This is a genomic window from Furfurilactobacillus curtus (genome assembly GCF_045862785.1).
Lineage (GTDB): Bacteria > Bacillota > Bacilli > Lactobacillales > Lactobacillaceae > Furfurilactobacillus > Furfurilactobacillus curtus.
In genome coordinates this window covers 230,687-461,372 of sequence record NZ_BQXO01000001.1, presented here as the reverse complement: position 1 = coordinate 461,372, position 230,686 = coordinate 230,687, and the positions used below count along the sequence as shown (strand labels likewise).

Genomic DNA, 230,686 nt, shown 5'->3' with positions numbered 1-230,686 from the left:
AAGGTCGGCGATGAAGTTGAAATCGTTGGATTACGTGACGACGTTTTGAAGACCACAGTTACTGGTCTTGAAATGTTCCGTAAGACACTTGACTTAGGTGAAGCCGGCGATAACGTTGGTGCTTTGCTTCGTGGGATTGACCGTGAACAAGTTGTCCGTGGACAAGTGCTTGCCGCACCTGGTTCAATCCAGACGCACAAGAAGTTCAAGGGTGAAGTCTACATCCTGACAAAAGATGAAGGTGGTCGTCACACACCATTCTTCTCAAACTACCGTCCTCAATTTTACTTCCACACCACTGATATCACTGGTGTTATCGAATTGCCTGATGGTGTTGAAATGGTTATGCCTGGTGATAACGTTACGTTCACTGTTGAACTGATCGAACCAGCTGCCATTGAAAAAGGTACTAAGTTCACTGTTCGTGAAGGTGGACACACGGTTGGTGCCGGTGTTGTTTCTGAAATCGACGACTAATTTTAGTTCGTTTAATTCTGAAACAAACAAAAAGCTCAGCGTTTGCTGGGCTTTTTTTGTATCACAAAAAGAAAGATACGCCGATTTATCGCTGCATTGGTTTACAAGCAAGCACCTGTAAGTTACACTATTAAGCGTATGCAATTTAACAGAAGTCTTGAATGTATGACTTCAATTGGAGGAATTTTTACATGGTCGCTAAAGCAGAATTTGCTAAAAAAGAAGGCAACCAAGGCGAATTGACGTTCTCAATCGCTAATGACCAAATCCAAAAGGGATTGGATCAAGCCTTCGCTAAAACTCGTCAACAACTAAACGTTCCTGGTTTTCGTAAGGGCAAAGTTCCTCGCGCTATCTTCAACCAAATGTATGGTGAAGAATCATTGTACAACGACGCGTTGAACATCATTTTACCGGACGCTTACTCTAAGGCTGTCGAAGAAGCTGGCATTACACCGGTGGACCAACCTCAAATTGACGTTAAAAGTATGGAGAAGGGTAAAGACTGGGTCTTAAAGGCTGATGTCACAGTCGCTCCTGAAATTAAGTTAGGTGAATACAAAGGTGTGACGGTTCCTAAGCAAAGCACTACTGTAACTGCTAAACAAGTCAATGAAGAATTAGACAAAATGCGTGAACAACAGGCTGAGTTAGTCTTAAAAGAAGACAAGCCAGCTGAAAATGGCGACACGGTTGTAATCGATTTTGATGGTTCTGTTGATGGCGACCATTTTGATGGTGGTAAAGCAGAAAATTACAGTCTTGAATTAGGTTCTAACTCCTTTATTCCTGGTTTTGAAGATCAATTAGTTGGACATAAAGCTGATGAAGATATTCAGGTCAAAGTCACGTTCCCTAAAGATTACCAAGCTGAGAATTTAGCTGGTAAAGATGCTATTTTTGACGTCAAGATTCATGAAGTTAAGACGAAGGAACTGCCTGAATTAGACGATGAATTTGCCAAGGATGTTGACGAAGATGTGGATAGTTTAGACGAATTAAAAGCTAAAACCAAGGATCGCTTGAAGGAAGAAAAGAAGCAGTCTGCTCACGATGCTGTTGAAGATGCAGCAATCAATGCCGCTGTTGATAACGCCGAGGTTATCGGTGGTAAAATTCCTGATGCCATGATGGATGAAGATATTCATCGTCAGATGGACCAGTATCTTGCCCAAATGGCACAACAAGGTATTAACCCGGAAACTTACTACAAGATCACTGGAACCACCGAGGAAGATTTGCATAAGCAATTCGCACCAGATGCTGAACGACGGGTTAAGACGAACTTAGTCTTGGAAGCCATCGTTGACGCTGAAAAGCTTGCAGCAACTGATGCCGATGTTGATGCCGAGGTTAAGGAACTGGCTGGTCAATATGGTATGGAAGAAGATGCTGTACGTTCTGCATTGACATCCGATATGTTGAAACACGACATTGCCATTAAAAAAGCCGTTGACTTAATTGCTGACAATGCTAAGCAAGAAAGCAAAAAGTCAGAATCAAAGAGTGATAAAGACTAAGTCGTTGCTTTTTAAAGAGTGATTGTGTTAAAAATGAGTGGCCAATTTTGGTTGCTCATTTTTTAATGATGACAATTGAACATCATCGGCAGTTGCGCCAAATCTAATCTTTGGTGTTTGGACTGTGCGTGGATAAAGCAGGACGTTAGCTGTCTGACGCAGAATCTGCTATGATGTTGATAGTCAATTGGTGAAAATACGCACCAGTAGTGAAATTTATGAGAGCGAGGCTGCTAATGTTTGATAATACAGATCCCAACGGCCCAGTAACCTGTTCATTTTGTGGGAAGTCACAAGACCAAGTGAAGAAAATTGTGGCCGGGCCTGGCGTCTACATTTGTAATGAATGTATCGATTTATGTAAAGAAATCATTGATGAAGAATTCGCTGAAGACGCAGCGAGCCAAGTTTTGGACGTACCAACGCCTGCTGAAATGGTGAAAACGTTGGATCAATATGTCATTGGTCAAAATGAAGCAAAGCGCACATTGTCCGTGGCGGTTTATAACCACTATAAGCGGATCAATGAGTTGAGTGCTGAGGATGATGGCACTGAACTTCAAAAGAGTAACATTAGTATCATCGGCCCTACTGGTTCTGGTAAAACCTACTTGGCCCAGAGTTTAGCTAAGATCTTAAATGTACCGTTTGCGATTGCTGATGCCACAACATTGACGGAAGCTGGTTATGTGGGTGAAGATGTCGAAAATATCTTGTTGAAGCTTTTGCAAAATGCCGACTACGATGTTGATCGTGCAGAACACGGTATTGTGTATATCGACGAAATTGATAAAATCGCTAAGAAGAGTGAAAATGTTTCAATCACTCGTGATGTCTCTGGTGAAGGGGTACAACAAGCACTTCTAAAGATTTTAGAGGGAACCACAGCTAATGTGCCACCTCAGGGCGGGCGCAAGCACCCCCAGCAGGAATTTATTCAAATTAACACGACAAATATCTTATTTATCGTCGGTGGCGCGTTTGATGGCATTGAGAATATTGTCAAGAATCGGTTGGGTGAGAAAACAATCGGTTTCGGCACAGACTCGGCCAATAAGAGCGAAGTTGCCAATATGACGGATAAGGATATCATGCAACATGTTGTGCCTGAAGATTTATTGGAATTTGGCTTGATTCCTGAATTTATCGGCCGGTTGCCAATTTTGACAGCGCTGGAGAAGCTTGATGAAGATGACTTGATCCGGATCCTGACGGAACCCAAGAATGCGTTAGTCAAGCAATATACAAAGCTCATCGGCCTAGATGGTGTGAAGCTGGAGTTCACACGACCGGCTCTACGAGAAATGGCCAAGTTGGCGATTGCTCGTGATACAGGTGCACGTGGGTTGCGTTCAATCATGGAAGCGACGATGCGTGACATTATGTTCGAATTACCAAGTCGTGATGATGTTGAGAAAGTTGTCTTGACTAAAGATACTGTGGTCAATCATGCGCAACCAGAAATGGTTTTAAAAAGTGAAAAGGCATCTTAGACATCCTTAAAATGATATTGCGAACAAAAGGGGTCTATGTCCAAGGGGACATAGACCCCTTTTGTTCGTTCAGCATCAGTTTATAAAATAATCCAGTTCATCAAACCGACCGATTTTTGGCGTGGCTATGCTATGATAGAAGCGCTGGAACTAATGTGATGAATGGTGATTAAATCAGGAGGTAGCACGCGTGGAGGTACATGAAGTTAATTTAACAATTAGTGCGGTAGCGCCAAAACAATATCCGGACGGCGGTTTACCAGAGATTGCCTTGGCCGGGCGGTCCAATGTTGGCAAATCTTCATTGATCAATACTTTAATCAATCGAAAAGCCTACGCACGGACATCTAGTCAGCCGGGCAAAACGCAAACGCTAAACTTCTATAATGTAGAACAACAAGTCTACTTTGTTGATGTTCCTGGATATGGATTTGCAAAAGTTTCCAAAAAGGCCCGCGAAGCCTTTGGGCAGATGATCGAAACGTATTTGAGTACACGCAAACCACTACGCGGCGTAATTTTACTGGTGGATGCCAGGCATGACCCGTCTGAGGATGATATTAGTATGTATGATTGGCTAACTTACTACGACATTCCGTTATTAGTGGTGGCCACGAAGTCCGATAAAATTGCAAAGGGGAAGTGGAATCAATCAGAAAGCCGTATTCGCAAAGGTTTGGGCATGCAGGCAAGTGCGCCATTTATTCAGTTCTCCGCCGAAACTAAACAGGGGAAAGCAGTAGTTTGGCAGTGGATTGAACAACAGGCAGCCTTGTAAAACGCGATGGCTAAAGGAGAAAATTATGGAATTTAATCATTATCAGGACGAAGCTAAGCGTACCTTATTTGGTAACGAACAAGTGCTGACTAATCTGACCTTGGGTGTCGCCAATGAGGCTGGCCAAGTTGTCGATTTGGTGCAACGTTACACCTTTCAGGGCCGGACATTAGACAAGGAGAAGTTGACTCATGAATTGGGCGATACATTATGGTATCTGTCACAAATTGCCGAGTGGGCTAATATTGATTTTGAAGAAGTTGCTCAACAGAACCTGGCAGAGTTGAATCAACGTTATCCGGATCCGCAGCACGCTAAATGGGAATGAACCCAAATAAAAATGGTCAACGATGCAATTACATCGTTGACCATTTTTAATGGCTGTTTTACTGATCGTTTGATTGATCTGCTTTTTTCTCCGTCGTGGCCGACTTTTCTTTATCGGTCAAATGTTCACGTTTTAATGGTGTTTTGGAAGGATCTTTAACGTCTTTTGGATCTAATGCAAACTGATCGAATAATTTGTCAAGGTCATCGCGGCGCTTAAATTGTAATCCCATCAGGGCGGTACCTCCTCGTATCAAGTTGCGGCTATTGTAGCAGATTTTAACGTTAAACAAAACTACGCCGATTTCAACCGGCGTGAAGCCTAATGCGCGAGAATGATGAAAGAATATCAACAAAAGATGAATATTTGCTTGAATATCCGCCTAAAAATGTATATTTAGTCTATTTTTTCATTTTATGTTGCATATTTTTTCATATTAGCCTATACTCAATTTCATTATCAAATCGATGGGGGACAACAGTAGATGAAAAAAATCATGAATTGGTGCTTACTCGTGTTTGCTTTATTATTAACACTGGGCATCACTGCACCAGGTAGGGCTGACTCGACACCGGCAACTGACAATTATTTAACCAATGTGAAGGCCAAAGGTGAATTAGTTGTGGGGACGAGTCCAGATTTTCCCCCATATGAATTCACTAAAAACGTCAATGGACAATCAAAAGTGGTGGGGATGGATATTGACATCGCTAAGAAAGTTGCCAAAGATATGGGTGTCAAATTAGTCATCAAACGAATGGATTTTGATTCGCTGTTAGTTGCATTGCAGACTGGTAAAGTTGATATGGTGATTGCGGGGATGAGCAAGACACCAAAACGGGCCCAAAGTGTTGATTTCTCCGACGTTTACTACAAATCTGGGGAAGATTTGGTGATTCGGAAAGCAGATTTGAAATCAATCAAGAGCTACAAATCTTTAGCTGGTAAAGCGATTGGCGCTCAAACTGGATCCATTCAATATAACTTGGTCAAAAAGCAGGCCACTAAATCAACGTTAAAGGGTATGGATAAGGATACCGATTTAGTATTAGCACTACAAACGAATAAAATCGACGCAATCGCGTTAGATTCACCGACGGCCGAAGCTTATGCGAAAAACACCGACGGCTTAGTGGCCATTAACGCACATTTTAAAGATGACGGTGAACAAGGCTCTGCCATCGCTTTTCCGAAGGGCGCTCAATCGATGGTTAATTCGGCCAATAAATCAATCGTAGAAATTAAACAAAAACATCTCATTCAAAAAGAATATTTGCCAGATGCTGGAAAATATTTAGCTACCGGTAAATCGAAGCAAGCACAAAATGCTAATTCAATGTGGGCCTACAAAGATTTCTTTGTAGCTGGTGTCGGCTATACGTTGATGATCTCCGCCGTCTCAGTTGTATTGGGCTTCTTATTGGGGACATTGTTAGCGCTAATGCGATTGAGCAAGAATAAACTCGCAAATGCAATTTCAGTAAGTTATATCGAATTTGTGCGGGGCACGCCATTAATGGTCCAAATTTTATTCATTTACTTTGGTCTTGGGGTTGTCGTGAATATTCCCGCCTTATTGTCCGGGATTATTGCTGTTTCCCTAAACTCTGGAGCTTACGTAGCAGAAGTGATTAGGTCCGGTATTAATTCCATTGCAATTGGTCAGACGGAAGCTTCGCGTTCGTTAGGACTATCTCAATCAATGACGATGCGGTACATTATTTTGCCCCAAGCGATGAAGAATATCTGGCCAGCTTTAGGTAATGAATTTGTCTCTTTGATTAAAGAAAGTTCGATTGTTTCGATTATTGGGGTTAAAGACCTGATTTATCAGTCACGGATTGTGCAAGCTGACACGTATCGTGGCGTTATGCCTTTAATCATTACGATGATCTTGTACTTTATCATGACCTTTGGTTTGTCCCGGGCAATGAAGTTCTTTGAAGGGAGAATGTCACATGAATAACCAGCAAGAAACGACCCCCGTATTAGCGGTGCAACACTTGAAGAAAGTGTTTGGCAAAAATGAAGTGTTAAAAGATATTGATGAAGCGGTTGAAAATGGGCAAGTCATTTGTTTGATTGGTCCATCTGGAGCTGGTAAAAGTACCTTTTTGCGATGCCTTAACATGTTAGATCAACCTACTTCTGGTGCCGTGATCTTTGAAGGCGATGATCTCACTAAGCTAGATGAAAAGCACTTGGATCAAATGCGCGAACAGATGGGGATGGTGTTCCAGAGTTTTAACTTATTCCCTCACAAAACTGTGTTGGAAAACATTAAGTTAGCGCCCATGAAAGTCAAAGGCGTTGCCGAATCAGCAGCGACAGCTGACGCCCATCGATTATTGCAGCAAGTGGGGCTAGATGACAAAGCTGATGCATTTCCGGCGAGTCTATCCGGTGGTCAGCAGCAACGGGCTGCGATTGCAAGAGCCTTGGCCATGAATCCGAAAGTGATGTTATTTGATGAACCGACTTCCGCGTTAGATCCTGAAATGGTAGGAGAAGTTTTAAAGGTCATGCAGGATCTTGCCAAAGCAGGGATGACCATGGTGGTCGTAACCCACGAAATGGGTTTTGCTCGGACAGTGGCCGATAAAGTGTGGTTTATGGCCGACGGGTACATTCAAGAATCAGCGACACCTACAGATTTCTTTGATCACCCGCAAACCGAGCGTGCTAAAGATTTTCTGGCTAAAATTCTGGAAGCCTAACGTCGGAGCGTGGAGGAAAAAATAATATTATGGAACAAACGGCGGCATTAAAAATTTTAACTGATTTAATTGCAATTCCTTCGGTCAACGATCGTGAGGCTCAAGTTGCCGATTATTTGACCGAATTGTTTAAAGATCAACCGGCCCAAATTGAGCGAGTCACTTATGCGCCAGGGCGAGACAATCTCGTGATTACAATTGGTAACCATGGTCCAATCCTTGGTTTTTCGGGGCATGAAGATGTTGTGGCTGCAGGCGATCCAGTGGCTTGGCAATATCCACCATTTTCTGGAACCATTGCCGATGGAAAAGTTTATGGACGTGGCGCTAGTGATATGAAGGCGGGTTTAGCCGCGCAAGTGGTCGCAATGCTAGATTTATTATCAACGCACGCATCACTGCCCGGACAGATTCGTTTATTGGCCTCTGTGGGCGAGGAAACGGGTGAATATGGTGCCGCTCAGCTCACAGAAGCTGGTTTTGCCGATGATTTATCAGGTTTAGTGATCGGTGAACCGAGTGGATTTGACATTAAAGTTACGCATAAGGGCGTGATTGATTATCGCCTTGAATCGCTTGGTAAAGGGGCTCATGCGTCACGACCAGATCAGGGGGTTAATGCAATTGAGCCGCTGATTGCTTTTGCTCAACAGGTACGAGACGCAATGTCGAATAATGATCAAAAGGACCCGGTCCTAGGCGGTTTGACCCACGTATTGAGTCAAATTCATGGTGGTGAGCAAATCAACTCCGTCCCTGCACAGGCTTGGTTAACTGGTAATATTCGCACAATTCCTGCTTATCCAAACAATGTTGTAATGAATCAACTAGCTAACATTGTGGATCGATTAAATGCACAAGGAGCCCAATTAACGCTCAACTATAGCTATCCGGAGCCTCCGCTACCAAGCCAGGCTGATACTAAGCTGGCAAAAATTGCTGCCGATTTACTCCAAACAAACTTTCATCGTGGCGGTCACTTGGTAGCTGGCACTGGGGCGACAGATGCTTCGGAATATACTAAGGCTGGGAAGCTACCGATTATTATCGTCGGACCAGCTGCCGGTACAACGGATCATCAGGTTAACGAATTTGTCGATGTGGACGATTACTTAGTTGGTTGTGACTTCTATCGCCAGTTAGCTGAGACTTTCTGGGCGGCCAATTAGGCCAGTTTAAGAGAACAAATTTGACAATGATCGCTTAATCTATTTGTCCATTTTAAAAAAGTTCCAACGCGCGCTCAAAATGAGTTGCACGTTGGAACTTTTCAATTATTCGGCAAGTTTGGCGTTAGCAACTTGTTGGTGGTTGTCGTAAAATTTAAACGGTTACAATTTTAAGCACGAATGGGAAACAATTTGGCCAGTGCTGAAAACTCAATTTGGGAGAAATGCCTTGGTTATCAATGAATTCTGATTGAAGTTGGCTACTTCATTTGAAAAGTTTGCGATTTCACCTAAGCCTGAGCTAGTGCTCAGCAAAACCGGGCTTGTTCCACTCTGTGTTTATTAATAAGCCATTTTACTTTTTCGAACGGATGTTCTTGCGGTATACTAAACATACGATTTTACAGAAGACGGAGGCAAAAGTGTGGCGTCCGAACACATTGAACACAAGTTAGCCTTGTTGCCTGACATGCCGGGTTGTTATTTGATGAAAGATATCAACGGCAAAATCATTTATGTCGGTAAGGCCAAAAATTTAAAGAATCGGGTTCGTTCGTATTTTAAAAGTGCCCATGAAGGTAAGACAGCGCAGCTAGTGGCGCATATTGTTGATTTTGAAACGATCATTACCTCAACGGATAAAGAAGCGTTTTTACTAGAAATTACGCTAATTCAAAAGCATCAGCCCTATTACAACATTAAATTGAAGCGGGGGACTGGCTATCCCTACATCAAAATCACGCATGAACGAGATCCTAAAATGGTGATTGCTAACGATGTGAAAAAGGATAGCGGCTATTATTTTGGGCCTTATCCGAATGTTTATGCCGCTGAAGAAACATTGCACTTTCTGCAGAAAGTTTATCCGCTGCGCCGTTGTTCGGGATACCAAGGCCGTCCATGTTTGTATTATCATATGGGACAATGCCTTGGGGCTTGTTTTAAAGAAGTGCCCAGAAGCGCCTATGATGAGCAAATTAAACGGATTAAGTCATTCTTAAACGGAAATACAGGACGAGTGATTAAACATCTGCAAGCACAGATGACCGAGGCAGCTGAAAAGTTAGAGTTCGAGCGGGCCGCTGATTTACGTGATCAATTGCACTACATCGACGTTACGGTGGAGAAACAAAAGATTATTAGTAACGATCAGACACCTCGCGATATTTTCAATTTTTATTTGGATAAAGGCTGGTTGTCAATTCAAGTTTTTTTTGTTCGGCAAGCACGCTTGATGAAACGTGAAAAGCGCCTGTTCCCGGTGGTTTCGACAGCACCGGAGGAAATGCAAACGTTTATCATGCAATTTTATAATCGCAAAAACGCAATCTTACCTAAGGAAATTCTTGTCCCAAGTTCAATTGACGCTGATAGTCGACGGGCAATTGAAGAAGTCTTGAATGTTGCCGTTAATGTACCGCAACGCGGGGTACGCCGAGATCTGATGGAAATGGCTGGCAAAAATGCCCGCTTAGTCCTAGAAGAAAAATTTCGGTTATTAGAGTTAGACGAGCATAAAACGACCGGTGCGATGCAGGAGATTGCCGATGTAATGAAATTACCTCCAATTAAACGGATTGAAGCATTCGACCATTCCCATGAACAGGGGGCTGACTTAGTTTCGGCGATGGTTGTCTTTGAAGACGGTTTGCCGAATAAAAAACTATATCGTAAGTACAAATTAAAGACTGTCGATCATGCGGATGAATCGGCTAGCACGATGGAGGTCATCCGCCGACGGTATTCGCGACTATTAAAAGAACATGCGGACTTACCGGATTTAATCTTGATGGATGGCGGGGCGATTCAGATGAACGCCGCCAAAGATGTATTGGAAAACGAACTGGGGTTAGACATTCCTGTGGCTGGAATGGTCAAAAATGATCATCACCGAACTGCGGATCTGATGTTTGGCGAACGGGACGAACATTTGAATCTGGATCCGAAATCACAGGGCTTTTACCTATTGCAGCGGATTCAAGATGAAGTTCATCGCTTTGCGATCACCTTCCACCGGCAATTGCACAACAAGAACTCATTAAGTTCTAGGCTGGATGAGATTCAAGGTGTTGGACCAAAAACACGAGCCAAATTGCTTAAAAAATATGGTTCGTTGAAAAAGATTGCTAATGCTTCAGTCGGCGATTTGAGAGAACTTGGTCTATCCGAAACAGTCGCCCAGACGGTTCACGTGGCCGTGGGTGCGATGGTCACAGGAGAAGCGCAACAGTCATTAAGTTACCTCGATCGTCAGCAAAATAATTAACAGATGTCAATAATCGTGAGAGCGGGGCATAAGTCAAACGACTTATGCCTCGCTCTCTACGATTTAAGTTGACTATGAAATTTAGATTTTGCTTTTGTCCTAAATCCTTCATTTATAATAGTTAACGATTTTTTTATTTCGTTTAAAACGTCGATAACGCGGTTTCTGTTTGCCCTTCGGCGGATCGCACTGTACAATGGTGAGAGCGGAATTGAACGAATGAAGCACGGTCAGGAACCGTGAGCAGATACAACAAGAGACGGAGAATAAAATGGCATTTGTAGATCAAGCAACAATTGAAGTAAAGGGCGGTAACGGCGGCAACGGAATTGTTTCCTTTCGTCGAGAAAAATTTGTTGCCAATGGTGGACCATTTGGTGGTGATGGCGGTCATGGTGGTAATGTCATCATGGTTGTTGACGAAGGTCTGCGCACGTTAATGGACTTTCGGTATAACCGCCATTATAAGGCTAAACATGGCGGTAACGGGATGACAAAGGGAATGACTGGTCGATCCGCGGTGGATTTGATCGTTAAGGTGCCTGGCGGAACCATTATTCGAGATTTAGATACAGATGAAGTGTTAGGTGATCTCACGGAACCCGGCGAACAGTTAGTTATTGCCAAGGGTGGCCGTGGTGGCCGTGGCAATATGAAATTTGCGACACCAAAAAACCCTGCTCCCGAGATCGCTGAAAATGGTGAGCCCGGGCAAGAGCGTCGTATTGGCTTAGAGCTTCAATTGTTAGCTGATGTGGGGTTGGTTGGTTTTCCTTCCGTCGGTAAATCAACACTGATGTCAGTCATTACGAATGCGAAGCCGAAAATCGCCGCCTATCATTTTACGACGATTGATCCCAATATCGGCATGGTTCGTTTAGAAGACGGACGCGACTTTGTGATGGCCGACTTGCCAGGATTGATTGAAGGTGCAAGTGATGGGGTGGGACTTGGATTCCAATTCTTACGACACGTGGAAAGAACCCGGGTTTTGCTTCATTTAGTCGCAATGGGCGGCGATGAATTTATGGATGAAACGACGAGTCAGTTGCCAATTGATGCTTTTCGAGCCATCAATAAGGAGTTAGGAGAATACGATGCGGATTTACTGGAGCGACCGCAGATCGTAGTGGCTACTAAGATGGACTTGCCTGGTGCCCAAGAGCGCTTTGACGCGTTCAAGGCCGCCATCGCCGCAGATGATAGCCTATCGACTACGCCGCAAGTGCTCGCCATCTCATCAGTGACGCACGAAGGACTGACGCCATTGATTAATGCGACCGCCGATCTATTGGCGACAACACCAGTCTTTAAGCCAGCAGTGGATGAACCAACGGATGGCGTACTATATCAATTTGATCCAGAAGAAGTTCCAGCATTCACTGTTGATCAAGACGAGGATGGCACGTGGGTACTCAGTGGTGACAAACTTGAACGGTTATTTAAGATGACGAATACACAACATGAGCAAAGCATGATTCGTTTTGCCCGCCAATTACGAGGTCTGGGAGTCGATGATGCTCTGCGAGAGGCTGGAGCTAAGGATGGCGATATGGTTCAGATCTTAGACTTTACGTTTGACTTTATTGAATAATCGCATTGCCAGCAAGATGAGTTTGTGAGGAAATTAGAGGGTTTTCACATGGCAGTAAAAACAGTGCCTAAACAGCGGCACTATATCACTGGTATCGATGGTTTTCGAACCATTGCGGTACTGGGTGTCATTGCATATCATTTGTTACCTGCGTTTTTACCAGGTGGGTTCCTTGGGGTACCCATCTTTTTTGGTCTGACTGGTTATTTAGTGACCGATAGTTTTTTGAACCAGATCCATCATGGAAATGCATTTTCAGTTGGACAATTTTATCGTCATCGGTTAAAACGATTGTCACCGGCATTATTTGCCATGTTGATTAGTACCAGTGCCTATATCACGGTGTTTGCCCGGCCGCTGCTGGCTGGTTTACGCGCAACAATTATTACGAATGTGCTGTACGTCTATAATTGGTTTGAAATTGGCCACGGCCAATCTTATTTTGATCGATTTAACGGTGAGTCGCCGTTTACGCACCTGTGGACATTATCCATTGAGGGACAGTTTTATCTAATCTGGCCATTTGTGATTTGGGGGCTCGTCAAATGGTTGAAACAACGAGCCAAAATTGCCAGCACATTGACCGGATTAGCCATTTTGTCAATGATGCTGATGGCTATTTTGTATCACGGTGATGCGAGCATCAATCGAGTTTATTACGGTTCGGATACGCGGGCTTTTTCCCTGTTCTTGGGCGCCGCGTTGGCAACGATTTGGCCATCACGTCAGCTTAATTCCCAGCTTAAAGCCGGGGGACGACGGCTGTTGAACTGGATCGGTGGGCTTAGCTTAACGGTTATGGTCCTAATGTATTGGTTAATCTCAGGAACAGATGCCATCACCTATCACGGCGGCATGGCTTTGTTTTCGGTACTCACGACTTTAATGATTGCGGTGATTGTTCATCCAGGAGCTAGTTGGAATCGCTGGTTAACCAACCCCGTATTCACATGGATCGGTAAACGAAGTTATGGTATTTATCTATATCAATTTCCGGTAATGGTTTTCTATGAGCAGCGCGTCGTGAACGTCGCGGCTCATCCAGTGCTTAATTCATTGGTCGAACTGATACTGATTTTGGCAGTGACAGAATTATCGTATCGATTGATCGAACAGCCGTTAGCTGGTCGAAGCTGGACTGTAAACTGGCGTCAACGGCAGCATGAAATACGGCAACCGATGCAATGGTTTAATCAACCGGTGAAGTTAGGGACTATCGGTGTGATGTTAGTTTTAACCTTGTTAACTTTGATCGGTTTCGTGCAAGCGCCAAGCCATGTTAATGGTGCCAAAAACGCGCAAGCTAAGCAGATCGATGCGGCCGGAAAACGAGCAGATGTGCGTAATCGCAAAATAGCAAAAGAAAAAGCCGCGCTAAATGCCTCACGAAAGGAAAAGCGGCAAACAAACGCGGCAGCTGATAAACAATTGAATCCATCACAAAAACAGACGGCTGCCAAGTTCAAATTAACCCCTGCTACGATGCTAGCGGCGCAACAGACCTCAGTGACGGCAATTGGTGACTCCGTATTGGTAGATAACGCAGATAACCTGCAGCAAGTTTTTGGTCATGCTTATGTGGACGCAAAAGTTGGTCGGCAAGTTTGGCAAGCGCCCGCCGTTATTTCTGATCTTAAAAATCGCCACCTCTTGGCACCTAATGTGATTATTAATCTAGGGACGAATTCGCCGATGACTCAAGGACAAGTCGATGATGTGTTGAAAGCCATTGGTCCAAAACGGCGAGTGTTCTGGGTTAACACCGTGGTGCCAACAAAGAACTGGCAAAATCAGGTTAACGACTTAATTAAATTTAATGCGGATCGCTCTAAACAGGTTTATTTGGTGGATTGGTACGGTCTTAGTCATAATCAACCCAGTTGGTTTGGCGAAGATCATGTGCATCCTAATCCGGCGGGGAGCCTCGCTTATACTAAGCTAGTCGTCCAAACAATCGTTGATCGACACTAAACAGACCTTTACATGAAAACTAGTTTTTCACCGATTAGTCGATAGCCAAATAATTCTCGGTTGGTTGGCAGCATAACAATACGCCAGTGACCGGGAATTCTTTTTGTTCGTGTGTTAAATTGATCCAAGGTGATGGGATAATTAGTTCCAACCCGTAATTGCAAGCGATGCGTTGCTGAGTCGATCTCGATACCAGTTACAGGTTGAGGATTGGTTCCATCATAAATGAAGAGTGGTCGATTAAGATCGTAATCAGCTGTCGCAAAGGAAAAATCAACGAGACGCATAGAAAACCTCCTGATAAGTACGGTCATCATAGCACAATCGACTCACATTCTGCTGTCAAGCAAGTGACGATCAGCTCGATGGATGGGCACGGAATCAAACTGCTGACCGTGTACTTCCATTGTTTTTTATGGTTAAGTTCAGTAAAATTGAGAGCAGATTATTTTTTGAAACTAGGGCAAATGACCGATCAATGAATGATGATGGGTTATTTTTAAATTTAGGAAACGGGATAGATATGGAAATTGAATTTTTAGGAACAGGTGCTGGTTCGCCGGCGAAGGCGCGTAATGTTTCTAGTTTAGCGCTGAAATTATTGGATGAACGAAATGCGTTGTGGTTATTTGATTGTGGAGAAGCTACCCAACATCAAATCTTAAATACCACAATTAAACCCCGTAAGATCGAAAAAATTTTTATTACCCATTTACACGGTGATCATTTGTTCGGACTACCTGGATTATTGAGTTCTCGCTCATTTCAAGGTGGCAATGAACCGCTTACGATTTATGGACCGCGAGGCATCAAAGAGTACGTTCAGACAAGTCTCCGGTTGTCCGAATCTGGACTGACCTACCCGCTAAAATTTGTGGAATTAAATGGCGATGGTATCATTTTTGATGACGCCACGTTCACTGTGTCTTGCAAACGATTGGATCACAAGATTTTAACTTTTGGTTATCGAGTCGTTGAAAAAGATCATCGCGGCGAATTGTTAGTCGATAAATTAAGAACAGAAAAGGTGCCATCGGGCCCGGTTTACGGACAGTTGAAGGCCGGGAAAACAGTTACTTTACCAGATGGGCGAACGCTTAATGGACAAGATTTCATCGGTCCAGCCCAAAAAGGGCGAATTGTGACGATTCTCGGCGACACGCGAAAAAATCGGCGCTCCATTGAATTAGCGGTAGATGCAGATGTTTTGGTTCACGAAAGCACCTTTGCTGCAGATGAAACCAAAATGGCGCATAATTACTATCACTCAACAAGTGAACAGGCGGCTCAAGTGGCTCGCGATGCACATGTTGGCCGACTACTGTTGAATCATATCTCGGCGCGTTATAATGGCAGAGGAGCCAAAGAGTTAGAGCGCGAAGCACAACGAACATTCAAGCGGAGTAAAGTTGTGCGGGATTTTGATATCATTGACATTCCTTTCAAAAAATAAGGCGGACTACTAGCTGGTCGGCCCAGAGGTGAGTAGAATGATGAATTTATCGAGCAAACTAAAAGAATTACGTAATTTGAAAAATCGAATTGTGTTAATTACGGGTGCATCATCCGGGATTGGCCAGGCCACGGCTTTTGAGGCTGCTCAGCGAGGCGCCATTGTCGTCTTAATTGCGCGTAACCAGCAAAAGTTAAAGCAGGTGGCGCAACAGTGTATGATTTACTCTGGTCGGCCCGCGTTTGCCTATCCGTTGGATTTAAGCGATGCAGATGCGGTTGATGAGACATTAACGTTGATCGGGCATGAAGTCGGATCCGTTGACGTCGTGATTAATGCCGCCGGTTTTGGCGATATGGAACCTGGTTTGGAGACCGATGCGGCCTTAACACAAAAGATGTTTGCTGTTAATGTATTAGGCCTCATTTACATTACACGCAGATTAGCGAGTCAAATGATTGATAAACATTATGGGGCAATTGTAAATATTGCTTCAGTTGCTGCCTTAATTCCAACCCCGAACTCAGCTGTGTACACGGCAACCAAGGCTGCAGTGACGGGGTATAGCGACGTTATGCGTCAAGAGTTACAACCTTTTGGGATCCAGGTTACAACGGTAAACCCTGGACCAGTGGCCACAAACTTCTTTAACGTAGCTGATCAACAGGGTGATTATTTGGCGCGTGTCGCTAGCTTTACGGTGACACCACAACTAGTTGCCCAGCGAATCATTGATGCCATTGGGTACCATGTGCGCAGCTTAGTCATTCCACGTTATTTCCGTTCACTTGCCGTGGCCTATCATTTAATGCCCGGGGTTGGTGACTTTATCATGTCACAAGTGTTCAAGCCACGACCAGCTAAACGGATTCATTTGAGTGAATCGAGTCAGGAGTCCGTCGAATGAGGAATCAATGGCGACTGGTGGTTGGCTTGCTGTTGGTTTTGATCATCGCGATTTTTGCCGTAATGAATGGCAATTCAGTACCAATTCACTTTGGTTTTACAACGGTGAGATGGCCAATGATTTTAATCTTGATTGTTTCACTGTTGCTCGGCGCGTTGATTACGGTATTAGTTTCAGCGGGTGGTCACCATGATAAGGAACCTAATGAAGCTAAAGTGGGTCAGGAAAATGTTCAATTGAAACAGCAAAACCAAACATTAACGCAAAAAAACAATCAATTAGATCAATTGATTAAGCAACGCGAACAGACGATTGAAACGCTGCAACAACAACTAGGTACGAAATCGCCGACTGACGACCATTTAACACGCTAGTTGTTGGGCTAATAAAACAGCCAGACCTTTTTATGGTCTGGCTGCTTGCTGTTATGTTGAATTAAATCAGTTTGAATGCGATTTTAGGCGAAGGGGACAATGATTTTGTTAGAAGCCAAGTTTAATTGGAAGAAAAGCACGCCTGCAGATGAAACTCAGGTGGCGGCGTTAGCCAAAGACGCAGAGATTACACCGTTTTTAGCACGCTTATTAATCAGTCGTCAACTAACCACCGTTGAACAGGCGCAGGCCTGGCTAACGCCAACGATTGAACAACTTCATGATCCTAATACGATGTTTGATATGGCTAAAGGTGTGGCCCGAATTCAAGCGGCAGTGGCCAATGGCGAACAAATTACTATCTACGGGGACTATGATGCCGATGGTTTAACGAGTACGGCTCTAATGTATGAAACACTGGCCCAATTAGGTGCTGAAGTAAATTACTACATTCCGAATCGCTTTACAGATGGCTATGGTCCAAATGTTGAGGCGTTTAATCGCCTTATTGACGCCGGTACTCAGTTATTTGTGACGGTTGATAATGGCGTCGCCGGTCATGCGGCAATTGATGCGGCAAAACAACGGCAAGTTGATGTGGTTGTCACGGATCATCACGAATTACCAGCCCAGTTACCGGATGCCTTTGCGATTATTCATCCTCGCCACCCTCAAGGACACTATCCATTTGGAGGGCTGTCTGGTGTTGGCGTGGCCTTTAAAGTTGCACAAAGTTTGTTAGAAGCTTCAGCAGATGAGTTAAGCGACGCATTGGATTTAGTCGCCATTGGTGAAATCGCTGATTTAGTGCCCTTAACTGATGAGAATCATGCACTAGTAAAATTTGGACTGCAAGTCATCAGTCAAACGCAACGCCCCGGGTTAATTGCCTTAATGAAAGCGGCTGGGATTGACGCAACTACAATCAATGAAGAACACGTTGGTTTTGGGATTGCACCTCGCTTGAATGCCGTAGGACGTTTAGGGGACGCAAATCCGGCGGTTGAACTGTTAACGACTTTAGATGAAGATCGAGCCAATGAGTTAGCGAAACAAGTTAATCAACAAAATGAGGTGCGTCAAGAGTTGGTTAAAACAATTAGCACAGATGCGCTTACGCAAGCTGAGGCGCCTGAAAATCAGTCACAACCGGTCCTAGTTATTCATGGTCAAGGATGGCATGAAGGGGTTTTGGGGATCGTTGCTAGTAAAGTCGTCGAGGCAACGCATAAACCGACATTGGTGTTAAGTGACAATCCGGATCAAGGCACACTGAAAGGTTCCGGGCGCAGTATTAAGGGCTTTGATCTGTTTGCCGCTTTAAATCCGATTCGTGACCATTTAGTGGCTTTTGGTGGACATGCAATGGCTTGTGGCCTAACCGTGGCACAGACGCAGTTGAATTTACTGACGCAGACATTGATCGACGCCGGGAAAAGCCAAGCCATCGATGTCGACCAAAGGGCAACTTTGTCAGTAACAGCGACACTTGCGGCCAATGAAATAACTGAATCAGCCTATCAGGAAGTTCAACAATTGGGACCATTTGGTATGGACAATCCCCAGCCAATTTTTGAGATTCGGCCGAGCCGTGTTGATAATATCAAAACGATGGGATCCGCAAAGAATCATTTAAAATTCATGTTAGTCGACGATCAGCAAACGTCGGTGCCAGCCATTGCTTTTGGTTTTGGGGATGCGATAGTGCAGGTTGCGGCTAACCCGGAGGATATTTCCGTTATTGGTACGCTTTCTGCTAATAGTTGGCAAGGGCGGACAACCTATCAATTGATGGTGAAAGACATTCAGGTGGAAGGGGTCGCCATTGTATTGACCCGAACTAACAATCTGACGAAGCCTTTGTTTGCCCGACCGGCGACTTATTTATTCTTCCAAGGTAAACTGGCTGATCAGTTACAGCCTTATTTGTCCGAAGGTGCCAAGGTAATTCGAGTTGGCGTGGATGAGTTACCGGCGATCATTAAAGATTTGGTCATTGTAGATTGCCCACCAGCGTTAACGGATCTTCAACAGGTTTTAGCTGCGACACAGGTAGCTGAGCTGACAACCTATTTCTATGAACGGGATTCAGCTTTTTTGAGTGGGATGCCAAGCCGGGCTGAATATGGCAAATTATTTAGCTTTGTCAAAACACATCAAAACGTTGATGTGGGGCACCAGATGGCAGTCCTCGCCGATTTTTTAAAGATTGATTTGAACAAGTTGATTTTCATGATTCAGCTGTTTTTTGAAGCTGGGTTTGTTAGAATAGAATCTGGTGTGATGAACGGCATCAGCGATCCAAAGCCTGCAAAATTATCAGAGATGGTAGCATATCATCAGCGGCTACAGCGGATTGATGCGGAAGAAAAATTGCTGTATTCAAAGGGCCCCCAACTAAAAGCTTGGTTGGTGGAAGCAATGAACCAGGCTGTTTAAAGGAGTGAAGAACGTGACCTTAGATTTAACCAAGTACATCGCGACAGTACCGGATTATCCAGAAAAGGGCATTATGTTTCGCGATATTTCACCGTTAATGGGGGATGGAGAAGCGTATCATCAAGCGACAGATACCATTGTTAGCTATGCTCGCGACAAGCAAGTAGACATGGTGGTTGGACCTGAATCGCGCGGCTTTATTGTCGGCTGTCCAGTGGCCTACGAATTAGGCATTGGGTTTGCGCCAGCTCGCAAAAAGGGCAAGCTACCCCGTAAGACAATTAAGGCTGATTATGCTTTAGAGTATGGAACAGCCTCACTCTACATGCACGATGACGCAATTCAACCCGGCCAAAGGGTACTAGTCACCGATGATATCTTAGCAACTGGTGGCACTATCGAAGCAACAATCAAGCTTGTCGAACAACTTGGTGGCGTGGTGGTTGGTTGTGCTTTCTTACTTCAATTAAAAGAATTGAATGGGTTAGCAAAGTTAAAGGATTACGATACGTTGGTTTTGATGGATTATTAGTTAAAAAAGCATTCACTGATTTAAAAAATCGGTGAATGCTTTTTTAACAGAACATATGAATTCGAATCGGTGAGAATAGCATTTTTTAATTTCCTAGTGATTTCAAAAATACACCAAGTGCTCAGCAAAAAAAATTAAGAAGAGCAGATCATTTATGTTTGGATATCTCAGCTTCAAAATCACTCAGCATCTAGTTACAAAAAAGCAAACAGATTCCTGACATCGAGGGAATCTGTTTGCTTTTCTGTAACCGTTTAACAACGGTCTAATTAAGGAGAGTACAGGAATTGAACCTGCGCGCCCGCTCAACACGGGTTCGACGGATTTCGAGTCCGTTGCATTACCACTCTGCCAACTCTCCAAAGCATGTCGCAAGTAATAGTATAACAATCACAGATTTGACTGTAAAGGCATCAGCGGTTAAAGTTAATGAACGGTTTGAAAATAAATTTACCAATCACTTCGAAAATAAATGAGGCAAGAATAATGAAAGTTGGTATCGATAAAATGGGGTTTTACACCCCACAATATTTTTTGGATATGACCGATCTGGCCAATGCTCGTGGCGATGATCCGGATAAGTATCATATCGGAATTGGACAATCACAAATGGCGGTCGTCCCGATTACCCAAGACGTGGTCACCATGGCAGCTAATGCAGCGGCTCAAATTCTGACCGATGAGGATCGTTCGACTATCGATTTGATCTTATTCGCAACTGAATCAGGAATTGATAACTCCAAAGCTGCTGCAATTTACCTACAGCATTTACTGGGGCTTACCGAACATACTCGGGCAATTGAGGTCAAAGAAGCCTGTTACTCGGCGACCGCCGCTTTACAGTTAGGCAAAGATTATCTACTTGTCCATCCCAAACGTCGCGTACTCGTCTTAGCAGCTGACATTGCGCGCTACGGCTTGAAGACTTCCGGTGAAATTACTCAGGGCGCCGGTGCTGTGGCAATGGTAATGAGCGAGAATCCGACAATTTTGGCGTTAAGCAATGAGAGCACATATTTAACCCGAGATGTGATGGACTTTTGGCGCCCTGTCTATGCCACGGAGGCCCGCGTGGATGGCCATTACTCCGCTAATATTTATATCGACTTCTTCCAAGATATTTGGCACCGATTCACGCAAACTTACCATCATCAATTGTCAGATTATCAGGCCCTGTTATTCCATTTGCCATTTTCAAAAATGGGGTTAAAAGCATTACGTACGGTTCTACCTGAAACCGACTCTGACAATGCTGAACAATTAACCAGTAATTTTGAACAAGCCCGAGTTTGGAATCGGCGAGTGGGTAATTTATACACAGGCTCACTTTACTTGAGTTTACTATCGCTCTTAGCAAATGGTGATCTAACTGGGGGCGCTTCACTGGGTTTATTCAGCTATGGCTCTGGCGCCGAAGGAGAATTTTTCACTGGGACATTGCAGCCCAATTATCGAACCGGCTTCAACCAAGTTGAAATTGAACAGTTGTTAGACATGCGGCACCAGGTAGATGTCCCAACCTATGAGCAAATGTTTTTGACGCAATTGCCGACGGATGGGTCAACCCAGTTGAATAATATCAGCGAGGATCCCAGTCGATTTGTATTGGCAGGGGTCAAAGAAGAACAGCGACAATATCGTGAACAAAACTAATCCTAAACACAATCTTGAATTCCGCGATTCAATGAAAAAATGAGCTAATTCCAGCTGTATAAGGAATTAGCTCATTTTTTAGGCTTAAGTTAAATCTAGCCATTTTTACTTTGTAAAATCTGTGACAGTCTGTCCATTTTTGGCACTGTAGAGAACTTTACCGTTTTGGTCCGGGCTAACCAAGGTGATTGTGTAATCAGCTTGCAGCGACTTGCTAACGTTGGCCGATGATTTTCTGAAATTCTCTGTTAGCGTTGGCCATTGGGCTTGTTCAGCTTGGCTTGGTGTTGCTTCCAACGCTTCTAATGCCTTAACCGTATCAGCATTAGTTGGCGTGATTGTATATGTTTTACTATCAGCCGCAAAAGTTACTTTCCCAAAATTGGCGAAAGCCGTTCCAAGTTGCTTGGTCATCTGCTGTTCAGCGTTAGAACGGGCAGCGCTTTTTTGTGACTCTGTTTCACCGTTAATTACAGTCCCAGTTGGATTAAACGTTGAGGCAGCCTTGGTTAATGAGGACTGTTGGGCTGCCTTCGTTTGCGAACTGGTTTTTTTCTGTGAAGCGGCAGCTTTTTTTGCTTGCTGTTGCGCTTCACGGTGCTGCGCTGGTAAATGAATCGCACCATACCCGGTAGCTAGAGCAAAAATAACCACTAAAAAAGTGGCAAACCGCCAAGTGTGATAACTCTGGACGGAATTGAGCAAATAAAAAATTGCCAAAATTAAGGCAATGCCACCGAAAACTGTTAAATAAATCATGCCAAATCCTCTTTCCGTAACTTTTGCTGAAATCATTTTAACATGTTCCTCCTTAAGTAAAAAGTGAACTTTTTACAAACAGGATTAGTGTGCCTGGTTAGGCAACCAGTTTATTGCATTTTAAAAGGAGCGGTTACTAACTATAATGTTCTTGAATTAGAACGATATTTGGTTTAATTAACACAAATTATTTTTAATTAGGTAAAAATAAAAAACGATAAAGTTTTAGTTTACGCTTATGTTCGTCTTTTGGTACAATGACTATACTAATTTTAGGAGGCAACACATTGAAATCAATTTATTTAGCGAGCCCATTTTTTGATGAAGAACAAATCGACCGGGTTAAGCGAGTTGAGCAAGCACTTGCTGATAATAAAACCGTTGGCGATGTTTTTAGTCCACGCTTATCACAATTTCCAGATTTAACATTTGGAAGTGAGGAGTGGCAAACAACGGCGTATCAGCATGATTTAAACCACCTCAATGCTGCAGATATGGTTGTCGCCGTTGCAGACTTTACCGATGATTCTGTCGACAGTGGGACCGCATTTGAAATTGGCTATGCGGTGGCCCAGGGGAAGCCAGTTGTGCTGCTACATGAAAAGTCAGGGCTTGTCAATTTAATGTTGATTCAAGGTGCAACAACTTATACAACGGATGCGATGGCCATTAAGACGCTAGATTTTAACGATTTACCGCACACGAGTTATACGGGTGATATTCAGTAAGCGAGCGGCGTTTTAAATGACAAGGAAACAAAAATCCTTCCATACGCGGAAGGATTTTTGTTTGGCTCAATTTTAGAAATAAGGCGAACTAATAGATTGCATCTCGGTATAGACCGACAACCTTGCCTAAGATCGTCACATTGTTTAAAATAATCGGCGCCATTTCATCATTTTCAGGTTGAAGCCGGTAATGGTCCGATTCCTTGAAGAAGCGTTTGCAAGTAGCTTCATTTTCGTCGGTCATGGCAATGACGATATCACCATTATCTGCATTTTGCTGGCGACGAACAATTACTCGATCGCCAGTTAAGATGCCCATGTTGATCATGCTATCCCCGCGGATTGTTAACATGAAAAGATCACCATCGTAGTCAGATAATTCTGGCGGGATCGGGAAGAAGTCAGTCGCTTCTTGAACCGCTAAAATTGGTTCACCAGCAGCGACAACACCAAGCAACGGAATTTCATTAGGCGTCGTTGAGACACCAAGTGCGATTAACCCATCATCGGTTAGTTCAATGGCTCTAGGTTTAGTGGGATCTTTGACGAGTAGCCCTTTTTTTTGTAAGCGATCGATATGACCGTGAACCGTTGAAGTTGAGGATAGGTCAACGGCCTCGCCAATCTCACGGACGGTCGGCGGATAGCCTTTCTCGCTGACCCGATCGTAGATGAAACGAAGGACCGCCATTTGTTTAGTTTCTGCATTCTTAGACATTTCTGATACCTCATTGGATTTTTTACGAACATTCAGTCCTAGCACGACGTTGCTGATTAAACCCAAGGTGGGTAGGAAGTTTGATCCCCTCAACACTTGCTGATACATCAAATTTAGCACATGAAAAACGTTGGGTCAAACAAATGTTCGGTCGGCAGCGAATCTTTTGGGAATTGTAGAAACCAAGCGTATAATGTATTTTAAAAGTTGAAGGTGGATGTTCCGATCCACTCGTAAAGGAGACCATCAATGGATGCAGAAAAACTGCGAGCACGAATTAACGAACTAGCCCACAAAGAGAAAAGTGAAGGACTGTCTGACGCTGAAAAAACCGAACAAAAGAAATTACGTCAAGAATTTCTTGCCAACTTTAGAAAAGCGTTTAAGTCACAAGTCGAAATGTTACAGGTGTTTGACGATGAAGGCAATGAAGTGACCCCTGAAAAAGTTAAAAAGGTTCAACGAGATAAAGGACTCCGTGATGATTAATTTAAGATCTTTTTATAGGTAAAGGGTTTTCAAGCGGTCCTTACTTGTGTAATATAGTTTGATGTAAATCATTATTGTAAAGGGGGGTATCTTGATGTCAACAGGGTTATGGATTTTGATCGTGATTATTGCCGCGATCGCCGGTGTAATTGGCGGCTTTTTCTTTGCACGCCGTTATATGCAAAACTACCTGAAGAACAATCCTCCGATTACTGAAGACATGTTGCGCAGTATGATGCTACAAATGGGGCAGAAGCCTTCTGAAAAGAAGCTGAAGCAGATGCTAGCAACGATGCAGGCACAGTCACGTAAGAGTTAATGTTATTGTAATTGATTAAACGGGCGGATTAATTTCTGTCCGTTTTTTTGTCTAGTTACACAAGCCTGTTGTCTGCGCCTAGCCCAGTCTTACCAGTTGGCCCAGATCGCCAACAGTTAAGTCTCAGCTAGTGCTCGACACCACCCAGCTTGTTTCACCTTGAGGCCTTTGTCTAGTTACACAAGCCTGTTGTCTGTGCCTAGCCCAGACTTACCAGTTGGCCCAGATCGCCAACAGTTAAGTCTCAGCTAGTGCTCGACACCACCCGGCTTGTTTCACCTTGAGGTCTTTGTCTAGTTACACAAGCCTGTTGTCTGAGCCTAGCCCAGAATGATTTCACCCTGGTCGTTAAGAAAGTAGGGATCACTTTGTCAATTTTTAGGAAATTAGCTTGGTATTTTAAGCAGGAACGGCGCCTTTATTTTTGGGGTGTGTTTGGTCTGTTGATGACGGCCGTTTTAGGAATTATTCCGCCACGAATTATCGGGAATTTAGTTGATTTAATGAATCGGAAACACTTGAGCGGCGGCCGTCTTACCCGTGATCTTCTCTTAATGACAGTTATTGCCATAGCATCATATGCCGCGAGATATTTGTGGCGGATATCGATTTGGGGTGGCGCAGCAAAGCTGGAAAAAACCTTGCGGGAACGGTTATACGCTCATTTCATGGTTATGGATACTGCCTTTTATCAGCGTTACCGAACCGGCGATCTAATGGCGCATGCAACTAACGATTTGTCCGCAATTCAGCGGGTTGCTGGAGGTGGCATTTTACAATTTGCTGATTCAATCATTACCGGCGGCACGACCCTGATTGCCATGATGGCGCTTGTTAACTGGCGTTTGACCATCATCGCGGTTCTCCCACTGCCACTAATTGCTTTGGTCGCTCGTTATCTGGGAACAAAGATTCATCTAGCTTTTGGTGAATCACAGGCGGCTTTCTCGAATTTGAACAATAAAGCGCAGGAAAGTATTGAAGGCATTAAAGTTATCAAGACGCTTGGACAAGAACGTGAAGATGAAGTTGACTTTGAACAACAAGTCACTAAGACGATTGCCATTAACCGGCGAACTAATTGGTTAGATGCGTTATTTGACCCGCTAATTACGGTGATTATTGGGCTGTCGTACGTCGCAACGATTATTCTTGGGGGACGCTATGTCACGACACAAGTGATCACAGTGGGACAACTAGTGACCTTTATTGCTTATGTGGGAATGTTGGTCTGGCCAATGTTTGCGATTGGACAATTATTCAATACGATGGAGCGGGGGAATGCCTCCTATGATCGGGTTAATTTCCTACTACATGAACGTTCAGAAATCATCGAGAACACTAACGGCGTTTCACAGCCAGCCCATGGCGATTTAAATGTGCAGATTAATGCATTTAGCTATCCCAATGATGAAGCTTTGCGCCTTCAAAATATTGATTTTCAACTATCGGCTGGGCACACTTTGGGAATCGTTGGTCGAGTGGGCGCTGGGAAAACGTCCATATTGAAGCTTCTCTTGCGTCAATTTGATCATTACGATGGTCAAATTGACTTTGGCGGGCATGATATTCGTGATTATACATTGGACGCATACATTCATGCTTTAGGTTATGTACCGCAAGATAATTTTCTGTTTTCCACATCGATTCGGGAAAATATTGCATTTGCCAATCCGGATATTGGTGACGACGAAGTCAGAGCGGCGGCGTACACAGCGGCGTTTGACGAAGATGTTATTGGTATGCCTGACGGGTATCAAACACAGGTCGGCGAAGAAGGGGTGTCATTATCTGGTGGGCAAAAACAACGGCTAGCCATTGCGCGGGCATTGGTTATTAACCCGGAGTTGCTAATTTTAGATGACGCGTTGTCAGCTGTGGATGCCAAAACAGAGGCGCAAATCTTAATGCGTCTAGGCGAGAAACGGGCTGATAAAACGACAATCATCGCCGCACACCGCTTGAGTTCGGTAATTAATGCGGACGAAATTATCGTTCTCGATGACGGAAAAATCATTGAGCGCGGGAATCACAACACCCTAATGGCGGCTAACGGCTGGTATAAGCGAATGTATGATCAACAACAACTGGCCGATTCAATTGGAGGAGGTAACGATTAATGGCTCAAAATCATCAGTCTGCTTGGTCCAAAAGCATGTCTTTGAAAGAGCAGCGCATTGTTATCAAGCGTTTATTACCGTATGCGGCTCCCTATAAATGGGATTTTATCTGGGCCATCATTTTTGCCTTTGCGGTTAGTTTGATTAACATTCTTTTGCCGAAGTTAATGCAGACCTACATGAACCAATACTTACGGGTTAATAATGCAGCATTACGTGTCGTCTTATTTTTTGCCGGTTTTTATTTTTTGGGTACGTTGATTAAAGCGATTTTTCAATTTGGCCAAGAGTTTTTATATGCAATGGGTGGGGAACGCATGTTAGAAAATGTGCGAGTTCAGCTCTTTCGCAAGTTACATCGATTAGGCATGCGCTATTTTGATCAAGTACCAGCTGGATCAATCTTATCGCGACTGACAAATGATACGATGTCTTTCCAAACGTTTTGGGCGCTATTTGCAGCTGCAATTGTGGCTTTATTTTCTGTCGTGACGTCTTTTTATGCGATGTATACCACTAATGCGCGCATTGCCTTGGTCGTGTTGGCATTCTTACCGTTCCTCGGTTTAGTGATTTGGTATTATCAGCATTTCAGCAGCCGGGTCTATCGAAGTATGAGAGAGCGTTTGAGTGAATTGAATGCTAAATTGGCTGAATCGATTACGGGGATTAGCGTGATTCAAGAGTTTCGCCAGGAGCGCCGCATGAACGCTGAATTTGATCAAACAAATGATGCTTACTTTGCGACTCGCCAAGCGATGATTAGCACTAATTCTCTCTTGCTGGGGCCAATTATTGACCTCTTGTTCGCTTTGGGCGAAGTTGCGGTATTGTGGATGTTTGGCATTAACGCACTCCATCATTTTGTTTTGGCGGGGACAATTTACGCGTTTATCCAATATCTCAATAATTTTTATAACCCAATGGCGAATATGATGGATTCGTTATCTGATTTTCAAGATGGCGTGGTGGCCGGATCGCGGGTGTTGAAAATTATGGATGACCAAACATATGCGCCCACTCAACGTCCCGTCGCAGGCGCGCATGTTACACGTGGCAAGATCGAATTTCGTCACGTTAATTTTAGTTATGATGGCGAACATGATGTCTTACATGACGTTTCGTTTACTGTGGAGCCAGGGCAAACATTAGCCCTAGTGGGTCACACTGGTTCGGGAAAATCATCGACCATTAATGTCTTAATGCGATTTTACGAATACGATTCAGGCGAAGTCTTGGTTGATGATCGCGATATTCGTGAGTATGATTTAGCTGAATTGCGGCAACAATTTGGGTTGGTTTTGCAGGATCCATTCATGTTTTATGGCGATATTGCTTCAAATATTCGCATGTTCGATGATTCAATTAGTGACGAGCAAGTTGAAGCGGCCGCCCGATTTGTCTCAGCCGACGAGTTTATCAATCAGCTCCCGGGAAAGTATCACGCGCGAGTGATCGAGCGCGGAAAGAGTTATTCCGGGGGGCAACGGCAATTGATTTCATTTGCAAGAACGGTTGCTCATGATCCCAAGATTTTAATTCTGGACGAAGCGACCGCCGATATTGATACGGAGACGGAAGCCTTAATTCAGGACGGCTTAGCTAAGCTACGGACCGGACGGACGACGATCGCAATTGCCCATCGACTGTCGACTATTCGTGATGCTGATCAAATTTTAGTGTTGGATCATGGACGAATTGTTGAACATGGAAACCATGAAACTTTGTTAGCCCAACGCGGTCGTTACTATGATATGTATCGCTTGCAAACTACAGTAGATGGTGATGATCGCGCAGCATTATTACATGAATCACAAGATTAGCGCTCTGATACACTAAGCTAAGTCACAAATAAGCCGCCCTTTCTTGTCAGGACGGCTTGTTTGTGGTTTAAAGGAACTAATTAATTTAGTGGTGCTTGGTCTCCGCTTTTGTTTCTGCGGCAATTTTAGCCTGGTAGGCAGCTTGTTCTTTTTGATTTGGATCAACATAGTGGAAATGTGGATCGATTTCCTGATCTAATGCGTCGAACGCTGCTTGGAGTTTGGCATCGACTTGTTGTTGGCCCGCTTCATCAAGTTTGAACTTACGATCGATCATGATTGGATCGCCAAAGCTAACGGTGGTGGTCCGACGAGAAAATAAGGCGCGAAATGTTAATGGGCCTTGATAGACCGTGGGAATTAAGGGTACCCCCGCTAATTTGGCAATGACGATGGCGCCGCCTTTCATCTCGCTGGAGTGGCGGGTCCCAGAAGGAAAGATAATTGTGGATAGTTCGCCAGCTTTCAATAATTTTACCGGTGTTTTAATTGCCGAAGGCCCCGGATTGTCCCGGTCGACTGGATAGGCATTGGCATGAACTAAAATGAAACGAATGATTGGATTCTTAAAGAGTTCTTTTTTGGCCATAAAGGAAAATTTGCGTGGGGCGGCACCCACCGCGTAGTAAATTGGATCAAACCAAGTCCGATGGGGGCCAACCAGAATATAGGTGCCCTTTGGTAGGCGATCTTTATGCAAATAATGTGGTCGACCATTGATGAGCCAGAGAATGAGTCGGACAATGGCTCGCATGAATGAGTAAAACACAAGCATTCCTCCATTAATATAAGTCAACTGATTGAAATATACACGATCGTGGGTCTCATTTGCGCCATCGTTGTTGCTGGAGCCTAATAGGCTTGCTTTTTTAACAATAGACCGTAATAATCTGATAGAAGTATGAACATTTGCGCGTTTAAATGCAAGTTAGATTAACGACCATATAATCATTACAGCAAGTTTTCTAAAAAGGAGTTCAGAAGTTAAATGGAGCAGTCGGAGTTAAAAAGTGGCGAACGTATTGATCAACTCTACGGTGCGGATATTTCGATTATTCAGAATTCAGCGGTGTTTTCGTTTTCATTAGATGCCGTTTTGCTAGCTGATTTTGCACAACCTGATCGAACACGCCGTGGTTTGACGGTGGATTTATGCGCTGGTAATGGAGCCGTCGGTTTGTTTTTCAGTCACAAGACGGCTGGGGCAATTCATCTGATTGAAATTCAACCTAAATTAGTAGATATGGCGCAGCGTTCGGTTGCCTTAAATCAGTTGACCGAGCAAGTTACGGTTCACCACCTAGATTTAGCGCAGGCAACAAACGTTATTAAACCAGATTCTGCCAGTGTTGTGACGTGTAATCCACCGTATTTTCCGAACCAGCCATTGTCCCAGAAAAATCCTAATCCGCATTTAGCCATTGCCCGGCATGAAATCGCTACGACTTTGGCTCAAGTCGTTGAAACCACTGCCAGTTTGCTTAAAATGTCGGGCCATGCCTACTTTGTGTTTCGACCAGATCGTTTTTTAGAAATGATGACCACTTTAACTACTCATCGGTTAATGCCCAAGCGAGTGCAATTTGTGTACCCCAAACCTAATCGTCCAGCGAATATGTTCTTAGTGGATGCGATTAAAGATGGCCGGTCAGGCGGCTTGACGATTTTACCGCCATTAACAGTGGCAGATGATGCTGGAACGTATATTGGGCACGTCGCCCAATTGTTGTATGGTCCAGAGGGACGGCGACCACAGCATGGCTAAGCCTTACTATTTTTATGTCATTTTATGTGCGGACCAGTCGCTATACGGCGGCTTTACAGACGATGTCGGTCGACGTTTTGCCACGCATCAAGCTGGACAAGGGGCAAAATATACTCGACCAAAATTTCGACATCCTTTGCGGTTATTGTACGCCGAGGCCTTTCCCGACAAATCGAGTGCTTTAAAGGCCGAATATGCGTTTAAGCATCAATCACGGGCCAAAAAAATTGCGTTTCTGCATGAGCATGGCATCAGTGTTGGTTAATATTTTTGGATTTAATGCAAACGTTCCCGGTAGTTTAGCTTGTCAGCGCGGCGGTTGTTTGCTATACTGATTGACGGTTTAAAGCCAATTCACACTCAACGTGATGACTGCTTCGTTGCTTAGGGATAAGTGAGGTGGTCAAATGAGCGTTGGGGAGGACAAAACATTTTTGGAGGATTTAACACATGGCTGTTATTTCAATGAAACAATTGCTTGAAGCTGGTGTGCACTTTGGTCACCAGACCCGTCGCTGGAACCCTAAGATGAAGCCGTACATCTTCACGGAACGTAACGGAATCTATATCATCGATTTACAAAAAACGGTGAAGATGGCTGACGTTGCTTATAATTTCGTGAAGGATGAAGCTGCAAAGGGTGGCAACATTTTATTTGTTGGAACCAAGAAGCAAGCCCAAGACTCTATTGAAGAAGAAGCAACTCGTGCTGGTATGTACTACGTTAACCACCGTTGGCTTGGTGGGACGTTGACTAACTGGAACACGATTCAAACGCGGATCAAACGTTTGAAAGATTTAAAGAAAATGGCCGAAGACGGTACCTTTGATCGTCTCCCTAAGAAGGAAGTTGCCCTTTTAACGAAGCAACGTGAAAAGCTTGAGAAATTCTTGGGTGGGATTGAAGATATGCCTGGCGTGCCTGATGTAATGTTCATCGTTGACCCACGTAAGGAACAAATTGCGGTCCAAGAAGCCCACAAGTTAAATATTCCAATCGTAGCTATGGTTGACACGAATACGGATCCAGATGATATCGACTACATTATCCCATCAAACGACGACGCAATTCGTGCGATTCGTTTGATTTCATCAAAGATGGCCGATGCTGTGATCGAGGGACGTCAAGGCGAAGACCAAGGCGCCGATGACCAACAAGCTGCTAAACGTGGTGATTCGATGGAAGACATCGTTGAAGCCGTTGAAGGCGACAATCAACAAGCAAACAACTAAGCGTAAACCTTAGGCTGTCTATCAGTTAAGACCGTTGTGGCCTGAGATTGATAGGCGGCTTTTTTCTAAAACTTATCAAACATAAATGAGGAGGCCATTTCACATGGCAGTTACAGCAGCTCAAGTTAAAGCATTACGCGAAAAGACCGGTGTCGGGATCATGGATGCGAAGAAGGCCTTAGTTGCCACAGATGGGGACGAAGCCAAAGCGCTCGACTTCCTTAGGGAAAAAGGGATTGCCAAGGCCGAAAAGAAGAGTGATCGGATTGCGGCTGAAGGTTTGGCCGAAGTTGCCGTCCATGGCAACAATGCGGCGATCGTTGAATTGAACTCGGAGACGGATTTCGTTGCCTCCAATGATACGTTTAAGGACTTATTGAAGACGGTTAGTGACCAGATTGCTCTGGAACAACCGGCTGATGTGGAGACCGCCTTGAAGTTAAAGGCTAGTGAAACAGAAAGCCTTAATGATGCCATCATTGCGGCAACACAAGTGACTGGCGAAAAGATTAGCCTTCGTCGCTTCGCAGTCGTTACCAAGACTGATGATCAAGTCTTTGGTTCATACCTACACATGGGTGGTTCGATTGCTTCTTTGGTTGTTTTGGAAGGCGGCGACGCTGAAACTGCTAAGGATGTTGCGATGCATGTGGCCGCAATTAACCCTGAATACGTTGATCGTACCGATGTTCCAGCCGACCGTTTGGCTCATGAAAAGGATGTCTTGTCTAAAGAAGACGACCTCGCAGGCAAACCAGACAACATTAAGCAGCGGATGGTTGATGGCCGATTAAACAAGTGGTTAGCCGAGATCTCATTGAACGACCAACCATTTGTTAAAGATGGTGATCAAACTGTTGATCAATATGTCTCATCTAAGAATGCCAAGGTTGTCTCATTCATTCGTTACCAAGTTGGCGAAGGAATGGAAAAGAAGAGTGATGACTTTGTTGATGAAGTTATGGGTCAAATCAAGTAATTGAACGGGGCGTACCTAGTGTGCGCCCTTTTTGTAAAGCAAGATTTGGTGATGTAAATCGAGGAGGATATTGGTCTAATGGCTGATGTGAAGTATAAACGAGTCATGCTCAAACTAAGCGGCGAGGCCTTGGCCGGCGAACAAGGTTTTGGCATTTACCCGCCTAAAATCAAGACGGTGGCTGAAGAATTACGTGAGGTATATGAATTAGGGGTACAAATCGCTGTTGTTGTGGGTGGCGGAAATATTTGGCGTGGCGAAGCAGGCTCTGAGATGGGCATGGAACGTGCCCAAGCAGATTACGTTGGCATGTTAGCCACGATCATGAACGCTTTGGCGCTACAAGATAGTCTGGAAGGACTTGGTGTGCCAACACGAGTGCAAACATCAATTGAAATGCGACAAATTGCTGAACCTTACATTCGACGAAAGGCAGTCCGCCACCTTGAAAAAGATCGTGTGGTTATTTTCGCCGGTGGAACGGGCTCACCATACTTCTCAACGGATACCACAGCTGCCTTACGTGCCGCAGAAATCAATGCGGATGCCATTTTAATGGCTAAGAATGGAACAGATGGCATTTATTCAGCTGATCCTAATGAGGATGAATCCGCCGTCAAATTTGAAACACTCAGCCATTTAGACATCATCAACAAGGGGTTACATGTCATGGATACCACAGCAACCTCGTTATCGATGGAAAATAATATTCCCTTAGTTGTCTTTAACTTTAACGAACCTGGCAATGTTTTGCGGGTTGTAAAAGGTGAAAACATCGGAACCACGGTTAAAGGAGATTAGTATGGCAGAAACAGAGCCAATTTTAAAAGATGCCCAAGCAAGAATGGGTAAAGCTGCAGAAGCATTTCAACGTGAGTTAGGCAATATTCGAGCCGGGCGAGCTAATGCCAGTCTCTTAGCTGACATTACCGCTGACTACTACGGGGCGCCAACCCCCATCAACCAAATGGCGTCAATTACCATTCCAGAGGCACGTGTGCTACTTGTCACGCCCTTTGACAAGAGCAGTTTAAACGCAATTGAACACGCAATTTTAACGTCGGATTTGGGGATCAACCCGGCCAACGATGGGACAGCGATTCGGTTGGTTATTCCACAGTTGACTGAAGAATCACGTAAGGATCTCGTTAAGCAAGTCCACGGCAAGGCGGAGGATGCCAAGGTAGCCGTTCGCAATGTGCGAAGAGACGCCATGGATTCGCTTAAAAAAGGTCACAAAAACGGGGACTTTACTGATGACCAGTTGCATGATTTAGAAGCGCGGACGCAGAAAATTACCGATGCGGCCATTAAGAATGTGGATCAAATTGCCAGCGATAAAGAAAAAGAATTGATGACTGTTTAACAACATGCGGTCATTTTAAAATGCGTTACGACCAACAAGTAATCTTGGTTAGTAACGCATTTTTTTATATCGCATGATTGCGGTAACCATTTGGCCTTACTTTATTGTTTTGCTAAGTGGGGGCTGTGTTATCGTTGAGGCATACTATGACAGACGCAGCTATTGACGAGTTATGGTCAGTTTCGTCACAGAGAACATCATCGGGAGCTATTAATTCCTTTAAGATGTCCAATGGGGCAGGTGTCAATGAACGATTTTTTTGGTAAACTTGATGAATGTAATCGAAAGGTGGAGGCCATTTTGTTTGGACGAAAAAAGACAGCTTCGATGCCTGATGAATTGAATCTTGATTTCGGTCGAATTCCAAATCATGTCGCGATCATCATGGATGGTAACGGGCGCTGGGCGCAGCAACGTCATTTGCCGCGTGCTGCAGGTCATAAGGCAGGAATGAACACAGTAAAAACAATTACTAAGGTTGCCAGTCATTTAGGCGTTAAGGTTCTGACTTTGTATGCTTTTTCAACGGAAAATTGGAAACGTTCTGATAGCGAAGTCAGTTATTTAATGCAGCTACCGGTTGATTTTTTTGATACGTTTGTCCCAGACTTGGTGAAGGAAAATGTCCGCGTTAACGTGATGGGCTATCTTGACCAATTGCCGGATAAAACACGACGAGCAGTTGATCAAGCGATGGCGGATACTGCAGAGTCGACAGGAATGGTCCTTAACTTTGCATTGAACTATGGTGGACAGGCTGAAATTGTCTCGGCGGTTCAAGCGATTGCCGCCCAGGTCAAGTCCAATCAATTGTCCCTTACAGATATTGATACAACTACTGTTGATGCCGCATTAATGACCGCTTCACTTGCGCCATACAACAATCCTGATTTGTTGATTCGCACGAGCGGTGAGGAGCGCATTTCAAATTTCTTGCTTTGGCAAATTGCTTATAGTGAGTTGGATTTCACAGAGCGGTTTTGGCCTGATTTCACAGAAGCAGATTTGAAATTGGCAATCAAACATTTTCAACAGCGAGATCGCCGTTTCGGTGGGCGCAAATCGACCAACGATGATGACTAAAAGGATAGTTGTTGGGTTAGATCTGATCCGCTTTTATTTAAAATTTTATTTCTGAAGGAGTTAGTGTTGGTATGCGTACACGAGTGATTACGGCTGTTGTGGCACTACTGATCTTTATTCCAGTGATTCTCTATGGTGGCTGGCTGATCGAATTAGCAGCTTTCGTATTGGGGACCGTAGCATTGGGAGAAATTTTGGTCATGAAAAAAAAGCTGGTTGTCTCGGCGGAGGCCGTGATCAGCTTTTTAGGGATGGCAGTTATTTTAGCCCCTGATCGTTGGTTGAACTTTTTGCCAAGTTTTATAAACCGTCAGTTTTTGTTCTACATTTTTGTCATGATGCTTTTACTGCACACGGTGTTTACCAGAAATCATTTTTCGTTTGATGATGCGGGCGTTTTGACATTGGCGATGTTGTATATTGGCAGTGGCTTCTTCTACTTTGTGCAGGCAAGGCAGGCAGGGCTCAGCACACTTTTCTACATTTTATTTGTGATTTGGACAACCGATTCAGGGGCTTACATGATTGGACGTAAATTGGGTCGCCACAAGTTAGCTCCCCAAATTTCACCTAATAAAACCTGGGAGGGCTCCATTGGTGGTACCATCGTTGCAGTCATCATTGGGACAATTTGGGTTTGGTTCTTCCCACAGACATACTCGTTACCTATGATGATTCTGTTAACTGTTTTGTTCAGTGTTTGTGGTCAAATGGGTGACCTAGTGGAATCGTCGTTGAAACGTTTTTATGGCGTTAAAGATTCTGGCAAGATCTTACCTGGTCATGGTGGCATTTTAGACCGATTCGACAGTCTCTTATTTGTGTTACCAGTGTTGCATTTTGTTGGCTTATTCTAATATTGACAGCGCTGTGAGAAAGGGGCATCGCCCGTGGTTAAAACAATTATTGCGTTTATCATTGTTTTTGGGATTTTAGTCGTCGTGCATGAATTTGGCCATTTTTATTTTGCGAAACGGTCTGGTATCTTGGTTAGAGAATTTTCTATTGGGATGGGGCCAAAACTATTTTGGACGCGACGTAATGGAACTCTGTATACGATTCGGCTACTACCTTTGGGTGGTTATGTGCGAATGGCAGGTGCTGCCGAAGATGAGGATGACGAGTTACAAGCGGGCACGCCAGTGAGTTTACTGGTTGGCAGCGATAATCTAGTTACACGCATTAATACTAGTGATCAAGGGACCTTGTTCAATGGCATTCCAGTGATTGTGACCAACGCAGACCTTGTTGATGACTTATTTATCGAAGGCTACGAAAATGGTGACGAGCGGGTTATTAAACGGTACCAAGTCGATCATGATGCAACGATTATTGAACATGACGGTACTGAGGTACTCATCGCACCAAGGGATGTTCAATTTCAATCTGCAACATTATGGCATCGAATTTTAACGAACTTCGCTGGTCCGTTGAATAACTTTATTTTGGCGTGGTTGGTCTTTGCCATTATGGGCTTTGCCATGGGTGGCGTCGCTAGTAATAGTAATCAGATCTCTGGTGTCATTGCGCACACGCCGGCTGCTAGAGCTGGTCTCCGCAATGGTGACCGAGTGCTTGCCGTTAATGGGAAATCGACCCAGACGTGGACAGCCGTCACAACAGCGATCACGGCTGATAAAAAAGGGGCCATTAATCTAACCGTTAACCATGCTGGTCGTCACAGGCAGCTTTCAATTCAACCGCAAGTCACGACGGTGAACGGCACGAAAACGCGCACAATTGGGATTAAGCGCGGTCTAGATACTAGCTTGTTCAGTAAACTGTTCGGTGGCTTTTGGTCAACGACAACGTTACTATTTGGTGCGTTAGGCCATTTGGTTATGCACTTCAGTCTCAACGATCTGGGTGGACCGGTTGCAATATACGCTAATACCGCCACAGCCACGCAGGCTGGGTGGAGTGGTATTCTGTATTGGTTGGGCTTTTTGTCATTAAACTTAGGCATTGTAAACTTACTGCCCATTCCGGCTTTGGATGGCGGTAAGTTACTGCTCAATCTGATCGAGGCGATTCGCCGCAAGCCGATTTCACAACGAACAGAAGGCATTGTGACGATCGTTGGATTCGGGCTAGTCATGTTTCTGATGATTTTGGTCACCTGGAATGACATTATGCGCTATTTTGTCCATTAAATTTACCAGAACTTTCCTAACAGCCAACTGACGGAAAGTTTCTATCACTAAGGAGAATTTGTTCATGAAGCAAAGCAAGATTTTAATTCCAACGCTTAAGGAAACACCGAGTGACGCTGAGGCTTTGAGCCATCAGATGATGTTACGGGCAGGCTATATTCGGCCAGTTGTTGCCGGCGTTTACGCTTATCTGCCATTGGCTTATCAAGTGTTACGCAATGTGGAACAGATTATCCGTGAGGAAATGACTAAGATTGATGCGGTAGAAATGCTGGCACCAGCCTTATTGCCAGCTGATTTATGGCGACAATCAGGTCGTTATGACACTTACGGTCAAACCATGTATCGTTTAAAGGATCGACACGATCGTGATTTGATCTTGGGGCCAACCCATGAGGAAACGTTTACGGACTTCATTGCCGCGACCGTTAATTCGTATAAGCGTCTGCCATTAGTGATGTATCAAATTCAACAAAAATACCGAGATGAAGATCGTCCCCGTTATGGGTTGTTACGGGGTCGAGAATTCATGATGCTTGATGTCTATTCATTTCATGCAGATAAGGCAAGCCTAGACCACGTTTTTGCACAAATGGAAACCGCCTACCGTCATGTCTTCGATCGCGTTGGCTTAGATTATCGAGAGATTTTAGCGGATTCAGGGGCAATGGGCGGTAAAGAATCACGAGAATTTAATGCGATTGCTACAGTCGGAGAAGACACGATTGCGTACTCTGATAGCAGCGATTACGCGGCTAACTTAGAAACAGCTACAAGCCTTTATATTCCTAAAAAATCGCATGAAGAATTACGTGATTTAGAAAAGGTGGCGACTCCTGGTGAGAAGACCATTGAGGAAGTGGCTGAGCGCTTTAACTTAGAACCAAGTAAGTTATTAAAGACGATGTTATACATGGCGGATGAACAACCCGTGATTGCTTTGATTCGCGGTGATCACGAAGTTAATGAGACTAAGTTAAAGAATGTCTTATCAGCCACTGAGTTAGTGATGGCGAGTGTTCAGCAGGCGGAAACATACTTGGGCGCCGACTTTGGCTCATTAGGACCGATCGGAATTGATCAATCGATTAAAGTTGTCGCTGATCAGGATGTAGCGGATTTAGTTAACATGCCAGTTGGGGCCAATGAAAATGGTTTTCACTACTTAAATGCCAATCTGAATCGTGACTTCACCGTCGATGAGTTTGCCGACATTCGCCTCGTTCAAGAAGGCGATGTTTCGCCGGATGGTGAAGGGGTCTTGAAGTTCAACCGTGGTATTGAAATTGGCCATATCTTTAAGCTGGGAACTCGTTATTCAAAAGCTTTAGGCGCACAAGTGCTCGATGAAAATGGACGGCAGACCGATGTGATCATGGGGTCCTATGGGATTGGGGTTAGCCGATTATTATCAGCAGTTGCTGAACAAACTGCTGATGAATCAGGCTTGGCATGGCCGAAAGCGATTGCACCGTTTGATATCCACATTATTCCAGTCAACATTAAGAATGATGATCAACGGCTGTTAGCTGATGAACTAGAAGACCAATTGACTGAAGCTGGTTACAAAGTGCTGGTTGATGATCGGACCGAGCGAGCGGGCGTCAAATTTGCTGATTCCGATTTAATCGGATTACCATTGCGAGTTACGGTTGGGAAAAAGGCCGTAGACGGCATTGTCGAAGTGAAATTGCGTAAAACGGGTGAAACCGTTGAAGTCAAAAAAGAAGAACTGACAGAAACATTGGGCATTTTATTCAAGGGGATTGCGTAGCCAAATGGCTAGGGCAATGCCCTTTGTCACGCTTAGAGTCACTGTGAATTATGAAGTAGGGAGGCCGCACATTCGTGGCGCTGAATCAACAAGAATTATTTAAAAAATTATTGGATCAGCTTAATCTAGCCGATCAGACAACGTTACCTGGACTCACTGATGGTGAAATCACACAATTAGTGGTTCACGAACAGCGCCATTTATGGAGCTTTGCCTTTCACTTTGCGCGAATTTTGCCGTTTGAAACGTTTATGACATTCACGCAAAAATTAAATCAGGCTTTTAACGAAATTGCCGCGGTTTCATTTGAAATTCAGACAAATTCGCAGGACATTGATATTGAAGCGGTTGATCGCTACTGGCAGTGGGCGGTTAGTCACAGTGGACTGAACGAATCGTTTGCGCACCAACTCAGTGAAGGGCCGCAGCCCACATTGGTTGACCAACAAATTAGGCTAATTGCACCGAATCAAGTTATCGCAGACTTTCTTAATGGAGCGACGTTATCGCAGTTAACGGAAACTTATTTACGACTGGGTTTTCCAAAAATGACGTTTGCAACAATCGTTGATGAAGCAGCTTCGGCACAGCAACTGGCTGATTTTCAGATTGAAAAGGCCAAACGAGACGAGGCTTTGGTTAGCCGAGCAACGGCTGCGATTGCGAAAAATAAAGCGAGTCATGGAACGCCAGCGGCTGTTTCAGGACCGGTTACGATGGGGCGAAAGATTAAAGCAGATGAAGCCATTACCCGGATGGATGAAATCACTGAAGAAGAGCGCAGTGTCGTTGTTGAAGGCTACGTGTTTGCCAAAGAGATTCGGGTTCTACGATCTGGCCGGCAACTGCTAACTTTAAAGATTACGGACTACACTTCTTCGTTTCTCGTTAAGAAGTTTTCGCGTAACGAAGATGATGAAGCCAATTTTGCGGCGATTCCGGAAAAAGCGTGGGTTAAAGTGCGTGGCTCAGTGCAAGAGGACAACTTCTCACGTGATTTAGCAATCATTGCCAATGATTTGCAGGTCGTCACGCATAGTGAGCCAGAAGACACTAATGAACCAGATGACAAACGCGTGGAGCTACATTTGCATACCCAGATGAGCACGATGGATGCAACCAATAACATTGCTGATTTCGTTAATCGAGCCGCAAAGTGGGGGCATAAGGCGATTGCAATCACAGATCACAGCGGGGTTCAAGGCTTTCCTGACGCTTTTCATGCCGCCGAAAAAGCTGGATTGAAGATGCTGTACGGTGTAGAGGTTAACTTAGTCGATGATGGTGAGCCAATTGGAATAAATGAGGCTCACGAAGTTTTAAAAGGTCATGAATATGTTGTGTTTGACGTGGAAACCACTGGGTTATCTGCGATTTACGACAAAGTCATTGAATTGTCTGCCGTTAAGATGAAAGATGGCAATGTGGTTGAACAATTTGAACAATTTATCAACCCCGGCTTTCATCTGTCGAATACGACAACAAATCTAACGAGTATCACCGATGACATGGTAGCCGGTTCAAAGTCTGAAGCTGAGGTTTTTTCCGATTTTCGCGATTGGTATGGCGATGCAATTTTAATTGGTCATAACGTTACCTTTGACGTTGGCTTCATGAACGCCGGCTATGTCCGGCACAAGATGCCGGAAATCACTAATCCGATCATTGATACGTTGACATTGGCCCGATTTTTATATCCCGATTTGAAAGGCTATCGATTAAACACGTTAGCAAAACGGTTTAATGTCGCGTTGGAGCATCATCATCGAGCAATTTACGATGCGGAGTCCACTGGGCATTTAGCAATGATCTTTCTCAAGGAAGCCGAAGATAATTACGGCATCACCTTTCATGATCAACTCAATGAGCACATGAGTGATCATGATGCGTACAAACACGCACGTCCATTTCATGCGACTGTTATTGCGAAAAACCAAGTAGGCTTAAAACATTTATTCGAACTTGTTTCATTATCGAATGTTAAATACTTTTATCGGGTACCGCGGGTGCCGAGAAGTGAATTAAATCGCCTTCGAGAGGGTTTAATAGTTGGTTCTGCCTGTTCAGCTGGCGAGGTTTTTGAAGCGGCCATGCAAAAAGGTAGAGATGAGGCGTTAAAACGAGCACAATATTATGATTACCTCGAGGTTCAACCAAAAGCCGTTTACAAGCCGCTGATTGAAGGGGAATTGATTCATGATAACGCTAAGTTAGAAGAAATCATTCGCACCTTGATTGATATCGCTGATGAACTGAACAAGCCAATTGCCGCCACAGGGGATGCACATTATTTAGATCCTCATGACGCGGTTTACCGCAAAATTTTAATCAGTTCTCAGGGCGGTGCTAATCCGTTGAATCGCCATTCGCTTCCCGACGTGCACTTCCGCTCAACTAATGAAATGTTGACTGAATTTGCTTTTCTCGGAGATGAGTTGGCGCATCGATTAGTCGTTGAGGCTCCTAACGAGATTGCCGATTCGGTCGAGAATGTGCATCCATTGAAGGATAAGCTGTACACGCCACGAATGGATGGGGCGGAAGATGAAATTCGATCCCGTACGATGGATACTGCTCATGAATTATACGGGAAGCCATTACCAGATTTAGTTCAAAAACGCGTGGATCGTGAATTGAAATCCATTATTGGAAATGGATTTTCTGTGATCTATCTAATCGCCCAACGTCTTGTGGCGAAGTCTAATAAGGATGGTTATTTAGTTGGTTCCCGTGGTTCAGTTGGTTCTTCTGTGGTGGCGACCTTTGCTGGAATTACTGAGGTGAACCCGCTGCCGCCACATTACTTGTGTCCTAATCCGGAGTGTAAGTACAGCGAATTCTTCACTCATGGTGAATATAGTTCTGGGTATGATTTACCGGATAAAGATTGCCCAAAATGTGGGACTGCACTAGGTAAAAACGGTCAGAATATTCCTTTTGAAACTTTCCTTGGTTTTAAAGGGAATAAAGTTCCGGATATTGATTTAAACTTCTCTGGTGACTATCAACCAATTGCCCATAATTACACGAAAGTTTTGTTTGGTGAGAAGAATGTTTATCGTGCGGGTACTATTGGGACAGTGGCAGATAAGACGGCGTTCGGTTATGTGAAGGCATATGAACGAGAACATGAAGTCAATTATCGGCAGGCTGAAATTGATCGGTTAGCCAATGGTGCTACCGGGGTTAAGCGAACGACCGGACAACATCCAGCGGGAATTATCGTAGTACCTGATTACATGGACATTTACGACTTTACTCCGATTCAATTTCCGGCCGATGACCAAAGTGCTGCATGGAAAACAACTCATTTTGACTTTCATTCAATTCATGACAATATCTTAAAAATTGATATTTTGGGGCATGATGATCCGACAATGATTCGGACGCTGCAAGACTTATCTGGTATCGATCCGAAGACGATTCCTACTGATGATCCTGGCGTGATGCAATTGTTTTCTGGTACCGAGGTTCTGGGTGTCAGTGAGGAACAAATTTTCAGTAAAACAGGTACGTTAGGAATTCCCGAGTTTGGGACACGATTTGTGCGGGGCATGTTAGAGGAAACGCATCCCCAAAACTATTCGCAGTTGTTACAAATTTCTGGGTTATCTCATGGTACCGATGTGTGGCTAGGTAACGCCGAAGAACTCATTAAAAATGGAACAGCAACGATCGCCAACGTGATTGGGTGTCGTGATAACATCATGACCGACTTGATCAACTATGGTATGGATTCTGAAATGGCTTTCCAAATTATGGAACATGTACGTAAAGGACGGGGCATTCCCGATGAATGGCAAGCAGCTATGCGGGAAGCAGAGGTGCCAGAGTGGTACATTGATTCATGTCTTAAAATCAAATACATGTTCCCGCGAGCTCATGCTTCTGCTTATATTTTGATGGCGTTGCGAGTGGCATACTTTAAAGTATATTTTCCAATATTGTATTATGCAGCTTACTTTTCGGTCCGGGCCGATGACTTTGACTTAGTGGCGATGTCACGGGGAAAAGACGCGGTTAAAACGGCCATGAAAGCGATTATGGATAAAGGAAATGATGCCTCGACGAAAGAAAAGAATTTGTTAACCGTACTCGAACTTGCCAATGAAATGTTGGAACGGGGCTTCACTTTTAAAATGGTTGATGTTGAACGGTCTGATGCCCAAAATTGGCTAATTGATGGTGATACTTTGATTGCACCATTTAATGCCATTCCAGGGTTGGGTGACAATGTTGCTAAACAAATTGTGGCCGCCCGCGAGGATAAACCATTTTTGTCCAAGGAAGATTTGAGTAAACGAGGGAAAGTTTCCGGTACGATTATTGATTATTTAACGGAAAATCATGTGTTAGATGATTTGCCAGATGAAAATCAGTTGAGTTTATTCTAAACGTTTGTTTTTGGGGTAATCGTTTGGCTTGATAACGAAAATAAACACGCGGAATGTGAGTTGGATGACTCATATTCCGCGTGTTGACGTTTGGGGGATTTAGATTGGCAATGAAATTTAGATTTTGCTTTTATCCCAAAGTATTTAAACACAAGCGTGATTTTCCAATGTAATCAGCTGATGCCTTCTTTTAGTTGGACACGGGCTGACCGCCATGCTCAAAGCGAGCCGCTTCATCAAATTTGACGCCACGCTGTGCGTACCATTGGGCGATGGTTTTTGTTTGATCCGCGAAAAGTGGCGGCAAGGACAATTGTTGGCCCATGATATCAGCAGGTTCTTCGAGCGCAAACCCCGGGGTAATAGTGGCCAACTCGATACGATTATCCGAAGGATCGCGGACATAGATGCTTTGGAACCAACCACGATCTCGATATAGTTCGACATTCGCACCTAAATTAATTGCGCGTTGGTAATAATCAAATAAGGTGTTTAAATCGGGGACTTGGAGGGCAACGTGGTCAACGCTACCGCGCCCCATACGTGAGCGATGAGCTGGATCAGTGGCGGCCTGAAATACTAGGCCAGCTTGTTCCCCAAGTAATGGAATTGTCGTTTTTGAAGGATCAAGTGACAATCCCAGCCACTCTTGATAGAAATGTGCTGTGAGTACAGGATCTACGTACGCAATCGTCGTGCCTAAAAGTCCGGTAATCTGTGCATTGGCAGGGACATCATTTGGCACCACTTGTTTAGCCGTTAACTGCTGATTAACAGGAATCAAATCTAAGGCAACGCCATCTGGATCAGTGACATGAAGTCCTGCCTGGGTTTGTGAAACAGGAACGTTAAATTGCATGAACCGGTTTAACCAAAAATCGATCTGTTGTTCCGGAATACCTAAACGAATGCCGTTTAGACCATGATTAGCGTCTTGGCGGTGCCCAAGCTGGTCAAGCACAAAAAAAGTAACCACACTTCCTGGTTCACCTAAATTATTACCATAATATAAGTGACGAATGTGTGTTGCTTCTTGATTAACTGAGTTCTTCACGATTCGTAGGCCAAGAATTTGAATGTAAAAGTGTGCGTTCGCGTTGGCATTGCCAGTTAGCAGTGAAATATGGTGCGGTTTAAACACGGTAATCACGCTTCTTTCTACAACTAATTGGAAGATTGAACTTGAGCTAAGTGTAAAACTATTACTCATAAAATGCACCTCAAGGCATCGGAACACGCTCCTACTGCTGTATTGGTTGCTTTTTACCGTTTGTTATGGTACTCTGTTTGTTGTAATTTAAGACTCTTAATTTAAGAGTGAGCCGATTTCGGCTCGCTCTTTTTTCAGGGCAAAATTAAGGAGGTGACGGATTTGAGTAACGTGACAGAGGCGGTCACGACACTTGTGACGCCAATCGTTGACGAGCATCAATTTCAGCTCGTAGACGTGGAATTTGTCAAAGAAGGTAAGAGTTGGTATCTGCGTGTTTATATTGACAAACCCGGTGGAATTACGATTGATGACTGTGTTCTTGTCAATGATGAATTGAGCGCGAAATTAGATGCCGCTCAGCCCGATCCCATTCCACAAGCCTATTATCTTGAAGTGTCTTCTCCAGGAGCGGAGCGGCCATTAAAAAAAGAAGCGGATTTTGAAAGTGCTGTTAATCAGTATATTCATATTTCGCTTTATCAGCCCATTGATAAGGTGAAAGTCTTTGAGGGAACTTTAACCGACTTAACGCCTGATGAGCTAACGCTGCGTTATCGTGTTAAGGGCGTGGCTAAAACGTTGACAATTACCCGCAAGGCGATTGCAAGTGCACGTTTGGCCATTGATTTTAGCCAACTGTAATTATAATTAGTGATCGTAGCTAAAGGAGTACGACGAAATGAGTAAAGAGTTAGTGGGAGCTTTAGACGCTCTCGAACAAGAAAAGGGCATTAAAAAAACAGTTGTGATTGAAGCATTGGAAGCGGCGTTAGTGTCAGCTTACAAGCGTAACTACAATCAGGCTGGTAATGTTGAAGTGAATTTTGATGAGCGCAAGGGTGACATCAAAGTTTACGCCGTTAAAAAAGTTGTGGAAGACGTCGAAGATAGTCAGCAACAGGTGAGCTTGCAAGACGCACTAGCGATCAATCGGGCTTATGAAATTGGGGATGAAATTAAGTTTGAAGTAACCCCCAAGAACTTTGGCCGAATTGCGGCACAAACGGCTAAACAAGTGATTATGCAACGTGTGCGCGAAGCTGAACGTAGTCTTGTCTATGACGAGTATAGTCAATATATGGACGAGGTTGTGACTGGTGAAGTTGAACGTCAGGATACGCGATACCTGTACATCACATTAGGAAGTGGTTCAAACACAGTTGAGGCTGTGATGGCTAATTCTGATCAGATGCCAAATGAAACCTATAAGATGCACGACAAGATTAAAGTATACGTGGCCCGAGTTGAAAATAACGCGAAGGGCCCCCAAGTATTTGTTAGTCGGACACATCCGGAACTATTGAAACGGTTGTTTGAAGAAGAAGTCCCGGAAATCTACGATGGAACTGTTGAAATTATGTCAATTGCCCGCGAAGCTGGGGATCGAGCAAAGATCGCCGTGAAATCTAATGATCCTAATTTGGACCCAGTGGGGACTTGTGTGGGACCACGTGGTCAACGGGTTCAAGCTATTGTGAACGAACTTTCTGGTGAGAACATGGACATTGTGGAATGGATGGCCGATGACGCTCAATACGTGGCCAATTCACTTAATCCTGCAGAAGTCGTTGATGTGGTGTTTGATTCTGAAAACGAACGGGCTTGCACGGTAGTTGTGCCAGATTATCAATTATCATTGGCAATCGGCAAGCGGGGCCAAAACGCTCGGCTCGCTGCTAAACTAACTGGATTTAAGATTGATATTAAATCTGAAACTGAAGCGGCGACGCTATTCGAAGGTGCAACCGATCAAGAATATGTTGAGGCGGGAACGGATGAAGAGGTCAATCGACCTGACTTTGAACAACCTGAACCGTCTGAACAAAACGATGATTAGTCAGCTCGTTGTTAAACCAGCTGCGTGAACCGACTAAAATCAGGGTTAACGTTGTTTAAACTGATTTAAAAGGGGGTAGTGACATGCATCAACGAAAGATTCCGATGCGTAAAGACATTGTTACCGGAGAAATGATGCCCAAAAAGAATTTGATCCGGGTCGTCAAAAATAAAGCGAATGAATTGGCAATTGATCCAACCGGTAAGCAAAATGGTCGTGGTGCCTATGTTAGTATTGACGTAGACGTTGCTAAAAAGGCACAACAAGGTCATGCATTGGATAAGGCATTTGGCATTACAGTGCCTGATGATTTTTATGAAGAATTGATTGCTTATGTTGATCATCAACAGGCCCGCCGGTTATTGTTTGGTGATGAAGCCAAATGACGCCAACTCAACAATTGATGAATTTATTGGGCTTGGCTCAGCGAGCTGGCAAACTTGTCAGTGGTGAACCCATGGTTTTAGCAGCAATTAAAGCACAGCAGCTAGACCTACTTTGGTTAGCCAATGACATGGGGGCTAGTTCACTTAAAAAGCTAAGCGATAAAGCAAGTTACTATGAGATCCCGTTCAGCATGGCTTTTACTGAAGCTCAGCTGAGTCAAGCAACTGGTCGGCAACGAGTTGCAATCGGGATTGATGACGCTGGCTTTGCGAAGAAAATGCGCGAATTGCTAGCACAAATTTAAATGAGGAGCGTGAAAGGATGGCCAATAAGCGAATCTATGAACTCGCGAAGGAACTTAACGTTTCAAGCAAGGATCTGTTAACAACCGCTGCTAACAAAGGGCTTTCGTTTAACAACCATATGGCAACGGTAACAGATGAACAAGAAAGAACGATTCGTGGTGCAGTTAAACCTGCCCAAACCACGAGTAGCGATGCAACGGCAAATCAGACTGAAGCGCAGTCTGGTAAGCGTAAAATTGTGCATCATTTGATTAATAATAAAAAGAAACCAGATCGGCGTCGGACTAATTTTGGTCGTAACGGGGCTAATTTGCATGGTGAAGGACGTATATTGAATTTAGATAACCCACGGGCCAACAATCGGCCAAGTAAAAGACAACAATCAGCAGCTAGCGCAACTAGCCAACCAGCTAAATCACAATCGTCGACTGTTGCTAGTCAGGCACAGTCAGTTGTAACAGCGGCCAAATCTACGGCTGCAGCTTCGACAACGGCAACCGTTAAATCGGCAACTGCTACTCAAGCGACGACAGCACGTTCAACAGCGCCACAGTCACAAACTAGCCGTGCAACAGCGACAAATCAAAACCAGTCACAGACGACTCAGCGCCACGCGACTAGTGGTACTACCCAGACTGATTCGCGTCAACATCGGCCGGCAACGTCAACTAGCGATCGGTCGCACAATAGTCAAAACCGATCCGCTCAGAGTAGTCAACATCGGCCAAATGATCGCAATGGTCAGACTCATTCAACGAACCAGAGTCGCAATACGAACCAAAATCGCAGTTCGAACCAAAATCGTAGTTCGAACCAAAATCGTAGTACAAATCAGAACCGCAATTCAAATCAAAACCGGCCGACAAATAATAATCGGTCCACGACGAATCGAAGTAATCAAAATACGTCATCACGGCCGTCAACATCCTCTTCACGGCCAACGAACACGAACGGTCGATCAAATACTTCGTCCAATAATTCGAATAATCGGTTTGGTAGTAATGCGCCAAGTAGCCGATTCAGCAATAACCGTCGCGGCGGTCGTGGCGGTCAACAGCAGTATGGTCAAAAGCATCAGAAGCGTAATAAGAAGAATCAGCGGATTCGCCAGACTTCTCAGCCAAAGCCAGTTTCAACGCGTAAAGAACGGCCACTACCAGAAGTCTTGATGTACGATGTTGGGATGAATGCGCAAGATTTGGGCAAAATTTTGCATCGTGAACCAGCCGAAATTATTAAAAAATTATTTATGCTGGGCGTAATGGTTAACCAAAACCAAAGTCTTGATAAAGATACCATTGAAATTTTAGCGGCAGATTACGGTATTGGTGCTGAAGAAAAACCTCAAGAAGATATTGCAGATATTGATAAATTCTTTGAGGAACAAGCAAAAACTGACCCAACGAAGCTTGTCCCAAGACCACCTGTTGTCACAATTATGGGACATGTTGACCATGGTAAAACAACACTGCTGGACCAACTTCGTAATTCTCATATTACGGCTGGTGAAGCAGGTGGGATTACTCAGAAAATTGGGGCCTACCAAGTTGAACTGAAGGGCCGTAAGATTACCTTTATCGATACGCCAGGACACGCGGCCTTCACAGCGATGCGGGCCCGTGGTGCTGATATCACGGATATTACGATCTTAGTGGTTGCTGCTGATGATGGCGTGATGCCACAGACAATTGAGGCGATTCACCATGCTCAAGCAGCGAAGACACCGATTATCGTGGCAGTTAACAAGATCGACAAACCAGGGGCGAACCCGAACCACGTTATTGAACAGTTAGCGGAGTATAACCTCATTCCTGAAGATTGGGGTGGCGACACAATCTTTGTTGAAATATCAGCTAAGTTTGACAAGAACTTAGATGAATTGCTCGACATGGTGCTGCTACAAGCCGACCTGATGGAATTAAAGGCTGATCCTGATCAGCGGGCTTTGGGTTCAGTTATTGAAGCTCGCCTTGACAAGGGACGTGGCCCAGTGGCGACGGTGCTGGTTCAAGAAGGAACCCTGAAGATTGGGGATCCAATCGTTATCGGGAATACCTACGGTCGAATCAGAACCATGAATAACGATCGCAGTCGCGCGGTTAAAGAGGCGACACCTGCTACGCCGGTTGAAATTACCGGGATGAATGATGTGCCGGAAGCTGGTGACAAATTTGTCGTCTTTGCTGATGAAAAATCAGCACGGGCTGCCGGTGAAGAGCGTGCTAGTCGTGCACAGGTTGAGGAACGTTCTCATGCCAACCATGTGACATTGGATAACTTATTCGATACCATGAAGGAAGGCGAAATGAAGGAAGTTGACGTCATTATTAAGGCGGATGTTCAAGGTTCCGTTGAGGCGTTAGCTAATTCATTCCAGAAAATTCAAGTTGATGGTGTTCGGGTAAACATCATTCATCAAGCCGTTGGTGCAATTAATGAAAGTGACGTTACTTTGGCGGAAGCTTCTAACGCGATTATTGTTGGTTTCAACGTTCGACCAACCGCTCAAGCGAAGTCTCAAGCTGATAGTGATGGTGTCGATATTCGCCTACACAACGTAATTTACAACGCCATCGATGAAATCGAGTCCGCAATGAAAGGGATGCTTGAACCGGTCTACGAAGAACAAGTGACGGGACAAGTTGAAGTTCGTGAACTCTATAAGGTATCCAAAGTGGGAACCGTTGTCGGTGGGATGGTTACGGAAGGCTACATCAGCCGCGATGCTGGCGTTCGCTTAGTTCGTGACGGTGTCGTTATTTATGAGGGCAAGCTAGGTTCATTGCAGCGCTTCAAGGATTCAGTTAAAGAAGTTAAAGCTGGTTTTGATCTTGGTTTGACAATTACCGGGTACAACGACATCAAAGTTGGTGACGTCATTGAAGCTTATGTCATGAAAGAAGTACCCGTTGAATAAATCGTCATTGGTTCTAATAAGATTGTAAGATAAGGCGGTGAAAACATGCCCGATAAACATTATCGTGTGGGTCGTCTAGAACAAGAGATCCAACGCGAAGTGACCGATATTCTGCTTAAGCGCGTGCGCGATCCACGAGTGACTGGTGTGACCATTACTGGCGTTACAGTCACAGGTGATTTGCAAGAAGCGACGTTGTATTACAGTATTTTGTCTGACAAAGCTAGCGACAACGAAAAAGCCGCGGCCGGATTAGCTAAGGCCAGCGGTTTGATTCGTGGCGAACTTGGTCATCGACTGAGTATTTATAAAACGCCGGAAATTACGTTTGAACAGGATCGTTCAGTTCAATACGGAAGTCACATTGATGAACTAATCAATGGGCTTCGTCAGCAAGGACGAGAATAATCTTTTCGAGAAAAGCGACTGTCTGTTGAAGGCAGTCGCTTTTTACATATCACTAGGTTATAATTGTTTGGTTGTTAAACGGACGATTTTTTAACTTGATAAAGTGAGGTTTACAGTCATGGAAGGCATTTTGCCCATTAATAAACCGCGGGGACTAACGAGCCATGATGTCGTGTTTAAACTTCGCAAACTGTTGCATATCAAAAAAATTGGGCACTCCGGTACATTAGATCCTAATGTGGATGGCGTGTTACCGATCTGTATTGGCGCGGCTACAAAAGTTGTGCCATATTTAATGGATTCTGGCAAGGTTTACCGTGGGACAGTTACGTTTGGCTATGCAACGGAAACCGAAGACCTGGATGGGGCAGTGGTGAAGCAAACGCCACTCACGCAACCGTTTACCGATGCTCAAATTTTGATCGGCATGAGGGCCTTAGTTGGCGACATCGAACAGGTTCCGCCGATGTATTCCGCTGTCAAAATTCATGGGCGGAAACTTTATGAATACGCTCGTGCTGGGGAAAAAGTGGAACGCCCAGTTCGGCACGTTCATGTAGATTATTTTAAGCAAACTGGGCAGAGCTACTTTGATGAGCAAGCACATACTCAGGTGGTTCCTTTTGAAATCGGTTGTGGTAAAGGCACTTACGTCCGCACACTGGCGGTTCAATTGGGTGAACAGCTTGAGGTGGCCGCAGTCATGAGTGACCTAACGCGCCTTAAAAGTGGTGGATTTGAACTCAGTCAGACATTGACATTGGCGGATATTGCCGACGCGGTAGCTGATCACAGCATTGAGCAGCATTTGTTTCCAATTGATGTTGCACTTTCGCATTATCCCGTGGTTGAATTAAGTGATGAACAATGGCAGATCGTTCAGAATGGTGGCTTTTTACCCACGACTATTCTTGGTGACCAACCAATCATATCTGTACGTTATCAGCAGCACATTAAGGCTTTATATCAGCTCAGTGATGATCGGCGACATGCCAAGCCGCTTAAAATGTTTTCAAATCATCTTTAACAGAAATTCAAAAATATTGTTAATGAAGGTGTCAAATCGTGGAAGTCATCTATTTACGCCACCCCTATCGAGCAGAACAAATTCCCACTGGTGATGTTGTTTTAGCCATGGGCTTTTTTGATGGCGTGCATCTCGGTCATCAGACGGTTATCAGGCGTGCTCGGGAAATTGCCACGGCTCGTCATGCAAAATTGGCTGTGTTGACCTATACTCATCACCCGTCCATTGTGTATCAAACGTCAACTGAGTCATTTCGGTACCTATCCACTTTCGACCGTAAGTTGGACTTGTTAAAGCAATTGGGTGTCGACATTGTGTATGGCGTCAGTTTTACGTCTAAGCTGGCTTCACTTACGCCGCAAGCATTCGTCGATCAGTATATGGTTGGCTTACACGCAGTGGCAGTGGTGGCTGGGTTTGACCACACTTATGGCCGCAAAGCGGTGGCTAATATGGCACAGTTACCAGGGTATGCACGCGACCGGTTTGAGGTCGTCGAAGTCGGGCAGGTCTCAATGGATCATGCGAAGGACAGTTCAACACGAATTCGTGAATTAATTGACGCCGGTCAAGTTGCCCATGCCAATGAGTTACTCGGGTACACTTATCAAACGACCGGGATCGTTATTCATGGCGAAGCGCGCGGACGAACCTTGGGTTATCCAACGGCAAATGTCGAAGGTCCCGCCGTTGAACGTTTACCCGGGATTGGCATTTATGCGGTTTGGCTGAAAGTAGGGGCCGATTGGCATGCAGGGATGGCCTCTATCGGCCGCAATGAAACATTCGGGGCCCATCGACCAGTTACGGATGAGATTTATCTGCTTGACTTCAATGAAGAAATTTATGGTGAAGAAGTGACAGTTGCGTGGGGAGGGTATCTTCGCGACCAGGTTAAGTTTGACGGTGCCGAGGCACTGGTTGAACAGCTGGATCAGGATGTCATTAACACCCAACGATTTATCGATCAAGTCGGTGGTCCTAAATTAACGATTTGATTGGAGCTCTTCAGAACCACTGCGCATCAAGCGAAGTTTGACGAATTAAAATGAGTTGGCAGCTGTGAGTAGACTGGCTTCAATGGACATTGTCTCAGTGTTGAGACGGTGTCCTTTTACGTGTACGCGAGTCCTTGTAAACCGAGCCATTCGCTAGAGTTAGGCTGATTGGAAGGCGCTGCTAGGAATGCGAAATTATGTTTGACTTTGTTTGACCAAGTTGTTATATTAGTAATTGTTCTTAGCACTCAAATGGCACAAGTGCTAAAAGAGGTGATTAAGACGTTAACTGATCGACAAAAATTAATTTTACAAGCCATTGTCCGTGAGTATACAGAAACTGGGTCGGCTGTCGGATCCAAAGGTTTAAGTGACCATTTACCGATCCACGTGAGTTCAGCCACCATTCGCAATGAAATGGCCGCTTTGGAAGAAGCGGGGTATGTTCAAAAAGAACATACTTCCTCTGGTCGGGTTCCTTCTTTACTAGGTTATCGTTACTATGTTGACCATTTAGTGAGTGATGACGCGGTTAAACGCGCTGATATTCAGTTAATTCAAAGCGAGTTGGGCGGTTCATTTAATAAGATTGACGAGATTATTGAAGAGTCAGCTAATTTGTTATCAGAGTTAACTTCTTATACGGCGTTTACCTTGAAACCGGAACAAGCCGATGTTCGGCTTAGCGGATTTCGATTAGTGCCTTTGGGAAATCGACAGGTCATGGCGATTATGGTTCTCGATAACGGTGATGTTGCCAACCAGACGTTTACGGTTCCACGCAATATTGCCAGTGACCAACTGGAAGCAGTTGTGCGCTTAATCAACGACCAGCTTGTCGGCTTACAGTTACCGGAGATTATGGAGAAATTGCGGGTGCAAATTCCGGCTCAAGTCGGGCAGTATTTGCAAACGCCGACCGGTTTTTTGGAGATTTTAGGGCATGTCCTCGATCAAGCCGCAACGGAACGGTTCTTTGTTGGAGGTCGATTGAATTTATTGAATTTCTCGGCAGATCAAGACCCACAAGTATTGAAATCGATGTATCAACTCTTTGATACATCAACAGATATTGCTAGCGTCCTGAGCCCACCAGATAATCAGGTTCGGGTTAAAATTGGTGATGAGATTACAAATGACCTATTGAAGGACTATAGTTTGGTGACCGGGACGTATGATGTGGGTCCCCACGGCCGCGGTATGATTGCGGTTTTGGGTCCGACGCGGATGCCTTATTCACGAATGATCGGTTTAATTGGCGCTTTCCGTCAAGAGCTTGCTGCAAAACTCCTTGATTACTATCGGGAGCTTGATCGGTGAGTTAGATTCATAGTTAATAATTAAATTTTTTAGTGAATGGAGGTGGCACATTTGTCTGAAACATCACAGCAAACGGATGACCAGAAAAATGAAACTGCTGCTGAAAGTGAAGCAGCTGCGAAAAAAGCCAAGGATCCGCGTGCAAAAGACATTAAGAAGCCAATTGAGGCTGAACCTGTGAGCGATGAAAAAAAATCGCAACAAGTCATTGAAACCTTGCAAGCTCAGTTAGAAGAAAAGGACGATCAACTTTTACGGGCGCAGGCTGAAATTGCTAATATTCAGCAGCGACAGCAAAAAGAAACCGCTGCCTTATTGAAATATGACGGGCAGCAGTTAGCTCATGATGTTGTGCCAGAACTGGATAATTTGGAGCGCGCATTGGCGACAGAAGTTGATGACGAGGCTGCAAAAAAGTTGCAACACGGGGTACAGATGGTTTACGATCATTTGCAGGCCGCGCTGAAGCAAAATAATGTGACTGAGATCGAGGCGTTAAACCAACCCTTTGATCCGACCAAACATCAGGCTGTGCAAACCACGCCAGCCGAAGATGGACAAACGCCCGAAACGGTCGTCAAAGTGCTTCAAAAGGGTTATATGCTAAAAGATCGCGTCTTACGGCCAGCAATGGTTGTAGTGGCGCAATAAGATTAATATATAAGGAAGTTTAAAAACATGGCAAAAATTATTGGGATTGACTTAGGAACAACCAACTCAGCTGTTGCAGTGCTAGAAGGTAGTCAGCCAAAGATTATTACGAACCCAGAAGGTAACCGGACAACACCTTCCGTTGTTTCATTTAAAAATGGTGAGACCCAAGTTGGTGAAGTCGCTAAGCGTCAAGCAATCACGAACCCGAATACTGTTCGTTCGATCAAGCGACACATGGGTGAAGCGGACTACACCGTCGATATCGAAGGTAAGAAGTACACGCCGCAAGAAATTTCAGCAATGATCTTACAATACATCAAAGGTTTTGCTGAGGATTATTTGGGCGAAAAAGTTGAACAAGCAGTCATCACAGTACCTGCTTACTTTAACGATGCCCAACGTCAAGCAACAAAAGATGCTGGTAAAATTGCTGGTTTAACGGTGGAACGAATCATCAACGAACCAACCGCATCAGCGTTGGCCTATGGTTTAGACAAGAAGGATAAAGACGAAAAAATCCTTGTTTATGACCTTGGTGGTGGTACGTTTGACGTTTCCATTTTGGAATTAGGTGATGGGGTCTTCGACGTCTTATCTACCAATGGGGATACTCACCTTGGTGGGGATGATTTTGATCAAAAGATTATTGATTGGCTAGTTGACAATTTCAAGAAGGAAAATGGTATTGATTTGTCTAGCGACACTATGGCGATGCAACGACTTAAAGATGCCGCTGAAAAAGCCAAAAAGGATTTATCCGGTGTTAATGAGGCACAAATTAGTCTTCCATTTATTTCTAGCGGTGATAATGGTCCTTTGCATTTGGAAGAAACGTTATCGCGAGCTCAATTTAACCAAATGACGGCCGACTTAATTGAACGGACGAAGACGCCGGTTCAAAACGCTTTACGTGATGCTGACCTGTCAATGAATGACATCGACGAAGTAATCTTAAATGGTGGTTCCACACGGATTCCAGCAGTTCAAGAAGCGGTTAAGGAGCTTGCCGGTAAGGAACCAAACCATTCGATCAATCCAGATGAAGCGGTGGCTTTGGGTGCCGCAATTCAAGGTGGGGTTATTACCGGTGATGTGAAGGATGTCGTGCTACTTGATGTAACACCACTGTCATTAGGGATTGAAACAATGGGTGGCGTCTTTACGAAGTTAATTGATCGTAACACGACGATTCCAACGTCCAAGAGTCAAACCTTCTCGACAGCTGCTGACAATCAGCCAGCCGTTGACATTCACGTGTTACAAGGTGAACGCCCAATGGCAGCCGATAACAAGACACTAGGAAACTTCCAGTTGACTGATATTCCTGCTGCTCCTCGCGGCATTCCTCAAATTCAAGTAACATTTGATATCGATAAGAACGGAATTGTAAATGTTTCTGCCAAAGATCTTGGCACAAACAAGGAACAGAAGATCACGATCAAGAGTAATTCTGGTTTATCTGATGAAGAAATTGACCGGATGAAGAAGGAAGCCGAAGAAAACGCGGATGCCGATAAGGCCCGTAAAGATGAAGCTGACTTAAAGAATGAAGTGGATCAACTCTTGTTCCAAGTTGACAAGACCTTAGATGAATTAAAGGGCAAAGTTTCTGATGATGAGGTTAAGCAAGCAACTGACGCACGCGATGCCTTAAAGAAAGCTCAAGATGACAACAACGTCGAAGAGATGAAGGCCAAGAAGGATGACTTAAATAAGATTGTCCAGGACCTAACAGTGAAGTTGTATCAGCAAAATGCTGGTTCGGCTGACGGTGACGCCGGTTCTGCCGCAAGCAGTGATAACAATGGGGCTGGCTCAGCTGATGGCGACACGGTTGATGGGGACTTCAAAGAAGTTGACCCCGACGCCAAGAAGTAAACTCGACTACAAGAGAGTCAAAGATGCTGCGGCCTCTTTGACTCTTTGTGCGCTTAAGAAAATGGTGTGGTACACTTACGCACATGACACGATGAAACAAATAGGTATGGGGGTTCGTTTATGTCTCAAGGAAGAGACCCGTACGATGTGCTCGGCGTAGGTCGGGACGCATCTCAGGATGAGATCAAGAAGGCTTACCGAAAATTATCAAAAAAGTACCATCCAGATTTGAACAAGGCGCCAGATGCGGAAGCCAAGTTTAAAGAAGTTGCTGACGCTTATGAAAAGATTGGCGATGAACAAAAGCGTCAGCACTACGATCAATACGGTGATGCCGGGCAACAGTTTGGTGGCGGTCAAGGCTTTGACGGCTTTGGTGGTGGACAGGGCTTTGGATTTGACGATATTTTTAGTCAAATGTTTGGTGGTGGCAGCGCACGTCGCAATCCGACGGCTCCACAACCAGGTCAGGATTTACAGTACTCCATGCAGTTGAAGTTCGAAGAAGCCATTTTTGGCAAAGAAACCACGATTAAGTATGACCGAGAGGCAACCTGTCAGACTTGTGGTGGTAGTGGTGCTAAACCAGGGACGTCACCGGTTACCTGTCATAATTGTGGTGGGACTGGTTACGTTGAAACTGTCCGCAATACGCCGTTAGGGCAGATGCGGTCACAACAGGTTTGTGAGGTTTGTGGCGGAACAGGCAAGGAAATTAAAGAAAAGTGCCCGACCTGTCATGGTGATGGTCATGTGACGGAAAATCATGAGATTGAAGTAAAAGTTCCAGCCGGTGTTGATGATGGTCAACAAATGCGGTTACAGGGCCAAGGTGAAGCTGGGCGAAATGGCGGTCCTTACGGTGATTTGTTTATCGTCTTTACCGTCCAACCAAGTCAAGATTTCAAACGTGATGGCACAGATATCTATTTCGATCAACCACTGTCGTTCACACAAGCGGCGTTGGGCGATGAGATTGAGGTCAAAACAGTTCATGGTAATGTTAAGTTAAAGATCCCTGCTGGTACACAAACCGGCACGACGTTTAGATTACGGGGCAAGGGTGTTCCACGCCTGCGTGGTAATGGTAACGGTGATGAACGGGTCACGGTGAACGTTCAAACACCAAAAGGATTGAACAAAGCTCAGCGAGATGCCCTAAAGGATTTTGCAAAAGCTAGCGGTGAAGAAATGCCTAATGGACATGGTGGTCTTTTTGGTCGACACTAAAGTTTGACTGAATTGATGGAGACCTTACCTGAAATAAACCATAAACAACCCTTTTCTTGAGTGATTCAGGAAAAGGGTTGTCTTGTCTTATGGTACTCCCAACAATCCAGACCTTGACTTGTACCCATCTCATCTGGAGATTATGTTTGCCGGGGTCGGTGAGTGCTGTTATAATTAATGTTTAGAGTTTCACGTATTGAAGCGACAAGACTAAAGATGTCAACAATGACGAAACCGGAGAGTTGCTTCGTGAGTCATCTAAATTGGTCACAGAACCTTACGTAGGCGGCCAAATAATTAAGGAGGTTTTGCCATGACACCTGCCGAAATGCAAGAACGGCAACGACATATTCGAAATTTTTCTATCGTCGCGCATATTGATCATGGTAAGTCGACATTGGCTGACCGAATCCTTGAATTAACGGATACGATCTCCAAGCGCGATATGCAAAACCAGGTCCTAGATGATATGCCACTTGAACGTGAACGTGGTATTACCATTAAATTAAACGCAGTGGAACTGCATTATCATGCTAAAGATGGTGAGACTTACATTTTGCATCTCATCGACACGCCTGGGCATGTCGATTTCTCATATGAAGTTTCACGTTCGTTAGCAGCCTGTGAAGGGGCACTGTTGGTGGTTGACGCTGCCCAGGGAGTCGAGGCACAAACATTGGCTAACACTTACCTTGCCATTGATAATAACCTAGAAATTTTACCAGTTATTAATAAAATTGATTTGCCATCAGCACAACCAGAAGTGGTTCGCCAAGAAATTGAAACAGACATTGGCATTGATGCGTCTAATGCAGTCTTAGCCAGTGCCAAGAGTGGGATTGGTATTGAAGATATTTTAGAACAAATCGTGACCCAGATTCCTGCCCCGGTCGGGGATGTGAACGCGCCATTAAAAGCCCTCATTTTCGATTCTATTTACGATGACTATCGTGGGGTTGTGTTAAGCTTGCGAATCATGGAAGGCACGGTTAAGCCTGGTGATCACATTCGTTTGATGAATTCAGGCACAGTGTATGAAGTGACGGAAGTTGGGGTGAACTCGCCTAAACCGATCAAACGTGACATCTTGATGGCTGGCGATGTGGGTTATATCACAGCTGCCATTAAGGACATCGCCGATACCCGTGTTGGGGACACAGTCACTAATGCAGAACATCCGACTGCCGCAGCATTGCCTGGCTATCGTAAAATGAACCCCATGGTGTTTGCTGGTTTATATCCGACGGACAATGCCAAGTATAATGATCTTCGTGAAGCATTGGAGAAGTTACAGCTCAATGACGCTGCGTTAGTGTTTGAACCCGAAAAATCACAGGCGCTGGGTTCTGGCTTTCGTTGCGGATTTTTAGGCATGCTTCACATGGATGTCGTGCAAGAACGACTGGAGCGCGAATTTAATCTAGATTTAATTACGACGGCCCCCTCAGTAACCTATCATGTTGATTTGACTGATGGAACGCAGGTGATCGTGGAGAATCCTTCGGAGATGCCAGAGCCGGCCAACATCAAAACGATTAATGAGCCCTATGTTAAGGCGACAATCATGGTGCCTAATGATTATGTCGGCGCCGTCATGGAACTCTGCCAACGTAAACGTGGTGAGTTTGATACGATGGTTTATCTTGATGATAATCGAGTGAACGTGATATACTACATCCCATTATCTGAGATAATTTTTGATTTCTTTGATCGGCTGAAGAGTAGTACGCGAGGATATGCCTCATTAGATTATGAGTTGGCTGGCTATCGCGTCGGTGATTTGGTGAAGATTGATATTTTGCTTAATGGTGATCGCGTTGACGCGTTGAGCTTTATTGTGGCACGGGAATTTGCGGCGAATCGTGGTCGATTAATCGTTGGTCGACTTAAAAACATTATTCCACGTCAAAATTTTGAAATTCCGGTTCAGGCTGCCATTGGTGCTAAAGTCGTTGCTCGCTCTGACATTAAGGCCTATCGAAAAGATGTGACAGCGCACCTTTACGGTGGTGACCGAACTCGGCGGATGAAGTTACTAGAGAAACAAAAGGCCGGCAAGAAGCGGATGAAGTCAGTTGGGGTGGTTGATGTCCCACAGGAGGCTTTCATGGCGGTATTGCAGACTGATGAAGAAGAAAGTCATAAAGCAAAGTAGGACGGCATAAACTGTCTAAATATGGGAGGTGAGTGTGTGCTAGCAAGGACCAAAGCGTTTTTAAAAGCAAACCAATTTCGATATGAGAAGACGTACATTCGGCCGTTGATGGTGCCACAACACGTGTACGTCCTCCGTTTTGGCAAAAAGAAACTAAACAATCGATTAATTACGAAATACAGTCACAGTTGGACTGGTCGGCTAAAAATCGATGAATTTGATTTACGCCTGCATGGTCAACACAATCCGCGAATTTTCACGAGTGAGGATGAGCTGTTGGTTTATCTGGCAGATCACATTTTGACGGATGACGGGCGTGAACGATATGAACAAGTTCGTCGAGAAGCGGCCCGCCGGCATGAAAATGTGCAAGAATAGTTTAATCTGATTAGATCAATCCCGTGCATTGGTGGATTGATCTTTTTTTATACTGACATAAAGTTGATACAGAGCACTAGCAGGCGGACACAAGGATCTAGCTGGGGTGGCTAAACAAAAGTTATTCCTGTTGATTAACAGTTTGAAATGGCAATTCTGCTCAATATTTGTCACAATGGGGATAAACTTAATAGCGAGTTGGTTATGACGTTGGAAAATGCAATTAAACGAGGACAGAAAAATGAAAATTATTGAATCCTTTGCGACATCAACGATTGGCGATGCTAAAGCAATGGTGGACGCCACCAAAAGTGTCGGGGAAATTGGTGCTAACGATGTCTTAGTTCAAGTTAAGGCGGTTTCGGTAAATCCAGTTGATACAAAATTGCGCCAAGGTCTAACGGATGAAACGGCACCAAAAATTTTGGGCTACGATGCTACCGGAATTGTCTTGCAGGCTGGTGCGAATGTGACGAATGTGGCCGTGAATGACCGGGTCTATTATGCTGGGACGAAAAGTCGAGATGGGGCTAACGCAGAACAACAAGTTGTTGATGCTCGCTTAGTCGCGCAGGCTCCGACAACATTAACGGATGCACAAGCTGCTGCTCTGCCATTAACTTCGCTGACTGCCGCGGAGGTTTTATTTGAAAAGATTGGTTTCACTGCTAAGGCCAACGCAAATCAAGACCAGAAATTATTAATTATCAACGGTGCGGGTGGTGTTGGATCAATGGCAATTCAATTAGCGGCATGGGCCGGTGTGCAGGTGACAGCAACGGCCTCGCGAGCAGAGACGATTGACTGGGTGAAGCACTTAGGGGCTACTCAAGTCTTTAATCATCGTGAGCCATTGCAGCCTCAGGCACAAGCTGCGGGCATTGAATTTTTTGATGCGATTTTGATTTTATTTAATACGGACGCGTATTTTGAGACGGCTGCTCAATTGATTAAACCGTTCGGTCATATTGCTTCGATTGTCGGAAACCAGCGACCATTAGCTTTGGGGCAGATTAAAAATAAAGCAGCCAGTTTTGATTGGGAGTACATGTTTGCCAAGAGTGACTATCAAGTTGACCTGGCTAGCCAAGGACGGTGGCTGGAAAAAATTGCCAATCTGATGGATGAGCATGTGTTAAAAACCACGTTGACCAAGGCGATAACGACTGGCATTAACGCACAAAACTTACGAGCAGCACACCAATTAGTTGAAGCTAATCAGATGGTCGGGAAGATCGTTGTGACAGGACCCTTCAATGGTGAGACAGGTTTAAATAAAGACGAGGAGAATTGATGTCATGAAGTGGACAGGAATCACTGTCAATACGACAAATGAAGCTGTGGAGGCAGTGAGCAATATTTTAATGGAAGCAGGTGCTAGTGGAACCAGCATTGACAACGCTGCAGATTTCATGGCTTTGCGACCAGAATTTCCAGGTGAGTTGTTGGATAAACAACAGATTCCACACGTGGCAAGTGGCGCTTTGGTCACCGCCTATTATCCTGAAACTGTCGAAATTGAAGATTTATTGCCAAAAATAAAAAGACAGGTCAGCCAGTTGACTAATTTTGGTATAAATGCCAATCCGGGGGCGGTAACGCTCAAACCAGTGGCCGAAACAGATTGGGCTACCGCTTGGAAGCAATACTATCATCCTGTTCGTGTCAGCCGATATTTAACGGTCGTGCCTAGTTGGGAGAAATATCGTCCCCAACAAGTGGATGAAAAATTGATCACACTTGATCCAGGAATGGCGTTTGGAACCGGTACACATCCGACGACAGCCTTGATGTTGGCCGCATTAGAAATAACGTTACGCGGTGGGGAAACCGTCCTCGACGTGGGGACTGGATCGGGCGTTCTGTCAATCGGAGCCAAATTGCTGGGTGCGCATAAGGTCTTCGCTTATGATGTGGATCAAGTGGCGGTTGATGCGGCGATCAGTAATTTGGCTCTCAATCCGGTGGCACGTGATGTCGAGGTTTCAGTAAATAACTTACTAACGGGAGTGACACAAACTGCTGATGTCATTGTCGCTAACATTCTGGCAGAAATTATTGTTCCCTTGATTCCACAGGCGTGGCCAAGGTTGCCAATTGGCGGACATTTCTTGGTGAGTGGCATTATTGAAGATAAACATGAACTCATTGAAAAGCAGCTGCAAGCTGAAGGCTTTAAAATCGAACAGATTTTGCAACAAGGTGAATGGTACGGAATAATCGCGCGTAAACCGGCGGAGGATGAATGATGCAACGCTATTTTTTGCCAGTTGATTTTGGTCGTGATAAAAAATTTGCATTGGATGATGCCACCTATCATCATTTTGTACAAGTTCTGCGGGCACAGATCGGGCAAGCGGCTGAATTTGTGACCCCAACGCAACAATTGTTTTTAGCTCAGCTTAGTTCGCTTGATCTCGAGCATCATCGGGCCATCATGACCATTGAGCGTCAACTAGAACAAACGGTTGAATTACCAATCCATGTTCGTTTAGTGTGTGGCTTGCCAAAGGGAGACAAAGCTGACTTCATCACGCAGAAAGCGACGGAGCTAGGGGCAAGCGAAATCGTGTTTGTCAAAACAACTTGGTCAATTGCTGATTGGCGCAATAAAGTGGCTAAAAAACGCCAACGATTACAAACAATTGCGCTGAATGCTGCCCAACAGGCGCATCGCTTGATGGTGCCAGAAGTACATTATTTAGATCAGTTATCTCAGATTGACGAATTGCCAACAGATATTGGTCTGGTGGCCTGGGAAGAATCTGCGAAGGCCGGAGAACAGACACATTTAGCACAAGTGTTGACCACCATTGCGGAAGAGCAAACTTTAACAGTCGTTTTTGGGCCGGAAGGTGGTTTGACACCAGATGAAGTGACGGCATTGCAGGCAGTGAACTATCACCCGGTTGGCTTAGGACCACGAATCTTGCGGACTGAAACGGCACCTCTGTACTTATTAAGTGCGGTTTCGTTTGCCACAGAAATGATGGCTCATTAAATTATCACGATAAAAAATGATAAAACACCGTAATTGTGCGTGACGTTACCGTGAAAAGTGGGTATAATGAGCGGCATAATTAAAATTTGATGAAAGGCGGCGGCAGTATGGCCCGTTTTAAGCAAAATAGTGGTTGGGAGTATTGGGGACTAGGCATTGTTTTTGGGGCACTTCTGCCTTATCTCGCTAATTTAACGTCTCTGTCCGTTTTTCACAAGGTACTGTGGGTGTTGTTAGGTCTAAATGGGCTTTACGCCCTGGCGATTGGTTGGCAAATTGGCCGAAAGAAGCGACGGGTTTCGTTACTGCTGGTTTTTCCATTTGTTTTCGCCGCAGCTACATTTCTATTTCAGCTGAATGCACACGAATATGCTTACTATTTGGCGATTGGGTATTTGTGCTTGAGCTATTTTGCATATGGTCAGCAAGGCGGGATGACGGTTACTAATTCTAGTAAGAAGAAACGTGACGGGCGAGCTTTGGAAGATTTAATGGCTAACCACTGAGAAGATGCTCATTGTCTGGTAAAACAAAAGTTTTTATGCAGCAGATCCCTGTTTCTCTTTTTTGGAGAGATAGGGATCTGCTCTTTTAGATTGCGCCTTCAGGAACCTCGAGAACAATAATTAGATGGCAAGATACGTTTTGTTTGCAGCGACTTACGGCCGCCGCATGTTCTGCATAAGACTTTAGCATTGTGTAATTTATAGTTTCGGTTAAAATAAGGGGTTAAATAACTAAATTTGGGGTGAGACGATGTCAAAAGAACATATTTGGACAGCTGACGAGGTGTTGACACAAGTGGGGACTTACATGAATGAAGCCCATGTCGCACAAGTTCGTGCCGCTTATGATTATGCACAACAAGTTCATTCTGAACAAAAACGTCAGTCTGGCGAACCATACATTATGCATCCCATTCAGGTCGCCGCGATTCTCGCCGAATTAAAAATGGATCCAGAGACGATTGCGGCCGGATTTTTGCATGATGTTGTTGAGGATACCGTTGCAACTTTAGATGATTTACGTAATCGGTTTGGCGATGACGTGGCTGAAATCGTGGACGGGGTTACGAAGATTGGAAAAATTAAGTACCGTTCAAATAAAGAACAACTTGCTGAGAACCATCGGAAATTATTGTTGGCAATGTCCCATGATATCCGAGTAATCATTGTTAAATTAGCAGATCGATTACACAATATGCGTACGTTGCAGCATTTACGTCCGGATAAACAACGGCGGATTGCCAATGAAACATTGGAAATTTATGCACCGTTGGCCGACCGGTTAGGGATCAGTACCATTAAATGGGAATTAGAAGATCTCAGTTTACGCTACCTAAACCCAGAACAATATTATCGAATTGTCCATCTCATGGATTCCAAACGAAACCAGCGAATCGAAATTATCAATGAGGCAATTGGCGAAATTAAAGATGCCATTTTAGATTTGCATATTCGGACGCAGATCTATGGGCGACCGAAGCATATCTATTCTGTTTATCGCAAGATGGTCGACAAGCATAAGCAATTTGACCAAATTTATGACCTGTTGGCTATTCGGGTGATTGTTCAGTCTATTCGAGACTGTTACGCAGTATTGGGTGCGATTCACACTCATTGGACGCCGATGCCTGGTCGATTTAAAGACTATATTGCGATGCCTAAAGCCAACATGTATCAATCCTTGCACACAACGGTTATCGGACCTGAGGGCAAGCCATTAGAGGTGCAGATTCGGACGGAAGAAATGCACCGAGTTGCTGAATATGGGGTTGCTGCACACTGGGCCTATAAAGAAGGTCAGACTGATGAAGTACAGGAGTCAACGAATGGTGATCGGTTAAATTGGTTTAAACAGATTATTGAATTGCAGAATAATGCCACTAACGCCGATGACTTCATGGAAGGCGTCAAGGGTGATTTGTTCACTGATTCTGTCTATGCGTTTACACCTAAGGGAGATGTTTTAGAGCTGCCTAAAGGGGCTGGTCCTTTAGATATGGCCTATATTATCCATACTCAAGTGGGGAATCATACGACCGGAGCTAAAGTGAATGGCAAAATTGTGCCGTTGGATTCGGAAATCAAAACTGGTGACATCGTTGATATCTTAACTTCACAGAATTCGAGTGGTCCTAGTCGTGATTGGGTCAACTTGGTTCATACGCGGCGGGCTCGAAATAAGATCAAGCAATATTTTCGCAAAATGGATCGCGGCGAGAATATTCAAGCTGGGCGAGATATGTTAGTCCACCAGCTCCATGATTTGAATTTTGATCCCAAAGAGATCATGACTGATGATAATCTCGCCAAAGTTGCGGAACGGATGAACTATCGGTCGGCGGATGATTTATTGTCAGCCATTGGTTTTGGTGACTCGACGCCACGAGGGGTCGCTAATCGACTGACTTCGGATTTGCGTGCTCAGCGTGAGGCAGATCGGCAAGCAGAAACGGAGCGAGAAATTCTTGCTGAAAATGGTGAGAAGACCGATGAAACTAGTGAGGTTAGTGCCAAAGAAGAGGCTAAACGTTCCGCTTCAGACGGGGTCATTATCGAAGGTGTAGATAATTTGCTCGTTCGGTTAAGCCACTGTTGTTCGCCGGTGCCAGGTGACCCAATTGTTGGGTACATCACCAAGGGGCGTGGTGTGTCGGTGCACCGGACTGATTGTCCAAATGTTCGGGGTGCGGAAGCTAATGGTGAGCGAATTGTCAGTGTTGAATGGGATGATCCGGCCTCCAATCGCACCAATTACAATGCAGATATTGAGATTCGTGGCTATAACCGTAATGGCATGCTAAATGATGTGTTGCGAATGATTAACAACACAACAAAGTTTTTATCATCGGTGACCGGTAAAGTTGATCACAACAAGATGGTGGTTATTTCGGCAACCGTTGGTGTGCGTAATTTGGATGTTTTAAATCATATTATGGATAACATTAAGAACGTTCCGGATGTTTATGAAGTTTTACGAGCAACCCACTAACGCATACTGGAGGGATTTTATGCGAGTTGTTTTACAGCGCGTGAACGCTGCCTCCGTAACGATTGATCAGCAAGTTATCGGGCAGATAGAACACGGTTTGCTTTTGCTAGTTGGCATTGGGCCTGAAGATAGTTCAGCACAAGTTGATTACTTAGCGAAAAAGATTCTAAATACCCGAATTTTTAGTGACAAGGCTGGCAAAATGAATCTGAGCGTCCAGGACATTCACGGGCAAATTTTGTCAGTTTCACAATTCACCTTGTATGCGGATACTGCCAAGGGCAATCGTCCGGGGTTTTCAAATGCCGCAGGTCCTGAACTTGCTAAACCGCTGTGGGAAGCTTTTAATCATCGTTTAGCGGAAGCCGTTCCCATACAAACGGGGGAGTTTGGCGCAGATATGCAGGTCTCGTTAGTTAATGATGGACCAGTGACCATTATCTTTGAGCGTTAGCCGAACCATTAAGACGTGAGGGTTAATCAAAACGGGGCATCAGTTGGTAAGTGCAGTCACTTACCAACTGATGCCCCGTTTTTTTGGGCTATTTAGTTTGGCAATGAAATTTACATTTTGCTTTTGGCCTAAATTATTTTTGAGCGGCCAGCAATTTTGAAAATTTTACCGGATCATTTATTGCGCTGCTTGTTTGGCAAAATAATCTGACAGGCCGGCGGTAATCGAATTGGCAACACGATAAGGATAAGTAAGCCCTGAGATAACCTTAAAGTCATGGGCATCATTGATGTAACCCATTTCTAGCAGAACAGCAGGTCGTTCATTATCTCGGATAACCTGAAAGTTACCAAATTCAATGCCTTTGTTGGGCATGGGATAGTGGTTCATTTGACTATTTAAAGCTTTAGCAAGACCCATTGAGAGATTTTTATGATAATAATACGTGGTCAAACCAGATGATTGATTTGTTTCCGGTGACGAATCAAAGTGAATACTGATGAACGCATCTGCCTTAATTTCATTGGCCAAGGCCGGTCGTGGTGCGAGGCCGACATACTTATCACTATCGCGAGTTAAAACCACGTGAGCGCCACGCTGGCGTAGTTCATTAGCCACTGCCTTGGCAACCTTTAGCGTGTATGTTTTTTCCATGTCCTTCGGCGATGTGTCTGAGGGACTGTGTAAGGCGCCGGAGTCACTGCCACCATGACCTGGATCAATAACAATGGTCGCTTCAGACAAGTCAGTTGCCTGTTTTAGATTATTCCGGCGATTGACCAACCAGCTGGCTACCCAACCGGTATGACGATCATCATAGCGCACATGATACCAAAGATTTTTTTCACCAAGCTTAACGAGGCGGGTATTCAGTTTTGCCTTGTGGACGGTTCGACTGGTCAGACTCGGACCGGAGCGGACATTTAAATTGTCAACACTAACGCGGACCGTTTGTTCACGGGTAAGCCAAAAGAGCAGCAGACCAATTGTAATCGTGACGGCGAGAGTTAGTGAAATTTGGAACCAACGTTGTTTAAGAAATTTCATTTGGGTATTTTCCTTATTTTCATGAAAATCGAATAAATTACACTTAATTATAGCAAATTCGGATGAGCGACTTGACAGAAGCCTAAAACTAAATTAAGTTTTAAACACGAAAACAACATTAAAACCGATGATAAAGACAATTAGTGGTCGTGGCAAGACTAGAGAGTAAGTGGTTGGTGAAAACTTATACTGCTACGACGATGAAGACACTTTTGAGGTGGATGAGAATCCCGTCACAGGCGACGTTACCCTGAGAAAAAACAAAGGTGGTACCGCGCTTTTAGCGCCCTTGATATGGATCAAGGGCTTTTTTTGTTGATAAATCCATTTAGCAGCGGCGCGTTAAGTCATTGTGAGTGGTGAATGATTGTTACAAGTGATGGATGAAACGGAGGAATTTTATGAAGTATCAACGACCAAAAGGGACAGCAGACATTTTACCGGACATATCGGCCAAATGGAGTTACGTGGAAGATATGGCCCGATTATTATTTGATGACTATCAATTTCACGAAATCCGGACACCGATGTTTGAAAGTTTCGACGTTTTTGCTCGATCAGCCGGCGATACCAGTGATGTTGTCACCAAAGAAATGTATGACTTTTACGACAAGGGCAATCGCCACATTGCGTTGCGGCCAGAAGGAACGGCCGGTGTGGTGCGAGCGTATGTGGAAAATAAATTGTATGCACCTGAGCAAGAGAAACCTTACAAGGTCTTTTATATGGGGCCAATGTTTCGTTATGAGCGGCCACAATCTGGACGCATGCGGGAGTTCCACCAGATTGGCGTTGAGGCGTTCGGCAGTGATGCTCCAGCTTTAGATGTGGAAATTATGGCAATGGCGATGGATTTCTTTGCTCATTTAGGCTTGAGTGGACTAAAACTGGCCATTAATTCACTCGGCGATGCGCAGACGCGGGCAGATTATCATCAAGCATTGGTTGACTATTTGACACCACATTTCAATGAGCTGAGCGAGGATTCACAGGCCCGTTTGCACAAAAATCCGTTACGGGTGTTAGACAGTAAGGATCCACAAGATCAAGATATCGTGGCTGGTGCACCGTCAATTTTAGATTATTTAACGCCAGCGGCCCAAAAGCACTTAGACACCGTGACACAAATGTTAACAGCCTTAGCGATTCCATATGAGGTGGACGCAACGATGGTGCGTGGCTTGGATTATTACAACCACACTATTTTTGAAATTGAGAGCGACGCTGACGTTCTTGGTCACGGCTGGACCACAATTTGTGGCGGTGGACGTTACAACGGGTTGGTTGAAGAACTGGGCGGCCCAGAGACACCCGGATTTGGTTTTGGCATCGGGATGGAACGGTTACTCCTCTTATTACAGGACGCCGATATCGAAGCACCAATTTCAAACCCACTGGATGTCTATGTTGTGGGAATTGGTGAAGAAACAAATGTGGCCACGTTGCAACTTGTTCAAGCGATCCGCAATGCTGGTTTCAGTGCAGATCGGGATTATTTGGATCGGAAGCCCAAGGCCCAATTTAAGACAGCTGATCGGCGTGACGCGCGTTTTACAATGACCGTTGGCGCCAACGAATTAGCTCAACAGACCGTTAATTTCAAAAGCATGCAAACAGGTGAAGAAATTAGTTTACCGATGTCCGCTATTTATGCGGATTTTGCCAGCATCTTTGACAAATACTTTGATGAAGATTAGGGACAAATTGATTTTGAGAAAGTAGGGGATTGAATGGAACGAACACAGTATGCAGGTTTGATCGACGAAAGTTATGAGGGGCAACAGGTCACGTTATTTGGCTGGGTGCAAAAACGTCGTGATTTAGGTAAATTAATTTTTATTGATTTACGGGATCGTGAAGGCATTGTCCAACTTGTTTTCAGCGCCGCTAATAGTGAGACTGCCTTGGCGGTTGCTGAACAGATGCGTAGTGAATACGTCATTAAGATTAGCGGCTTAGTTAAGGCGCGCAGTGCAAAAGAAGTTAACCCTGATATGGCAACTGGAAAAGTTGAAGTGGAGGTTAGCGGTGCTGAGATTTTAAACAAATCAAAGGTACCTCCATTTGACATCAGTGATGGGGTCGAAGCCGCTGAAGATTTGAAATTAAAGTATCGTTATTTAGATTTGCGGCGCCCAGAGATGCAGCATAATTTAATCCTGCGTAGTAAAATCACACAAGCCGTGCATTCATACTTTGACGAAAATGGTTTTATTGATGTTGAAACGCCGGATTTAACGAAGTCAACGCCAGAGGGTGCTCGGGATTATTTGGTTCCCAGTCGAATTTACCCTGGTCATTTTTATGCACTGCCACAATCGCCGCAATTGTTTAAACAATTGCTGATGGGCGCTGGGTTCGATCGCTATTATCAAATTGCGCGTTGTTTCCGGGACGAAGACTTGCGCGGGGATCGCCAACCCGAATTTACACAAATTGATATGGAAACTAGCTTCATGAGTCAACACGATATTATGGATATGACAGAAGGCCTAATTGCTCGTGTTATGAAAAACACACGCAATCTGACCGTTGATTTGCCATTCAGTCGCATTACGTGGCAGGAGTCCATGGATCGCTTTGGTACTGACCAACCGGATTTGCGGTTTGGCATGGAGTTGATAGACTTGTCAGAGCAATTAAAAGACAGTCCATTTAAAGTCTTTAGCGGGGCCATTGCTGACGGTGGTCAGGTTAAGGCAATTGTGGTGCCAGGTGGTGCTGATCATTATTCACGTAAACAACTTGACGGCATGACAGATTACATCAAACGTTTTGGGGCGAAAGGGCTCGCTTGGGTTAAAGTGACTGAGGACGCTTTTAATGGGCCAGTTGCCAAGTTCTTGAACGACCAATTTGCGGCGTTAACAACTGCGACTGCAGCCAAAACCGGTGACTTAATCCTCTTTGTTGCTGACCGGCGGAAGGTTGTCGCAGACAGCTTGGGTTACCTACGCGTCACGATTGCGAAGGAACTCGGCCTGATTGATCCGGATAAATTTGCCTTTGTCTGGGTAATCGATTGGCCATTGTTCGAATATGACGAAGGTGATCAACGTTGGGTACCGGCGCATCATCCATTCACAATGCCAAATGAAGGGGACGAACATTTCTTAGACGAGGGTGAAAACCCCTATGAAGCTCATGCGCAAAGTTACGACATCATCCTTAATGGTTTAGAGCTGGGCGGTGGATCGATCCGGATTCACACGCGTGAGCTCCAAGAAAAGATGTTGAGCGCATTAGGCTTTACGCCGCAACGAGCAAAGGCCCAATTTGGTTTCCTATTAGATGCCTTAGATTACGGGTTCCCGCCGCATGGTGGCTTGGCAATCGGATTGGATCGCTTTGCTCGTCTGCTTGCTGAGGCTGACAATATTCGAGAAGTTATTGCCTTTCCAAAGAATTCAAAAGCAACGGAGCCAATGACCGCTGCCCCGAGTGAGGTTACCACGCAACAATTGACCGAATTGCATCTAGCCGTTCGGCAACCACGTGATGAGAATTAATATGGTTTTCACGAACTTCAGTAGATTTCAGCATTAATTGAGCAAGGTGTTTCCATTCATGGTGGAAACACCTTTTTTGTACCTTCCCAACAAAGTTTGTGACGTCACATGTGAAAACGCTGTCAACAAAGCGCCGTATATCAGTTGGTAAGGGACGGAATCCGCTTGTTGTTTGATGTGAAATTAATTACAATGATTGAGTAGTAAGCAGTTTCAATATCTAAAACATGGTTGATGAAAGGGACGACGAAACATGAATAAGTTTATTGGAATCGTGGGAACGATTTCGACAGAGTCGACTAACAAACGCCTCTTAACATTTATGAAACAGCATTTTGCTGATCAAGCAACAATCGATTTACTTGATATTTCTGGGCTACCAATGTTCAACAAACCTGCGAACAAGCAAGTACCCAAACGGATCGGTGAAATGGCGGCGAAAATCGAAGCTGCTGATGGTGTCATCATCAGCACGCCAGAATATGATCACTCAGTCCCTGCGGTTTTGATGAACGCGTTGGCGTGGCTATCATACGGGATTCATCCGTTTGTGAATAAGCCAGTGATGATTACCGGTGCTTCTTTTGGTTCTTTAGGTTCGTCAAGAGCACAGGGACATTTACGCATTATTTTAGATTCACCAGAATTACGTGCGCGGATTATGCCGAGTTCTGAATTTTTACTGGGTAATTCTTTAAGCACGTTTAATGAAGACGGTAGCTTGAAAGATGCAGAAAAGGTGGCCAAATTAGACGGTCTCTTTGCTGATTTTCAGACCTTTGTTGCGCTGACTAAACAGCTTAACCATGCAGATGAACTTAATAAACAAGAGGCCAAGGATTTTTCGTGGGATAAGCTCGATTAAATCGTGGAGGGAGTAACAATTATGAAGCTAGTTGGAATCGTCGGATCAGTGGCGGACGTGTCTTATAACCGCATCTTGATGAAATTTATCGCTAGTCATTTTAGTGATCAAGTTGATGTTGAGATCCTTGACATTAATGACATACCAATGTTCGATCAAGAAAACAATCAAACAAATGGTGAGCCAATTCAGTACCTCAATAAAAAGATTTTAGCCGCTGATGGGGTGATTATTGCCACGCCAGAGCATAATCATACGCTAACCCCTGCACTAAAAAATGTGATTGAGTGGCTTTCTTATGAGATTCATCCATTTTCTGGGAAGCCGGTCATGATTGTGGGAGCTTCATTCTATGACCAAGGTTCTTCTAGAGCTCAATTAATGCTGCGTCAGATTTTAGAATCACCTGGGGTCAATGCTGTTGTCTTCCCAGGCAATGAGTTTTTACTAGCTAATGTTAAATCAGCCTTTGACGAGCAGGGTAACCTGAAGGATGGTAAGACAGTGGCCTTCCTTGGGAGTACATTGAGTAAATTTGTGCAATTCGTTAAAGTTATCAATCTCATGAATGAGCCACAAAGCGGCGAAGAAGAAGACTTAACGGCCTCTGGTAGCATCTCCACGACTGTTGCAGGTGTCGATATGGCAGCTGATGACTGGCTTGAGCAAGCGGCGATGGCAACCCAGGCGGCTGAAGGTGATCAATATGTAAAATTAGACCGTGGTTTACTGACGGTTGATCAGCTGAATGCCTTCTTAAATACGATGCCAATGGAATTGACCTATGCTGACAGTAACAATCAGTTTATCTATTACAATAAGATGACGGATAATCCGAAAGCAATGTTGGCGCCACGACGACCTGGTCAAGTTGGCGATCCAATGTCGATGGTCCATCCACCACGAGCGGTTAAACATGTTGCCGAAGTAATCAATGCCTTGCGGACCGACAAAACAGATCTGGTTAAGATGCCCGTCCCTGGGAACGGACCCGATCGTTTTATCATGCATTATTACAAAGCTATGCGTGATGGCGATCACAAGTATTTGGGCATCAACGAGTGGGTGCTCGATTTAATGCCAACGATTCGCTATTACTTACAAGCGACTGGTCAAAAACTAACACCAGATCCAAATGCACATCCTGATGCAGTCGCGGGCGCCTCTGAGCAGCCGACTACACCAGTGGGACGCCAAACAGATGCAACCGCTGGGGCGTCCGAGGAGATTGACACCCCAGCTAATCCGGCGCCAGCCGTTGATGGCACCTCGGGCGCATCAGAAGCTTAGTGAAAGTAGTTATGTGTTTATAAAAGATTGGTCATAAATCGCGATTACCAGATGATTTTAAAGTAATCGTGATTTTTTTATTGTTCATGCTCACTGGCAGACGAATTAAAGCAATCGAGCAAGATTGGACACTGAATTATGGGGCCGCCGGGGAGGATTTTATTCCGTTTGAGGCATTTTACGGTATGCTTAATTTAATGAATAGAAAGAAGGTTGCGGTGATGGCAGAATTAACAGATGAAGCAGCGACGTATCGTGCTCAATTTGGGCAGCCAGTTCATGATGAAGATGCATTATTCGAGCGTCTTACATTGCAGGTCTTTCAAGCAGGGCTGAATTGGCGAATGGTTATCAATAAATTACCGATTTTTCGTCAGGCTTTTAAAGATTTTGTGGTTCAACAGGTGGCGGCTTTTGAAGAGGAGGATGTCGAACGTTTGCTAACCATGCCTGGCCTGATTCATAACGAACGTAAGATCCGTGCAGTGATTAATAATGCGCAAGTGATTATGAAGCTGCGTCAAGGTGGTCAATCATTTGACCAGTATTTAGCGCAATTTAAAGAAACCGACTCGGCCACTGACCGACCTGAACAAACAGTAGCTGCGACGGCGGCCGCCAAACAGCTGCATCAACAAGGATTTGAGTTCTTAGGGCCGGAGACAACCTTGTCATTTCTACGGAGTATCGGGTTATTTAATCATTCAGATCATCCATTCACACAAAAATAATAATAGCGTGTCAACATCAATGCTGTCGCTTGGACAGTCAGCTGTTGACACGCTATTTAGTCAAGTAATTAAGGCTGATAATTCACCGTGTTGGTAAAATCAATTTGATGTGATTTACCCGTCTTAACCGTTTCGTCACCGCGTAAATTTTCACCACGTGAACCTAGTTTTGTGCGGACTGACTGCGGCTGATTAGTCCATGAGTTATTGGTCAAGTGGACACGATAAGCACCAGTCGGTAGGGGGTGCCCAGCGCTCGTTAACTTGCTAGAAGTAAAAGCGCCATGATTAACCTTGACCTGGTCACCTAGCACTAAGTCTTTTTGGCTAATGGTTACCCTTAATTGACTACGATCAGGTAAATTAGTGGTGCCATGAAGCCGGACATCGCCGTTATTGTCGACATTAAATGATAGTTTGGTTTTAGGGATGACCGTGGTGGTCTTATTTGTCGATAGCCACGATTGTCCGACGCTCTGGTTGGAAGAAGCTGGTGCTAAACCGGCGATCGTCCAAACGATGACGCACAGAATAGACAACCCCAGACTCAGCCAAACTTTTGTGTGGCGCTGCCAGGAGCCAAACCTAAAGATGACATAGACCCCAGCTGGAAAGAATAGCACGGTAAGGACAATGCCAAACCACGGTTCACGGTAGAATTGATTTGCTTGAATGTTCATGGTGACCTCCAAAATGTCATAACGACAGTATACCATGACGACTATCTGACTAGCAGTTCGGGCTGAATGATTCTTGTTGCGACTTGGAATCTACCCTCTGTGAACGTTAAAATTTGTTATAATCGGGATATCACAATTCAAAAGGACAGTCGTTATGAATGATTTGCAGCAATTGATCGAGCGACATCAATATACTGGTCGATTAGGAACGGCCTTCATTTACTCCATTTGTGTGTCCATTGCCTTAAACTTTTTCTGGAATCCTGGACACATTTATTCATCAGGAATTACTGGGGCGGCCCAGCTAGTGCACACATTATCAACGCGCTACCTAGGGGTTGATTTAGGTATCGGTGAGTTATTGTTTGCACTAAATATTCCTTTATTTATTTTAGCGTGGTTTAAAATTAGTCATCGGTTTACCTTTTTTACGGTCATTGCGGTCGGTTTGTCGACAATCATGATTCGTGTTCTGCATCCAGTGACATTAACGACCGATCCGATTATTTGTGCGATTTTTGGCGGCGCCGTTAATGGCTTTGGCACGGGGTTAGCATTACGTTATGGTATTTCGACTGGCGGATTAGACATCTTAGGGATTGTCATTCGCCGAGCTACCGGGCGTAAAATTGGGACAATCAACATGATGTTTAATGCATTCATCGTGATCGCTGCCGGCTTTGTCTTTGGCTGGCCGTATGCATTTTACTCTGCGATTGGTATCTTTATCAACGCACGGGTGATGGACATGGTCTATACTCGGCAACAACGTCTGCAAGTGATGATCATTACGGATCGTCCGAAAACGGTCATCGACTCTGTGCAACACCATATTCGTCGAGGGATCACGATCGTTCATGGGGCGGAAGGGGCATATCGGCACAATAAAAAAGCAATTTTGTTTACCGTGATCTCTGGTTACGAAGTTGGTGAATTACAAGAGGCGATCAACGAATCTGATCCCAAATCATTCGTATCGTTAAGTAACATTGAGCGAATTTTGGGGACCTTTTATGAGCCAAGGCTTTAATTAGGCTGAGCTAATACTTGGAAAATCCGTCTTGTTGAAAACAATTGCTAAAGGAGCAAAGATCAATGTTAGTTGGGTCACATGTCAGTATGAGTGGGCAAAAAATGTTGTTAGGGTCCGCTCAAGAAGCAGCAACGTATCATGCTAATACGTTTATGATTTACACCGGTGCACCACAGAACACTCGACGAAAAACTATTGATCAGTTGAATATTCCAGCTGGCAGAGCCTATATGGCTGAACATGATTTGGCGCATGTGGTCGTTCATGCGCCGTACATTGTCAACTTGGGCAATACATATAAGCCAGATAACTTTGCCTTTGCTGTGGAATTTCTTCGTGAAGAGGTTCGCCGTGCTGACGCAATTGGTGCCGAGCAAATTGTGTTACATCCGGGTGCACATGTTGGCGCTGGCCCATCCGTCGCGATTGCATCAATTAATAAAGGCTTGAATGAAATTCTCAGTCCGACTCAACAGGTGCAAATTGCGTTGGAAACAATGGCCGGCAAAGGCACAGAGGTTGGCGTATCATTTGACCAACTGGCTCAAATGATCGATGGTGTGACGTTAAATGATAAGTTGTCGATCTGTTTTGATACGTGTCATACAAGTGATGCAGGTTACGCAATTAAGGACGATTTTGATGCTGTCATTAATGACTTCGATCAAATCATTGGTTTGGATCGACTCAAAGTGGTCCATCTAAACGATTCGAAGAATCCGCAAGGTGCACATAAGGATCGACACGCTAATTTGGGTTATGGTATGATTGGGTTTGAACGTTTGAATGCGATTGCACATGATCCGCGTTTTGAAACGGTGCCCAAGATTATGGAAACGCCATACGTGGCGGTTGATCCAGAGCATAATCCTAAGGATAAACGCGCGCCGTATGGTTACGAAATTGCTGAGTTAAATGCGGGACAATTTAATAACCATTTAGTGACTGATATCGCAAATCAAGCGGATTTTACTGCTTTTCTCAAATAATTGAGCTTTTTAGGAATAATTGTTCGAGAATAATTGACGATTTAGACGGGTTTCTGTATAATCTTTTAAGGACAGTTAAGTGCACATTGTACAAAACCGTTACTAAACGCCCGAAGGGAGGGGATTTCACAATGGCAAAGACAGTTGTTCGCAAAAACGAATCCTTGGATGATGCTCTCCGGCGTTTCAAACGGACCGTTTCTAAGAACGGAACCCTTCAAGAATACCGTAAACGGGAATTCTATGAAAAGCCAAGCGTTAAGCGTAAGCTTAAGTCAGAGGCTGCTCGGAAGCGTAAAAACAAGAAGAGCCGGTTTTAATTAACCGTAAACGTCAGCTGCGGCTGGCGTTTTTTCATCGGTTGATTTTAAATTTTGAGGAGGTTATCGGTATGGCATTATTGACACAGTTGAATGATGACTTAAAGACAGCGATGAAGGCGAAGAATAAGATAGAATTAAATGTCGTTCGTTCATTGAAATCAGCGATTATGAACGAAAAAATTGAACTAGGTCATGATTTGAATGAAGATGAGGAAATCGCGGTTGTGGCCCGTGGCTTAAAGCAGCGCCGTGAATCACTAGATGAATTTGAACGAGCTGGTCGGCAAGATTTAATTGATGAGACTAAGGCTGAAATTACGATCGTCGAACGATACATGCCGGTTCAATTGACGGCCGCAGAGGTTAATGATGTGGTCAAACAAACAGCCGCAGAGGTTGGGGCAACCAGTCAAGCTGACTTTGGTAAGTTAATGGGAGCAGTTATGCCAAAGGTCAAGGGGAAAGCTGATGGGAAGCTTGTTAACGAGGCCGTTAAAAAATTGCTCCAAAACTAATTCTTGAAAATAAAGTCACTAAACGACCGTCAAAACACTGGCGGTCGTCTTTTTGGTTGGCTTTATGCTAAAATAAAACTTAGTATTAACGAATATGACGCGGTTAAGACCGCAAAGGAGCGAGACTTTTTTGGCAGAAAACCATTTTAAATTTGAACGCAGTTTTCGGTTGTCCACGCCGGATTTAGAAGCCGCATTAGTGGGCGCTAACGATGCTAATTTAAAAATGCTTGAGGAAGGCTTGAACGTCAATGTTCATCCATTTGGTGATTTGATTACGGTGGGTGGCGATCAAGAGACTCCCGTCAATCAAGCAATCGCCATTATCGACAATTTAGTCCAACTGATTAAACAAGGAATTACGCTGAATCGGACGGACATTGTATCAGCGATGACAATGGCTGAACGGGGGACATTAGAATATTTTCAGGACCTTTACAAGCAGACGTTAATTAAAGATGATCGTGGCCGATCAATTCGGGTGAAGAACTATGGTCAACGCCAATATGTTCAGTCGATTGGTCATAATGACATTACCTTTGGCATCGGGCCAGCTGGTACAGGAAAGACCTTTTTAGCTGTTGTGATGGCTGTGGCTGCGCTAAAACGAGGCGATGTGGAGAAGATTATTCTCACTCGGCCAGCTGTTGAAGCAGGCGAAAGCCTTGGCTTTTTGCCAGGTGATTTAAAAGAAAAGGTTGATCCTTATTTGCGCCCAATTTACGATGCACTTTACCAAATTTTGGGAGCGGAGCATACCCAACGGTTAGTAGATCGTGAAGTGATTGAAATTGCGCCACTGGCCTATATGCGTGGTCGTACCTTAGATTCAGCCTTTGTGATTTTGGATGAAGCACAAAATACGACAAATGCCCAAATGAAGATGTTTCTAACTCGTCTGGGCTTTGGTTCCAAGATGATCGTCAATGGAGATATTTCGCAAATTGACTTGCCAGGCCGAACGCATTCTGGATTAGTCGATGCCCAGAATCTTTTACAAAACATCGCGCATATTGGCTTTGTTACCTTTGACGCGGATGATGTGGTGCGCCATCCCGTTGTTGCAAGTATCATTAATGCCTATGATCGCCGCTCACAGCCTGATCAGCCAACAATGAAAGGATAATGATGGACTTAGAAATCTTTGATCACACAATCGATGGGGTCACTGAAGCGCACATGACATTAGTTCGCGATATATTGGCGGCGGCTGGTCGAGAACTCGATTTGCCTGATAATACTGAAATGTCGGTGACACTGATGAACAATCCCGAAATCAAACAAATTAATCAGCAGTATCGTGGTGTAGATAAGCCAACGGACGTGATTAGTTTTGCTATTGAAGAAGACCCCGACGACGAAGATGCGATTATTATGGATGACGCATTATTAGCTGAAATTCCTAAGAATATTGGGGATATCATGATTTCGGTAGATAAAGTTACCGATCAAGCAACGTATCTTGGCCATTCTTACGAACGAGAATTGGGCTTTTTACTCGTTCACGGCTTCCTTCACTTGAACGGTTACGACCACATGGACCCTGCTGACGAAAAAGTGATGTTTGATCTTCAAAGAAAGATACTGGATGATTATGGCCTCACCCGATAAACAGCAGACGCAAAAAAATCAGCATTTTAGTCAGGCATTGCGACATGCCATTGATGGGATTATGGATATTATTTATCATGAACCCAATATGCGTTATCACATGGTCTTTGCCGTGGGTGCGTTGCTAGTTGGTGTGATTTTACAAATCAGTCGCATGGATTGGCTGTGGATTACGTTAGCAATTTTTACAGTCATGCTGGCTGAGTTTGCCAATACAATCGCAGAGTCCTTAACCGATCTGATCACCCACGGTCGTTTTGATCCGCTAGCTAAACGAGTGAAAGATGTGGCTGCCGGGGCGGTGGTGGTTGCGGCGGTCTTCGCGATCATCACGGGAGCGTTAATTTTTGTCCCAAGACTGTGGGCACTTTTGGGCTAATCAATTAAAGGAGTACACCGAAGTTATGCAGGAACAAACGAAATTTCATTCAGGATTTGTCGCGATTGTTGGGCGACCTAACGTAGGTAAATCAACGTTTTTGAATCGGGTAGTTGGTCAAAAAGTTGCGATTATGAGTAATGTTGCGCAGACAACCCGGAATAAGATTCAGGGCATTTATACCACTGCTCAGGAACAAATTGTGTTCATTGATACGCCAGGAATTTTTAAACCAACGAGCAAGCTGGATGAGTTCATGGTCAATTCGGCAATTTCCACCTTAAATGAAGTCGATGCAGTTTTATTTATGGTTAATGCGGAACAAACGCGTGGCGCTGGTGATAACTATATTATTGATCGGTTAAAGATGATCAAGAAGCCGATTTATCTGGTGATTAATAAGATTGATCAAATTCACCCTGATAAGTTGCTTAGCATCGTTGACCAATATAAGGATGCCTTGAAGTGGCAAGAAGTTTATCCAATCTCAGCTTTACAAGGTAATAATGTCGATGAATTTTTACAGCAATTAGCCAGTGACTTGCCTGAGGGACCGCAATATTACCCAGATGATCAAGTTACAGATCATCCTGAGCGTTTTGTGGTCGCTGAGCTCGTTAGAGAAAAAGTTCTGCAGTTAACTCGCGACGAAGTGCCACATTCAGTGGCGGTTGAAGTCGAATCGATGAAACGGGAACGTCGTGGCGGCACGCGTAGCGATGGACAACCAAATGAATTAGTGCATATTTCGGCAACAATTATCGTCGATCGAACTTCACAAAAGGGCATCATTATTGGCAAGGGCGGTAAAATGTTGAAGGAAATTGGCACCCGTGCTCGTGCTGATATCGAACCACTGTTAGGTGACCGTGTTTTCTTAGAGTTGTGGGTCAAGGTCGTGCAACATTGGCGTGACAAGCCCTCTGCCTTACGAGAATATGGGTATAAATCGCAAGACTATTAATTCATTATTAGCTATCGAAACGGGCAGTGGTCGCCACGGCAACGTTTCGATTTTATTTTAGGTTAGTTGCCGGGAGGTGAAGACGATGACGACGTATCAAAATGTCGACTTTCATGGCATTGTCATGTATGCCAAAGATTACCGGGAACGTGATCAGCTGATTAAAATATTTACTGCTGAATACGGCAAAAAAATGTTTTTTGTTAAGGGAGCTAAACGCCGGGGCTTTCGTTTACACAGTGCGTTGTTACCGTTCACCCATGGCCACTACGTTGGGAGCCTTAATGATGACGGCCTCAGTTTTATCAACGCGGCTAAGCAAACGGCACAGTATGCAAGCGTCAATGATGAGATCGAAAAAAATGCTTATGGGACATATATTTTAAGCCTCATTGATGCAGCATTTCGAGACGGCCAATTGATTGAAAATTGGTATTTAAAAACTGATCGAGCGCTAACCCTTATTAACCAAGGTCTCGATCCACAAATTATTACCAATATTATTGAAATTCAACTCCTCTCAGCCTTTGGTGTGGCCCCCCAGTTACAACATTGCGCAATCTGTGGTCGGACGGATCTGCCCTTTGATTATTCAGAAAAATATGGTGGTTTAATCTGCGCTAATCATTTTGATCAAGATGAACATCGTTTACATCTTGACCAGCGCACGATTTTTTACTTGCGACAATTCTCACTAATTGATTTGGACAAAATCACGAAGATTGCTGTTTCGGATCGAACAAAACGCGGATTACGGATGGTGATTGATTTAATCTATGAAAATAGTGTCGGCTTACACCTACGAGCCAAACATTTCATCGATCAGATGGCTTCATGGGAAGACCAATTGATGCATGATCAGCAAGTATTGCGTCAACGTCGATCAAAGCCGACTTTGTCAGACAATCAGGATGATCAGACATAATTAGAATCGACTATTGTGGCTACGGGTTTAAATTGACAACGGCACGACGGATGCTTATGATGAAGGAGTTATTTAATTAAATCATGTTAACAGTGATCAAAAAGGGTTCTCGAGAAATGGTGCAGCGAGTCAGGGACAGTGGTAGCCTGATCCAAATTTCGAGTAATTGGCATTTTGGGAGTTAACTGAAATGAAGCTGCTCGAGTAATCGAGAAGTAGGGTGGAACCGCGTAATTTTTCACGTCCCTACATTGACAGGCTATCTGTCGATGTAGGGACGTTTTCTTTTCAACTCAACGATGCAATCCCTCCAGGGTCGTCATCAAATACACTTTAAGGAGCCATGTTATGGATAATCATGTGGATCAGAAGTTGTCTGTCCAACAAATCATTTTAACTTTGCAACAGTATTGGGCGGCGCAAGGCTGCATGCTCATGCAGGCTTATGATACGGAAAAAGGGGCTGGAACCATGAGCCCCTATACCTTTTTACGGGCAATTGGGCCAGAACCGTGGAATGCTGCCTATGTGGAGCCAAGTCGCCGGCCAGCAGATGGCCGTTACGGAGAGAACCCGAACCGGTTATATCAACATCATCAATTTCAAGTGTTAATGAAACCGGCGCCAGACAACATTCAAGATTTATATTTAAATAGTTTACGGGAACTGGGCATTGACCCCTTAGAACACGATATTCGATTTGTTGAAGACAACTGGGAGAATCCATCGATGGGGTGTGCTGGTGTTGGCTGGGAAGTTTGGCTTGACGGTATGGAAATTACCCAATTTACGTATTTCCAAATTGTCGGCGGGTTAGAAATGAACCCAGTGGCCGCCGAAGTTACTTACGGACTAGAACGATTATCGTCATATATTCAAGATGTCAATTCTGTGTTTGATTTGGAATGGAGCGATGGTGTTTTGTATGGCGATATTTTCAAAGAACCAGAATTTGAACATAGCAAATATTCGTTTGAAGAAAGCAATCAAACGATGTTATTGACCCTTTTTGATGATTTTGAAAAAGAAGCTCAAGCTAATTTAGCTAAAGGTTTGGTTCACCCCGCCTATGATTATATTTTAAAGTGTTCGCATACCTTTAATTTATTGGACGCTCGTGGGGCAGTCTCGGTCACGGAACGAGCAGGCTATCTGAGCCGTATTCGTAATATGGCGCGCAGTGTGGCTAAAACGTTTGTCAATGAACGAGCCAAACGTGGTTTCCCGCTCATTAAAGATGAAGAAAAGCGTACCCAATTAGTCGAAGCTTGGGAAAAGCGGCAGGCTAAACAAGCTGCCCGTCAGCGGAAACAGGAGGCCAAGTAAACATGATGACACATGACTTTTTATTAGAAATTGGGTTAGAAGAAATTCCGGCTCACGTTGTCACGCCTAGTATTAATCAATTAGTTGAACGAACAACAGCGTTTTTAACTGAGCAACGAATGACGTTCACTGAGATTACCCCGTTCTCTACGCCACGACGGCTGGCTGTTTTGGTTAGTGGCTTGGCAGATCAACAGCCAGATATTGATGAAGAAGTCAAAGGACCAGCAAAAAAGATTGCCCAAGATGACGATGGTCAATGGACCAAGGCGGCTCAAGGATTCGTCCGTGGACAAGGGGCGACTACCGACGATATCACGTTTAAATCGATTAAAGGCGAGGACTATGTCTTTGTGACTAAGCATGAAAGCGGTGCGCCAGTCGCTGAAGTGTTGGCAGGGATGAAGGACGTGATCACTGCCATGACCTTTCCGACGATGATGAAGTGGGGACACAGCCACAAGTTTCAATATGTACGCCCCATTCGCTGGCTAGTTGCGTTACTAGATGAACAAGTGTTGCCTTTTGATTTATTGAATTTAACGACCGGTCGTACAACGCAAGGCCATCGTTTCTTGGGCCATGAAGTTGAATTAACACAGGCTACAGACTACGAGAACGCACTAGCTGACGTGTTTGTCATCGCTGATGCTGCTAAACGTAAGCAACAGATTCGCGAACAGATTCAACAACTAGCGATGACCCACGAGTGGACCGTTGCGGTTGACGAGAATTTACTGGAAGAGGTTAATAATTTGGTCGAATGGCCGACAGCCTTTGCCGGTCAATTCGCCGAAAAATATTTAACGATCCCAGATGAAGTGTTGATCACTTCGATGCGTGATCACCAACGTTTTTTCCATGTTCAAAGTCAATCTGGGCAGTTATTGCCAAATTTTGTTTCTGTAAGAAATGGGAATACTAACTATTTGGACAACGTGATCGCTGGCAATGAAAAAGTGTTAACAGCGCGTTTAGAAGACGCTATGTTCTTCTACCAAGAAGATCAAAAGCATGAGATTGACTTTTATGTCCAAAAATTAGCTGGGGTTAGCTTTCACGATAAAATTGGTTCAATGACTGAACATATGAAGCGTGTCGGAATTATGGCACAACTCATTGGCCGTCGGGTGGGATTGACGGAAACTGAGTTAGCGGACCTACAACGGGCCAGTGATATTTACAAGTTTGATTTAGTCACCGGTATGGTGGGTGAATTTGCTGAACTTCAAGGTGTGATGGGCGAGAAGTATGCACTCTTGTTTGGTGAACGGCCAGCGGTGGCGCAGGCGATTCGTGAGCATTACGAGCCGGTTTCGGCAGAAGGTCAATTGCCTCAATCAAATGTCGGCGCTGTTTTAGCGATTGCCGATAAATTCGATAGCATTATGACATTCTTTGCTGCACAGATGATTCCAAACGGTTCTAATGATCCTTATGCGCTGCGCCGACAGGCTTTTGGTATCGTACGGATTCTGCATGATCGCGGTTGGCATGTACCATTAGTGAAAATGAGTCGTGAATTCGAAGCAGCATTGACTCAGCAACATGCCCAGCTGAGTCCTGAGTTGATGGCTAATTTAGCTGACGGGCGCACTAAGATTCAGCAGTTTATGCAAGATCGAGTTCGTCAATGGTTTAGTAATCGAAACATTCGACACGACATCGTCGAAGCGGCTACTAATGCTGATACCTCAGATGTTGAAACGATGATGGATGACGCCGCTGTTCTCCTCAACCATCTTCAAGACGGTGACTTTAAGGACGTTGTCGAAGCACTGAATCGGGTCACCCGGTTAGCTCAATCCGTCATAAAACAAACTGATTTTCCGGTTGATCCAAGTCTATTTGAGAATGATGCAGAGCAGCACTTATATGATGCTGTCAATGATATTTCCGGTCATTTTGATCAGCAGAGTCGTGAAGACAATTATCAGTCGCTGGCTCAGTTACGTCCACTGATTAACGCTTACTTTGAGGCAACAATGGTAATGGTTGATGACGCTGCGGTACGGCAGAATCGCCTAAACCAATTAGCGCGTTTGACTAAATTGACGTTGCAATTAGGTGATTTAAATCAATTGGTCGTGAAATAGATCATTTAAATTTAACCAGACTAAGCTAACAAAGCAGATGCCATCTTATCTTGGCTTCTGCTTTGTTTGTAATCACGATCCTTGTACATTAAACTCAAATTGACTTATATGTGAAGGAGGCCTTAATTGTGTTGTCGATTAAGCGAATCTATGCACCAATTAGTGCAGATGATGGTGAACGGATTTTTGTCGATCGATTGTGGGCCAGAGGAATCAGTAAGGAGAAAGCCAAATTGACCGACTGGGTGAAGACGATCGCCCCGTCTACTGAAGTGCGTCAGCGTTTTGGTCACGATCCAGGGGGCTTTCCAACATTTAAACAGGCTTATGACACTGAATTAGATGAAAACCCACAAACGCCAGCCTTTATCGAACGGATCAAGGCCGGACTTGGCCGGGGGAATGTGACGCTGGTTTACGGGGCGAAAGATGAACAACACAACAATGCCGTCGTCTTGCTGACGTATCTACAGGATCACTTGACAAAATAATTTAATATCTCGGACTTAACAGACACCAAGCAAAATACTGTACATTGCCGGAACAGCGTGTATAATAATCATTGTGTGTAAGTAGGTCTATTTTGAGTCGCATTTTTTGCTTCGCGTAACGAGGATGTTCACGATGTCGGAAAGTGCGTCTTTTTACGCTTCGTGAGCGTGAATGGAGGTGACGAGATGGCAACAAGAATTCCAGAAGAAATCATCGAAAATGTCCGCACCTCAGTCAATATTGCCGATATTATTGGACAAACAGTTCAATTAAAAAAATCGGGAAAAAATTTATTTGGGTTATGTCCGTTTCACGAAGAGCGAACACCATCATTTTCCGTGAATGAAGAAAAACAAATTTTTCACTGTTTTAGTTGTGGCCGCGGTGGCAATGTTTTTAAATTTTTGATGGAACTCAATAATATCAGCTTTCCTGAGGCCGTGCTTCAGGTGGCTGATGAAGCTAACATCACCATTGCCGATGAGTATCAGCATCCTGATGCGGGCCAGCTCAATTCTGAAGTTGGTCAGTTAATTGGACTTTACGAGGATGCCGCTAAACTCTACCATCACGTGTTGATGAACACTCAGGTTGGCGAAGCAGCACTGACCTATCTGCATCAGCGTGGCTTGACGGATGAAATTCTCAATACGTTTAATATCGGTTTTGCACCAACTGAAGGCTTACTAAAACCACTCTTTGAAGAGCGCCATGTGGATTATCAACTGTTGCGCACGTCTGGGTTGTTTATCGAAAATCAAGATGGCCAATTACGTGATCGTTTCAGTGGTCGCGTCATGTTTGCGATTCGTAATGGCAGCGGCAAAGTGATTGCTTTTTCAGGGCGCCTGTTAGTGAAGGATCCGGATGCACCCAAATATCTCAATAGTCCAGAAACCAAGATCTTTCATAAAAGTGAAACGTTGTTTAACTTTGACTTGGCAAAGCGAGAAATTCGTAAGGCTGATGCGGTTATTTTATTCGAGGGTTTTATGGATGTGATTGCCGCTTATTCAGCCGGAATCAAGAATGGCATCGCATCAATGGGGACCAGTTTAACAACGGAACAAATTAGCATCTTACAACGGGTTGCACAGACATTGTACGTCTCTTATGACGGCGATGATGCAGGTCAAAATGCCACACACCGAGCGCTATCATTGATTGGCTCACATAGTAATATGCAGTTGGGCGTCATTCAGATGCCTGAAGGGTTGGACCCAGATGAGTATCTACGAAAATACGATGCCACTCAGTTTCGCGCTGTATACGAAGGCGCTAAGGAAACACCAGTCGGGTTCGCCTTACGATTTCTCGCTCGAAATCGTAATCTAGATAATCAGAGCGATCAATTAAGCTATATTAATGAAGTGCTTAAGATTGTTGCTGGTGTGAATGCCCCGGTTGAGCGAGATTTGTATCTGAATCAACTTGCAACTCGTTTTAACTTGGACAAAGCATCTTTACAGCAACAGCTTGCAGATGTTAGTCAGAATCAGGCGCCGATCCCAGTTGCCGGACAAGCGTCGGCGACCGCGGCGCCACAAAAAGTCGTTACCTATCAAGTACCTAAATTAGATCAAGTTGAACGGGCCGAGCAATTGTTGTTACAGCGTTTGCTGACTGATCAAAGTGTTTGGCTCCATGTGACGGCCGATGCTGAGTTTCACTTTGTTCATGATGCTTATCAGACGCTATTCCTGTTGGCTCAGGGTTATAAACAAACCCATCCCGATCTACAAATCGCTGGCTTTCTCGATTATGTCAATGATGCAGACCTCGAGCAAACACTAATCAACGTGACCGAACAGCCTGTGTTTGACCGTAACGACTTAACGGATGTAGATGATTGCATTCAGATCATTATGAATCAAGCGCCGATTGATGAGGCCATCCGTCAAAAGAATATCGCCATGGCTGAGGCCAAACGTTTAAATAACCGTGATTTACAGAATCAGCTGACATTAGAACTGATTCAGTTGTATAAACAAAAACAAGCTTTGAAACAAGCTTGATTTTTTAAAAATTCGGTGTAAACTAATTGTTTTGCTGGATAGCGAATATAAGGGGGACCTTGCATGTCTGAAAAGCAAGAAACAACCAAAGCATTTGATGAAAAAGGTTATACTAAAGCAGTCAACGCTTTAATTAAGGATCATAAAAAGGCTAAAGAAGTTCAGTATGATGACTTGCAGACGAAGCTGGTGACACCGTTTAAGTTGGATGCTGACCAGATCGATGATTTAATGCAAAAGGTTGAGGATGCTGGTATCGGTGTTGTTGATGAGAACGGCGACCCATCCGAACATGCTTTAAAAAATAAGAAAAGTGATGTTTCTGCAAAAGAGCTGAAGGCTAGTGATGCGGCTCCATCCGGTGTTAAAATCAACGACCCGGTTCGGATGTATTTGAAAGAAATTGGTCGTGTGCCGTTGCTATCGGCGGATGAAGAAGTTGCCTTAGCTTTGCGGATCGAGCAAGGTGATGAAGAGGCCAAGCAGGAATTAGCTGAAGCTAACTTACGATTAGTTGTGTCCATTGCCAAGCGGTATGTCGGTCGCGGCATGCAGTTCTTGGATCTGATTCAAGAAGGTAACATGGGGTTGATGAAAGCCGTTGAGAAGTTTGATTACCGAAAGGGATTCAAATTCTCGACTTATGCGACATGGTGGATTCGTCAGGCGATTACCCGTGCCATTGCGGATCAGGCTCGCACAATTCGGATCCCCGTTCACATGGTTGAGACGATCAACAAATTGATTCGGATTCAGCGACAATTGTTGCAAGATTTAGGACGGGAGCCAATTCCTGAAGAAATCGGTGCCGAAATGGATATGCCGACGGATAAGGTTCGTGAAATCTTGAAGATTGCCCAAGAACCAGTTTCATTAGAAACGCCAATTGGTGAGGAAGATGATTCTCACTTGGGCGACTTCATTGAAGATCAAGATGCGACGTCACCGGCTGACCATGCTGCTTATGAGTTACTCAAAGAGCAATTGGAAAGTGTGCTTGACACACTAACTGATCGGGAAGAAAACGTTTTACGATTACGCTTTGGGCTAGATGATGGTCGGACGCGAACTTTAGAAGAAGTTGGTAAAGTCTTTGGCGTTACTCGTGAACGAATTCGGCAGATTGAAGCGAAAGCGTTGCGCAAATTACGCCATCCAAGTCGATCTAAACAACTGAAAGATTTCCTGGAATAATCAAAAATTAGCATTACAATTTGATCGTACCCACTGCTTTGTTGGCAGTGGGCTTTTTTTGTTCAACGATACCAAAATTTTGGCTACTATAAAAAGATTAGTTTAAAAACTTATTCGGCTACGTTGGATTCTCATCCGTTTACTGGTTAACCTTGGTATACTAAGTTAGTAAAGCTAGATTTGAGAGGAGTTACCTTATGGATGCAAACCATCTATCAAAACGGTTAGCCGCGGTCGCTAAGCGAGTGCCAGATCAAGCAAGGTTAGCAGATATTGGATCTGATCACGCTTACTTACCCGTTTTTTTAGCCAAACAACACCGAATTCAATGGGCCATTGCCGGCGAGGTTGTCGCCGGTCCTTTTGAAAATGCTCGTTCAGAAATTGTCAGCCAAGGGTTAACTGAGCAAATTGAGGCTCGCTTGGGCGATGGTCTGGCAGTCATCAATCCGCAAGATCAGTTGGATACCATCGTGATTGCTGGCATGGGTGGTACACTGATTAGTGATATTTTGACGCGTGGATGGCAAAAGTTATCTGGCAGTGAAAGATTAATCTTGCAGCCTAATGTTGGTGAGGCGCATTTAAGGCAATGGCTGGTCCAACATCAGTATCGAATCACCAGTGAAGAAATTCTCAAAGATGAAGGTCATATTTATGAAATTATTATGGCGGTTAAGATGGCTGCGCCGGTCCATTTAACGGACCAACAGATTCAATTTGGCCCTCAGCTATTAGCGCAACCTAACACCGCTTTTGTTGAAAAATGGCAACATGAATTAGCACGGCGACAACGCGTGTTAGCTTCATTGAAGCAAGCTCATCATGTGCCTGCTGAGAAGGTTACGATGCTGACAGAAACAATTGCTTCGATTAAGGAGGTTTTGGCCCATGCGCGCACAAAAGTTAATTGATCAATTTGAACAATTTGCACCCTTAAATTATCGAGAGGCTGGTGACCCAACTGGTTTTCAAATTGGTGATCGCCAGGCAGACATTCATAGAGTGATGACTACCTTAGATGTCCGTCCGGAAGTCGTCGACGAGGCGATTGAACAACGGGTCGACTTCATTTTTGCACATCATCCAGTTATGTTTCGGTCAGCCCAAAATTTAGACTTTACGGCTGATCCTCAGCTTGCTATGTATGGCAAACTTATCGAGCACCATATCGTGGTTTATGCAGCTCATACGAATCTTGATAATGCGCCAGGCGGCATGAATGATTGGTTATCTGAGCAGCTTAATTTGCAGCAGGTGACCAGTTGGTTGCCAAATCCAACCTTTCCAGAAGTTTCCATGGGTCGAGTTGGGCAGCTGGCCAAGCCACAGAGTGTGATTGACTTTGCCCAATATTGCAAAGCACGGTTTAATTTAACAGGGTTACGCGTAATTTCACATGAACCAGATCGTTTGGTGAAAAAAGTCGCTATTTTAGGTGGTGACGGAGGTAAATTCTTTCGCGAAGCGCAGGCTACAGGTGCTGATGTCTATGTGACGGGAGATGTTTATTATCATACAGGACACGACATGTTGGCCGCCGGTCTGTCAGTTGTTGATCCTGGGCACCACATTGAGGCGATTTGTATTCCCAAGCTAGCGGCGTTGTTACAGCACTGGTCGCAGCAAAAGCAGTGGGGCATTGAAGTTGTTGAATCGCAGCCAAATACCGATCCGTTTACTTTTGTGTAAGCGGATTAAATCGAGTACACTAAGACTATTAAAGACGAGGAGTGTGACAATTGTGGCAAAATATGAATCATTACTTTCCCGATTTATCGGATATGCGAAGGTGAATACACGTTCAGATCCCGATTCAACTACGATTCCATCAGCACAGCGTGAAGTTGATTTTTTGAAATCGATCGCTGAGGAGTTAAATGAAATTGGATTGAGTGACATTCAGACTGATCCGAACAGTGGATATGTCACGGCGCTCTTACCAGCAAATGATGACGGCAAGGCGGCGCCAATTGGTTTTCTCGCACACATTGATACGGCAGATTTTAATGCTGAAAATATTGCGCCGCAAATTGTCGAAAACTACGATGGACAGTCGGATATTAATTTGAGTAAAGATGGTAAATGGATGTTAAAAACAGCCGAATTTCCTGCTTTACACAAATACGCCGGACAAACGTTAATCACGACCGATGGGACGACATTATTAGGTGCGGATGACAAAGCTGGCGTGGCTGAAATTATCACAGCCATGGATTACTTGGTTAATCATCCGGAAGTTAAGCATGGTGATCTCCACGTGGGCTTTGGACCGGATGAAGAGATCGGTACCGGCGCAGATCACTTTGATGCCAAGGGCTTTGGTGCTGACTTCGCTTATACTGTCGACGGCGGCCCACTCGGTGAATTAGAATATGAAACATTTAATGCAGCCCAAGCGACCATTGAAATTGATGGAAAAGAAGTGCATACAGCCACGGCTAAGGGCGTTATGATTAATGCCTTGCAGGTAGGGATTGACTTCCATAATTTACTGCCAGAAGGGGATCGTCCCGAATTGACAGAAGGTCGCCAAGGTTTCTTCCATTTGTACAAAATGAATGGCACGGTGGATCATGCGACCCTCACCTATATTATTCGTGATCACGATCGGCAAGTGTTTGAACAACGCAAACAGCAGATGCTAGACATCGCCGAAAAATTGAACGCTGATTATGAGGCCGATCGTGTTCATGTGACGCTGACAGATCAGTACTATAACATGCGCGAAGTCCTTGAAAAGGATATGACCGCCGTTGATTTAGCCAAGCAGGCAATGGAAGCCCTTAACATTGAACCCGTGATTTACCCAGTTCGGGGTGGGACGGATGGTTCAAAAATCTCATTTATGGGCTTACCAACGCCTAATCTTTTTGCCGGTGGGGAAAACATGCACAGTCGCTTTGAATTTGTTTCTTTGGCGACGATGGAACAGGCGGTTGACGTCATTTTGAAAATTAGTGAACTGAATACAGAAGCGTAGAATCGTAGAATCGCCTTTAACCAGGAAGCGAGTATAACTAGCCTTATCGGCCAGTTATACTCGCTTCTTCTGCGGTAGTTTTCCAAACAAAAAAGCGCGTCCGCTAAGATGCGAATGCACTATTTGTTTGCTTCATTAGCTGCTGGAGTGGACTTATCAGCCATCAAGTAAGTAAAGGTAGCAACGACGACACAAACGATCGCTGCTACGATGCCAATTTCCAACGGTTTATATGTCATTAATTCAAGTTGACCACCGATGTAGCCAATGACTTCACCCCAGATGAATCCCCAAAAAATTACGGTTAAATAACGCATTTTTTGACCACCTTTCGTTTCATTTAGTAGTTTAACACTCTCGTCACTGATTTCAATTGGATTTGTCCCTTCAAAAGAGACTTGTTCAGCAGTAGGTTATTGGTTTTGTTATAATAGCGGTACGAACAAACGTTTGAAAGGAGTTGTCGTGGTGCAACCAGAAATAAGTCCAGCTCATGATCTGACCACTCATGTCGTGCCGTTGTCTGTTCTAAGTAGCTATAGTTTGCTGAACAGCCCGATTCGTATTGACGCGTTGGTTAACGCAGCTAAACAGCGCGGATATGAAGCGTTGGCATTGACGGATATTAATGTTTTATACGGCGTGGTGGATTTTTTTAACGCTGCCAAAAAGGCTGGCATTAAGCCGCTGATCGGACTGACGATCGAATTGAATTCAGAACAGCATCTTGATCAAGTGTTTCCACTAACATTAGTGGCGCGAAATCAAGCAGGTTATCAGAATTTGATCCAAATTTCTTCAAAGAAAATGACATTGGCAGCTGATGCAACCTTGACTTTAACGCAAATCTCATCATGGTTAGGCAATGTATACGTCCTGAACGGTTTAGAAAGTGAAGTTGGTCGTTTAATCAATTCAGGTCAAAGTAGTCAGGCACAACGTTTGGTCCAGCAATTGCAACAAGCGGCCGATAACCAAACTGTTTTTATTGGGATCAGCGATCAGCAATCAGGAACCGCCATTGAGAATTTGCAAGAATTTTCGGAGCAAAATAGCGTACCACTTGTCGCAATGAATCCCATTCGATATTTAAATCCTGATGATCAATTTAAAACAAATGTATTGGCTGCGGTTGAAGCAGGCGAGCAGATAACAAATCTTGGTGTGGCCAGTCAGCAAACCGGTCCGTGGTATTTGCGCGAGGCAGGGCCACTGACAGCACACTATCAACAATTGAATTTAAATGATGCTGTTTTAGCTACCGTACAAATTGCCGCGACGTCTACGGTGGATTTTACGTTTCAAGCGCCACAGCTTCCTCACTTTCAGACGCCCGCTGGCCAATCTCCCGATCAATATTTACGCGACCTATGTGAGCAAGGGCTAACTAAACGGTTGGGGGACAGGCAGCCATTGTTTGACCGCTACCAAAAGCGGCTAACGCATGAGTTGGCGGTCATTCACCAGCTTGGCTTTGATGATTATTTTTTGATCGTGTGGGATGTTATGAATTTTGCCCATCAACATCACATCACCACAGGACCCGGACGTGGGTCAGCAGCCGGATCTTTGGTCGCCTACGTTCTTGATATTACCGAGGTGGACCCCTTAGCTTACGATTTACTCTTTGAACGATTCTTAAATGATCAACGAGCGCAAATGCCGGATATTGATTTAGATATTCCTGACGACAAGCGTGATCAGTTACTGCTGTATGTGCGAGATCGGTATGGAGCTGATAAGGTGGGACAAATCATTACATTTGGTACATTAGGCGCCAAGCAGGTTATTCGCGATGTCGGGCGTGTTTTTGGATTATCTACGTATCAATTAGCTGATTGGAGCCATGCAATTCCTGGCGGGTTAGGTGTCACCTTAAAAGACGCTCAAGATCAATCCCAACCGCTAAAAAATTTGATTGCAGATAGTTCGCTAAACCAGCTCCTATTTGAGACCGCTCTGGCGTTAGAAGGTCTGCCGCGACATACCTCAACGCATGCTGCTGGGGTGGTGTTAAGTGATCAACCGCTAACGGCGCTTGTTCCAGTCCAAACTGGTTCAGAAGGGTTGCTGGTTGCACAATTTCCTAAGAATACGGTTGAAGCGTTAGGCTTGCTGAAAATGGACTTTTTGGGTCTTCGAAATTTGACGATTTTAGCGAATAGTTTAACCACGATTGCCCAAACAACGGGACAGTCGTTAATTGTTAACGATATTCCGCTAACCGATCAAGCAACATTGACACTTTTTCAACGGGGAGAAACTAATGGCGTGTTCCAGTTTGAATCAAGCGGCATTAAGAATGTTTTACGACAACTGCACCCGGAAACCTTTGAATTAGTCGTTGCCGTCAACGCACTGTATCGACCTGGCCCGATGGAAAATATTGATCACTTCATTGCTCGTAAAAAAGGGCAGGAACCGGTTAGTTATCCAGCTCCGGCGCTGGAACCAATTTTAGGACCGACATTTGGCATCATTGTCTATCAAGAGCAAGTCATGCGCGTTGCTAGTGTCATGGGTGGTTTCTCTATGGGCAAAGCCGATTTATTACGCCGTGCTATGAGCAAAAAGGATCATGAAAAAATTGATGCACTACGACATGATTTTATTGATGGTGCGGTCCAACAAGGTTTTACTCAGGCGACGGCAGTACAAGTGTATGAGTACATTGAAAATTTTGCTTCTTATGGATTCAATCGATCACACGCTGTTGCATACAGTAAGATGGCGTTTGAGTTAGCTTATTTAAAAGTTCATTATCCGGGCGCCTTCTTTACGGCGTTATTGAATTCCGTGTTAGGCAATTCAACCAAAATCAAGTTATATCTGTTAGAAGCCCGACAACATGGTGTTAATGTAGCAGCACCAGATATCAACGTGAGTCGGCAGGATTTCTCGTTAATTAACGGGCAAATCATTTTTGGATTGAGCGATATTAAAGGGCTTCGACGGGATTTTGTGGCTAATATTTTGGCGAGTCGCCACGAATCAGGTCCATTTACTGATCTAGATAATTTTGTGAATCGAATTGAACCGCAATTTCGGAAAGCAGAGGGTCTGACAGCCTTGATTTATGCTGGCGCATTTGACCATTTCGGTCTGAATCGAGCGCAGCTATTAGATCTTTTGCCCCGGGTCTTATCAGGAGCCCAAGTTAATATTGACCTATTCGAAAGTAATCTTGGCTTAAAGCCTAAGGTTGCAGCGTTGCCAGATCTTCCCTTAAAGGATAAGTTGGCTCATGAAGCTGAAGTGTTAGGTGCCTACTTATCGGGACACCCAGTCGAACAATACACCGGATTGAGTCGCCAATTACAAGCGACTCCGGTGGTTGATTTAGTGGTCGGTCAATCGGCAACGGTGCTTTTGTATACCAGTAGAATTCGCGAAATTAGGACAAAAAAAGGCGATCGTATGGCTTTTGTCAGTGGAAATGATCCATCTGGCGAATTGTCCATGACGATTTTTCCACGGTTGTGGCAAGAAGTTAGCACATGGTTACAACCGGAACAGGTGGTGGTGGTACGGGGGCGAATTGACACAGGTCGACAACTTGAAATTGTCGCTGACTCACTTCAACTTGCAAATCAAACCGCACAAGCGATTCAAGCAAATAAGCTAGCAACGCACCAGACGGGAACCTGGTATTTACAAACGACGGCTGAAAATGATGAGACTGCTCAGCAACGGTTTCAAGCACAATATCAACAGATGCGAGGTGATAATCCAGTGATTGTTCATGATCAGATTACCGGTCGCACCGTTAAACTAGCCGACACTTATAATCTAGGCTTTTCTCCTGAGATCAAAACGACTTTGTCACAAATTTTCGGCATTGAAAATGTGGTATTTCGCTCGAATTCGCTTTCAAAAAAGTGAGGATAAAGCGAAAATGTTGAAAATAATGAAAGCAGCCGCGTTGTTTTCATGAATGTTTGTGAAAACGAATGAAAAGGGCGACAGGGTGTTTTAAAAAGTGTTAAACTGTTCTTGTAATTGATTGAGGCAGCATGTCTCAAAAACTCGCCACCATGTGGCACAAATCAAAGGGAGAGATTTTTCTTATGAAGAAAACTAAAATCGTTAGCACGCTTGGACCAGCTAGTACCGACGTTGACACGATTGTTAAGCTGATCGAAGCCGGAGCCAACGTTTTCCGGTTTAACTTTTCTCACGGAGATCACGAAGAACACTTGGGTCGGATGAACAATGTCCATGAAGCCGAAAAGATCACCGGTCAGACGGTTGGTATCATGTTAGATACCAAGGGCGCAGAAATTCGGACCACTGTTCAAAAAGACGGCAAGATCGCCTACAAGATCGGTGACAAAGTTCGAATTTCAATGGACGATAGTCTTGAAGGCGTCCACGACAAGATTGCTGTAACTTATCCAGGTCTGTATGATGATGTTCACGTCGGTGGCCATGTGTTGTTTGACGATGGTTTAATCGATATGAAGATTGATGAAAAAGACGAAGCCACGCATGAATTAGTGACAACTGTCCAAAATAATGGTGTGTTGGGCTCACGTAAAGGTGTTAACGCGCCTGGTGTTTCAATCAACTTGCCTGGGATTACTGAAAAGGACGCTTCTGACATTCGGTTTGGTCTGGACAATGAAATTGACTTCATTGCGGCTTCATTTGTGCGTAAGGCACAAGATGTCTTGGACATCCGGGCCTTATTAGAAGAAAAGAACATGCAACACGTTCAGATCTTCCCAAAGATCGAATCACAAGAAGGCATCGACAATTTTGACGACATCCTTGAAGTGTCAGATGGTTTAATGGTTGCCCGTGGAGACATGGGGGTTGAGATTCCACCTGAAAATGTCCCATTGGTCCAAAAGGAATTGATCCGTCGTTGTAACGAATTAGGTAAACCAGTAATCACGGCCACTCAAATGTTGGATTCGATGCAAGAAAATCCACGGCCAACTCGTGCGGAAGCTTCTGATGTGGCCAATGCCGTCTTTGATGGCACAGATGCTACCATGTTATCTGGTGAATCAGCTAATGGGGATTACCCAGTTGAATCAGTTGCAACGATGAACCGCATTGACATCAAGGCTGAAAATGATTTGAGTGTTGACGGTCATATTAACCACAACTATGACACGTCTGATGTCACTGAAGCAGTGGCAGCTGCCGTTGCTCGTACTGCAAGTAACCTGCATGTTAAGACGATTGTTGCAGCGACTGCGTCTGGTCATACGGCACGGATGATTAGTAAATATCGGCCAAATGCTGATATTTTAGCGGTCACTTTTGATGCACGGACACAGCGTGGATTGATGATTAACTGGGGTGTTTACCCAGTGATCGATACTGCACCAGCAAGTACTGATGACATGTTTGCATTAGCCAAGAAACGGGTCGTTGAAGAAGGCTTAGCCGAAAAGGGCGACACGATCTTAGTGACTGCCGGTGTGCCAGTTGGTACTAAGGGTACAACAAACATCATGCGCGTTATGCGAATTGACTAAATTAATGACTCAATGAAACTGTCTTCCAGTTTTGGAAGACAGTTTTTTTGTCGTAGACGTAATGAGCTCATCCGTTGAGCCACAATAAGTTAACGATTTTGGCCCAAATGGGGTTGGCATCGCTTCATACTTCATCATCTGCTATAATAGGCTCAATCAATTTTTTGCCAGGAGGCAAGCTGCATGCATGATTTACTCGGTCGCGTCATCGAAACAAAGGTGACGGACCAAAACGACGATTTTTACATCGTCCAGCGTGATGGATTTTCTTTCTTGTTCGCAAAACAAGAGGCTGATCACCAATTAGGAATTGGCGCTCAAATTATTGGCTTTGCATACGAAAACGAAAGTCACCAATACCAAATCACAACTAATATTCCGAAAGTGCAAGTAGGCCATTACGCTTTTGGAACGGTCGTTCGAGCTGCACACGGTTTGGGCGTTTTTGTGGACATTGGACTACCTAACAAAGATATTGTTGTTTCCGTTGATGAATTACCCACGATCGCTGCATTAACGCCTCAAAAAGGGGATCGGTTGATGATTAGTTTAGTGATTGATGACAAAAATCGGTTATGGGGGCATTTGGCAGATAGTGAAATCTTTACTGCCATCAGTCGTCGTGCGACACCAAAGTTGGTCAATCAGGACATTGCGGCAACTGTTTACCGATTAAAATTAGCTGGGACACTTGTGTTGACAGACGATTACTATTTAGGTTTTATTCATCCCTCTGAACGTGATCATGAACCTCGCCTCGGTGAACACGTAGCAGGTCGGGTTATTGGCGTTCGTCCAGATGGCGCTTTGAACTTATCGCTGAAACCTCGAGCCTATCAGGCCATTGACGAGGATGCTGCGCAACTGTTAGCAGCTTTGAATCACGATCCGATGAAACAACTGCCCTTTACCGATAAAAGTAGTCCAGTAGCGATTAAGGAATACTTTGGAATTAGCAAGGGGCAATTTAAACGAGCTGTTGGTCACTTATTACGGCTGCGTTATATCGAGCAGAGTGAAACGGGATTGACTTTGACAAAGGCAGGCGAGCAAGCAGGTCATGACAATCAATGAACCTAAGGCACTTACAGAGCCGGCTGAGGAATATTTACGCTATATTCAAGTCGAACGTGGTTTGGCGCCAAATAGCGTCACTAGTTATGAACGAGAGTTACGCTCATTTAACCTTTTTTTGGTTGCAAAAAAAATTACGCAACTGTCACAAGTGGATCGTTATGTCATTTTAACTTATTTACAAGCTCAGGATCAGGCCCACAAGGCTCGCAATACGGTCATTCACACTGTCTCTGTTTTGCGGAAATATTTTTTATTTTTAACCCGTGATGGGTACATTACGGATAATCCGATGCTAAAGGTTGATCCGCCAAAGTCAGCCCATCATTTGCCACAGGTATTAACGACCGCTGAAGTAGATGCTTTGCTACAAGTACCAGATGTGACTAAAGTGTTGGGGGTTCGGGATCGCGCGTTATTAGAAGTGATGTATGCTACTGGCTTACGTGTCAGTGAAGTGATTAATTTGACTGGTAATGATCTGCACTTAGACTTGGGATTTGTCAAAACGATCGGGAAAGGTCATAAAGAACGACTCATTCCGATTGGCGAAATTGCGAGCGAATGGCTAACTCAATACCTTGAAACGACTCGTCCCCAGTTAGTACGAGGACAAGCTACCAGCGCGATTTTTGTGAACGCTCACGGTCGGCAGTTAACCCGTCAAGGTGTCTGGAAGAATCTCAAAGCAATGGTTAAAGCAGCGGGTATTGATAAGGATGTCACGCCACACACGTTGAGGCATTCGTTTGCGACCCACATTTTGGAAAACGGGGCAGATCTGCGCGTTGTGCAAGAGTTATTAGGCCATTCGGACATCTCGACGACTCAGATTTATACCCATATTTCTAAACAACGGCTAACTGAAGTTTATAAGCGGGCTCATCCACGAGCCTAAATTGGGATTGGAGGGCAGCAACATGTTAGTTAAATATCGTGATGATTATCAAAAAACGACCATGGGGTTACTGTCTTATCTACCAGATTTCCATAAGATGGCCCATTTGAAAGCTGAAATGCAGTGGTATGCAGAAGGTACGGGGCGGGAAATGTACCTTTGGCGAAATGAACAACAACAGTTCACTGGTGTGGTCGGTTTTGAACAAGAAAATGATTTTATTTTGATTCGGCTGTTGGCGTTATCGCCTCAAGAGCGAAATGATCAAACGCGCAAGGCGATTTTAGATGCAGTGGCTGAATTATTTCCCGATCAGAAACTTATGGGAACCATCGCGACCACACCGATGTTAATGAGATGGCAGAACCTTGATGCCCGCTAAATCTATGGTCAAAAGATACGCCGGTCAAACCGCCCATGATCGTGAAGCCCAAATCAACCAGGCCTTAGCTAATCAACCAACGATTAAAATTGATGATTTTGAAGGGCCACTAGATTTACTCCTGCATTTAATTCGACGAGCTGAGATGGATATTTATGATATTCAAATTTCGGCCATCACTAGCCAGTATTTAGGCTACTTACACAGTATGAAAGTCTTAAAATTGGATGTTGCTGGTGAATATTTAGTGATGGCGGCTACGTTAATGACGATTAAGAGTCGTTTATTATTACCTAAGCCAGAACCGATGGTCGAGCCAGCAGATGAACCTAGTGACGACCCACGTGCTGAGTTGGTGGCTCAATTATTAGAATATCGACGTTACCAACAGGCAGCAGGTGAGCTGCGTCAAAAGGAGCAGGATCGTCGACAATACTTCACTCGACCTGCCAGTTCACCCCCTGAAGAAATAACATTAGCTCCAGTGGCTGCTGGTTTATCGATAGCTGACTTACAGGCGGCCTTTGATCAAATGCTCGTGCGCCGCCAGCAGGCTAAACCGGTCTTTAAGACAGTGACCCCGGAGACTTTTTCAGTTCGCCACCAGATGGAAAAATTATTGGCACAACTTAAACCTGGACAACCACAGGAATTTACGGCCTTGTTTGATCAAACACCGGGAACAGATGAATTAGTCACGACTTTTTTAGCCATGTTAGAGTTGATCAAAGCGGACTCAATTCGTTGTGATCAGGCGACAATTAATGGACCAATCATGGTTTATGAGAATAAACAGATTCTCCCGGCAACACCAAGCTTTGAGGATGGCGCAAATTAATGACCAATATCGAACAAATCGAAGGATTACTATTTGTTGCGGGCGATGAAGGCATTTCATTAGCAGAACTGGCTCATGCAACCGGTTTTATGCGCCCAGCAATCAATCATTTACTTGACGAAATCAAACAACGCCATCAGACCAATGCAGATGATCCCTTATGCTTGCTAGCCAATGACGGTATTTTTCGGTTAGCCACCAAGGTCGAGTTGGCTCCCGTGATTAAACGTTATTTTGAAGCGCCTTTGGCCACCAGTTTGTCGCAAGCTTCGCTAGAGGTTTTAGCAATTACGGCTTACCAACAGCCAGTTACACGAATCGATATTGATGAAATTCGTGGTGTGTCGAGTACTGCGACATTACAAAAACTGATGTTAAGAAATTTAATTGAGACGCACGGACGTAAAGATGAACCAGGACGACCAATTTTATATCAAACGACTAATTATTTTTTAGATTACTTTGGTTTGACCTCATTAGCGCAATTACCACCGTTGCCGCAGGTTGCGGATGCTTCTATGGATCAACCACTTAATTCTGACTTGTTCTTAACTGCGTTTAACCAGCAACTAACCGGGCAAGGAACTTTGAACCAGGGATCGGCAACTTCGCTAGATGCCACCACTTTGGATCGGTCAACAACGGATACGGAATTTTAAAAAGGAGTCACAATGGAACGACTACAAAAAATTATGGCACAAGCAGGAGTTGCGTCACGGCGTAAGTCTGAGACCTTGATTGCCACTGGTCACGTTCAAGTGAATGGGCAGGTGGTGACAGAATTAGGGACTAAGGTCGGCCCCAACGATGCGATTCAAGTTGATGGTATCGCTTTGATGCAAGAAAAGTTCGTTTATTATTTGCTTTATAAACCGCGTGGCGTCGTTTCCACTGCTCACGATGATAAGGGCCGTCAAACAGTTGTTGACCTGCTAGAAGAGGTTACGGAGCGAGTGTACCCCGTTGGCCGACTTGATTACGATACATCTGGTCTATTGTTATTAACAAATGACGGACAATTGGCTAATCAACTGATGCATCCGCGCTACAAGGTTGATAAAACCTATATAGCTAAAGTGAAAGGTATTCCGACCAATGAAGCGTTGGAGCAACTACGCCATGGGTTAGTGATTGAGGGTCATAAGACTGCTGCTGCCAAGGGGAAAGTGCTGAGTATAGATCGACGAAAAAATACCGCCGTAGTTCAGTTGACGATCCATGAAGGTCACAATCATCAAGTTAAAAATATGCTGGCAGCAATTGGAACGCCAGTTGAAAAGCTTAGCCGAGAAACTTATGGTCCGTTGACCTTGGCTGGTTTAACCTCCGGTGATTACCGTCCATTAAAGCCCCAAGAATTATTAGCCTTGCGTGAAGCGGTCAGTCAGACGGCCAAGCCACATCAACGCCGGCGATAAAAGGTTAAATCAACGCTGTTACTGACTTAGGTTTGACGATTGTTGGAGGTCATTGTGGCACCAGAACTATTGCTTGCCTTGTTATCACTAACGCAACCGCGACGGCCGAAGGTGATTTACAATTGTTTACGCGGCCGCAAGACGGTTTCGATTTTATTTTGGAGTTTACGCTATGACTTATTGTCATGGCTAAACACATTTCCTAATTTGACATGGACGAGTTTTGAAGCAACCCTCGGTCAGTTGGTCGCTAGTAAACAGGTTCAATGCGATGCTGATGGTCAGTTGTTGCTGTCACCAGCCGCTGCGCGAATTAATGTGGATGTGATGTTGCCAAAAACAACGCGACAACGGGCGAAATTGCTCCATTTAAAGCAGTTGCGTGAGACAGTTTTATTAGGACTGCAAGCATTGGCACAACAGTCACATCACCAAATGAACTACTTTCCGCTTAGTGTGGGAGAGCCCGCCCGCCAAGCGGTACGCTCGTGGTTTGAAGGCCTTAATCAACAACATGATCAGAAAAAAGCAATCGCGTCATTAGCAAACTGGTTGCAGCAACAGTCAGAATTGCAAGCTAATTTATTTGTTGCACAGTTCGTGGGCGGATCGGTAACCGGTTTAACTTCAACCCAGCTTGCCCAACAATTTGAATTACCAAGTTGGGAACTCGAATTGCGCCAATTAGCCAACTGGTTGGAATTTGCAGGGGCCTTTTCATCTTCAAACACGTCGTTGGGACAACTTATAGCTGCTTGCTGGCAGTCACAGCTGTCGGCCTCCATCGCGCAAACTTTGCTTGCCATTCAAGCTGACAAGTCTCGTCAACAGATCAGTGAACAGCGACATTTAAAGTTGAGTACAGTCAATGAGCATTTATTAACGGCGGCTATTTTACTGCCCATTGATCAGTTTCCGTTTACAAAGTTTTTATCCCCCGAGGTTCACCATCGTTTGGCTGCTAACATGCCGCAAAATATTGATTTGTGGCAATTTGATCAACAATCAGTTACCACAGATTTCTTTTTATTTCGGTTAACGCAGATTTTGGAGAGTAAACATGACACAGGAACCGACACACGTGAAACCGGATGATCCACGGCTAAAGTTGCAACAAACGAGCGTCAGTCGTGCACGAGAACGTTTGGCAGCCTTGAAAACGCATTTTGGCTATCAGCAATTTCACGATGGTCAAGCGGAGGCGGTTGATGGTTTGCAAAATGGTCACGATGTCTTGGCGGTCTTACCAACCGGTAGTGGGAAAACCTTAATTTACGAGTTGACGACTTATTTATTTAATCGCCCGTCACTAATTGTTTCACCGTTATTGGCTTTAATGCAAGATCAGGTAGGCCGCCTTAATCGCCGTGGTGAACGGCGAGCGGTGGCTTTAAACTCAATGCTTAAACCGGGCGATCAACAGCAAGTCTTAAACCAGTTGAGTAGGTATCGATTTATTTTTGTTTCGCCAGAAATGTTATTGAATGACCGCGTTTTAAATGCGCTAAAGCGGATACCTTTGGGATTAATGGTCGTTGACGAAGCTCATTGTATTTCAACGTGGGGACCAGATTTTCGCCCAGCCTATTTAAATTTAGGGCAGGTCCGCCAACAATTAGATCACCCAGTCACATTAGCCTTAACAGCAACTGCTGATGAGCAAGTTCAGCAAGATATTAAGCGAGTCTTAGCATTTGATGACACCGCTCAGGCTATTATTCATTCTGTCGATCGACCAAATATTTTTTTGGCCGTTGAACAGGTGGCGTCGATTCAGCAAAAAGAAGCGCGACTATTAACCTTGCTCCAAGAAGTAGCTTTTCCAGGAATAATCTATTTTTCAAGCAAGGCGCAAGCTAGCGAATGGGCCCAGTCACTAGTTGAACAGGGATATACAGCCGCCGCTTATCATGCGGGATTAGATGGACAAACACGCTTTGCCATTCAGCAGCAATTTATGCAAAATCAGTTGCAGGTTGTTTGCGCAACTAGTGCGTTTGGTATGGGCATTGATAAGGCAGACATCCGCTTTGTCTTCCACTATCATTTACCAGTGAGTTTAACTGATTATGTGCAAGAAATTGGCCGGGCAGGGCGTGATGGTCAACCTAGCCTTGCTGTTGTGGTGATGGCGCCGGGAGATCAACAACGGCCAATCGATCTAGTCAATTTACAGTTACCATCGGACGCTGAAATTGCTGAGGGTTATGCGACGCCTCTGGCAAATCTGAATAGTGAGACGCACGATCTGATCAATTATTATCGTTCACATCATTACACCGTTGAACAAGTTGAACATCTTTTTGCAGCACGCCGACGATCTCAACAACATTCGTTGGCTCAACTATTCAAGTATGTTCGGAGCACAACATGTTTACGTGCGCAGCTATTAAGTACTTTTGGTGAGTCGGCTCCGGAGCATTCTGTAACCTGTTGTGCGCCCGTGGGGACGCAACTTGATGTTCGTCAACTACATTTACCGACCAAGCCTATGCAACCTAGGGGCGATCGACCGATCGTACATCATTGGCGCGACCAGTTACGCCAACTTTTTAGCGAAAACTTTACCAATTGATTTTGTGGACTATGCTAGTATGGATGTAATAGATGATTAAATTTAGGAGGGCTTAGGCATGAGCCAAAACAATGATCCCAAACAGCAAAAGCCATGGGACAAACAATTTGCCGCAGATCACGACGAATTATCTAGGACTGAAAACCGTAAACGGAGTAGTCATAATTCGTTGATTACGGGAATTTTAGTGTTGGTTATCATTGCGCTTGCCTCTGTGCCGGTGTGGTACTTCGTCTCAAATATGAATTCCTTTAATCATCCACAAGGTTCAGCGCCCGTTTCCGTATCGGCCAGTAAAAAGAAGTCGGCAAGTTCGAAAGCTAGTGTAAAAACCAGTGATCAGAAAGCGAGCACGAAGACGGCTAAGGCGGCCGTATCGGCGAGCAGTGTGACTGAGTCGGAGTCGGTTAGCTCAACGAGTAGTGAGTCCGCCAGTGCTGCTTCATCGAGTAGTTCTAGCAATAGTGACGAAAAATATGTGACAGTTGAAGCCGGTCAAGGACTTTATCGAGTGGCTGTGAATAATGGCATTAGCTTACAACAATTATTGACGCTAAATGGCCTCAGCAACGGCGCTCAAGTCGCCCCTGGACAGCAACTACGGGTCAAATAACTAAGCTGAGTACATAATTAAACGTCGGGGATGTTTTAATTTCTATCAATTCTCGGCGTTTTTATTGTGGTTTTTAGCTATAATAAAACAGTTCAAACTAAACTTAGTGATATTAAATTAACTGAGGTGTGAAGAAATGGGTGTTTCAGGAAGTTCCGGAGTGCAGGTGGCGATTGATGGGCCTGCATCGGCGGGGAAAAGTACAGTTGCAAAATTGGTCGCCAAACATTTTGATTATGTGTATTTAGATACCGGGGCGATGTATCGGGCCATCACTTGGGCAGCATTGCGGGATGGCCTTGATCTAAATGATGAGGCGGCTGTTATGGCCATAGTTGCGAAGACGCCCATTCGATTTACACCTGGTCAACCCGATCAACTCGTATTTGCGGGGGAAACTGATGTCACTCGGGCAATTCGTGAAGAAGCCGTGACCAATAATGTCTCAACGGTGGCGGCTCTGCCAGCAGTTAGAGCCGCATTGACGGAACAGATGCAACAGATTGCCGCAGCTGGTGGCATTGTGATGGATGGCCGTGATATTGGGACAACGGTTTTACCAAGTGCGCAGGTTAAAATTTTTTTGGAAGCGAGCGTCGCCGAGCGCGCACGTCGCCGATTTAAAGAAAACCAGGCGAAAGGCATCGCAGTTTCTTTAGCAACGTTAGAGCAAGAAATTGCAACGCGTGATTACAAAGATTCTCATCGAACGAGTTCGCCTTTAACACAAGCAAAAGATGCAATTTTACTCGATACAACGAGTTTGACTGTGAATCAAGTTGTCGATAAAATCGTCAATTTGGTTGATAAATATTTAAATCGTCAAGGTTAGGCTTATTTACTGGTATTTCAATGGCTTTTCGATTATCATGTTAAATAGATATTGTCACTAGGAGGATTTTTTGATGAGCGAAAGCGAAGACAACAAAGAATTATTGGATGCGTTAAACAACGCGGGCCAAGTTAACATTGGCGATGTCGTTAAGGGTGAAATTTTAGCCATTGACGACGACCGACAAGCAATTGTCGGTATTGGCGATACTGGGGTTGAAGGTGTGGTTCCAGTTAAAGAATTAACAACAAATGCAGATTCATTAAATGTTGGTGATGTATTGGATCTTGTCGTTATCTCACGGATTGGTAATGACAAAGAAGGCGGCAGTTATTTACTTTCTCAACGTCGTCTTGAAGCACGTAAAGCTTGGGATGCAATCGAAAAAGAATACCAGAGTGGTGACACCCTTGATGCGACAGTTACGCAAGTCGTTAAAGGTGGGTTAGTCGTTGATGCAGGTGTTCGTGGTTTTGTGCCTGCTTCAATGGTTTCAGATCACTACGTAGAAGATTTGAACCAATTTAAGGGTCAGACATTGACTTTCAAGATTATTGAAATTGAACCAAGTGAGAATCGTTTGATTTTGTCTCATCGTGCGATTGTCGAAGCTGAAAATAAAGCTAAGCGAGCTCACTTATTTGAAACATTGGTTGCTGGGGATGTCATTGAAGGAACCGTTGCTAGAATGACGGACTTTGGTGCCTTCGTTGACTTAGGTGGTGTTGATGGGTTAGTCCACGTTTCAGAAATTTCTTACGATCATGTGAACAAGCCAAGCGACGTGCTTAAAGTTGGTGAAAAAATCAATGTGAAGGTCTTAAACGTTGATGCAGATCGTCAACGGATTTCACTTTCCTTGAAACAAACACAGCCTGGCCCATGGGATGATATTGAAGACAAAGCCCCCGTTGGTGCTGTATTGGATGGTACGGTTCGTCGATTGACAGACTTTGGTGCGTTTGTTGAGGTCTTCCCAGGTGTTGAAGGGCTGGTTCATATTTCACAAATCTCTCATGAACACATTGCGACGCCTAATGATGTCTTAAAGGTTGGTCAAGCTGTTCAGGTGAAGGTTTTGAACGTTGATCCTGACCAACAACGTCTTGGCTTGTCAATTAAGGCCTTAGAAGAAAAGCCACAAGTTGAAACGGAACAAGACGAAGACGATCAAGCAGCTTCGCGTTCTGATGTTCAAAATTACACGGGTAATGATGACGGTGGATTTACCATCGGCGACTTGACTGGCGACGATTTAAACAAATAAGTCGAACACGTTTCGTGAAATCCCCGTCTTCGGGGATTTTTTTATATCCAGATGTGTCCAATACTCAATCAGTATAGGCAAAATCCAGTGGTGGTTATTGCGTATTCTGATGGGATTGCGTACACTGAGACGAGGTTTAAGCGGAATTAGTAAAAATTATTTTAAAGGAGGGACGAGATGTCAAATCCAACAGTGGCGATTGTTGGCCGACCAAATGTCGGTAAATCGACCATTTTCAATCGGTTAGTCGGCGATCGTATCTCGATCGTTGAAGATACACCGGGTGTTACACGCGATCGGATTTATGCTTCAGCAGAATGGCTAGGCCATCAGTTTAATTTAATTGATACGGGGGGAATCGATCTCTCGGATCAACCATTTTCAGTTCAAATTACTGAACAAGCTGAGATTGCAATTGATGAGGCGGATGTGATTGTCTTTCTTACTAGCGCTCCAGAAGGCGTTACTGATGAAGATGAACAAGTGGCGCGAATTTTATATCGGGCCGATAAGCCGGTTTTATTGGCGGTCAATAAAGCTGATAATCCCGAACAACGTCAACAGATTTATGATTTTTATACACTTGGATTTGGGGATCCTTACCCAATTTCTGGCGCTCACGGAACCGGTTTAGGAGATTTGCTAGATGCCGTCGTGAAAGAATTTCCTGATGACGCGGAAAATGAGGATGATGACACGATTCGTTTCAGTCTGATTGGACGGCCCAATGTTGGCAAGTCTTCCATTGTCAATGCATTGTTGGGTGAAGAACGAGTCATTGTATCGGATATCTCAGGTACCACCAGAGATGCCATTAACACCCGTTTTACGGCTGCAGATGGGGATGAGTTCACCATGGTCGACACAGCTGGATTGCGTAAACGCGGAAAGGTGTATGAAAATACCGAGCGTTACTCCGTGATGCGCGCAATGAGCGCCATTGATAAAAGTGATGTGGTGTTAGTCGTCTTGAATGCTGAAGAAGGCATTCGTGAACAAGATAAGCATGTAGCTGGTTACGCGCATGAAGCGGGGCGGGCGATTATTATCGTCGTCAATAAGTGGGATACATTGGCCAAAGATAATCACACGATGGCGAATTTTGAGGCGACCATTCGCGAAGAATTTCAATATCTAGATTACGCGCCGATCGTCTTTGTTTCGGCAAAGACTCGTCAACGGTTAGATCGTTTACCTGCGTTAATTAAACAAGTTGATGAGAATCACCGTAAACGCATCCAGTCTTCAACATTAAACGACGTAATCACAGATGCCATTGCAACGACACCAACGCCGACAAGCAATGGCCGTCGTTTGCGCGTCTACTACGTGACCCAAGTGGCCATCAAGCCGCCAACTTTTGTCCTATTTGTTAACGACCCGGAACTGTTACACTTTTCGTATGAACGATTTTTAGAGAATCAAATTCGCCAAGCTTTTGACTTTACGGGGACGCCAATTCACTTAATTGCTCGGCAAAGAAAATAGTTGTATAAGTCAATCGATGGCTCGAGATCAACTTTCCCTATAAAAATGCTCTGAAACATTGATTTAACAAGGAAAAATGCCCTTTTTTGCTTGTTCAATTAGGGCCCGTGTGGTAAATTGAATGGTGAAATGATGCGGTTTTCCGTTATTGTTTCGCCATTTCTGGACCACTCAGAGATGGCAACTAGATGTTTACATATTTAAACGTCTAAGCCCAAATCCGGAGGTGAAATCTCACATGGCAAACAAGGCACAATTAGTTAACGATGTTGCAGCAGCAACTGGTTTAACCAAGAAGGACGCAACTGCTGCAGTTGATGCAGTCTTCGCTTCAGTTCAAAAGAGCTTAGCCAAAGGCGACAAAGTTCAATTGATCGGTTTCGGTAACTTCGAAGTACGCTCACGCGCTGCTCGTAAGGGCCGTAACCCACAAACTGGGCAAGAAATCGAAATTCCTGCAAGCAAGGTACCTGCATTCAAGCCAGGTAAAGCTTTGAAGGATGCCGTTAAGTAATTTATTACTGACGGATGAGACTCGGGCAACCGAGTCTTTTTTTACGCACTGATTTAGAGACTTGCCGAAACTCACTAATTCAGACTAATATGCTTGAATTTCTGCTTTGACCTGGGGTTAACCTGACTGGTAACTTTTGAGAAAATGGCGTACACTGATGTGTCAATCATGATGGAGGCTAAAGATGAGTGAAGCAAATAGTTATTCCGAACAGATGTTAGACGCTTTGCAAAGTGGCCAGTTGGATGAGGCCAATAAGCTCTATGCTTGGGCGCTACGTAAAGATGACGATAACACGTTATATAATTTAGCTGAACAATTATATGGACTTGGATTTAACAAAAAAGCCCAACGGATTTATGAAAATTTATTAAAGCAGTATCCCAATGAGGATGAGTTACGCACCAGTTTAGCAGATATTGCCATTGATGAAGATGACCTTGACGCTGCCACTGATTATTTAAATAGCGTTAGTCCAAGCTCACCAGCCTATTTGCAAAGTTTGCTGGTCGCAGCTGATCTTTATCAATCGGAAGAATTGTTCGAAGTTAGTGAGCAAAAATTGCTGGCAGCTGAACGATTGGCGCCTGACGAGCCTGTGGTCTTGTTTGCGCTGGGTGAATTTTATTTCATGATGCGTGAGTATCAAAAAGCAATTGCTTATTATCTCGATTTAATTAAACGTGGGATTCCTAAAATGGAAGATGTGGATTTAGTGTCCCGGATCGGGGTGGCTTATGCTAATGCTGGTAAATTTGAACAGGCGGTCGGCTATCTTGAACAGATTCATCAGGGAGATTTAACGCCGGATGTCCGTTTCCAGCTAGGCTTTGTTTATACGCAATTAAAGGAAAATGCCAAGGCAATTGAAACATTTGGGCAGTTACAGGAAGAAGATCCATCGTATGCATCGTTGTATCCTTTTTTAGCGCAGGCATTAACTGATGAAAACCGCCTGGAAGAGGCCTATAAGGTTGCACAGCAAGGACTAGCTATCGACGAATATAATCAGGATTTGTATGGACAAGCAGCCAATCTTGCATTGCGATTGCAAGACGAATCGGCAGCTGAAGATTATTTCAAGCGAGGGTTAGCTTTAGATCCTGATAACCAAACACTCATGCTGCAATTGAGTAACTTATACGTCCAGCGACAGCAGGATGTGGCTAATGTTGATTTGGCTTCTCAGTATGTTCAAAATGATCAAGTTGACCCCCAGGTATACTGGAACTTAGCCGTCTCTTATACGCGCTTAGAAGAGCCCGATCAAGCGCAAACTTACTATGATGCGGCGCGACCATACTTTGAGACAAATACCGACTTTTTAAAGCCAGCCTTTTATTTTTATCGCGCACAAGGCGATATCGATGCGGCTGTTGACCTTTTACGCAATTACTTGAAGCTACAACCAGACGATGAAGAAATGGCTGCTGAACTCGAAGATTACGAAGATCAGGGTTATTAGACTAGCAAACGGGACATAAGTCATTTGACTTATGTCCCGTTTGTTTATCGACTTAAAAATTAAAAAGGAACGCCAGATTTTACCTTTGTCTCGATCGCATATGAGGACTACTTTGAGACTTCATCTGAAACGATTAGCTGAGGTAACAAACGTTGGTAATAGTTCAAAGCGTTGGCGGTCAAGCGTAGTGTATTCATAAGGTCTTGATCACTTGCCTGGCGATGCGTCGTTAGATAATGAAGAACGTAGGCTTGGTGAAGCATGCGTGGTGCTAGTGAAAAGCCAGCACGAGTCTCATCTTGATGTAAATATTTGTGTAGCGCTGGTAAAGTGAGGCGGGGATTAGCTAAATCCAAGCGTTGCTTAAGAAAGAATCCACTTGACTGTTGTTTGATCTGCAAAGGTTCAATAAAATGGCGAAAAGCTTGGTAGAATTGCCGTTCAAATGGTAACCAATCTAAAGATACAATGGTTTGTTCAAAGTTGGGCTGTAAGAATTCACTCGCTGTAAAGCCTTTGCTCAGTAAAATTAAACTAAAGCGCGTATAGAAGTGTAATTGTCCGTCCTCGACAAGCTCTCCTAGCTCGTCTAACCAAGTCATTGTTAAAGTAATCGGTTTGGCTAACGGACGACTGTGCAACGTCAACGTGGGTAATTCTGGTGTCAGATGGTGGCTGAAAGCATAACTGAAGTATTTATTGAGATGCGATAGTGTCTTGTTATAAGTGTTTGACGCCATCGTTTGGTTGGCCAGGCGACGTTCTAAATAGGCCGCAATATCGCGATCAAAGATGTTGGCGAGTTGCGGATCGGCAGCAAAGCCAGAATTAGTATGATTTAAATCATCAAAAAAAGCGGTCAGATCTGCCCGATATTGCGCAATTGTGGCAGGCGCTAGGGGTTGACGAGCTAGCGCTGCTTCAAATTCTCTTTGATATGGATAGTCAGCCGTTGACATAAAGGAATTCCTTTCCGATCAGATTTTCAAATAGATCAGTCTAAAAATGAGCGCCGTTTAACAACTTTGAAGGAAAAGCCTTCACCTAAATTCTGTTCTACCGGTAGAATAGACATGAAGGCATGATCGTCGATGCGATCAACAATCCGCCGCATGGTTTGAACTTCTCGGGGACTGATGACACAGTAAATCATTTTGCGCGGGGTACTGGTGAAGGCACCTTGAGCATCCAAGGTCGTAACTCCCCGCTGAAGTTCTTCAATGATGGCAGCGGCGATGGCTTCGTTTTTGTCACTTAAAATCATGATCGCTCTAGCAGCGTATGCGCCAGATAAAGTAAAGTTAACGATCTGAGTGAAGACAAAGGCACACAACAGGGTATACATCATATGAACAATGTCGATATAAATTAATGAAGCGACTAGGACAATCACATCTTGAACTAGTAGACTGCGACCCATTGGCACACCACTTTGTTTTTCAAAAATTCGCGCAATGATATCGGTTCCACCCAGTGTGCCGCCGGAACGATACACCAGACCACAGCCGAAACCACCGGTGATACCAGCTACTACCCCGGCAATGAATAAATCGTGATGAATATTGATGCTGAGTGGAATTTGCTGCCAAACCCATAGCCAAACTGACAACATCATAATCCCAAAGACAGTGTAAATAAACGAGCGGCGGCCTAATAAACGCCACCCAATTAATAAGAGAGGGATGTTGATTGCCAATGTGGTATAGGCTGGATTCCATTGGAATAATGCCCGTAAAATTAAGGAAATGCCGGCGACACCGCCATCAGCTAAGCGGTTAACGATGTTGACATACACTAAGCCAAACGCATACATGGCCGCGCCAACGGCAATAAACAAAAAATCTCGGAGTCGCATTGATTCATCTTGTCGCATAAGGGTCCCCAATCTAGCGCTTGCCAGTTTAATTAACACTAAAGATAGCAGACTAACAAAAGATTGACCATAGTGTCAGCATAGAGAATTTCTGCTAAGATATGACAGAAGCATGATGCGATTATCGAAAAAATAGTTACGTTAATTAGTGAATTTAAATTGAAGATTAATCAATATATAGGAGGCGGTGGTATGCGTTTGGCACAACTACCAGAAGAATTTAAAAACGCTCAGCCCATTCTAACTAAATTAGAATCAGCTGGGTATGAAGCCTACTTCGTGGGTGGTTCGGTTCGCGATACGATCTTAGGCAAACCAATCCATGATGTCGATATCGCCACGAGTGCCTATCCACAAGAGGTTAAGGCCTTATTTAAACGAACGGTCGATACGGGAATTGAACATGGAACTGTCATGGTTTTAGATCACGGCAATGGTTATGAAACAACCACTTTTCGGACCGAATCCGGTTATCAGGATTATCGACGACCTGATGAAGTCACGTTCGTTCGGCAATTAGCTGATGATTTAAAGCGCCGCGATTTTACGATTAACGCCCTTGCACTCAAGCAAGACGGAACAGTCGTGGACTTGTTTCATGGCCTAGATGACCTCGCAGCTAAAATTATTCGGGCGGTCGGCGATCCAGAAGCACGATTCGGTGAAGATGCATTAAGGATGATGCGGGCCGTACGCTTTGCAAGTCAGTTGAACTTTACGATCGAACCACAAACACAAAAAGCAATTAAAGATCATGCGCCACTCTTAAGCAAAATTGCAGTTGAACGTATTCATGAAGAATTCGTCAAAATGATGATTGGTCCGGCCGCCCAACGCGGCCTTAGCTTGATGATTCAAACTAAATTAGCGGATTATTGTCCTGGTTTTATTGGTCATACGATTGATTTATCAACGATTGCCACTTTGCCACATTTGCAAATGACCGACGAGGTCGAAGTTTGGACATTGGTCGCCTTGCATTTAGGGCTTTCCTATCAAGATACGGTCGAATTCTTGCAAGTTTGGAAGACAGCTAATCACATTATTAAAGCAGTGGTAATGGCGTTACATCTAACGTATGCGCAACAGTATCATCGGGTAAAACCACGATTGTTATTTGATCTAGACCCTGGAACCATCCGTGCAGGGACTAATGTTGCCCGCTATAGTGGTTATGGTCCTGAAGATCCCAATCAGTGGCTTGAAGTCTATGATAAGTTGCCGATTCGAAATACCCGTGAATTGGCCATAACGGGGAAAGATCTAATACAGGGTCTAGGTATGACGCCTGGGCCAGCAATTGGTCAGACACTTGATCAATTAGTCGATACGGTACTAGCAGGCGAAGTGAAAAATGATCACGCGGCTTTAGTTGCGCAGGTTATCGAACAGCAAAAATCCGCTAACGCATCAGAATGAAATAACAGGTGATAAGGAAGCTATGCAAACTTTACGAGCAGAAGATTTAACAAGAAATTATGGTGAGAAAACCTTATTTAATCAAGTTTCCTTTTTAATTGGTGAGACTGATCGAATTGGTCTTATTGGAACTAATGGCAGTGGTAAAACTTCCCTGTTGAATACGCTGGCTGGGATCGATCCACAAGACTCAGGTCAGATTGACACGCCGAATGATTACCGAATTAGTTATCTAAAGCAAATACCAGAATTAGATGATCAATTGTCAGTTTTGGACGCCGTCTTCGCCGGCGCTCAACCGGTTTTTGCCACGATTCGGGCTTACGAACAGGCACTTGCTGATTTTGGTGCGCAGCCAAATGATGAAGCTGCGTTGAATCGTTACACGCAGGCAGAAGCAAAAATGAATCAGGAGGATGCTTGGCTTGCTGAAAGTAATGTGAAGACAATTCTAAGTCAATTGCATATTACTGATTTGCATCAACCGGTGGCCACATTATCGGGTGGTCAACGAAAGCGCGTCGGCTTAGCCCAAGTCTTGATTCAGGCGCCTGATCTGTTGTTGTTGGATGAGCCGACGAACCATTTAGACTTTGACTCGATTGATTGGTTACAAAAATATTTAGCAAGTTATCGTGGTGCGGTGCTCGTCGTCACGCATGATCGTTATTTCTTAGACGCCGTGGCAACTCGGATCTTTGAGCTGTCGTTTGGTCAACTGTATGAATACGAAGGTAATTATCAAGCTTTTGTTGCGCAAAAAGCAGATCGGGTCGCCCATGAGTTAGACGCTGACCGTAAGCAAACGCAACTCTATAAAAAAGAGTTGGCGTGGATGCGGACATCGCCACAAGCGCGGGGGACCAAACAGCAAGCCCGTGTGAACCATTTTAACGAGTTGAAAGATAACTTGCACACCGCTCAGACTGATGACGATGTCGACATTAATTTGGGTCAACAGCGGTTGGGTAAAAAAGTCATTAACGTGGAGCACGCAAATTTAGTCCTCGGGCAGCACCAAATTTTGAACGATTTTAATTTGCTCATTCAAGCCCGCGATCGAATTGGGATTACCGGTAAAAACGGTGCAGGTAAGACGTCCTTGTTAAACGTGCTTGCACACAGGTTACCATTGGATAGTGGCACGGTTACCATTGGTGAGACTGTTAAATTAGCGTATTATACCCAGCAAACAGAGCCAATTCCTGGCGACAAGCGCGTGATTAATTATCTTAATGAAGTTGCCGAAACGGTTCGTGATGTCGATGGCAATGAGATTAGCACGACCAATTTGTTAGAACAATTCTTATTCCCACGGTTCATGCATGGTACATTGATCCGTAAATTGTCAGGTGGTGAGAAGCGTCGGTTATACTTACTTAAATTACTCATGAGTCAACCAAATGTGTTATTTTTAGATGAGCCAACCAACGATTTGGATATTGGTACATTAACTGTCTTAGAAGATTATTTAAGTCATTTTGCGGGCACTGTTATCACGGTATCCCATGATCGTTACTTCTTAGACAAAGTGGCCGATCAATTGTTGATTTTTGACGGTCATGGTCAAATTGAACGCTTTAATGGACGCTTTACAGATTATTTAGTTCGTCAGCAAGCCCAAGTTCAAACGAAGCAGTCGGCACCTTCGACTGCTATTCACACTGATCATCGTGAATCTGGGGCACCGTCGCCAGTATCTGAAAAACACAAACTCACATACAAGGAACAGCAAGAGTGGGATGGAATTGAAGCCAAAATTGATGAGTTGGAGCAGCAAAAGACAACGATTAACCAAGCCATGACAGAAAACGGTTCTGATTATGGTAAATTAGCCGAGCTGCAACATCAGTTTGAAACAGTGGACGCTGATTTGACCACCGCCATGGAACGATGGGAGTATTTGAGCCAGTTTGTTTAGCGACTAATTTAACTACTGATGGATGGAGACGAAAGGGAGCCGCACAATGCTAGAAGATGCCTATTTACAACTAGAACGGTATGTTTATGAGCACGGAAATGTGAAGACAGATCGCACGGGTACAGGAACCAGATCAACATTTGGCTATCAGATGCGCTTTGATCTGAGTGAGGGGTTTCCCTTATTAACGACCAAAAAAGTCCCCTTCGGCCTCATTAAAAGCGAGCTATTGTGGTTCTTACACGGGGATACTAATATCCGCTATTTACTCGAGCATAAAAATCACATTTGGGATGAGTGGGCGTTTCAGCGATATATTGATAGTGATGTATATCAGGGCCCAGATATGACGAATTTTGGTCGGCGAAGCCAATCTGATCCAGATTTTAACATTGCCTATCAGTCAGAGAAAAAACGATTTGATGACCTAATTTTGACTGATGATGCTTTTGCGGCGCGTTTTGGTGAACTCGGGTTGGTTTATGGATCACAATGGCGTAAATGGAAAACATCGACTGGTCAGACGATTGATCAACTCGGGGATGTGATTGAAATGATCAAAACCCATCCAGATTCACGTCGACTGATTGTTTCAGCTTGGAATCCTGAAGATGTGCCAACTATGGCCTTACCACCGTGTCACACGTTGTTCCAATTTTATGTTGCGGACGGAAAGTTATCCTGTCAGCTGTATCAACGATCAGGAGATATTTTCTTAGGCGTGCCATTTAATATTGCTAGTTATGCCCTGCTAACCTCAATGATTGCCAAAGAGTGTCATTTGGAAGTTGGCGAATTTGTGCACACGTTAGGCGACGCCCATATTTATTTGAACCACTTAGACCAAGTTGCTGAACAGTTGTCACGTACACCTAAGGCGGCGCCGACATTATGGCTTAACGACGATAAAGAGAGTATTTTTGATTACGATATGAAAGATATTAAAGTTGAAAATTATGATCCATTACCGGCGATTAAAGCTCCTGTCGCTGTTTAAAGCAAGGAGGCGGGGCAATGTTAACATTAATTTGGGCCGAAGATGAAAACCACGTGATTGGAAACCAAGGTAAGTTGCCTTGGCATTTACCCGCTGACGCACGATTTTTCCGCCAGCAAACAACTGGTCAGACTGTGATTATGGGTAAACAAACCTTTTTATCAATTGGCCGGCCACTGCCAAAACGGACCAATGTGGTGCTTTCAGCGACGTTATCGGCGCCAGCTGGCGTGCTTTTGATGCGTAACCTAGCCATGTTGAAGCAATACTTGCGACAGCATCACAATGAGCAATTGTTTGTTATCGGCGGTGTCCGACTATACCAAGCCCTGATGCCACAAGCGGATCGTTTACTCGTTACCCGCATTGATGCATCCTTTAGTGGTGATACCAAAATGCCAACGATTGATGCTGCTGATTGGCATTTAACAAACGTGGATGTCCATCCAGTGGACGATCAGAACGTTTGGCCATATCGGTTTGAAACTTATGAACGCATTTAATTCTAAACCTGAATCGGTAACGCCCGCGCCAATGCAAATAAGACATTGGTGCGGGCGTTTGACGTTGACGACTATGCATATAACAAAACTGAGAAATACATTAAAATGGTTCCCAGCATCACGAACAGGTGCCAGATCACATGTCCGAACGGAATGTCTTGAAAACTATAAATGATAGCGCCAACGGTAAATGCAACGCCGCCACTGACTAATAACCAGAATCCGGTCGGGCCTAAACCATGATAGAGTTGGGGAAAGGCAAGGGCGCACATCCAGCCCATGACCACGTAAATGACGGTTGAAATAACGTTATAGCGGCCTAGCCACAGTGCTTTGTAGATGACGCCACAGATAGCCATCAGGACAATCACACTGAGAATCCACCAACCCTTAGCACCACCAATTACTAGCAGGCAATAAGGGGTATAAGTGCCTGCGATGAGTAGATAGATTGCACTATGGTCGAAAATTTGAAAGAGGTGTTTGGCGCGAGTAAAAATCAAGGCGTGAAACAGGGTAGAGGCTAAATAGAACAAGACAAGAATACTGCCATAAATGGCAAAGGTTGTCACACGTAAGGATGAACCGGTATGAACAGCACGAACGACTAAAATAACGAGACCAGCAATGGCTAAGCCGAAGCCGATACCGTGAGTGGTCGCATTAAAAATTTCATTTACGATTTCATAGGCACGTGAATGTACAGGGTGTTCCATAAGTTGCCTCCAAAAAATTGATGCGTTTTATTTTCTTGTGAAATGTCAAAGATAACCCATAAAATGTGAGAAGTCTGAAAAGTGTCAGAAAATTTGGTATACTGATCGTACTAATTGTTTCGTAGTTTTCATTGTAGCACGGCATGGAATACAGTGAAGATTGCAGGGAGAAAGCGTGGGATTAATTGTTATGCCGAATGTAAAAATCGTTACTGATTCTTCAGCGGGGTTAACTGAAGCGGAAATCAGCCAGTATGATATCGCGATCATCCCACTCTCAGTCATGATCGATGGTACCGTTTATGTAGAACGAGAGACGATCACTAATGAAGAGTTTATGACGAAAATGGTCGCTGCTAAAGCGTTACCAAAAACTAGTCAACCGCCATTAGGTCGCTTCGTGGAAGTATTTGATCAATTGGGAGCAGATGGATCACCAGTTTTAAGCATCAATATGATGGCCTCTATTTCTGGTACAGTGGAGGCCGCTCGGCAGGCTGCCCAGCTTTCTAGTAGCGACGTAACCGTGCTCGACTCACAAACGACAGACCGCGGTTTAGCTTTTCAGGTACTGGCCGCGGCTAAATTAGCAGCTACTGGTGCCAGTCTGGATGAGGTCATTTCGGAAACAGTCAACGTTCGTGATCATTCACGGCTATTCATGGGCGTGATTAAGTTGGATAATTTAGTTGCTGGTGGTCGCATCAGTCGGGCTGTTGGTTTGGTCTCTAACTTATTAAATATTAAAGTAGGCCTGGAAGTCATCAAAGGCCAAATTGAAGTAACGACAAAAGGCCGGGGTATGAAAACGATCACCAAATTTTTAAACGAAGCGTATGCCGATATGCAGGCGGCTGGACATGTCGCCAGTGTCGGGATCTCTCATGCGGGTGCGCCGGACACGGCTAATCAAATTGCCGAGCATGTTAGACAACTCTTTCCAGATGTGCCAATTGTGGTTCGTCAAACGGCCTCGATTATTTCAACCCATGCTGGTCAAGGGGCTTTCGCGCTGATGTATTATACTGATTAATCGGCAGAAATTCTGGCGCAAACAAACTTAACATGATTCAAGAGGTTGAGCGAGATCGTGAATCACTAGCGGTCAGGGCTTAACCTTTTTTAAAACAACCGCTGGCGGGAGGGTATTTATGAAACGATTTAAAATCTTAATTACCACATTACTAGTTGTTGCAACGGCGGTGGCGGGTTTAGCGTCTTGGTGGCTATTTCAGAGTAACCAAGTTTCGATTAATGCACAGACACGTCCTTCAACAATGAAAAAGATTCGTAAACGACCGGCTAAGTCCAAATCAGTTCGTTTAGTTGCTTTAGGCGATTCATTAACCCAAGGAGTTGGCGATCAACGTAAACAAGGTGGTTATGTTGGGCAAATTCGACAACAACTCATTAAAAAAGACCATTTAGCGGTGACAACTAGTAACTATGGTAAGGCCGGCGATCGCTCGGACCAAATTCAGGCCCGTTTAACGGCTTCCAGTGCAATGCAGAAGAAGGTAAAATCTGCTGATGCGATCGTGATGACGGTGGGCGGTAACGACCTGATGCAAGGCTTTCAAGCAGCGACAGCTGATGGCTCAACTAGCATCGCAAAAATGGATACTGCAGTCGCCAATACACAGCGGACTTATGCTGCTAAATTGACCAGTCTGCTGACGCAGGTTCGATCGTTAAATCCAACCGCTCCGATCTTTTTGTTTAGTATCTACAATCCAGTGTATGTTTACTTTGCGAACGTGCCGCAGCTCAATGTTTATATCAACGAATTTAATCAAACGACAAAATCAGTTGGTAAGCCGTTTGCCCGGTTGTATTTTATGGACATTAACCAGCGCTTGTCTTACGGACAATTTGATACGGTCGAGAAGCGCGCCGCCCTTGCAACCAAAGATGCACAAGTGAATAAGAATGGTGTTAATGGTCAAACGGTTGAAAAATCGCTGATGACGAATCCAGATGGCGAATTGAATAAATATCTGTCACCAGCAGATCATTTTCATCCAAATTACACCGGTTATACACAAATGACCAACGTATTGTATAAAACAATGCAGCAGCATCAACAATGGCGCCCATAAAATAAAGGAGAGTCTCACGTGGCACAAAGAAGTCAACAAGCGTCACCCCAAAAAACACATTCGCATAACGGTTGGCGCACAGCAACTTTGATTCTGGCGGGATTGATGATCATCATTGGTTTATGGGTTGGTTTTGAAGCGACGGCCCCAATTTCCCAACCAGTGGAAGTTACACAACCAGTCCAGCAATCTAACGCAACATTTCAGGTACAATTGAATACCAAACAGGTGAATGCGTTGGCCGATTATTACATTAACCATACTAAGAATAACAAGTACAATTACCGATTTGTTATTAACAAACACGCGATGTTATATGGAAAAACCAAATTTCTGGGGGCTAATCTGACGTATGGTTTGATTATGGATCCAACGGTCACAAAGCAAGGCAACATTAAGTTGCATGCCACAAGGATGGCCATAGGTCGATTGCCTTTACCGGTTCATTTCGTGATGACATTTGTGGCGCGCCATTACCAATTTCCTAAGGGTGTCACTGCTGATGCCAAAAACAATACGGTCAACCTTGATTTAGGTAAAATCGGACCTAAACGATCGCTAACTGTCCGCGCTGAAACATTGGATGTTAATAGTGGTACGTATATCTTTAAAGCGGGCATTCCACAAGCAGCTTTTAATAAAGAGGTTAAGTAACAATTTTTTCATGAAAGGAGTTTTCATGCGACGTAGCTTTTATCAGTTCTTGATGACGAAAAGAAATCCATCCAGTTATGAGCCTGTTGCCCAATTTGCCAATAATGCGTTTTTAGATCAAGCATTTCCAAAACAAGCAACGAATTTTGATGATTTATCACGATATTTTGAATTAAATGGTAATTATTTACCAAGTATGGATGTGTTTGATGATGCGTGGCATCAATACTTAGAGTCGGAAATGTAAAGAGGGAAAGTAGGTGCAGTGATGGCGCAGATTCAGTGGTTCCCTGGTCATATGGCCAAAGCCCTTCGACAACTACGAGAAAATTTAAAAGTCATCGACATCGTGTTTGAATTAGTCGATGCACGGATTCCAGAATCTTCTAGAAATCCGGAGCTAGACGAGATCGTAGCTAATAAACCGCGGTTATTAATTTTAGAAAAAAGCGATTTGGCTGATCCACGTCAGACAGCAGCCTGGCTGCGTTATTATCAAGCGCATCACCAACCTGCGATAGCTGTCGATGTCAACGATCGTAAATTGGTTGGTGACCTCACTAAAGCGGCGCGTCAAGTTTTGAAAGTTCAGCAAGCACATGCCGCCGAAAAAGGGATTCAATCACGGGTCATCCGTGCCGTGGTTGCTGGCATCCCCAACGTTGGTAAATCCACGTTGCTCAATCGATTAGTTAATAAAAAAGTGGCGATTACTGGCGATCGTCCCGGTGTGACCAAAAAGCAGCAATGGCTAAAGGCGGGCAATGACTTGCAACTGTTGGATACTCCAGGAATTTTATGGCCTAAATTTGAGGACCCGCAAGTGGGACAAAAATTAGCCTTAACCGGAGCAATTAAGGATGCATTATTTGCTAAGGATGATATTGCCTTGACGGCAATTGAATTTATGCGCTCTCAAGATCAGTTGACTCGTTTAACTGATCGGTATCATTTAAGTACCCAGGAACTTGACGCGACAAATGTTGATGTTTTGCTCGCCATCACCCACCGTCTCGGATTTAAAGATGATTACGATCGCGGCAGTGAACGACTTATTTTTGATTTGCGAAAGGGAAAAATTGGTCGGTTTACATTTGATACAGTACCAACAATGACACAAGGAGCCGCAGATGATGAGTGACTCGGAAACCGATAAACACAAGACAATCGCCCAAATTAAAGCACAGCTAGACCAGATTACGGCGCTGGATGATCCGCAGTTGGTAGCATTATATCAAGATCCTCGTAAAGGTGTTCAACGTTATTTAACGGTCACCAAACACCGGCTGGAAATGACAATTCAAGCGCAGACGCAGTTCGAAGAGCACTGGTTATTGGAACGGATGGCTTGGTCTAAAGGGCGTCAGCATGTCGTCGGTATTGACGAAGTTGGTCGTGGACCACTGGCCGGCCCCGTTGTAACGTGCGCGATTGAATTACCGACTGATTTTAATTTAACTGCTGTCAATGACTCTAAACAATTATCGGCAGCAACCCGTGAAGTCTTATATCCGCAGATTTTAGCGCAGTGTCGTCAGGTCAGTATTGGCGTAGCTTCACCCCAAAAAATTGATGAGTTAAATATTTATCAGGCAACACGTGTCGCTATGCGAGATGCTGTGTTGTCATTAGCACAGACGCCAGATCAATTATTGATTGATGCCATGCAAATCGATGTGCCAATCCCACAAGAAAAGTTGATCAAAGGTGATGCCCGTTCTGTCAGCATTGGTGCGGCCAGCATCGTGGCCAAAGTTTATCGCGATCATTTGATGTCTTTATATGATCGCGTTTATCCTGGTTATCATTTCCAACAAAATGATGGCTATGGGACTAAAGCGCATTTACAGGCGATCGATGATCTTGGTGTAACGCCAATTCATCGTCGTTCCTTTAGTCCAGTTGCCAAAGCCTTGCGGTAGCAAGTCGAATAAAATTCAGTTAAGACTGACAATCGTTGAAAGGTCAGTCTTATTTGTTTTTTTTTGATTTTTTTTAGGTGGTTTAACGTATGTTTTGATACAGCGATCGGCTGAATTCAAGAGTTGGTGGTTCGAAAATAATGAACGATCCATTTGCTTCAAATCGTGATTTTCTCGTTAAATTTCATTTTTTACCCGGCATTGGTTTAGCCAAACGGCGTCAATTATGGGCCTACTTACGTTCACATATCGATACAAGGCTAACTTTGGCTCGAGTGGCTGAAGTTTTAGATTGGTCAACTGATGATTTTCATCAAGCCCAGATCTTTTGGCAATCAGTTAAGCTTGCTAATCAAATTGATCTTAACCAAGCAACCAGCAAAATCACAACAATTTTAGATCCTGATTATCCGCCGTTTTTACGTGAATTGTATGCGGCGCCATTGGTTTTATTTAGTCGCGGAAATTGGCAATTAACGTCTTGCGCTGGCCTAGCCGTGGTGGGCGCCAGAAAAGCGACTGCTTATTCGCGTTTGGCATTAAAAAGACTACTGCCACCATTGTTAACCAAGCAAACACATCCGCCAATTATTTCTGGTTTAGCATCAGGAGTTGACGCGTTTAGTCATCAGTTGGCGATTCAATATGAAACTAGCACAGTGGCAGTGATCGGCACCGGCTTAGATGTGACTTATCCAGCTGCACATCAATCATTACAGGCCGAATTAATGACCCATCAACTGGTAATAAGTGAATACCCACTTGGCACACCGCCAGCTAGATTTCGGTTTCCTGAGCGCAACCGAATCATTGCTGGTTTATCCCAGGCTGTATTAGTGACGGAGGCAGCGCAACATTCGGGCAGCCTGATTACGGCCAACATTGCGTTGCAAGAAAATCGCAATGTATTAGCCGTCCCTGGCCGTATCACCGATCCACTCTCGCAAGGTTGTAATGCGTTGATTTCAGCTGGAGCCACCCCGATTACAACTGCCACTGAATTAATGGCTGAGCTACGTGATGAGTGAATGACGATGAAGTAAATTCACCAATAATATAGAAGAAAAATAGAATAAAATTTTTGACTTAATTTGCAAAACTATGGCATGATTTCACTTAAAATTTAGTTCTGGCCATTCTGAAATTCTTGACAGAAGTTAGGTCGGTGACGTATGGTGATTTAGATTTGACTGTAAAAGCACGTCAAATAGACTGAAGAAGTAGTCATGATTCATAAATGAATTTTAAAAAGGAGTGGCCTAATGGCGACGTCTAAAACCAAATCAAAAGTTAAAAAAAATTTGGTCATCGTCGAATCTCCATCTAAAGCAAAGACGATTGAAAAGTATCTTGGCCGGAACTATAAAGTAGTTGCCAGCAAGGGACACATTCGTGATTTACCGAAATCTCAGATGGGTGTCGATGTTGATCATAATTATGAACCGCATTATATTTCTATTCGTGGTAAAGGCGATACAATCAAGGAATTACGTAAAGACGCGAAGAATGCTAAACGTATCTACCTCGCTTCTGACCCGGATCGTGAAGGAGAAGCCATTGCGTGGCACTTATCACATCTGTTAAATCTAGATCCGAAAGAGAAGAATCGAGTCGTCTTTAATGAGATCACTAAAGACACCGTGAAAAATGCGTTTAAGGAGCCGCGGGATATCGATATGGCTCTAGTCGATGCTCAGCAGGCGCGTCGTGTGTTAGATCGCCTGGTTGGTTATTCCATTTCCCCAATTCTGTGGAAAAAGGTTAAAAAAGGGTTATCTGCGGGTCGAGTCCAGAGTGTCGCATTAGCGCTGATTATTAAACGTGAAGAAGAAATTAAGGCCTTTAAGCCAGTAGAGTACTGGTCAATTGATTCTGAATTTGCAAAGGGTCGGGCAAAGTTTGCTGCTAGCTTTTTTGGAACTCATGGTAAAAAGGCTGATCTAAAAGACAATGCGGCTGTTCAAGCTGTTTTAAAACAACTTGATCAAAAAGCTCTGTTTAACATAACGGACGTGACACGTAAAGAGCGTCGACGTTTGCCACAGCCACCATTTACGACATCCACGATGCAGCAGGCTGCCAATCGGCAATTAAACTATCGAACTCGTAAGACCATGATGGCCGCCCAGCAACTGTATGAAGGAATTAACATTGGTAAAGGCGGTAGCGTTGGGTTAATCACCTATATGCGGACTGATTCCACGCGGATTGCTCATGTGGCAAAGCAAGAGGCTTCACAGTATATTCACGAAAAGTTTGGTGGTGAATATGCCGCGGTCAAACCGGTTAAGGGTAAATTGCCTGAAGGGGCACAAGACGCCCATGAAGCGGTTCGCCCCACTAGCGTTTTTCGGACACCAGCTGAGATGAAGCAATATTTAACCAAGGATCAATTCCGTTTGTATCAGCTAATTTGGAATCGATTCGTGGCCTCACAGATGACGGCAGAAGTATCGGACACGATGACCGTGACCATTGATCAAAATGATGTTCAATTTCGGGCTAATGGTTCAAAAGTGAAGTTTGCTGGATTTGCGAAAGTTTACAAGCAGGCTGCTGATAAAGACAATGTCCTACCTGACCTGGAGGTTGGTGATACGGTCAAGATGACCAAGAATGACCCCCAACAACACTTTACTCAACCACCGGCACGTTATTCCGAAGCTAACCTCATTCATGCGCTTGAAGAAAATGGGGTTGGTCGACCATCGACATACGCACCGACGTTGGATACCATTCAACGGCGCAATTACGTTAAGTTGGATGCACGCCGTTTTGTCCCAACAGAACTTGGTGAGATTGTTAACAACGTTATTGTTGATTTTTTCCCTGATATTGAAAACGTCGAATTTACAGCAGGCCTGGAAAAGCGTTTGGATGGAATTGAAAAGGGCTCGGAAGAATGGGTCAAAGTTGTCGATTCATTCTTCAAGCCATTTTCAACAGAAGTTCAAAAAGCTGAAGCCAACATGGAGAAAATCAAAATCAAAGATGAACCGGCTGGTTTTGATTGTGATATTTGTGGCGCACCCATGGTGGTTAAAATGGGCCGTTATGGCAAATTCTTTGCTTGTTCACGTTTTCCAGATTGTCGGAACACGAAAGCAATTGTTAAAGAAATTGGTGTCATTTGTCCTAAGTGCCATGAAGGGCAGATCATTGAGCGTAAATCCAAGCGTAACCGGATCTTCTATGGTTGCTCGCGATTCCCGGATTGTGATTTTGTCTCGTGGGATAAACCAATCGGTCGTGATTGTCCTAAAGATGGCCATTTTCTTGTTGAAAAGAAGGTCAAGGGCGGCAAACAAGTGGTTTGTCCAAATGGCGATTATGAAGAAGCTGTGCAAAAATAAGCACCATCAAATATGTTGGCTTAATCAAGCAGCTGCTCGCCTTTTGACGAACAGCTGCTTTTGATTCTTCTGACTGTTAGGTGACATGTTTAATAAAGTAGCCTACAATACAAATTGTATCCGCTTAAGTCGTTTAAAAATATGCACATATGAGAAAGAGGTTTTCAGCATGGAATCGACGCCCACTGTTAACGTAATTGGGGCCGGGTTAGCCGGCAGTGAAGCAGCTTATCATCTTGCAAAAATGGGTGTACCAGTACGCCTATATGAGATGCGTCCAACTAAATTGACCCCAGCGCACGAAACAGGTAATTTTGCCGAGTTAGTTTGTACAAACTCTTTACGAGCCAATCAAATTAGTAACGCGGCCGGTTTGTTAAAAGAAGAAATGCGCCGTTTGAACTCTGTTGTTTTGCGTTCTGCTGATGCTAATGCTGTGCCTGCTGGCGGAGCGTTGGCTGTTGATCGCCAACCTTTTGCAGAACAAATTACCGCCGAAGTTAAGGCATTACCTAATGTCACGGTTATCAGTGGTGAGGTCACGGAAATTCCCGCTGGTATCACGGTTGTTGCCACTGGGCCATTAACTGCTGGTCCTTTAGCGAAAGCCATAACAGATTTTACTGGTGAAGATGACTTACATTTCTTTGACGCAGCGGCGCCAATTTTAAATAAAGAGTCGCTTGATTTAGATACTGTTTATCTGAAATCTCGTTATGATAAAGGCGAAGCTTCTTATTTGAATGCACCGATGGATGAAGAACAGTACAATGTCTTCTATGAGGCCCTTATTCATGCTGAAACAGCGGAGGTCCATGACTTCGAGGATAATGATGTCTTCGAAGGTTGTATGCCCGTTGAAGTGATGGCTAAACGTGGTCGACAGACCTTACTTTATGGGCCACTAAAACCAGTTGGCTTAGAGGACCCTCGAACAGGCAAGCGACCATTTGCGGTAGTTCAACTGCGACAGGATAATGCGGCAGGAAATTTATACAATATTGTTGGGTTTCAAACCCATTTAAAATGGGGTGAGCAAAAACGTGTATTTCGACTCATCCCCGGTTTAGAACAAGCGACATTTGTTCGCTATGGCGTCATGCACCGGAATTCTTTCTTGAAATCACCAAAGTTGTTACAGGCAACTTATCAGACCCAGCAAAGAGCGGATTTGTTTTTTGCGGGTCAGATGACCGGGGTGGAAGGATATATTGAAAGTGCAGCTTCTGGGATTGTTGCTGGTATTAACGCTGGTCGATTGGCACTAGGTCAAGAACCAATCATTTTTCCGGAAACAACGATGATTGGTGCAATGGCACACTACATTACTTCCGCAGACGCTGATCGATTCCAACCGATGAATGCTAATTTTGGAATCGTCCCAAGTCTGCCACAACGAATCCGCGATAAACGAGAACGGAACACAGCAGTTGCCAAGCGGGCTTTATCAGTGCTTGATGACTTCTTACCAAAGATTGGCATGACCTTTGATACCAATGATACTGCGATGACCCTCCTTAATTAGGACTGATTCATCGCTTGTCAAGCCCTTGCTAATTTGCTAACGTAGCAACTAGCGAGGGTTTTATCATGAAAGAAAAACAATTCCCGTCAGCGGCTAGTTGGCGGGATCTCTTTTTAGAATATCTCCGTGTTGAACGACGGTACTCTAGTCATACAATTGACGCTTATCGACGGGATATTGATGAATTTTTTGATTTTTTACAGGCTACCGGTGAGTTGCCAACTCAAGCTGCCATGGACGCCTTGGATCACTTAGATATTCGTGTATACTTAAGCGAGTTATACGATCAACAAGATGCTCGGCGGACAACGGCTCGCAAGTTGTCCTCATTGCGCTCTTTTTTTAATTTTCTCGTTAAGAATGATTTAGTGCATGACAATCCGTTTGTTTATATCAATCTAAAACAACAACCGGAAGCATTGCCAGAATATTTGTACGATGATGAGATCACAACGTTGTTGAATACAGCCAGTGGCGATGGAACTAAGCCGTTACAATTTCGAGATCGGGCACTTCTAGAAATGCTGTATGCGACTGGTATGCGCGTATCTGAATGTGCTGAATTAACGTACGCGCAGTTGGATCAGCCAAATTTAATGGTCTTAGTTCGTGGGAAAGGTGACAAAGAACGTTATGTGCCATTTGGACACTTTGCGGCGACGGCTTTAACAACCTATGAGCAACAATGTCGTACGCCACTCATGACCAAATACCACCGAAAGCACGATCGGGTCTTCATCAATCGGCTGGGTAATCCTTTAACAGCGGGCGGAATTGAGTATATTCTTAAACAGGTCATGCAGCGTAGTCACTTACCAGGATCACTTCATCCCCATATGTTGCGGCACTCGTTTGCAACTCAGCTGTTAAATGGTGGTGCTGATTTGCGGACAGTTCAGGAATTACTGGGACATTCAAGCCTGTCAACGACTCAAATATACACTCATGTTAGTCAGGCTAAGCTTCAGGAAAATTATCGTAACTTTTTCCCGCGCGCAGTCGACCATGGTCAAGGCGGTCCCAACGACCCTAAGCAGTGACGCGATCACATCACGCTCGAAGATAAGCCAGCTTGATTTAAAATTGGAGGTTAGAACATGATTACGTTAAAAAACGCTGCATTACGCGTCACCGTCAATGAACTTGGCGCTGAGTTGACCAGTGTCCGTGATATTGAGTCAAATACAGAATACTTGTGGCAGGCAGATCCATTGTTTTGGGGTCGACACGCTCCCGTACTGTTTCCAATTGTGGGTCGGCTTCATAACGATCAGTATCAATTTAATGATCATACGTATCATATGACCCAACATGGTTTTGCTCGCGATCAGGATTTTTTAGTAACCAGTCAGAGCCAAACGAGTGTCACGCTTACGTTAAAAGATAACGACGAGACGCGAGCGCAATATCCATTTTCTTTTCAATTGGATGTGATGTATAGTTTGCTGGAGCGTCAGGTGAGTGTTGAATATCGCGTTGTTAATCCTGGCCACGAACCGTTGCTCTTTTCAATTGGTGGTCATCCAGGCTTCAATATTCCAATGGGGGCCACGACTGGAACCTTTAAGGATTACACAATCTCGGCTACACCAGCGCAACTATATCCTTCCCTAACGTTGGCAGGTCCATTTAGTGATGTCGAAAATCCAACGACCATCAATTTGGAGCGGCCTTTGCAGTTGAATCATAACCTCTTTGAACATGATGCCAAGATTTTAGAGCTCGGTCAGCAGGAAACCACGCTAACATTGACCTCAAATCTAAACGAACGTGGCGTGGCTATGACACTACAGAATGCGGACTATGTGGGGATCTGGTCGCCATTTCCGCAGAAGGCACCATTTGTCTGTATCGAACCATGGTGGGGTATCGCTGATGCCGTGAATAGTGATGGTCAACTTGAACACAAATTCGGTATTCATCAATTAGTTCCCCAATCAATGTTTAACGCGGACTTCAGTCTTGAATTTTTCTAAATTAAATAATTGGTATAAAAAGACGTTTGCTAACGGTTTAAAAACCGCCAGTAAACGTCTTTACCTGTCGTCAAAGTTTGAAATTTATTTTTTGTTGGCTGAGGTTGGTTTCTGGTCAGTTGGTTCGGCGTGATCGTCTGTTTCAGCGGACTTTTGTGGATGCTTTTGCCGATAATGATAGTAGCAGCCAAATGGAACAAGATTTTCCGTGCGTGCCATGATTCGATCGATATTAGCGCGGTGTCGATAAAAGATGAACAGGGTCAAAATGAAAGCGACGGTGGTCAAAATGCCATCATGTAACAATAGCGAGGTAAATGTGATAATGGTCATCGCCCCCATTGATGCCACGGAGACCATACTTGAAAGGTAGACTAAGCTGGCAAAGATAGCGCTGGCAAATAAGAAAAAGGGGAAATTATAACCGGCTAGAATACCAGCACTCGTCGCCACAGCCTTGCCGCCCTTGAAGCCGTCGAAGACAGAGTAGGTATTACCTAAAATAGCTGCTAGTCCAATGAGTAACCCGTTGACGGGCCAACCGTGAATCATTGGTGCACCAAAAAAGGCGACTTGACCTGAAGCAAGGGCACCCTTCAAAATATCTAATGCCATCACAGCTGTCCCAGCTGTTCTTCCCAACACGCGATAAGTGTTAGTTGTCCCAATATTGCCGGAGCCTTCTTGACGTATATCTTTATGGAAAAAAAGTTTGCCAACCCACATTCCCGATGGTATCGCTCCAAGGAGGTAGGCAATGAATAGCATAGTGAGTAGTTTTACCATGATTATCTTCCTTCGCTCGAACTGAATGGCTTACATTTTAGCATGAACCGAAAGGTGTGACCAGCTTGACTGGTAAGTGAATAATGGAGCATCAACAGTTCTAAATGCGGAAAATGGGTTAAAATTACCCATGTCAGCCGTCCAGTTCTATGGTATTTTAATTTAGATAGCCTTTCACAGGTATAGAGATTGACCAGAGATTAATCATATCAATTAATTAGCAATTGTTTTTAAGAGAGGATGTTACCTATATGGCTTCTTCAGCCGATCAGTATGACGCAACAAGTATTCAAATTTTACACGGTCTTGAAGCAGTCCGTAAACGACCAGGGATGTACATTGGCTCCACCGACGCACGTGGTCTTCATCATTTGGTTTATGAAATTGTCGATAATGCCGTTGACGAGGCTTTAGCTGGCTTTGGCCAAGAGATCAATGTAACTATTCATCCAGATAATGCCATTACCGTTAAGGATCATGGTCGCGGAATGCCTGTCGGGATGCATGAGTCTGGAATTCCGACCCCAGAGGTTATCTTTACCGTATTACATGCGGGCGGAAAGTTTAACGATAGCAGTTATAAGACTTCTGGTGGCTTGCATGGGGTCGGATCGTCAGTTGTTAATGCATTGTCAGAGTGGTTGACGGTGACCATCGTCAAAGATGGTGTCAAGTACCAAGAAGATTTTAAAAATGGGGGTCAGCCAGTTGGCACATTAGTCAAGTTGGGCAAGACCAAGGAGTCCAATGGGACCACTGTTTCTTTTAAGCCAGATCCGAGTGTCTTTACAACGACTGTTTATAACTTCAACACACTGGAAGAACGACTACGTGAGTCTGCATTTTTGCTTACCAACGTTAAGATTACGTTAACTGATGAACGTGCTGAACAAGAGCATACAGAAGAATTTCATTATCCTGAAGGCATTAAAGAATTCGTTGCCTATTTGAACGAAGACAAGGATACGTTGGGTGATGTGATGTACTTTGACGGTAGCCGTGAAGGCGTTGAAGTGGAAGTCGCCGCGCAATATAATGATGGTTATTCAGAAACAATGTTATCTTTCGTTAACAACGTGCGCACACCAGGTGGTGGTACGCATGAGGCCGGTCTACGTGCCGCTTGGACCAAGGCTTTCAATGAATATGCCCGTAAAGTCGGTTTATTGAAAGAAAAAGATAAAAATCTTGAGGGATCCGATGTTCGTGAGGGATTATCCGTGATTATTTCATTACGGATTCCTGAATCTATTTTGGAATTTGAAGGTCAGACTAAAGATAAGCTGGGAACTAACGAGGCCCGGACCATTGTTGACAATGTGGTCAACGAACAATTGGGCTTTTATTTAATGGAAAACGGCGAATTTGCTCAGATGCTGATTCGTAAGTCTTTGCAAGCTCGACAGGCTAGAGAAGCCGCTCGAAAAGCACGAGACGAGAGCCGCAATGGCAAAAAGAAGGGGCGGCAAGAACGTCTCTTATCGGGAAAGTTAACGCCAGCTCAGTCTAAGAATGCAGCGAGAAATGAATTGTTCTTGGTTGAAGGAGATTCAGCTGGTGGTTCTGCAAAACAAGGCAGAGACCGCAAATTTCAAGCTATTTTGCCATTACGTGGTAAAGTGCTAAATACGGAAAAAGCGAAGTTACAAGATATCGTAAAGAATGAAGAAATTAACACGATGATCTACACGATCGGGGCTGGCGTTGGAGCTGATTTTAACTTAAAGGATGCCAATTATGACAAGGTCATCATTATGACTGATGCCGATGATGATGGTGCTCATATTCAAATTTTGCTCTTAACCTTTTTCTACAAATACATGCGTCCAATGATTGATGCTGGGCGTGTCTATATTGCGTTGCCACCTTTATATAAATTACAACGGGGTAGCGGCGCTAAGACACAGATTGAGTACGCTTGGACTGACGCTGAATTAGGCCAAAAAGAAAAACAAATTGGGCGTGGTTATTCTTTGCAACGTTTTAAAGGGCTTGGCGAAATGAACGCTGACCAACTGTGGGAAACCACGATGGATCCAACGACGCGAACGTTGATCCGGGTTCGAATTGACGACGCAGCTTTAGCTGAGCGGCGTGTAACAACCTTAATGGGTGATAAAGTGGAACCACGGCGAAAGTGGATTGAAGAAAATGTGGCCTTTAATTTAGAAGAAGATGGGTCCATTTTGGACAATACGGCCGTCAGTTCTGCCCATCAGGAACCTGAGAACGATTTACAGTCTGCCGATTCTACGACAGATATGAAATCAGATGGGCCGACGATTACCGTTTGGGATCAAGATGAAAGTTAAGCGACTGGCAAGTTAGGACCGAAGTTAGAGAGGAGCTGCATCTGTGGCAGAGCACACACAAAACATTCAAGAATTAACGCTTGAAGACGTCATGGGTGAGCGGTTTGGTCGTTATTCCAAATCGATCATTCAGGATCGGGCGTTGCCAGACATTCGTGATGGCCTAAAACCGGTTCAACGCCGGATTTTGTATGCCATGAATAAGGATGGCAATACGTATGATAAGGGGTTCCGTAAGTCGGCGAAGTCGGTTGGGAATGTGATGGGGAATTACCATCCACACGGCGATTCGTCGATTTATGAAGCAATGGTGCGGATGAGTCAAGATTGGAAGTTACGTAATCCGCTGGTCGAGATGCACGGAAATAACGGTTCAATCGATGCTGATCCGCCGGCCGCTATGCGATATACAGAGGCACGGTTGAGCAAAATTGCCAACATGATGCTGCAGGATATCGATAAAAATACGGTTGACTTCGTGCCTAACTTTGATGATACCGAACAGGAACCCACTGTTTTACCAGCGCGGTTTCCGAACTTACTCGTGAATGGGGCCAGCGGTATTTCGGCTGGTTATGCGACAGAAATTCCGCCCCATAATCTAGGTGAGTTAATTGATGCTCTTGTGTATTTATTAGCGCACCCGAACGCCGATACAACTGCATTAATGACCTACGTTAAAGGACCCGATTATCCCACTGGTGGGATTTTGCAAGGTCTTTCCGGGCTTAAAAAAGCGTATGAAACAGGAGCCGGTCGTGTCGTCCTTCGTTCGCAAACGGCGATCAAATCACTCAAAGGTGGCAAACAGGCCATTGAAATTACGGAAATTCCGTATGAAGTGAATAAAGCATTGCTGGTTAAAAAAATGGATGAGATCAGGATTGCCAAAAGAGTCGAAGGTATCGTTGAAGTGCGTGACGAATCAGATCGATCGGGCCTGACAATCATGGTTGAGTTAAAAGGGGACGCCGACGCTCAGGGTATTTTAAATTATTTATTGAAAAATACTGATTTACAAATCACGTATAACTTCAATATGGTGGCGATTCATAACATGCGGCCAGAACGAATCGGTTTAAAGACTGCGTTGCAAGCCTATATTGATTTTCAACGTGAAATCATTACCAAACGAACGCGCTTTGATTTAGATAAGGCGCAGCAGCGACAGCATATTGTTGAAGGTTTAATCAAAGCCTTATCCATTTTAGATCAAGTGATTGCAACGATTCGAGCGAGTCAGAATCGTAAAGATGCTAAGCAAAATTTGGTCAAACAATATGACTTCACGGAAGCGCAGGCTGAGGCCATTGTGACGTTGCAGTTGTACCGGTTGACGAATACTGATGTGACAGAGTTACAAAAAGAACATGATCAACTGACGAAAGACATTGCGCGCTTATCGGATATTTTGGCTAATGATGCATCGCTTCGCCAAGTCATACGTTCACAAATGCAAGCAATTAAAAAGGCGTTTGCGACACCTCGACTAACTAAAATTGAAGCTGAAATTGAGGAACTAAAGGTTGATCGTACCGTCATGGTAGCCGATGAAGAAGTCGTCTTGATGGTTTCTCACGATGGTTACATTAAACGCAGCTCAGTGCGGTCTTACCAAGCGTCCTCCGCTGATGATAACGGATTAAAGGAAGCAGATTATCCAATCTTATTGCGAAAAGTGTCGACACTAGATCATCTGTACATGTTTACCAATCGTGGGAATCTGATTTATCGACCTGTGCATGAAGTCGCTGATGCGCGGTGGAAAGATACTGGTGAACATATTTCTCAATCAATTGGGCTAGCGGATGACGAATCATTGATCGCAGCCTTCACCTTTAACAGTCTCGATACCACTGGGCGTTTTGTGATTGCTACTAGGATGGGATTAATTAAGCAAACCGCATTAGCTGATTTATTACCAGGACGAACTTATCGTAAACATGCTCAAGTCTATGAAAAGTTTAAATCACCTGCGGATTATGTCGTTAACATTCAATTTGTGGATCACGCAGCACCACTAACAGTGATGCTCATGTCACAACACGGCCTCGGCTTACGTTATGACTTAGCTGAAGTTCCGACAAACGGAGCCAGAACTAGTGGTGCTAAGTCGATGGATCTGCGCGATGGGGATATTGTGACGAACCTCCAATTAGTGGCAGACACAGATGAAGTTATGATTGTGACTCAACGGGGGGCGCTAAAGAAGATGGCGGTTAGCGAAGTTCCAGTGACCAGCCGGGCGCGCAAAGGTGTCTTATGCTTGCGCGATTTAAAGGCAGAACCACATGAGATTGTTGATTTCGTGAGCTTCCCTGCCAAGAGTCAGCAACCAGTTGAAATTATTACAAGTCACGACATACGGCATGATATATTGCCCATGGATCATGCATTGAATGCTAGATACTCGAATGGATCTTTTGTAATTGACATTGATACGGAGGGACTGCCAGTTGCCATTCGAATGAAAGCGTTAGCTTTGACGCTCAGTTAAAATGCCTTAACTTTGAGTAAGTCACCAAAAATGGGGACTTACTCTTTTGCTTTTCCGTCAAATCAGTTCGCCTCATGGTAGGTCGATTAGAAAAATTAGGTTTCGGTTATTAAAAAATAATTGCGTTTAAGATTTAATCCTTGCACGGAGTGGGGCTTGCTGCGTACAATTATCGTATTGAAAAGATATAATTTATACATGAAGTGAATACGAAGAAAGGTGGCCATCAGATGAAAAGTAAGCAGGAGACAATTTTCTCTTCGAAAACATTAACCTACTTTTTACAGCTTGCTGACACAATGAACTATACGCAAGCGGCCCAAATACTGGGAATAACCCAGCCAGCATTAACTCAACAAATCAAAAAATTGGAACGTACGGTTGGCGCACCATTATTTTATTCCGTGGGTAAAAAGCTTCGCTTATCTGAAGCCGGTCGAACCATGTTGAATGCGACTCACGAAATTTATGAGGTGTTAAACCAAGCAACGGATGAAATCCAACAATCGACCTCGGCCGACTCTGGCGAGATCAATGTTGGATTACTTACCTCTATTGAATATTCTGTTTTTGAAGATTTTGCGATTCAATATTATAAAGAAAATCCGGATGTGACGATTAGTTTCCACATGTTAACGCGCAAGGAAATTTGGGATCGCTTGGAAAATAATCGGATTGATTTAGCGATTATGTATCTGCCTGACGATAGCATTAAGAATTGGAAACCGTATCGGTCTAAAAAAATCATTACAGAAGACTTATTGTTTATTCACCATAATGAGAAATTCGCTGGTCGTAAAAAGATTCGCTTAAAGGACACCTTAAATAATGTTTGGGTGACCTATCCGCGTGAATACTACTTAGATCAAGTTATCCGTGAAAATTATAAAAATGCCATGGTGGATACACCTAATTCCGTCGCGCGGTTCACGACACCTGATCAAATTTACGAATTTTCTTCAGCAACGGGCGCATTCACGGCCTTGCCAAATAGCTACATTCTGGCTAAAGGGACCCAAGACAACATGTATTCAGCTCAATTTGAACCAGGAATTAAATTTGACTTAGCGTTCGTTTTCCGTAAAGATAAAGATGAGATTCCACGGGTAGGGCGTGTGCTCAATGCTTTTGACCAATATTTGGCTGAACAAGACTACACTACCCGGCTAACTCACATTCATGATGAAAAATATCGTAATAGTGAAGGAGCAAAAGACTAATGGCAAAAGAACTTGTTTTTGGACACCAAAGCCCAGATACGGACGCAATTGTTGCGGCAAAGGCTTTTTCGTATTTGCAAAACCAGCTTGGCTTCGATACAGAGGCAGTTGCCCTAGGTGAACCAAATGAAGAGACACAATTTGTTTTAAATTATTTCGATGAACCTGCACCACGGGTGATCGAAAAGGCGGGATCGGAAGTTAATGCGGTGATGTTAGTCGATCATAATGAACATCAACAAAGCGTTGCTGATATTGATGATGTAGCCGTCACTCACGTGGTTGACCACCACCGAATTGCCAATTTTGAAACGGCATCGCCTTTATACTATCGGGCGGAACCGGTTGGCTGTACGAGTACCATCTTAACGAAGCTGTTTGATGAAAATAAGATTGAGATTCCGACTCAATTAGCTGGTTTGATGTTATCGGCTATTATCTCGGACACTTTGTTATTAAAGTCACCGACAACCACTGATGACGATAAGGCAGCTGTGATTGCCTTAGCTGAAATTGCCGACATCGACTATCAAAGTTATGGTCTTGAAGAGTTAAAGGCTGGTACTAACTTAAGCGCTAAGACAGAAGCTGAATTAGTGCAGCAGGACGCAAAATCATTTGAGATGGGCGGTAAAACGGTACGCATCGACCAAATCAATACGGTCGACTTGGATGAAGTTTTTGCTCGCCAAGCTAAGCTCGAAGCTGCCATGGCCGCTGAAGCTCAAGCAAATGGTTACGATCTATTCTTAGTGCTGGTAACGAACATCTTGGATAGTAATTCTCGCCTACTCGTTTGGGGAGAACCGACAGCTGCGGTTGAGAAAGCCTTCAATACGACACTTACGAACCATACTGCTGATTTACCAGGGGTGGTTTCGCGTAAGAAACAAGTGGTCCCACCACTGCAAGATGCTTTTTAAACATGATTTGAATCTATTGCGCGGGATCCAAATTGGCAAGTTCGCCTGTGAGCGAAGCCAGTTGACTTGGGTCTCGCGTTTTTGCTTCGCGACTGGTTTTTAAAAGGCCCCAATGAATAAGCTTAAATGATTGTATCCGCGTGACGGTCGCGCCATAATGAATTCGTAGCGTTGATCATTAAAATCATTGTTCGGAGGTAGTCACGATGGCAGCACAACATGAATTATCATTTGATGATGAAGTCAAGGCACAGTTGCAACCGTTATTAAAGGGTGGCAATCAACTTTTGTTAAGTTATGACGACGGGGTTGGGCCTTATTCACATCATGGGCTAGTTGCCTTGCAAGTCTCGTTTCAGTTCGTTATTGTTGGCCAAGACGCCGATGTTAGCGATTATGAAGAAACGTTGCCATCCAATCTTGGCCCAGTTCGGTATAAGGGCTATTCTGGTCGTTTTTTAGGTCATAAGTTGCACGCTTCGTTTAATACCTTAATGCATGCAATTAAGTTGTCTGACGAAGGTGAACAAATTGATGATAATGTGGCTGTGATTGTTGACGATACCGCCACTAAATGATCATTGCCCTTCGATAAATCCGATTGTTAATTTGATTCTATTTCCCTTTGGGAGATGGGATCATTTTATTTTAAACGGGCTCAGTTGGTCACTGAGCACATCCCTTGCTTATCTGGCCAGATGGGTGATAATACTTACTTGTAGTAAGGGATTGAACTTAGTTTTTAGATCAGGAGGCTACTTTTATGAGATTAACAATTACACCAGCTGCTCAAGCAAAATTAGCGCCCTTGATGAAGCCTCATACACAATTATTATTAAGCTATGATGATGGCGTGGGGCCTTATTCAGCGGTCGGGTTCTGCTCACTGGATACAGCCTTTGATCTATTGGTAGTTGACCAAGATCAGGGCACGCCTGATTATGATGAGGCAATTGATTCCAATCTTGGCGAAATTAAGGTTAAAGGGTACAGTAAGGCCCAGTTAGCAGAGCAAATGCGGTTGGATTTAAACCCTACGTTTAATACGTTGCGGCTAACCAGCGATCATGAACAGTTGGATCCTAATGTCCAACTAAAAGATCTCACAACACAACAGGTCTAGACGAATTGGGAGCTGATAAAATGGATGCAGATCAAAAAACAGCAGCACTAGCTAAATTATCTAAGGAAGCGTATGCGGTTACGCAGCATGCTGATACTGAGCGACCATTCTCTGGGAAATATGACGCCTTTTATGCAGATGGTATCTACGTTGATATCGTAAGTGGCAAACCACTTTTTTCGTCAACAGACAAGTATGACGCCGGCTGTGGTTGGCCGTCTTTTACGCACCCTATTGATGCCGGATCGATTAAAGAACATCGGGATCGTTCATTTGGCATGGAACGAACTGAAGTGGTGAGTCGTGAGGCAGAGTCCCATTTAGGACATGTCTTTACGGATGGACCGACCGAGGATGGTGGGTTGCGTTATTGCATCAATTCAGCTGCGCTTAAATTTATTCCTGCGGATGAATTAAATTCAGTAGGATATGGTCAATATGCGGATCTATTTCCACAGGTAACCCAGAAGTAGCTTCACAATTTTATCAGGTCTAATCAAGGAGGTCTTTACATGGCGGAAGAGACAGCAATTTTTGCGGGTGGATGTTTTTGGTGTATGGTAAAGCCGTTTGATACGGTTCCAGGTATTAAAACGGTGGTGTCAGGATATACAGGTGGGCACGTGCCTAACCCAACATATGAACAAGTTGCCAGTCATACCACAGGTCACACGGAGGCAGTTAAGATCACCTTTGATCCAGCCGTGATTAGTTATGATCAATTAGTTAGCATTTATTGGCAGCAGACCGACCCAACGGATGCCATGGGCCAATTTCAAGATCGCGGGGATAGTTACCGACCCGTTATCTTTGTGAATAGTCCAGAGCAACGGCAAATTGCTGAAGCTTCGAAAGCTGCGTTGGCGGCCTCAGGGCGATTTGACGAGCCAATTGTGACGGAAATTGAGGCTGCGCAGCCGTTTTATGCTGCAGAGGACTATCATCAAGATTTCTACAAGAAGAATCCTTTGCGATACCAAATGGAAGAAATGGGCGGACGTGAAGCCTTTATCAAACAACAATGGGCTGATAAAAACCGAACAAATGCTTAAACTGATTGACGGTCAGCTCAAAAATCGGTATTCTAAACGTAAATAGTTTCCACTAGGGGTGTCCACATGGCTGGACTGAGACGACTTGGTCGGACCCTTTGAACCTGTAAGTTCAGACTTGCGAAGGAAAGTGGCCAGTGTGATTGAGGAATAACAACGCTGAAGCCTTCGTGGTTTTAGCGTTTTTTCTTGTCCAAATTGGCCGAGGAGGAAAAAATGAATCCAGAATTGTTAGCCGCCATTCGACGGCTTAATCCAGTTGTATTAACCGTTGCAAATGCGGTGACGATTGCAGAGGTTGCCAATGCCGTGAATGCAATTGGCGCCTCACCAATCATGTCAAAAGCACCAGAAGAAGCACCAGAATTAGTGGGGCTGGCAGGCGGTGTAACACTTAACTTGGGGACCTGGACGAAAGCGCAGGTTGATCAAATGGTTGCGGTGGGCCAGGCTGCAAATCAAGCGCAGGTTCCAGTTGTGATTGATCCAGTCGCGGTTGCATTGCCCAAACGACAACAGATCTTTACTAATTTAGTTGAACAAGTTCAGCCATCCATCATCCGGGCTAACGCTGGGGAAATGGCCTTTCTTGCTGGTGAAGATGATACAACGCGCGGTATTGATGCGACCGATTTAACTGTAAACCATGCGTTAGTCGCTGCAGAAGTGGCGAAACGTTTTAATTGTATTGCGGTGATGACCGGCAAAAAGGATTTCATCAGTGATGGCACCAAGACGTTTGTGGTTCATAATGGGACGACCCTATTTGCGACCCATGTTGGTTCAGGTGATATGTTAAGCAGCGTTTTAGGGGCTTTCTTAGCGGTGAGTGAGGATGCCCTAACAGCTGCAGTAACTGGCACTGCCATTTTCGCGGCTACGGGTCAGTGGGTGGCGCAGACTGCGCAACTATCCAATCAGCAGCCAGGAACCTTTGCGGTTAAATTAATGGATGGTCTGGCCGCCGTTAGCATGACCGATTTGAAATCTTTACTTGAGGTGGAGGTCAATTAATATGGCACTAACTGAATCAGTGGCACAATTTCCCCAGGCATTATCCATTGCTGGTTCTGATTCCGGCGGTGGTGCTGGTATGCAAGCAGATCTCAAGACGATTCAAGAACGTCACGTTTTTGCGGCTACGGTTCTTGTCGCGATTACCGCTCAGAATACGCTGGGGGTTCAGGATGCTTTTGCTCTGCCGACAACCTTGATTGACGAACAATTTGCTTCTTTGGCGGCAGATTTAGCAATCAAAGCTTGTAAAACGGGGATGTTGGCAGATGTCGAACGGGTCAAAGCAGTCGTTGCTAATCTCAAGCGTTATAACTTTGGCCCGCTAACTGTTGATCCCGTCATGATTGCGAAGGGTGGCGCACCGCTATTGAGTGAGGCGGCAGTGTCGACGGTTCGCGATGAATTAATTCCTTTGGCGACCGTGTTAACCCCCAATTTACCAGAGGCCGAAGCCCTGACCGGCTTGACGATTACGACCGATCAGCAAATGCACCAGGCTGCTGAACAGTTACAGACGCTAGGAGCGGCCAACGTCATTGTCAAGGGCGGTCACGAAGCCAATCCTGAATTGGCGAATGATTATGTTTTGTTGGCTGACGGTCGATCATTTTGGTTAAGTTCACCTAGAATAAAGACGCACAACACACACGGCACAGGGGACACATTGTCGGCCTGCATTACAGCAGAACTAGCTAAAGGCGCCGATGTTGAAACGGCGATTCGAATTGGTAAGGCCTATGTGTCCGCCACTATTGCCCAAGGGATCGTTGTCGGCCATGGTCACGGTCCCTTGAACCATTGGGCACAGATTCACGAGGGTGACGCTCATGAAATTTAACACGAAGATGTTGCAGGCTTATTTTGTAGCTGGAAGTCAGGATGTGCCGCAAGGACAAACTTTGCCGGAACAATTGTCCGCCGCGATTGCAGGTGGCATCACAGCATTTCAGTTTCGTGAAAAAGGGCCGCGGGCTCTGATGGGTGCTGAAAAAGTCGCCTTGGGTCAAACGTTGCACGAATTGTGTCGTCAAGCAGAAATTCCTTTTTTTGTTGATGATGATGTGGTCTTAGCACGAACGTTACGAGCTGATGGCATTCACGTTGGCCAAAAAGACCAACGAATTGAACAGGTCATTAATGAGTTACCAGGTTTGATCATTGGTTATTCTTGTCATACGGTCGCCCAAATTAACCATGCAAATGAACTTACTGTCGTTGATTATGTGGGTAGTGGACCGGTTTATCCAACCCTATCCAAAGCTGATGCAGATCCCGCCCTAGGAATCTCAGGACTTAAGCAACTTTTGGCAGTGAGTAAGAAACCGATTGTTGCCATTGGGGGCATTGACCAAAATAACTTAGCAAATGTTGCCCAGACCGGTGTAGCTGGTGCCGCGGTCATATCCATGCTGACCCGGGCTGATGATGTCCAAATGACAGCCACAATGTTGCGTCGAACTTTTACCAATTTTGATGCGTAAGACTTCATTCAATTGAGTTGCATCCGCGGTGTAGAATGTCTACACTTATAGCAGACTTTTAAAGACGTAGGTGAAGATATGAAAAATCGACCAAAACCCATTAATCCAGCCATGCCAACCAATATTGCAACCTTGATGATCGCCCTTAGTGTCGTCACCGGGTTACTGGTTGGCTGGTTATTACCGTTTGAATTTGACGGCTCATTCATCTGGGGTGTCATCGTTGTGTTGGCGTTCAATGGTTGCTTTGTTGTGCTTTATCGACGCTATACAATTAACAAGCAAAAGGCAGTGTTGGCCCAACAGGCAGCTGCAAAATCTGAGACCACGACTTCTGAAAAATAGTTGTGACGGGTAGACTGACAAAGTGATACAATTAATTTTGTTCCGGGCCCGTAGCTCAGTTGGGAGAGCGCCTGCTTCGCATGTAGGAGGTCGACAGTTCGAATCTGTTCGGGTCCATCTTTTTACGCTGAATCGTTGCCCAGTAGTAAAAGTGGCGGTTTACAAACGTTGATATAACAGTGTTTCGCTAATTTCGGCTAATCGACTCAATGAGTCCATCGCCAAAATGATGCCAATTTTGATGCCATAAAAGCACCTCGACAGTTTTGTCGGGATGCTTTTTTGTTTCATTTATCGGCTCGTCGTCAGGAAAACTATAAAGCTGGCAGGCCTTTATGAATCATCTTAGCAGGAAATAAAAGCTAGTTTCGTTACATTTAATACTAAAAAAGGGGGCTGAACGTGCGTGGAACTGTTTTAAATATAACTGACGCAAAACGATTCTGATTAGTTAGGACCATGATCTTGGTTAACCCCAATTGGATCAATCCACGAATGTGGGACTGGCGATTTCATCTTTTAACATTCGTTCAGCCTGCTGTAGTTTTATTATTCGTTGTTCGAGCTTTCTCAGTTCATCAGTTAATAGCGTTGCACGTTTATTGCGAATTTCTGGATCATTGTGATTCAATTGAGCAACTTTCTTTAGTGTGGTAATCGAAACGCCACTTTCTCGCAATAACTCGATGTTTTTAAGCCATTGAACATCAATATCTCGAAAATCACGAAAACCGTTGGTATCACGTGGAATGGTACATAGAAGTCCCTCTGAATCGTAATAGCGAATCGTGGAAACGGTTAGGGAGGTTAACTTGGCGGCAGTTTGAATTTTCATTATTTAGGCTCCAATAGCTGTAGCGGTGTGGTGCCAGCAAATAAATCAAATGCTTTATTTTTGAAATTGTCATTCATCAACGCGTCAACGAGAACTTCGGCAACGTCGGTCCGCGAGATCTGAGGCACATTGTTTGCTAAACTGGCAGTGCGGGTGGGAGCTTGATCGGTCAATATTGCTGGCCGGACAATTGTGTAAGTCAGCCCACTACTCTTTAAAATTCGTTCAGCATAATATTTAGTGACGTAATATAAAGGAATATCATAAACATCAAAAGTTGAGCGAGATCCTGCGCCGGCAGCCGACTCCATAATAAATTGGGGAATATCAAGTTGACGAGCAACATCCATCATTTTTACGGCACCGTCTAAATCAATCCAAACGGCATCTTGGGGACGAGCTTGGCTCGCTCCAGCGGTAAAAATTAGCGCATCAATGTTTTGAGGCAATTTTTTGACTAAAGTTGAAACGTCTTCATTCACTAAATCGATGACAACCCGTTCAACGGATGGGATGTTCGCCAATTTGGCTGGATTATGGCCGGTCGCGACGACATGATGTCCCTGATCCTGCAGTTGTTTAACGACTGCCATTCCATTACGTCCAGTGGCGCCAACGACTAAAACATTCATGATTTGATGACCTTCTTTTACTAGGATGTCGCTATCGTACACCTTAAAGTGAACTTTAGGTCAAGGACAAATTTACTCAGCTGATGGCTGATGACTTTCACCCCATAAACAGATTGCGTCCAACACGGGAAGCAGGGATTTTCCCCGCGAGGATAGTTGATATTCGACGTGAGGCGGAATTTCCGGAAATTGATGTCGTGTAATTAAATGATCATTAGTTAAACCCTGCAAGGCATTGGTCAACGACTTAAAACTGATTGCACCCATTGTGCGTTTTATTTCATTGAAGCGTCGTGTACCTTGAATACTTAGTAAATATAAGATTTCGATCTTGTATTTGCCACTAATCTCACTAAGCGTGTAGCTAAAGCCAGTTTGACTTAATTCTGCTGGTAAAAGGCAGTCCTTAAATTCGTTAGACATAACGGTATTACTCTCCTTTAGGTGAGTTACTTACAATAAATTGCGTACTTGTTTGACATTATTTGATATGAGATATTTTTCTTATCAAATTTAGGGAGGACATTTTTAATGAAAACAATTGTCTATGCTCATCCGTATGAAGGCAGTTTAAATCATGCCTTGTTAAATGAAATCACCGGCAAGTTTAAGGAAAACCAAGACGATTATCAAGTGTTGAATCTTTACGCAGATTCGTTCAACCCAGTATTATCGTCGCAGGATTTGTATAATTACAATCAAGGTATTTCAACCGATCCACTCGTCGAAAAATATCAAGCAGCGTTAGCTAAAACAGATGAATTAATCTTAATTTTTCCTATCTGGTGGTATGGTCTACCTGCTATGTTAAAAGGTTTTCTTGATCGAGTCATGTTGCCGAACGTTTCTTACGATTCGGACGATAATGGGCTGTTAACTGGAAAACTAACCAATATTAAACGAGCAACCGTATTGACAACTGCGGGATTATCTAAGCAACATTTCCAGCAGCTTAACGCTGCCAATGTTGAAAGTACGTTGATCAATGTTATTTTTAAAGATCTCGGAATTGGCCATCAATCGATTAGGTGGTTCCATTATGACACGATTCATCATGATCATGCTGATAGTTCAAGTTACTTAGAGTCAATCATTGATAAAATTTAGGCTAAAAGTGATGCTAGACCCCTGAAATGAGGCAACGTTTGATTGCTTTTACCATATTTTCTATGTAAATTAAACAGTTGTATCAATGGTTTGAAAGGGCACTCACCTCATGTGAAGTGTCTTTTTGTGGTCAACAGGCCTAAATGTGAATGATTATCATTGAGCATTTATGGTAAATTAGAAACTATCAAACAAAAACAAACGTGATTAATTGAACTCAACCAATTTCGTGGATGGCTATCGGAGGCTAAGCTTATGTTTACACACCAAATAGACGCGCATCTGGCACTTAAACTCATGACTGAGGAGGATGCGGATTATCTTTTTGACATTATCGAGCAAGATCGTCGACAACTACGAAGGTGGATGCCGTGGACTGATGCAACACAGACGGTTGCTGATGAGCTGAAATTTATCCGGTTTGCTCGTCAAAAGTTTGCCAGCAATGAAATGTTACCATTGACGATTGTCATTGATGGCTTACCAGTCGGCTGTATTGATTTACATCGTATTGATCGTGAACAGCAACATGCAGAAGTTGGTTATTGGTTGAAGGCAAAAGCCCAAGGCCATGGCGTTATGACTCGATCAGTCAATCGTTTATTGACAATTGGCTTTGATGAGTTAAATCTACACAAGATTATGCTAAGAGCTGATGTTGATAATCATCCGAGCCAGGCGGTCGCCCAACGACTAGGGATGCAACAAGAGGGCGTGCTCCGTGATCATGTTTTAGTCAATAATGAATTTCGAAGCCTAGTTGTCTTTTCAACGCTGGAAAACGAGTGGGAAGCACACGAATAAACAGGATTCAGTGGGGAATCCCCTAGTCATTGACGCCGTAATTGAGTACAATGGTCTTAGCAAATATTTAATATTTCCAACCGGTCTAATTTCAAACGGTCAATGACCGTAACTTAATCGAGGTGACTCACATGATCGATCCACATCAAAAACAAACCGAACAAACTGATGCCGAATTGCCTAATCAATTGCGAGTTATCACGAATCAAGCAACGGTCATTGCAAACGACCAAACAAGTTATGTTGGCGGTCCGCGTCTGACTAAAACAAGTTTTGTTAAAGCGGTGTTTGACGCAACCGGTCAGGCAATTGACCCTAAACAGGTCAGTGTTGATTTAAGCAATATCAACTGGGCTCGTCCTGACGATTATCGAGTTAACTTAAGATATGCTAATCCTGGGAAGACAGTGTCCGCAACGGCTCACTTACATCTATTTTCACTGAACGGTCGTGATGTAACGATTCATGCTGGGGAGCCCTTGCCAGTCAGCAGTGAGTTTGTTAGTGAATTAGTGGATCCTGGACACCCTGATGCACGTCAAAACGCTCAACTTGTGTTTGACGAACCTGTGGCTAGTTTCCAACCCGGTCATCGTTATGGTGCGATGTTAACCTACACAGTCAATGGGATTACTGCCGCTGCTCATCAAGTCCTCCAGATTCTGCCTAATTTAGTCTCAATTATCACAGCAAATCAGACCACTTATGTTAATGGACCGAAAACAAATTCTGAACGGTTTATTCGGACTTTATGTGACGCAGATGGGCGTTTAATTCCGGCTGAAAAGGCGGTTGTTGACATGTCAGCTGTTGTTTGGAATCGTGCTGGACGTTATCCGGTGGAAATTTCCTATACAGATCATGGAAAATCCATTCATCGAACTGCTTATGAAAATATTTTCGAACTGGCAGCTCACAATCAAATTGTTGTCGTCGGGGATGGGGATCCCATTCCGGCTCGTTACGTCGCCTTAGCTCGTGATCACTATGGTCGGGATCGAACTCGCTGGACGGCAATGACTTATCTGGATCCGTCGGCCAACCACCAATTGCCAGGAACTTACGATGTCCGCCTTAGTCTGGAAGTTAATGGATCGGTCGCCACGGTTCATCCAACACTACAGGTACTTCCTGAAATCTTACGGCCACTCAATAGCACTGCGGCGTGGACCATGCCGGTGGGACGGCATGGTGAGCCGTTGACGGAAACGCAAATTTTAGCAGCACAAAGCTTACGGCATAGCTTACGGCACACATCTGAGTCACGGGTTGCCAATAACGCGGCTAAAACTGCCGATAAATTGACCTGGTGGCAACGAATCTTTCATTGGGTTAAAAAGGGTTAAAAAATGATTCGCCCGTGAACGAGTGGTTTAATTTCGACCTTGGCATTAAAACAAAAGCTGAGGTCGTTTTTGATCGCTTAAAAAATTAAAATAGAATTGGACTTATATTTCATATGAACGAAATGAACGAAATTTTGGCTGAACAATTTTTAATTTCCGATCTTTCTAATGACCAACAGCGCATGATTAAAGCGATAAACACCTATATTGGCCAGTCTTTGGCTGGATCTGACCATGCGGTTGCTGTTATCCAAGGGGCAGCTGGGACAGGGAAGTCCGTTGTCTTAATGGACTTGGTGAAGCAGTATCTCGCTGACAAACGTTATAAGAGTGCGCTGGTGGTCAATCATCCGGAGCTCTACAAAGCTTATCGTGAGTTAGGTGCTGGTATCCCGGGAGTCAATTTACGCGATATTCGACGGCCAACGTCGTTAATTAATGAAGCGCAAAAGCAGCACCAACACTATGACGTGGTTTTTGTGGACGAAGCTCATTTGTTGTATTCAAAGTCCGAACCATATGCGCACTACCGCGGGCAAAACCAGCTTACCGATCTGATTAGTTTAGCCAAGGTCGTGGTGGTCGTTTATGATTTTGACCAAGTATTTCAATCAAAAATGTATTGGTCCAAAGAACTCTTGTTCAAGACAATTGGGCAGCATCCTTTCAAACAATTCGATATGACTTTTCAATATCGGATGGTTGCTACTGCTGCGCAGGTCAAGTGGATCGATGATTTAACCGCTCAACGGCCATTACGCCCGTTTCCAGAACAACCTCCATTTGACTATCAATTTTTCGAAACCGCTGGTGCTATGTTTGAAGCAATTAAGGCAAAAAACAAGGCGGCCGGCATGAGCCGGATGGTAGCAACCTCTGGCTTCCCACGGATTGATGGCCGCCATAATGTCGAAATGGACTCTTTTTCACTACCATGGGATGAATGGGACCCACAGCGAACACATTGGGCGAAGCGGGAATATTCGATCAACCAAGTGGGGACGATTTATACGTTACAGGGGTTTGATCTAAACTATGTTGGCATGATTATTGGTCCATCTTTTGGCTATGATCAAAAGACAGATACGATGACCATTTTGCCAGATAAATACTCACATAAAGAGATCTTCAAGAAACGACCTGATATGAAATTTACCCAGCAACAATACAAAATGTTTATTGCAAATGTTCTCAATGTATTGATGAAACGGGGCAAGTACGGTTTGTATTTGACTGCTTATGATGACGAACTGCGAGCACGTTTAGCGACGCTGTCAAAGAAAGCATAAGTAAATCGACAAACAGGGTTAAGTAATAATTAAGTAAGAATAGAAAAGCAAGTTAACGCTAGTGTTATGGATAAGCTTTAGCCATCGTGCTGCCGGCTTTAAGACGTAAATTTAGCCAGAACTTAGGCTTTCAGCTGCAAACTTCCGTGAGACTACTTTACCAAAGTTATTGATCGTCCCGTTGAAACAGCTATTGAGCCAATGGCAGCCATTATTACTAATGTTTATTTTCGATTCAAATTGTCAATCTACAGACGACTGTGAATATTCATGGATTTAGCTGGTTAATAACGACTGAGTTAAAGTTAGCCAGAATTGAGCCTCGATAGTTTTTGAGCAGTTTTTGAGCCTAATCTTGATGACGAGATTTATCAGCATTTTAAACTGATAAAGAGAAATTGAACACGATTAAAAAAAGCCATTTACTGAAGTATCCGTACTAACACGGAACAACTTCAGTAAACGGCTTTTTAAAGATTGAGTTTCTAGAGAGCCGTTTAATCAGGCTAAGATACAACTTAGCATAATATATATTATGTAAACTAGACTAACATAAATTTTGTGTATCAAATTTAAACGCGTGTGATTCACCCCTTTTTGTCTGTCTTTAAATGGTTAATCGTTAACCAACTCGGTTCTCCGTTCGAGAAAATCAACTATTGCGCAATAGCAGTGCTCATCACGAACAAAGTTGTCATGTGACTATAACGACACAAAAACGATCCACACTGGCTTGCAAGTGGCCCTCGCGTGAATCGTAAGGCGTTATTCTTTTAAGCTGGCAAAATTTGCACCGTCGTCGTTCGCGGCCCATCAGGTTCTTTAGCAATCATGATGTTGGTCGAGGTTTGATCCTTGGCTCCATACTTGTCTTGATAAGCTTGATCAATATTGGTCATTAAGGTTTCGTCATCAGTTTCAGGGATCCACCGAAAGTTGACTGTATAAGTTTGACCACCGAGTTCAATTTTGCCAGCTTGCTGCTGTTTAGCTGCGGCAAACCATCGTGATTTTTGTCCGTAGCCAGCTCGGATATAAAGACCGTCGTCCACGACAACTGACCAAATATAGGTTGGTGTGCCAGTGGTTTTCATGTCTTCGTGGAATGGTGCGACATGAAAATCATCTAGTGATTTGAATGCTTCTAACTGCGTGGTTGTCCAATGCTTGTCTGCCATAGTTATTGCCTCCGTTTGTGCATTAATTAATTGTTGGTTGCTTAATCCAGTTCCAGTAGCCATATTCAGTATAGTTGACTGATTTCAAACTGCCAATAAACAAAGTCCCCCAATTGTTTACTGCGCCTGTTAAACTAAAGTCATGATTAATAATTATGCAATTAAATGACCCACTACAATACTGCCAGGGGTTCTTTGCGAGTCGGCGTTGGAAAGGCAGCCGCTAATTGTCGGCGTTCTTGATCCGTTAGCTGAATTTTTCCAGCGGCTACATTAACCAAAGCGTGCTGGCGTTGGCTTGTTTGCGGAATGGCCAAAACTTGCTGGTGATCGACCACCCATGCCAACATGATGGTAAACACGGATGTCTGGTGCGCGAGTGCAATTGTCTGTAAGATTTTGTTTTGCCGTAATTGTCCACCCAATTGATCCCCTTGAGCGATCGGTGAGTACGCAATTAGCGGCAGCTGATGCTGCTGTTGCCACGGTAACAGGTCAAACAACGGTCCACGATTTTGTAAGTTGAACAGGACTTCGTTAGCGCTGACGTTTTCACCATGTGGGACTGACAGTAATTCTTGAAGATCGGCAACGTCAAAATTAGAGACGCCCCAACCACGAATCTTCCCCGCCTGTTTGGCATCCTCTAAGGCCTGAACGGTTTCGGACAATGGAATCGTTCCGCGCCAATGTAACAAATATAAATCTAGGTAATCAGTGCCTAACGCCATTAACGAGCGATCTAGCCGTTGCGGCAGTCGTTTTGCACTAGCATTTTCTGGCAAGACTTTAGAGATTAAATACAAACTGTCTCGTTGCATGTTGCTAATGGATTCACCAACCAATTTTTCTGAACGTCCGTTACCGTACATTTCTGCGGTGTCAATGACGCTAGCACCGGCGGAAATTCCCGCCTGTAATGCTGCAAGTTCTTGTGGACGTTGCCCAATTTGGTCTCCCATATGCCAGGTTCCAAGCCCAATCGATGGCAATTGTTTGCCATTAATCCTGACAGTTTTCATAAAATGAACCCCTTTCGTAAATTAACGACTGCATCAAAAACCATAGTTTAAGTGCCGAACAAAGGACTAAAAACTGAGTTAAACTTAGTTATTTCCAGCAATGCTGGCTAATATCAAAACTGATTAGGAGATGAACACCTTGAATAAACGACCTTGGCTAGCCACAATGATCGGACTATTGGTGGTAACAACAATTGCTGTATTAGGTCTTGCCCGACCCCACGGTTTAAAAAGCGCTCCCTTAAAATCGGCCAACTTGACCACCTTCATGAGAACGACCAACCAAGCTGGTCAACATGATCGCATTCATCAAGTTCATGGCACCTCAATGAGGCAACTCCCCGCCAACACACGCTATATCCAGGTCTTGCCTAATCAGCGACGTCAGTGCATGACTGGCGTTGGTGGCGCGTTAACAGATAGCGCAGCCGCTGTATTGCGTCAAGCTACGCCGTCGCATCGTCGACAAATTTTACATGCTTATTTTAGTTCAACCGGTGCCCACTATACCAATGTTCGCTTAACGATCGGCTCCTGTGATTTTTCAACATTTAGTTACGATTATGAGTCCAAACAGTCAGATCCAAGCTTGCGTCATTTTTCAATGAAAGCAGAAAATCGCAATGTCCGGCCCATGCTACAACAGATTCAAGCGATTCAACCGCACCTAGCTTTATCAGCGGCCCCTTGGGCACCGCCTGCTTGGATGAAAGTGAGTCAACGTCGGGCCGGACAAAATTTTTTGGTCAATAATCAGCTAAAACCCGCGATGAAGACGGTTTATGCCGCGTATTTAGTCAAATATTTGCAAAATCAACGTGCTCATGGGATTAATATCGAGACACTATCGCTGCAAAACGAACTACAGGCGAGTTCAGCTTGGGAGTCAATGACCTGGTCTCCAGATCAGGCGGCATCCTTTATCACTCATGATCTTGGTCCCAAGTTGCGACAAGCCGGTTTACCTACCAGAATAATCGTATGGGATTATGTTCGCAGTGATCAGACTGAACCGGTAATGATGGGCTTTAATCAGTGGACGACGGCGTTTTATCGTCACCCAGGCGTGAAAAAATACGTTACCGGAATTGGCATCCATTGGTATGCCGCGAATCTTGACCCCCAGATGGCCTTGGGCAACTTATTCAAGCAGCCCGCCTGGGACGATAATTTTACCAATTTAACTACTTTTCATCGACAGGAACCAACGCAGCAGATTATGGCGACAGAAGCGACTCAAGAACGTGGCATTTGGCTACATAGCTGGACGCCTGCTGCCCGATACAGTTACGACATTATTAACGATTTCAATCATGACGTAACTGGTTATCTAGATTGGAATCTTGTTTTAAACGGCGCCGGTGGTCCAACCCATAAGGTCACTAATCCCTGCAGTGCACCGATTAATGTGTTGCATCCTGGCACTTCACATGAACGAGTCGTGATTAACCCCAGTTATTATATTTTAAAACGCGTCAGTCGCGATGTTCAACCAGGTACGGTGAGTGTCAAGAGCCGCAGTAATGTTACTGGCATTGATCAAACAGCAATTCAACAACCAGATCATAGCGTTCGGCTCCTGATCAATAACCGCCACCGCCACGTTGAGCAAATTACAGTTGTATCTGGTCATCAAGCCTACCAAGTTCGTTTGACACCACAGTCTTTTAATGCCATTAGTCTACCGGCCGTTGACCAACAAACGACGATTTCTACCCCACCAGCGTTAAAGACGGCCCCAGTGTTTAATGGTTTGAAACACGTATGGAGTCATTGGATTTTACCCCTACTGCCATTGTGGCAGGTCTGGTCACTCCCGCTGTAGAAGCACTGCGGTGAGGTTAAACATCAATCAAAAATCTCATATTTCATGCTCATGATTGGATGATCCCCGCTGCTTTCATGAACATGTGCGTCACCGTTGGGCCAACGAAAGTAAAACCTTGTTGCTTCATTTGTTTAGCAACTAAACTGGCAAATCGTGAATGCGTCAGCGTCGAATCGTCTGTTATTACTGGCATCAAGTTGACAAAGCCCCACATATAATCGGCAAATGTTGTGCCACTTTCTTGAATGGTTCGAATCGCCCTAGCATTTTGGATAACGGCGCGAATTTTTCGTGGATTCCGAATCATTTCTGGATCGGCAGAAATTCGTTCAATATCCGGCTCGTCTAAAGCAGCCACTTGTGGAATTTGCATACCAGCGAAATCTCGACGATACACCGGTAGCTTGCCTGCGGCTACTCGCCAACTAAGTCCGACTTGAAAGACGCCGACCGTCAGTAGTTCAAATAGTCGTTGATCGTCATGCGTGGGCTGACCAAAGTGTTCCTGATAATCTTCAACACCTACGTTAATGGTCATTTTCGTTCCCCTCAGCTAGTGACGCCAATCCGCATATTGACTCGATCGTTGCAAAAATGCTTGATCAAAAGGATCAGGGCCGATCCGCTCGCCGCGATCTAATTCTGCCAATTTGGTCATGTCTGCCGTCGTTAATGAAAAGCCTGCCAAATTAAGATTTTCAATTAACCGCTTTTCATGAACCGATTTAGGAATGATAACTACACCTCGTTGCAACTGCCATCGCAAAATTACTTGGGCCGGTGTCACTTGATGTTCGGTTGCCATACGTTGGATCACCGGATCTTGTAACTCATGACTCTTTCCCCCACCTAATGGACTCCAAGCTTCGTGGACAATCTGATTTATTTTTAAATAATCGTGCAATTCAGTTTGTTGAAAATATGGATGAGTTTCAATTTGATCGACCATTGGTGGCACATTGGCTGTGCTCATCAGGTGTTCAATATGAGCCGGTTCAAAGTTTGCCACGCCGATTGCCCGGATCTGCCCATCATGGTACAGATCTTCCATGGCCCGCCAAGCGCTTTCATAACCTGGTGCTGGCCAGTGAATAAGATATAGATCTAAATAGTCCAATCCCATTGTGGTTAACGTTGTTTGAAACTGTTGAATGGTTTCATCGTAGCCCCGGACATTGTTCCACAACTTTGAGGTAATGAATAGGTCGGCTCGCGGAAGATTGCTGGTACCAATCGCCTGTCCTACGGCCGCTTCATTGCCATAGTAGCTGGCCGTATCGATATGCCGATACCCGTTTTTTAAAGCAGTGGTTACTGTTTGGTAAGCTAATTTTTGATCGGTAACTTGGAAAACGCCGACGCCCAGTTGTGGCATCTTGACATCGTTGATTAATGAAACAGTTGTCGTCATTGGCTGCATCATTTTAACCTCCAGAAGTAAATATGACTGATAACCTCATTATGACCTGTCGGCTTGAGCATTTCAAACTGGACGGATTAGCAAATAATGATAGGAAGTCGCGTTCTTTTAGAGAACTCTCTAATCATTGGTTCTGATTGAAAAATCTCTGATAGGATATGAGTAAGCGGTTTCTAAAAAACATATTTGAGGGGTGTTCAAATGTCATTTAAACAACGCTTTACGCTTTTGTTGGCTACCATTACTGCCGGTCTAACCTTTGCGGTGGGAACATATCGGCCGCAGTCAATTTTAGCTAGTAGCAAACCTGTTACGATTTATCTCACACGCCATGGTGAGACAACCGCCAATGTAATGATGCGTGTTCAAGGCTGGAGTGATTTTCCATTAACTAAGAACGGCGTGAAGGTGGCAGACAACTTGGGACGTGGGTTAAAACATACTGATTTCAAGGCGGCTTATGCAGGTAATTTAACGCGCCAAACAGTTACTGCGCAAGAAGTATTACGATATTCTGGCAATAAAAAAGTTCATGTGACACAAAATAAGGATTTACGTGAAGGTGGCTATGGTAGCTTTGAAGGCGACCCCATTGCCGCGGATAATAATAAGATTGCCCAAGTCGATGGTTACCAGACTGGTGATGAATTTATGAAAAAAACGGGTAAAGATTACTGGAATAAACTGCAAGATGCTTATCACAAGCTAGATGTTGAAAATAGTCAACAGACTAAGCTAGCGGCTGCGGACCGTGCTGAAAGCGCAAAAGCAGTGCAACAGCGGATGACAACCGAGTTGAATCATATCGCTAAAACCACTGCTAAGAATGGTGGTGGTAACGTATTGGTTGTGAGTTCAGGCATGTCAATCAATGAATATTTATCGACGATGAGCTCAAAATATGATGGCAAACCATTGAAAAATGCCGCCGTGACTAAATTGATCTATAAACACGGTAAACTACAAGTTACTGGCCCGATTGGGACACTAAGCTATGTTAATCAAGGTGCCAAAATGAATCATTAGTTGCATTCAAATAATTACGACATTAAATGAAACCGTGCAAAATGTGTTGGTGTATCGATCTTAAGGTACCCCAACACATTTTTAATTTACGTCATTTTGATGGTCAAAGCTTAATTCACAATTACTAAAAATAGCAATCAAAGAGGTGAATTTATATGATAATTATGGTGATTTAGGTTTATATAATCATGTGAGGAGGTAATCAATGTGAAGCGCACCCCAGTCATTAATAGTCAGATTGCTAAGGCAATTGCTGAACTCGGATATACCGATTGGTTAGTCGTGGGTGATGCTGGATTGTCAATCCCAAAACAAGTTACTAAAATTGATGTCGCCATTGCTAGACAAGTCCCCACCTTTAGCGAAGTTTTGCAAAATGTTTTAACTGAGTTGTCTGTTGACCGTGTTTATGTCGCAGAAGAAATTAAAACGGCTAACCCAGATCAGTTAGACACGATTAAGCATTTATTGCCGACAATCCCGATTGTTTTTATTCCGCACGATGTGCTTAAGCAACGGCTTGGACAAGTATCGGCAGTCATTCGAACGGGAGAAATGACCCCCTTTTCCAACATTATCTTAGAAAGCGGCCCGTTTAATTAAGAGAGGAAGTTGATTGATATGAATATTTCATTTATTGGTATTGGCGATATGGGCAGTCAAATGGTGCCACACTTAGCTGAGGCTGGCCACACTGTGACAATCTGGGATCGAGATCCTGACAAAATGGCGGCAATTGAAAGTGATCGTATTGCCGTAGGAAGCTCCTTAGAAAATGTCGTTAAAGCTTCACAAGTGATCATTACCTCAGTTATGTCCGATGATGTCTTAGCATTACATCTTGGAAATGACCATACGCCAGGTATTATCAAATATTTGCAACCAGACAGTATTTTGATCGTCACCTCAACCCTTGATCCAGAAAAAATTTTCACCATTAACCAAGCAATGCCAACGACGACCAAATTATTAGATGTTCCAATGATTGGTGGAGTGCGATATGCTCGTGAAGCCCAGCTTAATTTAATTGCTGCTGGACCAACCAAGGCATTTGAAGTCGTTTCACCTATCTTAAGTTTGCTGGGAAATGTTAAATATACAGGCGCTTTAGGAAATGGCGCCAAGCTCAAATTGATTACTAATGTGGGAATTATGGCGGCCGAAGCCGGAATCCGTGAAACGCTGGATTTAGCCGACGCTTACGGAATTGACTATGAAACTGTACTTGATTTACTCCAAGTAGGTCCCTTAAAACCAGTAGTAATTCGTGCGTTAGATCAAACAAATCCGCGGCCGCTGAAAGATTCAGTGGCGGATGTGGATGAATTATTGGCAGCAACTGAATCCTTACTCAAATTACCGTTAGCAGAGGCCGCTCGTAATCGTCTACGAAAGGCAGTTAACGATGACCCTCAGGAAGCTCGTTTTATTGACATTACGACGACGGATACGAAATTACCTCAATTTAGACAATAATAATTTTAGCTGATAGATTAAATTTCGTAATAAAGCTGTTTTAAACTAAAAGCGCTTCAAAAAGGACCTTATCCGCTCAATGTGAGAGAATAAGGTCCTTTGCTTGAAAATAATCTAATAGCTTTATTTCAATTGATCCATCTGATCAATATCAATCATCCAAGCCAAAGCTAAGGCTTTTTCACCTAAATGAGCACCGACGACTGGGCCAAAATAACTCAAATCAAATGGCATTGACGGGAATTGCTTCGATAATTTATCCCGCCATGTTTGACCAGCAACAGGATCGTTCGCATGAATCACGATTCCTCGTAGTGGGTAATCAACCTGCGCTTGAGCTTCTGAAAAGAGCGTCTCTACGCGCGCCAAAGCCTTTTTAGTTGAGCGAACTTTTTCAAAGGCCACGATTTCATGTGTTTGATCATCAAAAGTTAACAATGGTTTGATTTTTAAAACGGAGCCAATAAAGGCCGAGGCGTTGGATAACCGACCACCACGGACGAGGTTTTGCAGATCATCGACAACAAAGTATTCCCCCATTGTTGCCCGAATTTTGTCTAGTTGGTGAATAATTTCATCAGGGTCAGCCCCGGATTGTACCATGCGGGCTGCGGCAAGAACCAAATAGCCCATCAGGCGAACCGTAATTTGTGAATCATACGGAATCACATGAATCCGATCTGCGACTTCAGCAGCGACGCCCTGTAAGGAACCAACAAATCCTGAAATTGTACTAGCCAAGTGAATACTGATGACCGTGTCATATCCTTCATCGGCTAAATGATTATACAACTCAATCATTGAGCCTAACGGGGGTTGCGATGTACTAGGAAATGATTTAGATTCTCGTAGTAATTGGTAAAACCCTTCCGTGGAAATATCAACGCCTTCGTTGAAAGTCTTCCCATCTACAACAAACGGAATGGGAATGACATGTATGTTGTTATCTTCAATTTCAGTTTGGGACAGATAACAAGTACTATCTGTAACCACGGCAATCTTCATAACGTCGTCGACCTTCTTTTTCGAAAAGTATTCGTCAATTCTACCACACCTAAAAAATAGTAACTACCGTTGCTCACCCTTTTGTGTGGTCAGGAGCCAAAGACAAACCAGATCAATTAAAAACAGAAGTGACAGCGAGCCCGCCCCCATCTGTGAACGACCAACGAGTTGCGCAATGAAAAATATGCGTCAAGCCGTCTAAAGTCGTGATATGTTTAAAAAATCGGCAACACCGCAGCCACTACGATGTTACCGTAACCAGAGTTGGTTCAGTCATAAAAAAATCCAGCTGCACTCTGGCTTTATAAATGCGATTGATTTAGTCATTTTATGGAAACCGCTCATGCCTAGTATGCCGTAAACAAAGAGTCCCCCGCCTTAGGGGTTAGCGGTTGGTGTTATTAACGATGCCATGATGCCTAAGACCACATTCCAGCGACAATCGTTGTATGTGACGATGTGACGGTACGTTAACGTCGGGTAAATCCTACTGACTTTTTTGACATACGTGCCGGTAGCAACTAATTGAGTCAGCTGTGGCAATTCATGCAAATGGTCTCGTAAATCAGCGGCCCCCATGGCGTCTAAGGGGATGACGACCAATCGCCGTGTCCTCGCACTTCTCCGTCCATAAAGAAATGGTCAAAACTTTACTCAATTTGAGATAAACGAGACAGGCTCGTTTCTAAGCGATTAAGCAAGATTTGAAGCAAATTTTTTTCCTCGTCTGTCCATTTGTCAAACACTTGCTCAGTCAGTTTCTCAGCGGCTGTGTTGATCGCAGTCAAAGCTGCATTACCAGCTGGTGTAACTGAGTAAATCAGTTGGCGATGATCACGACCAGTCGCTTCTTTGTCAATCATTTCTTTGTTACCTAAACTCTTAAGTTGACGACTAAGCGTTGAGGTATCGAGTTCGGTGGCGGAAGCGAGCTGCTCTTGAGTTGTATAACCTTGATCTAGGTTAGCTAATAACTGCCATTCAGCGATGGTTAGTTGCTGCATTTTGGTAATCGCCAATAATTGAGTCCGATGAATTTTTTCACTATCTTGGAGCGCTGACAAGCTTGGTTTCATGTGGTCACCTGCAATCATAATATTTTCTTAATCTGTATTGCATTATACAATAACAAAATTGCATTTTACAAGTGACGGTTAACAATTCTTTGTTTTGCGTTGCTATTTATCGACGCCTATAATGGTTATCATTGAGTTATATACGAACGTCTTAAAAGGAGATATAGGCATGTCATTTGATGGCACTTTTACACATGCAATGGTCCATGAACTGAGTAAGCAATTAACTGGCGGCAGGGTCGCCAAAATCTCACAGCCCTACCCAAATGAAGTAATGCTAACTGTTCGTAGCCAATCGAAAAATTATCCATTACTACTATCCGCCCATCCTAGTTATGCCCGCATTCAAATCACTGAAATTCCTTATGCTAATCCAGCAACCCCAACCAATTTCACGATGATGTTACGTAAGTATCTGGATGGCGCGATTTTGGCTGAATTGGTTCAAGTGGATAATGATCGAATTGTCCGCTTGAACTTCAATACACGTAATGAATTAGGCGACCGTCAACGGATCAGCTTAGTTCTTGAAATGATGGGACGGCATAGTAATCTCTTTTTGTTAGACCTTGGTGATCAGCGAATTTTAGATCTGATTAAGCATGTCAATCCCGATCAAAATCGAGTACGACCATTGCTACCGGGCGCAACTTATCAAGCACCGCCTGCACAAAATATGATTAATCCTTTTGTCAGTGCTACCAATATCGAAGCCTTAGTTCATGATTTCCCAGCAGCTGAAGTATTGGCTAAACAACTACAGATGACCTTTCAAGGCTTAGCACATGACACAGCATTATTATTAGCACGAGCGTTGCACAACAATTCGCAATCGGTCGGGGAAAATTTTCATGCTTTCTTTAGTCAATTTGATCAACCCGTTCCGACCTTGACGGAAAACGCTGCGGGGAAAACAGCTTTCAGTGCGATTGCAATTCATGATTCCACTGTCCGTTCGCAGACATTTCCCAGTTTGAGTCAATTGTTAGACTTTTTTTATCAAGATCGAGCTGAGCGAGAACGGGTTAATGAACAGGCAGGAAATTTAATTCATATTGTTCGCAATGAGTTGAAGAAAAATCGAACAAAATTGAAAAAATTACAAGAAACATTGGCTGAATCGGATCACGCTGATGAATATCGAATTAAAGGTGAGTTATTAACGACTTATCTGGGACAGGTTACCCGTGGCATGAAAGAAATTGAATTACCCAACTTTTATGATGATAACCATCCCTTAAAAATCACTCTTTCAAATCAGATTGGACCTTCGCAAAATGCTCAAAAATATTTTAATCGCTATCAGAAATTGAAGAATGCCGTTGCCTACGTGAATGAACAATTGGCAAAAACTGAAGCCGAAATCAACTATCTAGCAAACATTCAGGCCCAAATTGAATTAGCTAATCCTAAGGATATTAACGAAATTCGCCTTGAATTGCAGCAACAAGGCTACATTCGGTTACCTAAGACTAAGAGTCGCAAGAAACCGCGGTTGCAGATTAGCCAACCGGAACAATTTCATGCTAGCGATGGCACCTTGATTTCAGTGGGTAAAAACAATCTGCAAAATGATAAGTTAACCCTCCACACGGCCAACAAAAATGACATTTGGCTTCATGTCAAGAACCTGCCCGGCTCTCACGTCATCATCCATCAGGCCAACCCTCAGGAACAGACACTGACCGAAGCTGCTTTGTTAGCCGCTTACTTTTCTAAAGCCCGCGCTTCGGCGAGTGTGCCAGTAGACTACGTGCCCGTCAAAAAGATCCGAAAACCCAATGGTGCCAAACCTGGATTTGTCATCTATGAGGGACAACGAACCCTATTTGTCACCCCAGACGAACACATCGTTGATCAACTTAGAGGTTAACAGATTTTTTTCATCTGTTTAAGAAGTAGAGCTAAGCTAACCGTTTTACTAATGGTCTAGATTAGGTTGGCGTAGCTCGACAAAAAGCAGGTCCAAAATTGCGCAAAGTTTGCGTTTGGACCTGCTTTTTATTAGATTCATTTAGGTATGGGTGTCCTTTTTAATTCACTGATTAATTCACTGAGAGACTCCCTAAACTTCATTGATTCTGATTTTAACGAAATCAAGTCATGTGTAACTCGCCTGGAAAAGCGATGACGAGTTTAGCCCCTAGTCTAAATTGTGGACTAGTAAGTGGTAGACTGGGACGCCAGCGCATATCAATATCAGTCGGTAAATCAGTCATTGAAATGTCCCCAGCCGTGAGTGTTTTGAATGCTCCTTGACTCAAGTGCGTGCGGTCAGCACTGGTGGTTTTATTAATCAATGCGCGGACTAATAAGCGAATCCAATTGATTCCCGTCCCTTTGTTTAATAAGGCTAATTCAGTAAACGGCAATGCTGTGGTAATCATACGCGAGTGACCACTAAATGCTGAGAACAAGGTACTATAGAAACCCGAATGCCGCATTGCGCCTGGCTCGGCCGCAATACCAGGAATACCTTGTGGTTGGGCCTTAAGTGTGTGAATTGGCTGATCGTAAGCTAATTGACCGACTTCTTGCGGATCATTGACACCAATTTTATTCGAATGATAGACAACTCGAGATAAGAAGTGTGCCCCATCCTGAACCGGATTGAGAGCCTTATCTTTATTGATCACGCCAACATTTTCATGATGTAAGCGCAAAGCGCCAATCAACTTTAGCCGGTTGCCAGGAACAAAGATCCACTGAGGTCGTTCTAATTCAACTAATGTCATGATGTCGGAAATTTCTTGTGGTTCGAGATACTGCTTGTCCGCTAACTGTGGGATAAGACTAATTGCATTCGGATTATTATTAACCACAATTGTTTTAATTCCTTGCTGGTGCAATTCACTTATAACCGTGCTCATAACATAGTCGCCAGCCGCACCATCTCCTAATCGAAAGGGTCCAGTCGTTACAACAAGTGCCGATTGGTCTGATAAGGGTGAACTTTCGTTTTCTAACTCATAGGTCGAATAAAACGCTGGCACTGCTTCAGAAAACTCACCGGCTGTTGGCTCAACAGTCTTAAAGGTTGCTTGAATTCCAGCTGCTTGAGCCGCGTTCATAATCGCATCAGTATGCGTGTGCCACAACTGCGCGATCAGACCATCACTAAATCCGTAATACTTGGCCTGAGCTAACCAATGGTTATCATGAGGATGAGCGGCGACGTCAATTTCTAGTTCATAAATATGGCGCAACTTATTAAAATAAAATTCATTAATCTGAGTCAACTCAGCCAACTCATCAGACTGATAACCACGACGAATGGCTTCTAATAAAAGCATGATCCGATTGTCCAGGGGATGAATCAGTTGCTGGATTAAATCATTATCTGACAGTTTTGCTAAGGCGTCAAAAGCAAAATCACGATCGTGATAATGTGCGCCACGCATTGCCTTGATTAAAGCTTCTTCCACAGAACGTCCGATGCCAAGGGTCGTGCCAACTGATTTTTGCACCGTCGTTAATTGACGATCCACGCTAACCCCATGGCGTTCCGCTTCATCAAAAGCAAAAATCGGAAACCGCACCACAATATGGTCCAAAACTGGCTCAATTAAAGCCGTCCGTTTAGCAAATCCGGTAGGTAACTTCACCTCCGGTAATGGCACCCCAGTCATAACATTGGCGGCAACTTGCGCAATTGGATAACCACTAGCCCTTGCTAGTAGGGCTGAAACGCGATCATAGTACGGATTGACCTTCATGATGAAGTAACGATCAGCCCCTGGATCGAGCGCAAATTGAACATGAAGAACGCCGACAATATGCAACTGACGGGCGACACGGAAAGCAGCCTGCCGTAACTTTTGATACTCGCGATCGGTCAGTGTTTGAATGGGCGTCAGCTCGATGGAATCGGCTGCATGAATGCCAACCGGATCCATATCCTCAGTAGCGCCAAGTAATAATTCTGTGCCGCGAATATCGCGCATTATTTCAAATGACACTTCTTTTAGTCCGACAATACTTTGATCAATAATGACTTGTTTCGTTCGTGATCGGTCAAAAGCAGCCGTTAAGGCGCCATCAAGCTGATCTGCCGTCTCAGCGAGAACACGATCCCCTTCACCTTTAGGAGCGACTGATTTAACAATTACTGGAAATCCGACCTGTCGCGCGAAATCAAAAGCAGCCGAGGTATCACTGGCCACCTGCGATTGAATAACTGGTTCACCGAGATCGCGTAATGCTTGATTCATCAAAGAAGGATTATTAATGAGCCGTACAGTGGTTAAGGGCGTGCCCAGTACATTAATCTGTTTGTCATCCAAATAGTCATGGGCAATTAATTCCTCCACCGTTCGCATGGCGGTTAAACCACCCACAGTGACCAACAAGGTGGTGATGTTTTCACTCTCAATCACTTGCCGAACCACCGCTGGATCACTTGGATCACCCGCAATTACCGTGGCGCCACACGCATTATCCATCGAAAATGAATAAGGATTGTTATTCAAATAGACCGCATCAAGACCGCGTCGTTTGAGAACAAGTAAAGTCTGATACGTGGCTGCGTCAAGCTCACTTTCATGACCGAACCCATTGGGGCCGTCGCCTAAAATAAGAATTCGTTGATGGGTATTTGTTTTGATTTCGGCAGTGCGCGCGGCTTCATTAAATGCTGTTTGCTGTGCGCTGGTTTGTGATGTATCTGTCTGCGTGGATTCTGTCATTAGAATCGATCACCTCGAATTCCAGTTAACTCAATGAAGTCATCAAAGACTTGCGTAGTCTCCCATGGCCCCGGCGCAGCATCTGGGAAAAATTGGACTGAGAATGCGGGATAATCTCGATGCCGCAATCCTTGAATTGAACCATCAATCAGGTCAATATGCGTAATCAACAATTGGTTTCGATCGATACTTTCCCGATCAACCCCAAATTCCTCTGCCTGGGCCGCATACATAATTTGATTAGTGATGATTTCGCGAATAGGATGGTTCATGCCCTGATGCGCAACAGGTAACCGCATAATTTCCGCATCATTAGCTAAAGCAAATAATTCATGACCAAGTCCAATTCCTAACAATGGGACCCGCGTTTGTAATTGTTGAATCGTAGTCAAAATGTCAGTTGACAAATCTCGTGGATCGCCAGGACCGCTCGATAGCACCACCCCATCCGGATCCAAATTAAGAATATCCTCAGCGCTACTGGTAAATGGAACGACGGTCACGTTAGCAGAGCGGACAGCGAGTTCTCTTAAAATACCACTCTTTAAACCAAAATCGATCACAACAATATTGTGTCCCATGCCCGGATTAGCATACGGACGAGGTGTAGCGACCTGAGCGACCTGCTGATTAGTCAGCACTGTCGCATTAAGTTGATCAAAGGCGTGCTCGTCTGCCACGTCTACAATACTGGCATTAAGTCCAGGATTACGACGAAGTTTTCGGACCAGCTGGCGCGTATCAATCCCCGAAATACCAGGGATATTATGCACGCGTAAAAATTGATCCAAACTTAGCGATCGCTGGCGATTAGTTGAAACATTAGCAACTTCCCTTACAATAACCCCTTTAGTCGTCGGTAAGATCGATTCATAACTTTCGTGGTTAACTCCCACGGCGCCGATTGTTGGTGTCGTAAAGACAATGATTTGATTATGATAAATTGGATCGGTCAGCAATTCTTGGTAACCAGTAACACTCGTGTTAAAAACAATGTTGCCACTAGTTGTTGCAGGTGAACCGAAAGCCTGACCCTTATAAGCGGTACCGTCTGAGAGAATTAAGTAGCGTTCTGCCATCTTCTCAGTCCTTTCTCACCTTGCTTAAGTCCTAATCGTTGGTGACAATCTCAATGCTATCTTTTCCGTCAATCTCATCCACCGCAACTCGGATATGCTCATTTTGAGCCGTCGGAATATTTTTGCCAACAAAATCAGCCCGAATTGGTAGTTCACGATGGCCGCGATCAACTAACACGGCTAAATTAATGCTATTAGGACGGCCTAAATCCATGATGGCATCCAAGGCCGCTCGAATTGTCCGTCCGGTGTATAACACATCGTCAACTAGAACAACTTTTTTATCAGTAATCGGCGTATTTAAATTCGTGATTGCGCTTTTCGTCGCTGGTTCCTTATGATGAATGTCGTCACGATAACCACTAACGTCTAACTCTCCAACAGGAACGACGGTATTCTCCAGTTGATGCAACCGCGATGCAATGCGCTGAGCTAAAAACACGCCGCGGGTTTTAACACCGATTAAAACTAGATTTCCAATTCCACGATTTCGTTCAATAATTTCGTAAGTGATCCGCGTTAACGCGCGTTGCATTGCCATTGCATCAACAACCTCTTTTGACATATTTGGAGCCTCCACTATTAATTATGACTGTGTCTGTGCGTCTAGTTGATCTAACATTTGAGTAAACCACGTTGGTAGTGGAATTTCAAAGCGCAAAAGTTCCCCCGTTCGTGGTTGCCTAAAGCCAAGCGTCTGTGCGGTCAAATACTGGCCTTGTCCTGGTAAGGTTTTCTTAGGTCCGTAAAGTGGGTCCCCTGCCAGTGGATGACCAATGTAGGCCATGTGCACCCTAATCTGATGCGTACGCCCCGTTTCAAGGCGGCAATTGACTAACGTGAATTTCGGATACCGTTTTAACACTTTAAAATGAGTAATCGCATGACGACCGTCTTTCACCACAGCCATTTTTTTGCGATCCTTTGGCGACCGGCCAATAGGCGCATCAATCGTGCCTTCGTGTTCCTTGATAACTCCGTGAACTAACGCCACATATTGTCGTTCATTTGTTTTAGCCTTCAATTGAGCGGTTAGGCTTTGCTGAGCAACATCATTCTTAGCAACCATTAATAAGCCTGACGTGTCCTTATCGATTCGGTGCACAATGCCAGGTCGCAAACTACCATTAATGGTTGATAGGGGTGAATGTGCGAGCAATGCATTGACCAGTGTATGATCTGGATGACCTGGAGCCGGATGAACAACCATTCCCTGAGGTTTGTTAACCACTAGAACGTCGTCATCTTCATAGACGATATCTAAGTCGATCGGTTCAGGTACTAACGCAATTGGTATCACTGCGGCCGGTTGATAAGTGATTCGATCGCCAATTGAAACTTCGTATAGATTTTTTTGTGGCTGATCATTGACTAAAGCCTGCTGGTCGTTAATGGCGATTTGTGCTTGTGACCGGGTAATACCTGCCAACTGGCTAAGTGTTTTATCGAAACGATGGCCTTGACTAGATGCGTCAATTATAAAAAATTGTTCGTCCGATGAGTTACCCTTCAAAGGTTCATTTACTTGGATTTTAGCCATTGAAGCCTCCCTAGTGTCGTCCGTGACCAGCAGCGTGTCGTGGGCCAGTCGGTGAATCGTCTCGGTCAGTTATGACGGCGACAATAAGTAAAATCACGCCTAGCGTCAGGCACCAATCGGCAAAATTACTGATTGGAAATCCCTTTAAGAAATCGAATTGAAACATATCGACGACATAGCCTAAGCGTAACCGATCGATAAAGTTGCCTAACGTTCCGGCCATCATCAGACTGATCCCCCACATATAGAGACGATGTGTTGACAAACGCCACATGGCATAAATCAAAACGCCCACGGCAACGATAGTGATGATGATAAAAATATCAATGCGCCCAGATAAAATGGACCAAGCCGCCCCGTTATTACGCAGACTTGTTAATGAAAGTATGCCCGGAATAAATTCATGCGTGCTTCCCAAGGCAAATTGTGTGGCAATGAAATACTTAATAGTTTGGTCTGCAGCAACTAATAAAAGAATGAAAATCCAATAAAATAACATGGCGATTCGTGGTTTTCCACGGCTCCTTCTCAAGGTTTTTGAAAATACAAGCTTAACGTAAAATGCTAATTAGAAAATTCCAGCAATTACGCCATCATCTGAGATACTCATATTTAAGGCAGCGGGCTGTTTTGGCAAGCCAGGCATTGTTAAAATTGCGCCGGTTAGTGCAACCATAAAGCCAGCCCCCAAACGCGGCTGAAATTCACGAATATGGATATCAAAATTAGTTGGTGCGCCTAACAATTTTGGCTGATCAGAAAGCGAATACTGCGTTTTGGCCATACATAATGGTAACTTGTCCCAGCCGCGTTTGGCAAAACGGCGTAATTGTGCTTGGGCATGAGGCTCTAAAACAACATTTCGTCCACCATAAATTGTGGTGACGATTTTTTGCGCGCGAGCCATCAAATCGTCATCGGCGGCCATCAAAGGGGTGAAGTGAACTGGCTCCTGTGCCGCTCGCACAACGGCATGGGCCAGGGCTGTTGTGCCTGCCCCGCCGTGCGCCCATTCATCAGCCTCCACAGCAGGAACGTTAAATCGTTGACAGTATTCTTGAATCATCTTAATCTCATCTGGTGTATCTGATGTGAATGCATTAATCGCAACCACTACTGGAATTTGATAACGCTGCATACTCTTAATATGTTGACCTAAATTAGCCAATCCCTTTTCTAAGGCTGTTAAGTCAGGGGTGGTTAGATCAGCTAATGCTTGCCCGCCGTGTAGTTTTAAAGCCCGCACAGTCGCAACCAACACAATCGCGCTCGGAGCTTGCCCTAAAACAGGAACCTTGATATCAAGAAATTTTTCTCCACCTAAATCAGCGCCAAAACCGGCTTCGGTCACGGCATAGTCACCTAACTGAAGTGCAGTTTTAGTGGCAAGGACACTATTACAACCATGCGCGATATTCGCAAATGGTCCTCCATGAATAATTGCCGGAGTCCCTTCTAGGGTTTGTACTAGGTTGGGCTTGATCGCGTCCTTCAGAAGCAACGCAATGGCGCCACCAACATGAAGATCGGCAACAGTGATCGGTTGTCGGTCAAATGTTTCAGCAATCACCATCCGATTAATGCGGTCTTTTAAGTCATGTAAGTCCGTTGCTAAGCATAAAATCGCCATTAACTCACTGGCCACTGTAATATCAAAGTGGTCCTCACGTGGCATTCCTGACGTCGGTCCGCCCATTCCGACGACCGTATTGCGCAGTGCCCGATCGTTGATGTCAAGTACACGGTGTAAGGAGATTCGTCGCGGATCAATTTGCAAGTCATTGCCTTGTTGAATGTGGTTATCAATCAATGCCGCTAAAGTGTTATTGGCAGTCGTTAGTGCATGAAAATCGCCATTGAAATGTAAATTAATATCTTCCATTGGTGCGACCTGCGCGTAGCCTCCACCGGTTGCACCGCCTTTCATGCCCATAACTGGACCCAGAGACGGTTCGCGCAACGCTAAAATGGCCCTTTTTCCAATTTTTCGTAAACCATCTCCTAATCCAATCGTGACCGTGGTCTTACCTTCGCCGGCAGGGGTAGGATTGATTGAGGTGACTAAAATAAGCTTGCCGGGTTGATATGGCTGAGTAAGAGGCAACGTAATCTTAGCCTTGAAATGGCCATAAGGTTCAATTTCATCTTCAGTTAAGCCCGACCGCTGCGCAATTTCATTAATCTGCTGTAAGTGTGTCTGCTGTGCAATTTCAATATCAGTTAATTGTGTCAAATCGAATCCCCCAGTTATTCATAAAAACTATTTTTGGCATAAGTCGTTAAATGCTATACTCAATCCAAACATTAGCTTTTCTACAATTGTTCTGAAAGCCTTGCTAAGGCCCGTTTAGATAATCGATAGGCAAAGCGTCGTCCATGAACATAAAAAGTTAATGTATGGCCTGAAATTCGAACTTGTTCTAACTGATTAAGCTTAACTGTTAGAGCTCGCGGCGCCAATAAACGTCGGACCATCAGTGTTTCATCGTTAATTAATAATTGGCGACCGACTAGTTGCCATGTCAGAAACAGAACAAAAATGATGGCAATAATGATGGCCGGCCAATTAAATTTGGCCATTTCATATTGAAAAATAATGCCACCGAACAAGAAAATTGCCACCCAAGACCAGATGATAACCGCCGATAACCCACTGGGTTGATAATAAAATCGTTGTTGACTCATGGTTTAAAACCACCTTTCAAGGACACAAGACTTATTTTAACAAATTTGAGGTCGAAAATGATGATTAAACTGTATACAGATGCGGCTAGTCCCGCTTACCAGACAACAAGTGAAGAAACAAGTGGTGCTGGTCTTTTGATTATTCAAAATCACCACCAACACCAACTTAAACAGATTGTCGCCTCTGGTAATAATCATGAAGCAGAATTTCTGGCAGCAATTGCTGGTTTTGAAGCGGTCAAACAGCTAGCCGAGCCAACCGATACCATCATGTTTTTTACCGATAGTCGCCTCGTTGCTGACGCGGTTGGTAAAGGCGTGACTAAACATTACCGTGATCTGACTAAAACATTATTGGCCTTACAGGATGGGTTTCAGTTGGTTGTGACCGAGTGGATTCCCGAGCGACAAAATCATGGCGCCCATCAGTTAGCACTACAGGCACTCCACCATCAAAGCTAGCCTAACACAAGCGCGTTTATCCACCATCCCAGCTCAAAAAATTTAGTAAAACAACAAGAGTAAAGTACCAAATTAGTTCACTAATATTCTAAAAATAAATTGGCTCAAGCCAAGAGTAAAAAATAAACGGAATTTTCAAATCAAAATGATCAAAATGCGGGGCATGAGTCAAGTAACGTTGCTTACCGACTTATGTCCCGCTCACTAAGAATTAGTCATGATGCCAAATTGGTTTTCCCCAATATTGGTATAAATCTGTCCGTAACGCCCCGTTGTATAATTTGCGTTTTTTAGTCGCTCGTTGACCGTAGCTTGTTTCAAAATCGAGGTCACTAGTCAAAATATATTTACTCCAGGTTTTGAGTGGGGAAAATGAGCGCCCCATTCCCTGATACAGGCGACGAACACTCACCTCATCGCTTAGTCGTTCCCCATAGGGGGGATTGGCCACAATCACACCATTAATTTTATCTGTCGTTAACTGAGTTACATCGGCAACCGTAAAAGCGACATCATTGCTTAAGCCGGCTGCTCGCGCATTGGCCTTTGCGGCTTCAACCATCGTCGGATCAATATCAGAACCGGCGATATCGAACTGGCTATCATAATCAGCTTGATCATCTGCTTCATCTCGCACTAAATCGGCGACTTGGTCATCCACCCATGGCCAAGTTTCGCAAATGAATTTGCGCTTATATCCAGGTGCAATGTTGCGCGCAATCAAAGCGGCTTCGATGGGGATCGTTCCTGATCCGCAAACTGGATCCAAAAAAGGCATGTCCGCAGGATGCCAATGCGTCAATAAAATTAACGCTGCCGCCATATTCTCTTTCAGTGGTGCACTTCCCTTAGCAACCCGATAACCGCGTTTAAATAAAGAATCTCCCGTTGTATCCAACGTTAACATGACTTGATCTTTATTAATGGACACTTCTAATGGAAAAGTTGCCCCAGTTTCAGGTAATCGGCTTCGCCGGTGGTAAGTTTCACTCAATTGCACTGCAATGGCTTTCTTTACGATCGCCTGTGCATCTGGCACGCTATGTAGTTGTGAATTGTGTGATCGTCCTTCGACAGGAAAAGCTGCATCCATCGGTAACAGCTCATCCCACGCCACAGCCTTAGTAGCATCAAATAACTCCGTGAATGTCACCGCAGGAAATTCGGCCACGATAATTTTGATGCGATCCGCCGTCCGCAACCACAAATTAGTGCTTAAGATGTCTTTAATCGTTCCTTCAAAGCGAACCCGTCCATTTTCAACATTTACTTCATAGCCCAGGTCACGTAATTCGCGCCCTACCAATGCCTCAATTCCTGCAGCACAGGTGGCCATCAATTTAAATTTTTGCATGTAAACTCCTGTCAAACTTGATTTCATTGTTGCTGACCTTCATCTTACCATTTGCGACTAAAAAAAGAGACCCCTCATCACTGAGCGATCTCTGCCTGTTGCAAATTTCTGTAAGCCATGTTTTGTACTTTGTAGACTTCAGGCGCAGTCTACGCCGTGGTAATCATCTATCTCAGGACGTACTGTCCTCCCCCACAATCAGTTCAATTACCTATGTGAAGCTCCCCTACCGTAGTTTGGGTTTCCCGCTCGAGGGGTTTACCGCGTTCCACCCAGCTCGTTTCCGAACTGGTTTCGTCACTGTGGCACTTTTCAGGGATACTAGGGCATAGTCGAAACGTTAGCCGTGTTTTCCCGCCGTTACCTCCAAAGAGGCACCCCAGCTTATTTTTTCACTGAGCACGAACACTACAGGCATCGCAGCCTGTGCGAGCATGGACTTTCCTGACGCAACAAAAGTCACGCCCAATTACCCGAAATTTGCAAATCATTGCCAAAAGATTAACTATTCCAGCCAGACTGAGACATCGAACCGCCATTATCTAAGGGGCCTTGATTATTCCCATTGTCTAACTGTGAACCAAAAACATGACGTTCTAAATTGCTAAGCCGTTTTAAAATGTCCATGTTTGTCACACTGCTGGTCGTCGAGTTCGATGATTCCGGTTGGCTAGGCACGGCCTGACGCGCACTGACTTGCCGTGTCAAGTCATCAACTTTGCCCGACAATTGTTCATTTTCGTTCCGCAGTTGAGAAATTTCGCGGTTGAACGTTTCATAATCCTTAATCACTAGATCAAGGAAACTGTCCACGTCTGTGGGGTCATATGCCGTCCCCATCCGTTTTTCTTTGAATTCCTTTTGCAGGATGTCCTGCGTAGTAAAGTTGATTTCTTGCATGACTGTTACACCTCATTGATTATCTGTCGAAACACGACTTGAACTATTGTAGCGCATGTTACATAAAATTAAAATGTCGGATGTTGATTTTCTTGATATTCGGTGGCACTTTCTTGTAACCAATCAAAATCAATTAGTGTCACATCGTATGGATGATGCGCTTGGAAAGCTTGGATGGCTGAATAGTCATAAGTCGGCTTCCCTTCATGTTCTATATCATATACCAACATCGCCGCATCTGTATGGCCTAACATGAAGCCTTGATAGTTTTTTAATTGTTGAGGAGATCGGTAAGACTGTTCTGAAACCGTCGCCGTAAAATCTACTTGCTGTTTTAAAGCGGCCAATTTCATTTGATTCTGTTCATTCCATTGGTTGCCAAACTGAGCGAACGGAAGCATCATGGCAACCTGAATTTCAGGATAATCTTCTTTTAATTCGTTGATAATTGGAATGGTCCATTGTTCAATACCTAACTGGCCTCCAGTAATGAACCAGTCAACACCGTTTTCAATCTGCGCTTTAAAGGCAGTTTTTAAAGCGTATTTAATTACCGTCAGCTTCAAATCATTTTCTGAAAAAATGCCTAATTCATAATTTCGATATCCACTTATCCACAATCGGCTCATGTTTAGCGACCTTTCCTACCGTCTTTAAAGCGTTTTGTGGTGCAGTTAGTTGAATTACCAGCCAACACCAAGCGATTTGCTTAAGCACTCTAAATATTACACCTGTGTTAACATCAGCGCCAAAACGTTGCCTGGATAGCAAATCTGATATAATAAGCGCATTATAAAGGAGTGTGGTCTTTTTTGAACATTCGTTATCCTAATGGGACCGCTTATCATCAGTCCGCAAAACGACCTGCCACAACTATGTCCCAAACGACTAATTACGGGGATCGTGGTATGTCACTTGAAGCAGAATTGAATGAGAGTAATCAATATTATTTGAATCAGGGTGTTGCTGTGATTCATAAAAAACCGACCCCGGTTCAAATTGTGAAAGTTGACTATCCAAAGCGTTCGGCTGCAACAATTAAGGAGGCCTATTTTCGCCAGCCTTCAACAACAGATTACAATGGTGTCTATCAAGGCTACTATCTTGATTTTGATGCGAAAGAAACCAAGAATAAAACCTCGTTCCCATTGAAAAACTTTCACGCTCATCAAATCGCACACCTGAGGGCCTGCGTTGCAGCTGGAGGTATTGGCTTTGCCATTATTCGCTTCACCGATGATGTCGCAACATTTCTCTTACCGGCTTCATTTCTCTTTCATTGCTGGGATGACGCCCTTCAAACTGACGGTCGAAAATCAATTCGTCGTTCGGCAATTGAGGCGCACGGTTATCAAATTAATCCAGCCCTTAACCCACTGGTTCCCTATCTAAATGCGGTTGATCAATTAATCACCGCCACAAAAAAATGAGTTAATTGATTAAGGAGTTCAACATGTCTGACAATAACGATCAACCACAATCTCGTATCGCTCGCTACCATGACGGTGATGACAACACCACGCCGACCGGTCCCAAACATTCGCGACCGCTATGGCGTACCATCTTATATTGGGTGTTCGGGGTTATTTTAGTCGCCTTTTTGGCTGGGGTCGGATTATTCACCTACTATGCTTCAAGTGCCCCCAAAATTACAACAGCTCAGTTAACCAGCCAAAATTCAACAGAAATTTTAGATGCCAAAGGCAACGTCGTATCAAATCTTGGCTCACAAAATCGGACTTATGTTCGTTCAGATGAGATCCCAGATCGGTTAAAACAATCTGTTGTTTCCATCGAAGACCGCCGCTTTTACAAGCATCATTTTGGCGTTGACCCGATTCGGATCATCAGTGCCACATTTGCAAACATTCATGGTAGTTCCCTCGGCTTACAAGGCGGATCAACGTTAACCCAGCAACTAGTTAAGCTGTCGGTATTCTCCACGGCCGCTTCAGATCGGACTTTAAAACGAAAAGCTCAAGAAGCTGCTCTCGCCTACTATGTTGAAAAGCATTATTCAAAAAATCAGATCCTAGAGTTCTACATCAACAAGGTTTACATGGGCAACGGTGTCTATGGTATGGGTACAGCGGCTAAGTATTATTACAACAAGTCCTTAAAACAGTTGACCGATGTACAGTTAGCGACGCTTGCTGGTATGCCGCAATCCCCGACTTATTATGATCCAATTGCTCATCCTAACTATGCTAAAGAACGACGAAATACGGTCCTTCGGGCAATGAATCAGAATAAAGTAATTTCTAATACCCAATTGACGCAAGACCTGGCCACACCAATCAGTACCGGTCTAAATGTTAATCATTCAGTTAACAACACGGATAGTGATGACAAAGTGATTGATGCGTATTTACAGCAAGTGATTAAAGAGCTGAATGCGAAGGGATACAATCCGTATAAATCTGGAATTAAAGTTTATACCAACCTCAATATGGGGGCTCAAAAACGATTATATAACATTGTTAACACTGACCAATATGTCAACTTCCCTAGCGACTTGTTACAAGTTGGGGTGACCATGACTGACCCTGAGACGGGTGCGGTAACCGCCATGATTGGTGGTCGTAAGCAAAATGTCGCCTTTGGTTTAAACCGGGCCACCCAGACGGATCGCTCATCTGGTTCAACCATCAAACCATTTATGGACTATGGTCCAGCCATTGAGTACGATGAATGGCCAACCTTTAAATCAGTCTCAGACACGAAATATAATTATCCAGGTACCAATACTCCGGTTAACGACTGGGATGGTCAATACCAAGGCAACATAACTATGAGGAAAGCATTAGTTGAATCGCGAAACATTCCTGCGATTAGAACCCTCGCTTCCGTGGGTTTAAGTCATGCCACCCAATTCATGGCGCAAAATGGTATGACCTTTAAAGAGCCTCTGGTTTATTCAAATGGGATCGGTGCGTACGTCTCTAGTGAACAAGAATCCGCAGCCTTTGCTGCCATCGCTAATGACGGAACTTACAACACGCCTCATCTGGTTAACAAGGTCGTCACCCAAGATGGTCAAACCCACAACTTTAAGGTCGCCTCTCATCGGTCAATGTCCAAAGCAACGGCATACATGCTGACCGACATGTTAAAAGGCGTCCCAACTGCTAATTGGGCCCCTGGTGCTCAAATCAGTGGTCTGCATCAAGCGGGTAAGACGGGGCAATCCGGTTATCCAAGTAGCGTCACCTCGGTTCCATCCACGGCCGTCATGGATGCCTGGTACTCTGGCTACACCAAGCACAGTTCAATCTCGGTCTGGACTGGTTATGATCAGCCTAATGAACCAGGTCATTATATGACGACCGCCCAATTATCCATTGCTGAGGGGATCTACAAGAACTTAGAGTTGTACATGGCGCAAACCCAAGATAATGATGATTGGTCCCGTCCCAGCAATGTTGATGTTGTGCGCCACAATGGCGTCGACGAACTCGTTATTCGCGGTTCAAACTGGCGGCAGTACTTAACTGGCCGAGATCAAAGTAGTGCCACAGGATCATCTTCATCTAGTGTCATTGTTTCTTCTAGTTCCTCACAGAGTAGTTCCTCGCAAACAAGTGAAAATGATACTCGGCTGTCTGAATCTAGTGCCACTCAAGGTGGCAATAATGGCAACAACAATGAGAACTCAAGCAGCAGTAGTATTAGCAGTACCAGCAGTTCGACTACACCAGCCGGTCAATCAGAAACGTCGCGTCCCTAATTAATTTCATTGCGACATTAATAATCACAACAAAAAAGAGAACTAGCAAGCACAAGTCTTGCTAGTTCTCTTTTTTGTTATAAAGCATCAGCAAACGATTTAATGTAACTTGGTACTGAATAGTTGGGCTTAAACGCCTAATTAGTGGTTGAATCGGTTGGATTAGAAATCTTCATGATTGGGATAGCCGGCCCATTAACTTTGGGGTTTACCTCCGTGGCATTAACCACCTGTTGTTTTCGATGTTGTCCTAATTCTCGCTCCACTTGGCCAGCAGTTGTGAGGTGCTTTTGCTGCCAAGTTAGTAAAATTCGATCAATGTAACGCAGGTTGTAGGCTTGATTCAACACAGCTTCACGCAAAGCTAATAAAATCAATTCCGGCTTAAACTGATCCTCGTCGAACCAGCGACTGATTGTTTGAAGCTCTGTCGGACTTAAAGGCCGGCCAAATTCGACTTCAATTCGATTAAACACGTCTGCCCGAGCTGAGGTCGTGGTTGGCGCTGCAATGGTCGCTCGGTGGGCTTCAACACCACTCATCGTCTCAGGCAAAGCCGCTAGTCGCTCATAAAGAGGAGTAAAATCATATTGATCGTGAAGTTTACCATCTGCATCCGTCGTTGAGTTAATGACTAGTAGTTGTTTTTTCAGTAATTGATCTAATTGATTGAAAATCTCAGCTGAGGTCGTCCCCATTACATCAGCAACAGCTTGGGCATCTGGAAAATCAATGCCACGATCCAACGACCGCTTGTATTGCAAATAGACCACTAGCTCATCGTTGGTCATTTCTAACTCACGATATCGACTTAATAGCAAATTATTAATCGTCGTTTCACCAGCTTGGATAAGGGCTTGTGCGAAAGCTTCCATGCGTTTAACAACCTCCTCATACTGACAGTGAATGTAAAGAGACGCCGCTGCGGCTATGGCAACGACGTCTGAATTATTTTACGGGTAGATCCGGTTAATCATACGTGGGAATGGAATCGTCTCGCGGAGATGATCTTGTAGCGTGATCCACGTTAAGAAACGTTCAAGTCCTAGGCCAAACCCGGAATGTGGGACACTACCGAATTTACGTAAGTCCAGGTACCAATCGTAATTCTTAGGGTCTTGACCGGCATCTAGAATTTGTTGGGTCAAGTAATCTAGATCAGTATCACGTTCAGAACCACCGATAATTTCACCGTAACCTTCAGGTGCAAGTAAATCTGCACAAATCACGACATCATCACGAGTTGGGTGCCGCTTCATGTAAAAGGCTTTAATTGCTTTCGGATAGTTTAACACGAAGACTGGTTTATCAAAGTGGTTAGCGAGGAAGGTCTCTTCAGGTGATCCAAAATCAACGCCCCATTCGACGTCAAAGTCATTTTCCTGTAAAAGTTTGATCGCATCGTCATAAGAAATTCGCGGATAAGGTAAGTGCGTGTATTTCTTCAACGTTTCCACATCACGCCCAATGGTTTCCAGTTCCCGCTGACAATTATCAATAACTGCCTGAACTAAAAAGGCGATGTAACGTTCTTGTAGCGCTAAACTCTCTTCTTGATGCATCCATGCCATCTCTGGTTCAACCATCCAAAATTCGGTTAAATGGCGGCGAGTCTTCGATTTTTCAGCTCTAAAGCTCGGGCCAAACGAAAATACCCGGCCAAAAGCCATCGCCGCAGCTTCTTCGTACAACTGCCCTGTTTGTGACAGATAAGCATCTTGCCCAAAATAATCCGTCTCAAATAATTCAGTAGTTCCTTCCGGAGCTGATCCCGTTAATAGTGGCGCATCAATCTTAATAAAATCATTGTCATTGAAAAATTCAAATGTCGCTCGGATCACTTCATTACGAATTCTTAATAATGCATTTGGTCGTGAAGAACGTAACCAGAGGTGCCGATGATCCATTAGAAAATCAATGCCGTGTTCCTTCGGTGTAATCGGATAGTCTTCACTTTCTCCGACAACTTCAAAGTCTTCGATTGCTATTTCATAACCGAACTTGGAACGTGCGTCTTCGTGAATCGTTCCAGTAACGTATAAACTGGTTTCTTGGCGCAATTCTTTGGCTGCTTCAAATTTTTCTTCACCAACATCATTTTTGCGGATGACCCCTTGGAAGAAGGCCGTGCCATCTCGCAGTTGCAAAAAGGCAATTTTGCCGCTCGAACGTTTATTACTTAACCAGACTCCGATGCGAACTTTCTCATCGACATGCTCTGGTGCGTGCATGATACTAATGGTTTCCACAAAAAACTCCCCTTTTTTCGTTGATCAGCGTTTACGATCAACTTATTTAATTTGAATCTTACAGATTTTGAATAGACTGAATCGTCTTGCTGTCGCGATACCGAATAAGATCATAACAGAGGTTGCCTTTTTGATTTAAGTAGGTAACCTCCCAGACAGGTTGCCCATTTCGGATTCCTAAGCCAACGTTCAATACCTTTTTAGGTTGCTGTTTCGACCAAACTCGTTGCAAAATGGCCGTCTTAGTCTGACCGGCTTTAACATGTACAATCGTGACGTGGCCATTTTTTTTGGCAACAATGACATAAACCGATTTGCCTTTACGATTATGGCCGTTAACAGCATAATACGTCTGTTGACGGTTAAAGGTTAGAAAGCCCTTTGCATCATTAACCCCTGCTTTTCGCGCAATCTGAACCGTCTGTTTGGCCGCAGTATTTGCCGGACGCAGTGCCTCATGAAAAACAATCATTACGCTGCCGACAATTAGGATAACTGCCAGCACGCTCCACAGGGTAATTTGACCCCAATTTTTTCGTTGTCGTCGACGACGCTGCATAGTCATCCTCCATCCTGTCTGCAATAACGAAATTAATTATAGCAAACTTGCCCGGTCAAACAATGCTCCGCTCAGGATCTGAAAAAATTTTGTGTTTGCTTAATGATTTCGGCGGTTGACTGGTTTGTGACCCGTAAAGATTTTGGCAACGCCTTTTGCATTGTTAATCCATATCGTTTGGCAGTTAATCGTGCATCTAAAACCACCACTACTCCCCGATCTGTCTCAGAACGGATCAAGCGGCCAATGCCTTGACGTAGACGCAATGTGGCCTTAGGTAAGGCTGACGCATAAAACGGGTTATGTCCATTAGCTTCCAATTGCGCATTAGTCGCCGCCACGAGCAAATCTGTTGGCGAATCGAATGGTAATCGTGTAATGATCACAAGCTCCAATGCCTCATTAGGCAGATCAATACCTTCCCAATAACTGGCTGCCCCGAGTAAAATGGCATTATTTTCTGTCGTAAAGCGTTTTAAATTCTTCTCTCGACTACCTGTCACTCCCTGAGCATATACCGGCGTTTGCGTATCATCCAACAAACCATGGGTTAACTCTCGATAAACTTCGTTAATGGCAGCTAGCGAATTAAACAGGACTAAGGTTTGCCGTTTCGTTGCCATCGTTAACTTGGCAATTGTTTCGGCCCAATAGTGATATTGCACGTCTGGGCGCCCCAGGTTCATCGCCGGCGCATCACTGGCCACCAAGAGGCGAGCCTGACGCTCATAATCAAATGCCTCTGGTAAGCGTTTTGTCGTGGTGGCGTCTTTATCTAAATCTAGCTGCGCCATAAGGTAGTTTGCCCGACTTGAGGTGAACAGCGTTGCGCCCGTGAAGGTCGGCCGCTGAAAATAGTGATAGACGTGGTCATTTAACCAACCTGCGGCCATCAATAACCCGCCACTTAATTCTAAACTTGTGGAATCCCCATACTGATTTTGTTTCAGCCAGTAAACATGACTGGTTTTTTCTTCACCTAATTGTTCATAAAAAAGCTGCAATTGGGCAAATAAGCCATCAATTTGCGCCAAGGTTTGTTCGAATTCATGCATTAATGCCTGATCAGAAGTCAGCCATTTACGCTGATTGGCAGCAAAACGCCGGCGGAGCTTGGCCACATTGGTCAATAGTGGCGTTTTGGCCCCCATCAAGGCGGCAAATGCCCCAGATTCGTTTTGAAAGAGTTGACGTAAGGATGCATTGTCCACCAGTTGTTCAACAATGCGCGTACCCTTGGCGGTCATTTGCGCCCTCATCAAGAATTGTCGATACAGCGCTTGGGCAAATTGATCAAGGTCGGCATCTAAGCGTACTAAAATTGTCGCCAGCTGTCGCAATGCATTCGTTGCCGCGCTGTCTTCATCAAACATCGCCGTCAAATGATGGTCATGTTGATTAAAGATGTTCGCCTGTGCGTGATGGAGCAATGAAATCCAGTCATGAAACCGGACTGTCTCTCGATGATGGGTTGCCGCAACATCCGGTAAGTGTTGGGCCTCATCAACCAGTAAAAAGGGGTGGTGACCTAATAATGTTTCCAGTTGTGCGGCATTTTGACTCAAATACGCGTGGTTAACCACTACCAAGTTGGCCTGACGAATGCGATTATCCAAACGGCGTAAATAATCATCTTCATAGAAGGGATTCTTCTTAGATAGACTAGCCAAGCCACGATGGGTAATTTCCTCAAATAACGGGGCCCGATATGAATTCAAGTGAAGCTCGTCTAAGTCACCAGTACGAGTATCAAGCAACCAGACTAAGATACGTGCCTTTAAAAATTGACTCTGTTGTGAATGATCGGGAACATTTAATACGGCAGAAAAACGGGATAGGTCAAGATAGTGGTGACTGCCCTTTACCGCGACGACATTGAAAGCAAATGGTAACATCTGTCGTAATTTGGGGACGGTTTCGGTCATAAATTGCTCTTGAAGTAACGTCGTCTGTGTGGAAATGACGGTCGCCGTCCCAGTTTGTGACAAATAAGCAAAAGGAACCGCGTAACCTAACGATTTTCCAATACCGGTGGGTGCCTCGATGATCAGATTATGGGTATTTGGATGGCTATAATTGTTAAAAATGGCGTTCATCATCTTGGCCTGACCATCGCGCCAGTCGATGACTGTCCCCCATTGTTTTTGCTTAGCAACTTTTGATTTTGGAAATGCGCGTGGTTGCCCGAGATCAACCGGTTTAATCGGGTCCGGTTCATGTAAAACCAGCCGAGCCCGAACATACTGCCCTGCTGGCAATTTAGCCGGTTGACGGCGGGCCATCGTCAAAGCCGTTTGAAATATCGTAGCCGTATCGGCTGGCAGGGATAAATGCAAAGCGATCAATTGACGTAATGTATTAATGGGTAGTTCGCGTAATCGTGTTAGCAAATCAATAAGCAAAATTGCCGTGGCATCCGCATCCGAGTCGGCAGTATGTGGCTGATCGTGCTCAATTTTAAAGTGGGCACTTAGGTCCCGCAAACGAAAACTAGTTAAAGTTGGAAATAGAATTTGCGTCAATGTCACCGTATCAATGGCCGAGATTGACAAGGCTGGATATCCGACTCGGCTAAATTCTGCATTCAAGAATGGAAAATCAAAATTCACATTATGTGCCACGAACACGGTTCCTTGTAGCATGGCATATAAAGAGCCAGCAATGTCGTCAAAATAAGGCGCGTGGCTGACTACTTTATTCGTAATCCCCGTTAAGTGGATAATATTATTGGGAATGGAGCGTCCCGGATTAACTTTTGTACTATAACGATTAATGACGCGCCCTGATTGCACGAAAGCACAGCCAATCTGGATAACGCGATCACCATCATTTACACTGGTTCCCGTTGTTTCAATATCAACTACGGCATAGATTGTGTCAGTATTCATCGAATTTACAAACGCCTTTCATCAAAACGCCATGTGTACAGCAAATGTACCGCGGATAAACGGTTTGACGCCTTGATTTCATTTATCTAATCCTTAATCTAGTCTTATTCTACTCTGATTAATGACGCTGGCAAAGACTTCCTCCGTTATTCACGCGCCCACCGCTGTGGTATGATAATGTTCGTAAATTATCAAAAGGGGTGAACGATTATGCAAACTGGTCATGGCCGCGCCCATGCCAAAATAATCTTGATTGGCGAACATAGCGTTGTTCACCAGCAGCCCGCTATCGCCTTGCCACTACAAGGGCTGCCGGTAACGGCCATCTTAACAGCTCACAAGTCTGAGCAGCAATTAGTCAGTGATTACTTTAGTGGCGCATTATCCGATTTGCCAGGGCAATTCTCAGGCATTCACGTCCTGCTTGAACGGCTACTAAATCGTTTCCACGTGCCTAATTTAGGTTTTGAATTGGAACTAACTAGTGATATTCCTGAAGAACGTGGGATGGGATCCTCTGCAGCGGTTGCAACGGCTATCACGCGTGCTGTTTATGACTTTTTTGACATACCACTTGACCAAACAACGCTGCTCAAAACAGTTAATATCGAAGAAGTAATTACTCATGGGACCCCATCAGGTATTGATGCGGCGACAGTTAGCGCAAATCGACCCATTTGGTTTATTAAGGGGCAGCCGCTCCAAGAGTTGCCGGTTAACTTATCGGCTACCTTAGTGGTCGGCGACACTGGTGTCACGGGACAGACTGGACTAGCCGTAAATTCGGTGAATGAACTTCTGACTGACGACGAACGGCCGCACATTGGCCAAAATCTCGTAAATCATCTGGGCCAATTAACTTGGCAAGCTGCGACTTGTTTGCGAGACAACCAGCCTGAACGACTTGGTCAGTTGATGAATCAGGCTCAGGTCGATCTAGCAGCGCTGGGCGTTAGCCACCCGGTTATTGAACACCTGGTGTCGGTTGCTAATCGAGCTGGTGCCTTAGGCAGTAAGCTTACTGGTAGTGGCTTGGGCGGATGTATGATTAGCCTCGCTGCCAATCAGCAAAGCGCTAGAAAAATCCAGCAGGCACTATTGAATGCTGGTGCAATTGCCACTTGGATTGAACCCTTTGGGCATTCCGAGTCGTTGTAATTGAATCCACCAATATCATTCAACCATCAAATTGACCAACAAGTCTTAACTAATTAATTTATTTAAAGAGGAATTTTTTAATGACCATTTCAACCACACCAATCACTGCTCGCGCCCATACGAACATTGCGCTAGTGAAGTATTGGGGAAAAGCTGACGAGCACTTGATGCTGCCAACAAATGATTCAATTTCTTTAACATTGGATCAATTTTTTTCAACCAACACGGTTCAATTTGACCCAAGATTAACCGTTGACGAGATTAATTTGGATGGAATCTCATTACCAGCCGACGGACAACAACGAATTCGCCAGTTCATGGATTTGGTTCGGCAGCGGGCGCGCCAAACAATGTTTGCGCACATCACGACGACTAATCAAGTTCCGACCGCTGCAGGATTGGCGTCATCAGCCTCAGGTTTTGCCGCATTGGCCGGAGCTGCTGCTAAAGCAGCGGGCTTGTCAACGGCCCCTCGCGACTTGTCACGTTTGGCTCGACGTGGGTCTGGCTCTGCAAGTCGATCGATTTTTGGTGGCTTCGTCCAATGGCACGCTGGCCATAACGACGAAACTTCCTTTGCGGAGCCGATTGTTGAAGCTGTAGATTGGCCGATTCGGATGATTGCAGTGGTTGTTTCACGTCAAAAGAAAAAAATAAGTAGTCGAGTTGGTATGAAGGCTTCACAGCAATCCCCCTATTTTCAAGACTGGGTGCGCCTGGCTAATGCAAATATTGCACCGATGACAGCCGCATTGCTTAAAAAAGATATAAACCAAGTTGGTCGAATTGCTGAGCATAACGCGATGTCGATGCATGCGACGACGCTTAGCGCGACCCCACCATTTACATACTTTAATGCCGATACATTGCGTGTCTTCGATATTGTCGGCGACTTGCGCAGTGAGGGCGTAAACTGCTATTATACGATGGATGCCGGTCCAAACGTTAAAGTCATCTGTGAGGATCAGGATGTTGAAACGGTCTTAGGGCGCTTGCGACCAGAATTTGGTCCAAACAATCTTGTGGTTGCAAAACCAGGCCCTGGACTAACCTATCGATAAGTTTAAATTTAACTCTTGACGATGTTTGCACGCAGTTTGCCGGTGCATACATTTTTTGTCTTTGAAAGGACATGATTAATTGATTAGCGTGCAAGCACCCGGAAAGCTTTATCTCGCGGGAGAATATGCGGTTGTTGAAGCAGGCTACCCAGCCATTATCGTTGCCTTAAATCAATTTGTAACGGTAACGATTGAAGAAAGTCAAAACTTTGGCACGATCGATTCCGAGCAGTACAAAGAAACTTCAGTTAATTGGCGCCGCTCTGGCGATGAATTAGTTTTTGATAATCGCGACAATCCTTTCCACTATCTGTTGTCGGCGATTCGCTTAACTGAGTCTTATGCTCGTGCCTGTGGCCGTGATTTGAAATTTTATCATCTATCTGTCAATTCTCAATTGGATAGCAAAGATGGCAAAAAGTTTGGTTTGGGTTCATCGGCGGCCGTCACAGTGGGCACCGTTAAAGCCCTCTGCAAATTTTATCAATTACCGATCACGAAGGATACATTATTTAAATTAGCGGCTATCGCGCATCTTGATGTCCAAGGAAATGGATCCTTGGGCGATATTGCTGCGTCTGTTTATGGTGGCTGGATTGCCTATCATTCCTTTGATCACCAGTGGTTAGCTGAACAACGCCAACAATTATCCTTAATTGATCTGCTCGCCTTAGATTGGCCAGGATTATCCATTGAATTGTTGACGCCACCTGACGATTTACGCTTGTTAATCGGTTGGACTGGTTCACCAGCGTCTACTTCTCACCTAGTTGATAAAGTAACATGGGCAAAAAGTGTGGACCAGATCGAATATCGACACTTTTTGACGGCTAGTCGTGACTGTTTGAATCGAATGATTGACGGTTTTCGTCGCGGTGCGATTGATATTATTCAACGTGAGATTCGCACTAACCGTCACCTCTTACAACATTTGAGTTCCTTCAGTCATGTTCCGATCGAAACGGTTGCGTTAAATACACTTTGTGCGATCGCTGAAGATCATGGTGGTGCTGCCAAGACATCTGGTGCCGGTGGCGGCGATTGTGGTATCGTTTTAATCAATCGACACGAAGCAATCGACACCTTGCTCCAAGACTGGGAAGCAGAAGGAATTACCACCCTACCGTTGAGTGTTCATAACGTGTTGGATTTAGTCTAGTTGTTAATTAGTTATATTACTTTTACACTAAAATTGGTGGACGAAGATATGGAGTGTCCTTATGGCAAAAACAACCCCATCGGCCCATGCTCATCGTAAGGATGAACATCTTGCCATCGCCGAAAAACGTTTCAAAACAGCGGCCTCGGCTGGCTTTGATCAAGTTCGACTGATTCATCGAGGGCTGCCCGAATTGGATCAAAATGACATCCGTATGAAAAGTCAGTTTGGCGATTTGTCGTTGGACTGGCCCTTTTACATTGAGGCAATGACCGGCGGATCGCCACGAACTGGGATTATCAATGAACAGCTTGCCCGCGTGGCTGCTGCTAGTGGCATTGCCATGGCGGTCGGTTCGCAAAGCATTGCGATTAGCGAACCGGAGCAACTGAAAACCTTTAAAACTGTCCGTGAAAACAATCCTAATGGTGTGATTTTTGCCAATGTTGGCGCGGGTGTTTCAGTGGCAGTTGCCCAGCAAGCCGTTGAGATGATTCAAGCCAATGCCTTAGAAGTTCATATCAACAGTGTTCAAGAACTGATCATGCCTGAGGGTGATCGTAACTTTCACTGGTTGGCCCGCTTGACTAACTTGATTAACGCGGTCGACGTCCCGGTGATTGTTAAAGAAGTCGGCTTTGGGATGAGTCGCGAAACCGCGGTCCAACTTGAGCAAAGTGGTATCAAGTATGTAAATATTAGCGGCCGAGGTGGCACAAATTTCGCCCAAATTGAAAATGAGCGACTTGTCGATCACCACCTGGATTATCTTAGCGATTGGGGACAGACAACGGTTGAGTCCTTGCTGGAGCTTCAGAAAACCCCCTTACATGTTGCAGCCTCGGGGGGCGTGCGAACACCGTTAGATGTCATTAAATCTTTGGTGCTAGGTGCTGATGCAGTGGGCGTAGCTGGCTACTTTTTACACGAACTTATGACCAATGGTGAGACTGCACTACTCGCTTTAATTCAACAATGGCAACAAGATCTGCGTAAGCTTTACCTATTAGCCGGTTGTCAGACCACTGCTGAACTACGGCAAGCCCCTTATATTTTGAGTTCAAACTTATTATCTTATCGTCAGCAACGACAGTTCTGATTCACTTCAAAAAACTTAAAAACGACTTTTCACTTCACAAAAAGGAAAAGTCGTTTTTAAGTTTTTTTGTGATTTAATCAGTGAAATGCGGCTGAAAACGTAAACCCTTGGGGTACCCATTTTTGAGTGTTTGCCCCACGACTTTACCAAAACCGATCCCGTTACCATTGACGGTCGCTAATGTCCACCCGTGCCCTGGTTCAGTGAGGGACACCGTATCACCATGAACAAAGTCACCCCACTGCGACCGGTCCAGCGCCACTCGGGGGCTATAGTGGGTTGGCTGAATCGCTAAGGCCAACGCAAACGCTGGCTCAAAACGGTTCTTCTTCAATGTCCCTAAGTGTAAGCCGGGGCGGATAATTCTTAGACGACCTAGATCTGGTGTGTTAGCCGGCAAAGCCGACAACTGATCACCAAAAACAACTAATTGTTCATCATTGATGTCTGTTAACCCATGCTGTTGAGCAAAATCATGCCACAGAGATAATGCGGCAGCATCCGGCCTTGGCAGCCGGGGTTTAGCCCATTTTCGTTTGGTAACCTCGCGATCACTGCGGCGAATGAGGCTGGCGATAAAGTGCCCTTCACCGTTTGCGTGATGCGGAAAAACTCGCCCAGCTCGTGCTAATTGAGGTTGATTATCACCCCAAGCTGGGCGCGCTGCCTCTAATCCTGGAAATAGCGGTAAGTCGACTAATTCAAATTCAGGATAATTCTGCAATAGCCAGGCCATCATTTGTTCGTCCTCTTCAGGAGCGAAGGTACACGTTGAGTAAATGAGGTGTCCACCTGGTTTGACCATTTTAACGGCTTCACTTAAGATTTCTTGTTGCCGTTGGGCGCAGATCTTCGGATAGTCAAGCGACCAAAAAGTCATAGCTTCTGGATCTTTGCGAAACATGCCTTCTCCTGAACAGGGCGCATCAACCACGACTTTATCAAAAAAATTAGGCAGTTGTGCGGCTAGGTGTTCAGATGTTTCATTGGTTACCACAGCATTGGTAATCCCAAACCGCTCCACATTTTCTGATAGCACTGCTGCCCGTTTAGCAAAGATTTCGTTAGTTAATAACACCCCTTGACCAGCTAATCCTGCTGCCAGTTGAGTGGTCTTACCACCTGGAGCGGCACATAAGTCTAAGATCAACTCGCCAGGCCGCGCATCAGCAACTGCCCCGACTAACATTGCCGAGGGCTCTTGACTATAAACAACCCCCGTCGTGTGATCAGGTGTGTGCCCACTTACTTGACCAAAATAACCGTTAGGAACGCCAGTTGGCTTGTTCAGGCTAAAATCAGCCGGCACTGCATTTTCTTTTAATGGATTGGTGCGAAAACCGTGTTGAACCGGTTGATCAAAACTGGCCAAAAAATCCGCCGCTTCATCCTCTCCCATCAAATGCTGATATTTTTGTGCATAACCATCTGGTAATCGCATCAAATTCTCCTTCCTCATCCTACAAAACCTCAAATAATTCTACACCGGCATGGACTTCACGTCACGTCCGATGTCCTTGTTAAGCAACGACTTGACTAAGATTGGTTGCCGATTCATGTTTTTTTCGGTATGGTGGTTATCATAAATTAAGTTAAGTCAGCCTGCCAGGAGGAATTGATCCGTGAGTCGTAAATTAATTGCTATTGATTTGGATGGGACCACGCTAAATAACCAGTCCATAATTTCACCATTAACTAAACAAGTACTACAACAGGCAAGTGCTGCCGGACATATCGTCAGTATTGTGACTGGTCGTCCTTATCGAATTTCGCAGCAATTTTACGATGAGCTGGGTCTTCATTCTGCGATGATTAATTTTAATGGGTCGCTGGGCCATTTACCTCATCACCAATGGACCAAGGAATATCAATATACGATCGATCGCGAGATTGCACTAGATTTGTTAGCTCATCAACAAGATCTGGGCATCGAAACAATTGCGGCAGAAAACAAGGCACACGTTTGGGCCAATCATCAAAGTGATGGTACGATTGATTTTTTCCCAAAAATCCTGAGACAGCAGCAAGTCCTTAACGCAACAAATTTAACGGATAATCCGACCGCGCTGACGCTTTATTTCTCGGAATCACATCGAAAACAACTCATTGAGGACTTGCTTTCCCGTTACGGGAAACAGATTGATTTAAACGTCTGGGGCGGCCCATGGCCTGTTTTGGAAGTGGCTCATAAAGGCATCGAAAAAGCGACGGGTCTTGAATTTCTTGCGCAAACTTACCAAATTGATCGCGAAAACATCATAGCTTTCGGTGACGAGGGCAATGATCAATCGATGATTGCTTATGCCGGCTGGGGTGTCGCAATGGCCAATGGGATTGATGACTTAAAAGCCATCGCCCAAGATGTCACCTCCGTCGATAATGATCATGATGGCCTTGCTCACTATCTGCAAGAATATTTGAGTTTACCAACACTGCTGGCAGAGGCGCAATGATTGCAATTTGTCGGTGAAAGCGCCATCATAAAGTTAACCAATCAGTTGAATTGATGCTTATGGCTGCTAACCGCCATCTAAGGGGGAATTTTCATGACTGAGGAAAACGTTCTGTTTAACCCAGGGGACGCGATTGCTAATGCCCATGATTACAACGAAGTTTATCAAAGTGCTCAAATTTATAAACATCATAACCCGCACACCCTCTTTATTGTTTCGGAAAGTGATGGTACACCGTACGTTTTATTTGATCAAGATGCAGTTACAAATCAGGGCCACGACCAAAAGAAATATCGCGTTATTAAAAAAATGTAGTTTTAAAAAAGATCGTTTCTTTAGCCATCAAGGCTAAAGAAACGATCTTTTTGACTGGACTTTAATCGGACCCAGTCTGTCTCAAACGCTGCAGTAGATAGACGGCAACAATTACAAGCACTGATCCGATAACTTCCATTACACTAATTTGTAAGTGAAAGAAAATAATACTAAGAATAAATGTGACTACCGGCTGAACCGCATCTACGATGCTGATGACGGCCGAGGGAGCAAAATTCAAACTATAAAGTAGTGTGGAAAATGCTAAGATGGTCCCCACCAAAATAACACTGCCAATAGAAGCCACTAGTTGTGGTGTAATAGGCGGCGTATCCACCCAAAATGGACGCGCTAAGTTAAATAGGATGCCACTGATGAACATTCCCCACCCTAACACGACAATCGGCGAATGCTCCGCCACGATTGCCCGTGGTAAAACGACATAACAAGCCGCGGTGACCCCCGATAAAATGCCCCAAATAATCGAAGGAACTGGGACTGCCAGCGTATGGATGTTTCCCTTTGTAATCGCTAAGAACACACCTAATAACGCAATGGCAAAGGCAATTAAATCTGAACGCATGGGTAATTCTCGTTTAAACACCAAGGCTCCTAAGACGATGAATAGCGGGCTCAGGTACTGCAAAATTGTCGCCGCCGAAGCATTACCCGTTTTGATACTCATATAAAAAGTAAAGAGATTCGCCATCAAGCCTAACAATGCGTAGGCGACTAGCCAACCGACCAATCGCCAGGATTTAAATAGCGAAAAAATCCGATTGCGTTCTTGAAACCAACCGATAATCAATAAAATAGTTCCAGCACCTAACGTACGTACCGATAAAAACCAGGTGGCAGGAATATTTTGTCCTTGCGAAATGTACTGAAGAATGGTCCCCGAAATTCCCCACATCGTGGAGGCAAACGCGGCCCAAAAGATTCCTTTAGAATAATTTTGTGCTTTCATGTGACTTCCTTACTTCAAAATAGACTTATAAAAATAAACGTTCACTAATGCTCAAATGCTTGTGCAGCTTTAATCGCTATTTGCCAACCTTGGTACAGTCTAGAACGTCGAACGGCTGACATGGTCGGCACAAATTGTGCACCATCGGCATACAATTTGCGCAATTCTGCTTGATCGTGCCAAAAATCCACCGCCAGGCCGGCAAGAAAAGCGGCGCCCAAAGCGGTTGTTTCATTGATCTTTGCACGTTGAATGGTTGTATTTAAAATATCTGCTTGAAATTGCATCAAGTAGTCGTTTTGAGCAGCACCACCATCCACATGTAAGGTCGCAATTGCCAACCCTGTGTCTGCGACCATGGTGTCCACGACATCCCGTGTTTGATAAGCAATTGCTTGTAAGGTGGCACGAACAAACGCGGCTTTGCTGGTTCCACGGGTCAACCCGAAAACGGCACCGCGCAATTCTTGATCCCAATATGGGGCTCCTAATCCAGTAAAAGCGGGCACCACATAGATACCATCATCGCCTTCAACTTGATTGGCAAGCTTTTCTGTTTCAGTCGCAGATGTTACTAGTGCAAGGCCATCTCGCAACCATTGGACTGCAGAACCAGCAACAAAGATGGATCCCTCTAAGGCATAATTAACCTGCCCATTTAATCCGTAAGCAACGGTCGTTAAGAGCCCCTTATTCGAGAGGATCGGCTGTGATCCGGTATTCATCACAATAAAAGCGCCAGTACCATATGTGTTTTTGACATTTCCTTCATCAAAGGCTGTCTGTCCGAATAAGGCGGCCTGCTGATCACCGGCGATCCCACAGATCGGTACCGAAACACCTGACATCGTATAGTCAGCTGTATAACCATATATCTCTGACGAACTACGAACCTCCGGCAGCAACCCTCGTGGAATGTTAAATGTTGTTAGTAGCTCTTGATCCCACTGCAGCTCATGAATATTAAATAGCATCGTCCGACTAGCATTAGTATAATCTGTGGCGTGTACTTTGCCCCCGGTTAATTTCCATAGCAACCATGTATCGATTGTCCCAAATAGTAAGTCACCATTTTCTGCCCTTGTTCGACAGCCGGGCACCTGATCAAGAAGCCATTTGATCTTAGAGGCGGAGAAGTATGAATCAATGACCAATCCCGTCTTCTGATGAATTTTATCCGCCAGACCAGCTGCTTGCCAGTCGTCTGCAATCGAGGCTGTTTGTTTTGATTGCCACACGATTGCATGGTATACCGGTTTACCAGTTTTCTTATCCCAAATGATCGTCGTTTCTCGTTGGTTCGTGATCCCGATTCCGCGAATTTTATACGGTGGAATGTGTGCTTGGATGAGGGCATCAGCCATCACTGATTGGACACTTTCCCAAATTTCTTCCGGATCATGTTCGACCCACCCTGGTTTGGGAAAATATTGGGGGAATTCCTTTTGCGCTTTGCCGATTACTTGACCTTGATGATTAAAAATCATGGCCCGACTGCTCGTGGTCCCTTGATCAATCGCCATCACGTACTGTTCATCGTTCATAAATTGACTCCTATCTGCCGTTATGAAATTAAGCCTCTGTTAATTTTAGCAAATTTCAAGGGATCTATTCCACCCGATTCCGCATTTGACGTAAACGTTCTTGAGTCGCTTCATCGAAAAAATTACCACTGACATCAACAGTTGTGACGAGATCCATGAAACTTTCTGGATCAATGCGATTTACCGTGTTTTTTAAATCATAAAGTTCATAACGGGAAATAACGATCATTAACGTCGCGTTTGTCTGATTGCTGAACCCACCACGTGAAGGTAAGACGGTAATGCCGCGAAATAAGTGACTGCGCAAGTCCTGAATCATCTCCTCAGGATGACTAGTAACAATTAAAGCAGTCATTTTTTGGTGTCGCGTATGAATTGTGTCCACCATGCGGGAAGTCGCATAGATTGTGATAATCGTAAATAAGGCATTTTCCCAACCAATAAAAAAACCAGCAACGGCAACAATGCCTGAATTCAACAACAAAGTTAAGGTGCCAATAGACCGGCCTGTCGTTTTTTGTAACACCATTGCAATAATATCCATGCCACCGGTTGAAAAACCAAATCGAAAAGGAAATCCGATGCCAATACCCGTTAGGATGCCGCCAAACAGCGCATTTAGCAATGCATTATGCGATACGCTCACCTCAGGAATTACAATGGCTAAAATCGAGGTCACGATTGCGTTGGCAAAACTCCAAGCGGTGAACTTAGGTCCAATTTTATGCCACCCCATAATGCCGATTGGTAAATTAAAGGCAAGAATGAACCAACCTGTTGAAACATGGATGTTAGTTGCTACCAATCCCCAATGTAACAGTTGAGCAATCCCATTTAGACCGCCTGAAAAAATATCGCTAGGAATTAAAAATTCATTTAACGCGACTGCACAACAAATCGATGAAAATAAGAGAATTACGATTTTAATGAGGCCATCTTGATCTTGCCAACGTGCCATAAGCGCACTCCTCCGTTTGTTTTAATGTTCCAATTAAACCACATTCTTCTAATGTCTGACCACCAGATTTACCAGTTAATCACAGAATTACCCTTGTTACGTCATTTCCATGATGAAGCTTGGTTAGAAATCAGCATGAAAGCCCTTAAAATAACGAGTGAAACCAACTGGTGCGTCGCTTTTCTGCTACAATTTACTTTAATGTAATTTTATAAAATTATGCAAGGCCACAGACGTCTTGCTCGTCAATAAAGTGAGGTTTTGATGAATGGAGCAACTTTTTGAACGGCGTCCCTCCGCCTGCACGAGTATTTTAGTAGGCCGTTATGCAACTCTCGACGGCTCGATTATGATTGGTCGCAATGAAGACAGTAAGCCTTCCTGGCCTAAACATTTCGTGGTCCACCCCCATCAAGTATTTGATACCCCTCAGCCATTTCAATCCAACGATAATGGTTTTAAGGCAACCCTGCCTAAAATTGCTTTACGGTACACTGCCACACCTGAATGGACGCCAAAATTCGGGCTGTTTGAAGAAGATGGGATTAACGAAGCCAATGTCGCCATGTCGGCAACCGAAAGTGCCTATTCGAATTCAACTGTCTTAGCCGCTGACCCCTTCGTCACCGATGGACTAAACGAAGAAGCTATGGTTACTGTGGTCCTCCCATACATCACGACCGCGCGCCAAGGAGTTAGCCGTTTGGGTTCACTTATTGAGGCCGCTGGTACCGCAGAAACGAATGGGATTTTATTTGCAGATCAACAAGAAGCTTGGTATATGGAAACTGGGGCTGGTCACCAATGGGTTGCTCAGCGTATTCCAGATGATGGCTATGCCGTGGTTGCAAACCAATTGGCCATCCAGGAAGTTGATTTCGACGACCCGGATAACTTCATGACTGCCTCTGGACTTGCCGAATTTGTTAAAACTAATCGATTGAATCCAGACCAAGATGGCTTTAACTGGCGACGAATTTTTGGAACGCACACCGTGGCAGACGAACACTACAACACACCACGTGTTTGGGCTGGTCAGCGGTTGTTCAATCCCAGTACTGTTCAAGATCCGATGAATCAGGAATTACCATTCATCCGTTATCCAGAACACAAATTATCCGTCCACGATGTTCAAGGTTTTCTAAGCAACCATTATGAAGGAACGCCTTATGATCCGGTTGGACAGGATGAACAACATAAACATGACTTTCGTCCGATTAGCTTGGCTAAGACACAGGAAGCCCATGTGCTCCAGTTACGGTCACAAAAAGATCAACCCAATTTAGTTGGAATTCATTGGTTGGCAATGGGCGTGGCCGCACAGAGTTCATTTGTACCATTCTACAGTGCCGTTAACGATACACCTGCCGCGTATCAGCAGGGACAAGCCACTTATTCGCCCACCAGCGCTTACTGGACCTATAAACTGGCGGGCATCTTGTGGGATGCACACTATCAACACTTCAATACGCTTTATCAACGCGTACAAACTGATTTAGCTGCCCAACTGGCCGCTCAACTGCGAGCTACCGACCAGATTGCTATTCAACAGGCTTCAACTGATCAACTCGTTTTTTTAACTAAATCAAATGAACGGATGGCTAAACAAGCGTTAACCGCGTACCAGTCACTAATCGGGCAACTAGTGACTGAAAGTACTGATTTTTCACCACTCAATTTCAAAACGGATGAAAAATTATAAAGGTAATATTCAATCGTGGAATAAATCAAGCTCGATGACATGAAATGAGGTTTCACAATGGAAAATGAATCAAGCAACAAGAAGACCTTAACGCTTGGTGCACTTGTTTTAATGATCTTTACGACTATTTTTGGTTTTGGTAATACCCCCACGGCTTTTGAGCAAATGGGCTATGGGGCAATCTTCTGGTATTTGTTAGGCGCACTACTATTCTTCCTGCCGAGTGGCTTGATGTTTGCTGAGTATGGTGCCTCTTTAAAGGGCTCTAAAGGTGGGATCTACTCCTGGCTAGATGCCTCAATTGGGGAGCAGTGGTCCTTTATCGCGACCTTTATCTGGTTATCCGCGTGGATCATCTGGCAAGTTATGATTTCCCAGAAAGTTTGGATTACGCTTTCAACAATTTTGACGGGCAAAGATACCACGCCAAGTTGGCATCTTTTCGGATTAAACTCCACCCTAACAATTGGCTTACTGGCCATTTTGTGGATCATTGGTATTACGTGGGCGGCCTCTCGAGGCATGGAATCCATCGCCAGAGTCTCTTCGGTCGGCGGAATAGCTGTTATGGCATTAAATGTCATCTTAGTGCTGGCGAGTTTAATTATTCTAATTGCCAATCATTTTCAGCTGGCCCAACCTATTAATCACTTGTCGGACTTCGCGACTTCTCCAAATCCGCAATTTCAAACCCCAATTGCCATGATCAGTTTCGTGATTTATGCCATTTTTGCTTATGGTGGTTTGGAATCAATCGGTGGGGTAACCGACTCACTCGATCAACCAGAAAAAACCTTCCCGAAAGGAATCTTGATTGGGACTTTGGTGATTGGGATTGGTTATTCGCTAACGATCTTCTTATGGGGAATTTCGACAAACTGGAGCATGGTTATTGCTCACGGAAATGTCAATTTGGGTAACATCACTTATGTCTTGATGGGAAATCTGGGTGACGTCTTAGGGATCGCACTAGGCCTGAGTGTATCCAGTGCCCATGTCCTTGGTGAAGTCTTTTCCCGTTTTGCTGGAGTCAGCATGTTTTTGGCCTACCTTGGTTCTTTCTTTGTGTTAATTTACTCACCCTTGAAATCTTTCATTTTAGGATCACCAAAGGCACTTTGGCCAAAGAAAATGACGCGCCTGAATCGCCATGGCATGCCTGAATTTGCGATGTGGATGCAGGCAGTAGCTGTGATCGTATTTATCACTGGAATCTCCATTGCCTCAGTATTAACTCATCAAGACGCTAAATTTTTCTACAATGTTTTAACTTCCATGAGCAATGTGTCAACGACTTTGCCATACTTGTTCTTAGTTGGCGCTTTCCCCTACTTTAAACGAGAAGATTTGCCACGTCCGTTCGTCGCTTATCACTCACATCGCTGGATGCTGTTTGTCGTAACGCTAGTTATGATTACTTTGAGTGTCGGGATTGGCTTTACTATTTTACAGCCCTTCTTAGTTAAAGATTGGGTAACCGCCATTGCTACCGTTGCTGGTCCGATCATTTTCGGTGGCATCGCTTGGATCTTCTATGCCAACCGGGAAAATAATTTAGACGATTAGTTTGAGGTACCTTAGGCTGGAAAAGCCTTTAATTTTGAAACTATTCCCAATGCACTTTCTCCTTATTCTCAGTGTTTGCAAAAATTCAAGTCACGTACGCTTTGAGAATCAACTTAAAATTAAACAAGCTCCGAAATAGTCCACAATAAAAAAAGCACGTTGGATTGACGATGATTAGTCAATCCAACGTGCTTTTTAGCATAGATCAAGCGCAAATCTTAACGACGTGCTTCCTTGATCCGAGCCGCTTTACCATGTAAGGCACGTAAGTAGTATAACTTACTACGCCGAACGCGACCATGACGGGTAACTTCCACATGATCAACTCGTGGTGAGTTAACTGGGAAGGTTCGTTCAACCCCAATCCCGTTACTGATCTTACGAACAGTGTAGGTTGCTGAAATACCAGCACCATGACGCTTAACGACAACCCCTTCGAATAACTGGATCCGCTCACGGGTCCCTTCAACGATCCGGGCGAAGACCCGTACAGTGTCACCGGCGCGGAAATCAGGCATGTCATCGCGTAATTGGCTAGCGGTGATCTTTTCAATTAATTGGTTCTGTCTCATAATGAGCTTCCTTTCACTCGAGGTTCATTCACAGTCGCGCTGCCAGCGGAACATCGGTATTATGGGCTAAATCGCCACAAAAAAGCGTACCACAAAACTCGAGTGGTTGTAAAGCTAAATTCCTTTACAACCCAGACTAAAACACAAATCATAATCCATTTCGTACGCTAGACATTAATAACGATCATTTGCCACGGGTTTCTTCATCAATAATATCATTTAATAAACGCTGTTGTGCCGTCGTGAGGGTTGCTGAAGCAAGTAAATCCGGGCGTCTTTGATACGTGCGTCGTAATGATTCACGCATGCGCCACTCATCAATCAATTGATGATTACCGTTGGTTAAGACTTCCGGTACCAACCGCCCCCGAAAATCAGCCGGTCGCGTATATTGAGGATATTCAAGCAACCCATTGCTAAAGGAATCACCAGGGGCTGAATCCATGTTTCCTAACACATCGGGAATCAAACGCACGGTCGCATCAATCATGACCATGGCGCCTAACTCACCCCCGGTTAAAACATAATCTCCCAGTGATACCTCATCAGTCACTAGTTCGCGAATGCGTTCGTCATAACCTTCATAATGTCCACAGATGAAGGTTAAATGTGATTCCGTCGCAAATGATTCGGCCACCTGCTCCGTAAATGGAGTTCCAGCTGGATCTAACAAAATAACCCGTCCACGATTTCCCGCATCCTGCTCAACATGATCCATCGCGTCAAAAATCGGTTGTGGCATCAATAGCATCCCTGCCCCACCACCATAGGGAGTGTCATCAACGTGATGGTGGCGATCGGTGGTAAAGTCGCGAAAATCAGTGACGTTAATGTCAAGGATTCCCTTATCAACTGCTTTGCCTACAATCGACTCTGTTAAAGGGCCACTAAACATATCAGGGAATAAACTTAAAATGTCAATCCTCATCATCTAGCCCCGCCATCATCTCGATATTGATCGAACCTGCTTGAATATCGACCTTTTTGACGACTGGATCAATAACCGGTAATAATAGATCTGACTTCCCAGGACGTTTAACAACCCATACGTCATTGGCTCCCGGCGCCAAGATCTCTTTGACAACTCCAATTTCTTGTTGGTGTTCATCAATGACACGTAATCCAATGATCTCGTGATAGTAATATTGACCATCCGGCAACGGTTGCTGCTGCGATTCGGTTACATACAATTCAGATCCCTTGTATTGCTCAACCAAATTAATATCATTTAAGCCCTTAAATGTCACCAGGATAAAAGATTTGTAAGTCCGCGATGAATCAATTGTCAGTGCTTCTTGTTTGGCCCCTGGTCGATTGGCCGTCACATAAACCATTTGACCATTAGCGAAGCGCTGCGTGGGGAAATCCGTGGTGGCAACCACACGTAGTTCGCCCTTTAAACCTTGGGTGTTCACGATTTTACCGATATTATAAAAGGCCACAATGAGTCCCTCTTTCATTCTGCTTGTCTGGCGATCGCAATCGCAAATCTATATCTATGCATAGGTTAGTTTAAACACGAATAGTATCAACTGAAAAGACCCTATCTCCCAAATTTCAGGAAATAGGGTCCACAAATGGAACGAGGTGTTTAAGCATTAGCAGCACAAGCTGGCAACAACTTCACCAGACTTGAATAAACCAATGTCTTACATATTCTCATCCATGATTAGTAGTCGCACGCGTCGATGATCGTTCGTCCGCACGCTATAAACCACTGTTCGAATTGCCTGAGCAACCTGACCATGATGACCAATAACAGCCCCAATATCACGGGGATCAACCTGCAGAGCATAGTCCGTGAAACGTTCTCCAGGTTTAACTGCGACCGTGATCGCATCAGGATGATCGACGAGTGGCGAAACAACAGTGACAATAAATGTCCTGACTTCTTCACTTGTTAATCGGTGCTCCTGATTAGAATTCATGCGCTAATCGCCTCAAATTACTTCTTAGTGAACTTAGCTTCGTGGTACTTCTTCATAATACCTTCTTGAGAAAAGATGTTTTTAACTGTATCAGAAGGTTGCGCACCATTGTTTAACCATTGCATTGCTAAGTCTTCGTCTAGCTTAACTTCAGCAGGGTTAACTAATGTGTTATAAGTACCAATCTGTTCGATAAACCGACCATCACGAGGTGAACGAGAATCAGCAACCACGATACGGTAGAACGGACGTTTCTTGGAACCCATACGTTTTAAACGAATTTTTACAGACATTGAAAATTCCTCCTAAATTTCTTAACGAGTCTTAGTTTAGCCAACCATCCGGGTGGTGTCAAGGAGTTTTTCTTTACACTTAAAATCTTCCTCCTGTCGGCTACATTGATCAGAAACTCATGTTTGTATAATTTCTGCTAAGAAGGTTAAACTCTGGTCAAGATTTATATGAACGGTCGGTTGTCTAAGCTTGATATGGTAAATTAACCGTAATCAAGTACCTGTGAATTCACCTGATGAAGGAGTCACTTATGCAAAACAATTCCGAACCTCAGATCAGCTTTACACATCCGCAACTTAGAATCGTTAAAACTGATGCCATCAGTCGCCCCACCAATGCGCGACTACTTCAAGCTGCTGGGGCACGTGCCATTGACAGTCGTGGCACAGACATTACTACTCATTTAAACGCCAATTTAGAAAATATTGACTTCTCAGTCGCTGGCCAGCATCAAGTTCCAGTTGCCGTAATGGACGACCGGGGTAATGTCGGTCGTGCCTATTTTACGCTAACGATTGTCAATACTGAAGCTGATTTAGACGGTCGATCCCCTATTGTCGTTGAATCGGCCCCTGCTTCTGCGGCTGCTAGTCAAGCAGCGACGCAAGCTGTTAAACCAAAATCTAGCCATCGGCGGCGCAATATGATCATCGGTGGATTAATTGCCATCATTGCCCTAGTCCTCATTATTTGGGGTGTCAACGCGCATAATCAGGCCCAAAATGAGGCAGCGATGGCTTCAGCGGCCAGTTCCTCAGCGGCTGCTGCTTCATCGTCGTCTGAAGCTTCTTCTCGTCAAGCAGCGCTAACGTCACAAAATAGTGGTCTATCAAGCCAAGTCTCAAGCTTAAAAGAACAGGTCAAGGCATTGAACTCAATGACCAAGCAATTACAGCAAGCGGTCACAGATTACAAAACTAGTAATGACAATGCACAGTATCAAGCCACGATTGCCTCGCTACAACAGCAGGTCAGCAATTTGCAAACCCAGGTATCACAGAGTAATGCTAATGCGGTTGTGCGTGGTACAGTTAGCTCTCAGTTAAATAAGCTATCCGACACCATGTCTGATATGGCTGACAGTACCTCCCCAACACAGGCCAGCGATACCCTAAAGGACAGCGGTGTAAATGGAATTATTAGTAAATTAGAGTCCTTAATCAGTTCGTTTTAAAGCACAGATTCGCCCCACAGAAATTCAACGCTCCACTAAAAACGCACCAGGCGACCATGGAAGTGGTCCGGCTGATGCGTTTTCTTTTGCTGATCATGTTTATTCAATGCGCTCAATTATTGAGGTTAAAGGGGCTAAACCGATAGCGATAGCCATGAGGATGGTGGGTCAGACCCGTAATTGACACTGTATATTGATGACCATTAATCACCATGAATGGTGGTCGGTAAGTGACGATCATCGCAAATTGCCCGTAATGTTGGCTACGATTGACGTGAACATTGTGCGCCCACTGCCGTTGATGTGTCGTGTCATCGCGAATTTCGACCCGTACTCGACCACTAGTCGCCGCATCAAGCGTAAAGTTGCTTGACCAATAAATTGGGTGGTCATGCTGCTGACTCACTAACATCGCTCGTGGAAACACACCAGCTGACGGATAATTAATAACTTGATTACGATTAGGTGTGATCGCTCGCTGACTCTGATCGGCAAAATAAATATTACTATAGCCAAAGGTCGATTTAGGCCGGTGTGCAATCCCAATGCCAATCGTGTGCACGACTGGTGAGAGCAACCAGGCACGATGTCCGGTGTTATTTCCTTCCACATTAAAATTATCCCGTAAATAATTTCCCATCGTTTGATCGATCCGTTCTGACATCACCATTTGACCGATATTGCTCGTCTCGGTCACTTGCTGCCCAACCGCCCACTGATTTTTGGTGACCAACTTAGGGCGCCGTTGTTTGATTAACCCATGACTAAATCCGTCGGCAGCTGCCATATCAGCTGCCGCCAACTGAGCCTGGTTGTTGGCGTTTAATCCATAACGAATACTCGGCAGACCCACGAGGGCTCTGTAAAAATTGACATAATCAAGTAACTCTCGTTGGTAAGAAGCTCGCAATTGACCAGCCTTCAGTTTAGGTGAAAAGCGTGGCCGTTGCTGATAGATATCATGATCAGAATAAGCTCGTTGACTAAGTTGATTATACCGATGTTGCCACTGCTTGATCTGTTGGGCTTGTGCTTGCGTATAACCTGCCACTTTTGCGGCCTGAACCGATGAGCCAACATTGCCGATAGCAAACCATAAACTGACCGCCACGATTAATATGAAACGTCCATGGAAATGAATATCACACTTAAAAATAAATTGTTTTTGTATCATTTTCTTTATCAAAATTACCTCGTCTAGTTGCCGGTATCATCCAAATCTTCTGTCAGCGGATCTTTAGGTTTGGCTAACGAGAGAATAAACACCGTACTTAAAATTAAAGCGCCACCAATGATTTGAGCGCCGTTAAAGCTCATCTTTAAGAAGATTACCGATAAGAGGGTCGCTGACAGTGGTTCAAACGCATCTAGTAAGCCGGCCGCCGTGGGTGAAATGAAGTTTAAACTGCCCAAAAAAGTCATGTAGGCCAAGCCAGTCCCAAAGATGACAATGAAACCAACGCCCAGCCACTCTAATCCCGATAGTTGTGGAACATTTACCCAAAACGGATGAATAACTGAAAATAGTAAGCCACCAAGCAGCATTGACCACCCTACAACAGTTAAAGTGTCATAGCGTTGTAGTAAACTGGCGGGCAACAAAGTATTGACAGCACCCGCTAAGCCTAGTAATAATCCAAATGTCAGCGCTAGTGGCGAGATGGCTAAATGCAATAAATGCCCCTTCGTCACCAACATCCAAGTGCCAAACAAGGCCAGACTGACCGCTAATACATCTGCAGGACGGGGGAAATCATGATGATAAAAAATGCCCCACAAAACAATCATCACAGTCCCTAATGTTTGCATAATCGTAGCAGTTGGCGCACTGGCAACTCGGACCGTTAAAAAGAAAATATATTGAACAGCCCCCATACCGACAATTGAAAAAATCACCATCAAGATCGCATCGCGGCGATGATGCCACAGATCAAAAACATGACGGCCTTGTTGTCGTCGGACCCACAGCAAAATCAAACAACCAGAAATCAACATTTTTAAACCCGTCAACCACTCTGGTGAAACCTGCCGATGCTGAAATAGAAATTGTGAAATTGGACCGGAAACACCCCATAGGAGGGCACCTGTGCTGGCCAAAATAACGCCCAATGTTTGTTGCTGCTTTTGTTTTCGAACCACGAGTACCTCTCCCTATGCTGCTCACTAGCTTAGCCGACAAATAACGATAGTAGTTTTAGTATAACAAGATTTGACTTGCAGATGTCCGTTGTTTTCAACGCTAACCTATGTTATTGTAAACCACAATCTAATTAAAACAGCTTATATAAGCGTCGTAATTGGTCGACTCGTCTCTACCCGGAACCGTAATTTCGGACTATAAGCCATTGTCGTCGACCACTGTCTCTTTTTTTGACGGTGGTCTTTTCTTTGAATGCATCATTGGCGTTAGTCATGCAAAAATTATGATGATCTGGTTATGGTCGAGCTACTCTAAAATTTCAAGCCCACGAAAAGGAGTTCTCCTAACATGCCACAACCCACTGATATTGTTGTCGATTATGAACTCGCTAACGCCAACGTACTCGATGTTTACACCCAAACCTTTTGCCAAACGACATTGTGGATTAACAATGGCTTCATCATTGGTGATCGCACTGGTCTCAAATTTCGAGCGAAAAAACGGTTTGATTTAACTGGTCAAACTATTGTTCCTGGATTCATTGATGCGCATATGCATATTGAAAGTTCATTACTAACACCTAGCCAACTTAGCCCACTATTAATAAGTCATGGCGTGACTAGCGCGGTTGCGGACCCTCATGAGTTAGCCAATGTTGCTGGCCAAGCAGGAGTGAGCTATCTAATTGATGATGCGAAGCAAGCCAATGTCGACTACTTTTTCATGTTACCATCGGCTGTGCCCTGCGACCCATTTGAACACGCCGGGGCTAAATTAACAGCCGCTGACTTAGCGCCACTTTATCACGAACCAATGGTTCACGGTCTTGCTGAAGTGATGGATTTTCCGGCTTTAGTTCATCAAGATCCCGACTTAATGGCCAAAATTGCTGATGCTCATCGACGAAAGCTACCGGTGGATGGTCACTTGGCCGGTCTCAGTGGCAGTCAGTTGTTAGCGTATCAGGACGCCCACATTCGCAGTGATCATGAGGCAACTACCCCACAAGAACTCGTTGAACGCTTGCGTGCCGGTTTTTACGTTTATTTGCGAGAAGGTACTGTCGAGCGAGATTTGTTAAATCTCTTGCCAGCAGTCAATGCGCAAAATGCAAATCGCATTGCTTTTTGCACAGACGACAAAACGGTGACTGATTTAGTTCAAGAAGGTTCCATTGATCAAAATATTCGCTTAGCCATCGCTAATGGCCTAACCCCAGAGCTTGCCTACACCATGGCTAGCCTTCATGCTGCCGAAGGTGAACAGCTGGCTGACAGAGGTGCTTTGACAACCGGGATGGTCGCGGATTTAGTCATCTTACAAGATGTTGAACATGTCACCATCAACCGTGTCATGAAGGCTGGTCAATGGCAGTCAGTGGATCCAAAACCAATAACAGCAAGGCCTTACACTTTAACCCACCTCAATCATCGTTGTCAGATAGAAGACTTAGCGTTAAAAGTTCCTGAACGGCTAGCCCGCGTGATTGGTGTCCAGCCAAATCACATCACCACCAGCGCCCTAATCAAACAAGTTGCCACCAATTGCGGGGAGTTTTGCTGGGATGATCAATTAGATGTACTCAAAATGGCGGTCGTGGAACGTCATCATCATACAGGGCACGTTGGCGTCGGCTTAGTCAGTGGCTTTCAACTGAGACGAGGGGCCTTTGCCAGTAGTGTTGGGCACGATTCACATAACTTAATTGTTGCTGGAACCTCCGATAGTGCAATGATGCAAGCCATTTCGGCGATCACTGAATTAGATGGTGGATTAGTCGTCGTCGATGGTAATCTGATCACAACCTTACCTTTACCGGTGGGCGGTTTAATGAGTTCGTTACCGGCCCAACAGGTCAATGATCAGTTATTAGCCTTGCATCAGGCCTTTCGTCAAATCGCGCCTACCGTCAATTTTGATCCGTTCATTACGCTATCTTTTTTAAGTTTACCTGTCATTCCGACATTAAAACTGACAGACCAGGGACTCTATGACTTTACCAAGGGGGCTTTTGTTCCCGTCGCAATCACCCCTACTCAAAAATAATCGATTGCATAAAAAAGACCATCCTCGCTTGAGGATGGTCTTTTTATCGACTAAAAATTAGTCTTTAACAACGTTGGTTGCTTGTGGGCCACGGTCGCTGTCTTCAACATCGAAGGTTACATGTTGGCCTTCGTCCAATGTCTTGAAGCCGTCGCCTTGAATTGCTGAGAAGTGAACGAATACATCGTCACCGTTTTCACGAGTAATGAAGCCGTAACCCTTGTCAGCGTTAAACCATTTAACAGTACCTTGTTCCATAAGAATGAAACCTCCATGCGCACCAGCGCAATTATAATTTTGCATCTAAAGCCGGGCGAGAAAGGTTGTCATTCCAAAGAACTAGTACACTTACTACCGAACTATCAATACAATGACTACACTGTAACGCTATTTTTTAATTTGGGCAAGGATAATCAACAACTTATTCAACAAAAATTTTGCGCCGTTATCGAACTGCTTTTGCAACAAAAAGTTGACTGGCAAAATCCCCGTGGGTCAATGCACCACTTGCGTCAGTCTGTTGGCCGATCCAGAGTCCCGCATTCATTAACTGACTGCCGGCTATCACTGGTCCATCGTTGATTCGATATAACTGTGTCTCCTTTAACCCAGTAAAACAAATCCGGGCACTAGCCGGGTTTGGTACCGCAAGAACTTGATAGCGCCCAACGATCGCCGTCTGTTGGTCATCACTAACAACCTCCCATGCAGTGACATTCCCTGCAAAAGGACTCTGCAAACGATAAAAGGTGCCCCGTTGGAAAAGATCACGATATTGACGATAAAATTTAATTTGCTGGGCGATCTCAGCCCGTGCTGCTGCCGACAAAGACGTGATATCAAGCTCATATCCCAAATCGCCAAAATCTGCCACCGCCCCACGCGTTGCTAATGACGTCACGCGGTTAATTTGGGCATTGGGCACTGCAGACACATGCGCGCCCATCGTATTGAGCGGATAAACGAGCGATGTTCCCCACTGAATTCGCAAACGTTCCATTGCATCGGTATCGTCACTGGTCCATGCTTGCGGCGCATAGTACAAAAGGCCCGTGTCAAACCGTCCGCCACCTGATGCACAAGATTCGAACAGGACATTTGGAAATGTTTTAGTAAGCCGCTCATACAGCTGATAAACACCGAGAATGTATCGATGACCAAATTCTAGCTGCCGTTCGGCTGGCAAGGCCGGACTGTACGCCTCCGTCATGTACCGATTCATATCCCATTTAATGTAATCCAACTGGGCCGCATTGATCGCTGAAGCCATCTGTTTAAAAATGGCCTCGACCACCTCAGGCCGAGAAAAATCTAGAATGAATTGATGACGTGACGGACTCATTCGTCGCTCTGGTACCTGAATCACCCACTCCGGATGTCGCTGATAAAGTTGGCTTTCAATCGAAATCATTTCTGGTTCGAACCATAGGCCAAACTTCAGGCCTAAGTCATGGACTTGATGTGCCAAGCCAGATAAACCATGCGGTAATTTCTGCAAATTAACTTGCCAGTCACCCAGGGAGGTCGTATCATCATCGCGTTTCCCGAACCATCCATCGTCCAATACAAACAATTCAATTCCTAATTGCTTGGCCTTTTGCGCAAATTGAACCAGTTTCGACTCATTAAAGTCGAAATAAGTTGCTTCCCAATTGTTGATTAAGATTGGCCGATCCTCATCAACCCATCGTTTTGGAATGAGATACTGACGCAAGAATTGGTGAAAATGATGACTCATCTCAGACAACCCATTGTCCGCATATGTTAGCATGGCTTCCGGCGTCTGAAAACTTTGTCCAGGCGTCAAGGTCCACTCAAACTCGAAAGGATTGATACCAATGGTGACCCGGGTTCGTTCATCTTGATCAACTTCGGCCTGCGCTAAAAAATTACCACTGTAGATTAGGTTAATCCCGTAAACAGACCCACTGCGTTCAGTCGCTTGTGGATTTAAGAGAGCGATAAAAGGGTTTTGCTGTGCGCTGCTTGCGACACGCGTACTACTGACGGATTGGACACCAGAGTGTAGTGGTTGGCGAACCACCTGCCGTTCTCTGGCCCACGCTCCGGAAAGTTGCAACAAGTCATACGGGGCCGTCGGAAGATCCAGAGCTAAACTCAAGGCGCGAGGCACCTTTAATACTTGCTGCCCCTGATTCTTGAAGGTTGCACTACGAACGATTACATCAGCTTGTTCAAAGACGGTGTAATTTAAAGTTAGTTGTAGGCCACTTTGTGCTTCCTGAAAATGAACTTTTAATGTTTGGACGTGGCGATCACCGACTGGGGCGCTGGCCGAAGGTAATCCATTTAATTCTAACTTACCATCAGTAATCTCATCGCCGACAAATTGCCATTCCGAGATCCGCGCGCCATTTTCATATTGAATTTGATACGCAGGATAATGAAAATCACCATGGCCAAAGCCAGGATATTCTTGCATGATCCGATCGCTGGAAAAATCGGCTTGCTCAGCTGATAAGACTGGTTCTAATGATTGCACATCACGTTGGCGTAGCTCTGCAAAATTAACAGGCTCTGCCAACCGAGGACCGTAATAAAAGTGCCCTAACTCACCGTTTTCGAGCAACCCCATCAAATAGCTAGTCGATTGGGTCTGTAAATGATAATTATGTTGTTCATCCACTGTAATTGCCATTGGTTTATAAGCTCCCTTTCAATCGGTAGTTTAAACACTTTCAGTGTACCGATTTTTGAAAGCGATTTCAAAGGTAGCTTTTTCCCCTAAATGATCTTAAGAACGTTCGACACTTTGAACCCCATGCTCATTGATTAACTGTTCGAATAATTGATTCAATTGTTCTGGTCGTTGCGTCACTGCATCTATTTCAACCGTGACGGTCGTTTGAGTAATTGCACTAATATCTAGCTGAATTTGTGACAACCCAGCCACCTGCAACTGATGTTTTAATTGCGCTAACCCGTCCGGTGTCTGGTTAAGGGTTAGTTTAAAATGGACGTGTAATCGTTTCAAAAAATATTTTAATAACCGACGTTCCCGAAACAAGAATTGAACGGCCACGACAACTAACATCGCGGCTAACGCGATAAAATACAACCCGGCACCTGCTGCCATACCAACCGCTGCAGTCGCCCATACTCCGGCAGCGGTGGTTAGTCCATTGACATTGTCTTGTTTAACCAGAATGGTCCCAGCACCGATAAAGCTGATTCCACTGACGATTTGAGCGGCAATCCGTGACGGATCCAACACAACGTCGGATCGCGTCAACACGTCAGCAAAACCATACTTTGAGACGATCATAATTAAGGCAGCGCCAACGGCCACGATAATGTGTGTGCGAATGCCTGCATTTTTTAAACGGCTAGACCGTTCGTAACCTATCAAACCACCACAAGCGGCTGCTAGGAGTAAGCGAAGGCACCAATCAAGTTCTAATGGCATCGCAAAGTCCTCCTGAAATCTTTATGCCACTTTATCATAACAAAATTCAGCAATGGTCGAAATTTTCCCGACCACTGCCCGATCCACTCTCTAATTGATCCGCTTTATGCTATGATCAAATTGTTGGTACGCTAAATCCAAGTGACCGGATTATTAAGGAGGAGTTCAATGGAAATCGGTCCATTATCAGAATGGGTCGCGGCCGTCGCTGAACTGTTAGCGGTCTGTGTTGCCCTATTTTTACCTTACATAAATAATTTTCGGGAATCTAAACGTCGTCAAGAAAAATTTCGCAAAACAATCGTGACCTTGGCTCAAGGTGCCTTGCATCAGGATCAAATGGCCCAAAAACAATTACAACGCTTCGTCATGATCGCTTTTTTCATCAGTTCAAACCCCAAAGAACAGGATATTGTAGAAATAGGCATGCAAATCGACACCTTATTGCAGCACCAACCCTTAGATGACGCTCAAACAGCCCAACTGATTGACCTAATTGACAGTCTCAAGTGTTCCAAGCTAAGATCTTAACCTTTTCTTTAGCCAACCAACCATTCTGTGTTGTTATGCTTACACTACCAATTTTTGGAAAGAAGGCTGCACATGAAACGATTCAAATGGATCCTGGTCGCATTAGTCATCCTGGTCGCTGTTGGCATAGGGATTGACCATCAAATCACCTATGGCGGACACGCCTACTATATCAAAGTTAGCGACCCCATCAGTAAATCTGGATCAGCCAGTCAGGGAGCGCAATCGGTATTTTATAAATATGACCAAACAGGTTTCGATGATCAAGGCGCATCTCAACGACTCCAATTCCACAGCGTAAAGTCAGACAATACGCCCTTGAAGAAGGGGGTTTACTTGAAAGTCATTTATTCAAAGGAAAAGGGCGTTAAATCCTACACTGTTGTTAAACGCTCACAAATCGCCAACAAAGCACTAACCAAAATTGATCAATATCAATAATGCTGGCAGATTTCAGACAATCAAGCCAATCTTGAGCTAAAAAAGCCATCCGTTTATGGATGACTTTTTTTCTTGTCACATTGAAATTGTTAATCATTCGCCAAAAAGTAGTTTAAAGGATTTATGCGAATAATTCGAACAGCTAACAAACCCTTTTATATTATTGGTTAATGTACTCCTTAGTTGAAGCAATAATGTCTTGCAGCCCTTTCTTCGCATCTGAGAAGAACATTTGAGTGTTGTCTAAGGAGAACAATGGATTTTGCACACCAGCATAGCCGGTACTCATGGACCGTTTAATCACGACCACAGACTTCGATTTATCAACATCTAAAATTGGCATACCAGAAATGGCATTGCCTGACTCTCTAGCCAATGGATTGGTGACATCATTAGCACCAATGACTAAAGAAACATCCGTATTTTCAAACATCGAATTTGCTTCTTCCATCTGCTTCATCTGGTCATAGGGCACGTTGACATCAGCTAATAACACGTTCATGTGACCTGGCATCCGCCCGGCCACTGGGTGAATCGCATAGTTCACGTTAATCCCGTTATCCGTCAATAACTTGGCCAATTCAGCAACTTCATGTTGAGCCTGTGCTGCAGCTAAACCATACCCAGGTACAATCATGACATTTTGCGCATAAGCCAATTGTAGACCAACGTCATCAGCGCTGGTTTCTTTAACGTTGACCGGTACATCCTCGGCAGCACTGTTACTACCACTGTCACCAGTACCAAATCCACCGGCCAAGATATTCGCGACCGAACGATTCATCGCATCAGCCATTTGTAACGTTAAAATAGTTCCGGCTGCACCCACTAATGCCCCAGCAATTATGAGCACTTGGTTGTCAATAACAAACCCAGCAAAGGCAACGGCCAAACCAGTAAATGCGTTTAACAGCGAAACAACTACTGGCATATCTGCCCCACCGATTGGCATGGTCATGAGCAGACCAAAAACCAGGCTGGCAACTAATCCGAGTACGACAAACCAGATATTGGTCGGTTCACCCATCATTAACCAAGCCGCAATTAAAATCGCAACTACGATTAAGGCGTTGATCAACCGCGCCCCAGGAAAGGTAATCGGCTTGCCAGAAACATGACCCGATAATTTCCCAGTAGCAATTAGTGAACCGGAGAAAGTAATCCCCCCAATCACCACATCCAAAAAGACAGGCAAGGAAAAGGCCAAGTTAAGGCTAGAACCGGCATCTTTAACAATATAGTCAAAGATCCCAATGACGGCGGCGGCACCACCACCAACAGCGTTGAATAGACTAACCAGTTGAGGAACATCGGTCATCGGGACTTTGCGAGCTCGCACCACACCGTACCAAATTCCGAGGGCCAATCCAGCAATGAGCACTACCCAGCCAATCCCGGTAATCTTACCTTCAGCAATAATCGTGATAATAATCATAATTACGGCTAAAAACATCCCGATTGCGGATAAACCATTCCCTCGACGGGCGGTCTTTGGTGATCGCATCAGGTGAACCCCGATGACATAACAAACGGCCGAAACTAAGTAAACCAGTGAAGACGTTGTCACTAATGCGTTCATTTGTGATCATCCTCCTTTGGTTGTGAATTTTTAGGGCGGTTAAACATCCCTAACATCCGGTCAGTAACGGTATACCCACCGGCCACATTTACGGCCGCAAAGAAGGCGCCAAAAAAGGCTAAACAATAAAATAACCAATTATTTGCTTCAGCCGCAATGACAAAGGCACCGACGACAACGACACCGTGGATCGCGTTCGCACCAGACATCATCGGGGTTTGTAACGTGGATGGAATTTTACTCATGACTTCAAATCCAACTAGTAAACTCAACACAAAAATGGCTAAATTCGCATATAACTCTTGGCTCATGACTGATCGGCTCCTTTCGTCTCTGTATCTGCCGCCACTGTTTGATCTGGCCGACTTGACGTCCGTTCAGGCAAATTCATGGCCCCTCTTAGACGGTTGCTAATAATGTCACCGTTGTAAGTTGCCAATAGTTCTCCTAAGACATCGTCATCAACGTCAAAGCTTAAGGCTTCTTCTTTAGTCACATAGTTAATCACGGCTTGAACGTTTTTTGAAAACATATCTGAAGCCGCTGCTGGTAGTTGACTAGCCATATCACCAGCACCAATAATTTGTGCGCCAGCTGGTGTCATCACCGTTTCATTCGGCTTAGAACTGGCCACGTTGCCGCCCAAGTCACTAGCTGCTAAGTCAATGAAAATCGTGCCTGGTTTAGCTTCATCGACAGATTTTTGCGTCACCAATAATGGTGGCTTCCGACCCGGGACCTGCGCCGTCGTGATGATGACATTGTTTTCCGCAATGAATCCAGCCAATTCATCCTGTTGCTGCTGCGTCTCTTCCGGTGTTAATTGACGAGCATAACCACCTTCACCGGCGCCAGAGACAGAAGTCGTCAGGAATGTGGCCCCCAGTGATTCAACTTCACCGCGTGAGGCAGGACGCACATCATATCCGGAAACAACAGCACCCAGTCGTTTAGCAGTCCCGATGGCTTGCAACCCAGCTACACCAGTACCCAAAACAAGCACTTTAGCTGGTTTAGCCGTTCCGGCAGCCGTAATCATCATTGGGAAGTAGCGAGAGAACTTGTCTGCTGCCACTAAAGCGGCTTTGTAGCCCGCCACACTGGATTGAGAACTCAAAACATCCATGGTTTGGGCCCGAGAAACCGTTCGTGGCAATAGTTCAAAAGCTAATGCTGTCACCTTTTGTTTGGCTAAGGCTTTAATGCCATCCGGATCAGTTAACGGTGCTAGTAACCCAATCAATGTTTGTCCAGCAGTCAACTGCCCAATGGTCGTTGCATCTAGTTGATTAATAACCGCGATTAAATTTGACTGTTTAATTGCATCGTCACGACTAACCAGTGTTGCTCCGGCATCTTGATAAGCCTGATCAGGATAAAATGCATTAACACCCGCACCTTGTTCAATTAACACTTCATAGTTGCCCTTAACCAAGCGACTGACAACATCCGGGGTTAGCGCAACCCGGTTTTCGCCAGTTGCCTCTTTAAGTGCAGAAACTACGATCGCCATGTAACATCCCTCCATCTTTTAGAAATATTTCACAATACCAGCATAGCGCTTACATTGATGAATCACAATTGTTTTAACAGTAATCTGTTCATAAGTTCTTGCTTTTTAAACGACTCTTCAGTTCTGTTACACAAAAAACAAAATTCTATGACGATTACTGACAAAATGTACACCAAGCAAAGCAGTATGGCCTAAATCCCAATACTGTTCCGTAGCACGAAATTCAAAAAAGCTGACCATGATTTGGTAGATACCAAGTCATGGTCAGCTTTATGAGTGAACGCATCCATTAGCGACTACGTTTATTCTTTTTAATTCTTTTTTTCTTATTCTTACGCGTTTGACGAACCATCCGATTAACCGCCATCTTGCCTAAGCGCCCAGAGATTCCGGAGCCGCTGCCCATCATGCCGCCTAGACCACCAGGAACTAATTGGTCTAAAGCACCCATGTTACCGTTGGACATTTGTTTCATCATTTTCTTCATCTGATCAAACTGTTTAATAAGTCGATTAACCTCTTGAATTGGTCGCCCAGAGCCTGCAGCAATCCGACGACGACGACTTGGATTCAACACATCGGGATTTTCTCGTTCTTGCGGTGTCATTGAATAAACGGTTGCACGCATATGAGCTAAATCTTTGGGATCGATCTGCGCATTAGCGATTGCTGGATTGTTCGCTAGGCCGGGAATCATCTTCATGATACTCTCCATGCCACCCATCTTATTCATCTGATCCATCTGATCGAGAAAATCATTGAAATCAAAAGAATTTTCCCGCATCTTCTGTTCAAGATCAGCCGCCTGCTTCTCATCAGAAACCTGTTGCGCTTTTTCAATTAGCGTCAACATGTCCCCCATCCCCAAAATTCGAGATGCCATCCGGTCGGGATGGAAGGTGTCTAGGGCGGACATCTTTTCTCCCTCACCGACAAATTTAATTGGTTTACCGGTGACAGCCCGGATGGACAGAGCAGCTCCGCCACGAGTGTCTCCATCTAACTTAGTCAAGACTACGCCGGTAATATCTAACTTATCGTCAAAACCAGTTGCCGTATTAACGGCATTTTGCCCAGTCATGGCATCAACGACTAATAAGATTTCATTTGGATGCGCTAATGCCTTGATATTAGCCAACTCATCCATCAATTGTTCATCAATTTGGAGTCGACCAGCCGTATCAATGATGACGTAATCGTTCTTATTTGCTACCGCTTGGCCCAGCCCCTGGCGCACGATCTCAACGGGATCAACATCTGTCCCTAATTCAAATACAGGCACATCGATTTGATCAGCCACTTGTTGTAACTGATCGATCGCAGCCGGTCGATAGACATCGGCCGCAATGAACAAGGGACGCGCTTGCTGTTCATTCTTTAATTTATAAGCTAACTTGCCAGCAGTGGTGGTCTTACCAGCCCCTTGCAAACCAACCATCATAATAATTGTTGGAATCTTTGGTGCTTTATTAAGTTCGCTGGCATCCGAACCCATCGTTTTCGTTAATTCTTCGTCAACAATTTTAACGATTTGCTGGGCGGGATTTAGCCCATCTAGCACGTTGCTACCCATTGCACGGTCGCGCACTGTTTTAACAAATGTCTTGACTACATCAAAGTTAACGTCAGCTTCGAGCAAAGCGAGTCGGATTTCCCGCATCGTTTCGCGTAAGTCACTCTCAGAGACTTTTCCTTTTCCCCGCAAATGTTTCATTGCATTTTGTAATCGTTCTGTCAGCCCTTCAAAGGCCATAACCATTCCTCCAGTTCATGATCCGAATTGTTTAAACACTTTCACTTGTTTCTAGCTGCGCAATTAACTGTCGCAATTGGCGATCATCTGGGTAGTGTCTCACCACATAATTAGCGACCGCGTCAGCGGCCTGATTACGCCGCAAGAAGTCTGCGTAAAGCTGAAGTTTGCGCTCATAATTTTCTAAGATAACTTCGGTGCGTTTAATATTGTCATAAACAGCTTGTCGACTGACATCAAAGTTCTCTGCAATTTCGCCTAATGAATAATCTTCGCCATAATACTGTTCAACATATGCTTTTTGCTTCGCCGTTAATAGCGATTCATAAAAACCGAACAGTGAATTGATTCGGTCATTTTTTTCGATTTCCATGTACCCGTCTTCACCTCGCGATACCAAATCAGTTTACCATTTTGACCGGTTCTTGAACATGAATATCCCACTTGTAAGGTGATTTTGTGCTGGTAATTATCGTTAAAAATGATTTCATGCTAATCTTAACTTATTAAAGTTCACCGGAGGCTCGTCTGATGAAACAAAATCGATCGTTAACTGGATTTGGTTTTTTTACCTTAACAGCTGCTATGCTAATGTCTGCCGATGAGTATCCCGCCTTTGCCCAATCTGGCTTAAAGGCCACCTTGTTCTTAGGCGTTGCCGGCTTGCTATGGTTTTTGCCGGTCGCTTTAGTTTCCGCGCAACTGGCAACCATGCCAGGTTGGGGCGATGGCGGCGTTTATACCTGGGTCAAGGGTGGCCTTGGTCAGCGCGCAGGCTTTATTGCCGTCTTTTTCCAATGGTTACAAATTACGGTTAATTTTATCACGATGATCTATTTCATCATCGGTGTGATTGCCTACTCAACACATTTCACGCAGCTAAATTCGAATCCCTGGTTAAAATTTAGCGCCTTTTTCATCATCTATTGGGTGATGACGCTTATCCAATTACGTGGCATTAAGGGAACTGATCGCTTAGTAAAGTGGACCTTTTCCTTAGGCATCGTCTTGCCAGCGATCGTGTTGCTCATTTTAGGTGCGATTTATTTGGGTCAGGGTCACCCACTGCAGTTCGATCTCAATCTGGCTAGCGACCTGCGATCGATTACTAAAGCTGGCTCGATCACCGTAATCGTGCCTTATATTCTAGCATTTACCGGGATTGAGGCCTCTGCTTCCTACATCAATAACCTACAACGACCAACGCGTAATTATCCTTTAATTATGGTTATTCTTGTTGTCTTTGCTATCTTACTTGATTCGTTTGGTGGCCTCTCCGTGGCCGCCGTCGTGCCGGCCAATGAACTGTCGCTTAACCAAGGTGTCATTGTCGCGATGGGCAAAATGGTTAAGTTAATCTTCGGTCAAACGCTGCCCATTTTGGTCAATTTACTAGGTTTGTTGATGGCCATGGGCATGCTTGGCGAGATTAGTTCTTGGATTGTGGGACCAGTTAAATCATTATTAGTAACAGCTAAAGACGAAATTCTGCCAACTCGTTGGCATGAAGTGAACCGCCATCAAGTACCGGTTCGTTTGGTTATCTTGCAAGGCGTTATCGTCTCAATTATTGCGGCAATTCTGACAATTGGGTTTGGCGGCAACAACGCGGCCTTTTCAATGGCCATGTCACTGACCGTGATGTTGTATTTGGTGATGTATATTTTATTGTTCACCGCCTTTATCTACCTTAATCTAACCAATAAAACCAAACAGGCGTCGTTTAAAATTCCAGGAGGTCGCTTGACTTGTCTTTTGATTGGCATTATTGGTCTGATTGGTTCGGTGCTCGTCTTTAGTTCAACGTTTTTGCCGACGACGAGCACCACGTTATCAACTGGCACATACGCACTGGTGATGGGCGGCTTTCTGATTGTTGTGTTAGCTGTCACCTTAATCATCTACAGTCGCCGTCGGACTAAACCAACTAAACGAAATTGGCATATTCGGCATTTACGCCTCGAAGAAGTCCCCCGCTTCACGCCAATCCAAGGTCGTGGTGAACACACCATCGAAATCGATGTGGACCCCAATATTAAAGATTCATCAGCAAACCATTGACGAATTTTTATCTGAGCTTTAAGATGAGATAGTTGTGATAGCACAACTTCCGCACCAGTGGCGCAACTGGATAGCGTATTGGTCTTCGAAACCAAGGGTTGTGGGTTCGAGCCCCACCTGGTGCATTGGTATTAACAGGGCTTCTATTTTAAGAGTGTCCCCTTTTGTCCCTTAAATGAAGCTACGATAAGTCTCGTTCTTGAAAATAAAAAATCCCGTCATAAGCTGGCAAGATAAGTGTCCTGACCACGTCTATCAGCTTTGGCGGGATTTTTAACATGCATGTTTAAAAAGACGTATTCAAAAATCCAACACAAGGATGGCCAAATTAGTCAGATAAGCACATTATTTGCTTGGCAAAAAATGACATGCTATTGTCAAATTAAGCTTAACCACAACTAGCATTGATAACAAGGAGGACCTGTTATGAGCTTAGATAATAAAATTGATGGCACTAAAGATCAAGTCACTGGCAAGGGAAAAGAACTTGAAGGAAAAGCGACTAACGATAAGGGACGCGAACTGCAAGGCAAAACTGAAGGCTTAGTGGGTAAAGCAAAAAAGAAATTGTCAGACGCTAAGGAAGATGCGAAAGATAAAATTGACGAATTGAAAGAACAAAACGATAACTAATTGACATTGAGAAGGCCAGGCGCCTTCTTTTTTTGTGTCTCGTACCTACAACAGTCGCCTTCATACGATCCAATCGATCAATTAAAACACACGACTCGCTGTAACCAAGGTAATTCGATTTGAAACCTATGCCAATCTTATTGACGTCTATTCAAAAAATGTTGTATTTTAGTTAAGTTAAATGATCTTTTACAAAATTAAGTCACCCGGATCTTCGCCTTTTTAGTAATTAAAATTTAGGCCACCGATTAACCCATGTCCAAATAAAATAGCACCTTGTTGCCAGTTAATGTCGTCCAATCGATTGTAAAAATCACAAAATAAAAATAGGAAAAAACAATGAATAAATCCCGTGTAGAAGCTTTTAACGACGCTGTGATCGCCATTATTTTGACGATTATGGTGTTGGAATTTAAAACCCCCAACTCACTTCAACTATCTGCTTTGACCCCCCAATTTCCCTATTTAATTTCCTACGCGATTGGCTATTTGTTCATTGGGACAGCTTGGTATAATCATCATTTTATTTTTAGCAAAACCAAGGTCCTTTCAAAACGCATCTATTGGGCAAATAACTTTTGGTTGTTTGCCACCTCGTTCATCCCGGTCGCGACTTCTTGGGTGGGCAAAGGCATTAATGCTAGAGGTCCGGAAACTTTTTACAGTCTCGTCTATTTGCTCTGGTTCCTGTCATATTCCATCTTAAGTCGAACGATTGTTTCCGAAAATTATCGCCATGGTCATCAAGATGTTGCGCTTAACATCAAAAATACGACGGTTCATCAACTCACGATCCACTGGTATTCTTGGCTGATTCTAGTAATAGCGATGATCCTATCAATCATTTTCTTACCAGCCCTACAAATGGCAGTCATCACTGTGCAAATTTTAATCAACGCCGTTAATACTCCCAAAGACGCGGACTCATTGTTTGAATCCAATTAAAATATCTTCACGGATCTTTAATACCCTTCTAAAAAATGACCAACCCATCGTTGAAGTGCCCTACAATTGTTAGACAAAATCTAACGATTGTAGGGAAATTCATACGGGCTGGTCATTTCTTATTTACCTACATTTAAAATCGCCATAAAGCCAATAAAGACGAAAAACAAGGCATACATTAACGGATGAACTTCCCGGCCACGTTTGGCTGCAATCATTGTAATTGGATACGTAATCACACCTAAGGCCAGACCATCAGAGATACTGTAAGTTAACGGCATCCCTAACACAATTAAAAAGGATGGAATCGCAATTTCCATTTTAGTCCAGTTAATATGGGCCAAGGATTGGGCCATCAAAACACCGACGATAATCAAGGCCGGTGCAGTCACCTGACTAGTAACAACAGTAAGTAGCGGTGAGAAGAACATACCAAGCACAAACAAGACGCCAGTCGTAATTGCGGTCAATCCAGTACGACCACCGACCGCAATCCCCGCTGATGATTCGACATAAGCCCCAACTGGTGACGTCCCCAATACTGAACCGGCCAACATCGCAGTAGAGTCTGACATCAACGCCTTACCAACACGGGGCATTTGGTTGTTCTTCATGAAGCCAGCCTGCTGCGCTAGACCAACCAAAGTTCCCGCTGTATCAAAAAATGTGACTAATAGGAAGGTCAAAACAACAACCCACATCTGCAGAGAATTAATATCGCCCATATGACGCACACCAACACCAAAGGTTGGCGCCAAACTCGGTGCGCCAGCGAGTAAATGCTCTGGCAGTGGAATCAATTTCGTTACTAAACCGACGATAGAGGTGGCGACCATCCCAATGAAGATTCCGCCTGGTACCCGCATAACCATCAAGATAGCCGTTAAAATAAGGCCAAAGATTGTCAACCACGTCGTCGCGGTTGAGAAAGATCCTAAGCCGACCACCGTGTCCTTATTTGCAACGATCAAACCGCCATCATGTAAACCAATAAACGCGATAAACAATCCAATCCCACTAGAGATGGCATATTTGAGATCCGATGGGATTGCGTTGATAATCATTTCCCGTAGTTTAAAAATTGTAATGACTAAGAAAATCAGTGAAGCAACGAACACTCCCGCCATCGCCGTCTGCCATGGAATCTTCATCCCAATCACGACAGAGTAAGCAAAGAAGGCGTTAATTCCTAATGCCGGTGCAGTCGCGATGGGATACCGCGCCAACACCCCCATCAACATACAGCCAATCGCACTGGCTAATGCCGTTGCTGTGAACACCGCGCCCTTATCAACACCGGCGGCGCCCAGCACACTGGGATTAACAAACAAAATATAGGCCATCGAAATAAAAGTTGTAAATCCAGCCAAGATCTCTCGACGAACGGTCGTATGCAACTCATCAATCATAAAGTAATGATTCAGCTTTTCGCTCACAATAGCACTCCTCTGAATTATTCAAACATTGATCCTCCTCAATGTTCGGATATGTTTTATGAAACCACGAGATAAATCATACTACTTCTTATTTTTAAAGTAAAACACGAACCTGTTTTTGCAAAACACGAACAACCTTGTCGCTTTTTTGAAATAATTTGGCAGTTTATGAACTTTTATGATTTTGTTCCTCTAAATCACGGAAATTTCCAAACAAACAGAAAAGCAACCGCTGATTATGATACACAACGATCGCTTTTCTCATTAAAATATTCTTTTACTGTGGTCGCCGGTTAGGTCCAGCAACTAAGACTTCATGGCTTAAGAAGCGAATACGCTGCATTAGTCGGTCCGCCTTGACCGTCTCAGTCTCTCCACGTTGATTAATGGAAAGATGCTGGTCCGCTAATAATTGCATTGAGAAATTAGAGGTAAAGAATGTTGGCAATTCTTCTTGCATCCGGTATTCCAGAATAACACCAAGGACTTCATCTCGCACCCAAGAGCTCATTGAGTCCGCCCCAATATCGTCAATCATTAGAATCGGTGCTTGCTTGATCGCATCCACCTTTTTGGCCACCGAGTTCTCTCCAATCGATCGTTTCATTTCAACAGCAAAGCTTGGAAAGTGCATTAAAGTACTTTGATAACCCAAAGTAGCTAATTCATTGGCAATGGCTCCCAGCAAATAGGTTTTCCCCACGCCAAAATTTCCATAAAAATACAATCCCTGATGAAAAACACGTGGCTTTTGCGAGTAATCAGCAACAAATTGCATTGCTTGACGCAAAGCATCACTGCGTTGCTGTTCTTCGCCAACCACATCATAGTCACTAAAGGAAGCTTGTTCGATCATCTTGGGCATGGAAACCGCATGCACACGCTTCTTCAATAAGGTGCGCTTTTGCGCTAACAGCGTCGCCTCCGTTGGGACATAGGTAACTTCAATGTAATGATCGCTGACAACCAACTGAGGTTCATAACCCGGTGCAAACACTTGGGCACCAGCGCGGACCTTATCACGTTGACTGACAAACTCATAAAGTTTAGACCCATTGCGTTCTAAGGCATCATCAGCTAATTCCGTTTGATGGGTTTGAATAAAGGACTGGACTTCGCCATCATTTGCCGCATTGGCGATCAGCTGCTGATAGTCCGAATTAAGATTCTGCCGATTTAATAAATCGCGCATGGATTTACCTAAATCTTGCATTATGACCGATCCTCCTGACTTTCTTTAGCCTTGGATAAACGTTGCCGCAATTGAGCGATTTCATCAGCCGCCTTGCCATCACTGTTGGCAGATGAACTAGCCGTTTGGTTCCAATCGGGCAATTGTTCCCGGGATTTAGTTGGTCGGTTCCCAGACCGATTCTGCTGACGGGTCGCCTGCGCTTGAGCAAACGCCTGCATGTGTTTAACCGCTTGTTCGGGCGTCTGAACCTTGGCTTTCGCCCAATCATTTGCCACGCGATCAACACTATTTTGATACAACACATTCTGATCACGATCAGCAATTAAGTAATAGATCAACATATTCACGACGCTGGGGGCAAATAACTGACGTTGCATAAAGGTACTCAAAACGCGCTGCTCACCGCTCGTCACATATTGATTCTTTTCTTGTTTTAAGACCGCCAGAAAATCAGCAGGAGCATAAGCCTTAACCGCCGCTAATATTGCATGCAGTTCATCAGTTCCTTGTGGGCGCACTGGCGCTACTTGAGCATCTGTTTGAGACGAGGCTGACGAGGGTACCGATGCTATCTGTGTGCGCTGTTGCTGAAACTGATCGACCACCATGGCCCTAAAACGGTCGGGATCAAATCTGTTTGTGGTCACACTGGTCGCCTTCACAACTAGGTTCGCCAATTCACGCTCGTTTAACCCGTAGAGTAGTGCTTCAGCTTGAAGTAAATCTTGCGCAGAATCGACACTTGTGAGGTCAACCGATTCTCGTTTTAGATACTCGCCTAATAAATGAAAATCCAGTGAAGCCGCCTCATCCGCTCGCGGTTGTTGAACAGATTGGGTCGAATCAACCGATTGAGCTGGACGCTGCGCCAATTGCTGCTCACCAACGTGATAAACACTCAAAAAGTCCGCGGAAATATTTTTGAAGTGGCCTAAATCAAGGTGACTGGCATTAAAGTAGTCAATAAGCTCAGTGTACCGCGCTTGCCCGACATATTGAAACAACAACACGCTCAATAAATCATCGCGAAAAAAGGTCTGCGCATCTAATGGTTGATGCAATTCATAGATATACAAATCCCCCAATGCATCTTGCTGATAGTAAGAATTTAACAGTCCTAACGCTTCGAGGCGTTGGCGGCTCGCCTGGAAATGTGGCAAGTCTAAGTCAGTCCAACTTAATAACTGACTGTGAACACGACGATTGGATAGTTGTGGTTGCTCACTGATGAAAGTTTGCAAAGCGTTGTATAGGCCAAAAGCATTATTACCCAATATCGGTTGATACAAGCGTTGCCAGACATTGGTTGTTAGTTGAGCGCGACTGGGGTTGATGACGATGAAACCTGCGCGCGGTGTTAAAGTTGGCAAAGTATCGGCCATCGTTTGCAACTCCTTTCCATCACCTAATTAATGATTGGCGTCTCTTTTTTTATCCCGGTCAACCATTTCTTTTAATTCATCCAAAAAGACACCCATGTCTTTAAACTGGCGATAGACACTAGCAAATCGGATGTAGGCAATTTCGTCCACATCTGCCAGATCATTCATGACATATTCGCCAATCAATTGACTTGAAATTTCATTTTCTCCTAATGACCGAACTTGCGCGTCCACATTCTCCACGACCCGATTCATCTGTTCCATGGTAACTGGACGTTTTTCTGCTGAGCGAATAATCCCGCGAAGGATCTTATCTCGATTAAACTCTTCGCGCGTCCCATCCTTTTTAATCACAAGTAAAGGTGCAACTTCAGTGCGTTCAAATGTTGTAAAGCGAAAACCGCACTTTTCACATTCTCGCCGTCGCCGAATCGCCTGACCTTCAGCGGTCGGTCGACTATCGACAACGCGTGTTTCCTGATGATGACAGCGTGGACACTGCATAATTTATAAAACTCCTTTATTTCATTGCCACTTCCTGATTGTGATAAGTCGACCAAGTTAACGTGAAAAATCACTTAAATGATCAAGTAATTCTATCACGTGCTGTTTTGTCGCTTCAATGGTGCCAGTATTGGAAATAACGAAATCGGCCAGTTTCTCCTTGTCAGCCAAAGGCATTTGGCTCGCGATCCTAGCGCGTGCTTGTGCGCCATTTAAATGATTACGCACCATTAACCGATCTCTTTGTACATTTTCAGGCACGGTAACGACTACAATCACATCAACCATCGATTCGTAATGTTGTTCCAACAATAACGGCGCATCTAGGATAATTGCCCGTGGCTGAACTAGCTTTGCTTTTGCCACAGCTTGCTTGATTAGATCTCGAATAATCGGTTGAACAATGGCATTTAATTTCGTCATTTGGTTTGAATCATTGAAGACCAGATTGCCAAGCTTACTACGATCCAATTCACCGGTGTTCGTGAGTATCTTGAGACCAAATTCGTTGACGATTTGCCGTAAACCCGAACTTTTGGGCCGTACGGCTTGTCGGGCAATCTGATCGGCATCAATGACATAACAGCCGGCTTCTGCAAACAAACGAGCCACGGTTGACTTCCCTGTCGCAATCCCACCAGTTAGTCCAATAATTGCGGTCATTTATTTAGTGCCTCGTTTCAGCCTGCCCGCCGCCTGTTGATCAGGCAAGCATAACTTTTGTTCTTGTGGACAAAAGGTGGTACCCCGTTCAGCAACTTTGATTTTAACCATTGTCGCGCCACACCGTTCACACGGTTGTCCTACGTGACCATAGGCGTGTAATTGATTCTGAAATTCGCCAGCGTGACCCAGAGCACTATACGTAAAGACCGTTGTGCCATGAGCTTTGATCGCTCGATCCAACTCCAAAAAAATGTTCTCACGAAGCGCAGCAATTTGCTCTTTACTCAACGTATTAGCAGGTTGCTCGGGATGAATTTTTGTTAACCAAAGAACTTCATCACAATAGATATTTCCAAGACCCGCCACGTTATTTTGATCTAATAGCCATGTCTTAATTGCCTTACGACTCTTGGCCATTCTATCAACTAAGTAAGCTACCGTTAAGGTGTCCGCTGTCGGTTCCGGACCCAACGATTTTAAACCGCCAACTTGGTTCTCTTGACCCGTATCCACTACGACCATTCGACCAAACTTTCGCGTATCGTTGTACCATAGCTCATTGCCATGATCAAAGTGAAAGATAACGTGGGTGTGCTTATCCACCGGTGTATTTGCCGGTGCACCGAAGAACTTACCTTCCATCCGCAAATGAGAAACCATCGTTAGCCCACCCGAGAATCGAAATAGTAGATACTTTCCTCGTCGATCAATCGCCGTAATTTTACGACCGATCAACAATTTTTTGAAGGCTATTTCACCGTTTAAAATCATTTTTGGATAAAACACATCAATGCCAGTGACGATTTGTCCAACGACCATGTTAGTTAGGCCTCGACGAATCGTTTCAACTTCTGGTAATTCAGGCATCTCAACCCTCCTTAATTAACAACAATTGCCAAGATCACTTTGCTTCGTACCATGAGGCGCCATGAGCACTTTCAACCTTTAATGGAATGTCCAATTTCACCGCCGAATCCATCACTTTTGGTACCAATTGCGTTAATGTTTCAATTTCTGATTTAGGTGCTTCGAACACGAGTTCATCGTGAATCTGTAACAACATCGTTGCTTTTAAGCCAGCCTGTTCTAGGGCCGCCTCCATCTTGATCATTGCAATTTTGATAATGTCAGCAGCTGAACCTTGGATTGGAGTGTTCATTGCCGTTCGCGCCGCAAACGAACGTCGATTGAAGTTTTTCGAATTAATATCTGGTAAATACCGACGTCGGTGCGTAATAGTTTCTACGTAACCATCAGTCTTCGCTTTAGCGACAATTTCTTCTGTATAATTTTTAACGCCTGGATATTCTCTAAAATACGTGTCAATGAACTGTTTGGCTTGAGGGCGAGAAATACCTAAATTTTGTGAGAGCCCATAATCACTGATACCATAGACAATCCCAAAATTTGTTGCTTTCGCTTGACGCCGCATCAGTGGCGTCACCTCGTCCTCAGCACTAAGCCCAAAAATTCGTCGAGCCGTGGCCGCATGAATGTCCTCATCTTCAACGAATGCTTCCTGCAAATTATGGTCGCCAGTAATATGTGCCAAGACTCGAAGCTCTACTTGAGAATAGTCTGATGAAAAGATTTCCCAATCTGGATGGCTAGGAACAAAGGCCTTACGAATTTCGCGACCTTGTTGGGTCTGAATGGGAATATTTTGTAAATTAGGATCAACAGATGATAGTCGCCCAGTCTGAGTTAATGTTTGCAGGTAGCGCGTGTGGATTTTGTGATCACGGCTGTGAACAACCTTTAACAACCCTTCAATGTATGTTGACTGCAACTTAGCCAGACCACGATAACTCAAAATATTCTCGACAATTGGTGCCTGACTAGCAAGTTGCTCTAACACATCCACAGAGGTTGAATATCCCGTTTTCGTTTTCTTAATAACAGGTAATTTCATTTTTTCAAATAAAATTGTTCCTAGTTGTTTTGTGGAATTAATGTTAAACGTCTCACCGGCTTCGTTATAGATTGTTTGTTCAAGCGTTCCCAATTGTTCCTTAAACTTCTCGCGCATGTCAGTCAATTGCGTTGTATCAACCGTAATGCCAGCCAGTTCCATCCGAGCTAAGACAAAGGTCAGCGGCAATTCAATGTCACGGTATAAATCGGCTTGTTCATGTTCATCTAACTGAGTAAAGAGCCGGTCATGAAGTTCCTGTATTGCCAGAGCTTTACGAGCTAAATGATCAAAAAAGAGTTGATCATCATCGGGAATGCTTCGCTTTGCTCCTTTGCCGTACACCACTTCATCTGATTCAACAGCATCGTATCCATGCTGTTGAGCCAAACTCCCTAAATCGTTTGAATTGTCATTTGTATCCAACAAATAAGAAACCAGTAATAAATCAAAATCGACCCCGTCTAAAGGTGTACCTAAGCGGTGCAAACCAACATATTGCGCTTTAGCGTTGAAGACATTCTTTTTCACCTGATCACTGGCCAATAATTGTTTAACCGGTTTTGTTTGCAATAAATCGACTTCTCGACTGACCAGTGTTTGCTGTCCGTCGGTCATGACAAACCCAGAAAAGGCACTAAGGTGATAGTTTTCATCCGGCATTTCCAGAATGAAACTGATTTCCTTTGTGAATTGAGTTACCAAATCGACATTTTGCGCCGTTAGTACCGTCCATTTAACCGGCACTAGTTGATTTTGATTCATACCAGCTTGATCAAAATCCAATTCTAGACTGGTATTACGCAATTGTTTGAGAAAGTTATTAAAATCCATCGACTGATAGAATGGGACTAACTTATCTAAATCGGGGCCGCGATAATCTAAGTCAGCCAAATGCACTGCCAGCGGTGCGTCCGTTCGAATTGTCGCCAAATCCTTACTGAGGACAGCTTGTTGATGGTCTTCGATGAGATGATCTTTCATTTTACTTGGTTTTAACTCATCTAAATGGTCATAAACCCCTTCGACACTGTCAAATTGCGTTAATAATTTGATGGCCGTTTTTTCACCAACTTTTGTCACGCCTGGATAATTGTCGGAAGTATCGCCGGTCAAACCTTTCATATCAATAATCTGTTCCGGCGATAGACCATACTTTTCCTGAACGTGCGCCGGCGTATAATATTCAATCTCGCTGACCCCTTTTTGAGTGATTGCAACGGTGGTCTGATCGGTTGCCAGCTGCGTCAGGTCGCGGTCTCCGGTCACAATAATGACTTGATAGCCCGCCTCTTCCCCTTCATGAGCTAAGGTGCCAATAATGTCATCCGCCTCCCAATTACTTAACTCGTAACTTTTAATTCCATAGGCGGACAGTAAATCTCGCAAATATGGCATTTGTTCAGATAATTCCGGTGGTGTTTTGGAGCGTCCCCCTTTGTAGTCACCAAATTTTTCCGTACGAAAAGTCGTTTTGCCAGCATCAAAAGCAACCAAGGCCTTATCCGGATGAACGGCCTTGATAACAACATCTAGCATCGTTTTGAATGCATAGATTGCGTTGGTATGTAAGCCATCGTGATTCGTAAAGCGATCTAGCTGTTGATGGAGCGCAAAAAAAGCGCGAAACGCGACGCTATTGCCATCAATTAATAATAAACGCGGCTGTTTTGATAATTCAATTTGTTCACTCATTGGCCGTCTCTTTCTTTTCCAAGATCAACATCGTTAAATGCTTGTATTATCAGTAGTTTACCAAATTTTGGCTTTGCTTTCCATTGGCACATTTTCCGCCAAATTTTAGATCAGCTTAACCGAATTAGTGAGAAATGTTTTCAATGATTAATCTAATGTGGCTTAAATGGGTCATATCGTGTTCTTGGCGTATTACTGACGTTGAATTAAACCCCAAGTTGTCGATGCATGACAAAAATCTGAACAAAGCCAGCTGCTTGACCAAGACCTTTGCCCACCGGCAGCATTCGACAAAAAAGCGAGGATCAATTGATCCTCGCTAAAACATCAAGATGCAACAGATGAGCTAGTTTCGATTACCGCCACTAAAACCAAAGATCTGAAGTACATAAATGAAAATATTAATAAAGTCTAGATATAACTGGAAGGCACCTTGAATTGCCAAGCCCCCTAGCGCCACCTGGTTACCATATTGTTCATAAATTCGCCGCATACGTTGTGTATCCCAGGCCGTCAAAACGACAAAGATCCCAACAATCACAAAGCTAAAGACGTAGCTAATCACTGATGAATGAAGGAACATATTGATCAAGCTGACCACGATAACGCCGAACAGCGCAAAGATCATCTGCGTGCCAATTCGACTCAGGTCACGATGCGTCGTCATTCCATAAACTGCCATGCCACCGAAAATTGCTGCGGAAGCAAAGAAGGCGGAAAAAATTGTGGCGCTCGTGTAAGCCAAGAAAATCGTGGATAGCATCAGGCCATTAATCGCTGCAAAACCAAGTAGCATCGTTAATCCAGCACTGGCACTCCGTTTGGCTTGAAATGAGCCACCTATGACTAATCCAAATTCAGCGATAATTAGAACCCACATAAACCAAGAATTAGCAGCTAGAAAGCCAAAATATTGTTTCTGGTAAACCACCCCTGCAAGAATTGCAACAACGGCGGAAATTAAGACTGCCAAGCCCATGTAGCCAAAGACACGGCTCATAAAAGCGCTTAAACCAGAAGCTTGGACATTCACCTCACGACGAGGTTGTTGATATTCATTATTGTTCACAACTGATCCCTCATTTCTCTCAAAGCATTCCGTTAGTCTGACAAATGTTGACTAACCTTATTTACAAAGTATTTTAACAGAATTAAGTTAACAAGCAAGTCTTTTGCTATTAGAAAAAAATTCTTTAGATAAGCTACAACATTAGCTTATCAAATGAAGCGGTCTAGTTTTTTTTCGAAAACTCGACTAAAATGAGCCAGATATCGATAAATCAAATTCAAGATTGCGAGGTAATTATGATTCAATCTGACAGTCCACAAAAAGTGAATTCGCGCCCTAGCCTTTTTTTGACCATCTTACTAGGGACACTATCAGCTTTTGGGCCTTTATCATTAGATATGTATCTACCCGCTTTGCCGGATATCCAGTTGAGCTTACATACTTCGGCCACGGCCGTTCAAGCCAGTATCAGTGCCTGCCTGATTGGGATGGCAATTGGACAGCTTTTTATTGGTCCATGGAGCGATCGCGTTGGCCGACGTCAACCCTTGATGGTCGGACTAGCCGTTTTCACATTATCCTCATTCGCACTAATTTTCATTCACAATATTGGGTTATTTCTAATTGTGCGAATTGTTCAAGGGCTTGCCGGTTCAGCCGGTCAAGTCTTATCTCGTGCCATTGCCCGTGATTTATTTGATGGTGTCAAACTAACTCGCTTTTACGCAACGTTAATGACAATTAATGGCGTGTTTCCCGTCATTGCACCAATCCTAGGTGCTGCCCTTGTCAGTTTGTTCCCGTGGCAATCAGTGTTCGTTACATTAACCATCATTGGTGTCATTCTGGTGGTAACGAGTCTGTTTGGCTTACCAGAGACTAGCCAAGTTACGCATAACCAGCTTGAACCATTGAACTTTAAAGCAGTGTTTAAAAACCGTCTTTTCATGTTGAATGCAAGCCTCCTGGCCTTGGTTAACGGGGCATTATTCACTTATATTGCCGCTTCTTCCTTCATTTTTCAAAAAGATTTTCACTTAAGTACAACTTCATTCAGTCTCATTTACGCTTTTAATGGACTGGGTATCGCCTTAGGTGCTCAGCTCATGGGTCGGCTGACAGGTAAAACATCTGATCGAAATTTAACGCGCTGGGGATTTCTGATTCCGATCGCCAGCAGTGGCTTGATGTTGTTAAACGCGCTAACGGTCAATAACTTCTGGCTCTTTACGACTGCGCTTTGGATCGTGGTTGTCTCCATCGGTTTCAATAACGGCATAACGACTGCGATTGCTATGGCTAGTACCTCCACTAATATTGGGACAGCATCGGCGGTCTTGGGCACCTTTTCGGAATTAGTCGGCGGTCTAGCTTCTCCCGTCGTCGGGTTATTCGGTTCGACAAGTTCAATTCCGATGATCAGTTTAATTATCATTTTTGAGATCATCGGGTTAATTTTACTTGGTCTCACCTCTGTGACCACCACTAATTAAATTCCAGTCGCAAAAATGGCGAGCTAACTCAAATTGAGTTAGCTCGCCATTTTTGTCTCATCAAGTGAATCATCCGCAATTGTTCATGTTTGCGCTTAACCGTTCGTTAAACTGGAATTACTTAACAGTGTTTCATATTCGCGTTCGTATTTTTGAACATCGCCGGCACCCATAAAGATGACGACAGCGTCATGATAATCTAATAGAGGCGATAGATTTTCCAAAGTTAACACATCGCCGCCTTTGACAATCTTCGCACCTAAATCAGCACTAGAAACAGTTCCTGTCTTTTCACGAGCTGAACCAAAGATATTCGTCAAGTAGACTTTGTCGGCCAAATTCAAACTTTTAGCAAAATCATCCATCAACGCAATTGTTCGCGTAAATGTGTGCGGCTGGAATACCGCAATTAATTGCTTATCTGGATATTTTTGACGAGCAGCATCAATCGTCGCTTTAATTTCAGATGGATGATGAGCATAGTCATCAATGATGGTCATATCTGCCACTGACCGTTCCGCAAACCGCCGTTTAACTCCTTTAAATGAAAGCAGTTCTTTACGCAAATCAGTCATATCAACTTTTTCAAAATGTGCCACTGCAATGACAGCTAGGCTATTAAGCACATTGTGTTCGCCATACAATGGAATTTCAAAGTTACCAATCAACTCATCATGTAAGTAGACATCAAAATTAGACCCTTTTGTAGTCCGTTTGACATTACGCGCTTGAATATCGTCTCGATCCTTCGTGCCATAATAGTAGATTGGCACATTGGCCTTCAACTGTCGTAAATGTTCATCATCACCCCAGGCAAAAATTGCTTTACCTACTTGACTAGCAAACGTCTGGAAGGCATCTGCGACATCATCAATCCCGGTATAATAATCTGGATGATCGAAATCAATATTTGTCATAATGGCATAATCTGGATGATACGCTAAAAAGTGACGCCGATATTCGTCAGCTTCAAACACAAAGAAGCGGGAATTTGGCGTGCCTTTACCAGTGCCATCCCCAATTAAATAACTCGTTGGTGCAATACCGCTTAATACGTGAGCGAGTAACCCGGTTGTACTGGTCTTACCATGAGCACCGGCCACACCAATGCTCGTATACCCCCGCATCAGTTGACCCAGAAACTCATGGTAACGAATAACTGGTAACCCTAATTTTTTAGCCTGAAGTATTTCTGGATGAGTATCCGGAAAGGCATTTCCAGCGATCACTGTCAGCCCTTCATGTAAGTTTGCCGGATCAAACGCGTAAATTTTTATGCCAGCTTGTTCCAATGGTCGCTGTGTGAATGTGTACTGGTCAATATCAGACCCTTCGACACGATCACCACGATCATGCAGAATTAGGGCTAAGGAGGCCATTCCCGACCCCTTAATCCCAACAAAATAGTAAGTTGTATCAGTGTTCTCCATCATAAATGGACTCCTTCGTTAAAACGCGTATCACCAAAATGGTTAATTACAATGTATCAATATTTCAATTAAACAGCCAGTTACTGCGGTTGTTTTTTAAGATTCTTCACGATTCCTTGTTTCAGCCAATTGCTCAGCTGTGAAAAAGACCTCCCGTGGTTTAGATCCCTGCTGGGCCGAGACATAACCACGACTTTCTAATTGATCCACTAGGTTAGCGGCTCGGTTGTAGCCGATTGAAAAGACGCGCTGCAATTTCGACGTTGACACATTTTTTTCTTCAGCGATATAGGCCAACACCTGTGGCCATAATTCATCTTGATCTTCTGCCGCGATTTCAGTTGCTAATAGTTGTTTAGGTTCAAACGCATAATGTGGGGCCATTTGCTCCCGGACAAAATCTGTAACTGGATCGATTTCAGCATCAACGAACGTGCCTTGTAACCGAATCGGCTGGCTCTTGCCGTTTCCTAAGTAGAGCATGTCACCACGCCCTAATAAACGCTCAGCACCGGCCGTGTCTAAAATAGTCCGTGAATCAATTTGACTAGCAACCATGAATGCTAAACGGGTCGGAATATTATTCTTGATCGTTCCGGTTACGACGTCGACTGACGGTCGTTGCGTGGCTACCAGCAGATGAATTCCCGCCGCTCGCGCCTTTTGAGTAATTCTAGCAATATAGTCCTGGACTTCAGAGGCAGCAACCATCATCAGGTCTGCCAATTCATCAATGATCACCAAAATATAGGGCATTTGTGCTGCCTCGTCACCAGCTTGTTTGGCCTTATCATTGTACTGTTCAATATTGCGAGCGCCCGCGGCAGCTAGCCGCTGGTACCGTTCATCCATTTCATTGACGGTCCACTTTAGTGCCGCTGCGGCAGCTTGTGGTTCTGAAACGACGGGGGCCAATAAGTGTGGAATGCCATTATATGGCGCCATTTCAACCGCTTTTGGATCAATCAAAATCAGCTTAACTTCTTGCGGTGTCGCCTTATACAAAATCGACATCAATAGGCTGTTAATGAACACTGACTTTCCTGAACCAGTCGCCCCAGCGATTAATCCGTGAGGCATTTTGCGCAGATCCGTTACTTGTGGTTGGCCGAATAAATCAACTCCTAAAGCGACAGTCAACGGAGAAGTGCTCTTTTGGAACGCCTCTGAACGCAACACTTCGGAAAGCATCACTGGTCGCGATTTTAGATCCGGAATTTCAATTCCGACTGTACTTTGCCCAGGAATTGGTGCTTCAATCCGAATGTCTTTAGCGGCCAACGCCAATTTTAAATCATCTTGCAGATTAGTAATTTTATTAACACGTACACCAGGTCCTAAGCTCACTTGAAACTGAGTCACGGTTGGACCAACCGTGAAATCGACCACTTCCCCATCGATGTTAAAGGCAGATAACGTTTGATTTAAGACATCAATTTGATGATCTAACCACGCATCTAACTTGGCCTCATCTCGTTGAACGGGCGGCTTTAACAAAGCTAGGCTTGGAAAATGATAAGTCAATAATTCTCGATCGTCATCCGTTGCATAACTACGCCCGGTTTGTTGTATCGTTTCGGCCGGGTCAGGGGTGGAGATAACTTCAGAGTTAACTTCATTTGGTAAATCATCATCAGCCCGATCATGATTAAATAGTGCTAGTGCCTTTTGTCCATTTTGTTCCTCATCAAAAATAGCTGCTAATCCATGACCTAAAACACCTTGACTATGATCGGCAAGCGTCGCTCTGCTACTTGTCGCCGCTGTGTCACTCCCGTCAGCTATTTGATGTAGCTGATCTTTATGTGGCTTGACTGTGACTTCGTTATTTGTCAGTTTGGTGGTTTCCTGACTTTGACTCTCTACCTGCTGCGTTGACAATTGTGAAGAATCAGTTGCAGGTGCAACTGATTCAGAATGAGACCAATCATCATCACCCCAGACACTGGCAACTGGCTTATTGTTGGCAGAAAAGGCCACCGAAGTTTGATTAAATACCTTAGGAGTCGCCGAAACGTAACCAGATTCATCGGTTACCGTGCTAGCTGCGGCACTAGCCGGTGTATGCCATTTTCGATGTGGATTAATTGTCTGCGCAATCGCGCGCGCTTGCTGTGCTGCGTAAAGACTAGCGGTTGATCGATCAATTTCAATTTCTGCACTGCCATATCGCACCGCTTGGCTACTTGTTGACGGTTCAGATTGTTCAGTTGGCGGCCCAATTAAGCGATTTGTACGCTGTTGTCGCCGCCGCTCTAATTCTTCTGGATGTTGCCGGAAAAAGGTAGGCCCATCGTAATGTCTCATTCACGTCACCTAAATCAAATATTTCAATTCATTAGTAGTTAATTAAAACTTGCTTCACGAAAAAAGGAGGCCTGCGCCTCCTCACAGGTTAAGCTTCAATAGCTTAACCTGTCTACTCTCAATTGCGAACCCGTTTAAACGAAAAGCTTGTTACCTTGTTCAAACGAAAACGGCGTACCAACGGGAGCAAAATCTGGCGATAAAATCAATGCCCCTTTTTTTTGTGGCGCATTGATCAAGTGAAGCTCCCGACCACTGGTAATCATACCATCGGAAGGAACCCCTCGCAATTCACCTGGCCAAATAATTTGACCACTCGGCATCAATGCACCGACTTTAGCTACCACAACAAAAATATGTTCGCGCATATTCGGTGAACCACTGACAATTTGTAAAATCTGG

At 44.3% G+C, this 230,686-nt stretch carries 211 protein-coding genes, 3 tRNA genes, 1 other RNA gene, 3 pseudogenes and 2 riboswitches (2 of these 220 cut by a window edge); of the genes and pseudogenes, 149 read left to right on the top strand and 69 right to left on the bottom strand.

Annotated features, from left to right (window positions below):
- From tuf to ACKTR2_RS02385, 5 genes are all read left to right on the top strand, one after another.
- Positions 1-477, top strand: the final stretch of a protein-coding gene (tuf, locus tag ACKTR2_RS02405) for an elongation factor Tu (RefSeq protein WP_407882578.1). The gene continues 714 nt to the left of window position 1, outside the view; only the last 477 of its 1,191 coding nucleotides appear in the window; its start codon lies beyond the left edge, outside the window; its stop codon occupies positions 475-477.
- Between the two features lie 191 nt (positions 478-668).
- Positions 669-1,997, top strand: coding sequence for a trigger factor (tig, locus tag ACKTR2_RS02400; RefSeq protein WP_407882430.1), 1,329 nt, complete (start codon positions 669-671; stop codon positions 1,995-1,997).
- 236 nt (positions 1,998-2,233) lie between these two features.
- Positions 2,234-3,490 carry an ATP-dependent Clp protease ATP-binding subunit ClpX gene (gene clpX / locus ACKTR2_RS02395; protein ID WP_407882429.1) on the top strand — a complete coding sequence of 419 codons (1,257 nt, stop codon included), beginning with the start codon at positions 2,234-2,236 and terminating at the stop codon, positions 3,488-3,490.
- Positions 3,491-3,680: 190 nt separating this feature from the next.
- Positions 3,681-4,268: a ribosome biogenesis GTP-binding protein YihA/YsxC gene (gene yihA / locus ACKTR2_RS02390; RefSeq protein ID WP_407882428.1), complete on the top strand. Its 588-nt coding sequence runs from the start codon at positions 3,681-3,683 to the stop codon at positions 4,266-4,268.
- A 25-nt stretch (positions 4,269-4,293) separates the two neighbouring features.
- Positions 4,294-4,596, top strand: coding sequence for a nucleoside triphosphate pyrophosphohydrolase family protein (locus tag ACKTR2_RS02385; protein ID WP_407882427.1), 303 nt, complete (start codon positions 4,294-4,296; stop codon positions 4,594-4,596).
- 58 nt (positions 4,597-4,654) lie between these two features.
- On the opposite strand, the gene ACKTR2_RS02380 is transcribed toward ACKTR2_RS02385, so the two are convergent.
- On the bottom strand, positions 4,655-4,828 hold the full coding sequence (locus ACKTR2_RS02380) for an SPJ_0845 family protein (RefSeq protein ID WP_407882426.1): 174 nt from the start codon (positions 4,826-4,828) through the stop codon (positions 4,655-4,657).
- Positions 4,829-5,080: 252 nt separating this feature from the next.
- On the opposite strand from ACKTR2_RS02380, the gene ACKTR2_RS02375 reads away from it, so the two are divergent.
- From ACKTR2_RS02375 to ACKTR2_RS02350, 6 genes are all read left to right on the top strand, one after another.
- Positions 5,081-6,562, top strand: coding sequence for an ABC transporter substrate-binding protein/permease (locus ACKTR2_RS02375; protein WP_407882425.1), 1,482 nt, complete (start codon positions 5,081-5,083; stop codon positions 6,560-6,562).
- Positions 6,555-7,313 (top strand): amino acid ABC transporter ATP-binding protein, encoded by a 759-nt coding sequence (locus ACKTR2_RS02370; RefSeq protein ID WP_407882424.1) that lies wholly within the window; start codon positions 6,555-6,557, stop codon positions 7,311-7,313. The genes ACKTR2_RS02375 and ACKTR2_RS02370 overlap by 8 nt, the downstream gene beginning before the upstream one ends.
- A 29-nt stretch (positions 7,314-7,342) precedes the next feature.
- A complete protein-coding gene (locus ACKTR2_RS02365) occupies positions 7,343-8,482 on the top strand; it encodes an ArgE/DapE family deacylase (RefSeq protein ID WP_407882423.1) in 1,140 nt (379 codons plus the stop codon).
- Positions 8,483-8,906: 424 nt separating this feature from the next.
- Positions 8,907-10,748, top strand: coding sequence for an excinuclease ABC subunit UvrC (uvrC, locus tag ACKTR2_RS02360; RefSeq protein ID WP_407882422.1), 1,842 nt, complete (start codon positions 8,907-8,909; stop codon positions 10,746-10,748).
- A 271-nt stretch (positions 10,749-11,019) separates the two neighbouring features.
- Complete coding sequence (gene obgE, locus ACKTR2_RS02355) at positions 11,020-12,342, top strand: GTPase ObgE (protein ID WP_407882421.1); 1,323 nt, start codon at positions 11,020-11,022, stop codon at positions 12,340-12,342.
- Positions 12,343-12,390: 48 nt separating this feature from the next.
- Complete coding sequence (locus ACKTR2_RS02350) at positions 12,391-14,313, top strand: acyltransferase family protein (RefSeq protein ID WP_407882420.1); 1,923 nt, start codon at positions 12,391-12,393, stop codon at positions 14,311-14,313.
- A gap of 8 nt (positions 14,314-14,321) precedes the next feature.
- On the opposite strand, the gene ACKTR2_RS02345 is transcribed toward ACKTR2_RS02350, so the two are convergent.
- A complete protein-coding gene (locus ACKTR2_RS02345; RefSeq protein ID WP_407882419.1) occupies positions 14,322-14,600 on the bottom strand; it encodes a hypothetical protein in 279 nt (92 codons plus the stop codon).
- Between the two features lie 236 nt (positions 14,601-14,836).
- Between ACKTR2_RS02345 and rnz the strand changes: the two genes are divergently transcribed.
- The 5 genes from rnz to ACKTR2_RS02320 all read left to right on the top strand — a co-directional run bounded on the left by rnz (position 14,837) and on the right by ACKTR2_RS02320 (position 20,018).
- Positions 14,837-15,766: a ribonuclease Z gene (gene rnz, locus ACKTR2_RS02340; RefSeq protein ID WP_407882418.1), complete on the top strand. Its 930-nt coding sequence runs from the start codon at positions 14,837-14,839 to the stop codon at positions 15,764-15,766.
- 37 nt (positions 15,767-15,803) lie between these two features.
- Entirely contained in the window at positions 15,804-16,673 is an 870-nt protein-coding gene (locus ACKTR2_RS02335; RefSeq protein ID WP_407882417.1) for an SDR family NAD(P)-dependent oxidoreductase, read from the top strand.
- A complete protein-coding gene (locus tag ACKTR2_RS02330; protein WP_407882416.1) occupies positions 16,670-17,047 on the top strand; it encodes a lipopolysaccharide assembly protein LapA domain-containing protein in 378 nt (125 codons plus the stop codon). Before ACKTR2_RS02335 ends, ACKTR2_RS02330 begins: the two co-directional genes overlap by 4 nt.
- Before the next feature lie 99 nt (positions 17,048-17,146).
- On the top strand, positions 17,147-19,486 hold the full coding sequence (recJ, locus tag ACKTR2_RS02325) for a single-stranded-DNA-specific exonuclease RecJ (protein WP_407882415.1): 2,340 nt from the start codon (positions 17,147-17,149) through the stop codon (positions 19,484-19,486).
- A 13-nt stretch (positions 19,487-19,499) separates the two neighbouring features.
- Positions 19,500-20,018, top strand: a complete 519-nt coding sequence (locus ACKTR2_RS02320; protein WP_407882414.1) for an adenine phosphoribosyltransferase — start codon at positions 19,500-19,502, stop codon at positions 20,016-20,018.
- A gap of 272 nt (positions 20,019-20,290) precedes the next feature.
- Here the strand turns inward: ACKTR2_RS02320 and ACKTR2_RS02315 are convergent.
- Positions 20,291-20,379: transfer RNA gene (locus ACKTR2_RS02315), tRNA-Ser, on the bottom strand.
- 125 nt (positions 20,380-20,504) lie between these two features.
- Between ACKTR2_RS02315 and ACKTR2_RS02310 the strand changes: the two genes are divergently transcribed.
- Positions 20,505-21,671, top strand: a complete 1,167-nt coding sequence (locus tag ACKTR2_RS02310; protein ID WP_407882413.1) for a hydroxymethylglutaryl-CoA synthase — start codon at positions 20,505-20,507, stop codon at positions 21,669-21,671.
- Between the two features lie 105 nt (positions 21,672-21,776).
- Here the strand turns inward: ACKTR2_RS02310 and ACKTR2_RS02305 are convergent, their stop codons facing one another.
- A complete protein-coding gene (locus ACKTR2_RS02305) occupies positions 21,777-22,430 on the bottom strand; it encodes a hypothetical protein (protein ID WP_407882412.1) in 654 nt (217 codons plus the stop codon).
- Positions 22,431-22,717: 287 nt separating this feature from the next.
- On the opposite strand from ACKTR2_RS02305, the gene ACKTR2_RS02300 reads away from it, so the two are divergent.
- Positions 22,718-23,158, top strand: a complete 441-nt coding sequence (locus tag ACKTR2_RS02300) for a nucleoside 2-deoxyribosyltransferase (protein WP_407882411.1) — start codon at positions 22,718-22,720, stop codon at positions 23,156-23,158.
- A gap of 88 nt (positions 23,159-23,246) precedes the next feature.
- Here the strand turns inward: ACKTR2_RS02300 and lexA are convergent, their stop codons facing one another.
- Positions 23,247-23,876, bottom strand: coding sequence for a transcriptional repressor LexA (lexA, locus tag ACKTR2_RS02295; protein ID WP_407882410.1), 630 nt, complete (start codon positions 23,874-23,876; stop codon positions 23,247-23,249).
- Positions 23,877-24,125: 249 nt separating this feature from the next.
- On the opposite strand from lexA, the gene ACKTR2_RS02290 reads away from it, so the two are divergent.
- The 4 genes from ACKTR2_RS02290 (at position 24,126) to ACKTR2_RS02275 (ending at position 28,627) form a co-directional block, all read left to right on the top strand.
- Positions 24,126-24,365 (top strand): DUF896 domain-containing protein, encoded by a 240-nt coding sequence (locus ACKTR2_RS02290; RefSeq protein ID WP_407882409.1) that lies wholly within the window; start codon positions 24,126-24,128, stop codon positions 24,363-24,365.
- A 94-nt stretch (positions 24,366-24,459) separates the two neighbouring features.
- A complete protein-coding gene (locus ACKTR2_RS02285; protein WP_407882408.1) occupies positions 24,460-24,684 on the top strand; it encodes a YneF family protein in 225 nt (74 codons plus the stop codon).
- Positions 24,685-25,052: 368 nt separating this feature from the next.
- Positions 25,053-26,804 (top strand): ABC transporter ATP-binding protein, encoded by a 1,752-nt coding sequence (locus ACKTR2_RS02280; RefSeq protein ID WP_407882407.1) that lies wholly within the window; start codon positions 25,053-25,055, stop codon positions 26,802-26,804.
- On the top strand, positions 26,804-28,627 hold the full coding sequence (locus ACKTR2_RS02275; protein ID WP_407882406.1) for an ABC transporter ATP-binding protein: 1,824 nt from the start codon (positions 26,804-26,806) through the stop codon (positions 28,625-28,627). Before ACKTR2_RS02280 ends, ACKTR2_RS02275 begins: the two co-directional genes overlap by 1 nt.
- Positions 28,628-28,712: 85 nt before the next feature.
- On the opposite strand, the gene ACKTR2_RS02270 is transcribed toward ACKTR2_RS02275, so the two are convergent.
- Complete coding sequence (locus ACKTR2_RS02270; protein ID WP_407882405.1) at positions 28,713-29,396, bottom strand: lysophospholipid acyltransferase family protein; 684 nt, start codon at positions 29,394-29,396, stop codon at positions 28,713-28,715.
- 219 nt (positions 29,397-29,615) lie between these two features.
- Between ACKTR2_RS02270 and ACKTR2_RS02265 the strand changes: the two genes are divergently transcribed.
- The 11 genes from ACKTR2_RS02265 (at position 29,616) to ACKTR2_RS02215 (ending at position 43,374) form a co-directional block, all read left to right on the top strand.
- Positions 29,616-30,392, top strand: a complete 777-nt coding sequence (locus ACKTR2_RS02265; protein WP_407882404.1) for a tRNA1(Val) (adenine(37)-N6)-methyltransferase — start codon at positions 29,616-29,618, stop codon at positions 30,390-30,392.
- Entirely contained in the window at positions 30,385-30,657 is a 273-nt protein-coding gene (locus tag ACKTR2_RS02260) for a GIY-YIG nuclease family protein (RefSeq protein WP_407882403.1), read from the top strand. The genes ACKTR2_RS02265 and ACKTR2_RS02260 overlap by 8 nt, the downstream gene beginning before the upstream one ends.
- Positions 30,658-30,842: 185 nt before the next feature.
- Positions 30,843-31,625, top strand: coding sequence for a 30S ribosomal protein S2 (rpsB, locus tag ACKTR2_RS02255; protein ID WP_407882402.1), 783 nt, complete (start codon positions 30,843-30,845; stop codon positions 31,623-31,625).
- Positions 31,626-31,728: 103 nt separating this feature from the next.
- Complete coding sequence (gene tsf, locus ACKTR2_RS02250) at positions 31,729-32,604, top strand: translation elongation factor Ts (protein ID WP_407882401.1); 876 nt, start codon at positions 31,729-31,731, stop codon at positions 32,602-32,604.
- A 78-nt stretch (positions 32,605-32,682) separates the two neighbouring features.
- On the top strand, positions 32,683-33,405 hold the full coding sequence (gene pyrH, locus ACKTR2_RS02245) for a UMP kinase (protein ID WP_407882400.1): 723 nt from the start codon (positions 32,683-32,685) through the stop codon (positions 33,403-33,405).
- Between the two features lies 1 nt (position 33,406).
- Positions 33,407-33,970 (top strand): ribosome recycling factor, encoded by a 564-nt coding sequence (gene frr / locus ACKTR2_RS02240; RefSeq protein WP_407882399.1) that lies wholly within the window; start codon positions 33,407-33,409, stop codon positions 33,968-33,970.
- 327 nt (positions 33,971-34,297) lie between these two features.
- Complete coding sequence (locus ACKTR2_RS02235) at positions 34,298-35,053, top strand: isoprenyl transferase (RefSeq protein WP_407882577.1); 756 nt, start codon at positions 34,298-34,300, stop codon at positions 35,051-35,053.
- 71 nt (positions 35,054-35,124) lie between these two features.
- Entirely contained in the window at positions 35,125-35,910 is a 786-nt protein-coding gene (locus tag ACKTR2_RS02230) for a phosphatidate cytidylyltransferase (protein WP_407882398.1), read from the top strand.
- Positions 35,911-35,943: 33 nt separating this feature from the next.
- Complete coding sequence (rseP, locus tag ACKTR2_RS02225) at positions 35,944-37,206, top strand: RIP metalloprotease RseP (RefSeq protein WP_407882397.1); 1,263 nt, start codon at positions 35,944-35,946, stop codon at positions 37,204-37,206.
- Positions 37,207-37,270: 64 nt separating this feature from the next.
- Positions 37,271-38,980, top strand: coding sequence for a proline--tRNA ligase (locus ACKTR2_RS02220; RefSeq protein ID WP_407882396.1), 1,710 nt, complete (start codon positions 37,271-37,273; stop codon positions 38,978-38,980).
- Between the two features lie 74 nt (positions 38,981-39,054).
- Positions 39,055-43,374, top strand: a complete 4,320-nt coding sequence (locus tag ACKTR2_RS02215; RefSeq protein ID WP_407882395.1) for a PolC-type DNA polymerase III — start codon at positions 39,055-39,057, stop codon at positions 43,372-43,374.
- A gap of 190 nt (positions 43,375-43,564) precedes the next feature.
- Here ACKTR2_RS02215 and ACKTR2_RS02210 read toward each other — a convergent pair whose 3' ends face one another.
- Positions 43,565-44,584, bottom strand: coding sequence for a VOC family protein (locus ACKTR2_RS02210; RefSeq protein WP_407882394.1), 1,020 nt, complete (start codon positions 44,582-44,584; stop codon positions 43,565-43,567).
- A gap of 162 nt (positions 44,585-44,746) precedes the next feature.
- Here ACKTR2_RS02210 and rimP point away from each other — a divergent pair, with 162 nt between their 5' ends.
- The 21 genes and pseudogenes from rimP to dtd all read left to right on the top strand — a co-directional run bounded on the left by rimP (position 44,747) and on the right by dtd (position 66,530).
- Positions 44,747-45,229 (top strand): ribosome maturation factor RimP, encoded by a 483-nt coding sequence (gene rimP / locus ACKTR2_RS02205; protein WP_407882393.1) that lies wholly within the window; start codon positions 44,747-44,749, stop codon positions 45,227-45,229.
- A 37-nt stretch (positions 45,230-45,266) separates the two neighbouring features.
- Entirely contained in the window at positions 45,267-46,424 is a 1,158-nt protein-coding gene (nusA, locus tag ACKTR2_RS02200; protein ID WP_407882392.1) for a transcription termination factor NusA, read from the top strand.
- An 83-nt stretch (positions 46,425-46,507) separates the two neighbouring features.
- Positions 46,508-46,810, top strand: a complete 303-nt coding sequence (gene rnpM / locus ACKTR2_RS02195) for an RNase P modulator RnpM (protein WP_407882391.1) — start codon at positions 46,508-46,510, stop codon at positions 46,808-46,810.
- Entirely contained in the window at positions 46,807-47,115 is a 309-nt protein-coding gene (locus ACKTR2_RS02190; RefSeq protein ID WP_407882390.1) for a YlxQ-related RNA-binding protein, read from the top strand. Before rnpM ends, ACKTR2_RS02190 begins: the two co-directional genes overlap by 4 nt.
- A gap of 17 nt (positions 47,116-47,132) precedes the next feature.
- A pseudogene (locus ACKTR2_RS02185) lies at positions 47,133-47,261 on the top strand (translation initiation factor IF-2 N-terminal domain-containing protein); the annotation flags it as partial.
- An 879-nt stretch (positions 47,262-48,140) separates the two neighbouring features.
- A pseudogene (gene infB / locus ACKTR2_RS02180) lies at positions 48,141-50,033 on the top strand (translation initiation factor IF-2); the annotation flags it as partial.
- Positions 50,034-50,078: 45 nt separating this feature from the next.
- Entirely contained in the window at positions 50,079-50,441 is a 363-nt protein-coding gene (gene rbfA / locus ACKTR2_RS02175) for a 30S ribosome-binding factor RbfA (RefSeq protein ID WP_407882389.1), read from the top strand.
- 118 nt (positions 50,442-50,559) lie between these two features.
- On the top strand, positions 50,560-51,468 hold the full coding sequence (truB, locus tag ACKTR2_RS02170; protein ID WP_407882388.1) for a tRNA pseudouridine(55) synthase TruB: 909 nt from the start codon (positions 50,560-50,562) through the stop codon (positions 51,466-51,468).
- 38 nt (positions 51,469-51,506) lie between these two features.
- Complete coding sequence (gene ribF / locus ACKTR2_RS02165) at positions 51,507-52,466, top strand: riboflavin biosynthesis protein RibF (protein ID WP_407882387.1); 960 nt, start codon at positions 51,507-51,509, stop codon at positions 52,464-52,466.
- A gap of 252 nt (positions 52,467-52,718) precedes the next feature.
- Positions 52,719-53,786, top strand: a complete 1,068-nt coding sequence (hrcA, locus tag ACKTR2_RS02160; protein WP_407882386.1) for a heat-inducible transcriptional repressor HrcA — start codon at positions 52,719-52,721, stop codon at positions 53,784-53,786.
- 51 nt (positions 53,787-53,837) lie between these two features.
- Positions 53,838-54,437 carry a nucleotide exchange factor GrpE gene (gene grpE, locus ACKTR2_RS02155; RefSeq protein WP_407882385.1) on the top strand — a complete coding sequence of 200 codons (600 nt, stop codon included), beginning with the start codon at positions 53,838-53,840 and terminating at the stop codon, positions 54,435-54,437.
- A 27-nt stretch (positions 54,438-54,464) separates the two neighbouring features.
- Positions 54,465-56,318 (top strand): molecular chaperone DnaK, encoded by a 1,854-nt coding sequence (gene dnaK, locus ACKTR2_RS02150; RefSeq protein WP_407882384.1) that lies wholly within the window; start codon positions 54,465-54,467, stop codon positions 56,316-56,318.
- Positions 56,319-56,438: 120 nt separating this feature from the next.
- Entirely contained in the window at positions 56,439-57,548 is a 1,110-nt protein-coding gene (gene dnaJ, locus ACKTR2_RS02145; RefSeq protein WP_407882383.1) for a molecular chaperone DnaJ, read from the top strand.
- A gap of 313 nt (positions 57,549-57,861) precedes the next feature.
- The gene (gene lepA, locus ACKTR2_RS02140) at positions 57,862-59,703 is read left to right on the top strand and encodes a translation elongation factor 4 (protein ID WP_407882382.1); all 1,842 of its coding nucleotides are present in this window, start codon (positions 57,862-57,864) and stop codon (positions 59,701-59,703) included.
- A 36-nt stretch (positions 59,704-59,739) separates the two neighbouring features.
- Positions 59,740-60,081, top strand: coding sequence for a hypothetical protein (locus tag ACKTR2_RS02135; RefSeq protein WP_407882381.1), 342 nt, complete (start codon positions 59,740-59,742; stop codon positions 60,079-60,081).
- Between the two features lie 241 nt (positions 60,082-60,322).
- Positions 60,323-61,375: a zinc-binding alcohol dehydrogenase family protein gene (locus ACKTR2_RS02130; RefSeq protein ID WP_407882380.1), complete on the top strand. Its 1,053-nt coding sequence runs from the start codon at positions 60,323-60,325 to the stop codon at positions 61,373-61,375.
- Between the two features lie 4 nt (positions 61,376-61,379).
- On the top strand, positions 61,380-62,330 hold the full coding sequence (prmA, locus tag ACKTR2_RS02125) for a 50S ribosomal protein L11 methyltransferase (protein ID WP_407882379.1): 951 nt from the start codon (positions 61,380-61,382) through the stop codon (positions 62,328-62,330).
- On the top strand, positions 62,327-63,082 hold the full coding sequence (locus tag ACKTR2_RS02120; protein WP_407882378.1) for an RsmE family RNA methyltransferase: 756 nt from the start codon (positions 62,327-62,329) through the stop codon (positions 63,080-63,082). Before prmA ends, ACKTR2_RS02120 begins: the two co-directional genes overlap by 4 nt.
- A gap of 107 nt (positions 63,083-63,189) precedes the next feature.
- Entirely contained in the window at positions 63,190-63,588 is a 399-nt protein-coding gene (locus tag ACKTR2_RS02115) for a hypothetical protein (protein WP_407882377.1), read from the top strand.
- Positions 63,589-63,838: 250 nt separating this feature from the next.
- Positions 63,839-66,076: a RelA/SpoT family protein gene (locus ACKTR2_RS02110; protein ID WP_407882376.1), complete on the top strand. Its 2,238-nt coding sequence runs from the start codon at positions 63,839-63,841 to the stop codon at positions 66,074-66,076.
- A 19-nt stretch (positions 66,077-66,095) separates the two neighbouring features.
- Entirely contained in the window at positions 66,096-66,530 is a 435-nt protein-coding gene (gene dtd, locus ACKTR2_RS02105; protein ID WP_407882375.1) for a D-aminoacyl-tRNA deacylase, read from the top strand.
- 177 nt (positions 66,531-66,707) lie between these two features.
- Here dtd and ACKTR2_RS02100 read toward each other — a convergent pair whose 3' ends face one another.
- Positions 66,708-67,577 (bottom strand): N-acetylmuramoyl-L-alanine amidase, encoded by an 870-nt coding sequence (locus ACKTR2_RS02100; RefSeq protein WP_407882374.1) that lies wholly within the window; start codon positions 67,575-67,577, stop codon positions 66,708-66,710.
- Between the two features lie 401 nt (positions 67,578-67,978).
- On the opposite strand from ACKTR2_RS02100, the gene hisS reads away from it, so the two are divergent.
- From hisS to ACKTR2_RS02075, 5 genes are all read left to right on the top strand, one after another.
- Positions 67,979-69,274, top strand: coding sequence for a histidine--tRNA ligase (gene hisS, locus ACKTR2_RS02095; RefSeq protein WP_407882373.1), 1,296 nt, complete (start codon positions 67,979-67,981; stop codon positions 69,272-69,274).
- Between the two features lie 33 nt (positions 69,275-69,307).
- A complete protein-coding gene (gene aspS, locus ACKTR2_RS02090; protein WP_407882372.1) occupies positions 69,308-71,086 on the top strand; it encodes an aspartate--tRNA ligase in 1,779 nt (592 codons plus the stop codon).
- A gap of 253 nt (positions 71,087-71,339) precedes the next feature.
- Positions 71,340-71,951 (top strand): NADPH-dependent FMN reductase, encoded by a 612-nt coding sequence (locus ACKTR2_RS02085; protein WP_407882371.1) that lies wholly within the window; start codon positions 71,340-71,342, stop codon positions 71,949-71,951.
- Between the two features lie 21 nt (positions 71,952-71,972).
- Complete coding sequence (locus ACKTR2_RS02080; protein WP_407882370.1) at positions 71,973-73,241, top strand: NAD(P)H-dependent oxidoreductase; 1,269 nt, start codon at positions 71,973-71,975, stop codon at positions 73,239-73,241.
- A gap of 221 nt (positions 73,242-73,462) precedes the next feature.
- Positions 73,463-73,972: a DNA-3-methyladenine glycosylase I gene (locus ACKTR2_RS02075; protein WP_407882369.1), complete on the top strand. Its 510-nt coding sequence runs from the start codon at positions 73,463-73,465 to the stop codon at positions 73,970-73,972.
- A 68-nt stretch (positions 73,973-74,040) separates the two neighbouring features.
- Here the strand turns inward: ACKTR2_RS02075 and ACKTR2_RS02070 are convergent, their stop codons facing one another.
- The gene (locus ACKTR2_RS02070; RefSeq protein ID WP_407882368.1) at positions 74,041-74,652 is read right to left on the bottom strand and encodes a hypothetical protein; all 612 of its coding nucleotides are present in this window, start codon (positions 74,650-74,652) and stop codon (positions 74,041-74,043) included.
- A gap of 154 nt (positions 74,653-74,806) precedes the next feature.
- Here ACKTR2_RS02070 and ACKTR2_RS02065 point away from each other — a divergent pair, with 154 nt between their 5' ends.
- The 17 genes from ACKTR2_RS02065 (at position 74,807) to pepT (ending at position 91,497) form a co-directional block, all read left to right on the top strand.
- Positions 74,807-75,682 (top strand): YitT family protein, encoded by an 876-nt coding sequence (locus ACKTR2_RS02065; protein ID WP_407882367.1) that lies wholly within the window; start codon positions 74,807-74,809, stop codon positions 75,680-75,682.
- A gap of 65 nt (positions 75,683-75,747) precedes the next feature.
- A complete protein-coding gene (locus ACKTR2_RS02060) occupies positions 75,748-76,674 on the top strand; it encodes a deoxyribonuclease IV (RefSeq protein WP_407882366.1) in 927 nt (308 codons plus the stop codon).
- Positions 76,675-76,805: 131 nt separating this feature from the next.
- On the top strand, positions 76,806-76,994 hold the full coding sequence (gene rpsU, locus ACKTR2_RS02055) for a 30S ribosomal protein S21 (protein ID WP_017261952.1): 189 nt from the start codon (positions 76,806-76,808) through the stop codon (positions 76,992-76,994).
- 71 nt (positions 76,995-77,065) lie between these two features.
- Positions 77,066-77,512 carry a GatB/YqeY domain-containing protein gene (locus ACKTR2_RS02050; RefSeq protein ID WP_407882365.1) on the top strand — a complete coding sequence of 149 codons (447 nt, stop codon included), beginning with the start codon at positions 77,066-77,068 and terminating at the stop codon, positions 77,510-77,512.
- A 94-nt stretch (positions 77,513-77,606) separates the two neighbouring features.
- A complete protein-coding gene (locus tag ACKTR2_RS02045; RefSeq protein ID WP_407882364.1) occupies positions 77,607-78,638 on the top strand; it encodes a PhoH family protein in 1,032 nt (343 codons plus the stop codon).
- 2 nt (positions 78,639-78,640) lie between these two features.
- On the top strand, positions 78,641-79,123 hold the full coding sequence (gene ybeY, locus ACKTR2_RS02040; protein WP_407882576.1) for an rRNA maturation RNase YbeY: 483 nt from the start codon (positions 78,641-78,643) through the stop codon (positions 79,121-79,123).
- Complete coding sequence (locus ACKTR2_RS02035) at positions 79,101-79,502, top strand: diacylglycerol kinase family protein (RefSeq protein ID WP_407882363.1); 402 nt, start codon at positions 79,101-79,103, stop codon at positions 79,500-79,502. Before ybeY ends, ACKTR2_RS02035 begins: the two co-directional genes overlap by 23 nt.
- Before the next feature lie 25 nt (positions 79,503-79,527).
- Positions 79,528-80,466: a GTPase Era gene (gene era, locus ACKTR2_RS02030; protein ID WP_407882362.1), complete on the top strand. Its 939-nt coding sequence runs from the start codon at positions 79,528-79,530 to the stop codon at positions 80,464-80,466.
- A gap of 85 nt (positions 80,467-80,551) precedes the next feature.
- Complete coding sequence (gene recO, locus ACKTR2_RS02025) at positions 80,552-81,391, top strand: DNA repair protein RecO (RefSeq protein ID WP_407882361.1); 840 nt, start codon at positions 80,552-80,554, stop codon at positions 81,389-81,391.
- 360 nt (positions 81,392-81,751) lie between these two features.
- Positions 81,752-82,717 carry a glycine--tRNA ligase subunit alpha gene (gene glyQ / locus ACKTR2_RS02020; protein WP_407882575.1) on the top strand — a complete coding sequence of 322 codons (966 nt, stop codon included), beginning with the start codon at positions 81,752-81,754 and terminating at the stop codon, positions 82,715-82,717.
- Positions 82,718-82,722: 5 nt separating this feature from the next.
- Positions 82,723-84,813, top strand: a complete 2,091-nt coding sequence (gene glyS, locus ACKTR2_RS02015; RefSeq protein WP_407882574.1) for a glycine--tRNA ligase subunit beta — start codon at positions 82,723-82,725, stop codon at positions 84,811-84,813.
- Between the two features lie 125 nt (positions 84,814-84,938).
- Positions 84,939-85,304, top strand: coding sequence for a DUF488 domain-containing protein (locus ACKTR2_RS02010; RefSeq protein WP_407882573.1), 366 nt, complete (start codon positions 84,939-84,941; stop codon positions 85,302-85,304).
- A gap of 186 nt (positions 85,305-85,490) precedes the next feature.
- Positions 85,491-87,320, top strand: coding sequence for a DNA primase (gene dnaG / locus ACKTR2_RS02005; RefSeq protein ID WP_407882360.1), 1,830 nt, complete (start codon positions 85,491-85,493; stop codon positions 87,318-87,320).
- A gap of 63 nt (positions 87,321-87,383) precedes the next feature.
- Positions 87,384-88,514 carry an RNA polymerase sigma factor RpoD gene (rpoD, locus tag ACKTR2_RS02000; protein WP_407882359.1) on the top strand — a complete coding sequence of 377 codons (1,131 nt, stop codon included), beginning with the start codon at positions 87,384-87,386 and terminating at the stop codon, positions 88,512-88,514.
- Positions 88,515-88,711: 197 nt separating this feature from the next.
- A complete protein-coding gene (locus ACKTR2_RS01995) occupies positions 88,712-89,428 on the top strand; it encodes a tRNA (adenine(22)-N(1))-methyltransferase (RefSeq protein WP_407882358.1) in 717 nt (238 codons plus the stop codon).
- Entirely contained in the window at positions 89,406-90,206 is an 801-nt protein-coding gene (locus ACKTR2_RS01990) for a Nif3-like dinuclear metal center hexameric protein (RefSeq protein WP_407882357.1), read from the top strand. The genes ACKTR2_RS01995 and ACKTR2_RS01990 overlap by 23 nt, the downstream gene beginning before the upstream one ends.
- A 52-nt stretch (positions 90,207-90,258) precedes the next feature.
- Positions 90,259-91,497 carry a peptidase T gene (gene pepT / locus ACKTR2_RS01985; RefSeq protein ID WP_407882356.1) on the top strand — a complete coding sequence of 413 codons (1,239 nt, stop codon included), beginning with the start codon at positions 90,259-90,261 and terminating at the stop codon, positions 91,495-91,497.
- 119 nt (positions 91,498-91,616) lie between these two features.
- Here pepT and ACKTR2_RS01980 read toward each other — a convergent pair whose 3' ends face one another.
- On the bottom strand, positions 91,617-91,814 hold the full coding sequence (locus ACKTR2_RS01980; protein ID WP_407882355.1) for a YjzD family protein: 198 nt from the start codon (positions 91,812-91,814) through the stop codon (positions 91,617-91,619).
- Positions 91,815-91,965: 151 nt separating this feature from the next.
- Between ACKTR2_RS01980 and dnaE the strand changes: the two genes are divergently transcribed.
- The 16 genes and pseudogenes from dnaE to ACKTR2_RS01900 all read left to right on the top strand — a co-directional run bounded on the left by dnaE (position 91,966) and on the right by ACKTR2_RS01900 (position 110,350).
- Positions 91,966-95,379 carry a DNA polymerase III subunit alpha gene (gene dnaE / locus ACKTR2_RS01975; RefSeq protein WP_407882354.1) on the top strand — a complete coding sequence of 1,138 codons (3,414 nt, stop codon included), beginning with the start codon at positions 91,966-91,968 and terminating at the stop codon, positions 95,377-95,379.
- A 185-nt stretch (positions 95,380-95,564) separates the two neighbouring features.
- Positions 95,565-96,980, top strand: a pseudogene (gene pyk / locus ACKTR2_RS01970) (pyruvate kinase); the annotation flags it as partial.
- 189 nt (positions 96,981-97,169) lie between these two features.
- The gene (locus ACKTR2_RS01965) at positions 97,170-98,060 is read left to right on the top strand and encodes a CvfB family protein (protein ID WP_407882353.1); all 891 of its coding nucleotides are present in this window, start codon (positions 97,170-97,172) and stop codon (positions 98,058-98,060) included.
- Positions 98,047-98,958 (top strand): site-specific tyrosine recombinase XerD, encoded by a 912-nt coding sequence (xerD, locus tag ACKTR2_RS01960; protein ID WP_407882352.1) that lies wholly within the window; start codon positions 98,047-98,049, stop codon positions 98,956-98,958. Before ACKTR2_RS01965 ends, xerD begins: the two co-directional genes overlap by 14 nt.
- 22 nt (positions 98,959-98,980) lie before the next feature.
- Positions 98,981-99,340, top strand: a complete 360-nt coding sequence (locus ACKTR2_RS01955) for an N-acetyltransferase (RefSeq protein ID WP_407882351.1) — start codon at positions 98,981-98,983, stop codon at positions 99,338-99,340.
- Between the two features lie 4 nt (positions 99,341-99,344).
- A complete protein-coding gene (locus tag ACKTR2_RS01950; RefSeq protein WP_407882350.1) occupies positions 99,345-100,178 on the top strand; it encodes a segregation and condensation protein A in 834 nt (277 codons plus the stop codon).
- A complete protein-coding gene (scpB, locus tag ACKTR2_RS01945; RefSeq protein WP_407882349.1) occupies positions 100,178-100,837 on the top strand; it encodes an SMC-Scp complex subunit ScpB in 660 nt (219 codons plus the stop codon). The genes ACKTR2_RS01950 and scpB overlap by 1 nt, the downstream gene beginning before the upstream one ends.
- 12 nt (positions 100,838-100,849) lie before the next feature.
- Positions 100,850-101,596: a pseudouridine synthase gene (locus ACKTR2_RS01940; protein WP_407882348.1), complete on the top strand. Its 747-nt coding sequence runs from the start codon at positions 100,850-100,852 to the stop codon at positions 101,594-101,596.
- 54 nt (positions 101,597-101,650) lie between these two features.
- Positions 101,651-102,691 (top strand): helix-turn-helix domain-containing protein, encoded by a 1,041-nt coding sequence (locus tag ACKTR2_RS01935; RefSeq protein ID WP_407882347.1) that lies wholly within the window; start codon positions 101,651-101,653, stop codon positions 102,689-102,691.
- Complete coding sequence (locus ACKTR2_RS01930) at positions 102,657-104,171, top strand: RecQ family ATP-dependent DNA helicase (protein WP_407882346.1); 1,515 nt, start codon at positions 102,657-102,659, stop codon at positions 104,169-104,171. Before ACKTR2_RS01935 ends, ACKTR2_RS01930 begins: the two co-directional genes overlap by 35 nt.
- 58 nt (positions 104,172-104,229) lie before the next feature.
- On the top strand, positions 104,230-104,784 hold the full coding sequence (locus ACKTR2_RS01925) for an SAG1386/EF1546 family surface-associated protein (protein ID WP_407882345.1): 555 nt from the start codon (positions 104,230-104,232) through the stop codon (positions 104,782-104,784).
- A gap of 136 nt (positions 104,785-104,920) precedes the next feature.
- Positions 104,921-105,616, top strand: a complete 696-nt coding sequence (gene cmk, locus ACKTR2_RS01920) for a (d)CMP kinase (protein WP_407882344.1) — start codon at positions 104,921-104,923, stop codon at positions 105,614-105,616.
- Positions 105,617-105,689: 73 nt separating this feature from the next.
- A complete protein-coding gene (gene rpsA, locus ACKTR2_RS01915) occupies positions 105,690-106,883 on the top strand; it encodes a 30S ribosomal protein S1 (protein ID WP_407882343.1) in 1,194 nt (397 codons plus the stop codon).
- Positions 106,884-107,060: 177 nt separating this feature from the next.
- A complete protein-coding gene (gene der / locus ACKTR2_RS01910; protein ID WP_407882342.1) occupies positions 107,061-108,371 on the top strand; it encodes a ribosome biogenesis GTPase Der in 1,311 nt (436 codons plus the stop codon).
- A gap of 238 nt (positions 108,372-108,609) precedes the next feature.
- Positions 108,610-108,885 carry an HU family DNA-binding protein gene (locus ACKTR2_RS01905; protein WP_407882341.1) on the top strand — a complete coding sequence of 92 codons (276 nt, stop codon included), beginning with the start codon at positions 108,610-108,612 and terminating at the stop codon, positions 108,883-108,885.
- 184 nt (positions 108,886-109,069) lie between these two features.
- The gene (locus tag ACKTR2_RS01900; protein WP_407882340.1) at positions 109,070-110,350 is read left to right on the top strand and encodes a tetratricopeptide repeat protein; all 1,281 of its coding nucleotides are present in this window, start codon (positions 109,070-109,072) and stop codon (positions 110,348-110,350) included.
- A gap of 107 nt (positions 110,351-110,457) precedes the next feature.
- On the opposite strand, the gene ACKTR2_RS01895 is transcribed toward ACKTR2_RS01900, so the two are convergent.
- Positions 110,458-111,309 (bottom strand): site-specific integrase, encoded by an 852-nt coding sequence (locus ACKTR2_RS01895; RefSeq protein WP_407882339.1) that lies wholly within the window; start codon positions 111,307-111,309, stop codon positions 110,458-110,460.
- A 35-nt stretch (positions 111,310-111,344) separates the two neighbouring features.
- Positions 111,345-112,223, bottom strand: a complete 879-nt coding sequence (locus tag ACKTR2_RS01890) for a YitT family protein (protein WP_407882338.1) — start codon at positions 112,221-112,223, stop codon at positions 111,345-111,347.
- A 192-nt stretch (positions 112,224-112,415) separates the two neighbouring features.
- Here ACKTR2_RS01890 and ACKTR2_RS01885 point away from each other — a divergent pair, with 192 nt between their 5' ends.
- The 4 genes from ACKTR2_RS01885 to ACKTR2_RS01870 are packed head-to-tail and all read left to right on the top strand — an operon-like array spanning position 112,416 to position 117,063.
- Positions 112,416-113,642 carry a CCA tRNA nucleotidyltransferase gene (locus ACKTR2_RS01885; protein WP_407882337.1) on the top strand — a complete coding sequence of 409 codons (1,227 nt, stop codon included), beginning with the start codon at positions 112,416-112,418 and terminating at the stop codon, positions 113,640-113,642.
- Positions 113,643-113,664: 22 nt separating this feature from the next.
- A complete protein-coding gene (locus ACKTR2_RS01880; RefSeq protein ID WP_407882336.1) occupies positions 113,665-115,563 on the top strand; it encodes an ABC-F family ATP-binding cassette domain-containing protein in 1,899 nt (632 codons plus the stop codon).
- Positions 115,564-115,609: 46 nt separating this feature from the next.
- Positions 115,610-116,560, top strand: a complete 951-nt coding sequence (locus ACKTR2_RS01875; protein WP_407882335.1) for a thymidylate synthase — start codon at positions 115,610-115,612, stop codon at positions 116,558-116,560.
- Positions 116,561-116,577: 17 nt separating this feature from the next.
- On the top strand, positions 116,578-117,063 hold the full coding sequence (locus tag ACKTR2_RS01870) for a dihydrofolate reductase (protein WP_407882334.1): 486 nt from the start codon (positions 116,578-116,580) through the stop codon (positions 117,061-117,063).
- A 71-nt stretch (positions 117,064-117,134) separates the two neighbouring features.
- Here ACKTR2_RS01870 and trhA read toward each other — a convergent pair whose 3' ends face one another.
- Complete coding sequence (gene trhA / locus ACKTR2_RS01865; RefSeq protein ID WP_407882333.1) at positions 117,135-117,779, bottom strand: PAQR family membrane homeostasis protein TrhA; 645 nt, start codon at positions 117,777-117,779, stop codon at positions 117,135-117,137.
- A gap of 190 nt (positions 117,780-117,969) precedes the next feature.
- Between trhA and ACKTR2_RS01860 the strand changes: the two genes are divergently transcribed.
- From ACKTR2_RS01860 to ACKTR2_RS01810, 11 genes are all read left to right on the top strand, one after another.
- Positions 117,970-118,812 carry a DegV family protein gene (locus tag ACKTR2_RS01860; RefSeq protein ID WP_407882332.1) on the top strand — a complete coding sequence of 281 codons (843 nt, stop codon included), beginning with the start codon at positions 117,970-117,972 and terminating at the stop codon, positions 118,810-118,812.
- A 118-nt stretch (positions 118,813-118,930) separates the two neighbouring features.
- A complete protein-coding gene (locus tag ACKTR2_RS01855; protein ID WP_407882331.1) occupies positions 118,931-119,878 on the top strand; it encodes an SGNH/GDSL hydrolase family protein in 948 nt (315 codons plus the stop codon).
- A gap of 18 nt (positions 119,879-119,896) precedes the next feature.
- Positions 119,897-120,532, top strand: coding sequence for a YpmS family protein (locus ACKTR2_RS01850; RefSeq protein WP_407882330.1), 636 nt, complete (start codon positions 119,897-119,899; stop codon positions 120,530-120,532).
- A gap of 25 nt (positions 120,533-120,557) precedes the next feature.
- Positions 120,558-120,779 carry a YozE family protein gene (locus tag ACKTR2_RS01845; protein ID WP_407882329.1) on the top strand — a complete coding sequence of 74 codons (222 nt, stop codon included), beginning with the start codon at positions 120,558-120,560 and terminating at the stop codon, positions 120,777-120,779.
- Between the two features lie 21 nt (positions 120,780-120,800).
- A complete protein-coding gene (gene ylqF, locus ACKTR2_RS01840; protein ID WP_407882328.1) occupies positions 120,801-121,673 on the top strand; it encodes a ribosome biogenesis GTPase YlqF in 873 nt (290 codons plus the stop codon).
- Positions 121,666-122,454 carry a ribonuclease HII gene (locus tag ACKTR2_RS01835; protein ID WP_407882327.1) on the top strand — a complete coding sequence of 263 codons (789 nt, stop codon included), beginning with the start codon at positions 121,666-121,668 and terminating at the stop codon, positions 122,452-122,454. The genes ylqF and ACKTR2_RS01835 overlap by 8 nt, the downstream gene beginning before the upstream one ends.
- A gap of 140 nt (positions 122,455-122,594) precedes the next feature.
- Positions 122,595-123,482, top strand: a complete 888-nt coding sequence (dprA, locus tag ACKTR2_RS01830; protein ID WP_407882326.1) for a DNA-processing protein DprA — start codon at positions 122,595-122,597, stop codon at positions 123,480-123,482.
- Between the two features lie 234 nt (positions 123,483-123,716).
- A complete protein-coding gene (topA, locus tag ACKTR2_RS01825) occupies positions 123,717-125,807 on the top strand; it encodes a type I DNA topoisomerase (protein ID WP_407882325.1) in 2,091 nt (696 codons plus the stop codon).
- 169 nt (positions 125,808-125,976) lie between these two features.
- Positions 125,977-127,332: an FADH(2)-oxidizing methylenetetrahydrofolate--tRNA-(uracil(54)-C(5))-methyltransferase TrmFO gene (gene trmFO / locus ACKTR2_RS01820; RefSeq protein ID WP_407882324.1), complete on the top strand. Its 1,356-nt coding sequence runs from the start codon at positions 125,977-125,979 to the stop codon at positions 127,330-127,332.
- Positions 127,333-127,397: 65 nt separating this feature from the next.
- On the top strand, positions 127,398-128,372 hold the full coding sequence (gene xerC, locus ACKTR2_RS01815; protein WP_407882323.1) for a tyrosine recombinase XerC: 975 nt from the start codon (positions 127,398-127,400) through the stop codon (positions 128,370-128,372).
- 57 nt (positions 128,373-128,429) lie between these two features.
- Positions 128,430-129,308, top strand: a complete 879-nt coding sequence (locus tag ACKTR2_RS01810; RefSeq protein WP_407882322.1) for an aldose 1-epimerase family protein — start codon at positions 128,430-128,432, stop codon at positions 129,306-129,308.
- Positions 129,309-129,392: 84 nt separating this feature from the next.
- On the opposite strand, the gene plsY is transcribed toward ACKTR2_RS01810, so the two are convergent.
- Positions 129,393-130,094 (bottom strand): glycerol-3-phosphate 1-O-acyltransferase PlsY, encoded by a 702-nt coding sequence (gene plsY, locus ACKTR2_RS01805; protein WP_407882321.1) that lies wholly within the window; start codon positions 130,092-130,094, stop codon positions 129,393-129,395.
- Positions 130,095-130,345: 251 nt separating this feature from the next.
- Between plsY and parE the strand changes: the two genes are divergently transcribed.
- From parE to ACKTR2_RS01740, 13 genes are all read left to right on the top strand, one after another.
- Entirely contained in the window at positions 130,346-132,406 is a 2,061-nt protein-coding gene (parE, locus tag ACKTR2_RS01800) for a DNA topoisomerase IV subunit B (RefSeq protein ID WP_407882320.1), read from the top strand.
- A 43-nt stretch (positions 132,407-132,449) separates the two neighbouring features.
- A complete protein-coding gene (gene parC, locus ACKTR2_RS01795; RefSeq protein WP_407882319.1) occupies positions 132,450-134,903 on the top strand; it encodes a DNA topoisomerase IV subunit A in 2,454 nt (817 codons plus the stop codon).
- A 230-nt stretch (positions 134,904-135,133) separates the two neighbouring features.
- A complete protein-coding gene (locus tag ACKTR2_RS01790; RefSeq protein ID WP_407882318.1) occupies positions 135,134-136,123 on the top strand; it encodes a LysR family transcriptional regulator in 990 nt (329 codons plus the stop codon).
- A complete protein-coding gene (locus ACKTR2_RS01785) occupies positions 136,123-137,046 on the top strand; it encodes a manganese-dependent inorganic pyrophosphatase (protein WP_407882317.1) in 924 nt (307 codons plus the stop codon). The genes ACKTR2_RS01790 and ACKTR2_RS01785 overlap by 1 nt, the downstream gene beginning before the upstream one ends.
- Positions 137,047-137,252: 206 nt before the next feature.
- Positions 137,253-137,624, top strand: coding sequence for an iron-sulfur cluster biosynthesis family protein (locus ACKTR2_RS01780; RefSeq protein ID WP_407882316.1), 372 nt, complete (start codon positions 137,253-137,255; stop codon positions 137,622-137,624).
- 185 nt (positions 137,625-137,809) lie between these two features.
- Positions 137,810-138,169, top strand: a complete 360-nt coding sequence (locus ACKTR2_RS01775; RefSeq protein ID WP_407882315.1) for an iron-sulfur cluster biosynthesis family protein — start codon at positions 137,810-137,812, stop codon at positions 138,167-138,169.
- A gap of 20 nt (positions 138,170-138,189) precedes the next feature.
- Entirely contained in the window at positions 138,190-138,642 is a 453-nt protein-coding gene (gene msrB / locus ACKTR2_RS01770) for a peptide-methionine (R)-S-oxide reductase MsrB (RefSeq protein WP_407882314.1), read from the top strand.
- 39 nt (positions 138,643-138,681) lie between these two features.
- Positions 138,682-139,221, top strand: coding sequence for a peptide-methionine (S)-S-oxide reductase MsrA (gene msrA, locus ACKTR2_RS01765; protein ID WP_407882313.1), 540 nt, complete (start codon positions 138,682-138,684; stop codon positions 139,219-139,221).
- A gap of 44 nt (positions 139,222-139,265) precedes the next feature.
- A riboswitch (TPP riboswitch) is annotated at positions 139,266-139,367 on the top strand.
- Between the two features lie 70 nt (positions 139,368-139,437).
- Positions 139,438-140,235 (top strand): hydroxyethylthiazole kinase, encoded by a 798-nt coding sequence (thiM, locus tag ACKTR2_RS01760; protein WP_407882312.1) that lies wholly within the window; start codon positions 139,438-139,440, stop codon positions 140,233-140,235.
- Position 140,236: 1 nt separating this feature from the next.
- The gene (gene thiD, locus ACKTR2_RS01755; protein WP_407882311.1) at positions 140,237-141,076 is read left to right on the top strand and encodes a bifunctional hydroxymethylpyrimidine kinase/phosphomethylpyrimidine kinase; all 840 of its coding nucleotides are present in this window, start codon (positions 140,237-140,239) and stop codon (positions 141,074-141,076) included.
- A complete protein-coding gene (thiE, locus tag ACKTR2_RS01750) occupies positions 141,066-141,719 on the top strand; it encodes a thiamine phosphate synthase (RefSeq protein WP_407882310.1) in 654 nt (217 codons plus the stop codon). The genes thiD and thiE overlap by 11 nt, the downstream gene beginning before the upstream one ends.
- A 78-nt stretch (positions 141,720-141,797) precedes the next feature.
- Entirely contained in the window at positions 141,798-142,064 is a 267-nt protein-coding gene (locus ACKTR2_RS01745; protein ID WP_407882309.1) for a hypothetical protein, read from the top strand.
- Between the two features lie 44 nt (positions 142,065-142,108).
- Positions 142,109-142,181, top strand: a tRNA-Ala gene (locus ACKTR2_RS01740).
- Positions 142,182-142,548: 367 nt separating this feature from the next.
- Here the strand turns inward: ACKTR2_RS01740 and ACKTR2_RS01735 are convergent.
- From ACKTR2_RS01735 to ACKTR2_RS01725, 3 genes are all read right to left on the bottom strand, one after another.
- The gene (locus ACKTR2_RS01735) at positions 142,549-142,899 is read right to left on the bottom strand and encodes a MerR family transcriptional regulator (RefSeq protein WP_407882308.1); all 351 of its coding nucleotides are present in this window, start codon (positions 142,897-142,899) and stop codon (positions 142,549-142,551) included.
- Positions 142,899-143,531 (bottom strand): NAD(P)H-binding protein, encoded by a 633-nt coding sequence (locus ACKTR2_RS01730; RefSeq protein ID WP_407882307.1) that lies wholly within the window; start codon positions 143,529-143,531, stop codon positions 142,899-142,901. Before ACKTR2_RS01730 ends, ACKTR2_RS01735 begins: the two co-directional genes overlap by 1 nt.
- 72 nt (positions 143,532-143,603) lie before the next feature.
- The gene (locus tag ACKTR2_RS01725; protein WP_407882306.1) at positions 143,604-143,954 is read right to left on the bottom strand and encodes a winged helix-turn-helix transcriptional regulator; all 351 of its coding nucleotides are present in this window, start codon (positions 143,952-143,954) and stop codon (positions 143,604-143,606) included.
- Between the two features lie 108 nt (positions 143,955-144,062).
- Between ACKTR2_RS01725 and ACKTR2_RS01720 the strand changes: the two genes are divergently transcribed.
- The 4 genes from ACKTR2_RS01720 (at position 144,063) to ACKTR2_RS01705 (ending at position 148,077) form a co-directional block, all read left to right on the top strand.
- The gene (locus tag ACKTR2_RS01720) at positions 144,063-144,638 is read left to right on the top strand and encodes an NAD(P)H-dependent oxidoreductase (protein ID WP_407882305.1); all 576 of its coding nucleotides are present in this window, start codon (positions 144,063-144,065) and stop codon (positions 144,636-144,638) included.
- 255 nt (positions 144,639-144,893) lie between these two features.
- Entirely contained in the window at positions 144,894-145,442 is a 549-nt protein-coding gene (locus ACKTR2_RS01715; protein WP_407882304.1) for a GNAT family N-acetyltransferase, read from the top strand.
- Between the two features lie 131 nt (positions 145,443-145,573).
- Positions 145,574-146,788, top strand: coding sequence for a hypothetical protein (locus ACKTR2_RS01710; RefSeq protein WP_407882303.1), 1,215 nt, complete (start codon positions 145,574-145,576; stop codon positions 146,786-146,788).
- Positions 146,789-146,910: 122 nt separating this feature from the next.
- Positions 146,911-148,077, top strand: coding sequence for a DUF2075 domain-containing protein (locus ACKTR2_RS01705; protein WP_407882572.1), 1,167 nt, complete (start codon positions 146,911-146,913; stop codon positions 148,075-148,077).
- Between the two features lie 773 nt (positions 148,078-148,850).
- On the opposite strand, the gene ACKTR2_RS01700 is transcribed toward ACKTR2_RS01705, so the two are convergent.
- Together ACKTR2_RS01700 and ACKTR2_RS01695 are read right to left on the bottom strand one after the other, a co-directional pair.
- Positions 148,851-149,255 (bottom strand): DUF2255 family protein, encoded by a 405-nt coding sequence (locus ACKTR2_RS01700; RefSeq protein WP_407882302.1) that lies wholly within the window; start codon positions 149,253-149,255, stop codon positions 148,851-148,853.
- A 173-nt stretch (positions 149,256-149,428) separates the two neighbouring features.
- Positions 149,429-150,277 (bottom strand): aldo/keto reductase, encoded by an 849-nt coding sequence (locus ACKTR2_RS01695; protein ID WP_407882301.1) that lies wholly within the window; start codon positions 150,275-150,277, stop codon positions 149,429-149,431.
- A gap of 139 nt (positions 150,278-150,416) precedes the next feature.
- On the opposite strand from ACKTR2_RS01695, the gene ACKTR2_RS01690 reads away from it, so the two are divergent.
- Complete coding sequence (locus tag ACKTR2_RS01690; protein WP_407882300.1) at positions 150,417-152,102, top strand: glycoside hydrolase family 30 protein; 1,686 nt, start codon at positions 150,417-150,419, stop codon at positions 152,100-152,102.
- A 49-nt stretch (positions 152,103-152,151) separates the two neighbouring features.
- Here ACKTR2_RS01690 and ACKTR2_RS01685 read toward each other — a convergent pair whose 3' ends face one another.
- Together ACKTR2_RS01685 and ACKTR2_RS01680 are read right to left on the bottom strand one after the other, a co-directional pair.
- The gene (locus ACKTR2_RS01685) at positions 152,152-152,643 is read right to left on the bottom strand and encodes a DNA-3-methyladenine glycosylase I (RefSeq protein ID WP_407882299.1); all 492 of its coding nucleotides are present in this window, start codon (positions 152,641-152,643) and stop codon (positions 152,152-152,154) included.
- 15 nt (positions 152,644-152,658) lie between these two features.
- Positions 152,659-153,528 carry an aldo/keto reductase gene (locus tag ACKTR2_RS01680; RefSeq protein WP_407882298.1) on the bottom strand — a complete coding sequence of 290 codons (870 nt, stop codon included), beginning with the start codon at positions 153,526-153,528 and terminating at the stop codon, positions 152,659-152,661.
- A 198-nt stretch (positions 153,529-153,726) separates the two neighbouring features.
- Here ACKTR2_RS01680 and ACKTR2_RS01675 point away from each other — a divergent pair, with 198 nt between their 5' ends.
- The 3 genes from ACKTR2_RS01675 (at position 153,727) to ACKTR2_RS01665 (ending at position 156,027) form a co-directional block, all read left to right on the top strand.
- Positions 153,727-154,551, top strand: coding sequence for a histidine phosphatase family protein (locus ACKTR2_RS01675; protein WP_407882297.1), 825 nt, complete (start codon positions 153,727-153,729; stop codon positions 154,549-154,551).
- 207 nt (positions 154,552-154,758) lie between these two features.
- On the top strand, positions 154,759-155,154 hold the full coding sequence (gene rbsD, locus ACKTR2_RS01670) for a D-ribose pyranase (protein WP_407882296.1): 396 nt from the start codon (positions 154,759-154,761) through the stop codon (positions 155,152-155,154).
- 18 nt (positions 155,155-155,172) lie between these two features.
- Positions 155,173-156,027, top strand: coding sequence for an NAD(P)-dependent oxidoreductase (locus tag ACKTR2_RS01665; protein WP_407882295.1), 855 nt, complete (start codon positions 155,173-155,175; stop codon positions 156,025-156,027).
- A gap of 123 nt (positions 156,028-156,150) precedes the next feature.
- Here the strand turns inward: ACKTR2_RS01665 and ACKTR2_RS01660 are convergent, their stop codons facing one another.
- The 3 genes from ACKTR2_RS01660 to ACKTR2_RS01650 form a co-directional block, all read right to left on the bottom strand.
- Positions 156,151-157,032, bottom strand: coding sequence for a DegV family protein (locus ACKTR2_RS01660; RefSeq protein WP_407882294.1), 882 nt, complete (start codon positions 157,030-157,032; stop codon positions 156,151-156,153).
- A 378-nt stretch (positions 157,033-157,410) separates the two neighbouring features.
- The gene (locus ACKTR2_RS01655) at positions 157,411-157,635 is read right to left on the bottom strand and encodes an alkaline phosphatase family protein (protein ID WP_407882293.1); all 225 of its coding nucleotides are present in this window, start codon (positions 157,633-157,635) and stop codon (positions 157,411-157,413) included.
- Between the two features lie 47 nt (positions 157,636-157,682).
- Positions 157,683-158,108 carry a MarR family winged helix-turn-helix transcriptional regulator gene (locus tag ACKTR2_RS01650; RefSeq protein WP_407882292.1) on the bottom strand — a complete coding sequence of 142 codons (426 nt, stop codon included), beginning with the start codon at positions 158,106-158,108 and terminating at the stop codon, positions 157,683-157,685.
- Positions 158,109-158,277: 169 nt separating this feature from the next.
- On the opposite strand from ACKTR2_RS01650, the gene ACKTR2_RS01645 reads away from it, so the two are divergent.
- On the top strand, positions 158,278-159,981 hold the full coding sequence (locus ACKTR2_RS01645) for an NFACT RNA binding domain-containing protein (RefSeq protein WP_407882291.1): 1,704 nt from the start codon (positions 158,278-158,280) through the stop codon (positions 159,979-159,981).
- Positions 159,982-160,204: 223 nt separating this feature from the next.
- Here the strand turns inward: ACKTR2_RS01645 and ACKTR2_RS01640 are convergent, their stop codons facing one another.
- From ACKTR2_RS01640 to ACKTR2_RS01610, 7 genes are all read right to left on the bottom strand, one after another.
- Positions 160,205-162,793, bottom strand: coding sequence for a carbamoyl phosphate synthase preATP-grasp domain-containing protein (locus ACKTR2_RS01640; RefSeq protein ID WP_407882290.1), 2,589 nt, complete (start codon positions 162,791-162,793; stop codon positions 160,205-160,207).
- Positions 162,793-163,872, bottom strand: coding sequence for a carbamoyl phosphate synthase small subunit (locus ACKTR2_RS01635; RefSeq protein WP_407882289.1), 1,080 nt, complete (start codon positions 163,870-163,872; stop codon positions 162,793-162,795). The genes ACKTR2_RS01640 and ACKTR2_RS01635 overlap by 1 nt, the downstream gene beginning before the upstream one ends.
- A gap of 31 nt (positions 163,873-163,903) precedes the next feature.
- Positions 163,904-164,437 (bottom strand): bifunctional pyr operon transcriptional regulator/uracil phosphoribosyltransferase PyrR, encoded by a 534-nt coding sequence (gene pyrR / locus ACKTR2_RS01630; protein WP_407882288.1) that lies wholly within the window; start codon positions 164,435-164,437, stop codon positions 163,904-163,906.
- A 21-nt stretch (positions 164,438-164,458) separates the two neighbouring features.
- The gene (locus ACKTR2_RS01625; protein WP_407882287.1) at positions 164,459-165,412 is read right to left on the bottom strand and encodes an RluA family pseudouridine synthase; all 954 of its coding nucleotides are present in this window, start codon (positions 165,410-165,412) and stop codon (positions 164,459-164,461) included.
- Positions 165,413-165,422: 10 nt separating this feature from the next.
- On the bottom strand, positions 165,423-165,911 hold the full coding sequence (lspA, locus tag ACKTR2_RS01620) for a signal peptidase II (RefSeq protein WP_407882286.1): 489 nt from the start codon (positions 165,909-165,911) through the stop codon (positions 165,423-165,425).
- Between the two features lie 69 nt (positions 165,912-165,980).
- Positions 165,981-167,645: a formate--tetrahydrofolate ligase gene (locus ACKTR2_RS01615; protein ID WP_407882285.1), complete on the bottom strand. Its 1,665-nt coding sequence runs from the start codon at positions 167,643-167,645 to the stop codon at positions 165,981-165,983.
- A gap of 80 nt (positions 167,646-167,725) precedes the next feature.
- Complete coding sequence (locus ACKTR2_RS01610; protein ID WP_407882284.1) at positions 167,726-168,097, bottom strand: EbsA family protein; 372 nt, start codon at positions 168,095-168,097, stop codon at positions 167,726-167,728.
- 57 nt (positions 168,098-168,154) lie between these two features.
- Between ACKTR2_RS01610 and ACKTR2_RS01605 the strand changes: the two genes are divergently transcribed.
- Entirely contained in the window at positions 168,155-168,559 is a 405-nt protein-coding gene (locus ACKTR2_RS01605; RefSeq protein ID WP_407882283.1) for a ribonuclease HI family protein, read from the top strand.
- A 211-nt stretch (positions 168,560-168,770) separates the two neighbouring features.
- Here ACKTR2_RS01605 and ACKTR2_RS01600 read toward each other — a convergent pair whose 3' ends face one another.
- The 4 genes from ACKTR2_RS01600 to ACKTR2_RS01585 form a co-directional block, all read right to left on the bottom strand.
- A complete protein-coding gene (locus ACKTR2_RS01600) occupies positions 168,771-169,913 on the bottom strand; it encodes a THUMP domain-containing class I SAM-dependent RNA methyltransferase (protein ID WP_407882282.1) in 1,143 nt (380 codons plus the stop codon).
- Positions 169,914-170,019: 106 nt separating this feature from the next.
- Positions 170,020-170,394: RNase P RNA component class B (gene rnpB / locus ACKTR2_RS01595), an RNA gene on the bottom strand.
- A gap of 20 nt (positions 170,395-170,414) precedes the next feature.
- The gene (gpsB, locus tag ACKTR2_RS01590) at positions 170,415-170,813 is read right to left on the bottom strand and encodes a cell division regulator GpsB (protein WP_407882281.1); all 399 of its coding nucleotides are present in this window, start codon (positions 170,811-170,813) and stop codon (positions 170,415-170,417) included.
- A 68-nt stretch (positions 170,814-170,881) separates the two neighbouring features.
- The gene (locus ACKTR2_RS01585; RefSeq protein ID WP_407882280.1) at positions 170,882-171,442 is read right to left on the bottom strand and encodes a DUF1273 domain-containing protein; all 561 of its coding nucleotides are present in this window, start codon (positions 171,440-171,442) and stop codon (positions 170,882-170,884) included.
- A gap of 183 nt (positions 171,443-171,625) precedes the next feature.
- On the opposite strand from ACKTR2_RS01585, the gene recU reads away from it, so the two are divergent.
- Entirely contained in the window at positions 171,626-172,243 is a 618-nt protein-coding gene (gene recU, locus ACKTR2_RS01580; protein WP_407882279.1) for a Holliday junction resolvase RecU, read from the top strand.
- A 23-nt stretch (positions 172,244-172,266) separates the two neighbouring features.
- Positions 172,267-174,540 carry a transglycosylase domain-containing protein gene (locus ACKTR2_RS01575; RefSeq protein ID WP_407882278.1) on the top strand — a complete coding sequence of 758 codons (2,274 nt, stop codon included), beginning with the start codon at positions 172,267-172,269 and terminating at the stop codon, positions 174,538-174,540.
- Positions 174,541-174,677: 137 nt separating this feature from the next.
- Here ACKTR2_RS01575 and ACKTR2_RS01570 read toward each other — a convergent pair whose 3' ends face one another.
- The 4 genes from ACKTR2_RS01570 to ACKTR2_RS01555 all read right to left on the bottom strand — a co-directional run bounded on the left by ACKTR2_RS01570 (position 174,678) and on the right by ACKTR2_RS01555 (position 180,236).
- Positions 174,678-175,415 (bottom strand): DnaD domain-containing protein, encoded by a 738-nt coding sequence (locus tag ACKTR2_RS01570; protein WP_407882277.1) that lies wholly within the window; start codon positions 175,413-175,415, stop codon positions 174,678-174,680.
- Positions 175,416-175,493: 78 nt separating this feature from the next.
- On the bottom strand, positions 175,494-176,789 hold the full coding sequence (asnS, locus tag ACKTR2_RS01565) for an asparagine--tRNA ligase (RefSeq protein WP_407882276.1): 1,296 nt from the start codon (positions 176,787-176,789) through the stop codon (positions 175,494-175,496).
- 58 nt (positions 176,790-176,847) lie between these two features.
- Complete coding sequence (locus ACKTR2_RS01560; RefSeq protein WP_407882275.1) at positions 176,848-177,348, bottom strand: cell wall elongation regulator TseB-like domain-containing protein; 501 nt, start codon at positions 177,346-177,348, stop codon at positions 176,848-176,850.
- Positions 177,349-177,419: 71 nt separating this feature from the next.
- Positions 177,420-180,236 (bottom strand): helicase C-terminal domain-containing protein, encoded by a 2,817-nt coding sequence (locus tag ACKTR2_RS01555; protein WP_407882274.1) that lies wholly within the window; start codon positions 180,234-180,236, stop codon positions 177,420-177,422.
- Positions 180,237-180,446: 210 nt separating this feature from the next.
- Between ACKTR2_RS01555 and mvk the strand changes: the two genes are divergently transcribed.
- The 4 genes from mvk (at position 180,447) to fni (ending at position 184,713) form a co-directional block, all read left to right on the top strand.
- Positions 180,447-181,394, top strand: coding sequence for a mevalonate kinase (gene mvk, locus ACKTR2_RS01550; RefSeq protein ID WP_407882273.1), 948 nt, complete (start codon positions 180,447-180,449; stop codon positions 181,392-181,394).
- Positions 181,395-181,474: 80 nt separating this feature from the next.
- Complete coding sequence (gene mvaD / locus ACKTR2_RS01545; RefSeq protein ID WP_407882272.1) at positions 181,475-182,455, top strand: diphosphomevalonate decarboxylase; 981 nt, start codon at positions 181,475-181,477, stop codon at positions 182,453-182,455.
- A 79-nt stretch (positions 182,456-182,534) separates the two neighbouring features.
- Entirely contained in the window at positions 182,535-183,614 is a 1,080-nt protein-coding gene (locus ACKTR2_RS01540; protein ID WP_407882271.1) for a phosphomevalonate kinase, read from the top strand.
- A gap of 61 nt (positions 183,615-183,675) precedes the next feature.
- Entirely contained in the window at positions 183,676-184,713 is a 1,038-nt protein-coding gene (fni, locus tag ACKTR2_RS01535) for a type 2 isopentenyl-diphosphate Delta-isomerase (protein ID WP_407882270.1), read from the top strand.
- 73 nt (positions 184,714-184,786) lie between these two features.
- On the opposite strand, the gene ACKTR2_RS01530 is transcribed toward fni, so the two are convergent.
- Complete coding sequence (locus ACKTR2_RS01530; RefSeq protein ID WP_407882269.1) at positions 184,787-186,172, bottom strand: RsmF rRNA methyltransferase first C-terminal domain-containing protein; 1,386 nt, start codon at positions 186,170-186,172, stop codon at positions 184,787-184,789.
- A gap of 163 nt (positions 186,173-186,335) precedes the next feature.
- On the opposite strand from ACKTR2_RS01530, the gene ACKTR2_RS01525 reads away from it, so the two are divergent.
- Positions 186,336-187,166, top strand: a complete 831-nt coding sequence (locus ACKTR2_RS01525; RefSeq protein ID WP_407882268.1) for a Cof-type HAD-IIB family hydrolase — start codon at positions 186,336-186,338, stop codon at positions 187,164-187,166.
- Positions 187,167-187,259: 93 nt separating this feature from the next.
- The gene (locus ACKTR2_RS01520; RefSeq protein WP_407882267.1) at positions 187,260-187,481 is read left to right on the top strand and encodes a hypothetical protein; all 222 of its coding nucleotides are present in this window, start codon (positions 187,260-187,262) and stop codon (positions 187,479-187,481) included.
- Positions 187,482-187,542: 61 nt separating this feature from the next.
- On the opposite strand, the gene ACKTR2_RS01515 is transcribed toward ACKTR2_RS01520, so the two are convergent.
- From ACKTR2_RS01515 to ACKTR2_RS01505, 3 genes are all read right to left on the bottom strand, one after another.
- Positions 187,543-188,448 (bottom strand): DMT family transporter, encoded by a 906-nt coding sequence (locus ACKTR2_RS01515; RefSeq protein WP_407882266.1) that lies wholly within the window; start codon positions 188,446-188,448, stop codon positions 187,543-187,545.
- A gap of 44 nt (positions 188,449-188,492) precedes the next feature.
- Complete coding sequence (glpK, locus tag ACKTR2_RS01510) at positions 188,493-189,992, bottom strand: glycerol kinase GlpK (protein ID WP_407882265.1); 1,500 nt, start codon at positions 189,990-189,992, stop codon at positions 188,493-188,495.
- 64 nt (positions 189,993-190,056) lie between these two features.
- Complete coding sequence (locus ACKTR2_RS01505) at positions 190,057-190,950, bottom strand: YitT family protein (RefSeq protein WP_407882264.1); 894 nt, start codon at positions 190,948-190,950, stop codon at positions 190,057-190,059.
- Positions 190,951-191,218: 268 nt separating this feature from the next.
- Between ACKTR2_RS01505 and ACKTR2_RS01500 the strand changes: the two genes are divergently transcribed.
- Both ACKTR2_RS01500 and yjeM read left to right on the top strand, forming a co-directional pair.
- Positions 191,219-192,652, top strand: coding sequence for a C69 family dipeptidase (locus ACKTR2_RS01500; RefSeq protein WP_407882263.1), 1,434 nt, complete (start codon positions 191,219-191,221; stop codon positions 192,650-192,652).
- Between the two features lie 57 nt (positions 192,653-192,709).
- Positions 192,710-194,218, top strand: a complete 1,509-nt coding sequence (gene yjeM, locus ACKTR2_RS01495) for a glutamate/gamma-aminobutyrate family transporter YjeM (protein ID WP_407882262.1) — start codon at positions 192,710-192,712, stop codon at positions 194,216-194,218.
- Positions 194,219-194,436: 218 nt separating this feature from the next.
- On the opposite strand, the gene rplS is transcribed toward yjeM, so the two are convergent.
- From rplS to rpsP, 5 genes are all read right to left on the bottom strand, one after another.
- Positions 194,437-194,790, bottom strand: a complete 354-nt coding sequence (rplS, locus tag ACKTR2_RS01490; protein ID WP_407882261.1) for a 50S ribosomal protein L19 — start codon at positions 194,788-194,790, stop codon at positions 194,437-194,439.
- A 184-nt stretch (positions 194,791-194,974) separates the two neighbouring features.
- Positions 194,975-195,718, bottom strand: a complete 744-nt coding sequence (gene trmD / locus ACKTR2_RS01485) for a tRNA (guanosine(37)-N1)-methyltransferase TrmD (protein WP_407882571.1) — start codon at positions 195,716-195,718, stop codon at positions 194,975-194,977.
- Positions 195,708-196,232: a ribosome maturation factor RimM gene (gene rimM, locus ACKTR2_RS01480; protein WP_407882260.1), complete on the bottom strand. Its 525-nt coding sequence runs from the start codon at positions 196,230-196,232 to the stop codon at positions 195,708-195,710. The genes trmD and rimM overlap by 11 nt, the downstream gene beginning before the upstream one ends.
- A 207-nt stretch (positions 196,233-196,439) precedes the next feature.
- A complete protein-coding gene (locus ACKTR2_RS01475) occupies positions 196,440-196,718 on the bottom strand; it encodes a KH domain-containing protein (protein WP_407882259.1) in 279 nt (92 codons plus the stop codon).
- Between the two features lie 17 nt (positions 196,719-196,735).
- A complete protein-coding gene (rpsP, locus tag ACKTR2_RS01470) occupies positions 196,736-197,011 on the bottom strand; it encodes a 30S ribosomal protein S16 (RefSeq protein WP_407882258.1) in 276 nt (91 codons plus the stop codon).
- Positions 197,012-197,262: 251 nt separating this feature from the next.
- Here rpsP and ACKTR2_RS01465 point away from each other — a divergent pair, with 251 nt between their 5' ends.
- A complete protein-coding gene (locus ACKTR2_RS01465; protein WP_407882257.1) occupies positions 197,263-198,186 on the top strand; it encodes a hypothetical protein in 924 nt (307 codons plus the stop codon).
- A 112-nt stretch (positions 198,187-198,298) separates the two neighbouring features.
- Here the strand turns inward: ACKTR2_RS01465 and ACKTR2_RS01460 are convergent, their stop codons facing one another.
- Together ACKTR2_RS01460 and ACKTR2_RS01455 are read right to left on the bottom strand one after the other, a co-directional pair.
- Positions 198,299-199,297: a CAP domain-containing protein gene (locus tag ACKTR2_RS01460; RefSeq protein ID WP_407882256.1), complete on the bottom strand. Its 999-nt coding sequence runs from the start codon at positions 199,295-199,297 to the stop codon at positions 198,299-198,301.
- Between the two features lie 86 nt (positions 199,298-199,383).
- Entirely contained in the window at positions 199,384-200,325 is a 942-nt protein-coding gene (locus ACKTR2_RS01455; protein ID WP_407882255.1) for a DMT family transporter, read from the bottom strand.
- A gap of 121 nt (positions 200,326-200,446) precedes the next feature.
- Positions 200,447-200,544, top strand: a riboswitch (purine riboswitch).
- A gap of 130 nt (positions 200,545-200,674) precedes the next feature.
- On the opposite strand from ACKTR2_RS01455, the gene ade reads away from it, so the two are divergent.
- Positions 200,675-202,372, top strand: coding sequence for an adenine deaminase (gene ade / locus ACKTR2_RS01450; RefSeq protein WP_407882254.1), 1,698 nt, complete (start codon positions 200,675-200,677; stop codon positions 202,370-202,372).
- 57 nt (positions 202,373-202,429) lie between these two features.
- Here the strand turns inward: ade and ACKTR2_RS01445 are convergent, their stop codons facing one another.
- The 3 genes from ACKTR2_RS01445 to ACKTR2_RS01435 all read right to left on the bottom strand — a co-directional run bounded on the left by ACKTR2_RS01445 (position 202,430) and on the right by ACKTR2_RS01435 (position 205,799).
- Positions 202,430-202,630, bottom strand: coding sequence for a cold-shock protein (locus ACKTR2_RS01445; RefSeq protein WP_407882253.1), 201 nt, complete (start codon positions 202,628-202,630; stop codon positions 202,430-202,432).
- Between the two features lie 187 nt (positions 202,631-202,817).
- On the bottom strand, positions 202,818-205,031 hold the full coding sequence (locus tag ACKTR2_RS01440; protein WP_407882252.1) for an alpha-galactosidase: 2,214 nt from the start codon (positions 205,029-205,031) through the stop codon (positions 202,818-202,820).
- Between the two features lie 96 nt (positions 205,032-205,127).
- Positions 205,128-205,799, bottom strand: a complete 672-nt coding sequence (locus ACKTR2_RS01435; RefSeq protein ID WP_407882251.1) for an MgtC/SapB family protein — start codon at positions 205,797-205,799, stop codon at positions 205,128-205,130.
- A gap of 168 nt (positions 205,800-205,967) precedes the next feature.
- On the opposite strand from ACKTR2_RS01435, the gene ACKTR2_RS01430 reads away from it, so the two are divergent.
- Positions 205,968-206,330, top strand: coding sequence for a hypothetical protein (locus tag ACKTR2_RS01430; protein ID WP_407882250.1), 363 nt, complete (start codon positions 205,968-205,970; stop codon positions 206,328-206,330).
- 72 nt (positions 206,331-206,402) lie between these two features.
- Entirely contained in the window at positions 206,403-206,771 is a 369-nt protein-coding gene (locus ACKTR2_RS01425; protein ID WP_407882249.1) for a YxeA family protein, read from the top strand.
- Positions 206,772-206,931: 160 nt separating this feature from the next.
- On the opposite strand, the gene ACKTR2_RS01420 is transcribed toward ACKTR2_RS01425, so the two are convergent.
- The 5 genes from ACKTR2_RS01420 to ACKTR2_RS01400 all read right to left on the bottom strand — a co-directional run bounded on the left by ACKTR2_RS01420 (position 206,932) and on the right by ACKTR2_RS01400 (position 211,989).
- Positions 206,932-208,350 (bottom strand): NAD(P)(+) transhydrogenase (Re/Si-specific) subunit beta, encoded by a 1,419-nt coding sequence (locus tag ACKTR2_RS01420; RefSeq protein WP_407882248.1) that lies wholly within the window; start codon positions 208,348-208,350, stop codon positions 206,932-206,934.
- A complete protein-coding gene (locus ACKTR2_RS01415; RefSeq protein WP_407882247.1) occupies positions 208,347-208,661 on the bottom strand; it encodes an NAD(P) transhydrogenase subunit alpha in 315 nt (104 codons plus the stop codon). The genes ACKTR2_RS01420 and ACKTR2_RS01415 overlap by 4 nt, the downstream gene beginning before the upstream one ends.
- Positions 208,658-209,863, bottom strand: a complete 1,206-nt coding sequence (locus ACKTR2_RS01410; RefSeq protein WP_407882246.1) for an NAD(P) transhydrogenase subunit alpha — start codon at positions 209,861-209,863, stop codon at positions 208,658-208,660. The genes ACKTR2_RS01415 and ACKTR2_RS01410 overlap by 4 nt, the downstream gene beginning before the upstream one ends.
- Before the next feature lie 289 nt (positions 209,864-210,152).
- Positions 210,153-211,616, bottom strand: coding sequence for a signal recognition particle protein (ffh, locus tag ACKTR2_RS01405; RefSeq protein ID WP_407882245.1), 1,464 nt, complete (start codon positions 211,614-211,616; stop codon positions 210,153-210,155).
- Between the two features lie 31 nt (positions 211,617-211,647).
- Positions 211,648-211,989, bottom strand: coding sequence for a putative DNA-binding protein (locus ACKTR2_RS01400; protein WP_407882244.1), 342 nt, complete (start codon positions 211,987-211,989; stop codon positions 211,648-211,650).
- Positions 211,990-212,147: 158 nt separating this feature from the next.
- Between ACKTR2_RS01400 and ACKTR2_RS01395 the strand changes: the two genes are divergently transcribed.
- From ACKTR2_RS01395 to ACKTR2_RS01380, 4 genes are all read left to right on the top strand, one after another.
- Positions 212,148-213,677, top strand: coding sequence for an amino acid permease (locus tag ACKTR2_RS01395; protein ID WP_407882243.1), 1,530 nt, complete (start codon positions 212,148-212,150; stop codon positions 213,675-213,677).
- A gap of 51 nt (positions 213,678-213,728) precedes the next feature.
- Positions 213,729-213,802 (top strand) — tRNA-Arg (locus tag ACKTR2_RS01390).
- A gap of 301 nt (positions 213,803-214,103) precedes the next feature.
- Positions 214,104-214,310, top strand: a complete 207-nt coding sequence (locus ACKTR2_RS01385; RefSeq protein WP_407882242.1) for a CsbD family protein — start codon at positions 214,104-214,106, stop codon at positions 214,308-214,310.
- Between the two features lie 339 nt (positions 214,311-214,649).
- Positions 214,650-215,255: a TMEM175 family protein gene (locus tag ACKTR2_RS01380; protein WP_407882241.1), complete on the top strand. Its 606-nt coding sequence runs from the start codon at positions 214,650-214,652 to the stop codon at positions 215,253-215,255.
- Positions 215,256-215,374: 119 nt separating this feature from the next.
- Here the strand turns inward: ACKTR2_RS01380 and ACKTR2_RS01375 are convergent, their stop codons facing one another.
- The 8 genes from ACKTR2_RS01375 to ACKTR2_RS01340 all read right to left on the bottom strand — a co-directional run bounded on the left by ACKTR2_RS01375 (position 215,375) and on the right by ACKTR2_RS01340 (position 225,114).
- Positions 215,375-216,664: an NCS2 family permease gene (locus tag ACKTR2_RS01375; RefSeq protein WP_407882570.1), complete on the bottom strand. Its 1,290-nt coding sequence runs from the start codon at positions 216,662-216,664 to the stop codon at positions 215,375-215,377.
- 304 nt (positions 216,665-216,968) lie between these two features.
- Complete coding sequence (gene dnaI, locus ACKTR2_RS01370) at positions 216,969-217,904, bottom strand: primosomal protein DnaI (RefSeq protein WP_407882240.1); 936 nt, start codon at positions 217,902-217,904, stop codon at positions 216,969-216,971.
- Entirely contained in the window at positions 217,904-219,268 is a 1,365-nt protein-coding gene (locus ACKTR2_RS01365; RefSeq protein WP_407882239.1) for a DnaD domain protein, read from the bottom strand. Before ACKTR2_RS01365 ends, dnaI begins: the two co-directional genes overlap by 1 nt.
- Positions 219,269-219,295: 27 nt before the next feature.
- On the bottom strand, positions 219,296-219,772 hold the full coding sequence (gene nrdR / locus ACKTR2_RS01360) for a transcriptional regulator NrdR (RefSeq protein WP_407882238.1): 477 nt from the start codon (positions 219,770-219,772) through the stop codon (positions 219,296-219,298).
- A 57-nt stretch (positions 219,773-219,829) separates the two neighbouring features.
- A complete protein-coding gene (coaE, locus tag ACKTR2_RS01355; RefSeq protein WP_407882237.1) occupies positions 219,830-220,435 on the bottom strand; it encodes a dephospho-CoA kinase in 606 nt (201 codons plus the stop codon).
- Complete coding sequence (gene mutM / locus ACKTR2_RS01350; protein WP_407882236.1) at positions 220,436-221,305, bottom strand: DNA-formamidopyrimidine glycosylase; 870 nt, start codon at positions 221,303-221,305, stop codon at positions 220,436-220,438.
- Between the two features lie 34 nt (positions 221,306-221,339).
- Positions 221,340-224,045, bottom strand: coding sequence for a DNA polymerase I (gene polA, locus ACKTR2_RS01345; RefSeq protein ID WP_407882235.1), 2,706 nt, complete (start codon positions 224,043-224,045; stop codon positions 221,340-221,342).
- 346 nt (positions 224,046-224,391) lie between these two features.
- Positions 224,392-225,114 carry a Bax inhibitor-1/YccA family protein gene (locus tag ACKTR2_RS01340; protein ID WP_407882234.1) on the bottom strand — a complete coding sequence of 241 codons (723 nt, stop codon included), beginning with the start codon at positions 225,112-225,114 and terminating at the stop codon, positions 224,392-224,394.
- A gap of 236 nt (positions 225,115-225,350) precedes the next feature.
- On the opposite strand from ACKTR2_RS01340, the gene ACKTR2_RS01335 reads away from it, so the two are divergent.
- Entirely contained in the window at positions 225,351-226,547 is a 1,197-nt protein-coding gene (locus ACKTR2_RS01335) for a multidrug effflux MFS transporter (RefSeq protein WP_407882233.1), read from the top strand.
- Positions 226,548-226,642: 95 nt separating this feature from the next.
- Here the strand turns inward: ACKTR2_RS01335 and murC are convergent, their stop codons facing one another.
- The 3 genes from murC to ytpR all read right to left on the bottom strand — a co-directional run.
- The gene (gene murC, locus ACKTR2_RS01330; RefSeq protein WP_407882569.1) at positions 226,643-227,977 is read right to left on the bottom strand and encodes a UDP-N-acetylmuramate--L-alanine ligase; all 1,335 of its coding nucleotides are present in this window, start codon (positions 227,975-227,977) and stop codon (positions 226,643-226,645) included.
- 96 nt (positions 227,978-228,073) lie between these two features.
- On the bottom strand, positions 228,074-230,284 hold the full coding sequence (locus ACKTR2_RS01325; RefSeq protein ID WP_407882232.1) for a DNA translocase FtsK: 2,211 nt from the start codon (positions 230,282-230,284) through the stop codon (positions 228,074-228,076).
- Positions 230,285-230,418: 134 nt separating this feature from the next.
- A protein-coding gene (gene ytpR, locus ACKTR2_RS01320) for a YtpR family tRNA-binding protein (protein WP_407882231.1) crosses the window boundary here: on the bottom strand, positions 230,419-230,686 show its final stretch. The gene runs 371 nt beyond the window's last position; only the last 268 of its 639 coding nucleotides appear in the window; the start codon falls outside the window, past its right edge; the stop codon is at positions 230,419-230,421.

Excerpts from the sequence above, each read along its gene's own strand:
- tig (WP_407882430.1), top strand. The coding sequence starts at position 669 with ATGGTCGCTAAAGCAGAATTTGCTAAAAAAGAAGGCAACCAAGGCGAA.
- clpX (WP_407882429.1), top strand. The coding sequence starts at position 2,234 with ATGTTTGATAATACAGATCCCAACGGCCCAGTAACCTGTTCATTTTGT.
- ACKTR2_RS02385 (WP_407882427.1), top strand. The coding sequence starts at position 4,294 with ATGGAATTTAATCATTATCAGGACGAAGCTAAGCGTACCTTATTTGGT.
- ACKTR2_RS02380 (WP_407882426.1), bottom strand. The coding sequence starts at position 4,828 with ATGGGATTACAATTTAAGCGCCGCGATGACCTTGACAAATTATTCGAT.
- ACKTR2_RS02375 (WP_407882425.1), top strand. The coding sequence starts at position 5,081 with ATGAAAAAAATCATGAATTGGTGCTTACTCGTGTTTGCTTTATTATTA.
- ACKTR2_RS02370 (WP_407882424.1), top strand. The coding sequence starts at position 6,555 with ATGAATAACCAGCAAGAAACGACCCCCGTATTAGCGGTGCAACACTTG.
- ACKTR2_RS02365 (WP_407882423.1), top strand. The coding sequence starts at position 7,343 with ATGGAACAAACGGCGGCATTAAAAATTTTAACTGATTTAATTGCAATT.
- obgE (WP_407882421.1), top strand. The coding sequence starts at position 11,020 with ATGGCATTTGTAGATCAAGCAACAATTGAAGTAAAGGGCGGTAACGGC.
- ACKTR2_RS02350 (WP_407882420.1), top strand. The coding sequence starts at position 12,391 with ATGGCAGTAAAAACAGTGCCTAAACAGCGGCACTATATCACTGGTATC.
- ACKTR2_RS02345 (WP_407882419.1), bottom strand. The coding sequence starts at position 14,600 with ATGCGTCTCGTTGATTTTTCCTTTGCGACAGCTGATTACGATCTTAAT.
- rnz (WP_407882418.1), top strand. The coding sequence starts at position 14,837 with ATGGAAATTGAATTTTTAGGAACAGGTGCTGGTTCGCCGGCGAAGGCG.
- ACKTR2_RS02335 (WP_407882417.1), top strand. The coding sequence starts at position 15,804 with ATGATGAATTTATCGAGCAAACTAAAAGAATTACGTAATTTGAAAAAT.
- ACKTR2_RS02330 (WP_407882416.1), top strand. The coding sequence starts at position 16,670 with ATGAGGAATCAATGGCGACTGGTGGTTGGCTTGCTGTTGGTTTTGATC.
- recJ (WP_407882415.1), top strand. The coding sequence starts at position 17,147 with ATGATTTTGTTAGAAGCCAAGTTTAATTGGAAGAAAAGCACGCCTGCA.
- ACKTR2_RS02310 (WP_407882413.1), top strand. The coding sequence starts at position 20,505 with ATGAAAGTTGGTATCGATAAAATGGGGTTTTACACCCCACAATATTTT.
- ACKTR2_RS02305 (WP_407882412.1), bottom strand. The coding sequence starts at position 22,430 with ATGATTTATTTAACAGTTTTCGGTGGCATTGCCTTAATTTTGGCAATT.
- lexA (WP_407882410.1), bottom strand. The coding sequence starts at position 23,876 with ATGTCTAAGAATGCAGAAACTAAACAAATGGCGGTCCTTCGTTTCATC.
- ACKTR2_RS02290 (WP_407882409.1), top strand. The coding sequence starts at position 24,126 with ATGGATGCAGAAAAACTGCGAGCACGAATTAACGAACTAGCCCACAAA.
- ACKTR2_RS02285 (WP_407882408.1), top strand. The coding sequence starts at position 24,460 with ATGTCAACAGGGTTATGGATTTTGATCGTGATTATTGCCGCGATCGCC.
- ACKTR2_RS02275 (WP_407882406.1), top strand. The coding sequence starts at position 26,804 with ATGGCTCAAAATCATCAGTCTGCTTGGTCCAAAAGCATGTCTTTGAAA.
- ACKTR2_RS02265 (WP_407882404.1), top strand. The coding sequence starts at position 29,616 with ATGGAGCAGTCGGAGTTAAAAAGTGGCGAACGTATTGATCAACTCTAC.
- ACKTR2_RS02260 (WP_407882403.1), top strand. The coding sequence starts at position 30,385 with ATGGCTAAGCCTTACTATTTTTATGTCATTTTATGTGCGGACCAGTCG.
- rpsB (WP_407882402.1), top strand. The coding sequence starts at position 30,843 with ATGGCTGTTATTTCAATGAAACAATTGCTTGAAGCTGGTGTGCACTTT.
- tsf (WP_407882401.1), top strand. The coding sequence starts at position 31,729 with ATGGCAGTTACAGCAGCTCAAGTTAAAGCATTACGCGAAAAGACCGGT.
- pyrH (WP_407882400.1), top strand. The coding sequence starts at position 32,683 with ATGGCTGATGTGAAGTATAAACGAGTCATGCTCAAACTAAGCGGCGAG.
- frr (WP_407882399.1), top strand. The coding sequence starts at position 33,407 with ATGGCAGAAACAGAGCCAATTTTAAAAGATGCCCAAGCAAGAATGGGT.
- ACKTR2_RS02235 (WP_407882577.1), top strand. The coding sequence starts at position 34,298 with ATGCCTGATGAATTGAATCTTGATTTCGGTCGAATTCCAAATCATGTC.
- ACKTR2_RS02230 (WP_407882398.1), top strand. The coding sequence starts at position 35,125 with ATGCGTACACGAGTGATTACGGCTGTTGTGGCACTACTGATCTTTATT.
- ACKTR2_RS02220 (WP_407882396.1), top strand. The coding sequence starts at position 37,271 with ATGAAGCAAAGCAAGATTTTAATTCCAACGCTTAAGGAAACACCGAGT.
- ACKTR2_RS02210 (WP_407882394.1), bottom strand. The coding sequence starts at position 44,584 with ATGAGTAATAGTTTTACACTTAGCTCAAGTTCAATCTTCCAATTAGTT.
- nusA (WP_407882392.1), top strand. The coding sequence starts at position 45,267 with ATGAGTAAAGAGTTAGTGGGAGCTTTAGACGCTCTCGAACAAGAAAAG.
- rnpM (WP_407882391.1), top strand. The coding sequence starts at position 46,508 with ATGCATCAACGAAAGATTCCGATGCGTAAAGACATTGTTACCGGAGAA.
- ACKTR2_RS02190 (WP_407882390.1), top strand. The coding sequence starts at position 46,807 with ATGACGCCAACTCAACAATTGATGAATTTATTGGGCTTGGCTCAGCGA.
- rbfA (WP_407882389.1), top strand. The coding sequence starts at position 50,079 with ATGCCCGATAAACATTATCGTGTGGGTCGTCTAGAACAAGAGATCCAA.
- truB (WP_407882388.1), top strand. The coding sequence starts at position 50,560 with ATGGAAGGCATTTTGCCCATTAATAAACCGCGGGGACTAACGAGCCAT.
- hrcA (WP_407882386.1), top strand. The coding sequence starts at position 52,719 with ATGGCACAAGTGCTAAAAGAGGTGATTAAGACGTTAACTGATCGACAA.
- dnaK (WP_407882384.1), top strand. The coding sequence starts at position 54,465 with ATGGCAAAAATTATTGGGATTGACTTAGGAACAACCAACTCAGCTGTT.
- dnaJ (WP_407882383.1), top strand. The coding sequence starts at position 56,439 with ATGTCTCAAGGAAGAGACCCGTACGATGTGCTCGGCGTAGGTCGGGAC.
- lepA (WP_407882382.1), top strand. The coding sequence starts at position 57,862 with ATGACACCTGCCGAAATGCAAGAACGGCAACGACATATTCGAAATTTT.
- ACKTR2_RS02130 (WP_407882380.1), top strand. The coding sequence starts at position 60,323 with ATGAAAATTATTGAATCCTTTGCGACATCAACGATTGGCGATGCTAAA.
- prmA (WP_407882379.1), top strand. The coding sequence starts at position 61,380 with ATGAAGTGGACAGGAATCACTGTCAATACGACAAATGAAGCTGTGGAG.
- ACKTR2_RS02120 (WP_407882378.1), top strand. The coding sequence starts at position 62,327 with ATGATGCAACGCTATTTTTTGCCAGTTGATTTTGGTCGTGATAAAAAA.
- ACKTR2_RS02115 (WP_407882377.1), top strand. The coding sequence starts at position 63,190 with ATGGCCCGTTTTAAGCAAAATAGTGGTTGGGAGTATTGGGGACTAGGC.
- ACKTR2_RS02110 (WP_407882376.1), top strand. The coding sequence starts at position 63,839 with ATGTCAAAAGAACATATTTGGACAGCTGACGAGGTGTTGACACAAGTG.
- dtd (WP_407882375.1), top strand. The coding sequence starts at position 66,096 with ATGCGAGTTGTTTTACAGCGCGTGAACGCTGCCTCCGTAACGATTGAT.
- ACKTR2_RS02100 (WP_407882374.1), bottom strand. The coding sequence starts at position 67,577 with ATGAAATTTCTTAAACAACGTTGGTTCCAAATTTCACTAACTCTCGCC.
- hisS (WP_407882373.1), top strand. The coding sequence starts at position 67,979 with ATGAAGTATCAACGACCAAAAGGGACAGCAGACATTTTACCGGACATA.
- aspS (WP_407882372.1), top strand. The coding sequence starts at position 69,308 with ATGGAACGAACACAGTATGCAGGTTTGATCGACGAAAGTTATGAGGGG.
- ACKTR2_RS02085 (WP_407882371.1), top strand. The coding sequence starts at position 71,340 with ATGAATAAGTTTATTGGAATCGTGGGAACGATTTCGACAGAGTCGACT.
- ACKTR2_RS02080 (WP_407882370.1), top strand. The coding sequence starts at position 71,973 with ATGAAGCTAGTTGGAATCGTCGGATCAGTGGCGGACGTGTCTTATAAC.
- ACKTR2_RS02075 (WP_407882369.1), top strand. The coding sequence starts at position 73,463 with ATGGCAGAATTAACAGATGAAGCAGCGACGTATCGTGCTCAATTTGGG.
- ACKTR2_RS02070 (WP_407882368.1), bottom strand. The coding sequence starts at position 74,652 with ATGAACATTCAAGCAAATCAATTCTACCGTGAACCGTGGTTTGGCATT.
- ACKTR2_RS02065 (WP_407882367.1), top strand. The coding sequence starts at position 74,807 with ATGAATGATTTGCAGCAATTGATCGAGCGACATCAATATACTGGTCGA.
- ACKTR2_RS02060 (WP_407882366.1), top strand. The coding sequence starts at position 75,748 with ATGTTAGTTGGGTCACATGTCAGTATGAGTGGGCAAAAAATGTTGTTA.
- rpsU (WP_017261952.1), top strand. The coding sequence starts at position 76,806 with ATGGCAAAGACAGTTGTTCGCAAAAACGAATCCTTGGATGATGCTCTC.
- ACKTR2_RS02050 (WP_407882365.1), top strand. The coding sequence starts at position 77,066 with ATGGCATTATTGACACAGTTGAATGATGACTTAAAGACAGCGATGAAG.
- ACKTR2_RS02045 (WP_407882364.1), top strand. The coding sequence starts at position 77,607 with ATGACGCGGTTAAGACCGCAAAGGAGCGAGACTTTTTTGGCAGAAAAC.
- ybeY (WP_407882576.1), top strand. The coding sequence starts at position 78,641 with ATGGACTTAGAAATCTTTGATCACACAATCGATGGGGTCACTGAAGCG.
- ACKTR2_RS02035 (WP_407882363.1), top strand. The coding sequence starts at position 79,101 with ATGATTATGGCCTCACCCGATAAACAGCAGACGCAAAAAAATCAGCAT.
- era (WP_407882362.1), top strand. The coding sequence starts at position 79,528 with ATGCAGGAACAAACGAAATTTCATTCAGGATTTGTCGCGATTGTTGGG.
- recO (WP_407882361.1), top strand. The coding sequence starts at position 80,552 with ATGACGACGTATCAAAATGTCGACTTTCATGGCATTGTCATGTATGCC.
- glyS (WP_407882574.1), top strand. The coding sequence starts at position 82,723 with ATGACACATGACTTTTTATTAGAAATTGGGTTAGAAGAAATTCCGGCT.
- dnaG (WP_407882360.1), top strand. The coding sequence starts at position 85,491 with ATGGCAACAAGAATTCCAGAAGAAATCATCGAAAATGTCCGCACCTCA.
- rpoD (WP_407882359.1), top strand. The coding sequence starts at position 87,384 with ATGTCTGAAAAGCAAGAAACAACCAAAGCATTTGATGAAAAAGGTTAT.
- ACKTR2_RS01995 (WP_407882358.1), top strand. The coding sequence starts at position 88,712 with ATGGATGCAAACCATCTATCAAAACGGTTAGCCGCGGTCGCTAAGCGA.
- ACKTR2_RS01990 (WP_407882357.1), top strand. The coding sequence starts at position 89,406 with ATGCGCGCACAAAAGTTAATTGATCAATTTGAACAATTTGCACCCTTA.
- ACKTR2_RS01980 (WP_407882355.1), bottom strand. The coding sequence starts at position 91,814 with ATGCGTTATTTAACCGTAATTTTTTGGGGATTCATCTGGGGTGAAGTC.
- ACKTR2_RS01965 (WP_407882353.1), top strand. The coding sequence starts at position 97,170 with ATGCATGATTTACTCGGTCGCGTCATCGAAACAAAGGTGACGGACCAA.
- xerD (WP_407882352.1), top strand. The coding sequence starts at position 98,047 with ATGACAATCAATGAACCTAAGGCACTTACAGAGCCGGCTGAGGAATAT.
- ACKTR2_RS01955 (WP_407882351.1), top strand. The coding sequence starts at position 98,981 with ATGTTAGTTAAATATCGTGATGATTATCAAAAAACGACCATGGGGTTA.
- ACKTR2_RS01950 (WP_407882350.1), top strand. The coding sequence starts at position 99,345 with ATGGTCAAAAGATACGCCGGTCAAACCGCCCATGATCGTGAAGCCCAA.
- scpB (WP_407882349.1), top strand. The coding sequence starts at position 100,178 with ATGACCAATATCGAACAAATCGAAGGATTACTATTTGTTGCGGGCGAT.
- ACKTR2_RS01940 (WP_407882348.1), top strand. The coding sequence starts at position 100,850 with ATGGAACGACTACAAAAAATTATGGCACAAGCAGGAGTTGCGTCACGG.
- ACKTR2_RS01930 (WP_407882346.1), top strand. The coding sequence starts at position 102,657 with ATGACACAGGAACCGACACACGTGAAACCGGATGATCCACGGCTAAAG.
- ACKTR2_RS01925 (WP_407882345.1), top strand. The coding sequence starts at position 104,230 with ATGAGCCAAAACAATGATCCCAAACAGCAAAAGCCATGGGACAAACAA.
- cmk (WP_407882344.1), top strand. The coding sequence starts at position 104,921 with ATGGGTGTTTCAGGAAGTTCCGGAGTGCAGGTGGCGATTGATGGGCCT.
- rpsA (WP_407882343.1), top strand. The coding sequence starts at position 105,690 with ATGAGCGAAAGCGAAGACAACAAAGAATTATTGGATGCGTTAAACAAC.
- der (WP_407882342.1), top strand. The coding sequence starts at position 107,061 with ATGTCAAATCCAACAGTGGCGATTGTTGGCCGACCAAATGTCGGTAAA.
- ACKTR2_RS01905 (WP_407882341.1), top strand. The coding sequence starts at position 108,610 with ATGGCAAACAAGGCACAATTAGTTAACGATGTTGCAGCAGCAACTGGT.
- ACKTR2_RS01900 (WP_407882340.1), top strand. The coding sequence starts at position 109,070 with ATGAGTGAAGCAAATAGTTATTCCGAACAGATGTTAGACGCTTTGCAA.
- ACKTR2_RS01895 (WP_407882339.1), bottom strand. The coding sequence starts at position 111,309 with ATGTCAACGGCTGACTATCCATATCAAAGAGAATTTGAAGCAGCGCTA.
- ACKTR2_RS01890 (WP_407882338.1), bottom strand. The coding sequence starts at position 112,223 with ATGCGACAAGATGAATCAATGCGACTCCGAGATTTTTTGTTTATTGCC.
- ACKTR2_RS01885 (WP_407882337.1), top strand. The coding sequence starts at position 112,416 with ATGCGTTTGGCACAACTACCAGAAGAATTTAAAAACGCTCAGCCCATT.
- ACKTR2_RS01880 (WP_407882336.1), top strand. The coding sequence starts at position 113,665 with ATGCAAACTTTACGAGCAGAAGATTTAACAAGAAATTATGGTGAGAAA.
- ACKTR2_RS01875 (WP_407882335.1), top strand. The coding sequence starts at position 115,610 with ATGCTAGAAGATGCCTATTTACAACTAGAACGGTATGTTTATGAGCAC.
- ACKTR2_RS01870 (WP_407882334.1), top strand. The coding sequence starts at position 116,578 with ATGTTAACATTAATTTGGGCCGAAGATGAAAACCACGTGATTGGAAAC.
- trhA (WP_407882333.1), bottom strand. The coding sequence starts at position 117,779 with ATGGAACACCCTGTACATTCACGTGCCTATGAAATCGTAAATGAAATT.
- ACKTR2_RS01860 (WP_407882332.1), top strand. The coding sequence starts at position 117,970 with ATGCCGAATGTAAAAATCGTTACTGATTCTTCAGCGGGGTTAACTGAA.
- ACKTR2_RS01855 (WP_407882331.1), top strand. The coding sequence starts at position 118,931 with ATGAAACGATTTAAAATCTTAATTACCACATTACTAGTTGTTGCAACG.
- ACKTR2_RS01845 (WP_407882329.1), top strand. The coding sequence starts at position 120,558 with ATGCGACGTAGCTTTTATCAGTTCTTGATGACGAAAAGAAATCCATCC.
- ylqF (WP_407882328.1), top strand. The coding sequence starts at position 120,801 with ATGGCGCAGATTCAGTGGTTCCCTGGTCATATGGCCAAAGCCCTTCGA.
- ACKTR2_RS01835 (WP_407882327.1), top strand. The coding sequence starts at position 121,666 with ATGAGTGACTCGGAAACCGATAAACACAAGACAATCGCCCAAATTAAA.
- dprA (WP_407882326.1), top strand. The coding sequence starts at position 122,595 with ATGAACGATCCATTTGCTTCAAATCGTGATTTTCTCGTTAAATTTCAT.
- topA (WP_407882325.1), top strand. The coding sequence starts at position 123,717 with ATGGCGACGTCTAAAACCAAATCAAAAGTTAAAAAAAATTTGGTCATC.
- trmFO (WP_407882324.1), top strand. The coding sequence starts at position 125,977 with ATGGAATCGACGCCCACTGTTAACGTAATTGGGGCCGGGTTAGCCGGC.
- xerC (WP_407882323.1), top strand. The coding sequence starts at position 127,398 with ATGAAAGAAAAACAATTCCCGTCAGCGGCTAGTTGGCGGGATCTCTTT.
- ACKTR2_RS01810 (WP_407882322.1), top strand. The coding sequence starts at position 128,430 with ATGATTACGTTAAAAAACGCTGCATTACGCGTCACCGTCAATGAACTT.
- plsY (WP_407882321.1), bottom strand. The coding sequence starts at position 130,094 with ATGGTAAAACTACTCACTATGCTATTCATTGCCTACCTCCTTGGAGCG.
- parE (WP_407882320.1), top strand. The coding sequence starts at position 130,346 with ATGGCTTCTTCAGCCGATCAGTATGACGCAACAAGTATTCAAATTTTA.
- ACKTR2_RS01790 (WP_407882318.1), top strand. The coding sequence starts at position 135,134 with ATGAAAAGTAAGCAGGAGACAATTTTCTCTTCGAAAACATTAACCTAC.
- ACKTR2_RS01785 (WP_407882317.1), top strand. The coding sequence starts at position 136,123 with ATGGCAAAAGAACTTGTTTTTGGACACCAAAGCCCAGATACGGACGCA.
- ACKTR2_RS01780 (WP_407882316.1), top strand. The coding sequence starts at position 137,253 with ATGGCAGCACAACATGAATTATCATTTGATGATGAAGTCAAGGCACAG.
- ACKTR2_RS01775 (WP_407882315.1), top strand. The coding sequence starts at position 137,810 with ATGAGATTAACAATTACACCAGCTGCTCAAGCAAAATTAGCGCCCTTG.
- msrB (WP_407882314.1), top strand. The coding sequence starts at position 138,190 with ATGGATGCAGATCAAAAAACAGCAGCACTAGCTAAATTATCTAAGGAA.
- msrA (WP_407882313.1), top strand. The coding sequence starts at position 138,682 with ATGGCGGAAGAGACAGCAATTTTTGCGGGTGGATGTTTTTGGTGTATG.
- thiM (WP_407882312.1), top strand. The coding sequence starts at position 139,438 with ATGAATCCAGAATTGTTAGCCGCCATTCGACGGCTTAATCCAGTTGTA.
- thiD (WP_407882311.1), top strand. The coding sequence starts at position 140,237 with ATGGCACTAACTGAATCAGTGGCACAATTTCCCCAGGCATTATCCATT.
- thiE (WP_407882310.1), top strand. The coding sequence starts at position 141,066 with ATGAAATTTAACACGAAGATGTTGCAGGCTTATTTTGTAGCTGGAAGT.
- ACKTR2_RS01745 (WP_407882309.1), top strand. The coding sequence starts at position 141,798 with ATGAAAAATCGACCAAAACCCATTAATCCAGCCATGCCAACCAATATT.
- ACKTR2_RS01735 (WP_407882308.1), bottom strand. The coding sequence starts at position 142,899 with ATGAAAATTCAAACTGCCGCCAAGTTAACCTCCCTAACCGTTTCCACG.
- ACKTR2_RS01730 (WP_407882307.1), bottom strand. The coding sequence starts at position 143,531 with ATGAATGTTTTAGTCGTTGGCGCCACTGGACGTAATGGAATGGCAGTC.
- ACKTR2_RS01725 (WP_407882306.1), bottom strand. The coding sequence starts at position 143,954 with ATGTCTAACGAATTTAAGGACTGCCTTTTACCAGCAGAATTAAGTCAA.
- ACKTR2_RS01720 (WP_407882305.1), top strand. The coding sequence starts at position 144,063 with ATGAAAACAATTGTCTATGCTCATCCGTATGAAGGCAGTTTAAATCAT.
- ACKTR2_RS01715 (WP_407882304.1), top strand. The coding sequence starts at position 144,894 with ATGTTTACACACCAAATAGACGCGCATCTGGCACTTAAACTCATGACT.
- ACKTR2_RS01710 (WP_407882303.1), top strand. The coding sequence starts at position 145,574 with ATGATCGATCCACATCAAAAACAAACCGAACAAACTGATGCCGAATTG.
- ACKTR2_RS01705 (WP_407882572.1), top strand. The coding sequence starts at position 146,911 with ATGAACGAAATTTTGGCTGAACAATTTTTAATTTCCGATCTTTCTAAT.
- ACKTR2_RS01700 (WP_407882302.1), bottom strand. The coding sequence starts at position 149,255 with ATGGCAGACAAGCATTGGACAACCACGCAGTTAGAAGCATTCAAATCA.
- ACKTR2_RS01695 (WP_407882301.1), bottom strand. The coding sequence starts at position 150,277 with ATGAAAACTGTCAGGATTAATGGCAAACAATTGCCATCGATTGGGCTT.
- ACKTR2_RS01685 (WP_407882299.1), bottom strand. The coding sequence starts at position 152,643 with ATGACCATTAACGTAGGTGTTGAAGATTATCAGGAACACTTTGGTCAG.
- ACKTR2_RS01680 (WP_407882298.1), bottom strand. The coding sequence starts at position 153,528 with ATGATGCAGCCAATGACGACAACTGTTTCATTAATCAACGATGTCAAG.
- ACKTR2_RS01675 (WP_407882297.1), top strand. The coding sequence starts at position 153,727 with ATGTCATTTAAACAACGCTTTACGCTTTTGTTGGCTACCATTACTGCC.
- ACKTR2_RS01665 (WP_407882295.1), top strand. The coding sequence starts at position 155,173 with ATGAATATTTCATTTATTGGTATTGGCGATATGGGCAGTCAAATGGTG.
- ACKTR2_RS01660 (WP_407882294.1), bottom strand. The coding sequence starts at position 157,032 with ATGAAGATTGCCGTGGTTACAGATAGTACTTGTTATCTGTCCCAAACT.
- ACKTR2_RS01650 (WP_407882292.1), bottom strand. The coding sequence starts at position 158,108 with ATGAAACCAAGCTTGTCAGCGCTCCAAGATAGTGAAAAAATTCATCGG.
- ACKTR2_RS01645 (WP_407882291.1), top strand. The coding sequence starts at position 158,278 with ATGTCATTTGATGGCACTTTTACACATGCAATGGTCCATGAACTGAGT.
- ACKTR2_RS01640 (WP_407882290.1), bottom strand. The coding sequence starts at position 162,793 with ATGACAGAATCCACGCAGACAGATACATCACAAACCAGCGCACAGCAA.
- ACKTR2_RS01635 (WP_407882289.1), bottom strand. The coding sequence starts at position 163,872 with ATGGCAGAACGCTACTTAATTCTCTCAGACGGTACCGCTTATAAGGGT.
- pyrR (WP_407882288.1), bottom strand. The coding sequence starts at position 164,437 with ATGTCAAAAGAGGTTGTTGATGCAATGGCAATGCAACGCGCGTTAACG.
- ACKTR2_RS01625 (WP_407882287.1), bottom strand. The coding sequence starts at position 165,412 with ATGGCTAAAATCCAAGTAAATGAACCTTTGAAGGGTAACTCATCGGAC.
- lspA (WP_407882286.1), bottom strand. The coding sequence starts at position 165,911 with ATGTTATTTTATTGGATTTTCATTCTTTTATTAGTTGCTGCAGACCAA.
- ACKTR2_RS01610 (WP_407882284.1), bottom strand. The coding sequence starts at position 168,097 with ATGAGTCAACAACGATTTTATTATCAACCCAGTGGGTTATCGGCGGTT.
- ACKTR2_RS01605 (WP_407882283.1), top strand. The coding sequence starts at position 168,155 with ATGATGATTAAACTGTATACAGATGCGGCTAGTCCCGCTTACCAGACA.
- ACKTR2_RS01600 (WP_407882282.1), bottom strand. The coding sequence starts at position 169,913 with ATGCAAAAATTTAAATTGATGGCCACCTGTGCTGCAGGAATTGAGGCA.
- gpsB (WP_407882281.1), bottom strand. The coding sequence starts at position 170,813 with ATGCAAGAAATCAACTTTACTACGCAGGACATCCTGCAAAAGGAATTC.
- ACKTR2_RS01585 (WP_407882280.1), bottom strand. The coding sequence starts at position 171,442 with ATGAGCCGATTGTGGATAAGTGGATATCGAAATTATGAATTAGGCATT.
- ACKTR2_RS01575 (WP_407882278.1), top strand. The coding sequence starts at position 172,267 with ATGTCTGACAATAACGATCAACCACAATCTCGTATCGCTCGCTACCAT.
- ACKTR2_RS01570 (WP_407882277.1), bottom strand. The coding sequence starts at position 175,415 with ATGGAAGCTTTCGCACAAGCCCTTATCCAAGCTGGTGAAACGACGATT.
- ACKTR2_RS01560 (WP_407882275.1), bottom strand. The coding sequence starts at position 177,348 with ATGCAGCGTCGTCGACGACAACGAAAAAATTGGGGTCAAATTACCCTG.
- ACKTR2_RS01555 (WP_407882274.1), bottom strand. The coding sequence starts at position 180,236 with ATGAATACTGACACAATCTATGCCGTAGTTGATATTGAAACAACGGGA.
- mvk (WP_407882273.1), top strand. The coding sequence starts at position 180,447 with ATGCAAACTGGTCATGGCCGCGCCCATGCCAAAATAATCTTGATTGGC.
- mvaD (WP_407882272.1), top strand. The coding sequence starts at position 181,475 with ATGACCATTTCAACCACACCAATCACTGCTCGCGCCCATACGAACATT.
- fni (WP_407882270.1), top strand. The coding sequence starts at position 183,676 with ATGGCAAAAACAACCCCATCGGCCCATGCTCATCGTAAGGATGAACAT.
- ACKTR2_RS01530 (WP_407882269.1), bottom strand. The coding sequence starts at position 186,172 with ATGAGGAAGGAGAATTTGATGCGATTACCAGATGGTTATGCACAAAAA.
- ACKTR2_RS01520 (WP_407882267.1), top strand. The coding sequence starts at position 187,260 with ATGACTGAGGAAAACGTTCTGTTTAACCCAGGGGACGCGATTGCTAAT.
- ACKTR2_RS01515 (WP_407882266.1), bottom strand. The coding sequence starts at position 188,448 with ATGAAAGCACAAAATTATTCTAAAGGAATCTTTTGGGCCGCGTTTGCC.
- glpK (WP_407882265.1), bottom strand. The coding sequence starts at position 189,992 with ATGAACGATGAACAGTACGTGATGGCGATTGATCAAGGGACCACGAGC.
- ACKTR2_RS01505 (WP_407882264.1), bottom strand. The coding sequence starts at position 190,950 with ATGGCACGTTGGCAAGATCAAGATGGCCTCATTAAAATCGTAATTCTC.
- ACKTR2_RS01500 (WP_407882263.1), top strand. The coding sequence starts at position 191,219 with ATGGAGCAACTTTTTGAACGGCGTCCCTCCGCCTGCACGAGTATTTTA.
- yjeM (WP_407882262.1), top strand. The coding sequence starts at position 192,710 with ATGGAAAATGAATCAAGCAACAAGAAGACCTTAACGCTTGGTGCACTT.
- rplS (WP_407882261.1), bottom strand. The coding sequence starts at position 194,790 with ATGAGACAGAACCAATTAATTGAAAAGATCACCGCTAGCCAATTACGC.
- trmD (WP_407882571.1), bottom strand. The coding sequence starts at position 195,718 with ATGAGGATTGACATTTTAAGTTTATTCCCTGATATGTTTAGTGGCCCT.
- ACKTR2_RS01475 (WP_407882259.1), bottom strand. The coding sequence starts at position 196,718 with ATGAATTCTAATCAGGAGCACCGATTAACAAGTGAAGAAGTCAGGACA.
- rpsP (WP_407882258.1), bottom strand. The coding sequence starts at position 197,011 with ATGTCTGTAAAAATTCGTTTAAAACGTATGGGTTCCAAGAAACGTCCG.
- ACKTR2_RS01465 (WP_407882257.1), top strand. The coding sequence starts at position 197,263 with ATGCAAAACAATTCCGAACCTCAGATCAGCTTTACACATCCGCAACTT.
- ade (WP_407882254.1), top strand. The coding sequence starts at position 200,675 with ATGCCACAACCCACTGATATTGTTGTCGATTATGAACTCGCTAACGCC.
- ACKTR2_RS01445 (WP_407882253.1), bottom strand. The coding sequence starts at position 202,630 with ATGGAACAAGGTACTGTTAAATGGTTTAACGCTGACAAGGGTTACGGC.
- ACKTR2_RS01440 (WP_407882252.1), bottom strand. The coding sequence starts at position 205,031 with ATGGCAATTACAGTGGATGAACAACATAATTATCATTTACAGACCCAA.
- ACKTR2_RS01435 (WP_407882251.1), bottom strand. The coding sequence starts at position 205,799 with ATGCCATTAGAACTTGATTGGTGCCTTCGCTTACTCCTAGCAGCCGCT.
- ACKTR2_RS01430 (WP_407882250.1), top strand. The coding sequence starts at position 205,968 with ATGGAAATCGGTCCATTATCAGAATGGGTCGCGGCCGTCGCTGAACTG.
- ACKTR2_RS01425 (WP_407882249.1), top strand. The coding sequence starts at position 206,403 with ATGAAACGATTCAAATGGATCCTGGTCGCATTAGTCATCCTGGTCGCT.
- ACKTR2_RS01420 (WP_407882248.1), bottom strand. The coding sequence starts at position 208,350 with ATGAACGCATTAGTGACAACGTCTTCACTGGTTTACTTAGTTTCGGCC.
- ACKTR2_RS01415 (WP_407882247.1), bottom strand. The coding sequence starts at position 208,661 with ATGAGCCAAGAGTTATATGCGAATTTAGCCATTTTTGTGTTGAGTTTA.
- ACKTR2_RS01410 (WP_407882246.1), bottom strand. The coding sequence starts at position 209,863 with ATGGCGATCGTAGTTTCTGCACTTAAAGAGGCAACTGGCGAAAACCGG.
- ffh (WP_407882245.1), bottom strand. The coding sequence starts at position 211,616 with ATGGCCTTTGAAGGGCTGACAGAACGATTACAAAATGCAATGAAACAT.
- ACKTR2_RS01400 (WP_407882244.1), bottom strand. The coding sequence starts at position 211,989 with ATGGAAATCGAAAAAAATGACCGAATCAATTCACTGTTCGGTTTTTAT.
- ACKTR2_RS01395 (WP_407882243.1), top strand. The coding sequence starts at position 212,148 with ATGAAACAAAATCGATCGTTAACTGGATTTGGTTTTTTTACCTTAACA.
- ACKTR2_RS01385 (WP_407882242.1), top strand. The coding sequence starts at position 214,104 with ATGAGCTTAGATAATAAAATTGATGGCACTAAAGATCAAGTCACTGGC.
- ACKTR2_RS01380 (WP_407882241.1), top strand. The coding sequence starts at position 214,650 with ATGAATAAATCCCGTGTAGAAGCTTTTAACGACGCTGTGATCGCCATT.
- ACKTR2_RS01375 (WP_407882570.1), bottom strand. The coding sequence starts at position 216,664 with ATGATTGATGAGTTGCATACGACCGTTCGTCGAGAGATCTTGGCTGGA.
- dnaI (WP_407882240.1), bottom strand. The coding sequence starts at position 217,904 with ATGCAAGATTTAGGTAAATCCATGCGCGATTTATTAAATCGGCAGAAT.
- ACKTR2_RS01365 (WP_407882239.1), bottom strand. The coding sequence starts at position 219,268 with ATGGCCGATACTTTGCCAACTTTAACACCGCGCGCAGGTTTCATCGTC.
- nrdR (WP_407882238.1), bottom strand. The coding sequence starts at position 219,772 with ATGCAGTGTCCACGCTGTCATCATCAGGAAACACGCGTTGTCGATAGT.
- coaE (WP_407882237.1), bottom strand. The coding sequence starts at position 220,435 with ATGACCGCAATTATTGGACTAACTGGTGGGATTGCGACAGGGAAGTCA.
- mutM (WP_407882236.1), bottom strand. The coding sequence starts at position 221,305 with ATGCCTGAATTACCAGAAGTTGAAACGATTCGTCGAGGCCTAACTAAC.
- polA (WP_407882235.1), bottom strand. The coding sequence starts at position 224,045 with ATGAGTGAACAAATTGAATTATCAAAACAGCCGCGTTTATTATTAATT.
- ACKTR2_RS01335 (WP_407882233.1), top strand. The coding sequence starts at position 225,351 with ATGATTCAATCTGACAGTCCACAAAAAGTGAATTCGCGCCCTAGCCTT.
- murC (WP_407882569.1), bottom strand. The coding sequence starts at position 227,977 with ATGGAGAACACTGATACAACTTACTATTTTGTTGGGATTAAGGGGTCG.
- ACKTR2_RS01325 (WP_407882232.1), bottom strand. The coding sequence starts at position 230,284 with ATGAGACATTACGATGGGCCTACCTTTTTCCGGCAACATCCAGAAGAA.